Genomic DNA, 223,609 nt, shown 5'->3' on the forward strand with positions numbered 1-223,609 from the left:
GCGCTTGACGCTCCGGAGGCCCTTCTCGGCCGCCCGCCGCGAGGAGTAACCCTGCCCGGAGTCGGCGATGACGTTGCCGTTGTCGTGGACGAGTCGCCAGCGCCACTTGCCGTCCTTGCCCTCGTACACCTCGAACGAGGCCTGGGCGGGCGGTGCGAGCGCCTCCACGGTCGAACCGTCGAGTTGAGTCATCTCGACCCGGCCGTCCGACCGCTTGCTGGCGTTTCGTTTCGCGGCGTCGCGCCCGCGGCGGACGAGCGCGGGCGCGACCGACTCGACGGCGTCCACCGCGTCTACGGCGTCCGAGACCAGCGACGTGGAGAACTCGCGGGCCAGCACGCGCTCGTCGTCTCGGTACAGCGAGATCGACAGCCCTTGCCACTCGATTCCGGCGTCCTCGGGGTGTTCGGGCAGGGGTACTGCGGTCCCCTCCTCGGTCCACGTTTCGTCGCGCCGGTAGTCGAGACGGACGGTCGCCGCCGCGAGGTCGCCGTCGTCGCTCCGGTAGGAGAGTCGGGCGCGAAGGCGAGGGTGCGCGACGAGAGTGTACTCGTGGTCGAACATGCAACTGGATAGCGTCCGGATAGGGATGAGTCTGTTTGCCGTACGTCCTCGGATTCCGCTCCCGAGTCGTCGAGCTATCGGGCCGTCGTGCCGGAACGAAGACAAAAAGCTCATAGTCGTGCTTTGACCTCTATTGACTGTGTTTGCTACCGCCGGTCCAGCGTTCGTAGACACCGCCGCACTCGGGTCGTTCGAGTGGTTAGAACACCTCGTCGAAACGACGACCGGGTGGGTTGGACTCGGCATCATCTTCGTCTACTCGTTTCTCATCGCGTTCGCGCTCCCGGGCGTGAGCGAAGTCGTGCTGGCCGCGCCGCTCGACCTCGGTCTCACGCGGGCGGGCCGACTCGGCCTCATCATCCTCGTCAGCGGAGTCGGCAAGGCCGCCGGAAGCATCCTCGCGTTCCACATCGGACAGGAGGCCAAGGAGGCCGGACCCATCGTGGGCTTCCTCCGGCGGTCCCGGTTCGACGTCATCGAGTGGTCCGAGAACAAGACCGTGGAAGTCGCCCGGAAGTGGGGCTACCTCGGGATGGCGCTCGCGCTGTCGGTCCCCTTCTTCCCCGACACCATCTCGATTTACGCCTTCGCCGTCCTCGAAGAAGATTACGCCAAGTTCGCGCTGGCGACGTTCGCGGGGAGCGTCGGCCGACTCCTCGTGACGCTCTTTCTCGTCGGGTCGACGGTCGCCGTACTCTGAACCGGTCTCGTGGCGGGTTGGACGGTCCCAAGCGAAGGGTTAACGACGCGCGCGGCCCCACTCGGTGGTATGCAATTTATCGAGGTGAGCGACCGTGGTCGATAGCTCGCGGGTCGCACAGACGCTCGTCGTGCTGGTCGGCGTGGCCGTGACCGTCGCGGTCGGTTGGCTGTTGTTCGTGGAAGTGCCCGAAGGGAGTCTCGCGCGACTGCTCGGGGTCGTCCTGGTGGTCCTCACGGGCGTCGTCGGAGCGCGCGCAGCGGGCCGCATCGCGTCGGGATGGGTCGCCGCGTACGACGTGGCCGAGGTCGCCGTCGAAGGGCCGATCACCCGGGACGGCGGCGGTAGCTCGATTCCGCCCCGGCCCGGCGGGACGCCCGCCGACGACGTCGTGGAGCAAATCGAGAACGCCGACGAGGACGACGACGCGCAGGCGCTTCTGCTGCGCCTCAACACGCCCGGCGGCGAGGTGGTGCCCAGCGACGACATCCGACTCGCGGCCGAGCGGTTCGACGGTCCGACGGTCGCCTACGCCACGGACGTCTGCGCCAGCGGCGGTTACTGGATAGCCAGCGGCTGTGACGCCGTCTACGCCCGCGAGGGGAGCATCGTCGGGTCCATCGGCGTCATCGGCTCGCGCGTGAACGCCAAGGGGATGGCCGACAAACTCGGTCTGGAGTACGAGCGCCTCGCGGCGGGCAAGTACAAGGACGCGGGCACCTCGCTCAAGGAGATGACCGAGGACGAGCGCGAGTACCTTCAGGGTATCATCGACGGCTACTACGAGGAGTTCGTCGACCGCGTGACCGACGGCCGAGAGCTGAGCGACGAACAGGTCCGAGACACCGAGGCCCGCGTCTACCTCGGCGACGACGCCGAGTCCATCGGTCTCGTGGACGAACTCGCCACCAAGAAGCAGGTCGAGGACCGCCTCGCCGCGGACCTCGGCGTCGAGGAGGTGACGGTCGAGGAGTTCGAACCGGAGCGCGGCGTGATGGAACGACTCCGCGGCGGGTCCCAGGCCGTCGCCTACGCCTTCGGCGCTGGAATCGCCAGCGCCATCGCCGGCGACGACCGCGGCGACGTAGACGGGTTCGAGTTCGAACTGCGGTGAGGGTGCGCTCGGTTCGACAATCTTTACAATTTCTAAAAGTGGTTTAGTAGCCTCATGAGGCATATTTTTATTTCCCACGTCGGCGCGCGCTGGCGCGGCGCGACTGCGCGCCGCGCCAACCGCGCGAGGGACGAGTAGCGCAGGGAGAAGCGACCGTAGGGAGCGACGACCGAGCAACGCAGGCGGTTGGGGAGGTGTGAGGCCCGCGGTCGCGGTGCCGTGCTGTCCGGTGCCGTGCCGTGCGGATGCGGTCTGATTGGCGTCGGCAGTAGCTAGCTACGTCACGACTCTCCGCTTCGGTTTGTGAGAATGGCAGAACCGACCACCGAGATCACGAACCCGACTACAGCACCGACAAGTTCCGCCACCGATACCACAGGATGACGTCTCTAAAGGACGGAGAAGCGAAACCTGCGAACCGACCGAGTCGGTACCCCGGACTACTTGAACCGGAAGGTCTCCAGATTCTTGGGCGCGAAGGTTCGCATGTTGTACTCGTGGTAGAGCGACGACGAGAGGTCCTGCACGCTCGACTCGTCGCCGTGGACGCACAGAATCTTCTCGGGCCGGGGGTTCATCGTCTTCACGAAGTTCATCAGACCCTGCCGGTCGGCGTGACCGGAGAAGCCGTCCACCGTCTCCACGTCGAGTTTCAGTTTCAGCGTACCGTTCCGACCGCCGCCGCGGTTCATCGGAATCTCGTCCCAACCGTTCTGGATGCGTCGGCCGAGGGTTCCCTGGGCCTGATAGCCGACGAAGACCATCCGGGAGTCGGGGTCGCCGCCGACGTGTTCGAGCCACGACATTATCGGGCCGCCCGTGACCATGCCGGAGGTCGAGAGGATGATGCACTGGTCGCCGTCGGCGACCTCTTGGCGTTCCTCCTCGCCGCCGTCGATGTGGTTGAACTGGTCGGCGAGGAAGGGGTTCTCGTCCTCGTGGAAGATGCGGTCCCGGAGGTCGTCACGGAGGTACTCGGGGTAGGTCGTGTGAATGGCGGTCGCCTCCCAGATCATGCCGTCCAGGTGGACCGGCATCTCGGGGATGTCGCCGTTGCGCATCGCCTCCTCGATGACGAGCATCATCTCCTGGGAGCGACCCACTGCGAACGCCGGGATGACGATCTTCCCGCCCTTCTCGTAGGTCTCGTTGATGACCTCCTTCAGTTTCTCCTCGGAGTCCTCTTGGTCGGTCTGGTAGTCGTTGCGACCGCCGTAGGTCGATTCGAGGATGAGGGTCTCGACCCGCGGAAAGTCGTTGACTGCGCCGTTGAACAGTCGGGTGTCGTCGTAGTGGATGTCACCCGAGAACGCGACGTTGTAGAGACCGTCGCCGATGTGGAAGTGCGAGACGGCCGACCCGAGGATGTGACCCGCGTTGTGGAGCGTGAGTTTCACGTCGGGCGCGATGTCGGTCACGTCGCCGTACTCCAGCGGGATGGTGTGCTTGATGGCCTCGCGGACCATCTCGGACTCGTAGGGCGGCGCGCGGCCCTCCTTGGCGGCCACGTCGAGGTAGTCGAGCTGGAGCAGGCCCATCAGGTCACGGGTAGGTTCGGTGGTGTAGATGGGGCCGTCGTAGCCGTACTTGAACAGGAGCGGGATGAGCGCCGAGTGGTCGAGGTGGGCGTGGGTCAGCACCACCGCGTCGATGGTCTGAGCACCCGCACCGAGCGCCTCCTCGACCTGGAGGTAGGGCACTTCACCTTCCGCACCGGGCTTGTCGCCGCAGTCGATGAGGATGCGGGTCTCGGGCGTCGAGAGGATGAACGAGGCCCGACCGACCTCACGACAACAGCCGAGCGTCGTGACCCGGACGTACTCGTCGTCGGACATCTCCTCGCGGTGAATCTGGCGACCCACCTTTTCGAGGATGTCGCGGCGCTCGTCGCGCTCCTGTTTCAGGAAGTTCCGGACGTTCGAGACCGTGGAGGACTCGATGGGCGGGGTCCGCACGACTTCGGGCGTCCAGCCAACCTCCTTGGTTATCTCCCGGAGCGTCGAACCGTGCTTGCCGATGACCATCCCCGGCTTCTCGGCCTCGATGACGACCTCGCCCGTGTCGGCGTGGAAGTCGAGGTCGGTGACGCCAGCCTCGTCAGGGATGACGTCGAGCACGTCCTCGCGGGCGTCCTCGGGGCGCGACAGCACGTCGGGGTCGGGGCGGACTGTGATGCGTTTTCGGAGTTGGCTCGCCAACTGCCGGATGAGGTCGCCGTTTCTGGCGAACTTCTTGGGGTCGCGCGTGTACACGACCAGTTCCGGGCCTTCGTACTTCACGTCCGACACCGAGATGTCGCTCGGTAACTCGCTCGTAATCTCTGCGCGCAGGTCCTCGAGTTGCTGATCTACTTTACTCATAGTGAAAAAGTCGTTTCGTCTGTCGGTGTTGCCCCCTGCTCTGGGTAGTCACGGCCGACCCGTCCACGCCACCGCGGGCTACCTGCTCGCGGAGGCAGGTCGAACCGGTCGGAAAGCCATCAGGACTACGATGCAGAGTACAGCACAGCATAGATTTCGCTTCTCCGCGGGATGTTGAAACTCTCGCGTCGGCGAGTCGTCCTCGTCCCCGGGGATACCGGGGCGGACCGGACGCTCACTCGGGGACGCAGGAAAACCCGCTTATGCGGCATTAGTCCCCGATATTATAAAAGCCTTCTCAAAGTGGGCAAAGCCAAGTCCGCGCAGGCCGTTCTCCGCGGTATGCGACTGACTCCGAAACGAGTCGCCGACGAGTACGAGTGGGTCCGTGGCCGGGCCGACGTGGTGGTCCCCCTCGTGAACGACGTGCGCGACGACCTCGGCGACCTGTTCGACACCGAGGTAGACGAAGTGAGCGCCGACGCCTACCGCGAGGAGGTAGACGCCGTCTTCGCCGACGGCGACCGCGCGGTCAACGTCGCCGCGTTGGTCGCCATCCTCCGGGATTTGGACGTGGAGGGCGACTATCCGGGGTTCGTGGTGGACGAACTCCTCGGCCGCGAACTCGCCGGGACTATCGCGGGAAATCAGCCCCTCAGACTGCTCGGCGAAGCCACCTTCCACTTCGCGGACGTTGGCGTCCACGCCGACGAGGACCGCGAGGCGGGAAGCGCCTCGCGAGAGCGAGCGGGCGACGCCCGCGAGACCGCGGGCGCGGACGACCTCGACGCCGCCCTCGCGGCCGGGTTCCAGACGCGACTTCCCGGGTGGGACTGGAAGGAAAGCGGGAGTCCGTTCGCGGTGACGGACGACGGTTAGTCCGCTCCCGAAACCTCGTCGCCTTCCCAGCCTTCGACGTAGACGCGGTCGTCGTCCACGCCCCGGTCGTCGAGATAGTCCCGCGTCTCGACGACCATCTCCGGAACCCCGCAGACGTAGAAGTCTCGCTCCTCGAAGTCGTCCAGATACTCCGCGAGGTGGTCCTGTACGTGGCCCTCTGGTCCCCGCCACTCCTCGTCTGCCTCCGAGAGGACGTAGGTCACGTCGAAACTCGGATAGTCGGCCGCCAACTGGTCCAGGGTCTCGCGGTAGAAGACGTGTTCCTCGTCTTTCTCGCCGAAGAAGAAGTGGGCGTTCCCGGTGCCTTCCCGCACGTACTGCTTGGCCATCGCTATCATCGGCGTGATGCCGGTCCCGGTCGAGACGAAGGCTACGTCGGAATCGAGGTCCCGGAGGTAGAGGTTCCCGCCCAGCTCCTCGACGTGGATGGTGTCGCCCGGCGTCCGGTCGTGCATCCACGTCGAAGCAGTTCCGTCGGGATACCGCTTGATGGCGAGCGTGATTTTCTCGGACCCGGGCATTGCCGTCGAGGTGTACGGTCGGACGACCTCCTCGCTCTCGCCGTCGTCGCTCTCCTGCTCGAAGTGGACGTGGGTGTGTTGGCCGGGGTCGAACTCGAAGGTGTAGCCGTCGGACTCCAGCACGAACTGCTTGACGTTGGGCGTCATCTGATGGACGGACGTGACCGTGACCTCGTGGATGTCGGTCATAGGGGCTTGCCGGTGGTACGACCGACGGCCGGATAACTCGGATGGCCGACCGAACGTCGGATTTTATCCCCCAAGACTTCGATACGCCGACCATGCAACCCGCGACGCTCTGTTACCTCCTGCGGCCGGAGGACGCGGAAGTCCTCCTCATCCGCAAGAAGCGTGGCCTCGGCGAAGGGAAGTTCGTCGGTCCCGGCGGCAAGGTCGAGGAGGGCGAAACCCCCCGCGAGTGCGTCGTGCGCGAGGTCGAAGAGGAGATCGGCGTGACGCCTCGCGACCCCGAGAAGGTCGGGGAGTTCGAGTTCGTCTTCGGCGAGGAGTCGGAGATGTTCGTCCACGTCTTCCGCGCCGAGGAGTTCGTCGGCGTCCCGGAGGAGTCCTCGGAGGCCGACCCCGAGTGGTTCGACTACGAGTCGGTCCCCTACGACGAGATGTGGGAGGACGACCGCTACTGGATGCCTCACCTGTTCGCTGACGAGACGTTCGCCGGGGAGTTCGTCTTTGACTCGGAGGGCGATGAGTTGCGAGAGTGGGCGGTCGAGGCCGGCGTGAGCGCGGTGGATGCGGCGGACCTCTGAAGCGACGCACGACTCGTCTCCACAGCATCCCGACGAAACGGTCACTCCGCGAACCACGGTCTCGTCTGAACCCTTCACACAGGTTCATCGCCTTTAAGACCGCTTCGGAGAAACCAGTACCCAATGAGCGACGACGAGCAGGAACTCGGCATCACCGAGCGAAAGGAGTACAGTCCCGGCGAGTGGTACGCCGAAGTGGTACAGAAGGCCGAACTCGCCGACTACGCGCCCATGGGCGGGTTCATCGTCACCCGACCCCGGGGGTACGCCCTCTGGGAAGGCGTGCAGGACCACCTCGACGAGCGGTTCAAGGCGACCGGCGCTCAGAACGCCTACTTCCCCGCGCTCATCCCCGAGAGTTACCTCGAACGCGAGAGCGACATCGTGGAAGGCTTCGACCCCGAGGTGGCGTGGGTCACTCATGGCGGCCACGAGGAACTCGAAGAGCGACTCGCGTTCCGGCCCACCAGCGAGTCCATCATCACGCCGTTCATGAGCAACTGGGTCCGGAGCCACCGCGACCTGCCCCTGCGCCTGAACCAGTGGTGTAGCGTCATCCGGTGGGAAGCCACCGAGACCAAGCCGTTCTTCCGGACCAAGGAGTTCCTCTGGCAGGAGGGCCACACCGCCCACGAGTCCGAGGACGAGGCGTGGGACGAGACCATGACCCGCCTCGACCAGTACGAGAACCTCTACGAGGACGTGCTGGCCATCCCCGTCCTCCGGGGTCGCAAGCCCGAACACGACAAGTTCCCCGGCGCGCACACCACCACGACGGTCGAGGCCCTCATGCCCGACGGCAAGTCGGTGCAGGGCGGAACCTCCCACTACCTCGGCCAGGGCTTCGCCGAGGCCTACGACCTGACCTACACCGACGAGGACGAGGAAGAGCAGGTCGCCCACACCACCTCGTGGGGCCTCTCGTGGCGGGCCATCGGCGCGCTCGTCATGACCCACTCCGACGACCAAGGGCTCGTCGTGCCCCCGAAGATCGCGCCCGAGCAGGTCGTCATCGTCCCCATCTGGAACGAGGACAACCGCGAGGAAGTGCTGGACTACGCCGAGGGCGTCGCTGACGACCTCGAAGCCGAAGGCGTCCGCGTCGAACTCGACGACCGCGACGAGCGCAACCCCGGCTTCAAGTTCAACGAGTGGGAACTGAAGGGCGTCCCCCTCCGCATCGAAATCGGCCCCAACGAGGTCGAAGACGACGAACTCACCGTGGTCCACCGACCCGACGGCGAGGACGTCGTGGAGGACCGCGAGGACGTCGGCGAGACCGTCCGGACCCACTTCGACCAGGTGTACGCGAAGCTCTACGACGCCGCCAAGGAGAACCTCGAAGAGAACGTCCGCGAGGCCTACGAGACCTCCGAGATTCTGGGCACCATCGGCCAGTACGGTGGCTACGTCAAGACGCCGTGGTGCGGCGACGAGGCCTGCGAGCAGGTCATCAAGGAGGAGATAGCGGCCGAAATCGTGATGACTCCGATGGACCGCGACGAGGAACCTATCGGCGACGAGTGCGGCGTCTGCGGCGACGAGGCCGAGGAGACCGCCTACTTCGCCAAGTCGTACTGAACGCGAACCTCGCTACGTTCTCCGCGCGACTCTCCGCGCTATCTTCTCCGCGCGAGCGCGAGACATGCCAGCAGTGCGACCAGCGCCGTCCCCGCGCAGAAGCCCGGGAGTTCGATGCCCGGCGAGGCCGGCGACGACGACGTAGATTCGGTCGTCTCGCGGGTCGTCGCGGTCGTCTCCCGGATTTCCTCGACCGTCACCGACGCCGAGGCGGCGACCCGGTGGTCGTCCTCGCCGTCGGTGTACGGCTCGTCGGTCTCGGGGTCGAACGCGCCGTCGCCGTCGGTGTCGCGGTACGTCACCGCGACGAGGGTCGCGTTCGATTCGAGAGCGGAGTCGAACGCGACCGAGGCTCTCGCCGACTCGTCGGGGGCCAGATACCCCGAGGTGCCGATAATCTGGCCGTTCGTCGCGTTCCGGTGGACGACGACGAAGCCCCCGAACGGGAGGTCCGCGCTGGCGTTCGCGGCCGTCGCGTTCGCGGACTCCAGCCACACGGTGGGCGTGGGTTCGACCACGACGCCGGGGTCCGGGCCGCCGTACCCCATGATGGCCTCGCCGCGGTGGCGCACGGTCACGGTGAAGTTGGTGCCCGGCGGCACGTCGGAGAAGTCGAACTCCGGCGCGTAGACGAACCCCTCGCTGGCGTTCCTGACGCGCCCGGTCGCCTCGAATTGGAAGGTGTCGCCCTCGCCCTCGACGACGACCGTCAGCTCCGAGCCGGGTGGCACCGACGTCTCGACCGCGACGGTCTGGTTCGGCGCGGCCTCGACCCGAGCGCGTGAAGGGGTGACGTCCAGGTCGAACTCGCGCTCGCCGAGCCGGTCGGTCGTCACGAGGTCGGCCTCGGGCTCGTGGACCTCGAACTCGGTGGTCGCGGACTCGCGGGCGTCCGCGAGCACGGACGCCCGCGAGAGCGTGAGGTTCGCGCGGTAGTGCTGTCCGGCCGCGAGTCTGTCGTCCCAGCCGCGCGTGACGTTCACTTCGGCGAGGTCCACCACGAGGTAGTAGGTGTCGTTCCGGGCGTCGGCCACGAGGTCGGTCGAGTCGGGCGCGGGGTGCATCAGCGCCGCCTCGAACGACGTACCCGGATCGATTTGTTCGATGCGGAGGTTGGCCCCGTCGCCGTCGAGGAACCGAAAGAAGCGGTCGGTCGCGTTCGTTCCGTTCTGCGCGGCGATGGCACCGTCGAGCCCAGAGGCCCGGAGTTCGAGGACGAACGTGTCGTTCAGCGTGACGACGCGCGACCGTACGAGGTCGCCAGTTCCGGCTGCCTTCGGTACGTCGTTCGGCTCGGAGAGGTCGGTCTCGGCCGACGGAACGTAGCTCCGGAGGCCCCCCGTGGTCCGGTTCTCCAGCAGGAGCTTCGCCACGTCCCAGCGCTCTCCGGCGGTGTCGTTCTCGGCCCAGAGGTCGAGTTCGTAGGTGCCGGTCGCGAGCGGCGTCGTCGCGTTCGACTGCTCGCGAACGGCGAGTGCGTCGCCCTCGCCCGCGGCGAGCGACCCGTCGTAGGTGTCGAACTGGAGCGTCGCGTCGTCGTCGCCGTCGGCGTCGCGCACGACGACGGTGGCGACGTGGGTCGCGCTCGAGCCGACCCTGACGGTGGCGTTCTCGGCGTCCGAGAAGTGGATCCCGAGTTCCACCACGTCGCCGCGCTGGTCGGTCAGGATGGACGAGTGGAAGCTGACTGGCGGCGAGGGGGTTGCGGTGGTGTCGGAGTGCGAGGCGGAAGGGGGCGACGCGTCGGCGGTCGAGTCGGCAGGGGCCGTGACGGCGGCGGTCGTGACTCCACTACTGACGAGCAGGAGGGCGACTAGACAGGAGACCAGCAGTCGCTTGGGGAGGGCGGCGGACATAGGTCGGATTGCTGACCGGTCGGGGAAATACTTTCTGCTGGCTGTCGCGGGGTTGGTCGAGGAGTACGGACGGGAAATCGTGGAAAGACTGGAGAGAACGGTGAGAAGCTAGCTTCATGCGTGAGCCACCTACGACCGCACCGTGACAGCAGATTGCTTGGTTCGCTGGAGTTAGCTTCTACCGGTACCACGGAGACGACCGCACCGCAACCGCACAGCACGGCCCTCACACCCCCCAGTCCTCCCTCGCGCGAGGTGCGGTGCGCTTGCGCACCGCGCCCACGCGCGCCGGTTCAGAGAACCGGAACTCGTTCTTTAGGAAAGAAGAATCCAATCTAAAGAAATGTATAGTTATCTACCCGTTGTCGTGGGGCACTGACATGACCACCGCCTCGCCCGACAGCACCTGCTCGGGGTCGTCCTCCGAGTCGTCATCGACGGCCTCCGCCACCGTCTCGACTCGGAGTCTGTCGTCGCCCAACTCCTCCTCTACGGTCACCGTCGCCGTCACGGTCTGGCCCGGTCGAACCGGGTTCTCGAAGTCGAGGTCCTGCGAGAGGTAGATTACGTCGCCCGGCAGGTCGGCGAGGGCGGCGCTGACGACGCCCGCCGAGAGCATCCCGTGGGCGACTCGGCCGCCGAAGAACGTCTCGGCGGCGTACTCGTCGTCGCGGTGGATGGGGTTGTCGTCGCCCGTGAGGTCGGCGTAGGCGTCGATGGTATCTTCGGTGACCGTCAGGGAGGCCTCGGCGGTGTCGTCTACGGTTGCGACTGGCATGTACGAGCATCGCGGCGCGCGTAGAATCAATCCGGGGGTTAACATGTGAAACGGGGTTTTCAAGGCGGATTCCTTCGTGGGTTCACCTATGTCATACGCGGACAACGACGGGGTCTCGCTCTACTACGAGACCACCGCTCCGGCCGAGACGGCCACCAACGGGAGCGACCCCGAGACCGTCGCGCTCGTGGAGGGACTCGGTTACGGCCGGTGGATGTGGCGCTGGCAGCGAGAGCGACTGGCCGACGAAGGCTACCGCGTCGTCGTCTGGGACAACCGCGGCACCGGCGACTCCGACGAACCCGAGGGACCGTACACCGTCGAACAGATGGCCAGCGACCTGGAGGCGGTTCTGGCCGACGCGGGCGTCGAGCGCGCCCACGTCGTCGGCGCGAGCATGGGCGGAATGATAGCCCAGCAGTACGCGCTCGACTACGACCGCGCACAGTCGCTCGGCCTGCTCTGCACCAGCCACGGCGGCGAGGAGGCTATCGACGTGCCCGAGGAGACCCAGGCCCGGATGTTCTCCGTGCCCGACGACGCCGACGAGCGCGAGGCCATCCGGTACAAGATGAAGCCCGCGACGACCGACGAGTTCTGGGCCGAGAACGACGACCTGATTTCGGACATCGTGGACTGGCGACTGGAGGGCGACGCGAGCGACGCCGCCCGAGAGGCCCAGGCCGCCGGAGTCGCGCAGTTCGATTCGAGCGACCGCCTCGGCGACGTCGACGTACCGGTTCTGGTCGCTCACGGCACCGACGACCGGGTGCTTCCGGTCGAGAACGCCGACCTCCTGTACCAGAAGCTGTCGAAGGTCCAACTCGCCGTCTTCGATGGCGGTTCGCACCTCTTCTTCGTCGAGCAGGCCGACGCCGTCAACGACCGCCTCGTGGAGTTCCTGACCCATGTTTAGCCACGACGAAACCCCCTACGACTGGGTGGGAGCGTGGAGCGAGAAGCGCGCCAGCCTCTCGCCCGAGTCGGTCGGACTGGTGGACGCGACGACCGGCGAGCGGTTCACCTACGCCGAGTTGGACCGCCGAGCAAACCGGACCGCGCGACTCCTTCGGAACCGAGGCGTCACCGGGAGCGACCGAGTGGCGGTCCTCTCGCGGAACCGTCCGGAACTCGTAGACCTCTTTTTCGCCACCGCGAAGACCGGCGGTGTTCTCGCACCGCTCTCCCATCGGCTCGCGGCGGGCGAACTGGTCGAGATGCTGAACGACGTGGACCCCGCACTCCTCGTGGTCGAAGACCCCTTCGACGGACTCGCGGCCGACGTGCTAGCTCACGACGCCCGGGAGTTCGACTGCTCGGTCCTCTCGTTGCCCGCGGACGGCTCGAACGCCGACGCGTCGGCGTTCGAGCCGTGGGCCGACGCCCTCCCCGAGGACGACTCGCCGGTCGAGACCGCCGACGTGTCGATGGACGACCCGCACCTGTTCCTCCACACCGGGGGTTCGACCGGGGTTCCGAAGGAGACGGTCGTGACCCACGGCTCCATCCTCTGGAACTCGTTCAACACCATCACGGCGTGGGGGCTTCGACCCGAGGACGCGACGCCGATGGTGTTCCCGATGTTCCACACCGGCGGGTGGAACGTCCTGACCGTGCCGCTGTTCCACCTCGGGGCGACGGTCGTCCTCGCCCGCGAGTTCGAACCCGGAGAGGTCCTCCACCTCGTGGAGGACGAGGGCGCGACCGTCCTCGTGGCGGTTCCGGCCGTCCTCCGGATGATGGCGAACCACGACGACTGGGCCGACACCGACCTCTCGACGCTCCGGTTCGCCAAGTCGGGCGGCGGCCCCTGCCGGGAGTCGGTCATGGAGGCGTGGTGGTCCCGGGACGTCGACCTCTCGCAGGGCTACGGCCTGACCGAGTGCGGCCCGAACAACTTCACGATGCCCGACGGTTGGCCCCGCGAGAAGGCCGACAGCGTGGGCGTGCCCGCGATGCACGTGGACGCGCGAGTCGTGGACGACGCGGGCGAAGAGTTGCCCGCGGGCGAAATCGGCGAACTCGAACTGTCGAGTCCCCACGCCGCGGACCGATACTGGCGCAACGAGGAAGAGACCGAGGCGACGTTCGGTGGCGGATGGGTCTCGACCGGCGACCTCGCCCGACGCGACGACGAGGGCTACGTCTACATCGAGGGCCGGAAGAAGAACATGTACGTCTCGGGCGGCGAGAACGTCTACCCCGCCGCGGTCGAGGACCGCATCGCCGACCACCCCGAGGTCGAGGAGGTCGTCGTCGTCCCGGTTCCCGACGACCAGTGGGGACAGGTGGGCAAGGCGGTCGTGCAGGGCGACGAGTCGCTGACTCTCGAAGAGCTAACCGGGTTTTTGGACGGGAAACTCGCCCGGTTCAAGCGACCTCGCCATCTGGCCTTCGTCGAGGAGATGCCGACGTCGGGCCCCTCGAAAATCGACCGGCAGGCCGTGAACGACGAGTTCGGCGAGGAGTGACCGACTCGGAACGCCGGGTAGCCCCCGCGCTTATTACCGTTACCGTGCAACTCGTTCCCATGGCTTCGGTACTTCGGCGACTCGTACGACTCGTCAGAATCCTCGACGACGTTCGGAGCGTCGTTCGGGCGCTCGAACTGCTGCGAAAACTCGTGCGCGGACTCCGCGGTCGGCCCAGTTCGTTGGCCTGACGGGCGACCGGCGTTGCCGTCGCAGGGGCCGAACCGACCGGCCTCGGGAGCCCTCAGAGAAGACGTTCCTTGACGAACCGAGCGATCGTCGGGACGTCCTCGGCGTGGAGCAGTTTCATGACGCCGCGAGTACTCCCGGCGTTGGCCTTGCTCAGGGCGTCGGCGTCCACTCGATTGAGGTCTCGAATCAGCGTGTCGTAGCGCTCGTTCGGGACGAGATAGAGGAGTTGGGTCATCAGCAGTCGGGTCCGCATCTTCGGGGCGACGCGCTCGTGCCAGAGGTCGTCGTAGATGGAGAGTTTCTCGGCGGAGGTGTCGCGGTCGCTCGACATGAAACAGCGGTCCGCGGTGACGGCGGCCGCCCGGCCCGACTTCATGCAGGTGTGGATACCCTCGCCCCAGAGCGGGTCGATGGTCGGCACGGTGTCACCGATTGCCATGAAGTTGTCGGTGCTGAAGCCGTCGGGCATCTGGATGTGGGCCGACCCCCGGTGCTGTTTCCCGGCGATGCGCTCGGCCTCCTCGAATCGGGGGTCGGTGTCGAGCCAGTACTGGAGGTAGTCGTCGATGCCCATGCCGTCTTGGGCGTAGTCGCGGTGGGCCGCGTTCTGGATGTAACAGAGACCGACCTTCGCGGTGTCCTCGCCCGTGTGGAAGATCCACGAGTAGCCCCCCGGCGCGAGGTCGTGGTCGAGTCGGAGCATCATCGCGTCGGTGAGGTCGGCGTACCCGTCGGCGTCGATGTCGATGCCTTCGAGTTCGTACTCGACGCCGATGGCCTGATGCTCGCGCTGGAGGTCGGTCACGCCGAGTTTCTTGGCGAGCGGCGCGGCCGGGCCGGTGGCGTCGATGACGATGTCGCCGTACACTTCTTTGTCGCCGTCGTACCGCACGCCGACGATGTCGCCGTCCTCTATGATTGGTTTGGAAACCCGCGAGTCGAACCAGTACTCCGCGCCGTCCTCGCGGGCGTCGTCCACGAGGAAGTTCTTGAAGTCGGCGAATTCGAGGACCGCACCCGGTTGGTGCCGGACGAAGTGCTCGTTCGGCGACTCCAGAACCACGTCGTCGGTGTAGTTCATCACCACGTCGTCGGGGATGCCGAATCCGCCCATCATCGACGGGAAGGTTCCGGCCGTGGACTTGTTGCTCTGGGCGGGGAAGTCGTCCTCGGCCTCCGTTTCGAGGACGACCACGTCGTAGTCGCGTCTGGCGAGGTCGCGGGCGCACTGCGCGCCCGCCGGACCGGCACCGGCGATGACGACGTCGAACTTCTCAGTCATAGCGCGTCGCCCCGATGGAAACAGGAGACGGCGTCTCGCTCACGATTCCTGGAGTAGGGACCGAACTGCCGTCGAAATCTCGTCCGCAGTCGGGCCTCCGACGTGTTCGGTCGGCGGTAGAACTCTCGTTCGAGAGAGTCGCTGGCGCGGAGCGACTCCCCGTCGTCCCCCCAGCGACGATGTCACCGGACCGCGTCCGGGTGGTCGGCGAGGGTCCCTCGCCGGTGTCGTATTCGTCCGCAGTCATCTCTACTTCTGGTAGACACCTCTCCCATAAAAAACGGACGCAAACGCTCTGGCACGGGTATTCTGTTGGCGTGGCGCGGGCAAAAGACTATATATGTCACCGGGGAATCGAGTCGCCCCTCCGTGACCGTCGGGGAGCGTTCGAGGGGAGTGCGGGGAGGTCCGCCGACACGTCTTTCGGCGCGTTCGACCAGTGGCCGTCTCAGTATCCGTCGAATCGCTGGCCGTCGAGGTAGACGCTCACACCGTCGTCGCACCGCAAGTCGGTCAGGTCGCCGGAGAACAGGAAGCTATCTCCGCCTCCCGCGAGCGCACCGGTCACGATGTCGTCGCGGATGCGGTCGCTCCGGTCCACCGAGATGGCGTCGTGGCCGACGACGCTCGGTGCGCAACTCCGTCCCGACCGCCGGATACCGCCACCCGAGACCTCGAAGGCGTACTCGTTGGCCGACCTCCAATCGCCGCCACAGAGCGTGAGGTGGTGTTTCCCGCCGTGGTCACGGCCGCAGGGACACCGGTCTTTCTTCCCGCGTTTCTTCCTTTTCTTCTTCTCGTGCTTCTTCTCCTTCCCGTGCTTCTTCTTCCCGTGTTTCTCCTTCTTCCGGCCGTGCCCCCGGACGACGACGGTAATCGAGTTGCCGAAACAGAGGGCGTCGTGGGTTATCGGACACGCGACGAGGCGGAACTGGTACTTGCCCGGGCGGAGTCCGGCGAGCGTAACCGCTACTCGGAAACTCGTGCGGGCGGTCACGACGCGCTGGAGACCGCCGTACCACTCGTCGTGGCCGTGGTGAGCGACCTGTGCGCCGACCTTACATCGCTCGCAGTCCACCTTCTCCATCCCGTCGACTGCGCCCGTCGTCTTCGCTTTGCCGGTCGTCTCCGCGCCGTCCTCGCCGAGGATCTCCACGTCCGTCGTGCGCACGTCCAGCGGTCGGTGGCTCTCGTCGTGAGACGTTGCCCGCGCGCGACCCGAGAGCGGGGTCAGTAGCGACCCGCCCGCGACGGCCGTCGCCCCGCTTCGTAGGACGGTACGACGCGAAACTTCTTTCGAGGTGCTGTGCGTTTCGTCTGGCATGACTCGTTCGAGACGCCGACGCCCGTCGTGTTAACGGATGCCAAACGTTCAACTACTTCGGCGGGGTCAGTCCGACTTCAGCCAACTCAACCCGACTTCAGAAACGAAACGCGACGTGAGAGACCGGTAATAGAGGGATGTTATCTAACTGCACAGTAGGCCGTCTCCGGCGTTCCGGCGTCGTCTCGCCCGGAGAGGGTTCAAACTGAAATTGAATCGATAGCTCCGGTACTACGCTCCGGTCGTCCCCGACGGTGTCGTCTCGGACTCTGTCGCTTCTGCGTCGGTCGTCGTTCGGACCGAGGTCGTCCCTGCTTCGGTCGTACTCCCCTCGCCGCGCGAGACCGTCGCCACCGTCTCGGCCTCGTCGCCGCGCTGGTGGACCACCTCGACGGTCCCCGGAACTCGGTCGCGGAACCCGAGGTCGGCCCGATACGCGACGGTCCCGACGCACTGCGCGCAGACGTCTGCTTCCGATTCCGTGGTGGCGACAGTCACTCGGAGCGTGTCGGCGGACGGGAGCGCGACCCCGGCCAGTCGCGCGCCGTGACACGGCGTCGGTGCGCGTATCGATCCCGAAATTCGGACCGACGCTTCGCCGAACCCGACGCTGGCCTCGTCGGCCGACCCGCAGGACCCGCTGAAGGCGGTGAACGTCCGGTCGACCACCTCGGGCGGACAGCCGATTTCGGTCGAAATCGTCACTGACTGGACCGCCCCGTCGGGAGCGACTCGCACGTCGGTTCGCGAGTCGTTGCAGTCGAAGCGCGAGCGAGGGACCGCGACGGTCCCGCCGGTGGACGCACCGTCCGTCGCGGTGGTGGTCGCTCCACCGGGTCGGAGCGGCAGTGCGTACTCTCCGGGTTCGGACAGTCGGAGCGTCAGGTAGCCGTCGGCGGGGAACTCGACGCGCCGGTCGAGTATCGCAGTCCCGGCTTCGCCGCCCCGAAACAGGCGGAGACCGACGGTCCGCGCTTCGCCGCTGTCGTTCCAGATACGAATGGCGTGCGGTCGGTTGTTCTCGGGGTTCCGGACGCCCTCGCGACTGCCGACCGAAATCGTGGCGAACGGGCGGTCTGCCGACGAGTCGATACCGGTGAACTCCTGCCCGTCGCTCGCGGTCGTAGTCGTCTCCGTTTCCTGTCCCGACGCGCGCGCTCGCGCCCCGAGCAGGCCCGCCATCCCGGTCGCCCCCGCGCCGACGGTCCCCAGTAACTCCCGTCGATTCATGGAGTACGTCACGACGCATCCGGGGATACGCTTTGCGGGCCGGTTTCGGGTTTCGGTCGAGAGTGTACACCTCGGAGTGCACTCACGGATGCTCTCTACGAGAATTGAAGAGAACCGACGCAGAAAGCGCAGACGAGAACTGGAGAATCGCTAATGGGCCGTCAGTAGAACTCGCGCACGAGGTCCATCGCGTCCTCGGGCGCGCCGTCCGGAATGTCCGCCATGTTGCTGTCGAGGCCGTGAAGTTCCGAGTAGGGAACGCTCTCCTCGTTCTGGTAGAGGATGCCCTGATACTCCTTGTCGGCGTCCAGAATCTTGTCCTTGGCCGCGTCGCGGTCGGTCGGGTCGTGATCCTCGTCTGCGAGGTCCACGATGGAGTCCCGGAAGTAGTCGTAGGTGTCCACGTCGTTGAACGTCACGCACGGCGAGAAGACGTTCACGAAGCCGAAGCCGTCGTGTTCGATGGCTTTCTGGACGATTTCGGTGTGGCGCTGGGCGTCCGTGGAGAACGACTGGGCGATGAAGCTTCCGCCCGCCGAGAGGGCGAGCGCGAGGGGGTTGACCGGCGGCTGCTTGGGACCCTCGGGGGTGGTCGACGTCTCGAAGTCCTCTCGCGAGGTCGGGGAGGCCTGTCCCTTGGTCAGCCCGTAGATGCGGTTGTCCATGACCACGTAGGTCATGTCCACGTTCCGGCGGACCGCGTGGATGAAGTGGCCCGCGCCGATGGAGTAGCCGTCGCCGTCGCCGCCCGCGACCATCACTTCGAGGTCGGGGTTGGCGAGTTTGACGCCCGTGCCGACGGGCAGGGCGCGGCCGTGGACGCCGTGAAGCGCGTAGCTGTGCATGTAGGTGCCGATCTTGCCGGAACAGCCGATGCCCGCCACGACGAAGGTGTTGTCCGGGTCGTTGCCCGTGTTGGCCAGCGCCTTCATCATGCCGTTCATCGTGCCGAAGTCGCCGCATCCGGGGCACCACGTCGGCTGCTTGTCGGATTTGAAGTCGGTGAATCGTACGTCTGAACTCATGCTGTGACCTCCTCGCTCTGGAGACTCTCTCTGATTTCGTTTGCCAGTTCGTCGGCCTTGAACCTGACGCCGTTGTACTTGTTCACGCGTTTGACGCGGGTGAGAGCGTCGTGTTCGAGCAGGTCGGCGAACTGTCCGTTCGCGTTACACTCGACGACGACGACCTCGTCGGCGGCCTCGATGTCGTCGGTGAGGTCAGGTCGGGGGAAGATGTACGGCACCGAGAGGAACCGGACCGACACGTCGTCTTCTTCGAGGAAGTCGAGGGCTTCGCGCATCGCGCCCTCGTTCGACCCCCACGAGATGACGAGGTTGTCCGAGTCGGCGTCGCCGAACTCCCGCACGTCGAAGTCCTCTCGCTCCTTGGCCGTCTCGACCTTCCGGTTTCGCTTGTCCACCTGCTCGACGCGAACCTCGGTGTCCTCGGTCCGGCGACCGAGCGAGTTGTGTTCGAGACCCGTGGACATGTGGGCGGCGTTGGTCGTGCCCGGGAACGCACGCGGACTGATGCCGTCGGCGGTCGGGAAGTGAGGCTGGAACCGGTCTTTCTCGTCGGTCCAGGCTTCCACTTCGTCATCGTCGACGACCTTCCCGCGGTCGATTTCGACCGCGTCCATGTCGAACTCCTCGGGTTCGAAGGTCTGTTCGGTCACGGCCATCGAGAGGTCGGCGAGCAGGAAGACGGGCGTCTGGTACTTCTCGGCGAGGTTGAACGCCTCGACGGTCTTGTGGAAACATTCGGCGACGTTGGTCGGCGCGACGACGAATCGCGGAATCTCGCCGTGGCCACCGTAGAGCGTCATGTTGAGGTCGCCCTGCTCCTGCTTGGTCGGCATCCCGGTCGACGGACCCGAGCGCATCACGTCGGCGATGACCAGCGGCGTCTCGCTGGTCGCCACGAGGCCGAACGTTTCGGTCATCAGGTCGATGCCCGGCCCGGAAGTCGCGGTCATCGAGCGCGCTCCGGCGCGTGCCGCGCCCAGCGCCATGTTGATGGCCGAGAGTTCGTCTTCGGCCTGAACGACCTCGCCACCGTACTGCTCGATGCGCCCCGTGAGGTACTCCATCACGTCGGTCGCGGGCGTGATGGGATACCCGGCGTAGAAGCGACATCCGGCCGCGATTGCGCCCATGCCGATGGCCTCGTCGCCGTTCAGCAGGACGTAGTCGTTGTCGGTGGTGTCGAGGTCGTAGTCGAACTCGTGGTCGTACTCCTCGGCCACGAACTCCTGACCTTTGCGGGCGGCCTCCTTGTTGTTGTCCACGAGGGACTCGCCCTTGCTCCCGAACTTCTTCTCGAGCGCGGAGTCGAGGTTCTCGATGGGGAAGTTCGTCACCTCGCAGGCCGCGCCGAGCGCGACGATGTTCTGCATGATGGCCCCGCCGGCCTCTTCGGCGAGGCGCTGGAGCGGTACCGAGAGACCGATCATGCCCTCGGGAACGTCCACGTCCTGCATCTCGGTGCGCTCGCCGTCGTAGATGATGACGCTCCCTTCGTGGAGTTCGTCGAGATTCTCGTCGATGGTTCGCTCGGTCAACGCCACGAGGATGTCGAGGCGGTCGACCACGCTCTCGACCTGCTCGGTCGAACTTCTGATCTTGTACGCGGTGTACCCCCCGCGAATTCGGGACGCGAAGTCCTTGGAAGTGAATACGTGTCGTCCTGCGCGGGAAAGCGCTTGTGCGAAGATTTTCCCGGTAGAGTCGATGCCATCGCCAGCCTCACCGCCGATGGCCCAGTTGAGGTCGTCTGGCATTCCTAACTAGTCAGTTGCCCATGCCAAATCAAAAGCCTTCTGAAGCGACCCTGTGAGTAGTGGAACCGCGGTGATATTTGCCACTGTTCTCCCGGTCAGTCGTAGATTCTTTAGTCGCGCCCCGGCAAGGGACGGGCATGGACGGAACCGAAGTCGCAGTCCGGGCGGTCGAGACGGTCGGAACCGACACGATTGCGCTGACGCTGGAGACGCCCGACGGGTTCGACGCCCGCCCGGGCCAGTTCGTCCAGCTCGCCGCGACGGTCGACGGGGAGGAGATTACGCGCCACTACACCCTCTCGTCGCCCGAGGCCGACCCGACCTTCGAGGTCACGGTCGAAGTCGACCCGGAGGGCGCGCTCAGTCCGTATCTCGCCGACCTCGAACCCGGCGAGACGGTCGAAGTCGCGGGGCCCTTCGGCGACTCCTACTACGAGGGCGAGGAGCGCGTCGTCGTCCTCGCGGGCGGGCCGGGCGTCGGCCCCGCAGTCGGTATCGGCGAGCGCGCGACGTCGGAGGACGCCGCCGTGACCGTGGTCTACGAGGACGACGAACCGGCCCACGAGGACCGACTGGTCGCGCTAGCCGACGCGGGCGCGTCGGTCGTCGTCACCGACGACGTGAGCAGCGAGGACGTACTCGAAGTTCTCGCGGACGCGCACGGTCAGACGTTCATCTACGGGTTCGCCGACTTCCTCGACCGGGCGACTGCCGCACTCAACGCGGCGAACGTGGACGTCGAGGACGCCAAGACCGAGAACTTCGGTCCCGCTCCCGACTCGGACGCGTAACGAACTCCGACATCGAACCCCGGGAAGTTATCAATTTCCGAGACGATTCCGCGAAGCGATGCCGACCGAAATCAACGAGGAGGTCGTCGAGCGACGGACGGACCGCCTGTTGGAGGAGTACGGTGACGCGCCGGTCGAGGAGGAGACGTGGGAGGACTCGGCCGCGGAGTTCGCTCGCGCCATCGAACACGCCGAGAACGGCTATCTCGGCGGGGCGTACGCGTGGGTCGTCCGAGAATCCGAGGACGCCGCGCCGCTCACGGACTCGATGCCCGGGGAGGCGAGGCCGGACGCGCGCAAGGCGTTGATGATCCTGAATCGCGCGAACGAGAAGTGGGGGCTTCCCGGCGGCGGGCGGGAAGGTGACGAGACGTTCGAGGAAACGGTCCGCCGCGAGGTCCGCGAAGAGACCGGCATCGAGTGCGCCGTGACCGACCTGTTCCTGCTGCGCCACGTCACCGCCGTTCCGGAGTCCGAGAGTGTTGCCGCGGAGTTCGAGACCGACCGGGTCCACTTCCTCTACGTCTTCTTCGACGCGACGTACGAGGGCGGGTCGATTGCCATCCAACCCGGCGAACTCGACGGCGCGGCGTGGTTCGCCGACCCGCCGGCCCGGATGCTCCCGGCCAACGAGCGCCGGGCCGAGTCGTGGACGCCAGAGGCTGGCGACTAGTTCGGGGAAAATCGTGCGGGGCCGGTCAGTGCTCCACGAACTCTATCAGCACGCCGCCGGTCGATTTAGGGTGGAGGAAGGCCACGTCGTGGCCCCACGCGCCGGGTCGCGGTTCGTCGTCTATCAGTTCGACGCCGTGGTCGCGCGCGGTGTCGAGCGCCGCCTCGACGTCCTCGGTTTCGAGGGCGACGTGGTGGATACCCGGCCCGTTCCGGTCGAGATACCGCGAGATGGTGCCGTCTTCGAGGGGTTCGAGCAGTTCGAAGTAGCTGTCGCCGAATTCGAGGAAGACGACGCGGAGGCCGTCGAACTCCTCCTCGTGGACGACCGGCGCGTCGAACAGGTCGGCGTACAGGTCGGCGAGATCCGCGGCGTCGTCGGTTGCGATTCCGACGTGGTCGATGTGCATGCGGGGCGGTTCGGTCGTGTCTGATATAATTTCGGCGGTACTCCCGTGGGAAGTCTGCGTCCGTTTCCGTCCTCTCCGGTGGGAGAACAGCGGGAGAGCTAGCTACTGCTCGAGCCACTGACCTGTGCTACTCCGCACGAAACGAGGTTCGTGAAGGGAAGCTAGCTACTGCCGTCGCAAAGGCGGACCGCACAGCACCGCACCGCGACCGCGGGCCTCACACCTCCCCGACCTCCTCCGTTGCTCGGCTACCGGAGGACAAACAACCTCCTCCGAGCCTGCGGTCACGTCCGTTCCCGCAGACACCGGCTGACAAACGGCGTCTTCCGTGCCCTCGTTCGCTTCGCTCACGAGGACTCCGGCCTGCGCTACTCGTCCCTCGCGCGACGAAGGCGCGGCGCTCGCGTTACGAGCGCCGCGCCAGCACGCGGCGGGTATCCGGTGAGGAGAGCGCGGAGGTCTGGTATACGATTTCTAAAGAAACTATTTCGGTCGTTTAACAACGAAACAGTTGTCTGTGAGCAATCTGTAGCCCATCGACGCCGCCGACCACGACCCCGGACGGAATGGAAACCGCCGGTCCGAAACCACTGCGCCGACAGCACTTATCACGCGACCTCCCGTGTCCAGAGACGTGAACCCGACCGACCTCAGAGCCGAGATTCCGGCGCTCGACCGCACGGTCTACCTGAACACCGGGGCCGCGGGGCCGAGTCCGACCCGGGTAGTCGAGGCCGTTGAGGACTGCGTGGAGCGCCACGAGTACGAGTCGCCCGCCGACGAGGGGATGTACCCCTGCGCGTTCGACGTCTTCGACCGGACGCGCGACGTCGTCGCCGACCACCTCGGGGCGAGCCCTGCGGAAATCGCGCTGACTCAGAGTACCACCGACGGCATCAATCGCGTCGCGGCCGCCCTCGACTGGGAGCGCGGCGACACCGTGGTCCGGACCGACCTCGAACACTCGTCGGGCATCCTGCCGTGGAAGCGCCTGAAGCGACGGGGCATCGAAGTCGAGGTGGTCGAGAGCGAGGCCGGTCGCATCGACACGGACCGGATGGAGTCGGCCGTCGAGGGTGCGGAACTCGTCGTCCTGAGTTCGCTGACGTGGAGTCATGGCACGCTCCTGCCCGTGAAGGAAGTCACCGAGATGGCCCACGACGCGGGCGCGCTGGTCCTCGTGGACGCGGTGCAGTGCCCCGGCCAGATGCCGGTGGACGTGCACGACTGGAGTGCCGACTTCGTGGCCGGCGCGGGCCACAAGTGGCTTCTCGGTCCCTTCGGCGCGGGATTCCTCTACGTCGACTCCGGCGCGGAGACCCACCTCGACCCGGCCCACATCGGCTACCGGAGCGTCGAGGACCCCAACGCCGAGGAGTACGCCTACGAACCCGGCGCACACCGACTGGAGGTCGGCACCGTCTCGCCCGCGCCCTACGCGGGCCTGTGCGAGGCCATCGAGACCATCGAGGAGGTGGGGTACGAGACGATTCAGAATCGGATTCGGGACCTGACGGACCGGCTGAAAGAGGGTATCGAGGACGCAGAGACCGCCCGCCTGCTGAGTCCCCGCGAGTACGAGTCCGGACTCGTCACGTTCGCAATCGAGGACCCCGACGGCGAGGCGTTCGTTGAGGGACTGGCCGACGACGGGGTTCGGATTCGGTCGCTCCCGTTCCCAGAGAACGCGGTCCGGGCGTCGATCCATGTCTTCAACTCCCAGAGCGACGTGGACGAACTGGTAAAATACATCTGAGTTCGCTCCGGTTCGTGTCGCCACGATTACCCCTCGACGACGGCAGTCGAGGCGTTCTCGTAAGGTAGCCCGCCGCTCTTTCTAACACGACCTGCTCGATTCCACCGAACTCCGGCGAGAAGACTGATACGACGCCTCGCCGCACGTCCGATATGGACACCGACGAACAGTTGTACGAGTCCGACGCGACCGGATGGCGACGCGGCCTCTACGAAGACGTTCGGGCGACCTTCCGCGCGCCGGTCGTCAACTGGATTTTCCGGACGCTGATGGCCAACGAGCCGGATTTCACCCGGTATCTCTGGGGGCAGGTGAAGCCGACGTTCCAGACGCGGGCCTTCGGCCGGTACTCGGTCGCGTACCGCGACGCCGTCCTCTCTACGGTCGAGACCGGTAGCGACGACGGAGACGCTCCCGACCACGATTCCGGCCGTCCCGCGTACCGCCGGGCCGACCTCGACCTCCAGCCTGCCGAGTTCCGCGAACTCCGCGGACAGGTAGCGACCTTCGACGTGGTCGCCCCGCGTCTGGCCGCGCTGTTCGAGATAGCCGACCGGTCGTTGCGGGATGAATCGGTCGGCGACGACCCCGACGAGGACGCGGCGGCGACCGAGCCGATGCCCGCGTGGCTCGACCGCGACCGAGGTCTGTCACCGACGATGGTGGACGCGCCCCCGGACGAGTTGGACGACACCGTCGAGCGAATCCGGGCGTTCCACGGGCTGGACGACAACTTACCGAGCATCTACCGGTGTCTCGCCCAGTGGCCCGCCTACCTTCGGACGGCGTGGGACGACCTCGAACCGACGATGGAATCGGCGGAGTTCGACCGGGCCTGCGAGCGCGCGAGCGAGGAGACGGAGGCGTTCGTCGATTCAGTTCCGTACGAACCGCAACTCTCGCCCGACGACCTGCGAGCGAAGGGGATGGACGACGATGAGGTGAGCGAGTTGCAGGAACTGTTCGAGACGTTCAACCGAGGACCGATAGAGACGGTCCTCCCGGCGCTCCCCGTGTACGCGACGACGCTCGACGCCGCGGGTCGGCGAGAGATGGGGTGACGACGTACCGGAGTCGGGCCTAAACAGCCGCGCCGGGCCGATACTCCCCGAACACGTCGCGCATCACGCCGCAGATTTCGCCGACGGTCGCGTAGGCTTTCACCGCGTCCACGATGTAAGGCATCAGGTTGTCGTCGCCCTCGGCGGCCTCTCGCAGGGCGTCGAGTTTCGCCTCGACCTCCTCGTCGTCGCGGTCGGCCTTCACGTCGTTCAGGCGGTCTATCTGGCGCTGTTCGTCCTCCTCGGTGACTTCTTGAATGTCGACTTCCGGTTCCTCGTCCACTTCGAACTCGTTGACGCCGACGATGACGCGCTCTTTCTCCTCGATTTCGCGCTGGCGCTCGTAGGCCACGTCCTGAATCTGGCGCTGGACCCACTGGTCCTCGATGGCCTGCAACATGCCGCCCTTCCGGTCCACGGTGTCGAGGATGTCGAAGGCGTCCTCCTCTACGCCGTCGGTCAGACTCTCGACGTAGTAACTCCCCGCGAGGGGGTCGATGGTGTCGGCCGCGCCCGACTCGTGGGCCAGAATCTGCTGGGTACGGAGGGCGGTCCGGACGCTCTCCTCGGTCGGGAGCGCGAGCGCCTCGTCCTTCCCGTTGGTGTGGAGGCTCTGGGTTCCGCCGAGGACGGCCGCGAGCGCCTGATACGCCACTCGGACGATGTTGTTGTCCACCTGCTGGGCGGTCAGGGTCGACCCCGCGGTCTGGGTGTGGAACTTGAGTTGCTTCGATTTGGGGTTCTCCGCGCCGAATCGCTCCTCCATGATCTGGGCCCACATCCGGCGGGCGGCGCGGAACTTGGCGACCTCCTCCAGGATGTTGTTGTGGGCGTTGAAGAAGAACGATAGCTGAGGCGCGAACTCGTCCACGTCGAGTCCGGCGTCCATCGCGGCTTCGACGTACTCGATGCCGTTGCCGAGCGTGAACGCCAACTCTTGGGCCGCAGTCGCGCCCGCCTCGCGGACGTGGTAGCCCGAGATGGAGATGGTGTTGAACTTCGGGGTCTCGTCGGCACAGAACTCGAAGATGTCGGTGATGATGCGCATCGAGGGTTCCGGCGGGTAGATGTAGGTGTTGCGCGCGATGTATTCTTTCAGGAGGTCGTTCTGGATGGTTCCCCGGAGTTCCGCCCTATCGACGCCCTGCTTGTCGCCCACCGCGATGTACATCGCCAGCAGGACCGAGGCGGGCGCGTTGATGGTCATCGACGTGGACACCTCGTCGAGCGGGATGCCGTCGAAGACTGTCTCCATGTCGTGGAGCGAGTCGATGGCGACGCCGGACTTGCCCACCTCGCCCGCGGCCATATCGGCGTCGGAGTCGTATCCCATCTGGGTCGGCAGGTCGAACGCCATCGAGAGACCCGACGAACCGTTCTCGATGAGGTACTCGAATCGCTCGTTGGTCTCCTCGGGCGTCCCGAACCCGGCGTACTGGCGCATGGTCCAGAGTCGCCCCCGGTGCATCGTGGAGTACGGCCCTCTGGTGTACGGTTCCTCGCCGGGGAAACTCAGGTCCTCCTCGTAGTCGAGGTCCGCTACGTCGTCGGGGGTGTAGAGGCGTTTGACCTCTTGGCCGCCGGTGTCGGTGGTGAACTCCTCCTTGCGCTCGCCGAACCGCTCGACCGTGGGACCGACCGTCTCCTCCTCCCACTCATCGCGTGCCTCGCGTATCTCTTCGAGGTCGTCGGCGTCGAACATTGTGTAGATTGACGAGTGGCTCTGTCTTAACAATTGGCGGATTGGATTTGGGTGGAATCCCTCCGACCGCGACAAGTTCGAGGAGGCCCCCGAAATCCGGCACGTCACCGACGTCACCCGTCGGTCGGCCGAAACCGAGCTCGGAGTCGGTCTCGCCCGGACGGCGGTCGAATCGGAACCGCCGCAGTTGCGGGGCGAGTTACCCGCCGGTGTCGTACTTGTAGGTCGCGCTGTTCGGGTCGATACCGAAGTCCTCGGCGGACTCCTCGGGTTCCGGCTCCTCTTCGCGGGGCCGGGCCGACTTGAATCGCTCGCGGAGTCGGTCGGGCATGGCGAACTCCTCGACGGTCAGGACCATCCCGACCGCTTCCGGGTCGATGTTGTCGCGCTTGGCGTCGAGGCGCTCGCGGAGTCGGTCAGGCAGGTCGCTCGTGTTGACGCCGCGGAAGCCGAACTGCGAGAGGTAGTCTGCCGAGCTGGTTAACGCGTACACCTCCTCGAAGCCGTGGTCGCGGGCGTGTTCGACCAGTCGCTCGACGACGTGTGCGCCGACGCCCTGCCTGCGCCACGAGTTCAGCACCCCGATGCTGGTGAGTTCGCACAGCTCCCCGTCGTCGGTCTTGTGAATCCGGATACGGCCGAATCCCGCCTTCTCGCCCGAGGTCTCGTCGATTGCCACGACGTAGTCGCGGGAGCGGAACGCGGTTTCGTCCAGACCCATCGCCTCGATGTGGTCCAACAGCCAAACCTCCTCCCTGTTTTTCGCGTCCCGGACGTACATGGGTGTGGCTTGGCTGTCAGAGCGTAAAAAGGTGTGGCGCTACGCGGGGAGTCGCTACAGGCCGCCGGTAACTTCGTCCAGTCGGTTCACGACCTGCTGGAGGTCGGCCTCGTCCTCGATGGCGTCGCGGACGCGCTCGCGCTGGCGGACCTCCGCGGCGCTCGCACCGTAGGCCCGGACGTACTCCGCTCGGGAGTGTTCGTTGAACGCGTGTCGGATGGCGAAGTAGCCGTCGGGGACGACGGACCCGCAGACCTTGCACTCCCGGCGCTTGTGGTCTGTGGTCTGGTGGACGATGGCCTCTTCCACGTCGTCGAACGCCTCACTGCAACCGTCGATGCCGCACTCCCAGTCTGTCATTACCGGGTGGTCGAATCGCCGCGACAACAACCTTTCGACCGACTGCCTCGGGCGAGGAGATACACGGGGAGGACTGGTTACCCGAGCAGGTCGGGTACGTCGCGGACCGACGTGACCGCGAAGTCGGCGCTATCGGTCGCGGCCGGACGATTCTCGTCACCGGCCGCGCTTCTCGCGTCCTCGTCTTCGGCGACGTGGACTCCGGTGAACCCGGCCTCCTGCGCTGGACGCACGTCGCGTTCGAGGTCGTCGGCTACGAAGACGTGCTCGTCGGCCGGAATCGCCTCCGTCGCGGCCGCGAATATCTCCTGGTCGGGCTTGGCCGCTCCGACCTCGCCGGAGACGACCACCGCGTCGAATCGGTCCGCGAGGCCGTGGTGGGCCAGTTTGTGGTGCTGAGCGCGCGCCGCGCCGTTGGTCAGTACGCCGAGAGCGGTGTCCGTGGCGGCCGCCGACACGTCGCCGTCCGCCGAGTCCGACGACTCGTCGGCCGCGAGCGCGTCGAGTGTCTCGCGGACGCCCGGCCGGAGGTCGGTCGCGGCCGCCTCGCGCTCGGTGTAGGTCTCCGCGAGCGCCTCCGCGCTCGCGGCGAGGTCGTACTCTGCACGGAGGTCGGTCATCGCCGCCCGGTAGGGTTCGGCGTGGCAGTCGTCCAGATAGCCGAAGAAGGCCTCGGTGTAGAACTCGCACTGCTCCAGGTCGGCGCTGACGCCGTGGTCGGCCAGCGCGGCCTCGAAGAGACCGAAGAAGTCGTCGGGGAGTTCGACCAGCGTGCCGTCGAGGTCGAAGAAGACTGCTCGCATATCCGAGGGTTCTCGGTCATTCGTGAAAAAGGATAAGGGTCGTGTACGACCGGGTGGCAGGATAGGGCGCTCGGTGACGCAATCCGCCGGAAACGCGACGACGACACCGACCACCTCGAAAGCCGTTCACGATTGTGACTTCTTCGACGACGGCTATCGTAGAGCCAATCGGACCGGAGTCGCACCAGCAGGGCCTCGGAAACGATAACGCCGAGACGAACAAACAAAACCATCACTTAACGACGGAAGATACTCCCGAAAGAAATATTTACGATTGTCTATAGATGAGGTTTCGTTGTATCTCGTTCGCGCCCTCGTAGACGACCGGGATGCGCACGTCGCGGTACACCCGTGCGATGCGGCGGTCGGTCAGAATCGAGCGGCCGCCGTGGAACTGCATCCCCTGTTCGGCGCAGTCGGTGGCGGTCTCGGTGGCCTTGGTCTTGGCCATCGCGGCCCAGAGGCTGGGGTTCTCGCCGTCGCGGACCTTCTCGGCGGCCCGGTAGGTCAGCGCGCGGGCGGCCTCGAACTCCATGCGCATGTCGGCCAACCCGTGCTGGACCGCCTGGAAGTCCGCGATAGTGCGGCCGAACTCCTCGCGGTCGTGGACGAACGCCCACGCCTCCTCGATTGCGGCGGCGGCGAGACCGAGACCGTGGCCCGACACGACCACCCGACCGAAGTTGAAGAACTCCGCGAGCATCATGAACCCCGCTCCCTCGTGGCCCACGAGGTTCGACTCGGGAATCCGGCAGTCGTCGAAGACGATGTGGGCCTGCTTGCTCGCGCGCATCCCCATCTTCTCGGGGATGTGCTCGGCGTCGTACCCCGCGGCGTCGGTCGGCACGATGAACAGCGAGTGGTTGCCGTAGCGGTCGTCCTCGTCGTGGCCCGTCCGGGCGTACACCGTGAGCCAGTCGCCCTCGACGCCGTTGCCTATCCAGTACTTCTCGCCGTTCAGCACCCACTCGTCGCCGTCGTCGCTCTTCTCGGCGGTCGTGGTCATCCCCGACAGGTCGCTTCCGGTGTCGGGTTCCGACACGGCGAGGCCCGTAATCGCCTCGCCCTCCGCGACCGGCCGGAGGTACTCCTCGCGCTGGTCGTCGGTGCCGTACTTCTCCACGATTTCCGCGCCGAAACTGGCGAGTTGGAGCGAGAGCGCGATTCCGGCGTCGGCCCGGAACCACTCCTCGGCCACGGCGAGCATCTGGACCACGTCGAGGCCCCGGCCGCCCCACTCCTCGCCGATGTCCTGGGCGACGAGTCCGGCGTCCTGCCCCGCTTCGAGGACGTCCTCGGGATAGGTGGCGTCGCGGAAGTACTCCTCGGCGTTGGGCGCGACGTGTTCGTCGGCGAACTCGCGGGCCTCGTGCTTGACTTCGCGGGCGTACTCGGGAACGATGTCGTCTACGAGGAGTTCCATGGGGATTGGAAGGCCTGCGCGAGGATATACTTCGGGGCTATCTCAGAATACGTGACGGTGTGAACACTTGAGGGCGAAAATGGGAGAGCCAGCGGACGCTAGCTTCGGACTTGAGCCACGGAGTCACCCCAACCGCACAGCACCGCCCTGCAACCGCGGGCCTCCCACTGCCCCCCTCAAGCGGCTACATCCGCGGCCGCCCGCTTCCCTCGCGCGCAGAACTGCGCACGTCGGAAGAGGAACCGTGTCTTCCGGGCAGTCGGTCGCTACGCTTCCGACGACGTCAGCGCGCGTCGGACGATCGGTAAAATGTCGAGAGTAGTCGGTGAGCAGGACTTTCGAGTCCGACCTACTCGCCGTCTTCCCCGGGCGCGGCCTCCTCGGGCACCGACCCTTCCACGAGCGACTCGTCGCTGTACTCCTCGCGCAGGACCTTCTTGTCGAACTTCCCGGTCGCGGTCTTTGGCACCTCGTCGATGAACACCACTTCGTCGGGTGCCCACCAGCGCGGGTACTCCTCGCGGATGTCGGCCATGATGGTCTGGCTCAGGGCGTCCTCGTCGGCACCCTCGACCGGGACCACGAACGCGACGGGGCGCTCCTGCCAGCGTTCGTGGGGCACGCCGATGACCGTCGCTTCGGCCACGTCGTCGTAGCCCATCAGCGCGTTCTCCAGTTCGAGCGAGGAAATCCACTCCCCGCCGCTCTTGATGACGTCCTTGGCGCGGTCCACGATTTTGATGTAGCCGTCGCGGTCCACCGTCACCACGTCGCCGGTCTTGAGCCACCCGTCTTCGAACTCTTCCTCGTTGGCCTCGGGACGTTGGAAGTACTCCCGAGTGACCCACGGTCCCCGGATGTAGAGTTCGCCGAAGTCCTCGCCGTTCCACGGCACCTCCTCGCCGTCGTCGTCCACGACCTTGAACTCCAGTCCGGGCACGACCAGACCCTGTTTGCCGCGCTTCTCGTAGCGTCGGTCGGCGTCCCAGTCCTCCATGTCGGCCTTGAGGTGCGAGACCGTCCCGATGGGCGAGGTCTCGGTCATTCCCCACGCGTGCAGCACGTCCACGTCGTACTCCTCGTCGAATCGCCGGATGACCGCCTCGGGCGCGGCGCTCCCGCCGATGACGATGGTTTCGAGCGACGAGAGGTCGGCGTCGTTCTCCTCGAGATACTCGAGCAGACCCAGCCAGACCGTCGGGACGCCCGCCGTGAACGTGACGCCCTCCTCCTCGATGAGCGAAGCGAGGTCCGCGGGTTCCGGCGCGGGACCGGGGTAGACGTGCTTGGCCCCGGCCGCTGTCGCTGAGTACGGCATCCCCCACGCGTTGACGTGGAACATCGGCACGACCGGCATGATGACGTCGGACTCGTCGAATTCGAGGCCCTGCGGCGTCAGGGTCGCCAACGTGTGCGACCAGAGCATCTGCTGGGTGTACTCGACGCCCTTGGGCTTGCCGGTGGTTCCGGAGGTGTAGCACATCCCGGCCTTCGTGTCGCCCGAGAGGTCCGGCCAGTCGTAGTCGGCCGACTCCTCGCCCACGAACGACTCGTAGTCGGTCACGGGTTCCAGCGAGGTGTCGGGCACCGCGTCGCCCATCACGACGAACTGTTCGACGCTCTCGAACGCCTCAGAGTCGGCCGGCCCCTCCAACTTCTCGACCAGCGAGGGGTCCACGAAGAGGAGTCGGTCGGTCGCGTTCTCGACGATGTATTCGATGTGGTGGTCGGGCAGGAGGGGATTGATCGTGTGCAACTGCGCGCCCGAGTTCGGTACGCCGAAGTAGGTCTCGAAGTGACGATGGTGGTTCCAGCAGAACGTCGCTACGCGGTCGCCCCGCTCGATTCCCGCCGCGTTGAGCGCGTTGGCCAGTTTGGCCGTGCGGTCTTCGAACTCGGCGTAGTCGTATCGCTCGATTCCCTGTCCGGTCCGCGAGACGATTTCGGTGTCCGGGTACAGTTTTGTCGCGCGCCAGAGAAACGGTCGAAGCGTCGGGTCAGTTCCACCCATACACTTCGTCCTCGCTTCGCCACCTTATGATTTGCTACAGTTCGACAACTAATCCTCCGAAATCAGAATCGTTAACAGCGGGGTCTAGCAACGAATACACAGACGTGACAGAGGCCGAGTCGTTCCGCGTCGACTTCCACGCGAAGGTGCTGGACGAGCAGGTAGTAGCGCGAGCCAAGGCTCGGGGACTGGACGCTATCGTCTACGCGCCGCACTTCGAGCGCCTGCCGAAAATCCGCGAGGAGGCCGACCGGTTCTCCGACGACGACCTGCTCGTGGTCCCCGCCCGCGAGGTGTTCACCGGAGACTGGCGGAACCGCAGGCACCTCGTCGTACTCGGTCTCGACGCCCCGGTTCCGGACTTCATCTCGTTCGAAGACGCGATGGACGAGTTCGCCCGACAGGACGCTGCGGTTCTCGCACCGCACCCCGAATTTCTCAACGTCAGCGTCTCGGCCGACGACCTAGCCGCCTACCGCGACCTAATCGACGCCGTCGAGACGTACAACCCCAAGCACTGGCCGCACAACAACCGACGAGCGCGGGAACTGGCGACCGAGTTCGACCTGCCGGGATTCACCTCGTCGTACGCCCACCTCAAGGGGTCGGTCGGCGAGGCGTGGACCGAGTTCGACCGGTCGTTCGACTCCGCGGCCGAACTGGTCACGGCGCTGAAAGAAGAGGTGCCGCGACGAATCGTGCGCCGGTCGGGACTGAGCCACACGCTTCGGTGCGCCGCGGAGTTCGCCCACCTCGGATGGGAGAACTCCTACGAGAAGATAGACCGACTCTTTCTCTCGGGGATGACGCCGACCCACCCCGACCACATCGCCTACGACGACCGGTTCGACGGCGTGTACTAGATCAGCCCCGCGACCGTGGTCGAGAGGTCCTGAATCGGCAGTTCGAGGTGGACCACGGCAGCGACGAGTGCGACTTCGACACCCGAGACGGCCACCGTGACCACGGTGGCCCACTTGCTCGACACGGGAACGCCGACCGGGAGGTTGTATTCCTTGGAGTAAGGGTAGAACAGCGCGATGCCGCGCTTGCTCCCGAGCAGGTCGAGGACGTAGTGAGTCGCCACGCCGATCCAGACGAAGTGGAGATTGGCGAAGTAGACGGGGTAGGCGTAGAAAATCGCCAGCACCGGGAGGTTGTGGAGCGTCTTGCGGTGCTTGCCGAAGGCGGTGTCCACGTCCGGGAACAGTGCGCCGAGGACGACCGGCACCGAAATCTCGGCGATGGCCCGGAACGTCGGCACGTCGCCCGAGGGGTGGAAGACGTACCCCAGACCGATACTCAACAGCACTGCGTTCAGAACGTGGCCCTCCTTGTTCATTGCTTCTCCTCGGTCACGTCCGACTCCTTCTCAGCAGACGACTCAAGGCTTTCCCTCCGATGTCTGACGCGCGTCTTGCGGTTCCCGGCTCAATCCGAACGAATTCGGGGCGTTCGGTCGAGTCGCGCTCGGTGATGCATCCGCAGGTCCGGGTGGGCCGAAAGGGGCCGACCACGGACATTCGGAACCGACACGACTCCAGCGGAGTCGAAGTTTACTGCGACTCTATTTCGTCCAGTACGTCCCGAAGCGCCTGCCGAGCGATCTGCGCCTTTATCTCCTGCCGAGTACCGTCGAACTCGTAGCGCGAGACCGTCGAATAGGACTCCTGGGTCCCCCAGTCGCCCGCGTAGGCGACTCCCAGAAACACCGTCCCGACCGGTTTCTCGTCGGTTCCGCCGGTCGGGCCGGCGATGCCCGTCGTGGCGACACCCCACGTCGTCCCGGCGGCGTCTCGGACCCCGCGGGCCATCTGGCGCGCGACGGGTTCGCTGACCGCTCCGCGTTCGTCCAGCGCCTCGCGGGAGACGCCGAGGTCTCGGAGTTTGGCGTCGTAGGAGTAGGTGACGAACCCCCGGTCGAAGTAGTCGCTCGACCCCGGTACGTCGGTCAGCATCGACCCGATTAGTCCGCCGGTGCAGGATTCGGCGACCGCGATGGCCTGATCGTCCTCGCGGAGGGCGTCCCCGATTCGCTCCTCGACTGGCGAGTCGTCGTCCATGTCCGAGGCTGATGGTCCGCACCTGAATGAAGGTACGGGACGCTCGTTCCGCACACGAGTGGTTCGGTAGTGACTCGGTAGAAAGCCCCGCCCTTCGGGCGCGACCGGGCGGTCCCTTCCAGTTCCACCCGGCGATTTGTTCCGTCGCCGAGCGCCTGCCGGTGGATTGGTCGAGACCGAACCCATCAACGCAAAACCCAAGCCGTCGCCTCCGAATCCTGAACCATGCAGTACCACGTCGATGGCGAACTCGTGCCCGCCGAGGACGCCACCGTCAGCGTCCGCGACCGCGGGTTCATGTACGGGGACGCCGCCTTCGAAACCGTCCGGGCCTACGGCGGCCGCGTCTTCGAGTGGGAGGCCCACGCCGAGCGACTCCGGCGGACCTGCCGCGCTCTCTCGCTCGACCACGGTCTGTCGGACGCCGACCTCAGGGACCGGATTCGGGACACGCTGGCCGGAAACGACCTCGAAGACGCCTACGTCAAACTCTCCATCTCGCGCGGCGTCCAACCCGGGAAACTCGCGCCCGGCCCGGTCGAGGACCCGACGGTCGTCGTCGTCGTCTCGGAACTCCCGAGAGGCGGCCGCGCCGACCGCGGCGGCCGACCGGTCTGGGGTGGCCCGGCGACCGCCGCGGTAGTCGAGACCCGCCGGATTCCCGACGCCGCGCTCCCCGCGCACGCGAAGACTCACAACTATCTGAACGGGATTCTCGCACGTCTCGAACTCGGCGACGGAGACGCCGAGTCTGACGGGGCAGACTCCGACTCGGACGAAACGGGTGCCGACCCGGACGACGCGCCCGACGAGGCCATCATGCTCGACGCAGACGCGAACCTCGCGGAGGGCGCGACGAGCAACCTCTTTTTCGTCCGAGGCGGCGTTCTCCACACCCCGAGTCTCGACGGGCCGATTCTGCCGGGCGTCACCCGCCGGGTCGTCCTCGAACTCGCCGACGAGGCGGGGATTCCCGTCGAGGAGAGAACCTACGGTTCCGACGCCCTCCGAGGCGCAGACGAGGCGTTCCTGACCAACTCGACGTGGGAGATTCGGCCGCTCGCGGCGGTCGAGGGACGAGACGGTGAAACGACGGAACTCGGCCCCGGCCCAGTCACCGACCGACTCGCCGACGCCTTCGACGCTCGCGTCGAGCGCGACTACTACGAAGCCTCGGGAGTACGCGATGAGAAAACTGAAAAGCGCGGGTCGGAAAGTAGCGAGTAGATGGACGAGGACAGTCGTATCGCCGACGTAGCCGAGGTTCCCGACGACTCGACGCTCCTGTTCACCGTCCGAGACGGCTTCGACGAGCGCGAGGCGATTCTGACCGAGACCGCGGCGGGCGAGGTGACTGCGTACGAGAACTACTGCCAGCACTGGACCGACGTACGTCTCGACAAGGGTAGCGGCGCGACCAAGCGCGACGGCGAACTGGTCTGTGGCAAACACGGGGCGCTCTTCGAGGACGATTCGGGCCGTTGCACCTACGGTCCCTGCGAGGGCGCAGTCCTCAGCGAAATCGAGGTCGCCGTCGAGAACGGCGCAGTCTACCTCACCGACGACGACTACGAATTCGTGGAAATCGGCTCCTCCAAGGAGTACGATTTATCTTCGAATCGGTCGCTGGGCTTCGACTGAAACTTTTGCTGCGGTCGAGCGCGCCGTAGGCGCGCTCTCCCTGGCAAAACTTTCATGAAAACCCTGCGTCACCCCCTCCGTCGCTCGGAGGTGCGCTCTGCGCACCTCCGGCGCTCCGTCGAGGGTTCCTTGGTCCGCTCGCTCGGTCGCTTTGCTCCCTCGCTCGCGGTCCAACTCCTTGGAGTCACAGCACCGCCACTGCAACAGCAGACCGCAACAGCACCGCAAACCGCCACAGCAGACCGCAGACCGCAATAGCACCACCAACTGCCACGACAGACCGCAAACCGCCACAGCAGACCGCAACTGCAACGTTATTGGATTCTGAACGCCGGTTCGTCTACCGACTCGCTCTTGCACTCGGGGCACCGCGACGGGCGGTTGGCGGGGTCGTCGAAGTCGTCGAATCCGCACTCTCGGCACTCGGGCGGTGCGACCAGTAGTTGCTCGTCGTTGGCAGAGAGCGACTGGGCGACGTGCCGGATGTGGTCGATGGCGGTTCCCGCCGTCACGTCGAACTCCACGGCCAGCGCGCTCGGCGAGGCGGCCGTCTCGCGGAGGTGGGCGGCGATTCGCTCGCGGGTGGTTTCGTCGGCCTCGCGCATGTCTCCTCGTCGCCACTGGTCGGACATAACCCTTTCCCGCGGCCGTAGTTTTATGTATTGCGAGTGACTCTTTAATTTCGGATCGGTCGATGAGTGACTCCGACTCCGGCAACTCGCCTTCGGAACACACCCGACAGTTAGAGGCCATCGTCCAGAGTAGCCCCGACGCACTCCTCGTCAAGGACACCGACGGTCGGTACCAGTTCGCCAACGAAGCGGCCGCCGACTTCCTCGACCGCGACGTAGCGGACGTGCTGGGCCGGACGGACGCCGACCTCTTCGGCGAAGTGAGCGCCCGCGACCTCCGCGAACAGGAGTTGCAGGTTCTCGACGCCGAGACCACCGAGACGTTCGAGGAATCGCTTCCGATAGAGGGCGATGTCGGCGACGGCGGTGACGAACGCGTGTTCGAGACGACGTGTTCGCCGTACTACGACGCCGACGGCGACCTCGCCGGAACGATGTCCATCTGTCGAGACGTGACCGACCGAAAGGTCCGCGAGCGCACGCTGGAGGACCAACGCGACGAGTTGGCGACCCTCGACCGCATCAACGAGGTCGTCCAGGAGGTCATCCGGACCCTCATCGGGGAGCCGACCCGTGCGGAGATAGAGCAGGCCGTCTGCGACCGACTCGTGGACACGGAGCTGTATCGGACGGCGTGGACGGGCGAACCCGACCCCTCCGGTTCGAAGTTGACCGGGGTCGCAGGCTCGGGATTGAGCGAGAAGGCGCTGGCGGTCATCGACGCCATCGACCCGAGCGAGGGCAGCGGCGAACCGGCAGCCAGCGCCTACCACGACCAAAAGACCGAGGCCGTTCAGAGCATTCGAGACGACGCCACGCTCCCCGAGGACGTTCGGGAGGGGCTCCTCGACCTCGGCTATCACTCTGGCATCGTCGTCCCGATACGGTACGGCGACACGACTTACGGACTCCTGGGGGTCGGGACCGACAGGCCCTCCGCGTTCAGCGACCGAGAAGTCGACGCGTTCGACGCGCTCGGGGAGGTGATCGGCTTCACTATCAACGCGGTCAAGCACCGACGGCTCGCGCTGTCGGACACCGTCGTCGAGTTGACGTTTCGGCTGACCGGCTCGGAGTCGTTCTACGTCGTCGCCTCCGAGCAGTTGGGTTGCACGATTCGACTCGAAGGCATGGCCGCGGGGCCGGAGGGAAACCTCCTGTTCTACGACGCGATATCCGGTGTGGACCCGGAGGCGGTCCGCGACCTCGCCGACGACTGGGACGCGGTCGAAGACGCTCGCCTCGTCAATGACGACGGGGAAGCCGCGCTGTTCGAGTTCACCGTGTCGGGGTCGTCGCTCGTCCTCACCCTCTCGGAGTACGGCGCGAAGCCCAAAGAGGCGATAAGCGAGGGCGGCGAGGCCACCGTCGTCGCCGAACTCCCGGCCGACGCCGACGTGCGGAGCGTGGTCGAGCAGATTCGGGCGAGGTTCCCCGAGGTGGAACTGGCCGCCAAGCGCGAGACGGAGCGAAACGTCCAGACCGCCCGCGAGTTCCGACACGACCTCGACCAGCGACTCACCGACGCCCAGCGGACCGCGCTCCGGGCGTCGTACTTCGCGGGCTACTACGAGTGGCCCCGCGACAGCACCGCCGAGGACATCGCTGCCTCGCTCGGCATCTCGTCGCCGACGTTTCATCAACACATTCGCAAGGCCCAGCGAGAACTTCTCTGTACGTTCTTCGACCGAGACGCCGACCGACCCTAGCTGTTTAGGTCCACTGTTCTTTGTGGTCCGGTAGAAAGTATTCGTCGGCGCGCCGCAACATGAGTAACGAACACGCACCGACGGGAAGAGAGGGGGTAACGCCGGACGGTGGCCCGTCCGTTTCGGACGAGCAAATCACGACGCAGACCGACCTCGACGAACTCTTCGAGGTCCTCGCCGACGGACATCGACGCCACGTCCTCGGTTATCTTACCGGCATCGACGACGAGGTTGCGGCCTTCTCCGAACTCGTCGAACACGTCGCCGACAACTTGGCCGAGGAAACGACCGACGACCACGAGCGAGTCGCGATGAATCTCCACCACAATCACATACCGAAACTCGAAGACGCGAACGTCGTGGAGTACGACCTGCGGAGCGAGACGGTTCGATACCGCGGCGGGCCGGTCGTCGCGGACTGGGTAGAACTCGCACTGTCCCACGAATCGCGCCTGTAACGGACGTGAGCGTCTCGACGCACCGTCGAGTCGTGTCCGACTCTGTAAATGAAAAAGGACTTACCGCGTCGGGTAGTCCCTCGTCGTATGAAAGCCGTCGTTCTTGCGGGTGGGTACGCGACGCGACTCTGGCCGATTACGAAACACCGACCGAAGATGTTCCTGCCGGTCGGCGACTCGACCGTCATCGACCAGATATTCACCGAGCTAGAGGCCGACGACCGAATCGACGAGGTGTACGTCTCGACCAACGAGCGGTTCGCCGACGACTTCCGAGACCACCTCGCCGAAAGCGAGTTCGACAAACCGCGCCTCACGGTCGAAGACACGACCGAGGAGGACGAGAAGTTCGGCGTCGTCGGTGCCCTCGCGCAACTGTTCGACCGCGAGAACATCACCGAAGACACCCTCGTCATCGCCGGCGACAACCTCATCAGCTTCGGCGTCAGCGACTTCGTGGACTTCTTCCAGGCCAAAGAGTCGCCGACGCTGGCGGCCTACGACGTGGGAAGTCGCGAGCGCGCCAAGTCCTACGGACTGGTCGAACTCGACGGCGACGAGGTGGTGGACTTCCAGGAGAAACCCGACGACCCCAAGAGCACGCTGGTCTCCATCGCCTGCTACGCCTTCACCGCCGAGAACATCCCGCTGTTGGACGAGTACCTCGAAAGCGGGAACAACCCCGACGAACCAGGCTGGTTCGTCCAGTGGCTCCAACAGCGCGACTCGGTGTACGCCTACACCTTCGACGAGGCGTGGTTCGACATCGGCACGCCCGAGAGCTACCTCGAAGCGGTCGGGTGGAAACTCGACGGCGAGAACCAGATCGCCGACTCCGCCACCGTCGAGAACACCACGATCGGCGAGAACGTCCACGTCATGCCGGGCGCGGAGGTCGTCAACTCCAGCGTCAACAACTCCATCGTCTTCCCGAACGCGACGATTCGGGACTGCGACATCCGCGACTCCATCATCGACGAGAAGACCCGCGTCGAGAACATGGACCTCTCGGGTGCCCTAATCGGGGCGCACACTCAGCTTCTGAACGGCGATTAGAGCCGCCGAAAATCCCGCTCGTGGCGACTCCGTTCCGACGCTAGCTACTCCTTGACGCCCAGATACATTTCCTGTCCCTCGAACTCCCCGCCGCGGAGCAGGTGGAGAACGTAGGCCGTCGCGCGGTGGTTCCCGTCGGCGACGTAAGCCGGGTCGTCGCCCTCTTCGAGGACGACGAGTCGACCTTCCGGTCCCGACCGCTCGATTTCGTCGGCGAGTTCGACCACCTCGCGGAGGTCCTTGCCGGACTCCGCCTCCAGCGCGGCCACGTCGTCGGTCTCGTAGATTCGCTCGGCGATGGACTCGATTCGGTTGTCGTCGGCGAGCGACCGCCAGTCTTCGTCGTGAGGGCCGACGACTACCCGGAGGTCTCGAAGTGCCTCCTCCGAGAGGTCGGCGCGGTACCAGTCGACCTGCTCGGGGATGAACACGCGCTCGGCGATGGGCTTGCGCTCGAACAACTCCTCGCGGAGCGCGGGTTCGGTGCCGAGCGCGTCGGGGTTCGGGCCGGCGTCCTCGTCTTCGAGTTCCTCGTGCAGCCAGTAGCGCATCACTTCGGTTTCGGAAACCGGTTCCGGGTCGCCGCGGAGGCGGTCTTCGACGGTCATCGTAGATTCGAAGACGAGCCAGGGGGAGAAGGATTACGGGCGACCGTCGACCGTTTACTGCGGGCGCACCGGAACACCGTCCCAAAAGACGACTCCGGAACCTACTCTTCGAGCCACGCGTCCGTAATCTGCAAGGTCCCGCGCGTCCCGTCCCACTCGGTCTCGTACTCCAGTTCGATAGCTCGGTCCATGTGCGGGCCGTCCGTCACCAGCGTCTCGAACTCGCCGCCCTCGCCCAAGATGTGTACGCCGTGGCTCTCGTTCAGGTCCTCCAGTTCGGCAATCGCCGCTTCGTCGAGGGTCCGGCCGAGCCACGACTCGCCCAGTCCGTAGGCCGCGACCCTGATGATCGTAATCTCGAAGCCAGCGTCGAGCATCGCGTCGGCGAGTTCGCGGGGGTTCTCCTGCCAGAGCGGCGCAAAGACGTCGGCGTCGAGGCGGTCTGCCATCGCCTCGATGCGGGAGGTCTGGTACTCGCTCTCGACTGCGCCCGCGGTCACGCCCGCGACGCCGCCCGAGAGGTCGCTATCGAGTTCCCGCAGGGCCGCTTCGAGCGGTCGGAGTTCCGCGTCGCCCTGCGCGCCCGATTCGTCGGCGTCGTCGGCCTCGAAGTCGTCGGGTTCGACCTCCACGAGCGAGATGCCGACGCTCTCGGCCGCGAGCGAGGCGAGTCGAGTCGCCGGAACGTGGTACATGTAGGAGTCGCCCTCGGGGTGGACCGTGACGAGTCGCGTCACGTCGAGGCCCTCCTCCAGGGCGCGGTAGAGCGCCCACGACGAGTCCTTGCCGCCCGAGAAGAGGCTGACCCACGACCCGTCACTCGTGGGAGAGTCGTCGGCCGACGACGGTGCTTCGGTCATGGCGGTGAGTCGGTGGTGGGCGGATTTAGGTGCGGCGAATCGCGGACACGCGGCTGTTCGGAAATATAATTCGTTGTCTACCAATTAAGAATATTTCTAAAGGAAACGAGAACGATTCGCTACTCAGCCAGTTCCTCGTCCTCGAACTCCTCGCCGAGCGCGGTTCCGGTGAGGTACGACGAGAGTTGGACGCCGAGCAGGCTCACCACCACGCCCGCGACGACGAACAGCGCCATCCGCGTCCCCGGAAGGAGGACGATGCGCTCGACCGAGAGGCTGCCCAACTCCATGTGGGGCACCACCACCGGTTCGACGTACTCCTCGCGCTGGAGGAAGTACGCCGAGAATCCCCGAACGACCAGTCCGACCGCGAGGACGCCGAACGGGAGGTTGAGGTAGGAGTTGCGAACCCGGTCGTTGCGGATGATTTCGTCGAGGAGTCGGCCGGTCGAGGCCGCCAGCGCCGCCGCGGCCAGCCACGGCACGCTGGCGAACGCGAACGCCATCGCGGGCATCAGCACGCCACCGGTCGGAGCCGAGGGGTTCGAGAGGCGGAGCGCCCCGGCGAACACGCCGATGAGCGACAGGCCGGCCGCGACGACGTAGGTGACGATGGAGACCCGGCCGGAGTAGAGCGCGTCTTTGATCTCGCCGGGCAGGTCGGCCACGTACTCGTCCACGCCGAGTCCCTTGTAGAGGACGAACAGGCCGATGACCGCGGTAATGGAGGCGATGGCGGTCGCCGGCCCCGCCGCCATCAGGAGGATGGGGAACACCAGCAGTGCGACCCCGACCGGGACGAGGACGGTCTGGCGCAACTCCTCGTCGGCGAGAAACTGCTTGAGCAGGTAGTAGGTCGATTCGATGTCGCGGGCCTGCCGGACGACCACGCGGTCGACTGCGTCGACCTGCACCCGACTCTCGACGATGGGCACCAGTCGCTCGTCCTGCGCGCTGTCGATGACGACGACCGCCGAGTCGGGGTCGTAGTCGGCGATGAGGTCGTCCATCTGGTCGGCGACCGCGCGGTCGCGGCCGACCATCGTCTCCGCGGCCCCGGAGATGACCGCCACGATGACCTCCTCGTCGTCGTCCCGCAAGTTGCGAGCGACCCGCAGGGATTCGAGCAGGCAGTTGACGCTGGAGTCCTCCGGGTCCGCGAGACCGACCTCGGTGACGAGCGACCGGACCGCTTCCCACCCGGCGACCGGGGTTTCGAGACCGGTCTTGAGCCCGATGTCGTCGTCGCGGTCGACGCACACTACCAGCGTACTCATGTCGCGTATCTGAATCCAGACGGTCCCGCGTTAAAAACCCTCGTGCTCGCGGGAACGTGACCGGGTTCTGAGGTACGAACAGCGGACGTGGAGTTCGGGGTGAGGAGTCGGAGACGCGGAGTCGAGAGCGATACGGCGAACGTACCGGAAACCGAGACGACTCCCGGAAAGCCGCGTTCAGAATCGCGCGAAGCTCGGCATACTGGCGGCGACGCCGTGGCCGACCTTCCGTCCGGCACCCCACGCGTAGTGACGGACGCTCCGCCGGAAGGGTTGTCGTCGGCCGTGAATCTCTGCGTCGCCGTCGGCGAGCGCCGCCACGATCCGGTCGCGGTCGATTTCCGCCGTCGAGGACGCGCCCTCGATGGTGAGTTCGGTGTACGCCCGGCCGAGATACTTCGAGGAGTGGGCGTCGCTCGCGGCGACGCCGGGGTAGTCGTTGCGGACCGCGAACTGGCGCGCGCGCCGGTTCCGGTAGCCCGTGAATATCCACGCGTTGTACACTTCGATGGCGTCGCAGTCGGAGATTCGGCCCTTGCGAATTCCGTGGCGGGTCCGCTGGAACGGGTGGGGAACGATCGCGACCCCGCCCGCGTCCCGGATGGAGGCCACCGTCTCGGCGAGCGGTCGGTGGGGTTCGGGCCGCTCCTCGACGCCGATTGCCAGCAGGTGGCCCGCGGCGGTCGAGACTTCGACGCCCGGGATGCCGACGAGTCCGTACTCCGGGGCGAGTTCGGCCGCCCGGAGCGACTCGTCTATCGTGTCGTGGTCAGTCACCACGATACTGTCCAGACCGATGTCGCTGGCCTGCGCTAACAGGAGTTCGACGGGTTCGTGGCCGTCGTACGACCCCTCCGAGTGGACGTGGGGGTCGATACTTATGGTGACCTCCGGGGGCATTTGCATCCTCTAACGCCCGAAACGGCAAAAGTCCCGCCCTCGAAAACCTATCAGACCCGATGGCGGAACTGACCCTCGAAGCCGAGGAGTGGTACGCACTCACGAACTGGCTCCGCGAGCGCGAGAACCGACTCCAGTACGCGCTCCGGTCGAAGTCCGCCGAGTGGGAGTTCGTTCACGACCTCCGGCGGCGAATCGAGCGCCAGCAGGACGAGACGGCCGAAACCGCCGGGGCCACCCGGACCGTCACGCTCACCGACAGACAGGTGGCGTATCTGTTGTCGTTCCTCCGCAGGCGGGCGCGGAAACTCCTCTTTCTGCCGTGGCGCGACCGCGAGCGCCGTGACGTGCGCCACCTCCGGGACCATCTGCTGGCCGAGACCGAACGTGGGGAGGCCGGACGGGAAGGGGCCGAACCGGGAGTAACTGAATAGAAAGAGGCCGAACGAGAGGAAGCGGACGGGGAGGATAGTTCACTCGGCGTCCGCGGGGTCCACGACTGCGCCGGTTTCGACGTTCACGCCGACCCGGTCGCAGAGGTCGGATACGGGGCACTCGTCCAGGCCGTCCAAGCAGGCTGGTCTCCGCGCCGAGCAGTACTCCCGGCCGAACTGGATGCTCGCTGTGTGACCGAACCCGCACTTTTCGGCGGGCACCTCCCGTTCCAGCACGGCCCGGACCGCCTCGTGGTCGGCGTCGGCGGGCGCGATGCCCAAGCGCCGGTAGATGCGGTGGACGTGGGTATCGACCGGGAAGACGCCGGACCGCCCGCCGGAGAACAGCAGCACGCAGTCGGCGGTCTTGGGTCCCACGCCGCCCATGTCGAGCAGGGCGGGGCGGACCTCCTCGGGGTCGGCCTCCCTGACGAACGCGTCGAACTCGGCCGCGCTTCCGTACTCGTCCAGCACTCTCGCCGCGACCGAAGTCAGCACGTCGGCCTTCTGGTTGTAGAGGCCCGCGGGCCGAATCACGTCGGCGAGTTCGTCGCGGTCGGCGTCGGCGAGCGCCACGGCGAGGTCGATTTCCTCGCCGTCTGCCGACCCGTAGCGGTCCATCAGCGCGTCGTGGGCGGGTTGGCTCGCCACGTCGCTGGTGTTCTGGCTCAGAATCGTCCGGACCAGACACTCGAAGGCGTCGCGTCCGCCGTAGGTCTTCTGCCAGTAGAGGCCCCCGAGTCGGTCCACGACCGCCTCGGCGCGAGTGGCCGGTTCTCCGGCGGCGAACTCCGCGAGCGAACTCGCTTCGCCGTCGCCACCGCTGATGTTCTCCGCGGGTTCGGCGTTCTCGGTTGCGTCCGGCTCCTCGCTCATGGTCGAAACTGGGGACGCGAGGAGATTAAAACGGTCGGCTACTCGCCCGGGTCGCCCGCGAGCGCCCGCCACGCCTGCAACCCGTCGCTCGGATGGTCGCCGTACGGTCCCCACGAGTCGGGATAGCGAACGGGAACGACCGTCACGACCAGCGTGAACAGGCAGTTTCAGAACGCCGCGTGGAGCCCGAACCGTGCCCACGCGGCGTCTGCGACCGAAGTGGCGAGCACGAGGACCGAGAGGGCCGCCGTCGTCGCGGCGGGTCCGGCGAGGTGGACGGCGAGTTCCCGCCACCGCCCGTTCGGGAGCGTCTCGTACCGACAGAACCCGTACCACCACCGCCGCCAGCCGCCAAGGCCGAATCTGACCGCGATACGGCCTCTCGTCCACCGCCAGCGTTCGCCACCCACGACGAACGTGGCGCTCCCGTCGGTGAATGCGAGCGTTGCGGCCGCGTGACCGAACTCGTGGGCGAGCGTGAGTGCGGGAACGACGAACAGCCAGACCGCCACTCGTCCCCGAAAGTGGACCGCGAGCAGTGAACGTATCCGGCCGGTCGTCTTCCGGGCCCCCAGTCGGTGGAGGTGAGAATCTCTCTACCCGCTTCGAGGGACTTCTCACCGACCTCGCTTCGAGTCTCCCACTCGATGATTCCGCTTTCCGGTCGGAACGCACCGACGAACTCCCCGGAGACGTCGCTTCCAGAGACGAACAGCAACTCGTCGGTCAGCTCGACGCCCTGCCAGTTGACGTCGAGTTCGGCCTCGAACAGCGTCTCCCCGACTAGAGTCGAACTTCCCGGCGGGGTCGGAGACGGAGTTCTCGGTCGTGGTCGAACCCGAAGATGGAACTCCTAAACACACTTCAAAGAAATGAATATGAGCCTCAAAGGCTCGAATACATTGCTCGTCTCGGCCGATCAACCACCGATGGCGTAGAGGCGGAGCGCGCCGCCGACCGACAGGTGGACGCCCCCGAGCGCGGTGAGGTAGAACCCCGCGGCCGGGACGAACACGCCCAAGAAGCCGTTCGAGAGCAGGGAGAACACCGTGAGCGCCGCGACGAACCCGCCCGCAATCGTCGTCACGACCGCGGCCCGTGGGCCGCCGAGTCCGGGAATCGAGACGGGCGCGAGTTCGACGGGGAGGACGCCGAGGAGGGCAATCGCGGCCGCGAGGAGCGCGAACCAGTCGAGTCCCGCGAAACCCGCGTCCATCCCCGACAGGTGGACGGCCGGGACCCGACCGTCGTAGCCCGGTCGGACCACCAGCCACGGAAGCCACGCACCGACCGCGACGCCCGCGGCCCCGGCGAGCGCGACGACTCTCGCCACGACCGCCCACGTCTGTCGGTTCATTCGCCGCGTTCGACCGTCAGCGTCACGGTCAGGTCGGCCCCCTCGGCGAGCGCCGCGACCAACTCCCCGTCGAACCCCTCTGCGGCGAACTCGGCACCGACGAGAACCGTACGGTCGTCCACGTAGTCGCTGGTCCGGCCCACGGCGCTCCGGTCGTTCTCGAAGGTCAGGTCCGGGTCGCCTCGGCCCGTGACCGTCTCGCGGTGGCCGTCGGCCTCGAACGTGGCGGTGATGGTCGCGTCCGCGTGCTGGCAGGCCGCGACGAACTCGGTGTCGAAGTCGGCCGGGGCGCGGTCGGCCTCGATACCGAGGATGCAGTCGCCCGCGGGCGTCAGGTAGTCGTCGGTCGTCACCTCGAACGTGCTGGCGTGGGCGGCCGAGACGTTCTCGTGGCCCTGCGCGTGAATGACCTCTTTCATGGACGTTTGTTCCGACAGCAGGCACTTGAACCGCCGGAAATCCATCGAGACCGTTGCTCCGCTGGCCGACAGCTTCGACACGTCACCAGGATTTCCAATCCGTATCGTTTTGTTGGGAGGCGTCGTTCTCTCGTCGCGCATCAGGTGACGACCGTGCCACAACTCCAACCCGAGCGATTCGTCCGAGACGGTCGGGCTAACGCGGCGCTCGCGTGGGTCGTCGTCGGGAGTCTCGCGGTGACTGCACTCGATAGTCTCGCGTCGTTCCGACTCGTCGCCGCCGCGATGGCGCTCCTGTTCGCCGGCGTGGCGGCCGTTCCGACGTTCGTCGAAGGCGACTGGGCCCGCACGTATCCGTGGGGGCTTCTGGCTATCAGCGCCTCGCCAGCGTTCGTCAGGGCGTACGGGTCGGGCGTCGCCGTGACGTTCGCGGTGTTCGTCGGCGTGGCGACGCTGGCGCTGGTGGCGGTCCTCGACGTACATCTCCTGACCGACGTTCGACTCTCGACGGCGTTCACGACCTTCTTCGTCGTCGTGGCGACGATGGGACTGACCGGGTTCTGGGCCGTGTTCCAGTGGACGCTCGACTCGAGTTTCGACAGTGGCTTTCTCGACACCAACGAACAGTTGATGTGGGGGTTCGTGACCGCGACGGTCGCAGGAGTCCTCAGCGCGCTCGTCTTCGAGCGATACCTGCTCGGTGCGACGGTCGAATCCGAGGAGGCGGTCGAATGACGGTGCGCCAGCGATTCGCTCTCGGGAAGTCCCGCCAGCGCCAGTTGGTCCGCGCGATGGAACTCGCTCTCGTCGCCATCCTCGCCGTCGGACTCTGGCATCGGAACCTCGGCGTCGTCGTCAACGCGGTGGTCGGAGTCGCGGTCACGCAACTCCCGGCGATTCTGGAGCGCGACTACGGACTCACGCTCGGCGTCGGACTCACCCTCTGGATAACCGCCGCGGTGTTCCTCCACGCGCTCGGAACGGTCCCGCTTCCGGGCATCGACGCGAGTCTCTACCAGTCGCTCTGGTGGTGGGACCACGTCACCCACACGCTCTCGTCGTCGGTCGTCGCCGCCGCCGGGTACGCTGGCGCTCGCGCGGTGGACGAGCACTCGGTGGACGTGGACCTCACGCCGGAGTTCCTGTTCGTCTACCTCCTGTTGTTCGTGATGGCGTTCGGCGTCTTCTGGGAACTCGTGGAGTTCTTTACGGGGTTGGCGGCGGCCGCGCTCGGCGTTCCCGGCATCCTCACGCAGTACGGTCTCGACGACACGATGCTCGACCTCGTGTTCGACTCGGCGGGCGCGCTCGTCGTCGCAGTGCTTGGGACCGCAGTGCTGTCCGGGTTCGCCGAACAACTCGCGGGACTGCTGGAGGCGCGGTCGGAAGACTGACCGAAGGTGGGAGGACTGACCGCCGGGGACTGCCGAGGACGCCGTGGAGGGTTCGGGCGGCGTTCGGCGCTTATCGAACCACGGTCACCGTGACTGCGCCGCAGGCGCACTCGTAGGCGCAGCGCTCGCCCGCCTCCGTCGTCATCCGGAGCATCAACTCGTTCTCACCGAGCGTGCGCTGGCAGTTGCGCGCGTCGCAGACACACCGCAGGTCTTCGAGCATACCAGACGGTTGTCCCGCCATCCTACTTAAATTGAGCCAAGGCCGGAGTGAAAGTGAAAGTGAAAGTGGTGCGCCGCGGGACGTAAAACCTATCTGGTGTGGGTTTAGTTCCCCCTGTATGTCTCTGACCGACTGGACGGGTGCGGCAGTCGAACCGTCCGCGGGCGACGGTCCGCCGTCCCCCGAGGAGTGGCACCCCGTCGAGGTCCCGGGCCGCCCCGAGCGGTTCGCCGACGCCGACGCCGTGGCCTACCGAACCGAGTTCTCCGACCCCCGCGACGCCGACGAGCGCGCGACCCTCGAACTCCGGGGGCTGTTCGCCCACGCCCGCATCTGGCTGAACGGCGAGTCGCTCGGCGAACACGACGCCTACTTCGTCCCCGCACGGTACGAACTCGACCTCGACGCCGAGAACGAGTTGGTCGTAGAGTGCCGCGCACCCGAGACGTTCGGCGGAGTCTACGCGACCGACCGAGTGCCCGACGAGTGCGCGGTCCCCGGCATCTGGTGGGCCGCCGACCTCGAAACCCATCCCGATACGTTCATCGACGCGCTCTCGCTGACGCCGCGACGAACCGACGACGGGGCGGTCATCGACGCCGAGTTGACGGTCGAAGCGGGCGAGTCGCTCGACGACCGCGTCTCGCTATCGGTGCGCCCGCAGGGGTTCCGCGGCGGCGGCGTGATGGAGCGCGCCCGAATCGAGGCCGACGCCGGAGAGCGAGCGACCGTCGAGAAGCGCCTCGAACTCCGAGACCCGGCCTACTGGTGGCCCGCCGGGCACGGTCCCCAGCACCGATACGCGGTCCGGGCGAGACTCGGCGACTCCGAACGGGTCGTGAAGACCGGCCTCTCGGACGTTCGACGCGGCGAGGACGGACTACTCGTCAACGGCCAACAGGTCCGAGCGCGCGGGTTCTCGCTCCTCCCCACGGGCGACCCGACGTGGGACGTAGAGCGGGCCGCCAACGCGAACGCCAACTTCGTCCGGGCGTACGGCCACGTCCCGCCCGCGGAGTTCTACGAGGCCGCCGCCGAGGCGGGACTGTTGGTCTGGCAGGACCTCCCGCTCGTCGGTTCAGACGGGTCCGGCGAGTCGGCCGGAAGCGACGCCGACCGCGCGACCGAGTTGGCCGGAACCCTCTCGACGTCGGTCGAACGCCACCCCTGCGTGGCCGCGTTCGGCGTCCGGTCCGACCCGACCGACCACCTCGCGGGCGTCGGCCCGTCCCGACTCGCTCGCTACAAGGTTCGGTGGCGGGCGTGGCGCGCGGGCTACGACGCCGCCGCGGACCGCGATCTCGCCGAGGCGTTCCCCGACGACGCGGTGGTGTTCCCCGTCTCTGGCGCGCCGGGTATCGACCCCGACGCCGCCCACGTCTATCCCGGGTGGGACTACGGAGACGAGAGCGACGCCGAGTGGGTTCTCGACAGGTACGACTGCGACGGCGCGGTCGGCGGATTCGGTGCGGGGTCGCTCACCGCGGAGGACGGCCACGACGCCGCCGGATTCGACGCCGACGCCCACGACGCCTACGTCGAGTCCAGCGACGGCGATTCCGCGGTCGAAGCCTCGCAGGCGTATCAGACCCGCGTCCTCAAGAGCGTGACCGAGACGCTCCGCCGCCGGGGGACCGGTCTGCTGGCGGCCGACGCGCTCCGGGACGCCGACGCCGGGGCTGGCATGGGCGTACTGTCGGCCGACGGGAGCGAGAAGGCCGGCTACGAGGCGATGGCGGCCTCGCTGGAACCCGTGCAAGTCGTCCTCGACGCCTATCCGGCGGGCGGGGAGACGCGAGAGTTGACGGTCCTCAACGACACGCCCGAAACCGTGTCGGGTACGGTCTCGTGGTCCGCGGGCGACCGAACCGGCGGGACCGACGTGGAGGTCGAACCATACGGCCGCGAAGGCGCCGGAAACATGACCGTCCCGGCCGACGCCGAGTCGGTCGAAATGTCCTTCGGGCGGGCCGACGGGGCCGTCCGAAACGTCTACCGGCTGTAGCCCCAAGCCAGGTTTATAACCCACCGAAGAGTGTGGGAAGGCCTTACACGGGCGTTAGCGGGCGTGTGAACGGTTTTCACGCCTCGAACCGACGCAACATTTATATAGCCACAGCCAATATTTGCAGATACCAGAACGCCACGAGCGTTCGGCAAGCATCGCGCGACAAATGACATGGGACTATTGTCACCGGTCGATTGCCAGTTGTAGACAGCAGTTGCTGTCGTTTACTGGAACGCCGAACGCCGAGGCGGGCATGGAATCGAGGTTAAATTAGCATGGTAAGTGTAACAGAAGAGGAACTTCAGAACAAGTCGAAAGGCGAACTAATCAAACTTGCAGGACAGCTCCGAGACCGACGAAACGAGCTGAACCAGAAGGCCAGCAAGCGCGCGTCCAAGCGCGACGACCTGAACGCGAAGACCCGCGAGAAGGTCGACGAGGCCCAGGAGCACCGCGAGAAGCGCGACGAGCTCAACGAGCAGGTTCAGGAACACAAGGAGAGCCGCAACGAGCTCAACGCGAAGGCCAACGAACTGTTCGACGAGGTCGAGCAGAAGAAGTCCGACCTCGAACTCGACGAGGGCAAGGACATCGAGGAACTCGAATCCGAAATCGAGGACCTCGAATTCAAGCAACAGACCGAGGTCCTCTCCACCGAGGAGGAGCGCGAACTCATCGAGAAAATCGAGGACAAGCGCGAGAAGCTCCAGGCCCGGAAGGAGAAGCTCGAAGAGAGCGAAGACCTCGAAGCACTCGTCGAGGAAGCAGAAGAGGTCCGCGCCGAAGCGAGCCGTCACCACGAGAAGGTCACGGAACTCGCGGACAAGGCCCAAGAGCATCACAACCAGATGATCGAGGCCTACCGCGAAGCCGACGAGATCCGCGACGAGGCCGACGAGATGCACGAGAGTTTCGTCGAGGCCCAGGAAGCGGCCGACCAGCACCACGAGGACTTCGTGCGCGTCCAGAAGCGCCTGCGCGAACTCGACAAGCAGGAAGAGGAAGAGCGCAAGTCCGAGAAGGAGAAGGAGCGCGAAGAGGCCAAGGAAGAGGCCGAGGAGATCTACCAGCAGTTCAAGGACGGCGAGACCCTCGACACCGAGGACCTCATGAAGCTCCAGAAGACGGGTCTGCTGTAAGCGTTCTGTACTTCTGCGGCACTAGTTTCTCAGTTCTTCAGTCGCGGATAGCCGAGGCTTCGTCGTTCTCGAAGGAGACTGCGGAAAACCGAGCGCGAACGAGTCAGAGGTCGTCGACGACCTGCGCCAGTTCCTCCGTCGGGATTATCTCCATCGTCTGGGCGTTCAGCCCGTGGCGCTCGAGCGCGACTCCGGCCTGATACGCCGCGTCGCGGTCGGGAGCCTCCATGACGACGAGGAAGTCGTACTCGCCGAGGATGGCGTAGGTGTGTTTCAGGTCGGCGTTCTGGTCTTCGAGGTCCGACCGGATGTCCCCCCAGACCGACGTGAGTTCCTGCACGTTCTGAAAGTCCGTCCGCACGTCCACGAGGGAGGCGTATTCTGGCATATCTGTTCTCTTCGAGAGCGGTACAATAAGGGGTTGTGGCTAGTGGAACGACCCGTAATCAGAACAACTCGGAAGCGAGTGAATCTCGGTGCGTTCACCGGGGGTTTTTGGCCCGGTCGGACTTATCCGGACCCATGAGAAACGCGAAAATCGTCTGTACGTTGGGACCGGCCTCCGACTCCCGACGCACGATCCGGGAGTTGGCCGACGCTGGAATGGCGGTCGCCCGACTCAACGCCAGTCACGGGACGCGAGAGGACCGCGCCGAACTCATCGACCACATCCGAGAGGTGGACGAGACGACGGCCGACCCGCTCGCGGTGATGGTCGACCTCCAGGGGCCGGAAATCCGAACTGCGGAGGTCGAGGAACCGATTCACCTCGACACCGGTTCGACCGTCCGATTCGTGAAAGGCGACACCGCTACGCCCGAGGAGGTCGGACTGAGTTACTCCATCAACAACGTCGAACCCGGCGACAAGGTGCTGTTGGACGACGGTCGCATCGAGACGACCGTCGAGGAGGTAGAGGAGGGGCCAGACGGTGACGGCGGAGTGGTCGTCGCCCACGTCGAGAGCGGCGGCGACCTGAGCAGTCGGAAAGGCGTCAACGTCCCCGGCGTGGACCTCGACCTCGACGTGGTGACGGAGAAAGACCGTAAAGACCTCGAACTCGCCGCCAAGAAGGACGCCGACTTCGTAGCCGCGAGTTTCGTCCGGAGCGCCGAGGACGTGCTGGCGGTCAACGAAGTGCTGGAGGAGTTGGGCGCGGACATCCCCATCGTCGCCAAGATAGAGCGCAGGGGCGCGGTGGAGAACCTGGACGAAATCGTGGACGCCGCCTACGGCGTAATGGTCGCACGCGGCGACCTCGGTGTCGAGTGCCCGCTCGAAGACGTGCCGATGATCCAGAAGCGCATCATCCGGAAGTGCCAACAGACCGGCACGCCTGTCATCACCGCGACCGAGATGCTGGATTCGATGGTTCACGCCCGCAGGCCCACGCGCGCGGAGGCCTCCGACGTGGCGAACGCGGTGCTAGACGGCACCGACGCGGTGATGCTGTCGGGCGAGACGGCCATCGGCGACGACCCGGTGCGAGTCGTCGACACGATGGACCGCATCGTCCGCGAGGTCGAGATGAGCGGCGAGTACGACGAAATCCGCGAACAGCGCGTCCCGGCGGCCGAGGACGCCCGGACCGACGCACTGGCGCGGTCGGCCCGCTACCTCGCCCGCGACATCGGCGCGTCGGCCATCGTCGCAGCGAGCGAATCCGGATACACCGCGCTGAAGGTGGCGAAGTTCCGACCGCAGGTCCCGGTCGTCGCTACCACGCCCAACGACGAGGTGCGCCGCCAACTGGCGCTGTCGTGGGGCGTCAACGCCCAGTACACGCCGTTGTCCTCGGGCGTCGATAACGTCATCGAGGACGCCGTGCAGGCCGCACTCGACGCCGACGTGGCCAACAGCGGCGACACCGTGGTCGTCCTCTCCGGTATGATGTCGGAACTGGAGGGCACGTCCACGACGAACACGCTCAAGGTCCACGTCGCGGCCGAGACGATTGCGACCGGTCGAAGCGTCGTCCGGGGTCGCATCGCCGGACCCGTCGTCCGGACCGAAGACGGCGACCTCTCGGACGTGTCAGACGGGTCGGTGCTGGCCATCGACCCCGAGTTCGACGGCGAGTTCACCGGCGACCCCTCGAAACTCGTCGGCATCGTGGACGCCCGGCCGGGGATGACCGGCTACCCCGCGATGGTCGCGCGGGAACTCGACATCCCGATGGTGAGCGGCGCGCCGCTCGACCCCACCGTCCGGGACGGCGACGTGGTGACCCTCGACGCCGAACGCGGGGTCGTCTACGACGGTGACGTGACCCACGCCGAACGGTCGTAGACGAACGTCACGGCCGAGTCCAGAAACGTACACGACTGTTAGAACAATAAATATAGTAATCAAACAAAGAGTTTCGTTTCTCTCCGTGCGAAGACGTGACGGTGCGGTCGACCGAAACGGGCCGAGGAGCGCGACGCGAAGGCCTCACCCGGCGAGGAGGACGATGCGAGCGAAGACGAACAGCATCGTTCCGACGCCGAGGGCGACGAAGAAGGCGTTCTCGACCGACGGCGACCCCGGTTCTAGCGGGTCCGGTTCCTCGGGTTCGTAGCCGTCTTCGCCTACTTCGTCAGTCTCGTACTTCCAGTCCGACATGGCCGGACGTACGCGCCCCATCGGCAAAAGGGTTGGCTACGGCAGGGAGCGACGAACGAGCTCATCGGTGACAACGGACGGCAGCGGTTCAGCAAGGGTGTTTAGAAAGCCCCGGCCCATTCGTCCCACTCACGGTAGACTGGTCGGCGGAGCGAAACCCGTGGACTGGTCGACTTGCCATCGCGTATCGGGCCACTCCCCGTACGCGGACTGCAAAACGTTAACCCGTCTGAATTCTAAGACGTAGACATGGCACCGCTGTTGGACTCGCTCCCGCTGTTGCTCCTCGTCGCCGGCATCGGTCTCGCTATCGCCGAGGCGCTGATTCCGGGCGCGCACTTCATCGTCCTCGGCGTCGCGCTCGCGCTCGCGGGACTCGTCGGAGTGCTGTTGGGACCGGCCGCCTCGCCGCTCGTGCTGGCCGCGCTGGTCCTCGGTTTCGGTGCGGCCTCGCTGTACGCCTACCGGGAGTTGGACCTCTACGGCGGGAAGGGCGTCGCGCGGACCCGCGATTCCGACTCGCTGAAGGGCCAGACCGGCCGAGTCACCGAACGAGTCTCGCCACAGGACGGACAGATAAAGCTCCACGAAGGCGGCTTCAACCCCTACTACGCCGCGCGGAGCGTCCGCGACGAGATTCCGGAGGGCGCGGAGGTCATGGTCGTCGACCCTGGCGGGGGCAACGTCGTCACGGTCGAGGCCTTAGAGGCCATCGAAGACCCCATCGACCGCGAGTTGCGCGAGGGGCGACAGAGCGTCGAGACCGACCCCGAGGGTGAACGCGAGACGGACACAGAAGGCACCTGATAAAATTTCGGCGTTCGAGAGGCGACGGTGAGGGGAACGCTTAACATTCGTTCTTGCTAACAGTCCAAGTATGTTGGTTCCACTACAGGCCGCCCCCGTAGGTGGCTTCACAGTAGTCGCTCTGTTGGTTCTCGCACTGGCCGTCATCACCATCTGGCAGTCGGTCGAAATCGTAGACGCGACCGAGAAGCGCGCGCTGACGGTGTTCGGCGAGTACCGAAAGCTCCTCGAACCCGGTATCAACTTCGTGCCGCCGTTCGTGAGCGCGACCCACCGCTTCGACATGCGGACCCAGACGCTGGACGTGCCCCGGCAGGAGGCCATCACCCGCGACAACTCGCCGGTGACCGCCGACGCCGTGGTATACATCAAAGTGATGGACGCCAAGAAGGCCTTCCTCGAAGTCGAGGACTACAAGCGCGCCGTCTCCAACCTCGCCCAGACCACCCTGCGGGCCGTGCTGGGCGACATGGAACTCGACGACACGCTCAACAAGCGCCAGGAGATAAACGCCAAAATCCGGCGCGAACTCGACGAACCCACCGACGAGTGGGGGATTCGCGTCGAGAGCGTCGAAGTTCGGGAAGTCAACCCGAGCAAGGACGTCCAGCAGGCGATGGAGCAACAGACCTCCGCCGAGCGTAAACGCCGCGCCATGATTCTGGAAGCGCAGGGTGAGCGCCGGAGCGCCATCGAGACCGCCGAAGGTGACAAGCAGTCGAACATCATCCGAGCCCAGGGTGAGAAGCAGAGCCAGATTCTGGAAGCCCAGGGTGACGCGGTTTCGACCGTCCTGCGCGCCAAGTCCGCCGAGTCGATGGGCGAGCGCGCGGTCATCGACAAGGGCATGGAGACCCTCGAATCCATCGGTCAGGGCGAGTCCACGACCTTCGTCCTGCCCCAGGAACTATCGTCGCTGGTCGGCCGGTACGGCAAGCACCTGACCGGCAGCGACGTGGAGACCGATGGCGAGCAACTCGACAGCCTCGATTTCGACGCCGAGACCCGCGAACTCATCGGTCTCGACAACATCGAGGAGATTCTGGGCCAGATCGACGAGGAGGCCGAGATGGACGTGGAAGCGATGGAGAAGGAGGCCCAGGCCATCAAGGAGGGCGAAGACCCCGCGAACATCAAGAGCGCCGACGAGGTCATCCAGGAGATGGACGAGGAGGACCCCGACCTGGAAGACGTGCAGGCCGAGATGGACGCCGAGCTGGAGAAGTGAGTCGAACCGCCGTTCGGTTTCTTTCTGCGTCACGGTACCGCCGATTCGTGACACCGCGAGCCGTGACCAACTGTTATAAATTAGTTCACCTATATTGAAATAGGTCGCCTCGAGTCGCCGCGAGTACGCTCGTAGCGCGCGCTCCGGGTGAACGCCGACCACTCGGGCGTGTGACGCTCCCCCAAACGAAGGTATTTTAGGTGTCGATGATGACCTATATACGTAGATGGTTGAGCGCTCCGAAGTGGATGAAAATAAGCGGGCGACCCTCCGCCGGTTCGCGGTCTTGGGGGCCGCGACACCGCTCGCCAAGTTCGGCGGCGACGACGGCGGCGAGAGCGAGGCCCGCGACGCCATCGCGGGTTACGTCGCAACCACGCCGGGCGCGCACTTCTCGAAGATCCGCGACGACCTCAAACTGGGAACCGGTGAAGCACAGCACCACCTCAGACAGTTGCTCGAAGCCAAGGTGGTCGAGAGTCGCCGCGACGGCGACTACCGGCGGTTCTATCCGGCCGAGCAGTTCGCCCCGTTCGAGCAAGTCGCACTGGGGTATCTCCGCAGGGATACGCCGCGCGGGATGCTCATCGAGTTGCTGCGCGACCCCGACGCGACGGGTAGCGACCTCGCGGAGGCACTGGACGTGTCGAGACCGACCGTAAGCAAGTACGCCGCCAGCCTCGAAGAGGCGGGCCTGCTCGACCGCGAGGACGGCTACTCGGTCCGAAAGCCGGAGACGGTCATCACGCTTCTGGTCCGGTACGCCGACTCGTTCGGCGAGGAGGCAGCGACGTTCGCCGCACAGGCCGACGGCTTCATCTCGTTCGACCCGTAGCTTTTCGGTCGCCCGCACACCGTCTCTCTTCATGGACACCGTCGCAGTAACCGGTGGTAACGGCGAGTTAGGCTCCGCCTTGCTCTCGGCGCTCCGAGAGCGGGGCTACCGGACCGTCAATCTGAGTCGCGGGAAGCCCGACGACGGGATTGCAGACAGGTACCTCCGGACCGACCTGCTCGACCCGGGCGAGGTGTACGGGTCGCTGGCCCGGGCCGACCCCGACGCCGTAGCCCACTTCGGGACGATTCCCCGCCCCGACCGGACTCCCGGCCACGTCACCTTCCGGAGCAACGCCCAGACGCCGTACCACGTTCTGGAGGCCGCCGAGGCCCTCGACGTCGAGACGGTGGTTCTCGCGTCTAGCCTCTCGGCGATGGGCGGGGGTTTCGAGGACGAGGTGGGCGTGCGCTATCTGCCCGTAGACGAGGACCATCCCCTGACCCCGAGCAATCCCTACGGTCTCGGCAAGCAGGTCGCCGAGGTGGTCGCCGACGGGTTCGGGCGGCGCGAGCGAGCGCCGACGACGATTGCCTCGCTCCGATTTCCGCTCGTCACGACCGACGAACACCTCCGGACGGTCTTCGCCGAGGCGGACCGGACGCCCGAGGCCGTGCGAGACGCTGGCTTCTTCGAGAAAGCCCGTAAGACGCTGTTCGCGTACCTCCACCGAGGCGACGCGGTAGCACTCACGATTCGGGCGCTGGAGGCCGACTTCGCGGGTCACGAGGTGTTCTTCGGGGCGGCCAGCGATACGACCGTGGACGCGCCGAGTTCCGAGTTAGTGGACCACTACGACGCCGAGCTCCGAAACTCGTTCGAGGGGTACGAGAGCCTAATCGACGGAGGGAAGGCGGAGTCGATGCTCGACTGGTCGCCCGAGCAGTCGTGGCGAGAACTCTGACGGGGTAGCAGGCGGAACGGAGACGAAAAACGAGGACCGAAGGACGGCGAAAGCGAGAAACCCCTCCCCGAGCGCGTGCCAGCAACTGCGTCGCGTTCGGGAGCGTCGTCCCGGGTTCAGACCGTGACCTTCCACGTCGTGGAAGAGGAGTAGCCCCACTTCTCCACGTCCACGTCGAACTCGCCCTCGGCGATGGCGGTCATGTTCGCACCGACTTCCTTGGCGGTCATGCCCAGTTCCTCGCCGATGAGTCGGGACTTGAAGTAGGTCTTCATCTGGCCCTTCTCGCGGAGGAACTGGAGGATGCGCTGTTGTTTGTCGGTCAGGGTGGTCGTGCCAGCAGTTGCGGTCGTGCTCATGACGTACTTCTCACTTGGACGGAAACCGCCTTAGGGGATTTGGTACGTGGAGTTAACACGCTTCCCTCTTGCGTTTTCATAGCTGTTCTACTTGAACTAAAGGACCCCCAAGGGGCCTGTTGGTACAGCTGGTTAATCGAGAGTTTCGAGTGACGATACCTGGCCGTCGCCGCGGGTCGGTCGACGGAACGTCCGGTGTGACTACGGGCCGCGTCGGGGAGTAATCCGAGATTACCGAGCGTAACGACGCCACGTCTCGTCTCCACGAGGCGTTTTCGGCGTGAATTCGGGTAAACGACGCCGCAAGGCGGAGCCTAGACACCTAAGACTACCGGAACGGAGCAGAAGGTACTTAGGCGGCCGCGAAGACTCTCTTTGATAATGAGCGGTCGTACAGTCGAAGTGAGCGTCGTCCTTCCTGCCTACAACGAGGAGGCGACCATCGAGAACACGGTGGAGACGACGCTCGCCACGTTAGGCGAGTTTCTTCCCGAGGGGACGTTCGAAGTCATCGTCGCCGAGGACGGGTGCGAGGACCGTACGCCCGAAATCGCCGACAGGATGGCCGCAGAGGACGAGCGAGTACGCCACTACCACAGCGACGAGCGACTGGGCCGAGGGGGTGCATTGAATCGCGCGTTCGAGGCCGCCGACGGCGATACGCTGGTGTACTTCGACACGGACCTCGCTACCGACATGAAGCACCTCGAGGAACTAGTCGAGAGCGTCCGGTCGGGGGGGTACGACTTCGCCACCGGGTCGCGCTGGATGCCGGGCGAGACGGCCGACCGGCCCGCCAAGCGTGACGTGGCGAGTCGGGGGTTCAACGGCCTGACTCGGAGCTTTCTCGGGTCGGAGATGCGCGACCACCAGTGTGGATTCAAGGCGTTCGACCGGGCCGCCCTCTTCGACGTGCTGGACGACGTCGAGGACGAACACTGGTTCTGGGACACCGAGGTCCTCGTGCGCGCACAGCGCCGGGGCTACGACGTCAAAGAGTTCGCGGTGGACTGGGAACCGAAGGGCGACTCGAAGGTGGACATCGTCCGTGACGTGTTCGGCATGGGGAGCCAGATCATGCGGTGCTGGTGGGAGTTCAGCGTTCAACCGCACATCACCAAGCGCGTCTCCATCGTGGCCGGTATCTTCCTGACCATCGTCGCGGTTCTCCTGATGGGCAGGTACCTCCCGCTCGGCGAGGTCTTAGAGCAGATGAGCCGTGCCGACCCCGCGTTGGTCGGTCTCGCCGCGCTCGTCTACCTGATTTCGTGGCCCCTGCGCGGCACCCGGTACAGGGACATCCTCGAAGAACTGGGCTACACCGAGGACGCGGGCTTCCTGACGGGGGCCATCTTCGTGAGTCAGACGGGCAATCTCGTGTTCCCGGCCCGCGCGGGCGACGCCGTGCGCGCCTACGTCGTGAAGGCCCGGCGCTCGATTCCGTATCCGACGGGGTTCGCCTCGCTGGCGGTCGAGCGCGTCTTCGACCTGTTGACCATCACCACGCTCGCGGGCGTGGTCCTCGTCGGCCTCGCGGTGACGGGGACGACATCGGGTCTCGAATCGACGCTACTGGGGTCGGGTCCCGCAGGGAGCGAAGTCGGGAGTAGCGGACAGACCGCGGTGTACGTCGCGGGCGGGGTCGGTCTCGCGGCCATCCTGGCCGTCGTGGTCATCGTCGCCAGCGCCCGGTCGGACCGCAACTTCGTCCGCGGGGCCGTCTCCGGACTGAGCAACGACTCGTACGCCGACTACGTGGCGGGCGTCATCGAGCGATTCACCGGCGACGTCCAGACGGTCGCGGGCAATCGAAGCGCCTTCCTCACGGTCGGCGCGAGCAGTCTCGTCATCTGGACGCTCGACGTGGTGACGGCCCTCCTCGTGCTGACCGCGTTCCCGAACGTCTCGCTCTCGCTCGTGATGCTCGTCGCGGTGTGTTTCTTCGCGGTCAGCGTGGGCAACCTCGCCAAGGTCCTGCCGCTGTCGCCCGGCGGCGTCGGTCTCTACGAGGGCGCGTTCACCCTGCTCGTCGTCGGCCTGACGCCGCTCTCGCCCGCCGTCGCGCTCGGCGCGGCCATCCTCGACCACGCCGTCAAGAACGTCGTCACGCTGGTCGGCGGCGTGGTCTCGATGTTCGTGTTGAACGTCTCGCTGACGACCGCAGTCGAGGAGAGCAGGGACGCACGGACCGTCGCCGACTCGGCGGAACCGACCGACGACTGACGACCGACGCCGTTCTTATTCGTACAGGTCCGTCACGAAGGGACCGACCGCTCCGGCGACCGCCTGCCGGAGCGCGCCTTCGCGGTCGATGGCGTGGCCGGTCAACGCGCCCGCCGCGCCCTGCTTCTCGGCCACGTTCTCCACGTCGAGTACGTCGTCCATCACCGGACCCAACTCCTCGCCGTCCCGGACGCGGACAGCGATGGATTCGGGGAGTCGCAGGCGAGGTCCCGCGCCGCGTCCGGTCCGGTCGCCGTCCGTCGCGGCCGCCCACATGATCAAGAAGAGTCCGTCCGCGCCTTCGACTTCGGCGACACCGCCTTCCAGACCGATGCCGAGGTCGTACTCGCCCGCGTCGAGGACGTTACGGGCACGGTTCTGTGCGCCTTCGACGGTCTCGCGCTCGCCGAAGGGTTGTTCGCTCACGCCCGATTCGACCGCGACCGATTCGACGGACGCGCCCGCGACGGCCGCGAGGGCGGATTCGGTCGCGTCTCGCTTCATGGGGTTCGTACTCCCGACGCCGACTCGCATGGCCGTGAGGAGACGCTCGGCCGACTTGGCGGTTACGAAAGCGTGGGTTCGAGCAAGCGGCCAGCGGCAGAACAGTTAGGCGTCGAGCGCGTCGGGGTGGAAAATTCCGGCCAACGTCTCGACTCCTTCCACGAGGCGAGGGCTCGGCTGGTTCAGGAGCGAGTCGTCGAGGACGTGGACGTTCTCTCGGGCGAGCGCCGGGACGTCCCATTCGCGGTCGAAGATGGCGTCGGGGTCGGCGCAGGCCCCGTGGCCGCAGACGTGGACGACGACGTGGTCGGGGTCGGCGGCCTCGACCTCCGTGGTCGAAACCTCCCGCGAGCGGTCGCCGGGGTCGACGAAGGGATAGCGCCCGCCTGCGGTTTCGACCGCCTCGGGCACCCAGTTGCCCGCGGCCATCGGCGGGTCGGACCACTCCTCGCAGTAGACGACCGGCAAGGCACCGGAGTCGGGGGTGAGACGCCGAACGCGGTCGAGGCGGCTCTCTGCGCGCCGAGCGAGCGCCGCGCCCTCGTCGGGGAGACCGACCGCCGCTCCGAGGTCGGCGAACGACGCGACGACCTCGTCCAGCGTGGCCGGGGCGGCGTGGAACACCTCGTGGCCGCGCTCCCGAAGGTCGGCCGCGATGTCGGCCTGTAGGTCGTCGGCGGTGAGAACGAGGTCGGGGTCGCGGTCGGCGACCGCCTCGTAGTCCGGGTTGAGCCAGCCACCGACCGGTGGAACGTCCGCCTCGCAGTGATGAGTCACGCCGACGAGGTGGTCGGTCGCGCCGAGTTCCCGCAAGGTCTCGGTCGCGCTCGGGGCCAACGAGACGACTCGCTCGGTCTGAGTTACCATCGGCCGGGAGTTAGAACCCCCGTAGGTTAAATCGACCGACTGACACACTCGTCCCAAAATAAGGGTGTTTAAAATTTTGGTGGTGGAGAGCCAGACCGCCGTCTCGCGCCGGTGTGACACCCGTTCACGAGACGCGCGAAATTAAATTCCGAAAATACTAAATACCTTTCGGAACAACGCAAGGTCAAGGAACTGAGTCCGGGGTTTTCCAGGTTCTCCCTGCCCGGTAGCCCGCGCCATCTCCGTCAACGAGGAGTCAACATGTCAGACGTAAGCACGAGAGTCAAACGAACCGAAGAAGAAGAAGTCGAACAAGAATCAGAGGAGTCTACCGCCTGCCCCGAGTGCAACGGTAATCTCATCTCCGACACCGAACACGGCGAGACCGTCTGCGAGGAGTGCGGTCTGGTCGTGGACGAGGACCAGGTGGACCGCGGGCCGGAGTGGCGCGCGTTCGACTCGAAGGAGAAAAACGAGAAGTCCCGGGTCGGCGCGCCGACGACGAACACGATGCACGACAAGGGTCTCTCGACCAACATCGACTGGCGCAACAAGGACGCCTACGGCAACTCGCTGGGGTCGCGCCAGCGCGAGAAGATGCAGCGCCTCCGCAAGTGGAACGAGCGGTTCCGCACCCGCGACTCGAAGGAGCGCAACCTCAAGCAGGCGCTCGGTGAAATCGACCGGATGGCGAGCGCGCTCGGTCTGCCGAACAACGTCCGCGAAACTGCCTCGGTCATCTACCGCCGGGCGCTCGACGAGGACCTCCTCCCCGGCCGCTCCATCGAGGGCGTCTCGACGGCCTGCGTCTACGCCGCCGCGCGACAGGCGGGCGTCCCGCGGAGCCTCGACGAGATCGCCGACGTGAGCCGAGTCGAGAAGAGCGAGGTCGCCCGGACCTACCGCTACGTGGTCCGAGAGCTGAACCTGGAAGTCAAGCCCGCCGACCCCGAGAGCTACGTCCCGCGGTTCGCCTCGGGACTCGACCTCTCGGACGAGGCCGAACACCGCGCCCGCGAACTGCTCCAGACCGCCAAGGAGAAGGGCGTCCACAGCGGGAAGTCGCCGGTCGGTCTCGCGGCCGCGGCCGTCTACGCCGCCGCGCTCCTGACCAACGAGAAGACGACCCAGGCCGAAGTGAGCGAGGTCGCCGACATCAGCGAAGTCACCATCCGGAACCGCTACCACGAACTGCTGGAGGCCGAAGAGGCCCCCGCGATGGCCTGAGTTCGGCCCGACGACCCGCGTTCGCTCGTTCTGCAAAGTTACAGACGGTTCAAAACCGAAAGAGAGTTTTGTCCCCCCAGAGACGGGGCTACAGAGCGGATGGAGACCGAACATCGGATACACGTCGGCGACGCCCGCGACATGGCCGCGCTCAGTGACGACTCCGTCGAACTCGTCGTGACCTCGCCGCCGTACCCCATGATAGAGATGTGGGACGACCTGTTCGCGGAGTTGGACCATCGAATCGAGGACCTGCTGGCCGAGGGAGACGGCGAGGCCGCGTTCGAGGCGATGCACGCCGCGCTCGACCCAGTGTGGGACGAACTCTCCCGCGTCCTCGTGGAGGGCGGCGTGGCCGCCGTCAACGTCGGCGACGCGACCCGGAGCGTCGGCGACGGCTTCCAACTCTACCCGAACCACGCCGAACTCATCACCCGGTTCCGCGAACGGGGGTTCGACCTCCTGCCGGACGTGCTGTGGCGCAAGCCGGCCAACAGACTCACGAAGTTCATGGGGTCGGGGATGGTGCCGCCGAACGCCTACGCGACCCTCGAACACGAGTACGTCCTGCTGTTCCGAAACGGCGGCGAGTCGCGGTCGTTCGAGACCGGGGCCGAGCGCCGGTACGAGGCGGCGTACTTCTGGGAGGAGCGCAACGACTGGTTCTCGGACCTCTGGACCGACGTGCAGGGCGAGGGCCAGCAACTCGACCACGACGAACTTCGCACGCGGTCGGCGGCGTTCCCCTTCGAGGTGCCCTACCGTCTGGTCAACATGTACTCGGTGTACGGCGACACGGTGCTGGACCCCTTCTGGGGGACCGGCACCACGACGCTGGCGGCGATGGTCGCCGGGCGCAACTCGGTGGGCTACGAACTCAGTCGAGAGTTCCGCGAGGTGTTCGACGACCGCCTCACCGAAATCGGGGCGTTCGCCGACGAGAAGAACCGCGAGCGACTGGCCGTCCACCGGGAGTTCGCGGCGGACCAACAACTCGGCTACGAGTCCGAGAACTACGACTTCCAGGTCAAGACCAAGCAGGAGCGCCAGTTGCAACTGTACACCGTCGAGGAGTATCGTCAGGACGGCGACCGCTACGTGGTCAGCCACCGGCCGTTCTCGGACGAGTAGTCTTCGGGCGTCGAGCGAGACGTAGACGTATTTTCGTTCCTTAGGACACTATTTTCGTTCATTTAGGAAATGTGTTTGTGCCTCAAACCGGCACGTGCTGGTACGGTAGCGGTGCCGTGCTGTGCGGTCTGATCGGTTCGAGGAGTCGCTACCTCTCACCTCGTCACGCGTCTTCGTCGTGAGTGGTCGGAGTCGGAAGTGGGTCGAGGTCGGACGGGGTCAGAGTCGGAAATAGGTCGAGGCAAAGTCGAAGTAGTAACCGGTTAGAAAGCCTCCGCCCGCTCGCGGTCACGCGAGCGAAGCGAGTGTGACCGCGAGCGGGCGGCCCCTTTCAGTCCACCCAGACGGCGTGGTCTGGTCGGCCTATCGTTCGGTCTCCGGAACGAGTACACTTTTCCACGCACCCGACAGACACCAAGACATGAACTTCGAGGAGTTCGTCCTCGCGGCCAGCGTCACCGACCTCGGCGCCGAACCCCGAGCGCGCCAGCACGCCGACGCGGTGGAGTTCCGGATGGACCTCGCCGACGACCCGCTCGCCGCGCTCGACGACTACGACGGCGAGTTGCCCGTCCTCGCCACCAATCGCGCGGCGTGGGAAGGCGGCGAGGCCGACGACGACGAGACCCGTCTCGCCGAACTCGCGGAGGCCGCCGAACTCGCCTGCGTCGGCGCGGTGGACGTGGAACTCAAGAGTCTGACCGCGGGCGAGGGAGAGCGAGTGGCCGAGCGCGCACGCCGGACCGGCACGGCGGTCGTCGCGTCGGTTCACGACTTCGAGCGCACGCCGCCCGAACCCGACCTGCGCGGAGACCTCGAAGCCGCCACCGACCGCGCCGACGTGGGCAAGCTCGCGGTCACTGCCGAGAACCGCGGCGACGTGCTCGACCTGCTCACGGTGACTCACGAGTTCGCGTCGGCGGGCGAGCGCGTGGCGACGATGGCGATGGGTGCGGCGGGCCGCCACTCGCGGGCGGTCGCTCCGCTCTACGGGTCGGCAATCGGCTACGCGCCGGTGGACCCGGAAGACGCCACCGCACCGGGCCAGTACGACCTCGAAACGCTGGCCGAACTGGTCGAGACGTTGGCCTGACGGCGACCGAGTACTATTTAAAAGCCAACTGTCGCTCGAACTACTACTCGTCTAACACTGCCCCGGGACGTTTCGACGAGCGGGCGAGAAAACCCGCGATAGAACCCGTTAATCCGCTTCGGTTACGCGGATAGCCCGCCGAACGTGTTCAGCCAGCAAAGCGTCGCAGGGACAGCATTTATTAACGTCGGTCGGCTACCCGCCAGTAGTGACCCATACGAAATCCGAAAAGCGTCCGTGGCTGGGCGCCCTACTCGCGTTCTTCCTCCCCGGACTCGGCCACGTCTATCTCAGGGAGTGGCTTCGCTCGTTGATGTGGTTCGCTTTCGCGGTCAGCGCCGTACTGCTGTTCGTCCCGCTTCCGGACGCCGCGACCACCGGCGCGACCGGCGTCGGGGCCGCGTTCGACGCCGCGCTGGAAGCGACTCAGGACCTCCCGCTGGAGGCACTGCTCCCCATCTGGGTCGTCCGCCTGTTCAGCGCCATCGACGCCTACTGGCTGGCGCTCCAGCGCACGCCCGACGACGTCGACGAAGGCGACCAGTGCCCGTCCTGCGGCAAGGCCGTGGACGAGGACCTCGACTTCTGTCAGTGGTGTACGACCCCGCTCCCCGAGCGCGACGGCCCGAACGGCCCGGCCGAAAGCGAGGCAGTTTCGCGGTAACTACTTCTCGATGATACTCTCTTCGACGGTCTCTCCGAAGTGGCGAGCGCCGCCCTCGCGGTAGACCCGGAGTTCGTCGCCGACTTCGAGGTCCGTGACCGCTTTCCGGCCGTCGCGGGTGGGGACCTTGATGGTCTCGGCGTTCTGGAGGAGCGTCTCCACCCTGTCGCCGTCCTCGAACTCGACCTCCACCCGGAACATCGGCCGCTTCTCGATTTTGACCCGGCCGACCGTGGCCTCGCGGGTGTGGCCGTCCACGTCCACGACCTGCACGTCGTCGCCCGACTTGAGTTCCGCGAGGTACTTCGTGCCGCCGTCGGGCGTCCGGACGTAGGCGTGGACCGCGCCCGCGTTCACTCGGAACGGCCGGGAAGCGACGTACGGCGACTCGGCGGTCTCGGCGTGGACGAAGAAGAGGCCCCGCGACATCGACCCGACGAGCATCCCCTCGTCGTGGTCCATCAGACTTCCCGTATCGACGCACACCCGGTCGGCGCTCCCGGTGCGTTCGACCGCCGTGACCTCGGCCCAGGCCAGGTCCAGCGTCTCGCGCTCGGCCTCGTCGCGTACCTCGACGGTCTGGCGAATCTCGTCGGGGTCGTCGGTGTCCAACAGCACCGCGTCGCTCCCGATTTCGAGCGTCTCGAACGCGGTCTTGGCTTCCTCGGCCGACGTGACCCCGGCGACGAGGTCGGTCTCCTCGCCGATGCGCGCGATGAGATTTTCGAGGGGGATGATGGTCCAGTCCTCGCCGACGACGATGGTGTAGTCGGCCTCCGACGCCGCCTCCTCCGCGAACGCCTCGTAGTCCTCGCTCAGGATGCGGACGTACGCTCCTTCGGCCCGGTTGTCGTCGCGCCGGAGCGTCGAGAGGTCCGCCGACCCCGAGAAGTCCGTGGGCAGGTCCACGGTACCGTCGCCTTCGCCGTCCTTGCCCACGACGAAGACGTCGGGGTCGACCTGCGGTTCGGCCTCGTCTATCACCTTCGCGTCGCCGGCGGTGAACGCCGCGACGTTCACGTCGCCGAGTTCCCGCACGCGTTCTACGTCGGCGGCGTCTACCAGTACCCAATCGACGCCTGCTTCGAGTCCCGCCGTGATTCGTTTCCGGCGAGCGTCCCAGTCGCCGACCGCGTCGTCGGCCTTGAGCCACACGGAGCGTGTCATGTTCCCACGCTTGCAGCGAGACGGCTTGAACGTGGCGAATGTGACGAATCGTGCGACGAATCCGAATCTCGTCCGTTCGCCCTCTGTCGGAATCGATTCTTCGAAAAGCGGATTAGCTGGCAGTGGTCGTCGTGACCTCGCTTTCGGACGTAGTTTCGTCGCCTGTCGGAGTCGGAGTCGTCTCGTTTTCGGGAGTCTCGGTCGGCGGCGTCGCGGCACCGACCCATGTCGGGCGCTCGACCGTGACCGTCCCGACCTCGGTCAACTCGAACTCGTAGTGGATTCGACTCTCGTCGTTGCCCTCGGAGGCGGCCGTCAGTGAGAGCGAGTGAACTCGGCCCTCCGCGTCCACGACCACCGTCGCGTTCAGGTCCGTGAGGTTGGCGGAGTCGACGGCCTCGGTCGCTCGGAGGACCGCCACTCGCTGGCCGTCCCGGTCGTCGACGCGCGCGAGGTCGAACTTCCCGGCGGTCAGCGCGAGTTCGACGAGCCACGCTTGCGTCACTTGCGAGTCGAGGTCGGCCCGGGGCAGGTGGGCCCACGTCTCGTCGGCGACGTTTCCGCCGCTTCGGTTGTACCGCCGGAGTTCGGTCCGGTCCTCTCGGCGGTACTGGACGACGACCGACGTGTCGTTGGCCCAGAGGTCGGTGGCGACTCGCGTCGTCCCTTCGGTGAGATTCCGGACGCTATCCGAGTGGACCACGAGCGGCGACCGGCCCGTTTCGACGGTCCCTCGCTGTCTGGTCCACTGGCTCGTTTCCCCCACCGTGACGTTGGACCGGAACTCGAAGGCGAAACTGGAGTTGTTGAGGCCGCTCCGGTGGGCCTCGACCAGCACAGACGGGTCTTCGACGCCCGAGGCGTTCACGCCCGGCGGGAGCGATTCGTTCGCGGAGGCGTTCATCGTCGTCGTCGTCGTTTCGTTCGGCGACGTGACGCTCGTCGCGGTCGTCTCCGTAGTCGTCCGATCTTCGACAGTCGTCGGAGTCTCTGCAGTAGTAGTCGTCGGAGTCGTACCGTCACTCCCAGCACATCCGGCGAGGAGGATCATCGCGGCGACGACGAGCGCGGCTCGACGGGAAACCATTGTCTACTACTCCGGTAGCGTCACCCATAAACCGGCAGTATCGTGCCGTAGCGTTTTCTGAATTAGCTACGAATTATGCGAGTTAAACGGTGCTTACCGGGTTCCTAATCGCAAAAAGGGACCGCCGCGGGACCGGCGACGACGCTTCGAGTCTAGCGCACCGAGTCGAGCAGAAGCTTCTGTTCGACGCGCTTGACCTCGTGTTGGACGTCGCGGACCGCGTCGATGTTTGCCGAGATGGAACTGACGCCCTCGTCGACGAGATGCTGAACCATCTTGGGTTTCGACCCGGCCTGTCCGCAGATGGACGTGTCCACGTCGTGGTCGCGGCAGGTCTCGATGGTCTGGCTGATGAGTTGGAGGACCGACGGGTGGAGTTCGTCGAACCGGTCGGCGACGTTCTCGTTGTTACGATCCACCGCCAGCGTGTACTGGGTGAGGTCGTTGGTGCCGAACGAGGCGAAGTCGATGCCCTGCTCGGCCATCTTCTCGACGCCCAGCGCCGAAGCGGGCGTCTCTATCATCACGCCCCACGTTCGCTTCTCGGGGTCTATGCCCGACTCTTCCATGAGGTTGCGGGCCTGAATCACGTCCTCGGCGTCGTTGACCAGCGGGAGCATGATCTCGACGTTGTCGTAGCCCATCTCGTAGAGGCGGGCGAACGCTTCGAGTTCGTGGGCGAACACGTCGGGCCGGTCGAGGCTCCGGCGGATGCCCCGGTAGCCCAGCATCGGATTGTGTTCGTCGGGTTCGTCCTCGCCGCCCTGCAACTGGCGGAACTCGTCGGTCGGCGCGTCGAGCGTCCGGACCCGGACGGGACGGGGGTAGAACTCGTCGGCGACGCCGCGGACGCCCTCCACGATTTCGTTGACGTAGGCGTCGACGCCGTGGTCGTCGAGGTACTTCGCGGGCGTCTTGTTCGTGGACAGAATCATGTGTTCCATCCGGAGCAGCCCCACGCCGTCGGCGCCCGTGGCCGCGGCGCGTTCGGCGGCCTCGGGAATCGAGACGTTGACCTTCACCTCGGTCGCGGTCATCGGCTTGACCGGCGTCTTCGGACGGGCCTCCTCGATGGGTTCGCGCTGCTCTTCGCTCGTCTCGCGGCGACCCTCCGTGATGGTCCCCTTGTCGCCGTCGAGGGTGATGCGCTGGTCGTCGGTCAGCGACGAGGTGGCGTCGGTACAGCCGACGACCGCCGGGACGCCCAACTCCCGCGAGACGATGGCGGCGTGGCTGGTCATGCCGCCTTCGTCGGTGGCGATGCCCGCCGCGCGCTTCATCGCGGGCACCATGTCGGGCGTCGTCATCTCGGTGACGATGATGTCGCCCTCGCTCACCTTGTCGAGTTGGTCGAGTTGGTCGACGATGCGAACCGCGCCCGAGGCGATGCCCGGACTCGCGCCGAGACCCGAGACGAGTACGTCACCGTTTCCGCCGGTCTCGGTTCCGGAGTCGCTACCGCCGCCCGCGGCCTCGACCGCGCCGCTCCCGTCGGCGATGCCGTCGGTCTCCGCGGTGTTCGCTCCGTTGGCGCTCGCGTCGGCGTCGGTCTCGATTTCGCTCTCGGCGTCGTCGATAGTCGTGATGGGACGGGACTGGAGCATGAAGACCTCCCCGTCCACGATGGCCCACTCCACGTCCTGGGGAGTGTCGTAGTGGTCTTCGACGCGCTCGCCGAGTTCGACGAGGCGTTCGATGTCGCGCTCGTCGAGCACTTGGGCCTCGCGCAGGTCGTCGGCGACCTCGCGCTCGACGGTCTCGCCGGTCGCCTCGTCTTTCTCCATCATCGTCTTCTTGTCGGCGATGGTGAGTTCGTCCACTGCGCCGGTCTCGCGGTCCACGACGTAGTTGTCGGGCGAGACCGACCCGGAGACGACCGCCTCGCCGAGACCCCACGCGGCCTCGATGATGATTCGCGGTGCCCCGGTCGATGGGTGACTCGTGAACATCACGCCGGACTTCTCGGCGTCGACCATGCGCTGGACGACGACCGCGATGTCGACCTTGTGGTGAGCGAAGCCCTTCTCCTGTCGGTAGTAGATGGCGCGCTGGGTGAACAGCGACGCCCAGCACCGCTTGACGCGGTCCACGAGGTCCTCGCGGGTGACGTTGAGGAACGTCTCCTGCTGGCCCGCGAAACTCGCGTCTGGTAAGTCCTCGGCGGTCGCAGACGACCTGACCGCGACGAACGCTTCACCGTCTTTCAGGTCGTCGTAAGAGTCGAGGATCTCCTGTCGAATCTCCTCGGGCATCTCGGTTTCGAGCACGAGTTCCTTGGCCCGCGACTGGGCCTCGGCGAGCGCCGTGGAGTCCTCGGCGTCCACGTCCACGGTCTCGAACAGTTCCTCCGCGATGCCGGTTTCCTCGATGAACGAGCGATAGGTGCCAGCCGAAACCACGAACCCCGATGGGACCGGCAGGCCCGCGCCGGTGAGTTCCCCCAGTGACGCGCCCTTCCCGCCGACCAGTTCGAGGTCGTCCGCGGTGATTTCGTCCAGCCAGAGTACAGCCATTGGTGCATGTGGGAGAACAGGAAGGCGAATAAAGAATGTTCCGACCGCCTCGTGCCGAGAATATTAACTCGAAACCGGATTCTATCTTCGAATTCGGAAAAATTGCCGCGACCCGAACGAGTCCGTGGCGACGACCGATTATCACCGGAAGCACTCGCTGACGCCGACCTCCGGACGCACGGGTACTCCCCGACGTTTTCGTTCCCCGACACGAAACGGGTGAGTTTATACGCTCGCGTTCGTGCCAGTCACGCATGGACGCGAGTCGTTCGCTTCGGTGGGCAGTGTACTACGTGGTCCTCGCCGGGGTCGCCACCCTCCTCGGTGGCGCACTCGTCGGCGCGGGCGTCGTGTTGGGCATCGCAGACGGCTACAGTCAGTTGGAGAACGGCGCGGCGCTCTCGTCGGCGCTGACGACTGCCGCGCCCGGCCTGGTAGTCGCCGCCCTCGGCGTGTTGGTCTGGGTCGTCGGAAGCGTCACCGCCTTCGTGCGGGTCTTCACCGCCGCCGTCGAGGAGCAGATGCGCGAGCGCTTCGACAGCGAGAAGGTCAAAAGCGAGATTCTGTCGGTGCTGGACGACCGCCTCTCGGACGTGGAACACGACGTGTCGGAGACGCGCCGTCAACTGTCGGAACTCAAGCGCGAGGAGACCGCCGAGGAGTTCCAGTTCGGCGAACAGTAGCGAATCGGGTCGGCAGAGGGCGGTCGCTACCGGGCGAGTCCTGGTCTCTTCGGGTGTGTTCGTTTCTCCGAGAGCCGCGACGACCTCGCATACGTCGGTCGCGCGCACCGAGAGAGATAGGTCAGTAATGCCGAAGTGGAATATATATAGTGTTTATAGTCCATATTTATGGTTAAAAGAAAGGTATATCGTTCTTTGAATGCCAGCACCACGCACGGAAGGACAAGATTTCTATCATACGACTCCGAGTTGGCGAGCATGGACGACGCCGACGACGCCGAGGAGTTCGCCGACGCGACCCTCCGGCGGATGGTCCGCGAGATTCGCCCGAAGTGGTCGCTCCGCGACGCCGCGCCCGCCGACGAGGGAACCGACGTCGTCTACTTCGTCACCGTCGAGACGCCCGACGGACCCCGCGAGTGCGTCCTGAAGGCCTGCGAGTTCCTCGACCCCGAGGCGTTCCGGCCCGAACCGTACCTCGTGGCCCTCGTGGACCGCCGGACCTCGATTCCCGTACCGAGCGTCGTCGGCGCGGTTGACGACCACGACGACCTGCCCGCGCCGTTCTTCCTGATGGAATGCCGCGACGGCGAGGTCAGGGAGAACGGGGCCCGCGAACTGCCCGCCGACGCGATGGAGCGCCTCGCCCGCGACGCGGGCCGACACATCGGCGAGTTGCACGCGCTCGGCGAGTTCGAGGCGTTCGGTGGCGTCAGACTCGCGCGGGACGTGGACGGCGACCGAGGCGAACTGACGGTGGGCGAGGGCCACATCGCGGCGGACCGAGACCGGCCTACGGTGGACGGTCGCGCCCTGACCACGGACGAGACCGCCAGCGACTCGTGGCGCACCCGCGTCGAAGCGACGGCCGACGACTGCTTGGGCGACCTCCACGACCGATTCGCCGACCTCGAATCCGACCTCCGGGCGCTCGTGGACGACCGCCTCGACGCGCTCGACCGCGAGTTCGCGCCGGTGCTCGGCCACGACGACTACCGACTCGGCAACCTCCTCGTGGACCCGGCGACCGGCGAGACCCGGGCGGTTCTCGACTGGGGGAACGCCAACACGCTGGAACCCCAGTACAACCTCGTCCTCGCCGAGCAGTATCTCAGCGGGTGGGCACCTCACGACGACCCGCTCCGCGAGCGCGTCCGCGCGGCCCTGCGGGAGGGCTACCGAGAAGTGGGCGAACTGGCAGACGACTCCGACGCCGAACGCCGCCGGGAACTCTACCTCACCGTCACTCGTCTCTTCCCGCTGGTCTGGTTCTCGCTGTGGTACGGCCATCGACCCGAGTCGGAGCGCGAGGCGACCGTCGAGAAACACCGACGAGCGGTCCGCGACCTGCTCGCTCGATAGTCGGGGTTCTCACTCGCTCCCGAACCGACTCAGAGCGCCACCGACGAGTCCGCCGACGGCGACTTCGACGCCGAGCAGTCCAGCGACCACCCACCAGAGGAACAGGGCCATCCCGGCACCGGGATACGGCCGTTGGGTCGGCGACGACAGCACCCACCAACCGAGTCCGACGCCGAGCGCCGCGACCGCGAATCCGAGGAGCAGGCCGTGTCCGAGACCGCTTCGGAGTCCGCCCGCGACGTAGCCAGCGACGGCCCCGCCGAAGAAACCCGAGACGAACAGGAGCCACGGTCCCGTCAGAACCCCGACGGCCGCAGTCACGAGGACGACCGCGAATCCGACGCCGAGCGCCTGCCAGTTCATCGTCCGTCGAACTATCGGCCCCGATACGTAGGCTTTCGGGAGTCGACGTGGAAAGCCCGGCTCGCGGTCGCTCCAGCGAGTGAACCGCCCGCGAGCGGGCGGCCCCTGTCGGGTGGTCGGCCGAGCGTGACGGTGGACTGGTCGACCTGTCATCGCGTCGGAGTACCGTCGGTCCGAGAGCGACGGGGAACTAGACCTCGATGATGTCGTCGCCGTCCTCGACTGCCGGAGCCCGCAACTCGCCGTCGAGCGCCGTGGCCGCCTGCCCGCCCACGCGGACCTGCTCGTCCACCCGCACGCGGACGTAGCCGGGACGGTCCACGAAGTGTCCCTGCTCGAAGGTCATCTCGTTCGGAAAGTCGCCGTCGAAGGCTTCGACCTCGCGCAAGTAGGCACCGGTCGCGCCGCTCGCGGTGCCCGTTACGGGGTCCTCGGGCACTCCGGCCGCGGGCGCGAACATCCGGCCGTGGAGGGTCGAATCGGCTTCGAGCGTGTCGAAGGAGAAGGCGTAGATGCCGGTCGCGCCCACCTCGTCGCTGAGGTCCTCGATTTTCCGGTGGTCGGGGTCCATCGCGCTGACGTGTTCGAGGAAGTTGACCGGCACCACGAGGAACGGGAGACCGGTCGAAGCGACCGCCAGCGGGAAGTCCGCGCCCACGTCTTCGAGCGCGGCGTGGTCGATGCCGAGGGCGTCGGCGACTCGCTCGTAGTCGAGGTCCACCTCCCGAATCTCGGGGGCGTCCTGGGTCATCCAGACGGTGCCGTCCTCGTCCACCTCGATGTCGAGGACGCCGACGTTGGTTTCGAGGCTGTGAGTTCCGGGGTCGATTACGCCGTCTTCGAGCAGGTGAGCGTGGGAGGCGATGGTGGCGTGGCCACAGAGGTCCACCTCGGTCGTCGGCGTGAAGTAGCGAACCCGGCGGTCGGCCTCGTCGCTCGAACGGAAGAATGCGGTCTCGCTAACCGCCAACTCCGTGGCGATGGCCTGCATCTGGGCCTCGGTGAGGTCGTCGGCGTTGGGGACCACTCCGGCGGCGTTTCCGGCGAACGGTTCGTCGGCGAAGGCGTCTACCTGTAGAGCACGTCGCGTTTCCATGGTCGCATCGAAGAACGCGCCACTCTTAGTAATTGGTTCGTCGGCGCGAGCCCGACCTCCGACTTGGTCGGGGTCTCGCCCACGAGGTCACTTCGCGCCGGCGAAGTCGCCGGTCTCGCCTGAACGACCGAGACGGGATTTAAGTCATCGGACCGGTAACCGTAGTCGAACGATGGCATTCGCTCGAAGGCGCGTCGGTAAGGGTCTCGCGGTGAGCGTCGGGGCGTTCGTCCTGTTCGGCGTCGTCACGGGCCTGATTCCGAACGGGTTCTACGTTCGCATGGTTCCTCGGACGCCGCTCGATTACCTCTTTCTGACGCTCACTGCGGTCCTGCTCGGCCTCTACAGCGTCCAACGCGTCCCCGAGGAGGAGCGCAACGACGGCGCCGCCGCCCTCGGCACCGTCGGCGGGTTCCTCGCGTTCGGGTGCCCGATCTGCAACGTCGTCCTGCTCGCGCTGTTCGGTAGTTCCGCGCTCATGACGTACTTCGACCCGCTCCGGCCCGTCCTCGGAGTCGTCGCGGTCGGTCTGCTCGGGGGACTCGTCTACTACCGCCACTCGCGGTCGTGCGAGACCTGTTGATTCCCGGTCGCGAGACGTCGTGACGGTCGGACGCTCGTGACAGTCGAGTGACCGTCTGACGTGGCGGAAATCCACCTGTAAACCGTTAAGTGTGCAGAAGTCCGACTCCCGAGGTGGTATGAGCGACCTCCCCGACGAGTTCAAATGCACGATTACGAACTGGGAGTACATCTACGGTCTCTGCCGCGACGTCAGCGACCAAGTCAAACGAGACTCGTTCGACCCGGACGTGGTGGTCGCGCTGGCCCGGGGCGGGTGGTTCGCGGGGCGGTGTATCTGTGACTTCCTCGGGATGGACGACCTGACGAGCCTCAAGATGGAACACTACGTCGGGACCGCCGAGAAGGCGGGCGAACCCGAGGTGCGCTATCCGATGCCCGAGGGGAGCGTCGAGGGCAAGGACGTGCTCATCATCGACGACATCGCCGACACCGGGGGTTCCATCGAGCGCGCCTACGAGTACGTCACCGACCGGGACGCCGGAGAGGTTCGGACCGCGACGCTTCAACTCCTCCAGACCAGCGAGTTCGAACCGGACTACATCGGCGAGCAACTCGAGGAGTGGGCGTGGATAATCTACCCGTGGAACTTCATCGAGGACATGATAGATATCACGAGCGGCGTGATGGACAAGGCCGACGGCGACGTCTTCACGACCGAGGAGATTCGCCACCTCTTGAGCGACTACCACGACGTCGAGCGCATCGAGATGGAAATCGCCCAACCCGACCGGATGGACGAGGTGCTGAACGAGATGGTCCGCCGGGACGTGCTGGCCGACGAGGGCGAGGAGTGGCGTCTGGTCGAGAACGAGAGCGGCGTGCAGGGCTGACGGCGTAAATCCGAATTTCTCCGTTGCTCTCCTTTCTGCCCGAAATACTCTCGTACGTAACTTCGAAGGATAGCCGTTTAGTAGCCACCCCCACGAGTGTACTCCATGACCATCGGCTTCATCGGAGGAAGTGGCATCTACGAGGCCCTGCCCCTCGAAGACACCCGCGAAGAGGAGATTTCGACGCCGTTCGGCGACCCGAGCGCGCCCGTCACCATCGGCGAACTCGCGGGCGAAGAGGTCGCGTTCCTGCCGCGCCACGGCCCGGACCACCAGCACACCCCGACGAACGCGCCCTACAAGGCCAACATCCACGCACTCAAGCAGGTCGGCGTCGAGCGCGTGCTGTCGAGCAACGCGGTCGGGAGCTTGCGCGAGGACCTGCCACCCCAGTCGTTACTCGTCCCCGACCAGGTTTTCGACCGGACCAAGCACCGCGACTCGACGTTCTTCGGCGACGGCATCGTGGTTCACATGCCCTTCGCGGACCCCTACTGCCCCCACATGGTCGAGCATCTGGCCGACTCCTGCGAGACAGCGACCGACGCCGACTCGGAGCAGGGCGGCACCTACGTCTGCATCGAAGGACCTCAGTACTCGACCCGCGCCGAGAGCGAGTTCTACCGCGACCAGGGCTGGGACGTCATCGGCATGACGACGATTCCGGAGGCGAAACTCGCCCGCGAGGCCGAGATGTGTTACGCCACCGTGACCGGCGTCACCGACTACGACGTGTGGAAGGAGGACAGCGAGGTCACGCTCCAAGAGGTGCTGGACAACGCCGCCGAGAACGAGGAGGCCATCAAGGAGGTCGTCGAGCACGCGGTCCGGAACATGCCCGACGAACGCGAGTGCGACTGCGGGCACGCCTTGGAGGGGACCATCAACACGCCGACCGAGGCGATTCCCGACGAGACCCGCGAGCGGGTCGAACCGTTCGTCGGCGAGTATCTGGACTGACGGCCGCTGCGAGGTCTCGGCGCGTCTTCCGGAGACCGCCCGACAGCCACGACCAGCGATGGAGAAATAGGTTTGTTTTCCTAGTAAATAAATACATTTCTCAGAACCCCATATATTTGGTTCGACGACTCGTTTCGTCGTCGGGAAACGTCGGGGTGACGCGAACGCCAGTTCGTGGCCGAAGAAGCTACCACACTTTCACCGGTTACTACCCACATGGACGAGTTTCCGCGCCGGACGTTCTGCTCGATGCTGGCAGCGTCGGCGGGAACCGTTTCGGGGTGTGCCGCAATGAACCAACAGTCGAAAACGGGAACGAGTCAATCGAACGACGAAGGAAACGTTACCGTCGTGACGACTCGAAAGGAACTCGAAACGGCCTTCGACGACCTCTCGGCGGGGGACACCATCCGTATCACGGACGAGAACGCACCCTACCGCACGACGCAGTGGCTCGACGTCGACGTGGACGGCGTGACGGTCGTGGGACCGGGCGTGCAGAATCTGATCAAGCCAGCAGAGAACGCCGACGCGGGCGGGTTCCGCATCGGGTCCAACGACCAGTGTGAAGAGATCGACATTCGCGGGGTCGGTTATCACGGCAACCCGTCCGGCCAACCGAAGAAGGCCGAACGCCTCCACGGTATCGCGGTCCGGAACGCGAACAACGTAACCATCCAGCGCAACCACATCCGACGGACCTACCCCGTCAAGCACGGCAACGGCGGGAGCGGCATCAGCGTCACCCAGGAGAGTTCGGACATCCGAATCTTCAACAACCAGATTCACGCGTTCGGGGACCGCGGCGTCCAACTCGCTGGCAAGCGCCACATGGTCTTCGGGAACGTCATCACGTTCGGACTCGACCGGCCCATCGCGTGCGACCTCTGGTCGTCGAAGGCCAAGAACCCCTCGGCACAGAGCGTCTCTATCTTCGGTAACCTCCTCGGCAACAGCGTGCAGGGCAGTCTCGTCGGCATCGCGCGAAACACGTCCTCGTCGTCGAGGGAGGGGTACGTCGGCATCTTCGGGAACGTCGGCTTCGGCTCGCACAAGTCGTTCTGCCACGTCCGCGGCCCGAAACCCCTCCAGAACATCAACGTCCAGAACAACGTCAGTCTTCAGAAGACGGACGATCTCCAGACGAAGGAGACGGCGAAGTTCTCGGGCATCGCCGTGGACGTGGCGAAGGTACGCAACCTCGCCATCAAGAACAACGAACTGTACAACTACAGCGGTCACGGCATCCGCGTCGACAGCGACGCCGCGGACCTCGCCATCCAGCACAACAGCGTCGACAAGCCGGACCTTTCCGGTATCCGATTCGTGAGCGGAACGAACGGCCTGATAGACGGCAATCTCGTCACGGCCGCGGGGGAGGCGGGGATTCGACTCGAAAACGTGTCGAACACGGTCGTTCGCGGTAACTACGTTCGGGAGGCGGGGACGTCGGGAGTAATCGTCGGTGGTTCGGAGTCGCCCACCGGCAACGAACTCAAGGACAACTACGTCACCGGTAACGACCAGAACTCTTCGAAACCGTCCCCGGCGATTCTGGTCCGAGACGACGGCGTCCGAGTCCGCGGAAACAGCATCAGACAGAATCAGTCGTCGGCCATCGCCGAATCCGTTGACTCGACGGGCAACGTCTACGAGGGGAACTGGGCCGACGGCAAACAGCCGTGGCGGTTCGCGAGTCCGACGTCCCGCGTCCGGAACAACACTCCGCCGACCGACGTTCATCGAGACGTCTCCCCGGACTCGGGAACGACCGCACGGGTAGAGTTCGAGCGGGCGTACGCTCACCCTCCGCAACTCACGTTCGGTCGGACCGGAGGCGGAGTCGGAGACGTCTCGTACGTGACCGACGAGAGCGGGAACTACGTGGGCGCGAAGATAGCGACTCGGCGACAAGGTGGAACGCTCGACGTCTTCGTGAACGGAGCCTGAGAGTTCCGTCGAACCGGAATCGGCTTTTCGGAACGACCGGCCGACAGGACCGTGACTGTACTGCGACTAGTCGGCTATCGCTTCGGGCGTCTCCGCGTCGTCCGCCGCCTCGGCGTCTTCGACCCACAAATCACCGAACATGTCGTCTTGCTCCAGCGTGACGGTCCCGCGGTGGGAGAGGAACAGGAGCGCGAGGAACGTCTGGATGCGCGACCCGCCGACCGACTGGATTTCGGCGTACAGCACCTCGCTCCGACCCTTGTCGTAGTGGGTCCGCAACTCCTCGCGCACGTCGTCGATGACCGCCTCGATGTCCTCCTCGTGGGCCGTGCCGGTCACGTCGTCCGCGGAGGGTTCCTCGTCCACTCGCATGTCGTCGTCCATCCGGTAGTCGAGGGTCTGCGTCCCGCGCTGGAATCCGCTCGGCGAGTCGCTGGTGTCGTAGCTTCGTGACTCCTTCCACCACGACCCGCGCTCGCGTTCGCGCAACTCGTGGACGAGTTCGTCCAGCGTCTCGGGCGTCCCGCGGGCGGTCTTGCGGTCGAGTCGCCGCTCCATCTCGGCTTCGAGTTGGTCGACCGGGTCGTGGGCCGGGAACTCGCCGTCGCCGTCCATCGGCGCGTCCATCCCCGGTCCCCACTCGTCCCACGGGTCGTCCGGTTCGTCGTCCTCGTCGTCGTCGGCCAGCATCGCGTCGCTCTTCATCCGGAGGAGGACGCTCGCGTAGAACAGCGCCCGGCCGGAGGTCCGGAGGTCGGCCCCGTCGAGTCGGTCGAGGAACTTGTCGGTGACCGTCACGATGTCGATGTCCCACGGCTCGATTTCGCCGTCCTCGGCGAGTTGGACGAGGAGTTCGACGGGTTCGGCCTCGTCGTCCTCGGGCTCCGGGTTCACGTCGAGTTCCTCGCTGATGATGGAGTCCTCGCCGCCGGACGCCTCGCTCGCGTTCTCGGAGGCGTCGGACACCGCTTCCCCGGCGTTCTCGGCCGCGTCCTCGTCGGTCTCGCCGAAGAGACCCGACGATTCGCCCTCGCGCTTTCGCTTTTCTTCCTCGTGGCCCGCGATGTTGAGGGGCACGTCACTCTCGTCGTCAGTCATCGGCGGGGACCTCCTCGCCTTCGCCCAACTGGATGCCCGTCACGGTACTCACGTTGTTGCCCTGCATCGTGACGCCGATGGCGCGCTCGGAGCGCTCCATCATCGCCGACCGGTGGCTGACGACGACGAACTGTGCGTCGCCCGCGAGTTCGTCCACCATCTCGCCCACGCGCTCGGCGTTGGCGGCGTCGAGGAAGGCGTCCACCTCGTCCAGCGCGTAGAACGGCGCGGGGTTGTAGCGCTGGATGGCGAAGATGAAGGCGAGTGCGGTCAGACTCTTCTCGCCGCCCGACATCGCGTCGAGGCGCTGGATGGGCTTGTCGCCCGGTTGAGCCTTCATCGTCAGGCCGCCGTCGAAGGGGTCGTCTTCGTCTTCGAGGTGGAGCGTGCCGGTCCCGTTCGAGAGTCGCTCGAAGATGTCCTCGAACTGGTCGTCGATTGCCTCGAAGGCGTCCATGAACGTCGCTTTCTTCTGGTCTTCGTACGAGTCGATTCGCTCGCGGATGCCCTCGCGCTCCTCGACGAGGACCGACTTGCGCTCCTCGATGTCGTCCAAGTCCGACTTCACGTCGTCGTACTCCTCGATGGCGAGCATGTTGACCGGTTCGAGTTCCTCCATCTGGCGTTCGAGGCGCTCGATGTTCTCCTCGACCTCGTTCAGGTCGGGGATCTCGTCGGCGTCGTACTCGCCGACCTGCTCGCGGAGGTCCTCGATGTCGGATTCGAGTCGGTCGGCGCTCCGACGGAGGCTTTCGAGGCGGTTCTCGACCGTCTCGACCTCGGACTTCTTGTCGTCGCGGGCCTGCTGGGCCTCTCGGAGTTCGTCCTTCACGTCCTTGCGCTCGTCCTTGAGGTCGGCGAGTTCGTCTTCGAGCTCCGCGACCGCTTCGCGCTTCTCTTCGAGCAGCGCCTCTTGGTCCTCGATTTTGTCTTCCAACTCGTCGATTTCCTCCTCCCGTTCGGCCTTCCGGTTCTGGGCCTGCTCGATGTCGTCGTGGAGGTCCTCGATGGCGTCTTCGGCGTACTGCTTCTCCAACTGGATTTCGTTGAGTTCGCCGTCCAACTCGTCTATCCGGTCTTCGAGTTCCTCGATTTCGGCCTCGATATCCTCGGCCTCCGAGGTGAGTTCCGGAATCCGGGAGTCGGCGAGTTCGGTTTCGAGCTCCGTAATCGCGTCGTCTATTTCGGCGATGGCCTCCTCGCGCTCGTCGATTTCGTCTTCCAGCTCCTGCATCTGCTCGTTGACGGCCTCGCGCTCGGCCTCCATCGCCACGAGTTCGTCTTCGAGGTCGTCGATTCGCCGTTTCACCGAGTCGAGTTCGTCTTCGGTGCGTTCGATGTCGGACTCGATGGAGCGCACTTGGTCGGTGGCGTCGCTCTTGCGGTCGCGGGCGTCGTCGAGTCGACTCTCCACGTCGCGGATGTCCTCGCGGACGGACTTGCGCTCGTCCTCTAACTCGTTGATTCGCTGGGCCACCCGTTCCAGTTGGCCCTTCCCGGACTTCGAGAACGAGTAGCGCGACCCGGACTTCGACCCGCCGGTCATCGCGCCGCTCTTCTCGACCAGTTCGCCCGAGAGGGTCACGAGACGGTAGTCGCCCATCAGGTCGCGGGCGGTCTCCATGTCCTCCACGACCAGCGTGTCGCCGAGGACGTAGGCGAACACCCCCGAGTACTGCGAGTCGAAGTCCACGAGGTTGTACGCGAAGTCCACCACGCCCGGCGCGGACGGCGCGGACGGGAGGTTCCGGTCGTGCATCTCGGTCAGCGGCAGGAACGTCGCTCGCCCGGCGTTTCGGGACTTGAGGTACTCGATGCAGGACTGGCCGACGCCGTCGTCGTCCACGACGACGTGGGCCATCCGGCCGCCCGCCGCGGTCTCACAGGCGGTGGCGTACTTCTGGTTGACGCCGCCCAGCTGGCCGACCGTGCCGTGGACGCCCGGTTTCTCGGCGTTCAGAACGGTCGAGACCGCCCGGCCGTACGACGAGTCACCGCTCTGTCCGGCCTTGGCTTCGAGTTCGGCGTACTCCTGCTGTTTGGCCTGAATCTCGTCTTCCACCGAGTCGAGGTCGTCCTGTAACTCGCGTTTCTCCTGCTTGAGGTCCTCGACCACGTCGTCGATCTGGGCCCGGTTGCGCTCGGCTTTGGCCAACTCGTCCTCCAGGTCGTCGAGTTTGGTCTCCAACTCGGGAATCCTCTCGCGGGCCTCGTCCAACTCCGCCTCCTTCTCGCTCTCGGCGTTCGAACGTCGTCGGGCCTCGTCGATGAGGCGGTCTTTCTCGCGCTGGAGGTCGTTCTTCTCGCTCTTTTGCTCTTCGCGCTCCTCTTTCTTCTCGGCGAGTTCGGCCTTCACCTCGTCGTACTCGGTGTCGATGGCCTCGATTTCGGCCTCGACCTCCTCCAACTCGGCCTCTTTCTGCTGGACGTCGGCCTTGACCGAGGACTTCTCGATCTTGATGTCGCGGATGTCGGACTCGAACTCCTCGACGTTCTCTTGCTTGCGGTCTATCTCCACGAACGCCTGTCGGCGGGTGTTCTCGGCGTCCTGAATCTTCTCCTCGGCCGATTCGATGGCGTCTTCGAGCCGCGAGATTTCGCCTTTGACCTCCTCGATCTCGCTCTTGATGCGGAGTTGCTCGTCCTCGCCCTTTCGCTCGATTTCGGCGTTGAGTTCCTCCAACTCGTCTTCGAGGCGGATGACCCGGCCCTGCTTCTCGTCTAACTCCTGCTGGAGGTCGGCCAACTCGTCCTCGCGGTCTTCGATGTCCTCGCGGGTGTGTGCGAGGTCCTCGCGCTTCTCTTCGAGTTCCGCGGCCTTGAAGTGGCCCTCGTACTCCTGCTTCTCGTCGCGCAGGCCCTGATATTCGAGGGCGGTCTCGCGCTCGTCGGACAACTGGTCGAGTCGGTCCTGCTTCTCTTCGATGCGGAGTTCGGCCTCGCTGATGCGGTCTTTGACCGTCTGTAGCTCTTCGAGGGCGTCCTCCTTCTTGGCGTCGAACTCCGCCACGCCCGCGATTTCGTCGATTATCTGGCGGCGCTCGTACGGCGTCATGTTGATAATCTCGGTCACGTCGCCCTGCATGACGACGTTGTACCCTTCCGGCGTGACGCCCGCCTGCGCCAGTAGGTCCTGAATGTCCGAGAGGTTGACCGACCGACCGTTGAGGTAGTAGTAGGAGTAGTAGTTGTCGTCGGTCTCCTTGACCCGGCGCTTGATGGTGATCTCCTCGACGTCGCCGACGTTCTCCGACCCGGCGGCGTTGACGACCTGCGCGCGCTCTAACACGCCGTCGCCGTTGTCCAGGACGACTTCGACGCTGGCCTCTCGCGTGCCACTCGACTCCTCGCTCCCGTCGGCGTGGCCGGGATTGTAGATGAGGTCGGTCAGCTTTTCGGCGCGGATGCCTCGCGTCCGGGCCAACCCCAAGGCGAACAGAATGCTGTCGATGATGTTACTCTTCCCCGAGCCGTTCGGACCCGAAACGGTGGTGAAATCCTCGTAAAACGGGATTTCTGTCCGGCGTCCGAAGCTCTTGAAGTTATCCAAGACGAGCTTTTTGATGTGCATGGTTGCTCGTACGTGGGGACCCTGTCACGCGACGATTATGTCGTCGCCCAACCCGGAGTCTTCCCCCGTCTCGTCTTCTTCGTGGGACTCGTCGCTTTTAGCCTCGTCGTTTTTATCGTTTTGCGGGCGCGCGTCGTCCGCTTCCGTCGATTGCTCCGTCGCCGACTCCGTGCTCGCCGCCGACGCTTCGGCGGCCGCTTCGAGCGTTTCGAGTCGGTCGTGAACCTCCACTAACTCCTCGGTGAGACCTTGTATCGTGGCTTCGAGTCGCTCGACTTTGGATTCGAGTTCCTCGACGCGCTTGTCTTGGTCGCTCATGTCCGTGTTGGGCCACGGCAGGACTATAAACGTACGTCAGACACATATAAGAATATTTATAATATTTGGAGTACATTCGACTCACATACGGTGGACTCTTTCCGGTAAATATAAATGTTAACTACAGAGAAAATTTCTATTCCGAACAGATGATTGGGGGTAGTAAACCGGACCCCGGGTGCAGATTGACGAAATCGACGCAGATACTCGCGGTGCTCGCGGTCGTCCTCGTCGTCGGAGCGAGCGTCACCGCGACGGTCGGCGTCGCACTCGGCGACCCGACCGGTTCGGCCGGCGACCGACTCGTTCCGTCGGGCGAACAGTCCGGACCGGACATGCCGAACGGGACCGACAACGAGACCGACGATTCGAGCGACGAGGTGCTTCTGCCGACCGAGACCACGACGCAGTCGGACGACCTCGACGACGAGCAACCCGGCGTCTTCCCGTTCTCCAATCAGACGACGAACGGAACGACCAGCATCGACCCGAACCCGGGCAGGCCGTCCAACCCGGGTGGCCCCACCGACCCCGGTGAACCCTCCGACCCCGGTAACTCGCAGAACCGGACTGGGCCGCTCGGCGACCCGACCGAGAGCGAAGCGGGCCTCCCCGCAAATCGGACCGCGGATCCGGGGGATCGAGCCCCGAACGCGACCGACCGCGGAAACGGGACACCACCCGGCCGTAGCGACGCAAAGACGGTGAACGTCTCCGTGGAGAACGCCTACGCGAACGAATCGGTGTCGGTGAACGTCTCGACGCCCGACGAACGCGACCGTAACGTGTCGTTCTCGACTATCGGCGTGACGCCGACCCGCGACGCCAACTTCACGCTGAACGTCACCGCCAGCGAGGAGCCGATAGCCGACGAGACGCCGACCGAACCCCTCTCGAACGGCACGGAACCGCTATCGTTCCTGAGCGTCGACCACTCGATTTCCGACCGGAATATCAGCAACGTCACCTTCACGTTCCGCGTCCGGAGAGACCGGGTGAACGCCTCCGAGCGCGACCAAATCTCGCTGTACCGCTACCACGACGAGTCGTGGAACGAACTCCCCACGACGCTGACAGCGACCACCGAGAGCCACTACGTCTACCGGGTTCGGTCGCCCGGCCTCTCGGAGTTCGCGGCGGGAAAGAAGACTCCCCAATTCGAGATCACCAACGCCACGGTCGAACTCACCACGCTGTCGGTCGGTGACGCGCTCGAAGTCCGGGTCCGCGTCACGAACCGCGGGGACGCCGACGGGACGTTCAGCGCCGAACTCGTCCTCGACGGCGAGTCGGTCGCGGACCGCCAACTCACCATCGCGGCGGGCGGCATGCGCCAGACTACCTTCGAGCACACGATAGCCCGAGCGGGCACGTACGACGTGTACGTCAACCAGTTCCGAGTCGGCGAGGTGAACGTGAACGGAACCACACCGACCGGCGATGGCTCGACCAGCGCAGGGCCGACCGACGGCGGAGCGACTGGCGAACGGGCTACAGATTCGGACGCGTCGGCCCGCGATGGAACCGACGCCGACGTGCGGTCGGACACGACCGCGAGCGTTCCCGGCTTCTGTCTCGCCGCGGGGGTCGCCGGACTGCTCGCGGCGCTGTACGCGGTGGGCCGACGCCAGCGATAATCGAATCTCGTTCAGTCCTGGTCTACGGTTTCAGGTCCATCCGGACGACCGACCCGCTCGGGTCGTTCTCGGTGAAGGACAACCGGCCGTCCGAGCGCTCGACCACCCAGTGAACCAGCCAGAGGCCCAGACCGCTCCCGTGTTCGAGAGCGGTCTCCTCGCCCTCGGTCAGGACGGCTCGCTCGTGTTCTGGAATCCCGGGGCCGTCGTCGGCGACCGCGATGCGGATCCACTCCTCGCCGTCGTCGGTTACGGACTCCACCGTGACCGACATCGTGGGGTCGGTCGCGTCGTTGTGTTCGACCGCGTTCTCGCAGACGTACTCGACCGCGGCGTCCAACGCGGGAACTGCTCGCACGGCCTTCTGGCCGGACGATTCGACCGAGATGTCGGCGTCGGGGTAGTCGTCTTGGACCGCGGCCACGGCGTCGTCCACGACCGACGCCACGTCCGTCTCGACCGGTCCGGTAGTGTCGCCCTCGCCGGCCCCGACGCGGCGGGCCTTCTCGCTCATCTCCACGAGGTTCCAGCCGTGCGACGCGATTTTCGCGGCGGCGTCCCGAATCTCGGGGTCGTCGGACTCCTCGACAACGAACTCGGCGTAGTTGACCGCGACGGTCACGTCGTTTCGCAGGTTGTGGCGCAGTACACGGTTGAACACCTGCAACTGCTGTTCGCGCTCACGAAGTTCGGTTTCGCGCTCGGCCAGCGTGTCGGCGAGGTCGGCGAACCCGTCGTGAATCTGGTGCCACTCCTCGCCCGACGAGAGGTTCGGAACGTAGTCGTAATCACCGTCCCGGAGCGCGCCGAACCCCTCCAACAACTTCTCCGCTTGCCGGATGTTGGCGTTGTACTCCCAGATTGCCAAGCCGACGACGAGCGACAGCACTAGCGCCAGACCCCCCGCCTGGAGTATCGCCATCTCCCGCAGACGTGCGTCGAGCGTAGACCGGTCCCTGCTGACGCGCACGGACCACCCGGTCGAATCGACGGTCGCCGTGCTCGACACGGGGTCGGTGAACGCGGCCTGCGGCGCGTGGAGAACCTGGTCGTCGGCCCAGACGGAGACGGTCCGAACGTCGGTCTCTAAGGGTTTGATCATCGTGAAGACGGTGAACTCGTTGACCGGGAGCGCCGCCGCGAGGACGCCGACGACCTCCCCGTCCTCGAAGATGGGCGCGCTGATGACGACGACGTTCTGGTCGGTCCCGTTCGCGCGCTCGGGGTCGGTGACGTGTATCTCGCCGGTTCGGACCGGACGTTGGACGTAGGTCTGGTTCTCCACGTCGTCGCCGATGGTTTCGTGGCGCACCTCGTCGGTCACGTCGCCGCGGAAGCCGACGACGGTGCCGTTGGCCGCGACGACCTGTCCGGCGAAGACGTGCGGGTTGGTCAGGAACTGCTCGAGGAACCGGTCGGTCCGACTGAAGTTGCTCGCCACCGGCCGCGACGCGTAGAACCCGACGTAGTTCTTCTCCTGTCGTATCTGGGCGTCGATCTGTTCGGCGGTCTGACCGGCGGTCTGGTCCACGTTCTCCTGCATCTGCGAGACCGACCGGTCCTTGGCGAGTTCCAGTTGGCCGTAGACGACGCCGCTCAACACGAGCGTCACGACCACCATCAGTACCGCGAACTTCGTCCGGACCTTCACTTTTCCCCACCTGCACACTCGGGGGTAATGAACTCTGCTGAACCGTCGTTCGTTAGTCTTTAGCGGCCCGGCCCCAAACTGGCGGTCAATGACTGCACAGGCTGTCCAGCAATCGGACCTCGCGGTCGTCATCGGACTGGAGGTCCACGTGCAACTGGAGACGGACACGAAGATCTTCTGCGGCTGTTCGACCGACGTGGCCGACGCCGAACCGAACACCCACACCTGTCCGGTGTGTCTCGGTCTGCCCGGCGCGCTTCCGGTCCTGAACGAGGGCGCGGTCGAGTCGGCCGTCAAGGTCGGCAAAGCCATCGACGCCGACATCCCCGAAGAGACGACGTTCCACCGGAAGAACTACTTCTACCCCGACCTCCCGAAGGGGTTCCAGATCACCCAGTACGACGCGCCGGTCTGTCAGGACGGCGAGCTGGAGATCGAGGTCGAGGGCGAGCGCCGGAGCGTCGGCATCCAGCGCGCTCACCTCGAAGAGGACCCCGGGAGCCTCCAGCACGCGGGCGGGAACATCGACACCGCCGACTACACCCTCGTGAACTACAACCGCGCTGGCGTCCCGCTGATGGAAATCGTGACCGAACCGGATTTCCGCGGGGCCGAGGAAGTCCGGGCGTTTCTGGCGAAACTCGAAGAGGTCCTCGAATATCTCGGCGTCTTCGACAGCCAGCGCGACGGGAGCCTCCGCATCGACGCCAACCTCAGCGTGGTCGCTGCCAGCGAAATCGGCGACGACGGCGAGGTCAGCGACGAGACGCTCAAATCCGCGAACCGGACCGAGGTCAAGAACATCTCTAGCCACAAGGGCGCGGAGAAGGCACTGTCCTACGAGGCACAGCGCCAGAAGAACGCGGTCCAGCGCGGCCGCGAGGTCGAGCAAGAGACTCGCCACTGGGACGAATCGCGGGGAATCACGGTCTCCATGCGCTCGAAGGAAGAGGAGAAGGACTACCGCTACTTCCGGGAGGCCGACCTGCCGCCGCTACAGGTCAGCGACTGGAAGCAGAAGTTGGAGATTCCCGAACTGCCCGACGCCCGGCGCGAGCGGTTCCGCGACGAGTACGACCTGAGCGAGGAGGCGGCGAGCAAGTTGACCTCCACGAAGCAGGTCGCGGACTTCTACGAGGACGTGGCCAGCGAGTACGACCCGGACCTCGCGGCGACGTGGGTCGCCGACAACCTGCTCGGCGAACTCAACTACCGCGACATGGAGATTACCGACGTTGCCGACCGCCTCGGCGAGTTCAAGCGCCTCGTGGAACTCGTCGCCGCCGAAGAGATTACGACCAAGAACGCCGAGGAGGTCGTCCTCCGCGAGATGTTAGACGAGGGCGACGACCCCGAGACGGTCATCGACCGCGAGGGCCTCGGCAAGGCCGACGAGGGAGAAATCGAGGGCGCGGTGTCGGACGCCATCGAGGAGAACCCCGACGCGGTCGAGGACTACCACTCGGGCGAAGGCGGCGCGCTCAACTTCCTCGTCGGGCAGGTCATGCAGAAGACCGGCGGGAGCGCCGACCCCGGTTCGGTGAACCAACTGCTCCGGGAACGACTGGACGAATAGCACCCGAACTGGTAATGGAGTAGACGAACAGGCGGCGCGTAGCGAGTTCGGCCGCGAGGGGCGCGCCGCGCTCCCGCCTCGACCCCTCGCGGCGGTTCTCAGGTCACGCGCAGGGTTCGTCCCGGCTTCGGACTTAAACCCTCGCGTCGGACGCTTCTCAGCAGTTTCGCGAATCAGGACAAACCACGGTTTTCGTAAGTTGACGCAGACTATGGGACGCGCCGCGCTCGCGCAGTTCTGCGCGAGCGCGGCGGGGAGGCACGGGGCGCGGTTGCGGTGCGGTCGCAGTGCGATGCCGTACCGTGCAGTCGCGATACTCCGTTGCTCGAGGAGTAGGTAGCGTCACCGAATTTCTCTACCGACAGCTATCCTCAGCTATAGCAACTTTTATACGCTCTAGAGACATCTTTTTAATTCTTTAAGAAATACTTATATTTCTAATCACCGGGGGTTGCCTTCGGTTCCTTCTCCACGACGCCTTCCCGCCAGCGTCCGAGACTGAACCACGCCACGCCGACGACGAACGACGCGACGGCCGAGAACGACCACGCCCACCAGAGACCGTCCACGCCCCACGCGAGGCCCGCGAGCGGGACGCCGAACAGCGAGACCGACCACGAGTAGGCCAGTACGAGCGCGGCCGGAATCCGGAGTATCCACCGCGAGAGGAACGAGAGGACCATCGCAGTCCGCGTGTCGCCCGCGCCGCGGAACCCGCCCTGTACGACCATCAGGCCGCCGAAGAAGGCGAGGAACGGCGCGATGATGCGGAGGAAGTTCACGCCCGCCGCGACGACCTCGGGGTCGTCGATGAAGATCCGCATCGCCCCGGCGGGGAAGACGTACATCAGCGCGCCAGCGCCGAACAGCACCGCCATCGTGCCGCGGGTCGCCGTCCACGTCACCTCGGCCGCGCGGTCGGGCGTGTCCGCGCCGAGATTCTGGCCGACCCCGGTCGCGGTGGCCTGCCCGACCGCGCCCGAGACGGTCCACGACACCGACATCAGGCGGAGGCCGACGCCGTAGGCGGCGGTCGGAATCGGGCCGAATCGGGCGACCAGCGCCGCCATCGCCACCGCCGCGAAACTCCGGGCGAGGCCGTCGACGGTGCCGGGGTAGCCGACGTCCACGAGTTTCTTCATCACCGGCCAGTCCGGCCGGAGGTCTTCGAGTCGGAGTCGGACGCCCCAGTCGCCTTTCACGAGGATGGCGAGGCCGATAATCGCCGCGATGACCCGCGAGATCAGCGTGGCGATGGCAGCCCCGCGGACGCCCCACTCGGGGAAGGGACCGTAGCCGAGGATGAGGAAAGGGTCCACGACGACGTTGACACCTGCCGAGAGGAGCATCAGCCACATCGCGGTCCGCGTGTCGCCCGCGCCACGGAGGACCGCCCGGAAGACGAAGAAGAGGAAGGTGAACGGAATCGAGACGAACAGCACTTCGATGTACTGGAGCGAGTAGGCGTACACCTGCCCCTGCGCGCCGATTAACGACAGTAAGGGATGGCGGAAGACGAAGCCGAACGCCGAGAGAACCAGCGCGACTGCGACGGTCAGCATCGTGATCTGAGCGACCACGTTGTCGGCTTTCCGGTCGTCGCCCGCGCCGACGTGCTGGGAGACCAGCGCGACGGAGGCCGCGGTCAGTCCCATCGCTACCGAGACGAACATCCACGCGGTCGGGAACATCAGCGAGACGGCCGCGACCGCCTCCGGCCCGACTCGGCCGACCCAGAACATGTCGGCTAGATTGTAGAACGTCTGGAGCAGGTTGCCCGCGACCAGCGGCCACGCGAGACTGACGAGTTTGGGCGTGATGGCTCCCGTCGTCATATCCACGCGACTATCTTGCTCGTTCGACACGTTCTCGGTGGGAAATCGTGAGAGTGGTTATTAAACGCACTCTTTCCGTTCGGCTCTGCCGGGTTCCCGAGTCGGGGGTTTTGTTCGTCGCACGCTCGTCCGCGCCCGGACCCGCACACGGCGCACGCGCCTTGGACCGCCGCCGTCCGGCGATTTTCGCGGCGAAAGCTTTACCAATTCACTTGTCCTAGCGGGGACACGATGGACGACGAGCGACTCCCGAGCGGTGCGGGACGCCCCCGAGAGCGACCCCCGACCGCCGGGCACTCCCCCGGAGCCGGAGGTGAGGTATGGAGCTGATAATCACCGAGAAGGACAACGCCGCCCGCCGAATCGCCGACATCCTGAGCGGCGAGTCGGCCGACGCCGAACGAAAGAACGGCGTCAACGTCTACAAGTGGGGCGGACGGCGGTGCATCGGTTTCTCGGGCCACGTCGTCGGCGTGGACTTCCCCGACGAGTACAACGACTGGCGCGACGTGGAACCGGTCGAACTCATCGACGCGCCCATCGAGAAGAAGGCCACCAAAGAGAACATCGTCAGCACCCTCCGCATCCTCGCGCGGAAGGCGAATCAGGTGACGATAGCGACCGACTACGACCGCGAGGGCGAACTCATCGGCAAGGAGGCGTGGGAACTCGTCCGCGAGGTCAACGACGAGGTGCCGATTCGCCGGGTCCGGTTCTCCTCGATTACCGAAAACGAGGTCACGGAAGCCTTCGAGAACCCCGACGACCTCGACTTCGACCTGGCGGCCGCGGGCGAGGCCCGCCAGGAAATCGACCTCATCTGGGGCGCGGCGCTGACCCGGTTCCTCTCGCTGTCGGCCCGCCAACTGGGCGACGACTTCATCTCGGTCGGGCGCGTCCAGTCGCCGACCCTGAAGCTCATCGTGGACCGCGAGCGCGAAATCGAGGCGTTCGACCCCGAGGACTACTGGGAACTGTTCGCCGACCTGCTGAAGGACACCGACGACGAGACCGCGGAGTTCGAGGCCCAGTACTTCTACCGCGACGAGGACGACAACGAAGCCGAGCGCGTCTGGGACGAAGAGGTCGCAGAGGCGGTCTTCGAGGCGCTCAAATCCGCCGCCACGGCGACCGTCGATAGGGTCTCGCGCCGGACCCGGACAGACGACCCGCCCGCGCCGTTCAACACCACGCAGTTCATCCGGGCCGCGGGGAGTCTGGGTTACTCGGCCCAGCAGGCCATGAGCATCGCCGAGGACCTCTACACCGCGGGGTACATGACCTACCCCCGGACCGACAACACGGTCTACCCCGACGACCTCGACCCCGAGGAACTGCTGGACACCTTCTCGGGCGACTACCACTTCGGCGACGACGCCGACGACCTGCTGGAGTTGGACGACCTCTCGCCCACCGAAGGCGACGAGGAGACCACCGACCACCCGCCGATTCACCCGACCGAAGACATTCCGACGAAGGGCGAGTTGAGCGACGACGAGTGGGAGATATACGAACTCGTCGTCCGGCGATTCTTCGCCACCGTCGCCGAATCCGCGACGTGGGAACACCTCAAGGTGGTCACGGCGATCGGCGACCACAAACTCAAGTCCAACGGCAAGCGCCTCGTGAAGGAGGGTTACCACGCGGTCTACCCCTACTACAACACCAGCGAGAACTACGTCCCGGACGTGGCCGAGGGCGACGAACTCGCGGTCACGGACGCCCGCATCGAGGACAAGCAGACCCAACCGCCGCGGAGATACGGCCAGTCGCGGCTCATCGAGACCATGGAGAAGATGGGAATCGGGACCAAATCCACCCGCCACAACACCATCGAGAAACTCTACGACCGCGGCTACGTCGAGAGCGACCCGCCGCGACCCACGCAACTGGCGAAGGCCGTGGTCACTGCCGCCGAGAAGTTCGCGGACCTCGTGGTCAGCGAGGAGATGACCCGCGAACTCGAGGAGGACATGACCGCCATCGCCGAGGGCGAGGCCGACCTGAGCGAGGTGGCCGACGAGTCCCGCGAGTACCTCCAGCAGGTGTTCGACGAGTTGCGCGACTCCCGCGAGGAGGTCGGCGACCTGTTGCAGAAGTCGCTGAAGGCCGACAAGAAACTCGGCCCCTGTCCCGAGTCGGACCACGAACTGCTGGTTCGTCAGAGCAGAAACGGGTCGTACTTCGTCGGCTGTGACGGCTACCCCGACTGCGAGTACACCCTGCCACTCCCGAACACGGGCAAGCCCCTCATCTTGGACGAGGAGTGCGAGGAACACGGGCTTCGCCACGTCAAGATGCTCGCCGGACGCCAGACGTTCGTCCACGGTTGTCCGCTCTGCAAGGCCGAGGAAGCCGACGAGCAGGAGGACGAAGTGATTGGGGGCTGTCCGGAATGCGGAGAGGAAGAGGGCGGCGAACTCGCCATCAAGCACCTCCAGAACGGCTCGCGGTTGGTCGGCTGTACCCGGTACCCCGACTGCGACTACTCGCTCCCGCTCCCCCGGCGCGGCGACATCGAAGTCACCGACGAGCGATGCGACGAACACGACCTGCCGGAACTCGTCGTCCACTCGGGCGACGAACCGTGGGAACTCGGCTGTCCCATCTGCAACTACCGGGAATTCAAGGCCCGCGAGAGCGAGTCGGGAAGCGACCTCGAATCGCTCGAAGGCATCGGCTCGAAGACCGCCGAGAAGCTCTCGGACGCCGGTATCGAGAGCATCGAGGACTTGAAATCTGCCGAAGTCGAGACGGTGGCCTCGGAGGTCAGCGGTGTGAGCGAGGACAGGCTGAGAGGGTGGCAGGCGAAAGCAGATTAGTCGTCAACCGCGTTTCGCGAACTGTCACTTTCCACGTCACCTCCCAACTCCACTTCGGCTCCCAGCAGTTGTACCGCGAGCGAACGAACGTGAGCGAGCGGACCAAGGAATCCCTCGAAGGAGGCCGGCGTTGGCGGCCTCCTGAGGGGGTGAGGCCGTGTTTTTGGTCCAGCTTTTGCCAGGGAGAGCGCGCGGTAGGCGCGCTCGACCGCAGCAAAAGGTGGTTTCGAAGCGGTTTTAGCGCCCACTCTGGTTTACACGAGTAATGACTGCACCGTGGGCTGACTGGGACCACATCGTCAAGTTGGACCCCGACAAGACCCTCGTGGAGGGCGAGACCTTCGAGGACGTCTGCCAGACCGGCACCGACGCCCTCGAAATCGGCGGGACGCTCGACATGACCCAGGCGAAGATGCAACGAGTCATCGACGCCTGCGCGAAGTACGACGTGCCGCTGTATCAGGAACCGAGCAACCCGGCGGTCGTGGTGGACCACGACGCGCTCGACGGTTACCTCGTCCCGACCGTCCTCAACGCCGGAGACATCGCGTGGGCGACCGGGTTCCACAAGGAGTGGGTGAAGACGAGCGACGTGGACTGGGAGCAGACGACCACCGAGGCCTACATTATCATGAACCCCGACGCCAGCGTGGCCGACCTCACCAGCGCCGACTGCGACCAGACGCCCGAGGACGTGGCCGCTTACGCCGAGGTCGCCGAGCAGATGTACGGCCAAGAGATAATCTACGTCGAGTACTCGGGCACCTTCGGCGACCCCGAGGCCGTCGAGGCCGCCGCGGACGCGCTGAACGAGGCGACCCTGTTCTACGGCGGCGGCATCCACGACTACGAGTCGGCGAACACGATGGCCGAACACGCCGACGTCGTGGTCGTCGGCGATCTGGTTCACGACGACGGCGTGGACGCTGTCCGCGAGACGGTCGAAGGCGCGAAGGACGCGAAAGTTCCCCAGACGAAGACGAGCTAAGTCGAGCGTCCCCGAATCGACAACGATCAAACTATAGCGTTCTTTGGAACGTATTTAGAATTTTTAAAGACGTCAGTAGTTGGTCAAGAGACCAAAATACGTGTTTTCCAGTCGGCGTTGAGTCACTATCGACGACGATTCGCCCCAACTGAACGTCCCGGTTGGGACCCCCGATTGGGGAGCTACGCCGCGCCGCGAAACGCGGCGCGGCGGTTGTTTCGGACGCCTAGAAGGCGACTCGTTCTACCAGGCGACCCAGGGCTCCCGGCCGACGCGAACTGTGCGGGTGGACCTGAATCGAAGCGGCCTCGACCTCGTCGGCGAGGCGGTCGCGCTTGCGACCGAACAGCGACCGTCGGACCCGACCGCCGTCGTCGCTGACCACGACGAGGTCCACCGTCCGAGTCGCGTCGGTGAGTTCGTCCACCGTCTCGCCGTCGGTTTCGACGAGGGTCGACTCGACCGGGGCCGAGCACACCGACGCGATTTCGTCGTGGTAGTCCCGGAGCGTCTCGCGGCGCTCGGGGCTGGCGTCCGGCGAGACGGGGTACACGAGTTCTATCGTCGCGCCCGCCTCGCTGGCGAGCGCGTCGGCGATCTCTATCTTCAGCGAGTCGTACGGGCCTCTGTTGGTGACGATGCCCAGCGTCTCCACCGATTCGAGGTCGGCCCCGCTGACCGCGACCACGTCGCAGGGAGCGTGGTCGAGAATCCACCGGAAGTCGTCGCTGAACAGCCCCGACCGTAGCTCGGTCGAGTCGCGTTCGAGGACGACGAGGTCCGAATCGTGGTGTTTCGCGAAGTTGACGACGGCGTGTTTGGTGTCGTGGCTCACGACTTCGCCGTACTCGACCGGCGCGTCCACGTCGGCCGCGAGTCGGTCGGTTCGCTCCTCGAACTCGATGTCGGCCGGGGACTGCTCGGCGGACGCGCGTTCGAGCGGCGTCTGGTCGGGGACTTCGTCGAACTGGACGACCCGGACCGTGCCGCTTCCCCCCCGGACGATGTCGGCCGCGATTCCCAACAGCGAGGCCTCGCGGTCTTCGGTCGTCTCCTCGGTGACGGGCACCAACACCTCGTACCCGCCGCCGTCCGTGACGGTCGAGCGAGTCTGTTCGACGGCGCGGCGACCGACGGACCGACGCACCACGTCTCTGGCGACGCCCTCGCGGTCGATGCGGTCGCGGACGTACGCGAAGTACCACGCGACCGCCCCGGCGGTGATGATCGCCGCACCTATCAGCGGGACGGTCCCCATCTGCGTGAGGAGCGCGAGTCCGCCGACCGCGCCGAAGCCCTGCATCCACGGGTAGAGCGGCGACTCGAACTCGGGGTCGTACTCCTCTACGTCGCTCTCGCGGAACGCGACGAGCGCCACGTTGATCAGCACGAAGACGAGGATCTGGAACGCGCTGGCGAGTTTCGCGATTTCGAGGATGGGGACGAACGCGATGAGCGCGAGCATGACGGCCCCGGTCAGCGAGATGGCGAGTGTGGGCGTGTTGAAGCGGTCGCTGATGGTGCTGAGGGAGGGCGGCATCAGTTTGTCCCGGCTCATCGCGAGCGGGTAGCGCGACGAGGAGAGTATCCCCGCGTTGGCGGTGCTGACGAGCGCGAGTATCGCCGCGGCCACCACGGCGACGACGCCGGGTTCCGCGAGCGCGACCTGCGCGGCGTCGGCCATCGGCGTCAGCGACCCGGACAGTTCCTCGCCGGGCACGATACCGACGACGACGGCGACGATGAGGACGTACAGCACCGTGGTGAATCCGAGCGACCCGAGGATGCCCAGCGGGATGTTCCGACCGGGGTTTTCGACCTCCTCGGCGACGCTCGCTATCTTGGTCACGCCCGCGTAGGAGACGAACACCAGTCCGGTCGCGGCGAACAGACCGCCCGGCCCTTCGGCGAAGAAACCGTCGTACTGGACGGCCTCTATCGACCCGGCTCCGCCCCCGACGAACCAGACGAGCGCGGCGAGCATGGCGGCGACGATGCCGATCTGCAGGCGACCGGTCTGCTTGGCACCGAACATGTTCACTGCGATGAGGACGACGGCGAGGCCGAGCGCCACGGGTTTCACCGGCAGGTCGAACAGCACGACGAGATAGGGGACGCCGCCGACCAGCGCGAGTGCGCCCTTGAACGACAGCGAGAACCACGTACCGAGTCCGGCGATGGTTCCCAGGAGCGGACCCATTCCGCGCTCGATGTAGATGTATGTTCCTCCCGCTTCCGGCATCGCGGTCGCCATCTCGGCCTTGCTCAGGGCCGCGGGGAGGACGAGCAACCCGGCGACCAGATAGGCCAGGATAACCGCCGGCCCGGCCATCTTGAGCGCGAGCGCGGGGAGAATGAAGATACCGCTGCCCACCATCGCACCGATGCTAATCGCGATTACTGCGAACAGTCCCAAGTCTCGTTCGAGTTTTTTGGCCATTGATATCAGATTTCAGCGACGTCGTCTGCGACCGATTCGAGTCGAGTGGACATCTCCGCGACGAGCAACTCGGGGACGCACACCGTCTCGACGTCGAGGTCGTCGAACGAGTCGAGATTTTCGCGGTCGTCGACCCGGATGACGACGTTCTCGACGCCGAACGTCGTGCGTAGCAACTGCGATGCGAGGAAGTTGATGCCGTCGTCCGCCGAGGCGGCGACGGCGAGCGAGGCCTCGACCGCGTTCGCCTCGGCTAACGCGTTGGCGTCGATTTCTTCGACGTGGTGAGTGGTGACGCCGCCGCGAGTGGTGCGTTCGACCACCTGACGGTTCCGACTGACGAACGTCACGTCGTAGTCGTCGCTCAGGTGCGACGCTACCGTCCTACCGACGTGCCCACCACCGACGACGAGCGCGTGCTGACTCCCTGAAATCCCGATACCGCTGACCGATTCGACGACCGACGTTATCCCGGCGGTCGGTCCTTCTCGGGGCACGCGGAATCACCTCCTTTGTGCTGGACAGCGGTAGTTTGCCGCCGTGAGACCGGCGTTGCGGGTCCGCGAACGACTACCGATTGCTGAACGTGTCGTAAGCTCATGTTCTCTCCAGTCGCCGGTTATCCCCGGAAGGCAATAAACTAACCGGATTAATCACCGGTTCGTTCAAAATTAGGCAAATAATTACCGGACCGGAGATGACCGTTCGGCGCACGCCGTGAGGCGAGAATCGGCGTCGCGTTGCCACTACCGGAACTGCCACGGGAGCGGAGAAACAGTCAGGACTCGTCGGCTTCGAAGGTCCGGAACCCCTCGTAGGGATTCTCGTATTCGTTCCGAATCAGGTCCTCGTCCTCGATTTCGAGGCCGAGTCCGTCGAGTTCCTGGCCGATTCGGCTCAGGTCGTCGCCGTCGGTCCCGAGGACTTCGACGTGGATGTTCTCGTGGCCGGTCATCACCTCGCGGACGGCCACGACGCCCTCGACCTCCCTCGCTTTGCGGGCTAACTCCTCGCGGTCCGGTATCGGTGCGGTACAGATAATGAGCGTGTGGAGTTGAAACCCGGCCTCCTCGTAGTCGATGGAGGGGTGGTAGCCGCGGATGATACCGGCGTCCTCCAGTTGGCGGATTCGGTGTCGAATGGTGCTGGCCGACACGTCGGCGTGTTCGGCGATACTGCTCGTCGATGTCTTGCGGGCGTTTTGCTGGAGCGAGTGGATGATGTACTTGTCGAGGTCGTCGAGTCGTTCGTCGCCCATATTCCCGTCGTCGTATCGGGTACTCAAAGAACTGTTGTCGTCTCGCCCGTCGAGTGCGGTCGTCGCGTCCCGAGTCGACTGTCGGTTCCCCGAATCGACTGACGGTTCCTCGCCCGCCAGGAGACATTTTCTCGTTCGTCTGGGAATTAGAGCGCGGCCTTTAGTAATCGTTTTTATTTCCCTGAAGTGACTGTAGCGGGCCGACGGTCCGACGCGCTCCGCAGCCACAACGTTCCGGCACCCCTCCCACTTCGACCGCCCGGCAGATTTCCCGCACGCTGGCGGTTCTCCCTCACGTCTCCGGAGGCCGTGAACGAACAACCGAACCGTTCATCTATTCATCGCTCGAACTATCGGCGGTGAGCGCAATCGAAACGAGCGGTTTGACCAAATACTACGGCGACACCCGCGGCGTCGAAGACCTCTCGTTCTCGGTCGCGGAGGGCGAGGTGTTCGGCTTCCTCGGGCCGAACGGCGCGGGCAAGACCACGACCATCCGGACCCTGCTCGGGTTCGTCGCGCCGACCGGCGGGTCGGCGACGGTCCTCGGCCGGGACGTGACCGACGAGTCCGCGCTCATCGAGGCCAAGCGCCGAATCGGCTATCTGCCGAGCCACCCCGGGTTCGACGAGGGCGTGACCGGCCGACGGCTGATTCGCTACCACGCCGAACTCAAGGGCGACGAGCGGAGCGACGAACTCCTCGAACGCTTCGACGCGCCCGTGGACCGCGAAATCGGCGAGTACTCCACCGGCAACGAGCAGAAACTCGCCATCGTGCTAACGTTCATGCACGACCCCGACCTCGTCGTGATGGACGAACCGACCTCCGGACTCGACCCTCTGATGCAGGAGCGCCTCTACGAGTTCATCGAGGACGAGCAGGCCCGCGGGACCACGTTCTTCTTCTCCAGTCACGTCCTGAGCGAGGTTCGGAAGGTCTGCGACCGCGTGGGTATAATCCGCGACGGCCACCTCGTGGCCCAAGAGGGCGTCGAGGAACTGCTCGACCGGAGCGGCAAGCGCGTCCACATCAGCGTCGAGGGGACGCTCGACCCCGACGACTTCGCCTTGCCGGGCGTCCACGACTTCGAGAGCGACCCCGACCGAAGCGACGCCTCGTTCATGTTCACCGGCGAGTACGACGCCCTGCTCGACCACCTCCGGAACTACCGGATCCGCGACCTCGAAATCGAGGAAGCGCCGCTCGAAGACGTGTTCATGAAGTTCTACGACGGCGAGACGGCGAGTTCCTCGGAGTCGGAGACGCCACCTCAGTCGCACAACCCGCCGGGAGGTGAGACCGATGCTTGAAATCGCCGAGTACGAGTCCGAACGACGTATCAGGGGCGCGCTGGTGCTGTCGGTCCTGCTGGCGCTGATGTCGCTGCTGTTCGTCGCCCTCTTCCCGTCGATCGCCAACTCCGGCGCGGACCTGGACGCCTACATGGAGAGCCTTCCACCAGCGATGCAGGCCGCGTTCGGCGCGTCGGGAGCGTTCTCCATCGCCACCATCGAGGGGTTTCTCGCGGTGGAACTCTACCAGTTCTTCTGGTTGCTGATGCTGGGCATCTACGCCGCGTATCTGGCGGGCGGACTCGTCGCGGGCGACGTGGAGCGCGACCGGATGGACGTGTTGCTCGCGGCACCCATCTCCCGGCGGCGCGTCGTGGTCGAGAAGTTCTGCTCGCTGGTGCCGGTCGTGGTCGCGCTCAACCTCGTGGTGGGCGTGGCCGTCTACGCCACCGTACTGGCCATCGGCGAGTCCATCCCGGTCGCCGACCTCGTCGCGGTCCACCTGCTGTCGGTTCCCTACCTGCTCGCCTGCGGCGGCATCGGCCTGCTCCTGTCGGTCGCGTTCGACGAGTCCGACGTGGCCAAGCGCGGCGGTCTCGGAGCCATCTTCGGGCTCTTCCTGCTGGAGACCGTCAGCCAGTCGGCCGACCTCGGGTGGTTAGGCGCGATTAGCCCGACCCGGTACTACGACCCGACCGCGATTCTGGTCGGCGGCGAGTACGACTGGGCGGGCGCGCTGATTCTGCTCGCCGGGACCGTCGCGCTCGTGGCGGTCAGCGCCGAGTGGTTCCGGAGGAAGGACATCTGATGGCCGGGTTCGACGCCGACGAGCGCGAGCGAATCCGCCGCCGACTCCGGGAGACCGGCCGCGACCTGTTCGCGCGCTACGGACTCGACAAGACTACCGTCGCGGACCTCACCGAACCGGCGGGCATCGCCAACGGGACGTTCTACCGGTTCTACGACTCGAAGGACGAACTCTACGTCGAGATTCTGCGCGAGGAGGGCGAGCGTCTCGCCGAGGAAATTATCGCCGAGTCGTTCGATCGAGTCGGGGACGACGACGAGGCCCTCGACCCCGAGGACGCCATCGTGGCGTTTCTCACGCTCCGCTGCGAGGAGATCGAGACCAACCCCCTCGTCCGGCGACTCGTCGTGGACGACGACCTCTCGCGGTTGATGGCCCAGTTCGGCGACGAGGAGTTGCGAGCGGAGCAGGCCGAGTCGCTGAGTTACGTCGTCCCCTACGTCGAGGAGTGGCAGGCCCGAGGGGAGTTCCGAGAAGGCGACCCCGAAGTCCTCGCCGCCGCGATGGGCGTCGTGAAGTTCGTCGCCTACCACGAGGACGACTTCCACGACGAGGCGTTCTATCGCGCGGTCCGGGACGCGCTCGTCGAGACGGTCGCCGCGGGGTTGACGCGGAAGGGTTGACACGGCAGGACCGATTCGGCAGGGTTGACGCCGGACCTCGACCGCGATGTGGGCCTCCCGCCTCTATACGATGGTTGGTAACAAACATCAAATAACCCTTTCGTAGCTCGGACGGCAGTTTCGTCCGACTCAAATGACCGCGTTTAAGAACGCCCCACGAGAACCGAGAGGTATGGAAGACCGAACGTACACGGCGGACGCCGAACCCGGCCAGACCGCGACGGTCGCCGGATGGGCGCACGAAATCCGCGACCTCGGTGGCATCGCATTTCTCATCGTCCGGGACACGACCGGCAAGATTCAGGTCAAGTTCGAGAAGGACGAGATGGACGACGACCTCGTGGAGACCGGCATGGGCGTCAACCGCGAGAGCGTCGTGAAGGTCACGGGCGACGTGGAGGAAGAGGAGCGCGCCCCGACCGGCGTCGAAATCGTCCCCGAGTCGGTCGAGGTCGTCGCCGACGCCGACCCCGAACTCCCGCTGGACCCCTCGGGCAAGGTCGACGCCGACCTCTCGACTCGCCTGGACAACCGAACGCTCGACCTCCGAAAGGAGGAGACCAAGGCCATCTTCGAGATTCGGGCCGAAGTCCTGCGGTCGGTCCGCGAGGCCTTCCGCGACCTGGGCTCGACCGAGATCAACACGCCGAAAATCGTCGCCACGGGCACCGAGGGCGGCACCGAACTCTTCCCCATCACCTACTTCGGACAGGAAGCGTTCATGAACCAGTCGCCGCAGTTGTTCAAGCAACTGATGGTCGGTTCCGGACTGGAGCGCGTCTTCGAAATCGGCCCGATCTTCCGGGCCGAGGAGCACAACACGCCGCGACACCTCAACGAGGCGACCTCCATCGACTTCGAGAGCGCCTTCTTCGACCACGAGGACGCGATGGACGCCTGCGAAACCGTCGTGAAGGCCGCCTACGAGGGCGTCGCCGAGAACTGTCGGGACGAACTCGAAGCGCTCGGCTACGAGGACTTCGAGGCTCCGGAGGGCGACTTCCCGCGACTCACCTACGAGGAAGCCATCGAGCGCATCAACGCCACGGGCGAACTCGACGAGCAGTTGGTCTGGGGCGACGACCTGCCCACCGAGGGCGAGAAGGCGCTCGGCGACGATGTCGGAAGCCACTACTTCATCACCGACTGGCCCAGCGAGATCAAGCCCTTCTACATCAAGGACCACGACGACGACGAGCAACTCTCGACCGGGTTCGACCTGATGCACCCGAACATGGAACTCGTCTCGGGCGGCCAGCGTGAACACCGCTACGACCACCTGGTCGAAGGCTTCGAGCAGCAGGGACTCGACCCCGACGCCTTCGAGTACTACACCAAGATGTTCAAGTACGGCATGCCCCCGCACGCCGGATGGGGTCTCGGCGGCGAGCGCCTCGTCATGACGATGCTCGGACTGGAGAACATCCGCGAGGCCGTCCTCTTCCCGCGGGACCGTCAGCGTCTGAGTCCCTGAGGTTCGGCGCTTTCTGCGGTTTTCGCGTCTTTTTCGATGTCGTCGGTCGAGAGGTGAGAAGTCGTTTCTCCGAATGCGGAGTTTCGACTGGCCAAAGTGCGCTCTGCGAGCCAACCACCGGGACGCACCCGAACCGATACTACAACCGTTAAAACCCCGTAACCCCCATCTTCGGGTAATGACCGACGACTCGTCGCGGGCGTTCGTGCCGGGCCACGTCACCGGCTTCTTCAGCGTCCACGAGGCCGACGACCCCGAGCAGGCAGGGTCCAGAGGTGCGGGCCTGACCCTCTCGGACGGCGTGACCGTCGAGGTCGAACCCGCCGTAGAGACCGCGATGCAGTTGAACGACGAACCGGCCGCCATCGAGGCCGTGACGCGAGTGCTCGGCGACCTCGGCGTCGAAGCGCGCGTGACCGCGACGACCGACCTGCCAGTCGGCGCTGGCTTCGGCGTCTCGGGCGGGACCGCGCTCGGAACCGCACTCGCGGCGAATCGGGCCTTCGACTGCGGTCGCTCGGAGAACGAACTCGTCGCCATCGCCCACGCCGCCGAGGTTGAGGCCGGAACCGGTCTCGGCGACGTGGTGGCTCAGGCCCGCGGCGGCGTACCGATTCGCCTCGACCCGGGTGCGCCGGAGTACAACCGCCTCGACGGCGTCCCCGCTCGGACGCGCGTGGAGTACCTGACGCTCGGCGAACGCTCGACGTCGGCGGTGCTATCGCGCAACACCGACCGCCTCTCGGAGGTCGGCGTGGACAAACTCGTCCGCCTCGTGGAGGAACCGACGCTGGCGACGCTGATGGAGACCTCCCGCGAGTTCGCCCGCGAGGCCGACCTGCTCACGTCCGAAGTCGAGGAGGTCCTCGAAGACGTGCGCGATGAGGACGGTGAGGCCGCGATGGCGATGCTCGGCGAGACCGTCTTCGCGCTCGGCAACGGCCTGACGCGGGCGGGATACGACGCGGCGAAGTGTCACGTTCACCCGTCAGGTGCGGTCCTTCGACCAGAGCTTTGAGTAGATACGACGGTGAGTTCGAGGAGTGCTGGGAACGGTAATCGACCGACGAACCGATTTTTCGACCCGACAGCGAACCGTCGGGAGTTTTGACAGTGGGACACTCAGCCGATAGTATGACCGACGTTCCCGACGACCACCCGCGCGCCCAGTCGCTTCGCACCCGACACCGAATCGAAGCGGGCGTCGAGAAGGGCATCACCAGCAAACAGGGACTCATCGCCGAAGGACGCGGCGAGGCCTACGACTACCTGCTCGGCGAGGAGACCATCCCGAGCGCAGACGCGGCCGAGCGTGCGGCCGCGGCGCAACTCCTGCTGGCCGACCACCCCGTCCTCTCGGTCAACGGCAACGTCGCCGCCTTGGTGCCCGAGGAGATAGTAGAGTTGGCCGAGGTAGTCGGTGCGGATATCGAAGTCAACCTGTTCAACCGGACCGAGGAGCGCATGGAGGCCATCGCCGACCACCTGCGCGACCACGGCGCGACCGAGGTGAAGGGGCTGGCGGCCGACGCCCGGATTCCGGGGCTCGACCACGAGCGCGCGAAGGTGGACGAAGACGGTATCTACGACGCCGACGTGGTCCTCGTTCCGCTGGAGGACGGCGACCGGGCGGAGGCGCTCGCGGAGATGGGCAAGACCGAAATCGTCGTGGACCTGAATCCCCTGTCCCGGTCGCCACGGACCGCCGCGATTCCGGTAATCGACAACATCGTCCGGGCGATTCCGAACGTCACGGACCACGCTCGGGAGTTGCGGGACGCCTCCCGCGAGGAGTTGGAGGAAATCGTCGCGACGTTCGACCGCGAAGAGGCGCTGAAGGAAGCCGAGAGAGCGATTCGGCAGGGCGACCTCGACTGACCGGTTACTTCTGATTCCGGGCGACCGCGATAAGTCAGGCTTTTGCGACGGAGCGACGGAGGAGACGACATGGAACGACGGCGAGTCGGAACGAGCCTGTACGCCGGATTTCTGTTCGCAGTTCTCGGACTCATCGCGTGGGCGAGCGGCCAACCGTTCATCTTCCCGAGTCTCGGTCCCTCGGCGTTCATCCTCGCGTTCGAGCGTCGGGTCGAACGGACCGAGCGGACCGTCATCGGGAGTCACCTCATCGGCGGAGTTGCCGGATTCCTCGCGTACCTGCTGTTTGCGAACGGCGTAGCACTCACGGCCACGCCTCCGGGACTCTCCGTAGACGGACTTCGACTCGCCGCGAGCGGGTTCACCTCGGTCGTCCTGACGAGTTGGGGGATGATAGCGACCGACATGAACCACGCACCGGCGTGCGCGACGACACTCATCGTCTCGCTGGGACTGCTCTCGACGCCAGTGCAGGTCGTGATAATCGTCGTGAGCGTCGTCGTCCTCGTAGAGGTACACGCGGTCGTCCTGTACCTGTTCAAGGCGGTGGTCGGTGACTCGCACCCGGTCTATCGCAATCGGTAACCTCCGAGAAGTAGCGTTCGGCCTCGACCGACGATGAACGAGAGTCTCGACTGTAGGGATTCGATGTGTCCGAAAAATCGCAGTTTTAATGTCGCTCGGTGCGACGTGTTTTCCGACTTAAGCGCGGACGACGTTCGTCGCGCGCGGGCCCTTGGGGGCCTGTTCGATGTCGAATTCGATGTCAGTTCCCTCTTCGAGATCCGGACCGCCGACATCCTCCATGTGGAAGAACACGTCGTCGTCCTCGTCGTCAGTAGAGATGAAACCGTAGCCGCCTGTGTCGTTGAAGAAATCAACAGTTCCGTTTGCCATTGCAACTATAGAGAGGCCGGACGGACGGATAACGCTTCCGAGAGTCGAGGTATCACGGGTCTTGGATTTGAGTAGGGTTATCGGTCGGCGGTGAATCACACTTCGAGAGGATTCTAATTCTTGCTTAGACAATTTATTTTCGTTCCCAGTGTGAAACAGAGTCGAGGGTGACACGAAAGCTAGCTACTACCGTCACAAAGGAGTCCCCGCACAGCACCGTCCCGTACCGCCCGGCACAGCACTGCCCCGCACCTCAACCGCGGGCCTCGAACCCCTTGCGCTTCTCGGTCGCTTCGCTCCCGACGACGCCGCGCCAGCACGCGCCGAGGTGTAGAGATCAGTCAGCGCACTCGGATCGGTCGAAAAACCACCATCTCCCCGAAAACGCGTTCCGCAACCTCTTTCAACCACGCCGTGATACCACTGAGTTGTATGAGCGAGTTCGAGAAATTCAGCGACGTCGGCGAAGCGGACGTGACCCGCGCGATCGGACAGGAGTGGACCGAGGAGTTCATGGACTTCAGCGACTCCGACGTAATCATCGTCGGTGGCGGCCCGTCCGGACTGATGGCCGCGAAGGAACTCTCCGAGCGCGGCGTCAAGACGATGGTCGTCGAGAAGAACAACTACCTCGGCGGGGGGTTCTGGCTCGGCGGTTTCCTGATGAACAAGGTCACGGTGCGGGACCCGGCCCAGCACGTGCTGGACGACCTCGACGTCGACTTCAAGCAGTCCCAGGACAGCGACGGCCTCTACGTCGCCAACGGTCCCCACGCCTGCTCGGCGCTCATCAAGGCCGCCTGCGACGCGGGCGCGAAGATGCAGAACATGACCGAGTTCACCGACATCGTAATCCGGGAGGACCACCGGGTCGGCGGCATCGTGATGAACTGGACTCCGGTCCACGCCCTGCCGCGCGAGATCACCTGCGTGGACCCCATCGCGGTCGAGGCCGACCTGGTCATCGACGCGACGGGCCACGACGCGATGGCCGTCTCGAAACTCGACGAGCGCGGCGTCCTCGACGCTCCCGGCATCGGCGACGCGAAGGAGAGCGCGACGGGCATGGACAAGACCGGCGACGACTCCTACGGCGCGCCCGGCCACGACTCGCCCGGCCACGACTCGATGTGGGTCGGCAAGAGCGAGGACGCCGTGGTCGAACACACCGGTCTCGTCCACGACGGTCTCGTCGCCACCGGCATGGCGACCGCGACGACCTACGGCCTGCCCCGGATGGGTCCGACCTTCGGCGCGATGCTCCTCTCGGGCAAGCGCGCCGCCCAGTGCGCCATCGACGAACTCGGCGTGGACGCCGACCCCGTGGAGATTACCACCCGTGCGGCCTCGGCGGACGACTGACCCGGAAAGCATGGAGACCGTTTCGCTGTACCGCGCGCCGACCACGGAAGCGGACGCCGACGAAATCGCCGATTGGCTCCGCGAGCGCCTCGACCGAGCCGGCGGACGCGAAGTCGAGGTCCGCGACCGGTTTTTGGACGCCCATCGCACCGAGGAACTACCGGAGCAGTTCGCCGACTCGCGCGTCCTCTCACCCTACGAGCGCGAGACCGGCAACACCATGCTCGGCATCGTTCGGTACGAAGAGCGCGTACTGGAGAACCCCGAGCGCGCGGGCGGGGTCCTCTACGACGGCGTGGCGGTCCAGCGCGCGCTGAACGAGGCGATTCCGGAGCCCGAGCGAAGCCTCGACCGCCTCCACGTCGTCCTGCTTGACCGCGCGGTCGGGACGTGGGGCGACCACGACGGTCGGTGGCACAAGCGCGTCAACGTCCTCGGTCAACCCGCAGTCGTCTCGGTGCCGGGTCTCTACGAAGCGCCGGCCAAACCGGAGGCGTACTACGAGGAAAAGCAGAAGCAAGCCATGCTGTCGGGCGACGCACCACCCCGCGAGGTCCTCGAAAACGAGGTCGAAGGCGACTTTCTGGTCGAAGACGACCCCCGGACGACCGAGGCGCTGAAGGGGTACGTGATGCAAGCGGTCCACTGCTGGCGAACCGGCGAGGGGTTTTGCGAGACGGAGGGGTGTCGGCTCTCGAACCCCCACCGGCAACCGGGCGTGATGGAGGCGCAACTGCGAGAACCGGAGTTCTGCGAGGAGCACGCCGAACTGTACGGGCGAGATTCCGCGGGGGCTCACGACGAGAAGACGGGTTAGTACCACCGTAATCGGGGTAGCTAGCCGATACTCCGCTGAACGGACGCCACGATTTTTTCGGCCGATGACGGAAGTAGGACCGAGATGCACACGAACGGAAGAACCGTTTGGGGAGTCGCGTTACTGGTCGTTGTATCTCTCGGAGTCGTCGCCGGTCCGAGCGTCGCCGCGCCCACGGAACCGAGGCAGGCGTCCGACGCCCGACTTCTCGACAGCCAAGCGAACGAGACGAACGAATCCACGCAGTACCCGCCGGGGGTGACCGCAGAGGGCGTCACGAACGTAAGCGCGCTCGTCGCTGCCCATCAGGGAACACTATCCCAGACCGGGTTCGAGTACACGTTCTCCGAGAACATCTCGTACTTTGCATTACCGAACGGCACGTCCTTCGGAAACGAAACGACGGTCGGAACGGAAACCGCCGTCGGGACCGAGACCACCGCAGAAGCCGAGACGGCCGTCGGAACTGAGCCCGTCCCGGAAATCCAGACCACCGTCGGGAACGGAAGTATCGCAGGAAACGGGTCGTTCTGGGACGGCTACTTCTTCAACAACACCACTACGGTGATTACCGAAAACGGCACCGTGGCCCGCGGACTGGCACCGAGTCTGGTCGTCGCTGAGGGGTACGTCGAATACGACGACTACCGAGAGGCGTACCGCGACGAGACGTGGGCGAACGAGACGGTCGTGCTGAGTCGCACCGAGTTCCCGAATCAGTTCCTCCTCTCCCGGACTGACCTCGTAGAGAACGGCGGGGAGAACCCCTTCAACCTCACTCGGAGCGACCTCAACGCCACTCTGACGAAGGCCGACATCGTGAACTACACGCTCCATACTGGTCAGTTCGAGGTCGCAGAGACCGAGCAGACCGAGAACGGATCTCTGTTCACGCTCGAAGCGGACGAGTACGACGGTAGCGACGTTCTCTACGTCGAGCCCGAGAACGTCTCGACGTACGACGCGACTCTCGTGGTGGACGAGAAAGGACGTGTCCATCACCTCTCGTTCGACTTCGAGGGGTCGGACTACGAGCGCGTCTCCCTGCACTACGAGTTCGAGTTAACTCACGTCGGTCCGGTGAACGTGACGCGGCCACCGTGGACCGATCGCCTCCGGCGGTAATCGAGTAGAAGTAAATCGGTTTATTCGGTAGTAGAGACCGCCACGTCCCCGTTCGACCTCTGCTGGCGACTCCTCATCGGGATGGACGTACATCCTTCCGGAACTCGTGGTCACCCGCCGGGTTCGTCGGGAGCGATCGAGACGTTACTCATCCCGAGGAACCGGAGGAGCGGGGACTTGCCGGGTCGGTAGCCCTTTCACTCGGTGAGGTTCCGGATCTCGCCCGGTTGGGGTCGCACGTCGGTACCTATCAGACGCTGAACGCGAGCGAACGACGCCGATTGGTCCACCGAGAGGTCGCCGCACGTTACTCGGAGTAAAACGTCGTCGGTCCTCCGGAAGCGAGCGGTCGGCAGTCGTCGTCGAGAGTCGAGACGTTCCGGTAGCGGCCACGAGAGGGCAGTTCTACGAGCGCGTGCTCTGACAGACCAGTCTGTTCGATAACCCTCCTTTACGCCGGTCGAACACCAAGACGTAACCGGCGACACTGGTCGTCAGTATCTGTCGTTCGGGGCTGGTATCCCCTATCACTACCACCCAACTGGACTCTCCTCGGTAGTAGATTCACGTCGCGTTACTCGGTGCCCCGTTACTCGATTCTCCCGCCAGTCACCCGAACCACGCCGAGCGCGTGTTCGCTGTGGGTCGTCTCGTCGGCGCGCTCCCGGAGCGCACGTCGGGCAGTCTCGACGCGCTCGTCCAGCACCGACCACGGCGCGCGCTCGTAGCCGTCGGTCCCCGTCGGCGACGAGGCGACGACCAGCCCCCGGAACGCCCGATTCACCGGCCAACCGAACCACCGGGTCGTCTGTGCCGCGTCGAGCAGGGCGAGGTGGCCGCCCGGCGCGAGCGCGTCCGCCCACCGATTCACGGCCGCCGCGGGGTCGGCGAGCATCCCCACGACGAAGGTGGCGAGGATGGCGTCGGGGGGTTCGCGGAACTCGACGTCGGTGGCGTCGGCCCGCAGGAGGTGGACGTTCCGCCAGCCCTCGCGTTCGACGCGGTTCCGAGCGCGGGCCAACATCCCGTGGGTGAAGTCCACGCCGATGACCCGGCCCGTCGGTCCCACGCGCTCGCGGAGGTGCTGGAAGTTCGCGCCCGTGCCACACCCCATCTCGACCACGGTGTCGCCGGGGTCGAGCGCCAGCGCGTCGGCCGCCCGCGCGCGGAGGTGCCCGAGGCCGGGCGTCCTGCGCGCGAGAACGTCGTAGAGGTCGGCCCACCGCCCGTAGAACCGCTGTGCCGCCGCCGTCGCGTCGCCTGACATGCCACGTCGTACGACGGCCGGGAACTAAACGGGTGAGGCCGGACCCCCTTCGCGGCAAGCGACAGCGAAACGGTTCTTCGAGCGGGGAGAGGGAAATAAAATCGATCGTTTACACAGTGTTTATGAATTTTAGAGGAACGAGTACCGTTCTTTCCGTAGGACGGCCTCCGCGGTCTCCACCGACGGTTCCACGGCGGCCGCCGACCTGAAGGACCGCGACGTCGTAAGTCACCACCATGACGGTCGCAATCACGGAGGAGGACGTGGACAAGACGGTGGTAGACCGCGACGGAACGGAGATGGGAACCGTGGTCGACGTCCACCACGGCGCGGCCCACGTCAGCGCCGACGACGAAACCGTCGAGGAGATGCAGACCCGCCTCCCGCAGGGCGGTATCGACGAAGACACCTACGCGGTCCACGACGAGAGCATCGCCGAAATCACCGACGACGAAATCGTGCTGGACCTCGGGGAGTAGGCGGTTTTTCGAGGACGTCGTGGTTCGAGTCGGTGGGAAAGCCGACGAGTCACCGTCCCGAAGCGGAGTTCACGAGTTCCACACTCCGGGACGAAATATCACGGTTTTGAAGGCCACAGCGGTCTTCTCCGAGGACCTCGAAGAAGCGGCATGGAGTTCACCCAAGACGACGAGGGTGCGTCAGTGTTCGACGCCGACCGCGAGAAAATCGGCGTGGTCGTCGAAGTCCGGGACGGCGACGCCTACGTCGAACCCGAACCCAGTCTAACCGAGGAACTCAAGGCGAAACTCGACTGGGGGAGCCACGAGGCAGACAGGGACGCCTACGCCCTCGAGTCCGAGTGGATAGACGACATCGAGGACGGCGAAATTCTGCTGAGAAATCGACCGCAGGGGTAGCGAGACTGCCGAAGAACGCTCAAAGCAGACTGCGGGCCATCTCGGCGACTTCCTCGGCGTCGTCGCCGAGCAGGTAGACGATGGGTTCGACGCCGTAGCCGCCGGTGTGATAGAGGACCGTCGCGTCGGGAGTCTCGCGGAGCGCCGCACCGACGACGGCGTCCAGGTCGTCGTACTCGGCGTCGAACTCCGCGGACTCGTAGCCGGCGTCTTCGAGCGCGGCCACGAGGTCCGGGTCGTAGCGGATGTTGAGCGCGGCGCGGGCGTCGCTTCCGTTCCGGCGCGCCGCGAGCAGCAGCGACGCGACGTGTTCGCTCACGCCGAACTCGGGGTCGGAGGGGATGGTCGCCTGCCCCTTCACGTCGAAGATGCGGCCGGGCACGCCGGCCACGTCGTCGATGCCGTCGGCGTCGGGCGTACACTCACAGAGGTTCGAACCAACCGCGGGGATGAGCGAGGCGAACCCGCTGGCGCTCTCGACGATGGTCAGGCCCCGGCGGAGCGACGACCGGACTCGCTCGGTCGTCCGGAGGTCGCCCTCGGGGTCGTGGACGTTGAAGTCGCCGCCGTGGCCCGCGAGTTCGGGCATCTCCAACTCGTGAATCTCGGCGACGAGGTCGCGGTCTTCGAGTCGCCGAATCAGGATCTCGATTTCCACGAGAGCTTCGACCCTGCTCATCGTCCCCTCGGCCAACCCCTCGCCGAGTCGGGCGACGAGGTTCAGGACGCGCTCGTCGTCGAGGAAGCGGTCGTTGCGGTCTACCTCGCCGTTGGCGTACTTCGACACCGCGCTCTGGCTGATGCCCAGCAGGTCGGCGACCTCGCTCTGGGTCAGTCCCCGGTCGCGCAGGTCCTCGGCCAGCATCGACCGAACCGTCGGGAGGAACTCCTCCACGACGATCTCCTCGGCGAACCTCATCTGTCGTCGCCCTCTGCAGACCGCGTTCGGTCGCTCGTCTCGGTCGCGGTCTTCTGGTCGCCGCCGAACTCCTCGTCGCCGCCGATTTTCGAGGCCTGCGGGCCGGACTGATCCTGATACTTCGACCCGCGTTCGGCCCCGTACGGTCGGTCGGACGGACTCTTGAGTTCGGTGAAGATGAGCTGAGAGATGCGCGTGCCCGGTTTGAGCGCCACCGGAGCGGTGCCCAGATTCGAGAGTTCGAGGGTGATTTGGCCGCAATAGCCGGGGTCCACGACGCCCGCTGTCGCGTGGATGACGACCGCGAGTCGCCCGAACGACGACCGACCCTCGACGTGGGCCAGCAGGTCCGGCGGAATCTCGACGCGCTCTCTGGTCGTCCCGAGTACGAAGTCGCCGGGGTGGAGGATGAACTCGTCGCCCTCGTCCACGTAGGTCTCGGTGACGTACTCCGAGACCTCCTGCTCGCTGTCCGGATGGATGCAGGGGATGTTGGTGCGCTGGAACTCCAGAAACTCCCGACCGAGACGGAGGTCCACGCTCGCGGGCTGAATCTGGAGGTCGGGGTCGTCCAGCGGTTCGACCACGAGGTCGCCGGCCTCCATCCGGTCGAGGATGTCGGCGTCGGAGAGTATCATGTGCGTAGAACTGACGGGAGGGAGGTAAAACGTGGCGGTCCGATTCTGGCGGGACCCGACTCGGCCGACCGACGAGGAGACTCCGAGCGCGCGACGTCGAGCATCATCAAGTCTATACCCGACGCGCCCGGATTTCGAGCCATGAAGCAGACCATCGTCGCCCGGGCCGACCTCGGCATGGGCGAAGGAAAACTCGCCGCGCAGGTCGCCCACGCCTCGCTGTCGGCCTACGAGGACACCGGTACGAAGGCCCGGAAACGCTGGAAGGGCGGAGGCCAGAAGAAAGTCGTCGTGCAGGCAAACGGCGAGAGCGAACTCTTCGAACTCGCCGAGAAGGCCCGCGCCGAGGGGATTCCCCACGCCATCGTCCGCGACGCGGGCCACACCCAACTCGACCCGGGCACGGTGACGGCGCTGGCGGTCGGCCCGGCCGACGACGACCTCGTCGACAAGGTGACGGGCCATCTGTCGCTGTACTGATTTCTGTCCGAGGGCGCTCGAGGACCCTAACCACTAGTAGGGCGCTGGTCGAACAATCCACCGTGGGTAGGATAAAGGGGCCGCCCGCTCGCGTTCAGTTTAGTCGCCTCAGCGCGGCCAGTATTTCGTGCGCGCAGTTCTGCGCGCACGAAATATCCCGCTGAGCGACCGCGAGCGGGCGGGGCTTTCTAAGCGTTCGTCTCGGTGGTTGCGGTCGTGGCTTCGCTGACTGGAGCATCATTTACAGTTCCAACTCCCGTCCATCGCAGGAAGTCAGATACAAGCGCCCCGGCCACCAAGCACGGTCGAATGCGCGAGGCGTACCCAGTCGAGCAGGCGGTCGGCATCGCACACTTCGTCAGCGACAGCGACGGTACCGGCGGCCAACTCCGGGCGTCGCCCGAGGACTTCCGGGTTCGAGAGGTCGAGCGATTCGAGGCCGAACCCGCGGACGCCGACCCCGGAGCGTACCCCCACCTCGTGGTCCGAGCGACCCTCCGGGAGTGGGACACCAACGACTTCGCCAAGCGACTCTCGGACGCGCTGGGAATCAGCCGCGAGCGCGTCTCGTGGGCCGGAACCAAGGACAAGTACGCCGTCACGACCCAACTGTTCACCCTCCGGAAGGTGGACCAGTCGGACCTCGCGGACGTGTCGATCTACGACGCCGACGTCGAGGTGCTGGGCCGGGCCGGGCGCGGACTGACGTTCGGCGACCTCGCGGGCAACGAGTTCGAAATCGTGGTCAGCGAGGCCGAGCACCCCGAGAACGCCGAGCGGGTGCGCGACGAACTCCTCGACTGGGCGGGGACTCCCCTCGGCGTCCCGAACTTCTTCGGCCAGCAGCGATTCGGCAGTCGGCGGCCGGTCACCCACGAGGTCGGACTCCACGTCGTCCGCGGCGAGTGGGAGGAGGCCGTCCGGGCCTACGTCGCCAACCCCTACGACACCGAACCCGAGGGGAGCCAGCAGGCCCGCCGCGAAGTCGCCGACGCCTTCGAGGAACGCGACTGGCAGGCCGCACTCGACGCCACGCCCAAGCGACTCGGGTTCGAGCGTGCGATGTGCAACGCGCTGGTCGAGTCGGGCGGCGACGGCCCGGAGGACTTCCGGGCCGCCCTCGAAGCCGTCCCGTCGAACCTCCAGCGCCTGTTCGTCAACGCCGCCCAGTCGTACGCCTTCAACCGCATGTTGAGCGAGCGACTGGAGCGAGGCCTCCCCTTCGACCGCCCCGTCGCGGGCGACGTGGCCTGCTTCGCCGACTCGGTGGACTCCGTGACCCTGCCGGACCCCGACCGCGAACAGCGAGTCACGGAGCGCCGGGTCGAGACGGTCGCGCGCCACTGCGAGCGCGGCCGGGCGTTCGTGACCGCGCCGCTGGTCGGGACCGAGACGGAACTCGCCGAGGGCGAGCAGGGAGACGTCGAGAGCGAGGTACTGGACGATTTGGACCTCGAACCGGCCGACTTCGACCTGCCGGGCGAGTTCCACTCGACCGGCACGCGCCGGGCGATTTTAGTTCGGACAGACCTCGAAATCGAGCGCGAGGGCGACGAGTCGGTGGCCTTCGACTTCTCGCTCCCGAAAGGCTCGTACGCGACGGTGGTCCTGCGGGAGTTCCTGAAGACCGACCCCGCGAACGAGTGAGTTTGTAGCGGTCGAGGTAACTCCGAGAGAAGACGGTCATCGGCGAGAAGTCGGTTACTCGGCGGTTCGGCCGGTGGCAGAGGCCGTCGGTTCGAGCAGTAGCAAAATGGTCTACCCCCAACCGAGACATGAATACAGTTCCCTAGGAAACGGAATTCGTTGTCAGGGAATCGTATTTAGTCCTGAGCTGGTCACGGCGGGAGCCTCAAATCATATCCGCCGCGACGGCGTACCCCGTTCCGACCACGATGAGTTACGCCAACAGAACCGAACGCCTCCAGCGCCAGATAGACGACGCCATCGCCGACGGGTGGCGAATCGAGTCCGAGACGCCCGAGCGAGTCGTCCTCGTCAAGCGCAACTTCGGGAGCCTCGGCGTCCACCTGATAATCGCGCTCCTGACGGGATGGTGGTCGTTCGGCGTCATCAACCTCGTCTACGGCGCGTACAAGTACCTGAACGACTCCCAGCGTCGGGTCCTGCGCGAAGGGGAGGCCTGCCCCGAGTGCGGCGCGTCGGTCTCGCCGAGTGCGACCTACTGCCAGAACTGCGGCACCGAACTTCCCGGAACGACGGTCGAAACCGAAACCACGAGCGCGAGTTGACCACCGCCGAATCGACCACAGCCGGACCGGCGCGGCGGGCGAATTGCCGCCGGACCAAAGCGCGGGACCTAAATCCGCCCCCGAGTTAGAACCGGCCATGGACTGTCGGCAGTGTGCGTCCCCGCTCGAACGACCGGGCGACTACTGTCTGGTCTGTCGGACGCCCAACGCCGACGCCGTGGTGTTGGAACTCGACCGCGACCGAGCGACCCTGACGATGCTCGACGACGAGGAAGTTCTCGGCGAGACCCACGTGACGACCACGCCCGAGGACGGCGGCGAGGAGGGCGTGGTCGAACTCCGGAACTTCGCGGGCCGGGTCGCCGACGAGGTGCGTCGCAAGCGCCCCGAGGAGGTGTACGCCGCGGGCGACCGCGACGTGCTTCGAGCGACCCGCGACCAGCTCCACTACTCGTTCTATCGAATCGGTGACGGCGCGGACGGCGACGGTCCCGTCGAGGCCGTCCTCGCGCGCCGAGACGACCGCGCCCTGGAGGTCGTCGAGGCCGCGCCCGCCGAGAAGTTGGGTGGGAGTCACTCGACGCTCATCGGCAACCGGGCGGGCCGGACGGCCATCCAGACCGTCGCGGGCCACCCGCACGTCAAGAAGATCATTCCCGGCCCTATCGACGCGGGCGGGTCCGGAAGCAGGACCGGCGTCCGGGCGAAGGCGACCCGCGCCGACGAGAACGGCAACGTCCGACTGCTCCTCCGTGACGGGTCCAGCGTTCAGGAGAACCGAGTCGTCACGACCGCGATGGACCGCGAACGCGGCGAGCAGGTCCGGGCCGACCTCAACGACGCGCTGGCCGAGACCGACCTCCAGTAGCGTTACGCGGGCGTGCCGCCAGTCGCGTTACGCCGGAACGTCATCAGTCGCGTTACGCCGGGGTTACTCGCCGAAATCGGTCGGTAGTCTTCGTTACGTACCGCGTAGTTTTGGGTCTCGGACCGAACTTTCGAGAGGGACGAATTGGACGGCCGACGGGAGCCCCAAGCTTCTTTGGGCATCTAATTATATCTAATTACGCAATGGTCAGCCACTACGACGCGGTACTCGCGCTGATACCGCTACTCTCCGGGGGAGGGTATCTGGTCGGCCAACTGACGGGGTTGCCGGGGGCAGTCGCGGGTCTCGTGGCCTCGCTCGCGGTCATCGGTCACGAACTCTTCAATCCGCCGTTCCGTGACGGCGAGGAGTGAGGAGAGGTTCGAGCAGAAGTTCGGCCGCGGTTTTCCGTATCGACTGGCTTCCATCGGGACTTCGAGACCATCGTGAGACGGTGGGACTCTCGGACCCGATACGACGACCGGTCGTCACGGACTCCGAGACAGAGGGGGACCGCGACGAAACTGGCTGGTAGTCGTCGTTACGACCGTAGCGAGACCGCTCCGGCCAGTGACTGGTCAGCGAAAGGGCGAAATTCCCGGCGAAAACGGTTCCGAATCGTCTCGCTCACTTTTGACACCGTGTATCGTGTCAGGTATCCACATTCATGGACTCGGAGAGAAGACCGTCAAGGCGGACGAGGACTCGGACTGCGCTCGCACTCGTGGCGTGTCTGGTGGTCGGGACCGCCGCGCCCGCATTCGCGTTCCCCGGTGGGGACGTCCCCGATACCGGAGACTCAGCAGGAACTGTCGAAGACGCCGCAGTAGTCGAGCGCGCGCAAGCAACTGCGAGCGAGTCGATGATAACTCTCGACGCCGGGTCGTTGTCGAGCATCCGGACGCTTCCCGCGATGATAGACGCCGGAGAGAGGGACGCCGGAGAGAAAGGGCCCGGAGCGAGAGACGCCGGAGCGAAACACGCAGAGACGAAGGAGGCGGTAATCGCCACGGACGTGCCAACCGTCACCTTCGGCCCGGCGGCCCAGGAACTGCCCGACGAGAAGCGAGAAGCGATTCGGCGCGGACTCCGGGAGGCGGCCGCACTCGCCCAACAGCAGGGGGCCGACGTGAGCCAAGCGCAGGTCGCGGCCGCCAGGGAAGGCGCGGTTTCGGGCGTCACGCAGAACCAGGAGGCCTCCGTCGAGCAGATACAGGCGGCCGTCAAGGGGTCGGCGCTGGGCGCGCTGATACAGAGTCAGGCGGCGGACGTAGACCAGCGACAGATTTCGGCCGGCGTCGCAGGTTCCTGTAAGGGAGCCCTGAATCAGCGACAGGAGGCCACCGTCGAGCAGTTGCAGTCGGCGGGATACGGCGCGAGTCACGGCGCAGTCGCCCAGAAACAGAAGGCCGACGTGACCCAGATACAGAAGGCTGCAGAGGGCGCTGCGGCCGGTGCAGTCGAGGGCGCCAAGAAGAAGCGAATCGACCACCCCGCGAAGATACGAGAGGCCGCACAGGGAGGGTCGTACGGGTCGCTCGACGAGGGGAAGTCCGGCAACCAACAGAAGAAGAAGTACGCCGCGCTCGGGGCCGCCAAGGGCGCGATAGAGCAGAGTCAGGTGGCCAACGTCAAGCAGGTACAGGTCGCGGCGCTGGGCGGGAGTGCTGGCGCGATAGAGCAGAGCCAGAAAGCCACCGTCAAGCAGGTGCAGGCCGCCGGATACGGGGCCGCGAAGGGCGCGGTGTCCCAGAGTCAGACGGCCAACGTCGACCAACAGCAAATCGCCGCGCAAGCCGCCGCGAAAGGTGCGATTTCCCAGTCGCAAGTGGCGAACGTCGAGCAGATCCAGTACGCCGCGCAGGGTGCCTGCAAGGGCGCACTCACGTACTGTCCCGTCTGCGTCGGGACGACGATACAGATCAGCACCGTCAACATCGTCCAGATCCAGATAGCCGTCCAGCAGACGGCGGCCGTCACCGCGAAGGAGGCCGCGCGCAAGGGAACGACGAATCCCCACCGGATTCTCGAACAGGGTTACTACGGCGCGCAGAAGCGCGTCGCCGTCCTCGACCCCGAGAACGAGGCGTACAGAGACGACGACGCCGACGGCGACGGACTGCTCGGCGCTCAGGAAGAGCAACTCGGCACCGACCCGGACGACGCCGACTCCGACGACGACGGACTGAGCGACAGCGACGAGGTGTTCGTCTACGACACCGACCCGACGAGCGCGGACACCGACGACGACGGTCTGCGGGACGGCCCGGAAGTCGACTCTTGGGACACCGACCCGACGAACTCCGACACCGACGGCGACGCCGTTCCCGACGGTGAGGAGGTCGACCAGGGGTCGGACCCGCTCGACGCCAACGACCCCGAGGATACCGACGCCGACGACGACGGACTGACCGACGACGAGGAGCAGGACCTCGGCACCGACCCGAACGACCCCGATTCGGACGACGACGGGCTACAGGACGGTGCGGAAGCCGACGAACTCGGCACCGACCCGACCGAACCCGACACCGACGACGACGGCCTGAACGACTCCGAGGAGGTGGACCGGTACAACACCGACCCGACGAGTCCCGACACCGACGACGACGGCGTTCCCGACGGAGAGGAGGTCGCACAGGGGTCGGATCCGCTCGACGCCAGCGACCCCGAGTCGGCCGACTCCGATGGCGACGGACTCGCCGACACGGAGGAAGAGGAACTCGGTACCGACCCGACCAACCCCGACACCGACGGCGACGGACTGGACGACTTCACCGAATTCGACACCTACGGGACCGACCCGACGAGTCCCGACACCGACGGCGATGGCATCCCCGACGGGGAGGAGGTCGCGCAAGGGTCGGACCCGCTCGACGCCAACGACCCCGAGGAGACCGACACCGACGACGACGGACTCGCCGACGACGAGGAGCAGGACCTCGGCACCGACCCGAACGACCCCGATTCGGACGACGACGGATTCTTCGACGGCGAGGAAATCGCGCAGGGGTCGGACCCGCTCGACCCCGACGACCCCGGTCTCGCGGCCGTCCAACAGGTGACGACGACCACGACTGCCACTCCAACCGAGACCACAGAGACGACTACGACGCCTACCGAAACGACCACTACTACCACTCCTACTGAAACGACCACCGCCACTACCGAAACGACTACCACGACTACCGAAACGACTACGACGCCGACCACCACCGAAACGACCACGACCACCACAGTTGCCGACGGTGAAGCCGATTCCGACGGCGACGGACTCTCGGACGTCCGCGAACAGCAACTCGGCACCGACCCGAACGAACCGGACACCGACGGTGACGGTCTCTCCGACGGATTCGAGGTCGACGAGATTACCGAGTTCGGACTGGACCCGACCGACCCGACCGACGCCGACACCGACGGAGACGGACTCTCCGACGGGCAGGAACTCCTCGAAGAACCCCTGAGCGACCCGACCAATCCAGATAGTGACGACGACGGCGCCGCGGACGGCGAGGAGGTCGAAGCCGGAACCGACCCGCTCGACCCCCAGAGTACGCCGGAAGACGGGCGAGTAGAGACGACACCGGAGGACGGCGAGACCACGACGGCCGACGGCGACCGACGGGTCGACTCCGACGGCGAGGCCGATTCCGACGGCGACGGTCTCTCGGACGCCCGCGAACAGCAACTCGGCACCGACCCGAACAATCCGGACACCGACGGCGATGGCCTCTCGGACTTCACCGAAGTCGGGGAGTTGCCCGAGTTGGGTCTCGACCCGACCGACCCGCTGAATCCCGACACGGACGACGACGGTCGCTCCGACGGGCAGGAACTCCTCGAAGAACCTCTGAGCGACCCGGCTAACCCGGACTCGGACGGCGACGGGTTCACCGACGGTGACGAGGTCGAGGCCGGAACCGACCCGCTCGACCCCCAGAGTACCCCAGTCGGCGACCGAGTGGGGGCGACGACTGTCGATACGACGACGGCCACCGACACGACCACCGCAACTGCCGATACGACGACCACGACTGCCGATACGACGACCACCGGCACGACAACCACACCTGCCGAAACTACCACGACGACGACCACGGGCACGACCACGATCACGACTGCGGACGCGACGACGGACTCGGACGGCGACGGTCTCTCGGACGCCCGCGAGCGGGAACTCGGTACCGACCCGACCGAACCCGACACCGACGGCGACGGTCTCTCCGATGGCGAGGAAGTGGATGCGGTCGGGACCGACCCGCTGAATCCCGACACCGACGACGACGGCGTGACCGACGGACAGGAGGCAGTCGAGTTCGGGACCGACCCGACCGACGCCGACACGGACGACGACGGTCTCACCGACGGGGGCGAAATCCTGAACGCGGGCACCGACCCGCTGAATCCCGACACCGACGGAGACGGTCTCTCCGACGGTGAGGAGGTCGTCGAGTTCGAAACGAACCCGTTCGAAATCGACACCGACGGCGACGGTCTCGGTGACGGCGAGGAGGTCGAGGACGTGGAGACCGACCCGCTGAATTCCGACACCGACGGCGACGGGGTCCCCGACGGCCAAGAGCTTCAGCTGTCGATAGACCCGCTGAACCCCGATAGCGACGGCGACGGACTCACCGACGGGCAGGAACTCCAGCAGGGGACCGACCCGGCCAACCCCGACACCGACGGCGACGGATTCGGAGACGGCGAGGACCCCGCGCCGCTGGACCCGAGCGTCCCCGGCGGAAACGAGGGAGGTGAGACGACGACGGTGACGAACGGCTGACCGCGAGTGACCCGAACTCAAAGGCTTTATCAGCGACCCCGAGTAAATTCGCAGTACTATGGCCGAGAACACCAAGAGTCGAACCGGCAGTGCCGGTCGATTCGGAGCGCGATACGGGCGCGTGGCCCGCAAGCGCGTCGCCGACATCGAGCGAGACATGAACTCCGACCACGCGTGTCCCGAGTGCGGGACCGACGACGTGAGCCGGCAGGGTACCGGCATCTGGCAGTGCAGTAACTGTGGCTACAAGTACGCTGGCGGCACCTACCGCCCCGAGACGCCCGCGGGTCGCACGGTCAAACGCTCCATCCGCGCCGCCCTCGGCGAAGACGAAGAATGAGCTACAAGTGTTCGCGGTGTAAGCGCGACGTGGAACTCGACGAGTACGGCGGCGTTCGGTGCCCGTACTGCGGTCATCGCGTCCTCCTGAAGGAGCGAAGCCGCGACGTGAAGGAAGTCGGTGTGCGGTAACTCGACTCCTCGTTTTTCTCATGGGCGACTCCCGCGACGCGACCGGCCCGTCGAACGATGCGGTCCGACGACCGCACGACGCGACGCTTCGTTTCGATTACGAGTCACCTGCGCGTGCCCGCGCAATCGCCCGCGCAGTCGCGCAGGAGGTCGGCGAAATCGACGGCGACCGCTCGGCGGCGACCGTCGAGCGCGACGGCGATTCGGTCCTCGTCCGAGTCGTGGCCGACGACCTCGTGGCGCTCCGCGCCGGGTGCAACACGTGGGGGTCGCTGGTGGAAGTCGCCGAGCGAACGTCCGGACTCGCGTGAGTCGATCGTCGGTCGCTCTCCGACGACTCCGAACAGTAGCTGTTTCCTCGTCGTCCGCCCCGTTCGGGTACTCACGAACGCCGCGCTCCCACCCGTTTCGACGCCGATGGACTGCGGAATCGAAGCGCTCCGACGCGGGCAAAAAACCGAAAGCGGGGGTTTTTCTGTCCGGGCCGCTTCCCCGTAGGTATGCAGGGTAATCTGCCACCGGAAGCACAAGAGAAACTCGAAGAGCTACAGGACCTTCAGGAGACCGCACAGCAGGTCGCCATGCAGAAGAACCAGGCCGAGACCCAGCTCAACGAGGCCCAGACGGCTCTCGACGAACTCGACGACATCGACGAGGACACCACGATGTACCGCGAGGTCGGCGAACTCCTCGTCAAGACCGACTTCGAACAGGCTCAGGACGACCTCGACGAGAAGGTCGACAGCCTCGAAATCCGCGTCGAGACGCTCGAAAAGCAGGAAGAGCGCGTACAGGAGCAGTTCGAGAGCCTCCAGTCCGAGCTTCAGGAGATGCTCGGCGGCGGTGGCGGTCCCGGCGGTCCGCAGGGTCCCGGCATGGGCCCCGGCGGCGCATAGATGCCGAGCGACGACGAAGTCGTCCAGACGGCCGCCGAAGCCGCCGAAGGCCTGATATTATCTCGCCTGAGGAACTCGGAGGTCAAGGACCTCGACGTGACCGTCTCGTTCGAGGACGGTATCCTCGACGTGGACGTGTACCTCAACGCGCCCGAGGCGCCCGACGAGGAGGAAATCGCCGAGGACGCCGCGCTGACGGCCCGTTCGGCCGTGGACGAACTGTTCGCCGAAGACGAGGACTGACTTCGTTCTCGCCGTTCGGTCGTTCGTTTCTCGACGCCCGAGATCGCCGAGTCGACCAAGGTATCCGTACGTCAGACACGTCTATATAATTGCTTGGCAATTGCGGCTAATTCTCCAGCGGCTATCGGAGCGGGGACGGCGAACGGGGCCTTCGGCGACGGAATCCGTGGCGGTCGCGTCAGTCCGTGAATCCGTAGTCGGTCTCGGCGGACGAGGAGTCACCGACTCGTCAAACACCACAAGACCTATCATTGACCCCCGAATTGCGATGAAACACCGCGGGTAGGGGTACCTTGCGGTGTTCTTTCGACCCGATTCGGTAGTCGAATCGCTCGGCAGACCGACTGTCGTGTGTGTTCTGTGCCGAGTGCGCCGGCCGTCGGAGGTACCCGCCGTCGAACGCGTCCCGTTCGACGAAAACGAGTACTTAATCCGTACTGCGACGGAGAACGTACCAATGAGCGTTTTGACCGGGTTCACCGTACCGGGTGACGATTTCCTTCTGGGGTGGACGCTCGAAGCCGTCCCCGAGATGCGGATCGAAATCGAGCGGGTCGCCGTCGAAGACGAGAACGTGACGCCGTACTTCTGGGCCGCGGGCGGCGACTTCGAGACGTTCGACACCGCGCTGGCCGACGACCCGACTGTCGAGAAGAGCGTCGTCCTCGAAGAACACGACGACGAGCGACTCTATCAGGTGCGGTGGAAGCGGAACACGAAGGGCATCGTCTACGCCGTCTCCGAGGCAGACGCGACGATACTACAGGCGACCAGCGAAGGCACCGACTGGTCGGTCGAGTTGCTGTTTCCCGACGACGAGGTCGTCTCGGAGTTTCAGGACTACGCCGCGGCCCACGACCTCTCTTTCGACCTCCAGTGGTTCCATCAGTCGGCCCACCCCGAGGCGTTCGGCAAGTTCGATATCACCGACGAGCAGCGCGAAGCGCTCGTGACCGCCTATCGAGAGGGGTACTTCGAGGTGCCCGGCGAGGTGTCGCTCGGGGAACTGGCCGACGAACTCGACATCTCGAAGAACGCCGCCTCGGCCCGCCTCCACCGGGGGTACGCCAATCTCGTGGAGAACACGCTGATTCACGACGAGTGACGATTCGGGCACGGAGACCGCAGTCGCTCACTCGTCGGAAACGACGTCCTGGTGGCCCCGAAAGACGTTCTCGGGGTCGTACTCGGCGTTTACGGCGCCGAGGCGGTCGTAGCTGTCCCCGTAGGCGACCTCGGCGGCGTCTTCGCCCATGCCGGGGAAGTTTACGTACTGGCCCCGAACCGCGTCGAGTTCCCGTACGTCCTCGACGCTCTCGCGCGCCCATCGGACGTTGACCTCGGTCTCGCGCGGGTCGTCCCAGTTGGCCTCGTAGTTGAGGAGGTAGGCGGCGTCCCGGTTCGAGAACGCGGTCGCGCCCTCGCCGACTTCGGCCAACGCGCCGCCCAACTGCCAGAGGTCGATAGTCGTCAGCGCCGAGGGGCAGTCGTCCGCGTGTGCGAGCACCTTGTCGACGACTTCGTCGGTCAGTTCGTCCAAGTACACCGACTTCCAGTAGTAGTACCGACCGTGCGGGTAGTCCTCGTCGAGCATCGACTGGAGTTCGACGTAGGGCATCCGCCCGCTAAGGTCGACAATCGGGTCGGCCAACTCCCGAACCGGTCGCAGGGCGTCCGTACCCTCCTCGGAGTCGCCCGCGTAACAGCCGAGGACCGCGACTGCGGGGCCGCCCCACGACTCCGCCGGGAACTCCGGAATCTCGGGCACCCACGCGTAGAACGGGAGGGCACTGACCTCCCGCGGAGCGTCCACGGCGTACTCCCGGAACGACGCCAACACGTCGCGGGCCGCCTCGCCTGGATACCAGACGAATGCCGTTTCGACCTCGGGACCGACCGGGTAGCAGTCGAACTCGAAGGAGGTGACGACGCCGAAGTTGCCGCCGCCTCCGCGCAGCGCCCAGAAGAGGTCGGGGTTGCGGTCCTCGCTGGCGACCACGAACTCCCCGTCCGCAGTCACCACGTCGGCCGACCGGAGGCTATCGCAGGACGCGCCGTACTTCCGGCGGAGGTGGCCGAGTCCCCCGCCGAGCGTGAGTCCGGCGACCCCGGTGTCCGAGACAACGCCGCCGGGGACCGCCAGTCCGAACTGCTGGGTCTCGCGGTCCACGTCCGCCCACTGTGCGCCGCCGCCGACCCTGACGGTTCGCTCCTCGGGGTCGACTCGAACCTCGTCCATCGCCGAGAGGTCCACGACGAGACCGCCGTCCTCGACCGCGTTTCCGGCGACGCCGTGGCCACCGCCCCGAACCGTGACGGGCAGGTCGCGCTCGCGGGCGAACCCGACGGCCGTCCGTACGTCCGCGACTCCCGTGCAGTAGGCGACCAGCGCCGGTCGCTCGTTTATCATCCCGTTCCAGACACGCCGGGCCTGTTCGTACTCGTCGTCGTCTGGCGTCACCAGTTCGCCCGCGAAATCGGCCGCGAGCGTCGAGACCGCGTCTGCTTCGATAGCGTGTGCTGTCATTTCCCCCTCCGAGCGACGGTACGACGCAGGGGACGATAAAGCCGTATCGGGCGTCTGCTGACACCGCGAAACGCCGAGGCGTCTGCACCGTCGGTCGCCGACGAGTCGGGAACCCGACCAGTCGTCGGACGCGAATCTCCGGCCTCGGAGCATTTACGCGACTGGCCCGTAGAAGGGGGTATGGACCGCCAATCGGAGACCCGCGAGACGGTCTCGCGGCGACTCATTCTGAACCCGACGAGCGGCGGCGGCGCGCACGTCGAGCGAGTCCGGCGACTCGCCGACGACCACGGGTTTCCGGTCGTGAAGACCGAGCGTGCGGGCCACGGCACCGACCTCGCCGAGCAGGCCGCCGAGGACGGCGTGGACCTGCTCGCGGTCTGTGGCGGCGACGGAACCCTCCACGAGGTGGTGCAGGGACTGGTCGCGGCCGACGCTCTCGACGCGGTGACGCTGTGCGTCGTCCCGGCCGGGACCGAGAACTTCTTCGCCGGGGACCTGGGCATCCAGTCGGTCGAAGACGGCTTCGAGGTGGCCGACCGCGGCGAGACCCGGCGACTCGACCTCGGTGTGGCGGGCGACGAACCGTTCGTGCTGTCGGCCATCGCGGGCCTGCCCGCGGACGCCAGCGCCGCGGCGACCCACGAGCGCAAGAACAGCCTCGGCCCCGTCGCGTTCGTCGTCGCGGGCATCGAGGAGGCACTGGAGTTCGACGGTCTCCGAGTCGAAATCGATGCAGTCACGCCGGAGGACGAGCGACGCGAGTGGTCGGGCGAGGCCGCGGCGGTGCTGGTCGGCAACGCCCGGAAGTTCGCCGAGGAGGGCGGGCAGGCCGACGCCGAGGACGGCCTGCTGGAAGTCACCATCGTCGAGCGACTTCCGGCCCGGGACGCGCTCGTCGAGTACGTCGAACAGCGCGCCTTCCAGTGGGAGACGCCTCACGTCACGGAACTCCACGCGAGGCGACTCGACTTCGAGAGCCTCGACGGGGAGCCAGTTACCTTCAGCCTCGACGGCGAGATTCGGGAGTTCGAGCGCGTGACGCTCTCGACCCGACCGGGTGCGCTCCGGGTCAAAGTCGGCGAAGATTACGACCCGGACCCCTGAATCGGGGCCGGACCTCCCGATTGCTGGTTGTCTCCGACTGTCGGTTCTCTCCCCGAATTGCCGGTCCTCCCCGACCGTCGGTTCACCGCGTCTCGCGCTGGAGTCGTCGCAACTGTCGCTCGACGCGGCGGGCCTGTTTTTCGGCGTTCGGGTCGAGGTCCGCGAGTTCCATCCCGTCGTCTTCGGCCTCCTCGACGTCGGACTCTACCGTCTCGTCCCCCTCGGCGTCTCCGTCCATGCTTCCGCATGGGAGCGGAACTCATGTAAAGCCGAGCCAAGTGGAGTGAAAGTGAAAATGTAGCGTCGGTGTCGCGGAATCCACCCGACGGTAAGGCCGAGTCGAAAGCTCGTTCTACTCCACCGTCGGCACCGGAACGTTGTCCAGCACCCGGTCGACGATAGAGGACTTCGCCACGTTGTTGACCTGCGCGTCGGGCGTGAGGACGACGCGGTGGGCGAGGACGGGCTGGGCCACGCGCTTCACGTCGTCGGGGGTGACGAACTCCCGGCCCTGCATGGCGGCGTAGGCCCGGGAGGCCTCGAAGAGACGCTGGGTCCCGCGCGGGGAGACTCCGACCTCGACGCGGCGGTCCTCGCGGGTCTCGCGGGCCACGTTCGCCATGTACTCCAGCAGGTCGTCGTCCACCCGGACCGTCTCGGGTACCTCGCGGAGTTCGGTCACGAGTTGTTCGTCCAGCACGGTGTCGACCGATGGACTCTGGGTCGAGCGACCCGCGCGGCGGCGGAGCAGTTCGTACTCCCCTTCGAGTTCGGGGTAGCCGATGGAGGACTTGACCGCGAAGCGGTCCACCTGCGCCTCGGGAAGGGGGAAGGTTCCCTCCTGCTCGACGGGGTTCTGCGTGGCGATGACGAAGAACGGCTTGGGAAGGTGGTGGGTGTCACCGTCCACCGTGACCTGCCCTTCCTCCATGGCTTCGAGCAGGGCGGCCTGGGTCTTGGGCGGCGCGCGGTTGATCTCGTCGGCCAGCACCACGTTGGCGAAGATGGGACCCTCGTTGAAGTCGAACTCGCGGCTCTGCTCGTTGAACACGTGGGTTCCGGTCACGTCCGCGGGGAGCAGGTCGGGGGTGAACTGGACGCGGGAGAACGACAGACCGAGCGCCGACGCGAAACTCCGCGCGGTCAGGGTCTTGCCCGTTCCGGGAACGTCTTCGAGGAGGGCGTGTCCGCTCGCCATCACCCCCAAGAGTACGGTTTCGAGGAACTCCCGGTCGGCGATGACCGAGTTTCCGATGGCATCGAGGACGGCGTTGCTCTGCTCGTTCGCCTCGGTTACGTCCATACCCTACTCGGTGGCGGGGCACTCGCTTCAAGGTGACGGTCCACTGAACTGTGCGCCGGGAATCGAAATCCCTAAGACGGAGAGGGGAGAAGGTTGGAGTGAGCCGAGGTAGCCTAGCCTGGCCAAGGCGGTTGCTTCGAGAGCAACTGTCCTCTACGGACACAGGAGTTCAAATCTCCTCCTCGGCGCTCCAAAAATTCTTCAGTTTTACGACGAAAGAGTCGTTTCTATTCAGACCAACGCGTTTACCCGAGTACTCCGACGTTCCCGAACCGCAGTACCGGCTCAGAACAGGAACATGAAGTTGTGGACGCCCAGAAAGCCGTACCAGAGGCCCGCCGAGCAGTAGGTGACGACCCGGAACGCGGCGGGATAGTCGTCGGGAGCCCATCCGTCGGGTGCGAGCCGGGCGACGACTTCGCCGCTCTCGGCCAGTAGGACCACGCCCGCGACGGCGAGGACGACCGTGATGAGGACGCCCGTGACCATCCCGAACTCCCGCATCAGCGTGCGAGTCAGCCACATCGACTCGTAGACGTTCTCGCGGAGCGAGAGGACGGTCACGGTGCTTATGGCGTCGAGGGCTTTGCCGACGAACAACACTACGAACAGCGTGTAGCGGTTCGCCCCGACCCCGAATCGACCGCCGTCGATGGCGTAGGAACTGGGAACCGAACTGTTCGACACGTTCCGTTCGACGCTACTGCCGCCCTTTGTTATAGAGTCCACAAGCGCGGGGTAACCGTCGGCCAACCCACCGTCAGGCGCTCGTTGTCCGTGGCACTCGCCCAGTAACGACGGAATACTTTCCCGCGTGCGGCCGCCCGTCGAGTTCTCTCCGCCCACCGGTTTCTCCTCGACCTCCCGTCGGTTCCTCGGCTGCCGCCACTCAGTTGAGTCGCCAGATCTCGAAGTTCAGCGCGGTGGCGAACCCGACCCAGAGCAAGTAGGGCACGAGCAGGACGGCCGCCCGCCGGTCGACGCGAGCGAACGCCGCGATAGTTGCGAGGATGACCGCCAGCAGGGCGAGGATGACGGCGAGGCCGCCGAGGACGGCCTGCGACCCGAAGAAGACCAGCGACCACGCGGCGTTCAGGACCAGTTGGACGCCGAAGACGGCGAGCGCGACCTGCCGGAGTCGGCCGCGGTCGCTCCGCCAGACGAGGTACAGCGCCACGCCCATCAGGAGGTAGAGGGTGGTCCAGACCGGGCCGAACACCCAACTCGGCGGGGTGAACGCCGGTTTGGCCAGCGTCGGGTACCACGTCGCCACGTCCTCGGCGGTCAGAATCGACGGGACGATTCCCGCGAGTTCGCAGACCGCGATGCTCCCGAACAGGACGACCCAGTCGATGCCCGTTTCGCCGCGAGAGCCACGGATGTTGTCGAGGACGCTCATGCAAGTCCGTAGGTCGCCGACGCGGAAAGAGGTGGAGGTCCGGGCGTGAGTTTCGACGCTCGACCGGAACGTACAGAACGAATCCCTTCGTCCTCGCACGTATGACACGGACCGTCGACGAACTCCGGAACGAAATCCGAAAGGCCGTGGGCAGATACGAACGCGTCGAATCGACCGCGTTCACCAAAGAGGCCCTCGCGGCAATCTGTACCGCCGTCAACTACGACGTCGATACGAACCGTCTTCCCTCCAAACCGCAGATGCGGGCGGGTATTCTGTGGAAGATCGGCGTCGCGGACGACGACGACCCGGAGAGTGCCCAGCGTCCCTTCCGGAAGGCGGAACTCGAATCTATCGCGGCCGCGCTTCGAGACGAGGAGTAACTTCGAATTGCCGTGAGAACCGCCGCCGAGACGACGAGGCTCTCGAAAGCCCCGCCCGCGGTTGCACCGCTCGCATCGCGGCGCGATGCGTCGCGCACTGCTCGCGTGACCGGCCCTTTCGGTCCCCCTGGAGGTCCGTCCAGTCGAGCGTTTGCTGGAAGTCTGTTGGACCGGGCACTACCCCGAACCCGGAGAGCAATATACAGAACCCTCTAAGAACCCTATACATTTTTTAAAGAAATAGAAACATTTCTTATCGCGACCTCTCGTAGCCTCCGGCGTCAGTCGTCGGCGACAGCGGTCTCGGCCTCCTCGTCCACGACGAGGAGGCGGTCGAGCGCGTCCACCATCGCGGTGACGCTCGCGCGGGTGATGTCGCCGTCGCTGGACGCGACCGTGACCGACCGGTCGCCGCGGCGCATCTCGACTTCGACCGTGACCACCGCGTCGGTGCCGCCGGTGATGGCGTCCACGTGGTAGGATTCGAGTTGGGCGTCGGCGGCCGACCCGACGGCCTCTCTCACGGCGGTAACGGCGGCGTCCACCGGCCCGTCGCCGGTGCCGCTGGCGACGCGTTCGTCGCCGTCCACGTCGAGTTCGACGCTCGCGGTCGGAATGCCGCCGCCGCTGGTCGCGGTGAGTTCCCGGAGTTCGATGCGCCGGTCGCGCTCGCGGCCCTGCACGTCCTCGGCGATGGCGAGCAGGTCGGCGTCGGTCACGCGCTTGTTCCGCTCGGCGAGGTCCTGCACGCGGGCGACCACCTCGCGGAGTTCGTCGTCGGTGACTTCGACGCCGTGTTCGGCGAGTGCGGCCTTCGCACCCGCCCGGCCGGTGTGCTTGCCGAGGACGAGGCGACGCTCCCGACCCACTTTCTCGGGCGGGTAGGGTTCGTACATCTGCTCGTCCTTGAGCGTGCCGTCGGTGTGGATGCCCGACTCGTGAGCGAAGGCGTTCTCGCCGACGACCGCCTTGTTCGGCGCGAGCGCAACGTCGGTCGCGTCGGCGACCGTTCGGGCGAGGTCGTAGAGTCGAGTCGTCTCGGCCGTCTCGACCCCGTAGCAGTGGTCGAGCGCGATGGCGACCTCTTCGAGGGCGACGTTGCCCGCGCGCTCGCCGACGCCGTTGACCGTGGCGTGGACGAGGTCCGCGCCCGCCGCGACGCTGGCGAGGGCGTTGGTCACGGCGAGTCCGAGGTCGTCGTGGGTGTGGGTGCTGGTCGGCCCGAGGTCGGCGAGTCGGGAGACCGCCTCGGAGACGTGCCCGGGGCCCGCGTGACCCACGGTGTCGGCGAAGCAGAAGCGGTCCGCGCCCGCGTCGTGGGCGGCGCGCGCGAGGCGTTCGAGGAAGTCGAGGTCGGCCCGAGAGCCGTCCTCGCCGATGACCTCGACCCAGAGGCCGTGGTCGCGGGCGTAGGCCACGAGGTCGGCGGTCGTCTCGACCACCTCGTCGTGGGTCGTCCCGACCTTCCCCTCGACGTGGCGGTCGCTGGCGGGGACGACGAGGTTCACGCCGTCCACGCCGCAGTCGAGCGCGAGGTCCACGTCGGCCCGGACGCCGCGGGCGAAACTGGTGACGCGGGCGTCCAACCCGAGGTCGGCCACGCGCTCGATGGTCTCGCGCTCGCCGTCGCCGGTGCAGGCGCTTCCGGCCTCGACGACCGAGACGCCCGCCCGGTCGAGCGCGGTCGCTATCTCGGCTTTCTCGTCGGGAGTGAGCGAGACGCCGGGTGCCTGCTCGCCGTCGCGGAGCGTGGTGTCGAGAAGTCGCACGTCGCGTTCTGAGTGCTGTACGTCGCGGTTCGAGGGAGATGTGTTATCGGGGAAGCCCCCGAATAAATCGTTCACTGGCCATGCTTGACCACGCCTCTCGTTTTTCCCGGGTGTAGTTAAGGGGGCCTTTGTGACAGGCCGGTCTGTCGGACCGACTCACTCGCCCAGCTCGGTGGACGGCCGCTCGGCGGCCACCGGGACTTCCCATACGAGAACGGCCAGCGAGCCAGCTATCAGGACCAGCCCCGCTATCGCCAGTGCCAGTAGTGGCGACGAGAAGTCCGAGACCGCGCCGCTCGCTAACTGGAATGGAATCACAGTCAGACCGCTGACCATCGCCATCGCGCTCAGGACCGTCGCCCGGCCGAGCGACTCGGTGCGGTCGTTGACGTACTGGCTGGCGAGCGCGCGGGTCGTGTCCGCGACTCCTCGGGCGAGGAGAAGGACGGGGAGCGCCAGCAGGGGAACGACGTACATCCCGACCAGCGCCGCGCCGACGGCGAACGGCAGAACGAAAAACCACGTCCGAAGCCCAACCCGCTCCTTGATGGTGCCAGCGTAGTAGCTGACGCCCGCGCCGACCAGGCTTATCGCCGCGTAGTACCACCCCAACAGCGATTCGACGCGACTCGGCGCGACCCCGGTGTCCACGACGACCGACTCGAAGATGGGCTGGACGAACATGAACACCAGGTAGAGGACCGCGGCGAACAAGACGTAGTAGTAGACCACGAATGCCCGGATCCGACGATTCGTCACTGTCTCATGTACGATGCCGAGACTCCGCCGGAGCGAGAGGTCGTCCCGGACGGTCTGCTCGTAGGTGTCGGACTCCGAGAGCGACAGTAAGACCGGGAACCCAAGCGCGGTGACTCCGGCAGCGACGAAGAAGGGGTACGCGAGGTCCACGCTTCCGAGGTACCCCCCGATGACGGCCGCGACGACTCCAGTCAGGAGCGAGACCGATTCGCCGCGCCCGCGGACACGCGAGAACTGGTCCGCCGAGAGGTCGTCGGTCAGGGTGTCGTAGAGCCACGCGTCCTCGCTCCCCGACCGGAAGTTGTAGCCCATCGACCAGCAGACGTAGAGACCGACGAGCGCGAGAAACGACCCCGAGAAGCCGATTCCGACGAGCGTTACCGCGATGAGTCCGGTCCCGACCAGCAGACTGTTGCGGCGACCGATACGGTCACCGACGTAGCCGGTCGGCACTTCACCCAGGACCGTCGTGACGTTGTAAGCCGCTTCGAGGAGTGCGATTTGGGTGAACGATAACCCTTGCGCGAGGAAGAAGAGATACATCACGGGTCGGTAGAACTCGACCGCCTTCGTCGCCTTGTAGAGGTAGTACTTGAGTACGGTCGAACCGGGGAGACGACCGGGCGGTTCGTGGCCTGCCATTTGGTGGGACGACCGCGGGACCGCTAAAACGTCTTGTTATGACCGAATCGGCAGAATCGTAATAAAAGGGTCGTCCCGTACAGCGCGGGCAGTAGTCGTCCCGCCCCCGGCGGTGCGGACGCAGTCGCCGTGGCGGTTGGCTACTCCAGTAGCCGTACCTCGTCGCCGACCGACACCTCGTCCGCGCTTCCCGCCGGGAGTTCGACGAGCTCGTCGGCCTCGGCCTTCGCCAGTCCCGTCCACGGCGAGAGGCGTTCTTTCCGGGCGACTTCGCCGTCCCGAAGCCACAATACGTCCAGCGGGAAGGGGACGAACACCATGTGCACGTCCCGGGTCGCCACGCCGTCGAAGCGAAACACGAGGGCGAAGTCGTCGGGAATCGACCGCCGGAACATCAGGCCGCGGGCCTTCGAGAGGAACGAGTCGGCGGTCTCGACCTCGGTGGCGAGGGTCTCTCGCTCGCCGTCTGACTCTCGTATCAGTCGCACGACGGGAGGTGTTCGCGGCGGCACGAAAAGCGTTTCCGTCCGTGCAAGGGGTAACTCGGTCGTTTCCTCACCATCGTTCCGACGAACTCCATCGCCGTACCCTTTTAACCGAAGACGAACAACGGTCGTGCGATGAAGGAGACGCCCTCCGGAACCCCGGTCGGCGTGGACGACCCCTACGACCACGCGGGGGTCTGCGACCACCTCACCGACGAGGGCAAGTGCCGATACGCCTTCGAGCATCCCGAGCAGGACCCCGAGTTCGCCCGCGAGCGCAGGCGCGACGACCTGCGGTGCCCTGCCGCGGACCCCGATGGCGACTGGGACTGGGAGTCCTGCCCCCACTACCGATGTCGAAAGAGAGACCGCGAGTGCATCCGGTGTGGCCTCGAAGAGCGCCGGATGGCCCACTCAGACGAGCGACCGCTCCTCGAAGAGCATCACCTCTCGTACGCTGGCGGCGGCGAGACTCTGAGCCACGAAATCACGGTCTACCTCTGTCGGTGGTGCCACGCCAAGGTCCACAAGTCGTGGGCGCGCATCGACGACGACGTGAACCCCGACCCCGAGGCCATCGCCGAGAAAGAGGGCAGACGGTCGCGCGAGCAGTCCGAGGCCAGTTTCGAGTCGGCCGCCGAGCGATTCGACCTGGAGGACGAGAGAACTGACGAATCGGAGTACTAACGAGAACGAACACCGGAGTCGGGGGAACTTCGTTTTGGAAAGCCCCGCCCGGTCGCGTTCAGTCCACCCAGACGCGGAAACGTATCACCGAGCGCGTCCACGACCCCGACCGACGAACGACTCCCTCGGGTATTTCGTCCTCGCGCCCCAATCACACTGACATGGACCAAGCGACCGAACTCGGCCACGTCCACCTCAAGGTCCGGGACGTGGACCGAGCAGTGGCGTTCTACCGCGACGTGCTGGGACTCGACGTGACCGAACGGGCCGGTGATTACGCTTTCCTCTCGTGGGGCGACAAGCACCACGACGTCGCCTTACAGGGCGTCGGCCCCGACGCGCCCGGTCCCGGCCCCGGCGTCGGTATGTACCACGCCGCCTTCGAAGTCGAGGACGCTGACGCCCTCCGCGAGACGCACCTGCGACTCCGCGAGCGCGGGGTCGAGGTCGCACCCGTGGACCACGCCATTAGCAAAGCGCTGTACTTCGACGACCCCGACGGGAACGGACTGGAGGTGTATCTCGACACGCGCGCCGAGAACGACCGCGAGGAGTGGGGAGGTCGGAACGACCGGTTCGACCCCGAATCGCTCGGGGAGTGATTTCGGTCCGAATCGAACTCGCCAACGCGACGAGGTTCGGTTGTCGGCCGGGCTACCTCTCGTCTTCGAACTCCTTTAGTAGGCCAACTGACTACGATTCGCCAATGACTCGTATCGTCGTGGTTGACAACCACGGGCAGTTCACGCACCTCGAACATCGGGCGCTCCGCGACATGGGCGTCGACACAGAAATCGTCGACAACGCGACGCCACCGGAAGATATCGACGCCGACGGACTCGTCCTCTCGGGCGGTCCGAGCATGGACGACATCGGCAACTGCGCCGACTACCTCGAACTCGACGTGCCCGTGCTGGGCATCTGTCTCGGCATGCAGGCCATCGCTCACATCCTCGACGGCGAGGTCGGCGAGGGCGAGTACGGCGGCTACGCCGACGTCACCGTCGACATTCTCGACGCCGACGACCCACTCGTCGGGTCGCTCGCACCCGAGACCCGCGTCTGGGCCAGCCACGCCGACGAGGTGAAGGCGGTCCCCGAGGGGTTCGAGCGCACCGCGACCAGCGACGTGTGCGGCGTCGAGGCGATGGCCGACCCCGAGCGCGACCTCTACGGCGTCCAGTGGCACCCCGAGGTGGCCCACACCGAGGAGGGCGAGGAAGTGTTCGAGAACTTCCGAGCCGTCTGCGAACAGGCGTGATAGTCGTTCACGCGAGCGTCCCCGTTCGACCGGAACGCCGCGAGGAGGCCCTCGAGCGCGTCGCAACGCTCGCCGACGAGACGCGAGCGGAGGACGGGGTACTCGACTACGCGGCCACGACCGACGTACAGGAACCGAACGTGGTCCGGTTCTTCGAGCAGTACGAGGACGAAGCGGCGCTCGAAGCCCACCAGCGGACCGACCACTACCGAACGTGGACGGACGCCCTCCCGGACGTCCTCGACGGCGGCGTCGAAGACGTCGAGGTCACGCAGTTCGTCGTCGAGGAGGCCTTCGACCCGAACGCCGACGCGAACCCCGAGTAGTCTTCTGTCAGAATTTTCGTGCAGTAAGTGAGGAGTAGTACCTTTTATCCTTCGGCGACGAAACTCCCGAGTATGACAGCGACGCAGGGCGACCTCGCCAGTCTGTCGCGCTACATCTTTCGCGCGCCGCGATGGTACGCCAGCGTGACGTTCGCGCTCCTCATCGCCGCCATCGCCGGCGTCGGCGCGTTCGACTCACAGTTCGTGCTAGAGGACGCGTGGCAGGGGGTGTTCTTCATCGGCGTCCCGACTGTCGCGGCCAGTCTCCTGACGACGCCGGTCGACAGACGACTCGGCGGTCAGTTGACCTACAACCGGTCGTCGTTGCTGGCGCTGACCTGCGAGGCGATTATCGTCGTCATCATGGCGGCCGCAGGGGCGATCGCGACCCTCACTCGACACCTCGGCCAGCAGTTCGTCTTCGACTCGCTCATCGTCGGCCTCGCGTCTGTGTTCGCGCTCCGCCTGCTGGTCGTGATGGCGGTTTCGGGCAAGTCGGTGCTGGTCGCGGCCATCCCCGCCAGCCTCCAGACCGGCACGGCCGCCCTGCTCTTTTTCATCTACAGCGGGACGATGAAGTATCTCTACGTCGGCGGTGGCCCGCTCGTCGACGTCGTGTTCATGCGGGCCGACGAGGCACCGCCCGAACTCGGCGTCATCGTCCCCGTGGACTTCGCCCTGCTCGGAGTGATATGTCTCGTCTACGGCTTCGCGGTCTGGGCGTTCGTCCAGTTCATCGACCGGCCGTGGAAGCGAAGTCTCGGCGTGAGCGTCCTCGACTTCATCCGGGGATTCATCGGCCACATCGCCGAGGGGACGAACGAACTCGAGAGTTTCTTCGAGGACATCGGCGAGCAGGCCGTCGTGCCCGTGACGGTCCTCGCGTTCCGCCGCCCGGACGACGGCAGCGAGAAAGCCCGGTTCGTCCTGCCGATGATTCATCCCGGACCGATGGGCGAAATCGGCGGCGGAAACCTCCCCAAGCGCGTGGCCCAGTCGGCCGAGGGCGTCGCCTTCCCGCCGCACGCCACCGCGGGCCACGACTTCAACCTCGTCACCGAGCGCGAGGTCGATACGCTGATCGAGACCGCCGACGAAGCCTTCGAGGAGATCGAGTATCACGACACCGCAACCCGTGCCGTCCGGGTCCGAGAGGGCGAGGCCAAGGTGGTCGGGCAGGCGTTCGGCGACGACGCCCTGCTGGTGGCCACCTACTCACCGAACTTCGCCGACGACGTGGAGTACGCGGTCGGTCTCTCGGCCGCCGCTGAGGCCCGGTCGGCGGGCGTCGAGGACGTGATGCTCGTGGACGCCCACAACTGCAACAACGGACTCGAAGGCCCGGACCTCGGCCACGTCTACCCCGGGAGCGAGCGCTCGTTCGAGATGATGCAGGCCGCGGGCGAGGCGGGCGACCGCCTCGCCACGGCCGAGCAGGCCCCGGTCAGGATGGGCGTCGCGTGGGACGAGACAGAGTGGGAACCCCTCGACGGAATCGGCCCGCTCGGAGTCCGGGTGTCGGTCCTGGAAGTCGGTGACCACCGCACGGTCTACGTCCTCGTGGACGGCAACAACATGGAACCCGGCCTGCGGGACCGCCTCGTGAGACGACTCACGGGCGAGGAGTCGGGCGGCGCAACTGGCTCCGGAAATTCGACCGCAGACGCCGGGGTTCCGGCCGCCGACGAGGCCGAGGTGATGACCACCGACACCCACGTCGTCAATCAGGTCGAAGCCTCGAATCAGGTCGGCGAAGCTATCGACGGCGACGAACTCGTCGCGGTCGTGGAACGTCTCGTCGGCGAGGCGACCGCCGACCTCGAACCGGTCGAGGCGGGCATGGCCACCGAGCGCGCCGAGGTGACGGTGTTCGGCAACGACCGGACCGAGACGCTGGCGAGTCACGCCAACGCGGTCATCTCGATGGGCGCGGCGCTGGCCGCGACCGTTGTCATGGCCGCGATGGCGGTCAGCATGCTCATCTTCTTCCTCGCGTCGTCGTAACATCGAACGCTTCCGAACTGTCGTTTTTTAGGTCCGTACGACGAACGGAGGGTGATTTCGGGGTAGCTAGCTACTCCTCGAGCCACGGAGTCTACCGCGACCGCACGGCACCGCACCGCGACGGCCTCACGCCTCCCCAGCCGCCTGCGCTTCTCGGCCACGGGCCTGCGATGCTCGTCCCTCGCGCGGTTGACGCGGCGCGCGCAGTTCTGCGCGCGCCGCGTCAGCACGCGCCAAGTGGGTGGAGGTCGCCAGCGCGCGCCGGGTTGGAATTTTCACCGAGCGCGACCGGTCGGCGAATCAGCACCGAACGAGAGAAGCCGAGGTCAGTTCCGGAGCGCCGACGTGAGGACGACCGCGGCAAGCAGGAGGAACACCAGCGCGGTCACTGGCTGGCCGCCCGACGACGCCAGAAAGATGCCGTAGCCGAGACCGCCAGCGCCCACCGCGACCACCGTACTCCCGGCGGCGTGGGTCGCCTCCAGTTGGGTCGTGTCGGCCCCGCGGCCCAACTGCTCGCCGACGTTGATGGCCTGCTCGCCGAAGTCCCACGCCAGCACCGTGGCGATGACGCCCGGCAGGAGCAGGTACGGGGCACCCGAGAGCAGACCACCGACCAGCGCGCCGACCAGCAGGGCCACTGCGCCGAGCGTGACCGCGCGCCGAGAGCCACGGACGACCCCGAACGTGACCACGAGGAAACCCGCCGCACCGACCGTGAGGGTGAGGGTCGCCGTGAGCGCGCTCGTTCCCGCCGCGAGTGCGGCCGCAGTCACCGCGAGCGCCGACGACAGGCGGGCGGGCGACCGGTCGATTTCGCGGGTCACGCGAACCCACCTCCGACGCGGGCCATCCGAGCGAGCGCGACCCCGAGCGTCTGGTCGGTGTCCCAGTCCACGACGTGGATCCCGCTCTGACGGAGTTCCGAGATGCGGTGCTTGCGCTGGGTCCGAGCGAACCGCTGGCCCGCGGTGTCGGTCGCCGTGGGGTCGGGGCTGACGACGGTCACGAGGTGGTCCTCGGCGTCCAACCGGCGGGCGACTTCCGGGCCGAAGTCGTCGCAGACCGGCGTGACGAACACGACCTGCGAGGAGGCCGGGAGTCGCTTGCGAAGCTGTTTCAGCCGGGTCGTCGGGTAGAACATGCCTCCGGACGGGACCGGCGCGAACGCGGGATGGGTCGCCAGCAGGTCCCGTGCCCGCGCCTGGTGGTCGTGGCCCGCACCCGGCGCGAGCCAGCAGGTCTCGGGACCGAGCGAGGCCAGTCCAACGCGGTCGCCGCTGTCGAGGAGTTTCGTGAGTATCTTGCCCGCGGCGTCCACGCCGTACTGGACCGCGTTGCGCTCCTCGTCGCCGCGTGACAGGTACGCCTTCTCGCGGGTGTCCACGAGGACGACCACGCTCGCGGCCCGTTCCTCGCGGAACTCGACGGTAGTGAGTTCCCCCGTGCGCGCGAGGCGGTTCCAGTCCACCCGCGAGAGCGGGTCGCCCGGTCGATACTCCCGGGTCGCGTGGAACTCGACGCCCGACCCGCCCACGTCGGTCGTGACCCGGCCGGTGTACTGGGTGGTCTGGGCGCGGAGGGGCACGTCCACGGTCGTTCCGAGTTTCGGCACGCACTGGAGGGTCGTCTCGCACTCGACCTCCGTCTCGACCTCGATCGCGCCGCTGAAGTCCCGGACGATGGCGATTACGGGGTCGAACTCGTGGTCGCCGCGCTCGGCCTCGACGGTGTACGAGAGGTGGGCCGTCTTGCCCGGTCGGAGCGCGGTCCCGAGGCGTGCCGACCCGTCGGTCACGGGGAGGGCGTCGGGCACGCCGTCCACGAGTCGGACGTCGGCCAGCGTCGAGTCGCCGACGTTCTCGACGGTGAGTCGCACCTGCACCTCGTCGCCGGGCAGGGGTTCGTCGTCGCTGACGGTCCGGGACACGACGAGGTCGGGGTCGGGGGTGCCCGCAGTCCGGGCGTAGGCCGCGAACGCGACTCCGACGACGCCCGACAGCAGGACCAGCGGCCGACTGAACAGGACGCCGAGCGACCCCGCCAGCAGGGCGACCGCGCTGACGCCGCGCCATCGGTTGGTCTGGCGAATCGACTTCACGCTTCGGCCTCCTTGCGGGTATCGCCGGGGGTTCCGGCGTCGTCAGGATTTCCGGCGGTCTCGCCGTCGAAACTTCCGGCGGTCTCGTCGTCGGCGGTTCCGGCGGTCGTATCCACGTTGGATTTCTCGGCGTCGTCCGGTTCGACTCCCGCCGTCCGAGCGACGGCGTCGGCGGCCCGGCGAATCCGGTACTGGTAGGGCGACTCGCTGCTGGCCGCGAGTTTCAACCGGTCGAAGATGGGCGGCGTCGGCGCGTCGGGACCGCCGAGGAACGACGCCGCGTGAGCGTCGTCGGTCCACGTTCCGGCCGCGACGAGTTCGCGGGCCTGCTCGCGCGAGCAGTTCTCCCGGTCGGCGACCGCGGTGAACGCCGCCTCTTCGAGCGTCTCCCGGAGGTCGGCCCGCTCGCGGACGAGGACCCGGCGCGGCCCCGACCGGAGTTCGGCGACGGTCCGGTCGAACGCCTCGCCGGGAGTCGGCACCGTCTCGACCGTCTCCACGTCGGGCGTCGTGGCGGCCCGCAACTCGGACGTCTGCCGCGAGCGGGCGACCCTGATTCCCTGCACCAGCGCGAGCAGGCCGACGACCGTCACCGCGGCGTAGCCGGTGCCGACTGCGGCCGCCAGGCCGGGTCGGAACGCCATCAGCAGGCCGAGCGCGACCGCGGCCAGACCGACGACGGTCAAAATTGGGTGGTCGTTGCCGTCGGTCATTCGGCGTCACCTCCGGCGTCGGCGTTCGGTCGCCGACCGGCGTACTCGCGCTCGATGCGCCGGAGGGCCTCGACGGCCCGCCGTTCGCGGTCTTCGGTCGGCGACTCGCCGCCGTATCGGACCTCCTCGAACAGCGAGGTGAGTTCGGCCACGTCGTCGCGGTCGATGCCCGCCTCGACTGCGGCCCCGGCGAACTCCGCGGGCGTGCTGGAGGCGGGGTTGGCGACGTCGAGGTGGTCGGTCATCTCGCGCCACGCACGGAACACCTCGTTGTCCACGTCGGTGGTGGTCTCGATGCGGTCGGCGGCCTCGCCCGCGGCCCGGCCGACCGCCCGCACGTCCTCGGTGCCGTCGGGTTCCGCGAACGACTCGGTTTCGTCGGGGTCGTCGCCGCTGGAGGAGACGAACAGGAGGGCGACCGCGGCCAGAAGCGCGACCGCGAGACCGGCCATCAGGAGGAACGAGGGGTCGGTGAAACTCGTCCCGGTGGCACCGCCGGGCGCGCCGCTCCCGCCCTCGGGCACGACCGAGATGTTGCCCGCCTCGAACAGCGAGGACTTGGCGTTCGGCATGGGTTGGCTACAGACCGTCAGGAGGGCGTGGGCGAACAGCAACGGGATTCCCACCGGGCCGACGTACGCGACGACGCCGAGACCGCCGAGGCGACGGTAGGCGAGGTAGCCGCCGAGCGAGAACGCGCCGAGGACGAGCGCGATAGCCCACCACTCGTCGAGGACGGGGTAGCACGGCAGGTTCACCGCACCGGAGACGGGGCCGGACGACTGGTTACCGAATCCGAAATCGGGCTGACTGCCGTTCTGTGCGCCCGCCTCCGAACTCGGCGGCCCGACGCCGAACCCGCCGGAGGACTCGGTCAGGACGGCCGAGTTCAGCGTCGCGGCGGCGAATCCGATGGCGACGACTGCCAACAGCGCGAGCGCGACGGGGCGTACGGTATCACGGTCCACGGAAGTAGGTAGCGGGATTGATAACTTAGAGGTTCTGCCTCGTCTGCGGGACGTGGCGTTTCTTTCCGTCGATTTGGAGCCGGAAAACGGTTCGGAGCTCCGGTCGCTCGCTTCGCATCGTCGGGAAAAAGCGGTGTCCATTTTGCACGGAAGCCAGCGATTCGGGTCGCTATCGCGGAACGCGGTCGGGGAAGAACCGGGAAGCTAGCGACTCCGTGAGCCAATCAGACCGCACCGCGACCGCGAACAGCAGGGAGTCCGGAGAGAAGCTATCAAATTCTTGAGTGAAGGAGTACCGTAACCGCAAAGCACGGCCCTGCACTGCACAGCACGGCCCCGCACTGCACAGCGACCGCGGGCCTCGTACCTCCCCAGCATCCTCCTTCGCTTCGCTCGGTCGTCCACCGGTAGAGCCACACGCTGACGAACCCTCAGTCACTCCGCTCCTGAAGACCTCGCACGCCTTGGCGCGGCGCTGGTGAGCGCCGCGCCAGCTCGCGCCGGACGTGGAAAATAAAAATAATTCTCTAACACTTCAATCCCTATACTTGATATCGATATTTCGATTTTTAGAGAATAAGTACCTTTGTCTCGGCTCACTCCTCGTCGGTCGTTTTCCCGTCCTTCAGGTCACGATCGCGGGCAGCGGCGTCCCGTTCGTGCGGGTCGCCGTGGCCGCCACCGCCGGGCGTCAGCACCGTCACGGTCGTTCCGGCCGGAACCTCCACGGTGGTCTTCGCGCCGACGCGCTCGCCGTCGATGCGGTTCTCGCCGAGCGCGCCCGATCGCCCGCCGTCGAGACCTTTCGGCGCGTGGCGTCGGCGCTCGGTGAGCAGCGAGACCGTCGCGTCGGCCTCGACCGTGACCGTGCGCTCCAGTCCGAGACCGCCGCGGTGGCGGCCTTCGCCGCCGCTGTTCGGTCGGAGCGCGTAGCGTTCGACCCGGAGCGGATACTCGGCTTCGAGGGCTTCGACCGGCGTGTTCAGCGTGTTGGTCATCCCGACCTGCACGCCGTCCATGCCGTCCCTGGTCGGCCGCGCGCCGGACCCGCCGCCGATGGTCTCGTAGTACGTGAACTCGCCCGAGCGACTGCCGATGATGAGGTTGTTCATGGTACCCTGTCCCTCCGCAGGCACGCGGTCGGGCACCGCCTCGGCCAGCGCCCGGAACACCACGTCGGTCACGCGCTGGCTAGTCTCGACGTTGCCACCGACGACCGCGGCGGGCGGCGTCGGATTCAGCAGACTCCCCTCGGGCGCGCGGACCGACACCGGCGCGTAGCACCCGTGGTTCGGGGGGATTTCGGGGTCGGTCACGCACCGGACCACGAAGTAGACCGCGCTCTTGGCGACCGCGAGAGGCGCGTTGAGGTTGCCCGGTACCTGCTCGGCCGTGCCCGCGAAATCGACCGCGAGCGACGAACCGTCGATTTCGACCGTTGCCTCGATTGGTACGTCGTCGTCCTCTACCCCGTCGCCTTCGACGAAGTCGGTCGCCGAGTACCGACCGTCCGGCAGGTCGGCGAGTTCGGTCTCGACTCGTTCGCGCGAGTAGTCGATGACGGCGTCGAACGCCGCCAGCAGTCGGTCGCCGTGGTCGGCCAGCAGTTCGCCGAGTCGCTCCTCCGCCCGGTCGTTGGCCGCCAGTTGGGCACGGAGGTCGGCGCGGCGCTCGTCGGGCGTCCGGACGTTCGCCAACAGGAGGTCGCGCACGTCCTCGACGACCTCGCCGCCCGAGACGAGGCGAACCGGCGGGAGGCGCAAGCCCTCCTGGTAAATCTCTCGCGCACCCGCGGGCATGCTCCCCGGCGTCATTCCGCCCACGTCGGCGTGGTGGGCGCGCGAGACGGCGTAGCCGACGATTTTTCCCTCACTCTCCTCCGGCGCGAGTGCCGACACGAGCGTCACGTCCGGCAGGTGAGTGCCGCCCGCGAAGGGGTCGTTGACGACGAAGGTGTCGCCCGGCCGCGGGTCCGAATCCAGCACGGCCGCCACCGCCTCCGGCATCGCACCGAGGTGGACCGGGATGTGTTCGGCCTGCGCGACCATCCGACCCGACGAATCGAACAGCGCGGTCGAGCAGTCCTGACGTTCCTTGATGTTGGGCGAGTACGCGCCGCGAATCAGGACCTGACCCATCTCCTCGGCCACGCTCTCCAGTTGGTTCCGGAGGATTTCGAGTTCCACGGGGTCCAGCGCCGTCACGAGTCTCCCTCCCGTTCCAGCACCAGCGTCCCGTCCTCGCGCACCCCCGCCCGCCACTCCGGCGGGACGACCACGGTGCTGTCGGCCTGCTCGCAGATGGCCGGGCCGGAAACCTCCCGGCCTGCGGCGAGCGCCTCCCGGCGGTTGACCGCGACTTCGCGGAACTCCCCGCCGAAGTTGGCCTCGCGTTCGCCGACCCGGGCCTCGCCCGCGCTCTCGTACGCGACTGCGGGCGTCTCGCGCGCCACGGTCGCACGCGCTCGGAGGCCGACGAGTTCGACCGCCTCGTCCATCCGATAGCCGGAGGCGGTCTCGTGGGCGTCGTGGAACCGTTCGGCGACCGTCTCGGGGTCGAACGACTCGCCCACCTCGACGGGCAACTCGAAGCTCTGTCCCGAGTACCGGAGGTCGGCCTGCCGCGCGATTGCGGCGGCCTCGGGGTCGCGCAGGTCGGCCCGCACCTCGTCGGCCAACTCCGCGAGGACACCCTCGATTTCCGCCGAATCGGCCGCGTCGAGCGACGTGCGGTAGGTCCGAACCGCGTCCCGACTCTCGTCGGCCGCGAGCAGGCCGAACGCCGAGAGGACCCCGCAGGCCCGCGGGACGACGACCCGACCCACGTCGAGGCGCTCGGCCAGCGCGGCGGCGTGCATCGGTCCCGCGCCGCCGAACGCTGCCAACGCGAAGTTGCGAGGGTCGTGACCGCGCTCGACCGTGACCGCTCGGACAGCCCGCGTCGTGTTGGCGTTCGCCACCCGGTAGACCCCGCGGGCGGCCTCGACGGGACCCGCCAAGTCCGCCTCGTCGGCGAGGTCGGCGAGCGCGTCGTGCGCGGCGTCAGTGTCCAGCGAGAGTTCACCGCCGAGGGCGGTGTCGCCGTCAAGATAGCCGAGAGCGAGAGTGGCGTCGGTGACGGTCGGTCGCTCCCCGCCGCGGCCGTAGCACGCCGGGCCGGGGTTCGCGCCCGCCGACTCCGGCCCCACGCGAAGCGCGCCGCCCGAGTCCACCCACGCGATGCTTCCGCCGCCAGCGCCGACGGTCGTCACGTCCACCATCGGGACGCCCACGGGCCGCCCACCGATTTCGGCCTCGGTCGTGCGCTCGACGTCGCCCTCCCTGACGAGACTCACGTCGCTGGAGGTTCCGCCCATGTCGAAGGTGACGACTCCCGCGGTATCGGTAGCCCCCTCCGCCGTAGCGTGTGCCCCGACGACCCCCGCAGCTGGACCGGAGAGACAGGTCGTGACGGCGTGGTCCCGGACCGTCTCGGCGTCGGCGATGCCCCCGTTCGACTGCATGACCAGCGGAGGTGGAATTTCGGCCTCTACGGCGCGTTCGACCAGTCGACCGAGGTAGGCGTCTATCTTCGGCGTCACGTAGGCGTCCACGACGGTCGTTGCGGTTCGCTCGTACTCCCGGAAGGCGGCGAGAACCTCGTGGGACGCCGAGACCGACGCGTCGAGTTCCTCGCGGAGGATTTCGGCGACCGCCTGCTCGTTGGCGGGGTCGGCGTACGCGTGGAGCAGGGCAATCGCGACGCTCTCGGTGTCGGTTTCGCGGATTTCGTCCGCGAGGTCACGGACCGCCGCCTCGTCGGGGGCGCGCTCGACGCCCTCGGGCGTGGCGCGCTCCGCGACCTCGAATCGCCGCCTGCGGGGGACGAGGGGGTCGGGCTTCTCGGCGTTCAGGTCGTAGAGCGCGGGCCTGTCCTGTCGGCCGATCTCCAGCACGTCGCGGAACCCCTCGGTCGTGACGAGCGCAGTTCTGGCCCCCGACTCTTCGAGGAGGGCGTTCGTCGTAACCGTCATCGCGTGCGAGAAGGCGTCGACGTCGCGGGGTCGGAGGTCGGCCTTCTCGCAGGCCTTCCGGACGCCTTCGAGGACGGCCTCGCTCTGGTCGTCGGTGGTCGGGACCTTCGCGGTGACGAGTTCGTCCTCCTCGGTCAGGAGTACGACGTCGGTGAAGGTGCCGCCCACGTCCGCGCCGACTCGGATTTCGTCGGTCACGGCCGAGTGCCTCCTTCGTGGTGGTCCGTGTGACGGTGGTTCATGGGTATGGGATTTCGCTACAGGGCGTAATAGTTGGTGCTTGCGGAAGGACGCGGCGCTCGGGGAGGAACCGCGAGAGGCAGAGAGACTCAGGTGATGTCGGCCCGCCGGAACCACCAGTATCCGAGCGCCACCGGCACGGCTAGCCAAATCGCCAGAATCACGAGTCCGAACCAGTTCTGGACGTAGAACGGGACCGACGACCCGGCCAGCGCCTCGGCCGAGACTATGGGACCGGCCCCGGAGAACGCGATGTCCGAGGCCTGCGTGTAGGCGTTCTTCGGGTTGAGAACCTGTAGGAAGTAGTACCACGCCGGAAGTCGGGTCGTCGGATTGGGAAGCGCGCCCTCCACGAGGTAGTAGACACCGAGGGGAACGAAGTCCCAGAGGACCTGAAAGAGGAAGAACGTGCCGATGGCCAGCGCCATCGCCCGCGAGCGCGTGGCCGCCAGCGACGACGCTCCGATAGCGATACCGACGAACGTGAGACCGAAGAGGACGGTTATCAGCGTCAGGACGAGGAAGTCCGCGACCGCGAGTTCGCCGAACAGCACGAGCAGGGTCACTGCCGCGCCCGCGAACGCGACGAGGATGCCCGCCGTCACGACCGCGGTTCGGCCGACCAACTTGCCGAACACCACGTCGCCGCGGGTGTGGGGCAGGCCGAGCAGAATCTTGATGCTGCCGGACTCGCGTTCGCCCGCGATGGCGAGGTAGGCCACGACGAGCGCGGTCAGGGGGATGATGAGACCCGACGGGGCCGTCAGGAACTGCGTGGCGTCGGGCAGACCGGGCGCGTCGGCGAGGACGGCCTTCCGGACGTAGACCGCCCCGACGGTGAACAGCAGGAAGACCGCGGTGATGGCCCAGAGCATCCGCGAGCGAACCGCGTCCGCGAAGTCCTTGCGCGCGACGACGAGCCAACTCACGCCGTCACCCCCTCGGTGGTGTAGGCCGCGAAGAGGTCCTCCAGGGAGGCCTGCGTGGTGGAGATGTCGGTGACGGTCGCACCCTGCGCTTCCACCCGGTTTATCACCTCGGACTTGACGCTCGGGTCGCTGACCGCGACACGGAGGACGCTGCCGTCCACCGTCACCTCCGAGACGGCCGGAACGTCGTCGAACCGGAGGTCGTCGGGCACGCGGTCCACCGTGAGTTCGAGCGTCGAACTGGTGCCGACCGACTCCCGGAGGCCGGAGATGGTGTCCTCGGCGACGAGTCGGCCGTCGCTCATGATACCCACGCGGTCACAGACGGCTTCGACCTGCCCCAAGATATGGCTGGAGAAGAAGACGGTCGTGCCGCGGTCGGCCTCCTCGCGGACGAGTTCGCGCATCTGACGCGCGCCGTTGGGGTCCAGTCCCGACGACGGTTCGTCCAGAATCAGGAGGTCGGGGTCGCCCACCAGCGCCATCCCCAACGCGAGGCGTTGGGCCATCCCGGTCGAGTAGCCACCGGCCTTCCGGTCGGCCGCCTCCGGACCCAACCCCACCCGGTCCAGAACCCGGTCCGGGTCGTCGTCGGACTCCTTCGAGTCCACCGCGAACTCGACGTGTTTGCGCCCGGTGAGTCGGTCGTAGAGGTCGAAGCCCTCCGGCAGGATGCCGATTCGGCGGTGAATCTGCTGGGTCTCGTCCTGGGCGTCGTAGCCGAGGACCGTCGCGGACCCCTCGGTCGGTCGGAGGTAGTCGAGCAGGACGTTGATGGTCGTGGACTTGCCCGCGCCGTTCGGCCCGAGGTAGCCGAACACCTCGCCCTCCTCGACCACGAGGTCCAGGTCCTCGACTGCGACCACGCTGCCGAAACGCTTCGTCAGGCCTTTCGTCTGAATAGCGGCCATGGCCTCACTTCAACGCGTCTTGCCTCAAAGTTCCCCTCAGTTTTCCGAGATTCTCCCGCGAGATTTTTCCGTGGCCGGCTGGTGCTTCTTCCACCGGCCGAAACGGCGCGCTTTCTCACGGACGCCGATTCGACCACGAGGTCGAGGTCTTCGACGTCACTCGCGTCGCTGCCGATGTAGTATTTCCGAGCGAATAGTTTTCCACGGGCGACCAAGACTTCGCCGGACGGTCGTGGTCAGAACATTGCCGTCGAGGGATTCCGGTTCCGTCGTCAGAGAAACACGGAGTTTCGGGTACCTCGCCCCCCATTCTTTCTCAATCTACCGCCTGATTTATAGTGCCCGGTCTCCATCGTGGAGACGACCTACCGAGGAGTACAGACTGGCGGGCCGTCCTCCTCGGTGCGGCCGTGACGTTGGGCCTCGACGTCGGGTACTTCCTGGTGACCCAAGAGCCGACCGGTGCGGGAATCTTCGTCGGGTCGGCCACGGCAGGGTATCTCTGTGACCGCTCGGTTCGCGGTAGCGCGTGGCACGGCGGGTTGAGCGGTATCTTGGGGCTGACCTGTCTCGTCGCACTCGGTGCCGTTGTCGGAGGGTTCCCTACGACCGTCGTCGCCGACCTGCTCGGCGTCGGTGTCGTCGGCGTCCTGCTGGCGGCTCTGGTCGTCGTATCCGGCAGTTTTCCCAACGCGGTCGCTGGAGCACTCGGTGGCGTGGCGAGGTCGGCGGTCGAGGAGTGAGTCCCGCCGATCGAGTTCCCTACCGGTCGTCGTCGGGGAGGAACTCGGGGAATGTTCCGACGCACCCACTCGTGCCTCTCGGCGTCGTCTCTACAGACCAGCGCGAACCAGACGATAGGGATGAGAAGAACCGCGACCATGCCCGGCAGGACGATGTCGACCGCGACACCCCGGAACGCGAAGCGGCTGACCGGACTCACGGCGGTGAAGTAGCCCTCGGGCACGCGTCCGACGAGGCGATGGAGTATCCTCGGAAGGATCAGGACCGTCGTGCCGGCGTAGAGAAGATTCAGGACTGGCCCGCCGACGCCCTTCACGACGAGGACGCCAAAGTAACACCCGCAAACGAGGGTCGCTATCGTTGCGGCTGTTGCGCGCGAGTGGACCACAGTGGCGGTCATCGACGACCAGACCGTGTCGCTCGTACTCCCGACTGTCGCGAGGTAGCCCGCGTAGCAGGAACACCAGAGTGCGATACCGACGACGCCGACGAGATGCTGCCCCGCCGTCTGATCCGAAAACGTGAGCGTGAGTGTTCGCGACGACTCGCTCTCTCCGGTCGCCCGCGTCACGTCAGATTTCGGCATCAACCGCGTCTTCGAGCGTGTCGATGGTCTACGTTGCGTTCGTCGTCAGCAGCGTCGCAGACTTCTCGTCGGCCGACTTGCCGCGTCTGGCCTGAACCGAATTGATGAATGCCCCCAGTTGCCGCTGTGCTGCTCTGAGGTTCCCGTTCGCTGGTTCGGGTCGGTCGCTTTCGAGGTGTTCCCGGGCATCGTCCAACTTCTCGACGGCTGCGTCGAGTTTCGCCGATAGGCCGCCAGCGTCGCGCCCGTCGCTGCCCTTCTGACCGCGACCTCCGCTGCCAGTCTCGTCGAGTTCTTCGGCGACAAACGACCGTAGTCTGTCGATGGACTGCCGGGCGCGAGCGATGTACTCCGCCTTCGAGACGACGGAGATGGCGACCGTCTCCTCGACCGACCGGTCGTTGGTCGCGGCGGACACGACGACGGCACCGTCCCGTTCGGGCGTTCCAGCGACCGTCAGTCGTTCCCGTTCCCCGTCTGCAAGCGATTCGATTCGGCTCGGGGTCACCGAGAGCGACTGCTGTCCCTGCGCCGAACATCGAATCGACGTTGCCGGCTCCGTTCCGACGTTCTGGAGTCCGAGGTGCGTCTCTAGGTCGTTACCTTTCGGAATCGCGAGCGTACTGTCGCCGGTGAGCGACAGCACGGCCCCGAAGTTCGCCTCGACTGCGGCCGACCGCACCGACGAGTGCTTCTCGGCGACGGTTCGCTGGGCCGACCGCACTTCCTCGACCGCGTTCGCGGCCGCCGCACCGGGTGTCTCGTCAATTCAGTAGTGAACGTCTGCGGAAATGATCCAGAGTGTCCCTTCCTTATTTAGCACGTGATCGAGGTGTTCTCGATTGCGAATGCCATCACCGAACTCGTCGTAAAGGTAGATTGACGGTCCAGAATACGCACCAAGACAGTGGCAGGCGTGCCGGGCGAGATTTTTGTCGTGCATGAACTCCTCGATACTGAATTCCTCGGCAGCCTCCTGTACTTGCTCCAGGTTCTCCTTGAATTCCTCCTTCGTCGCGTTCCACCCTCGCTTCAGGAGTTCTGCACCCTCTTGGGATTCGAGTAATGCCACGACAGGTAACTCACCCCAGCGAGCTTTCCCTGCGACCATCGAAGTGTCATCGTCGAAGGTCACGTAGTAATCGAAAACACCACCTGCCTCTGGTCCAACGCCGACGAGACGACTGAACGACGTTTTCGCTTTTGCCAATGCTTCTTCCTGAGTCGATGCTTCAACAAGAGCGTAGATTATCTGGTGCATGAGACTCACCACGCCGACGCAGCTCTTCGCCACCTTCGACTTACTCTCGAGAATTCGACTCGCGCCAGCATTCCTTGCTGGCGCATGAAAACCTACCACTCGATTATGATTTTAATCGGCGGTCAGGCCAGAGACATCAGGTCCAAAGACCGGTGGTAGTCGTCAACAACGGTGTTACAACTGGCCCTAGGATAAGGCAGATGAGTCCTGAATCGAAGTAGAAGAGTTATGAGGTGGATTAGTGCTGATGAGTGAAGAGAAGTACCTCATCGTCCACGGTCGTCACACAGAGGTCGAGGACCTTGCTCAACTCAAGGCTATCATAAGATCCCTCACAGACGACTAAATCGTCAAACGGTTCCCCGCAGGCGGGACACGAAATACTGACCGTATTGCGGTAGGTGGTAACCGTATCTGCGGATTCATACGGTGTCAATGACGAAACAAGCTCATCAAATTCGTTCTCGTCCATCGCTTGCCAATGCGGACGCCCACAATCGTGATAGTCTTATTGCTTAGACAGTCATGAAGGTTTGACGATTGGTTGGCTGGTTTTCTTCCTCCTGACGGACGCTCACAAGTTCTGAACACGATTCTCGGGAGTCTTCCCTGTCCTCGTCCAGAAGGTCGTGGCTGCGCGCGCAGCGACGTTCTCGTGAGCATTGCGAACGAGAGCGAGTGAGACAAACGTATGAGTCTCACCGAGCGAGCACGGAGCGGTGGGTGGGGCGGCGGGCGTTGGGTGGACGGTATCAAAAAGAAAGTTTCCGCGTCGTGCGCTATTCCCACCACCGACCGCGCTCGGGGAAGAAGATAGATGACCAGCCGGTCACAGCTAATGAGACACGCCCATTGTACCAGTTCCGGGCCGCTCCGCGAATCTGCACACGTTCGCCTTCCTTCATCCACGGTTGATTTGACGTCTGCCAGACTGTCACTTTCGTCCGACCACTCTCATCTGCAATTAGCCCGACTTGCTGAATCGCTGGCGATCTTGATTCCCAAAGGGTCTCAATATAACCCTCAATGCTCACTTCTTTCCGGTTCACCTCATCCACCTCTGCAATCGGAATCACGTGCCCAGAAGCCGTCCGCAATTCCTCGTACACACCGACGACCGCACTCATGATGTCCGCTCCTTCGACCATCCGCTCGGCCAATCGCCGACTAATCGCCGCCTTCGACCAGCCCTCTAACTTCTCGTCTAATCTCTTCGTCTGCTTGTTCACGTTCGCCAGTTCAGCTTGAGTCAACTCTTCACGGGGATCCGGCCGATCGGGGTCCGCCAGTGGGTCCACGCTCGCCGCTCGCTTCTGGAACTCCTTCCGACGTTTCGTGCTCCCTGCTGCCGCACTGATTCGCGTCCGTTTCGCCCGGCCATCTTGTGTTCCGAGCTTGGCTTTTGCACTGATGTACTCCAGTTCGGCTTCCCGCGCCCTGATGCGCTCTTCCTGTTCGAGGGTCACGCCCTCGATTCGTTCATCACTCGTCTCAACGACCCCGTCTGGGTGGTTCATATCCACCTTCGCCTGAATCTCCATCTGCACCGTCGCCCGGAACTCCGGCGTTTCATCGACGACCTCGAACTCCGCCTCAACCTCCTGCTCGTCCACTTGTTCGTATGCCCGTTCATCGACCGAAACAACCTTGCTACGAGCGTTCTTACTTGACATTGGTATCTTACCTTGGTACCATCGAAGGCGCTCACTCGGCGTCTTCTTCCGACACCATGACTCTCCAGCCGTGGCCTTCTCTCAGACCTACTCTTCCGACGTTTACGCTCTCGCTCGCGCCTTCGCCCAGCTTGCTGGGCGCGAGCGAGAGCCACATCGGAGGCGATTCATCCAGCACCGCGCGCCGACCCGCCCGGAGCGAGCGCCCAGCACACAAGCCGGTTTCGCGTCCGTCAAGCGAAGCGAGACGCAACCGAGAGCGAGCTTGGTGCTGGCGTCGAAGGCACATTCATTTTAGCCCGGAACGGCGCTTTGCGTCGCATGCCCGGAATGGTCAGTCGCGAGCGACGCGAAGGGCGGCACGTGGTGAGCGGGGCGAGCCGATTAAATTAGGGGTGAATATCAAGAGTTAGGCGATTGTATGTCAATCTTGTCGGGTATGGTCGGAATGGTACAGAGAAATCCACAACGTGATAAGATGCTAATTATTGAGGGATGGAAATACGCTTCAGCGCGGAAATCGGGATACTTCAGCAAGCATCTGCCGAGATTTTTGTTAATGATAACCAGGTAACTGGCCGATCGATGGGTGCACAAACAGATACCGTAACGCTACCATACAGGTTCCAAGAGCACGACTCACTGAAAGCTATTGCAGAAGACCACTTTGGAGGATAACCAGCTCTGGTATACAAATAACAGGTCCGAACCGGTACGAGAGTTCATAATAGCCGTCTACAAAATTAAGGTTCTATTTATTGAGCTCTTTTCATCGGGTACCATCTTTTTCGTAGTTGGCGTAGTTCTGGGGAGACACAGATGCCAATTGATATTGGAGGCGTTGTGAGTGATGGATACGAACGGACTGTAGCACGAAACGGATTACTCTTCATCGGTATTTTCTATCTGATTTCTCTTCTCGATGGATTGTTCTCGCCCGCTCCGGCTCAACCGACTACGCTTCCGGACCCAGTAGGTAGGCCGGGTATGGGGCCTGTTCCTGCGGACGGGATGCAGCCCTACGCACCATCGTTGGGTCTCTCACCGGTGGTCACTAGCCTCCTATCGTTCCTTCTTGGAATCATCTCTATAGTCGTTACAATTGGTGCACTACGTACATTTGTAAGTGAAGAAACAGAGCAGCTACCCGAAGAGCACTTCAGACACAACCTCTTGTGGGCGGGGCTAAACCTCATCATCGGAGGCATAATCTTCGGAATCACCATCACTATCGGATTCATCTTTCTCGTTGTTCCAGGCTTATTCCTCCTCGTGAGCCTATTCTTCTGGGAGATCTATGTTGCCGTAGAGGATCAGAACTTCATTGAGGGGTTCCAGAACAGTTGGCGGTTGACTCGCGGCCATCGTCTACGATTATTCGGACTGGGCATCGTCATCGTAATTATCGCGTTGTTAGTCAGCATCGGTTTCGGAATCCCAGTGGTCTTTCTCCCCGATATTCTCGGATTTTTGATTGCACAACTTGGATCTGCGTTTCTCGGCGTCTTCTTCCTCGCCACCGTCGCACAAACCTATAACCAACTTATCGCGATGGAGAATGAGTCGCGTGTTGAAAGATCTGAAGAAAGAATGTGATTAGAGATGTTCTGTATACATCCATCTCCGAGATTCTCAACCGTCTCTATTATCCAGATAGAATCTGTTTAAGTCGGTGGATGATTCCTGTAGGCGAAGACTCCTGTGAGGTATTGTCTTCGAGTGCTTTCCGTTTTGCACGTTTGTCTCGAAGTCGTTCATTCTCAGCTTCGAGTTCACGGAGGCGACATTCGAGTGACCCTATCGTTTCGATGCGTGCCTGCTCACGCTCATAAACTGTGTTCCCATCTGTAGCAGAGTCAACGTCGACACTCGGCGATACAGTGAATGGCGAATCCACGGTCGAATCGCCTTCAGCTCCAGATGGTTTCTGGCCCCGCCCATCGCTCGGTGTGTAGTATTCGGTCGTCACGGAACACGCACGTTTAATCGTCTTCTCGCCGTACGTACTCCCGTCAGCGTAGTGGACGGCGTCCCACTTCTCACGCAAGAGACCCGACCGTCTGAATAACCGATCCATCTGCCTGTCCTATCGCCACCGGTCCAGAATGCGAGCAGGCACACAAACGCCATATCGGCCTCAGATTGGCTGTCATACCCGTGGGTATCACCACGTCAGAGTTGCTCGAACTTCGCGCTGTTCGACGCTGCTCGTGCCCGAGAGAGCAACTCCTCGTCCGACAGCGATTCATCCGCTAATGAGGAGTCCTCAGAGTCATTCTGTTCATTAGTATCAGGGTCACGGGCCTCTGGGTCTGGTTTCGTACGTTCCTCCTCGGTAAGAGTCTCTTCCTCGGCGACGTGATCCGCGTACACCCCAGCCAGAGCCTCTGTACGTTCGACTATCTCAGCACGAGTCGTTTCGACGTGGTTTGCGGTGACAGTAAAGAATCGAGCAGTCTCATAGAGTTCGACGTCACCCCGTCGATTTCGACCGGGAGGCAGTTCGCCTTCGATGAGAACGTGATACCCAGTCCCAGATGGACTGATTTCGGTGTAGGAGTCGAGATTGTTGATGATATCTGCGGCCCAGTCAGCCGGGGTTCCAGTATCGGCGTCACGCGCATCATCAAGGTCGACACCAACGAATGGGTCTTCATCACAGAAGACAAACCCTAATCCTTCAGCTGACCCGTCGACTGCATACTCGCGTGCTGTCTCAAAACTTCCTCACGTCTCGTCGTCGGTTGCAGATGCAAACCGGCCGGTACAAGGATTGACCGGGTTCTTCGTCGGTTTATCTCCACGAGTCTGTTCGCGCCAGCACACCCACTGGTCGTATTCAAGAAACGATGCAGGAATATCGGAGGCACTCGGGCACGTTGTAATTTCAAAGTTGATGGGATGGTTATTCAGAGTGTTCGGCGGGAGAGTACCATCACAGATGTAACCGCGGCACTTGATGGTACTAGATGTCGATTTCAACGCGTATACAGACACGTTATTGCTCAAATAGCTCTTCGCGAGAACCAATTTACAACGTCTCTTCATTGGTCTCGACAGTTTAGCGACCACGATAGACGTGCTAGCGAGCGCTCGCTTCACCTACACCCACTAAACAATCCGAAAGAACGGTTCTCGTGGACAGGTGTAGGATTTCTCGTCTATGTTGGCTCTCGCTTGTCCACAGGGGCAAACCCCACTATTCAGAAAACAACGAGGAGAGAGCGTCAAACAACAAAATAGGAACTCCAAGTAGTTGAATCTCCACAGCGTAAAACCCCGATTTGACGGGTAAAAACAGGTGTACTCGTATATTCGCTCGTTTCCACAAACTACAAGTCAGATACTGTGTTGTCGAGCTACAACGCCAGTTTCGTTGTACACCTGAGATAGAGGTCTTCTCGACCCGATTCTAGAGTTCAAATCAGATCCTCACACCTCATGTCCTCTAACGAGTGAAACGACCGAATTCGACCGTAAAACCCGAGATGTACCGTCAAATCCGCTTTCTCGAGGCAACACCAACGCAAGTAGGGAGCCCTACGGATGAAAACAGCACCTCAACCGAAGACCAAACCAGGACATAGAACCGTCCTCTATCGTCAAACCAAGCAATGAGATAGTTAGCCAGAACCGTCAGGAGTCCACCGGAAATAGAATACGAAAACAGCACTCTACACCCTACAGCACAGCACATCTCCCGGGAATCAACTGCTTTGTTAACTGCCGTCCTGTCGTCTGTAGCTGTAACGGGACGTAGAATACGTAGTTAGATAGGGGTGTAGAATTGGCTAACCCCTCCCCCCGTAATTCTGTAGGACTGTGTGGAAGAACACTGAGTTAGGATGGACGCGGTAGTCTCGTGTCCCTGGACGTCATGTCCCTCTCAGGGCTGGGTATTTATTGAGCACATCTCGACATGCTACAACAACCAGGATAAGAACAGTTGACGGCGAAGCCGTGATTTCACCTGCTTCTCCGACACGGTTTGTTTTATATACGGGGACATGGGTGCCCCGAATGAAATCAAAGAACGAAGCAGTTCAGGACGGAGAAGAACCAAATCGTGAAATTAGGCCATTATCGGAGCGAAGTAGAGTCAAGCTGTCGAACGGGGGATTTACACCCGGCACAAAGGTCATGACTACCGAAGGCCCAGTCGGCGTCACGAATCTTTCTGTCGGAAATCAGGTCTACGCCCTCAACCCGACTTCTCGAGTCATTAAACAGAAGCCTGTTACAGCGATCAAGGCAATCCCGAACGATGGTAAAGTCGTCACAATCGAGACGCGGCGTGCAGACATTCATGTGGCTACAGACCATCGGATACCGTTTCGGACGGAGGCCAATCACAAAATACGGTTCCAGCGTGCGAGTGACTTAGCTGAGCGTAGATACTACAAGTTCATCAATAGCTGGCAGACGCTTCCCGGGAGACGTCTCAAATTAGTCGATATTACTGATTATATAGATGGTTATGAAGTCTGTGCGTCGGCCGACGTACATGGCCATACGTTTCGTGCAGCACTTCCGGCCGGATGCGAGCCAGTCCGGAACAATGGGCATACGGGCCATCATTTCGACGCTCACACATTCAAGCAGTTCCAGGCGGCCATCGAAGCTGAAGCAGACAAGGTTACGATTCGGACTGGGCCTAATCACCATCGTCGTCCATACCAATTTAGCGGAGACGACTTCATTGAATTCCTTGGGTGGTACATCACTGAAGGAAGCATCTATTGGTCGACTAGTAGTGATACCGCGCAGGTGAAATTGGCACAGGAGACGGAACCTCATCGTCAATCGATTGCGTCACTGTTCGACCGAATGGGATTAGAGGTTCACAGTAATGACCGACGATTCGCGTTTGGGTCAAAAGTGTTCGGTCGGTTACTCGAAGACCTCTGTGGAGCGGGAAGTAAAAACAAACACCTACCGAATTTCGTTTGGAACCTTCCACAGGAGCAACAACAACTACTCTTGGACGTATTGATAGCTGGAGATGGAAATGAACGCCAGACGTACTACACGGCGAGTAGTCGATTGGCGGATGATCTATTGCGGCTCTGTCTTGAGCTCGGAATCAAACCACGGTATACGCGTCGGAGAGGCATCTGGCAAATCTACAACCGAAAGGTCAACGACGGATTCCAATCAGCTGAGCATGTGAGACAAACAAAATCTGAGAGCGACCTTTATCAGCTTACTGTCGCGGATTATAGCGTAATCATGGCTGGACGGAACGGGAAGTTCCAATGGGTTGGTGTAAGCAGTCTCTCATAGAGACAACCGGCGACTTCGCGTGGGACGAGCGGACTGCGGCCGTGTCCGCAGTTCGCGCCGACATGCGGCCTAGATTAGAGGCGCTCCGGTCCTCGCGAGTCGAGTCCGGCACCGTCTATCAGGTGGGTTACAACCAGACCGCGGCGAGCGCGTGGCGGCAGGCCAACTGTCCAGGCGGCCCCGACACCGACCGACAGTTCGGCGACTGCGAGGCCCGACAGGGCGTCGTCGTCCAGGAGCGCGCGGGCGAGACGCACGTCCTCGCGGTCGCGTTCGACGTGGGCGTGACGACCGAGGATTCGGAGATGGATCTGACGCTGGTCGTGCGAGCCGTCGGAGACCGGACGAACTGAACGGAGAACGGACGCCGCCTCACTCGATGTCCGTCACGACGACGCGAGTCGCTTCGATGTCTTCGACGAGGGCGTCGAAGCCACCGACGGAGTGGGTCTCTTCGCCGGTGTCGAGCGTGAGACGGGCGTCGGTGAACATCTGGAGCGGCGTCGCCGACTCGTCCGACTCGAATCCCGAGTAGTCGATATCTACAATCGTCCCCGAGACTGCACACCGTCGGCCGTCCTTGGCCCACGTTCCCTCCACGTCGGCCGTGAGCGTCCGTCCGTCGCGGACGAGCGGTTCGACGGCGTGCAGGCAGTCCCGGAGCGCACCGAACCTGAGCGGCGGTTCGTAAGGGGTGGCGACGTAGTGTTCTTCGGCCGCGTCCCGGAGGTCCATCATGTAGTTCCAGACCATGTTCTCGTGGGCGCTGTCGTCGACGTAGATGCCGTACTCGTTGTCGGTCGCTGGGTGCCACGAGTAACAGGCGCGCTCGCGGTCGATGAGCGCGCCGAAGGGCTCCGACCGGAGCGGACGGCGCAGGACTCGCGCGTGAGTACACAGTTCGGAGAAGTCGTACTCGGAGAGCGATTCGTCCTCCTCGACGTCGTACAGCGAGACGTCCACGAACACGTCGCGTCCGTGTGCGGCCGTGAGTGTCGGCCGTAACGCCTCGAGGTGGTCGGTCGTGCAGACGAGTTGGGCGTGGTCGACCGCGTGGTCGAGTTCGTCGCGGGCCTTCTCGAACACGGTCTGGCCCCGTTGGACCAGACTGATGGTGTGCTCTTTGACCGCGGGTTGTTGCCACCGGTCGGTTATTTCCTCTACGGCCGCTTCGAGTTCCGCCGCCCGCGCCCGAACGTCTTTCAGGGCGTTCTCGGGGTCGAGCGCCTGAACGTAGAGTTTGTCCTGCTCGTACGTGGTGACGAACCCCTGTTCTTCGAGGTCTCGGAGGATGTCGTACACGCGAGGCCGAGGGACGGAACTGCGGTCGGCGACCTCCTGAGCGGCGAGCGTTCCGCGCTCCAGTACGGTGACGTACGCGGTCGCCTGATACGGGGAGAGACCGTATCGCTCCAGCGTAGCGACGAGTTCGGCGGACTCCATACGGTTCGTTCACCCGCCACACCCAATAACTTCCCCGGACGAGAGTCCGCGTCACCCCGGTCGACGGACGGCGACTCTCCGACCGCATCGGGACGGACCGACGTATCCGACCGCATCGATGCACTGACGTACCGTACTGCATCCGGCGGAACCGACGCTGGTCGACCTAGAGTTAGGAACGAATTTGAAGTCGTAAAGACACGAAAACATTGCATAGAGGTACATATATAGTTCCCTAATAGTAGTTTATGATACAGTTTCTTTATTCAGTTGATATCTCGTAACTGATTCGGTGATTTTGCTCAATGCGTGTTGGAAATTGGTCACACGCGCGGCCAACGCGCCCCTCACAGACCAGTAATACCCGACGGTGACGGGAGGTGACGCCTTTATTAGGTTTTTCAAAATTTGGTGCGAAGACTCCGAAGTGAAAGAAGCCGCGTTGTGTGCGTAGACTCACGACTCCAGTCCGTGGTAGTGTAGAATTAGTAACTGCCGGTCAGTTGGTATCCTGCCTCAAATCGATCGTCCATCAGATAGACGGTACCGTCCCGAACATCGACCTCGATTTCATCGAGAACCTTCCCCTGACACGGCCCGGACGTACAGACCCCGTCACCGCGCTTAAACCGAGCACCGTGTTCGTGACACACGACGTGTTCATCAGTTACGATAGCTCCCCCACCGGGATCAAGTGGGACTTCCGGTTTATGCGGACAGGAATTGCGCCACGCAAACACCGTAGTTTCCTCACGCCAGAGAATGAATTCCGTTCCCCGACGTCCGTCAATCGCTTCACACCGGAGTGTCCCATCTGTGGGTACTTCGTCGACCGCAGCAATACGGCGCGGATCGTCATCCTTCAATGAGTCACCATCGTCACTCTCAGTTTCGGCTTGGTATCTATCCTCATATTCGGTCTTGTCGCTCCCCGACGATGTAACGCTGAAGCGGAACGTCGCGTCTCCTACTTCGACCTCTCCTTCGTCGTCGTGGATACGGACTTTCTGTTCATCGTCGCCTGCTTCAACGGCAATCCGGACAGCATCCCGCATACTCATGGTTTTTAGGAACACCTAAAAATGTATTGCGGAATCCTGTGTTACGATGCGTTTCCTTTTGAATATAATATCTTACCGGATATTGGATGCTAAGATTTGGTTACGTATTGCATTCGCTTCGCACTTCGACAAGTCTATTGCAGGGGCTACGAGAGTGATACGCGTGTCTGACGACAACGTTCACGTCGACGTAGAGGTGGAGGTTGAGATCGAACCCGACGAACTCGAGATAGAGGTCGGTGATGCGACGGAGGCAGAGGCCGAACTCGAAGCGGACGGCGTGACCGCAGAGATTGACCTCGAGGTCGAGGTCGAAGACAGTTCGTACGAATAGGAGGACTAGCGTCGTTTTGACCCAGAAGTAGAGATCTACCGACTTACTCCGGGACGTCAACCGTCAAGTCGCTCGCAATCCAACCGTCGGTGTTGCCTTCCTCGGTCAGTACGTTCCGTCCGGGCCGCGTCTCGTGCAAGGTGAGCGTGGGGATGTCCGCCTCTACGTCGGTTTCTGCAACAGTTTCGTCGTGGTTCGTCTCCGAAGATGCGACCATGCGCGAGGTTTAGGCAGACCTAAATCTTAAAGGTTCTGGTTGCGACACCTTGACACACGGAACGCCCTCCGGTCTCTAGTCGGCCCGGTACCGACCTCCTCGTTTCGTCGTCCTGTTGAAGCGGGGTTGCTATGAAAAGGTAAGAGAATCTTCGTGAAGGAATTGACTGAACAGGTGGGCGTACTCCTCGAGGATAACGAGGTGATAGCGGAGTATTTCCCCCGTCGCATGATCGCCGTAGCTCTTGGCAAGTTCGATGTGACTGCTCACCTGTTCGATGAGATCGCCATACGCTTGGAGGTCGTTTGCCAATGCCCTCTGGCTGACATAGATGTCTGCACCTTCGAATGGAACGTGGCTCTGTTGTTCGAGAGCGGCGGGCCCGCTACTGGGGACACCGCCGAGAGTGTGAATCCGGTCGGCGAGAGCGTCAGCAAAGCCTCTCATATCGTCGGCTGCATCGCGGAAGAAGCTGGTGAGTCCGTGATGGTGTGCTCCAGTGATCGTCCAGTAATGTTTCCGGAGTTGGTGGTAGAGGACAACCGTCGCGGCAAGGTCGATGTTGAGGGCTTCGACAACGTGTTTAGCTTTTCCCACGTCCATACGCACAGAATTCCCGCCGACTGTCCCGGCTTGCTGGCGAACGTGTTGGTGTGACGCCATTCCGGCTCGTAAGTCGGTACGTGCTTGGTTAAAGTCACCTATTTCCGGCATTCGTTATGGGTTCGGAGACGTCTCCTCGTTCTATTCCTTCTTATTCAGTGGTAGTTGCCTTTCAAGTTGGCACGTGCCCTTGGATGAACTCCATCGATCCCATTGAGTCGCGGTACCGCAACCACTTCTCCCTCCACAGTAACAATCGATAACGTGTAGCACAAACTGTAATATATAGAAAGATATTTTCCCCTCATGTCAAAATTATCTGTCAACTGTGAAACTATAAGAGGCGTGACGGTGTAGCGTCGCCCATGGGAGCACAACAGAAAGTCCGTCAAGAGGCTAATACCACCGGAGGGAATCCACTACGTCTCGATGAGGACAAGGCCGAACAGATTATCGACGCACTCAACACCGACCTCGCCGATGCGTACGTCCTATACCACCAGCTCCACAAGCACCATTGGAACGTTGAGGGGGCTGAACACCTCGGTATCCACGAATTCCTCGAAGAAGCCTACGAAGATGTCGAGCGTGCTGCTGACGAGATCGCCGAGCGTGTTCAAGCTCTCGGAGGTGTCCCGCACGCCAGTATGACGGCGCTCTCGGATGCAGCAACGGTCGAACCCGAAGACGAAGACGTCTACGACATCCGGACTTCGTTTGAAAACGACATCGAGATGTATGGGAGCATCATGGAGAGTTACCGGGAGCACATTGAACTCGCCGATAATTTGGGGGATCACGCGACTGGCGAGATGCTCCGCCAGCAACTCGTCGAGCTCGAAGAGCACGTCCACGTCATCGATCACTACCTCGAGGACGACACCCTAGTCAGCCAATCATAAGCCGACCACTTCCGCTTGCTATTCTTCGTCATCGGACTCGCCTTAGCTATGGTATCGCTGTGTTCCAACCATCTGTGTTATTTTGAATTACCATTTTGAGGGAAAGAAGCATCCACTGTGAGTGAGAACCAAAACGATTTTGTCGGCGATTAGGTAGAATGGGTATCTGATGAGATGGACAGATGTATCTTGACATACCAATTCTCTGAAACGCTCAATACACGCTCTGTACTGAGGGGCGGTTACACGGGCGATTCTGAATAGAGAAACCGTGCTACCAACTACCGCTAAAGACACGGGATTCCGAGCGACCACGGCCACGCGCGGTCGACGACGGCGACACGGACTACCGCTACGACGACCACGGCGACGACGTCGACTCCGAGTCGTACCGAGGGTGTCTCGGTCGCGCCCTACCCCGCGAATTCCGTTTCGCGTTGGTCGGTCTCCCCGAGTTGTGCGACGAGCCACAGCACCGCGACGAACGGCAGAATCGGCAGGAGGACCACCGCGACGCCCGCCGCGATGACGTATCCGATGACGCCCATCTCGCTGTTCGGCGTCCGGCCTTTCATGCGAGACACTTGCCCGGTCATGGCACCAGAAGCTACGGATTCGACGGAGAAATGGGTTACTCCAACTCTCCGTCCAATCCCCACTGCTCGGCCCGCTCTTTCGCCTCCTCTCGGGCGCGGTCCCGAATCGCGGCGATCTTCTCCCCGTCGTCCAGGAACGCCTCCACCGCGTCCATCGACCCCGCTTCGCGCCCGTCTTCCCCGTCGTCGCTCCACTCCGGGGGTGCCGCCTCGCGCGTGCGCTCCGCGAGGGTCGAGTCGCCCGCGAGTCGGTCGGCGACCAGTCCCGGCGGCACGCGACGGTCCGACCGCGCGAACTCCGAGAGCGCGCCGTCGGCGTCCCGGAGTTCCACGTCGTAGGGTCCCGGCGCGGCGAGGTCGGCCAGCGCCTCCGGACCGCCGCGGTCGGTGCCGGTGTGATACGCGAATCTGGGCACGCCGTCCTCGAAACCGACGACGCCCACCCCGTCGGCGTCGAGCAGGAGCGACCCCTGCGGTTCGAACACGGCGTAGCCCGTCAACTCGCGGTCGAGCGCGGTTACGAGCGGGTCGGCCGGGTCGGACTCGACCCGCGAGCGAAGCAGAGTCCCGTCGGGTAGGTCGGGTAGGCCGGACGGGCCTGAGTCGAGCGATTCCGCCGAAGTCATGGTGAGTCGGGGACGACGGCGCTCCGGAAGCGGTCGGCTACCTCGTCCGATTCGCCCGCCCGAACGTCGAGGTTCGTCGCGGCCTCGCGGTAGGCGCGGGCCGCCTCGCTCTCGGGGGCGTGCGCGAGCAGGGGAACGCCGTCCCGTCGGGCCGCCCGCGCGGCGTCGGCGTCGGGTACCGTCGCCAGCGTCGGCCCGTCGAAGTAGCGTTCGGCCTTCTCGGCGACGCCGCTCGCGCCCTCGGCCTCGTGGACTTTGTTGAAGACGACGCCAGCGGTGTCGGTGCCGTAGGAGTGGGCGTACTCCTGTACTTTGAGACCGTCGCTGAGCGCCGGAATCGTCGGCTGGAGGACGACCACGACGCGGTCGGCGAGGACTATCGGGAGGACCGCGCTCTTCGACCCGAGCGCGGCGGGCGAGTCCAACAGGAGGACGTCGGTATCGTCCGCGAGTTGCGCGACCACCTCGCGGAGTCTGTCGGGGTCGGCCTCCTCGAACGCGGCGAGACTGGTTCCGCAGGGGACCACCGACATGCCGAATCGCTCGTAGACGGCGTCGGCGACGTCGGCGTCGGTGTCCGCGACGAGCAGGTCGTGAAGCGTCGCGTCGGCGTCGGTCAGGCCGGTGTGGAAGAGCAGGTTGGCCATCCCCGTGTCGGCGTCGACTATCGTCACGTCGTACTCGTCGGCCAGCGCCATGCCGAGCGCTACCGTCGTGGTAGTCTTGCCGGTGCCGCCCTTCCCGCTGGCTACCGCGAACGCCTCGACCATCACGCCGACGTTGCGCCCGATGTGTTAAAAACCTACGCTTGTGGAAGAAAGGCGGCGGTGCCACCACTCCGCCGAAGACGCCGGAAACGACCGTCGAGTAGAACTCGAACGCCCTCGTAGGGCATTGGTGTCACCCCACACATTTATGTGGATTGTTATGGAAAATCCACACGAACGATGGTTAACGATGGTAGGATAGACCCTGAGAAACGAGGGAATGGAAAGATAGCTTCGGGGACGGGAAACAATGATAAAAAGACGCCGGGGGGTTCCGACGTCGGTCGGCGTCGATTCCTGCACGTTGCCGGGACCGGCGTCGCGGCGACGTCGCTCGCGGGGTGTACGGGTGGGAGCCGGTCGAACGACGCGAAGACCCAGCAGGTACAGGGACCCATCAAAATCGGCGTACTCGCGCCCGAACCGGCGAACAATCCCATCGGCGCGTCGATGGCGAACTCGGCGGAACTCGCGGCGAACCAACTCAACGAGAACGGCGGCGTCCTCGGCGCGAACGTCGAAATCGTCGTGAAGGACACGAAGGAAGACCCCGCGACCGGCCAACGGAAGTACCAGGAGTTGACGGTCGGTGAGCAGGTCGACCTGACGACGGGCGTGTTCACGAGCGAGGTCCTGATGAACCTGATGTCCTCTATCGCCCAACAGCGGACGCTCCACATGAGTACCGGGGCGGCGACGCCCGAAGCGAGCCAGCGGGTCGCCGAAGACTACGACCGGTTCAAGTACTACTTCCGGACCGGGCCGGTCAACTCGACCTTTCTCGGACAGAACATGGTGGACTTCGCCGAGGCCAACTTCGAGTCGATGGGGTGGAACTCGGTCGCCATCCTCGCCGAGGACTTCAAGTGGACCGAGCCGATATCCGAGGCGCTCGACGGTTCGCTGAGCGACGTGGGAATCGACGTGCCGGTCAACGAACGCTACGCGAGCGGGACGGAGAACTTCTCGCCCATCTACGACGAGGTGGCGAGCGCGGGCGTCGACGCGGCGTACGTCGTGATGGCGCACACCGGTACCGCCGCGGTGGTCCAGTGGGCGAAACAGCAGCGACCGTTCGGGTTCGGCGGCATCCACGTGCCGATGCAACTGCCCTCGTACTACGAGTCGGTCAACGGGGCGAGCCGGTACGCGGTGACTCAGAACTCCGCGACGCCGACGAGCGAGATAACCGAGAAGACGGTGCCGTACGCGAACGCGTACAGGGAGGCGAACGGTAAGTTCCCCGTCTACACCGGCTACATCACCTTCGACGCGGTCAAGCAGTACGCCGAGGCGGTGAGGCAGGCCGGGAGCAAGGACGCCGAAGAAGTCATCCCGGTGCTGGAAGACATGTCGTACACTGGGACCACGACCGGAGCGCTCGAATACTACGGACGGGACGAACAGTTCCCGCACGACGTGAAGTACGGACAGAACCACGCGTGGCCGGTCTGGCTTCAGTGGAAGGAGACCGACGGGACGGGCAGTCAAGAGGTCATCTGGCCCGACGACCTCGCGACGACCGAGTACGAGTCCCCGCCGTGGGTCTGACCGACGCCCACTCGCTCTTCAATCATGGTTGACGCTCTCACTACGGCTATCAACGCCGTCACGATTAGCGCGCTGTACGCACTCGTCGCCATCGGATTCACGCTGATATTCGGCGTCGGCGGCGTGTTGAACCTGGCGCACGGTGCGATTCTCACCATCGGCGCGTTCACGGCGTACTACGCCACGAGCGCGCTGGGCCTCGGCATCTGGACCGGAACGGTCGCCGCACTCGTCGTCGCCGGACTGTTCAGCGCGGTGCTGTACGTCGGGATGATTCGGTGGGTCCAGGACGAACCGATAATGGTGATGATACTGACGCTCGTCTCCGCCATCGCCATCGAGCAGTTCTTCCTCGTCGTCGTCGGCACCCAACCCAAGGCGGTTCCCTCCCTGCTTCGGGGCCAACTCACGGTCGCCGGGAGTACGGTCCAGACGAATCAGGCCCTGACGTTCGTGCTCTCGTGGCTCCTCATCGGCGCGTTGATAGTGGCGGTCAACTACACGCAGACCGGCAAGGCCATCCTCGCAACCAGCATGAGTACGAAAGGGGCCGCGCTCGTCGGCATCGAGACCGACCGTATGTACCTCTACACCTGGTTTCTCGCGGGCGCACTCGCGGGAGTCGCCGGCGTCTTCCTCGCCTCGGTCAGAACCGCTGGCTGGGCGATGGGTCGCGGGCCGCTGATACTCTCGTTCTCCATCGTGGTCATCGGCGGTATCGGGTCCATCCGGGGGAGCGTGATCGGAGCGTACCTCATCGGGTTCCTCGAAGTGTTCGTAGTCACGTACGTGGACTCGAGTCTGAGTGGTCTCGCGGCGCTGGTCGTACTCGTGGTCGTCCTGCTGGTAAAGCCCGAAGGACTGTTCGGCCGCGAACTCGCGGAGGCCTGACCATGTCCGAGACCACCGAACGCGAGTCCTACCGCGACCTGCTCGACCCGACCTCGCTGGCGCTGCGCCACCAACTCGGCGTCCTCGGACTGGTGGCACTCGGCCTGCTCCCGTTGGGACTCGGCCCCCTGATGGTCCTGAAGCTCACGGGCGCGCTGTACTTCGCCATGTTCGCCATGAGTTGGGACGTCGTTTCGGGATACACCGGCCAGATAAGCTTCGGCCACGGTCTCTTCTTCGCGGTCGGGGGTTACTCGTCGGCCCTGCTCAACCTGAACTGGGGCGTCGAACCCACGATAGCGGTCGTGGTCGGGATGGTGCTCGCGGCGCTGGCAGGTATCGTCGTCGGCGTGCCCGCGCTCCGGTTGGAGGGACCGTACCTCTCGCTCGTCACGCTGGTCGCGCCGCTCATCCTGCTTCAGGTGTTCATCGTGTTCAGCGACACCTTCGGCGGCGAACTGGGGCTGTCGAGTCCCGAAGCGTTGCTCTCGTTCGAGAGCTTCGAGACCGCCATCACGGCCAACTACTACCTCGCGCTCGGCCTGTTCGCGTTCGTGTTACTCGTCCTGCTGGCGGTCACGCGCTCGGACGCCGGAGCGGTGTTCACCGCCATCCGGGAGGACGAGGACGCGGTCGCCGCGGCGGGCCTCAACCCGGCGAAGTTCAAGGTGTTCGCGTTCGTGCTGAGCGCCGCGGTCGGCGGTCTCGCCGGAGCGGCGTTCGTCCACACCCCGGTCGGCAATCCCCAACCCAGCCAACTCCTCGTCCTCACCGTCAGCATCGAGGTGATAATCGCCAGCGTCCTCGGCGGTATGGGGACCATCGTCGGCCCGGCGGTCGGCGGCCTGTTCTACTTCATGCTCCGGGACTACCTCGGCGGTCTCGCGTGGACCGTGCCGGTGTTCGACGTACCGGTGTCGGAACTCGACCTGCTCCTGTTCTCGATGGTCACGCTCGCGCTCCTGTTCTTCCTCCCCGGCGGCATCGTTCGGTGGACGATACGGAACGGGCGGCGAGCGTGGCGACGCGGCGACCGAGGCGACGGACGGGTCGTCCCGGACGGCGGGACCACGCCACTCGAACGAACCGCGACCTCGTATCGAGAGGCGCTGAGCGACGGGTCTCCACGGGAGGACGACGATGAGTGCTGACAGTTCCACGGACGAGAGCGCGGAGGCGACGACGGAGTCGTACGGGCCGGACGACGGCATCCTCGTGCTGGACGGTCTGACGAAGCGGTTCGGCGGACTGACGGCGGTCGACGACCTCTCGTTCGCAGTGGAGGACGGCGAGATACTGGGCTTCATCGGGCCGAACGGCGCGGGCAAGTCGACGACGTTCAACTGCGTGATGGGGACGTACCCGCCCACCGAGGGGACGGTGTGGTACCGCGGCGACGACGTGACCGGCGAGTCGTCCCACGGAATGGTCAAGCGCGGGATGGCCCGGACGTTCCAGTCGTTCCGACCGCTCCACGACCGAACTATCGTCCAGAACGTCGCGCTCGCACTCGTTCCGGATAGAATTGCGTCCCTCTCGGGTCTCCGAGGGGAGACCCGACGACGCGCGGCCGACATCTGCGAGCGAGTCGGACTGAGCGACCGACTCGACCAACGCCCGGACGAGCTACCGCACGCGGGCCTGTTGCGACTGGAACTCGGCCGCGCGCTCGCCACCGACCCCGACCTGTTGCTGGTCGACGAACCGTTCGCGGGCCTCTCCAACCGGGAGGTCGCGGGGATATCCGAGTTGTTGGAGTCGCTCCGAGACGACGGCATCACGATGGTCGTCGTGGACCACAACATGCGGGGACTCCTCTCGCTCATCGACCGCGCGGTCGTCATCCAGTTCGGTTCCAAAATCGCCGAGGGACGACCCGAGGCTATCAAACGCGACCCGCGCGTTCAGGAGGCGTACTTCGGAGGTGAGACGCCGTGAGCACCGACGCGGAGGGCCGCTCGTCGGCGACCGACCCGGAGCGTGCGGTCTTGCGGGCCGAGGACTTGCGCGTCTCGTACGGCGAGGTGGCCGCGCTTCGGGGCCTCGACTTCCACGTCGAGGAGCGAGAAATCGTCGCCATCATCGGGCCGAACGGCGCGGGCAAGTCGACGCTCGCCGACGCCGTCTCCGGCCACCTGCCCTACGAGGGGAGCGTCAGTTACCGCGGTCGTGAGGTGGCGGACTCGCGGGCGAGCGACCTCGTCTCTCGGGGGTTGATTCACTGCACCGAGACGCGAGACCTGTTCGGCTACATGAGCGTGGACGACAACCTCGACCTCGGCGCGTACCGACACCGCGACGACCTCGACGGGCGGCGCGAGTTCGTCTACGACCTGTTCCCGACGCTCGAAGAGCGCGCCGACCAGAACGCCCGGACGATGAGCGGCGGCGAACAGCAGATGCTGGCTATCGGCCGGGCGCTGATGAGCGACCCCGACCTCCTGCTCCTCGACGAACCGACGCTCGGACTCGCACCGGTCGTTCTCGACGACATCAGCGACGGCATCGAAGAGATTCGGGACGCGGGCGTCACTGTGGTGTTGTGCGAGCAGAACGTGACGTTCGCTATGGACCACGCCGACCGAATATTCCTGCTAGAGAACGGCCGGTTCGAGCGCAAAGGGACGCCCGAGACGCTTCGCGGCGACGAGTACATCCGCGAAGCCTACCTCGGCGGGTAGTTCGGCGTTTCGGTTTCCACCGTAAGAATTCCGTTTGTCTTTTCTACAGCTGTTAGAGAATTCCGGAGCTCGGCTCAAAATCGGTTCTTCACGGGCAAATCTTTAGGTGTTGAAGTACGATATCTGTGATATATGCCAAACCTTACCACGAACGTGGAATCGGTCGCGGAACGACACCCGGACGAAGTCGCGGTCTCCTACCGCGGTCACGACACGACCTACGCCGAGTTCTGGGCGCGAACCGGTCAGTTCGCGGCCGGACTGAACGACCGCGGTCTCGGAGAGGGCGACCGAGTCGCCGTCTACCTGCCGAACGTTCCCCAGTTCGTGACCGCGTTCCACGGGACGCTCCGGGCGGGAGGGGTCGTCGTGCCGATGAATCCCCAGTACAAGTCGCGGGAGATCGGCCACCTCCTTTCCGACAGCGGCGCGAAGGCGGTCGTGACGCTGTCCGACCTCGTCCCGTTCGTCGAGGAGGTCCGAGACGACACCAACCTCGAACACGTCGTCACCGTCGGCGAGGAGTCCGGCGCCGGAACCGACTTCGAGGCGTTCCTCGGCGACGCCGATTCCGCGGTCGTCGACCGCGCCGACGACGACGTGGCGGTCCAACCGTACACCAGCGGGACGACCGGCCAACCCAAGGGCGTCCAGTTGACGCACCGAAACCTCGCGTCGAACGCCAACACCGCGGCGGACCTCGTGCCGGAGGGTATCCGGCCAGAGGACAAGCAACTTGGGGTGCTCCCCCTCTTCCACATCTACGGCATGACGGTGGTGATGAACGCGACGCTGTTCAACGGCGGGACCTACTACCCGCTCCCGGAGTGGGACGCCCAGGAGGCCGTCTCGCTCGTCGAGGAGGAGGGACTCACGCTGATGCACGGCGTTCCGGCGATGTACAACGACGTCATCAACCAGCCGAACGCCGAGGAGTTCGACCTCTCGTCGCTCCGCCTCGCGGGCGTGGGTGGGTCCGGCATCCCGGTCGAGGTGCTGCGACGGTTCGAGGACATGTACGACGTGAAGCTCTACGAGGGGTACGGACTGACGGAGACCAGTCCCGTGACCCACTTCAACTCGCCCGAACAGGGCCGACGCGTCGGGAGCATCGGCAAGTCGCTCCCCGGCGTCGAGGCGAAAATCGTGGACTCGGACTTCGAGGAGCGCCCGCGGGTCGAGCGCGGGCCGGTAGACGAGGAGGAGACGGACCTGGACGAGATAACCGGCGAACTCGTCGTCGCCGGGCCGAACGTGATGAAGGGGTACGCCGGCCTGCCGGAGGCCAACGAGGAGGCGTTCACCGAGCGCGACGGAACGAAGTGGTTCCACACGGGCGACATCGGCTACTGGGACGAGGACGACTTCTTCTACGTCGTGGACCGGAAGAAGCACATGATAAACACCGCCGGCTACAACGTCTACCCGCGCGAAGTCGAGGAACTGCTCTTCGAACACGAGGCGGTGGCGGACGCCGCGGTAGTCGGCATCCCCGACGACCGCCGCGGCGAGACGGTCAAGGCGTTCGTGGTCCCGGTTCCCGACGCCGACGTGACGCCCGACGAGATTCGGCAGTTCTGCCTGGACAACCTCGCGGAGTACAAACACCCCCGCGAGGTCGAGTTCGTCGAGGAGCTCCCCCGGACGACCACCGGCAAGGTCCAGAAGTTCGAACTCCGGGAGCGAGAGACGGAGGCGGCCGCCGAATGACCCCGCTACGCACTCGACGACCCGCATGAGCGACGACGGCCCACTTTCGGACGTCCCCGAGGGACTCGAATACGAAGCGCAGTGGGAGGCCTGGGCCTTCGAACCCCAGACGGTCGTGGACGACCTCGCCGTCGCCGCGACGCCCGAGATGGTCGGCTTCATGGAAGGAACCCTCCGCGACGGAGTGACGCCGCACCTCCCCGACGGCCACCGCATCGTGGGCGTGCGAGTCGACTGCGAACACCGCGCCTCCACTCCGGCGGGGGAGGAGGTCACCGTCTCGATAACCGTCGAGGAGGTCGATGCGGAGAGCGGGCGACTCGTCTCGACCGCCAGGGTCGAGGACGACCGGGGCTTGGCGGCCACGGGCCAACTGCGCCACGCGGTCGTGAACCGGGCGGCGTTCGCCGACCGCATCCGGGGCCGCGGCAGTGTGGAACGCGGGAACGCGGACGCAGAGTAACCGTCTCGACCCGGTTTCGGCAATGTATTCGTTTCTCAGACATAGGAAGATGCACGATAAGAAGTTGTAGATGTTTCTTTCCTCCGGCACCGCGTCCCGCGGCCGACCTGACGACGGCGTGCCCCGGTCGACCGGACGACCGCGTTCCCCGGCCGATCGGGCGGTCGGCGAACAGTACAGGAAAACGCCTTACTGCGTTCGGTCCCTCTCGACGGACGTGACTACCGACTGTACGTACTGCGGAAGCGACGTGTACGAACACGACGCGCTGTTCGTGGCCGAGCAGCGAGGCGACGAGCGCGAACGGGCCGGGCAGTTCTGTAACTACGCCTGCCTGTCGGCGCACATCGACGAGGAGAATCTCGTCGAGGGAACGTGTTGCACCCTCGACCGCTGAGCGACGGGTCTGCCGGAGCGCGGACGGTGAAATCGGCGACGGAGCGGCCCGAGTTGGCTCCGTCGCTCAGAACTCGTCGACGACCGGGATGCCCGCTGTCTCGTAGTCGCTCATCGCCGCGAGTCGGTCGGACACGTCGTCCAGCGTCACCGTCTCGGAGACGACGGCGCTCGGGTCGAGCGTCCCCGTCTCGACCATCCGGAATATCTCGTCGTAGCGCGGCGGTTGCATCCCGAACGAGCCGAGGAACTCGACCTCCTTCATCACCATCGCGTCGGTCGGGAGACCGACCGTCCCCTGCTCGTCCTGCGACGTGAGACCGATCTGGACGTGCTGGCCCCGGCGGCGGAGACACCTCACCGAGTTCCGGCACGTCTCGGCGATGCCCAAGGCGTCCACCGAGACGTGCGCGCCGCCGTCCGTGAGCGCCATCACGGCCCGCGGGACGTTCTCGGCCTCGGCCGCGTTCACGGTCTCGTCCGCGCCCAACTCCTCGGCTTTTCCCAACTTCTCGTCGGTGAGGTCCACGGCGACGACGTTCGCGCCGACGGCGTCGGCGACGTGGACCGCCGAGAGGCCGACCCCGCCGCAACCGTGGACCGCCACCCAGTCGCCCGCCTCCACGTCGGCCCGGTGGACGAGTCCGTGGAACGCGGTGACGAACCGGCAGCCGAGTCCGGCCATCGTGACCGGCGAGACGCCGTCCGGAAGCGTGACGACGTTCTGGTCGGCCGCCGGGACGTGGACCTCCTCGGCGAACGCGCCGGGCGCAGCCTCGGCGAACCCCAGCGGGAGCAGGTTCTCGCAGACGTTCGAGTGGCCGGCCCGACACTCGGGACAGGTCCCGTCGCTGAGGTTGAACGGGACCGCGACGCGGTCGCCCTCCCGGACCCGGGTCACGTCCTCGCCGACCTTGGCGACGCGTCCGGCGGGTTCGTGACCGAGAATCTGGCCTCTCGGTGGTTTCGCGCCGATCCAGTCCCAGTCGCCCTGCCACGCGTGCCAGTCGCTCCGGCAGATGCCGCAGGCCTCGGTCTCTATCACGACGCCGTCCGAATCGGGGTCGGGACGCTCTACGTCTTCGATTTCGAGGGGTTCGCCGTACTCGCGTAGTACTGCGGCGCGCATACCGAGTCGCTGGACGCTCTCGCACATAAATCTACGCCCGGTTGTACGCAGAAATCCGATATTTCGTTAACAGTAGTTCCGACTCTGCCCAAAATACTTTTTATTGGAAGGTGACGTTCGGATATGGCATTCCGACTGTCAGACGAACAGCGGGCGATACGCGAGGCGGTCCGGACGTTCGGCGAGGAGGAGATACGACCGGTCGCGCGCGAGCACGACGAGCAGAAGAAGTACCCCGCGGACCTCGTCAAGAAAGCCGCGGAACTCGACTTCGTGGCTCCGTCCATCCCAGTCGAGTACGGCGGCGCGGGGATGGACGTGCTGTCCGCGACGATAGTGACCGAAGAACTCTGGCGGGCCGACCCCGGCATCGGGAGCGCCATCGGGAGCCGCGGGTTCGGCTCGAACATGATCCGGAAGTACGGCGACGAGTGGATGAAGGAGGAGTGGCTGACCCGCATCGCGTCGGGCGAGTCGGCCTGCTGCAGTTGCATCTCCGAGCCGGCCCACGGCTCGAACGTCGCGGGCATCGAAACCCGCGCCGAACGCGACGGCGACGAGTACGTCATCGACGGCAACAAGATGTGGATAACGAACGGTACCGTCGCCGACGTGGCGGTCGTGATGACCAAGACCTCGCCCGACGAGGGCCACCGCGGCATCACCGCGTTCCTCGTCCCGACCGACGCCGACGGCTTCGAGACGGAGAAGATCGACAACAAGCTCGGCATCCGGGCCTCCGACCTCGCGGAGGTCATCCTCGACGGCGTGCGCGTCCCAGAGGAGAACGTCGTCGGCGAGGTCGACGAGGGCTTCTACCAGCTCATGGACTTCTTCGCGTCCGGGCGCACGAGCGTGGCGGCACAGGCCGTCGGCACCGCACAGGCCGCGCTCGACGCCGCGCTCGACTACGCCGACGAGCGCGAGCAGTTCGGCCAGAAGATCGGCGAGTTCCAGGCCATCCAGCACAAACTCGCGGAGATGGCGACGAACGTCGAGGCCGCGCGCTCGCTGGCCTATCGGGCGGCGTCGTACGTCGAGTCGGGCGACGACCAGATGGCCACCCAGTTCGCCAGCATGGCGAAGCTGTTCGCCAGCGAGCACGCGGTGGACGTGGCCGACGAGGCGATTCAGGTCCACGGCGGGGCCGGGTTCGTCACCGACCACCCGGTCGAGCGCTACTACCGCGACGCCCGCATCACGAAGATCTACGAGGGGACCAGCGAGATCCAGAAGAACATCATCGCGGACAATCTGCAATGACCATGCCCGGACACGACGAGTGGAGCGACCGACAGGAGACGGCGACCGTGACCGTGGACGGTCACGAACTGGACGTGGCGTACTACGAGGAGAACGAGGCGCGGAGCACTTCGCCGGACGACGACCCGCCGGTCGTGTTCCTCCACGGCATCCCGACGTGGTCGTTCCTCTGGCGCGAGATTGCCCCGACGGTCGCCGAGGAGCGCCGGGTCGTCGCGCCCGACCTGCTCGGCTACGGTAACTCCGCGATGCACGACGGGTTCGACCGGTCGATACGCGCCCAGGAGGCGATGCTCGACGCACTGCTCGACCGACTCGGAATCGAGACCGTCTCGCTGGTCGCCCACGACATCGGCGGCGGGGTCGCCACGCGGTACGCTGCACACGACCCCGAGGCGGTAGAGAAGCTAGTGCTGTCGAACGCGGTCTGCTACGACTCCTGGCCGGTCGAGTTCGTCAACGGACTCGGGATACCGGGGACCGTCGAGGAACTGAGCGACGAGGAGTTCGACGCGAAACTCGACTTCGCGTTCGCCGACGGCCTGTACGACGACGAGGGCCACGACGAGTTCGTCGCGGGGATGAAGGCCCCGTGGCAGACCGAGGAGGGCCGAGTGTCGCTCTCGCGAAACGCGGTGGCGACCAACACCAACCACACGACCGAGATCGACTACGAGGCCATCACCGCCGAGACGCTGCTGCTCTGGGGCGGCGACGACGTGCTCCAACCGGTCTCGTACGCCGAGCGACTCGCCGACGACCTGCGGGACGCGGAACTCGCCGTGCTGGATCGGGCCTACCACTGGGTCGTCGAGGACCGCCCGGAGGCGTACCGCGACCGACTCGAATCGTTCCTCGCCGAAGGAGAACCCTGATAACTGGGTCCTCAGAAAGCAATAGTATGACCGACGGAACGGACTCACCGAAGTGGGACTTCAAGGACCGCGACATCGCGATCCTCCGGGAGTTGACCCGGGACCCCCAGCTATCGTCGCGCGACCTCACCGCCATCCTCGCCGAGGAGTACGACATCGAGGTGTCTCACGTCACCGTCAGCGAGTCCATCCGGGAGATGCGCAACGAGGGCGTGTTCCGCGAGGCCGTCATTCCCAACGAGGAGTACTACATCTTCGGCCTGTTCGAGTTCAAGTTCAACGCCGAGAACTTCGAGGAGGGGTGGCGCGACGCCATGGAGTACATCCGCGACGACCCTCACACCCTCTTTTACTTCCTCTCCGACGGCGAGTACCAGTGGAAGACCGTGATGATGTTCCCCACCCGAGAGGCCGAGTCGCGGTGGATACACGAGTGCTACAAGGAACACGGCGACGTCATCGCCAACATCCGAAACTCGGTCATCCACAACGTGCTGAAGTTCGGCACCGACCCCGAGATATTCGAGGGGTTGAACGACGAGCAGGGGGAGTAGCGGGAGCCACAGACGAGTTCACGAACCCTTCGACGCGGTTACCTGACAAACGAGGAGTACGGAGCGTCCACTACGAGAGAGAGGATTCAATCGAACAGTTCGCCGTTGAGACCGTCGTTACCCTTCAGATACGAGCGAAGGAACGTATACAGGTAAACGAACAGGACGCCAGCGATCAGCACTGTTGCTATTGCTTTCACATCCCTACTTCTACTCTATTTTATATAAAACACTTTCCCAATTCGCGGCGTCTACTTCCCGGACGGTTCGGCGTATTCCGCCCGCGGTGAGTCGCCGCGGAAATCGTTCTGTCCCGCCTACGGCGTAGCCTACTTCACCAGCGAGAGCAGTTCGCACGACAGCACGACCTCGTCCCGCTGGTTCAGCACCTCGGCCTCGTACCGGACCACCCCGTTCGCGGTCGGATGCTCGCGTTCCTCCTTTTCGACTAGTTCCAACCCGGCGCGAATCGTGTCGCCGAGTCGAACCGGGGCCCTGAAGCGAAGTCGGTCCACGCCGTAGAACGCCACCACGTCGGCCCGCCGGTCGCCAGCGCGCCGCGCGAGACCGGTCGTCATCGAGAACACGAGCGCGCCGTGGGCGACTCGCTCCCCGAAGTCGGACTCCGCGGCCTCGGTTTCGCTCGTGTGAATCGGGTTGAAGTCACCGCTCACGCCCGCGAAGTTCGTGACGTCCGCCTCGGTCACGGTCCGCGAGGGGGTCGTGACTCGATGGCCCACGTCGAGTTCCTCGAACGAGGCAGTCGCGGCGTCGCGCTCCGCGGACGAGTCCTCGCCCATCTCACTCGCCTCGGAACTCGGGGTCGCGGTCGTCCCGGAACGCCGCGGTCCCCTCGCGCACGTCGTCGGTGCTCATCAGCAGGCCGAAGCCCTGGCTCTCCATGGCGAGCGCGGCGTCGAGGCTCGCGTCGGCCCCCTCGTTCATCAGCTTCTTCGCCACCTTCAGGGCGATTGGCGGCCCCTCCACGACGTCCTCGACGAACTCCGAGACGACTTCGTCGAACTCCTCGGCGGGAACCGCGCGGTTGACCAGTCCCCACTCCTCGGCGCGCTCGGCGTCGATGCGGTTCCCGCGGAACACCAGTTCCTTCGCGCGGGTCTCGCCGAGCAGTCGGAGGAGTCGCTGGGTGCCGCCGCCGCCGGGGACGAGACCCAGTCCGATTTCCGGGGAGCCGAACTCGGCGTTCACCGTCGCAATTCGGAGGTCACAGGCCAGCGCCAACTCCAGTCCTGCGCCGAGGCAGTAGCCGTCCACTTTGGCGATGACGGGGCGCTCGAAGTCGTTGACCGTCTCGAAGGCGGGCGTCACGTCCATCGCGTCGGTCGGGTCGAGGTCCCCGAACTCGCCGACGTCGGCCCCGGCGCTGAACGCCCGGTCGCCCGCGCCCTCGAACGTGACGCACCGAACGTCGTCGGCGTCCACCGACGAGAGCAGGTCGTCTATCTCGCCGAGGAGGTCCGTCGAGAGGGCGTTCATCCGCTCCGGACGGTCCAACTCGACTTCGAGCAGGCCCTCGTCCGAGAGGTCGTAGTTCAGCAGGCGGTAGTCGCCCGGTCCTGCACTCGCGCCGCCCGACTCGTCGTACTCGTGAAACCCTTCGCCCGCCTCCTCGCCGGTCCGCCCGTCTTCGACGAGTTCGACGAGGTAGTCGTCCGGTTCGAACCGGTCGTCGCCGGTCTCCTCGTGCAGAGTCCGGAGTTCGTCGAGGACCGTATCGAGGCCGAGTTTGTCGGCCCGCCGGCAGATACCCTCCGGGAAGCCGAGACCGAGGCGGACACCGGTGTCTATCTCCTCGGGCGTCGCCACGTCGTCGCCGACGAGACTGGCGGCCTCGTTGACCATCCGCGCCTCGACGCGCAGGGTGTCGAACGCCTCGCCGTCGCCGGGTTCGTAGTCCGCGCCGTCGCCGTCCTCGTAGTCGTAAAATCCCTTCCCGGTCTTCCGGCCGAGTTCGTCGTTCTCGACCTTCTCCTCGGTGATAGGCGGAATCGGTCGGCCCGCCTCCTTCCGGACGTGGTAGCCCACGTCGATGCCGGTGAGGTCCGCGAGTTCGAACGGCCCCATCGGGTAGCCTCGTCGGTGGACCATGGCGGCGTCGGCCTCGCGGACGGTGGCCTCGCCGTTCGAGACCATCCACGCGGGTTCGTCGGTGAACGGCCCGAGGACCGTGTTGACCACGAAGCCGTTCACGTCCTTCCGGACGTAGATGGGCGTCTTGCCGAGCGACTCCACGAACTCGTAGGCGGTCTCGGCGGTCTCGTCGCTGGTTCGCTGGCCGTAGACGACCTCCACGAGGTCCATCTTCACCGGCGGGTTGAAGAAGTGCATCCCCACAACCTGCTCGGGCCGCGACGTCGCCTCGGCCATCTCGGTGATGCTGAGGCTGGACGTGTTCGACGCCAGAATCGCGTCGTCGGGCGCGAGCTCGTCGAGGTCGCCGAAGATGTCCTTCTTGAGGTCCATCCGCTCGGGCGCGGCCTCGATTACGAGGTCAGCGTCTTCGACCGCCGATTCGAGGTCGGTCGTCGTGTCGATGCGCCCGAGTATCTCCTCGACCGACTCGTTCAGTCGGTCCTTCTCGGCCAACTTCTCCAGACTCCACTCGATGTCGTCGTAGCCGTCTTCCACGATGCCCTCCTCGACGTCGCGCATCGTCACGTCGTAGCCGGCCATCGCGGCGACTTCCGCGATTCCGTGACCCATGTTCCCCGCGCCGAGCACGGCCACTCGCCGTACGTCAGGAACTGTCATACGATACTCCGGTTCGTGACATGCCGTCTTAACTCCACCGGGGACGAGTTACTCCTGTAAAACAGCGTGGCCCAGCAACCAACATCGGTGCCTTCTACGGCAGATATGGGAATCGTTGTTAACGTCTGGTCGGTCACCTTCGCCGGGGCCGGAGGTCGCCGGTTCCGGCCGGGAAGGTGCTTGCTCCGACGGAGGGTGAGAAGTGCCTGAAGGCTCTTTCTGACCATTTATATGCTGTTAAGAGCTATATTTATATTTTCTATAACATTTTATGAGATTTTGAAGACCACCTACAGATGTCTATCAGCCGTGCCGAACTGCCTACTGGCAGTGGGTAGTACCGTCCCTACGACCGGAATCTACTCGGAATTATTATGGGCGTCGGACGTTCGTTTCGACTCGGTGACCTCATGCTCGGAACGGTTATCTACGGCTTCCTCGGCGTCGCTTCCCTCGTCGGCGGGTGGTACGCTCTGTGGCTCAGCGTTCGGGGAAGCTACGAATCGGTCGAACCGGGCAGCGGATTTCGGACGTTGTTCCGGCTGGCGGGCATCTACGATAGCACGCTCGCACGTCGGCTATTTTGGGCTGTCGGCGGAGTCACGATGCTCGTTGGGGGGACGTTCTTCTCGGTACTCGCAACGTGGTCGTAAATCGCCTCGGGGTCAAGCCCCGAGGCTTTCGCGTGGACTCCCGTTCTATGCCTCACCAGCGGCAGGGGGTACGTACTCCCCGCTCACGTTCAGCGTCCCGCGATTCAAGCGCACATCTACGGGTGCGCCTCTGTCGCCTGCGTTTTGCCTGCGACGGAGATACTGCAAACCGATGTTCTTCGAGGCGTTGTAGTCGGCGTGGTTCTCGTACCCGCACTGCTTGCACTTGAACGCTTCTCCTGACCGATTGTTGTCGTGGGTCTACCTGCACGGCTTCGACACCGTGTTCTTTGGCTTTGTATTCGACGTACTCGTAGAGGCGTCGGAACGCCCAGACGTGTTGCCACGTCGCCTCGGGAATGTTCTCCCGAATGTGAGTCAAGTCCTCAAATACGATGTGCGAACAGTCGTTCTTGACGGCCTCCTCGATAAGTTCGTTCGCCACTGTGTGCAAGTGTATCTCGAACCGACCGTACTCTTTCTGCCCGACGTTCTCGATGTTTTCGTGGGCGTGTCGAGAGCCACATTGCTGGAGCGATGCACGACGCTTCTCGTACTCCCGACGCCAGTGGTTGAACTCGTCTGCCGACCAGAATCGCCCTGTCGAAGCGACTGCGAGGTTGTTGACGCCTAAATCCACACCAAGGACTGTTCTGTGCTTGGACTGTGATTTAGGGGTCTCCTCGTCTGCTTCGACCTTCCGCATTGAAGCGTGGAGATACCAGTCACCGTCACGGTACTGCAAGTGAGCCATCCGAAACTCAAAATCCTCGTCCGAAACGTACTTCGTCGGCGGTGTCTCCGAGTCGTCGGGGAGGATGTAGTCACACTCTATGCGCCCGTCTATGGTGGACAGCCATACGTGGTCACGGTGGAAGGTTGCACTCCGCTCGTCATAGACCGCGCTGTCTGCCGAGAAGTGCGGTTTCGACGTGTTTTCATTACGTTTGAGGCGTTCGACTCCGCTTTTGACGGCTTCGACTACCCGCCGAATTCCCTTCTGGACGGGATTCGCGGTTAGGTCGGTTTCGTTGCGGAGTCGGTCGTAGAGGGCGCGTTCGGCTTTGGCTTTTGAGGTGACGTGGTAGCCGTCGTCGCCGTGCCAGCACCACTCGCTTGCGGTGTTGGCGCAGTGTTTGAATTGCTCGACAGTCTCTCGGAGAAGCGAGTCGGCACCTTCGGGAGCATCGAGTTTGATGACGGCGGTACGACGGTATTCCACTATTTTTCACATATAGTATTGGTGTTGCTTATACAGTGGGAGTCGGCCAACCATCGTGACGTGGGTTGTATCATCGAGTGACGGCTTCCTCCCCGACCTCAAGGGTCGGGCATCCGCCTCGTACCGCCTGTGAAACGTAGACCGGGGTCGCCGGACTCGACCCGGAAGAACGCGCGGACGGCCATCTCGGTGGGCAGGTCGGGTCACTCCCGTTCACCGCCTCCGCGAACGTCGCCGGTCACGGTCTCGCCGAACCCGAGACCGCTCCGAATCCAGTTCCACAGCCTCCGGATGCCGCCCGTGACGCCGTTCTCGAAGAATATCACGACCGCCAGCAGGATGACACCGAAGACGAGTTGCCAGCGGGCCGCCAGCGCCGGGTACTGATCGATGGTGAACCGGAGGTACTCGTAGACGAACGCGCCCACCGTCGGGCCGAGGAACGAGTACGGTCCGCCGATGACGGTCACCAACACGGGCGTGGCCGAGAACGTCCAGTGGCCGATGCCGGGGACGACGCTGCTCTGTAGGGGTGCCCACATCGTCCCGACGAGTCCGGTGAACGCCGCGCTGACGACGAACGTCGCCCACGAGTGGCGGGTCACGTCGATGCCGATGGACCGGGCGCGCTCGGGGTTCTCGCGGATCGCCAGACAGACCCGCCCGAACGGGGAGCGGACGACCCGCCAGAGGGCGTACATCGACGTGACGAAGAAAAACAGCACGACGAAGTAGAACGCGAGGTAGTCGTTGATGTTCATGAACGTGAACGCGAGACCGAACAGGTCCACCTCGCCCATGGCCTGGAAGGAGATGATGAGTCCGTCGTCGCCGTTCGTGGCGAGCAGTTCCGTCGCCGTCTCGCCGAGGCGCAGGATTTCGGCCAACTGTCCCGTGATGTCCTGCAAGAGGACGACGAATATCGCCATGCTGAACGACAGTGTGATCATCGCGAAGTAGATCTCCTCCAGTTGGACGCTGAGGTAGCCTATCGGAATCGCCAGCAGCGTCGCGAGCACCACCCCGAGCAGGACGGCGAGCCCGAACGTCGCCAGTACGCTCGCACCGCCGAACAGTTCCTCGAAGCCGAGCAGGGGGCCGACAACGTTGAACACCTTCGCCGTCGCGTACGCGGCCACCGCGAGGAACATCGCGTGGCCGAACGAGAGCAGTCCCGTGTAGCCGTACAGGAGGTTGAACGCCGTCCCGAAGATGGCGATGAGTAGCATCGTGATCAGCAGCGAAGTCTCGACCGGCCCCAACAACAGGGGTGCGCTGGCGAGCGCAGCGACGACGACGATGCCCGCGGCGACGACCGACAGGTCGCCGTTCCGGACCCGGTCGCGTACCGCGTCTGTGTAGCTCATGTGAGGGTGGTCTGGAACTGTGAGGAGGGTCCCGACTCAGACGCCCGGCGGGAGGTCGGTGTCGGCCTGACTCAGGAGGTCAGTGAGCGTCTGGCGGTCGGCGCTGATGGACTGCGACGGCTGGAGGCCCACCCCGTCGTACGGAACGTCGTCCTCGCTGCTGGTGGTCCCGATGACGGTCGGGGCCTGCGCCTGATGGGAGTCGGCGTCTATCGTGATGGAGCCTCGCGGGTCGTCGGCGAACTCCATGCCCTCCAACTCGGGGATGTAGTCGCCGGGGTCGGTGCTTTCGGCGTTCTCCATCGCCCGCTTGTACATCCAGAGCGCCGACCACGCGCTCGGCCCCGTGAACGACGGGATTCCGATGGTGTCGGTGTTCGCGTACTCGTCGTTCCACGCCTGCAGGAAGTTCCGGTTGTTCTCGTTGTCGTACGTGGAGTGCCAGTACCACGACGAGTAGTTGACGCCCTCGGGCATGGCGTCGCCGAGCGCCTGAAACACCGTCGGGTCCGCCCCGAGTGTGTCGAAGACGTCGGTAGCCTGCTCGAAGAGGCCCTGCTGGGTGGCCTGTTGGACGAAGGTGACCGCGTCGCCGCCCCAGAACGAGGTGAACACCAGTTCGGGGTCCGCGTTGGTCACGGTGTTGATCTGTGGCGTCATGTCGCTGGCACCCAGCTCCGGGAACTGGCTGGCGACGTACTCGTAGTCGGCCCCGAGCGCGTTCGAGAACGCCTTGAAGTACTCCCAGCACTGCTGGCCGTAGGCGTAGTCGGGTCCGAGATTGGCGACGCGCGTGACGTCGAGGTTCTCGTTGGCGTACCGGGCCATCGCGTACGTGTTGATCGCCGTGTTGGCGTTCGTCCGGAAGTGCACGTTCGTCCCCTGGGCGTTGTCGCCGTACGTCTCCTCGTCGTGCTCGGTGATGAACGGCGTCCCGATGTCGGTCAGCGTGAGCGGCACGCCCAGTTGGGCGACCGTCGGTGCGGTCGAGAGCGTCACGCCCGAGGACGTCAGGCCGATCATCGCGGCGACGTTCTGGCGCTGAACGAGGTCCCGGAAGTGTTGGTTCGCGGTGGATGCGCTGCCTTCGTGGTCGCGGACCACCAACTCGACGTCGCGGCCCAAGATGCCGCCCGCCTCGTTGATTCGCTTGACGGTGAGTTCCGCGGCGGCGACCGAAGCGGCCCCGAGCGACTGACCGAGGCCGGACAGGAGGTACACCGCTCCGATCCGAATCGGCCCGTCCTGTCCGGCGACGCTCCCCACGGGCCCCGTCAGTCCGGCCACCCCGGTCGCACCGGCCGCGCCGAGGAACGCGCGGCGATTCCACCCCGTCGTTTCGGTCTTCTCGTCCCCTTCCAGATGGGGAATGTTGTCGGATGTCATGAAACCCACGAATCCTTGATGATAGAATCTAACATATACCTTCGTCTGAGTACGAGGGGCCTCTTCCCTCCATTCTATCACGAATCCGAGCAACTTTTACTTTCTAAAGTTATCTCACCTAATAGCCTTCATAAGAAACGTCAAATTGGCTAAACCGGCTCAGAAACGGTGCATAAATCGGCGAAACGTTTAATCACGTTCTTGTCGAGATTCGTGTATGGTTAACATCGACCTGATCGCGGATCAGGTTATCACGGGCCTCAGCATCGGAGCCCAGTTGTTTCTCGTCGCCGTCGGGTTGAGCCTCATCTTCGGCGTCCTCGACGTGCTCAACTTCGCCCACGGCGCGCTCTACATGATCGGTGCCTACGTGGCCGTGACGCTGGTCAACGGCCTCGACGTGTTCGGCGTGGCCGTTCCGCAACTCGGCTTCTGGCCGGGGGTGGTAGCCGCGCTACTCGTCGTCGGCGTCGTCGGTGCGCTCATCGAGGTCGGGTTCATTCGCAGGCTCTACGGTCGCCAAGAGGAGGTACTCGACCAACTGCTCCTGACGTTCGCGTTCGTGCTGATACTCACCGACCTCACGCGAGTGACCTTCGGAACCGGGCAGTTCGTCATCTCGCCCCCGGCGGGGCTCCAGGGCACCATTAGGTTCACGGATTCGCTCGCGGCCCCGACCTACCGCGTGTTCCTGATTCTCACCTCCGTGGCCGTACTCGGCGGGCTGTTCGCGGTCCTGCGGTTCACCAACGTCGGCCGCCTCGTCCGGGCGACCGCGAGCGACCGCGACATGGCCCGTCTGCTGGGCATCGACGTTTCGCGGCTCTACACCGGCGTGTTCTTCGTCGGGGCCGTGCTGGCGGGTCTCGGCGGTGCGCTCGCCTCCCCCGTCGGTGCGGTCAGTCCAGCGATGGGCAATCAGGTCATCATCAACGCGTTCGTCGTCGTGGTCATCGGCGGACTCGGCTCGTTCACGGGGGCGTTCGTCGGCGCGTACGTCATCGGGATACTCATCGCCGTCGGGAGCATCGTCATCGCGGGCGCAGGCCAACTCCTCCCGTTCCTCGCGATGATCGCCGTCCTCGTGCTCAAACCGCAGGGCCTGTTCGGGGCCGAGGAGGGAGCCTGACGTGGCGACCGTCCTCGAAACCGAGAACCTGACCCGGGAGTTCGGCGCGCTCGTCGCCGTCGACGACGTGAGCGTCGCGATAGACGACGCCGACATCACCAGCATCATCGGCCCGAACGGCGCGGGCAAGACCACGTTCTACAACCTGCTCGCCGGCCAGTTAGAGCCTACCGAGGGGCGGGTCTTCATCCGCCCTCGTCGGACCGACACTATCGCCGACGGCGGAACGGCGACCGACACCGACGACGGAACCGACGCCGACGGCGGGGCCGGCGGGAGCGCGGGTACTGCGGCCGACGCGGGACGCGGCGGCGACGGGCTGGTCGACGTGACGGGGATGGAGCCGTTCGAGATCAATCGACTCGGGCTCGCGCGGGCGTTCCAGATCAACAACGTCTTCGAGCGCCTGACGGTTCTGGAGAACGTCCGCATCGCCCGGATCAGCCGAGACGGTCGGACCCTCGACGTCACGTCGGTCGCCGCCGACGACGACGAACTCAACGAGGAGGCGCGCCGCGTACTCGAACTGACGAACCTCGTGGAGGTGGCCGACACGCGGTGCGCGAACCTGTCGCACGGCGACGTTCGGAAGGTGGAGATCGCGCTCGCGCTGGGCACCGACCCGTCGGTGGTCCTGCTGGACGAGCCGACCGCGGGGATGAACGCGACCGAGACTCGCCGGATGGTCGACCTCATCGGCGACCTGAACGACGACACCGACACGACGTTCCTCGTCACCGAACACGACATGGAGGTCGTCCTCGGCATCTCGGACCGAATCCTCGTGTTCGACAACGGTCGGCTCATCGCCGACGGCACTCCCGACGAGGTGATGGCCGACGAGCGCGTCCGCGAGGCCTACCTCGGAGGTGAGCGGTGATGGCACTGCTGGAGATGGCGGACGTGAACGTCTACTACGGGAACAGCCACGTTCTGTTCGACCTCTCGCTCGCCGTCGAGGAGAACGAGGTCGTCGTCCTACTCGGGCGGAACGGCGCTGGCAAGACCACGACGCTCCGGAGTATCGTCGGCACCGTGCCCCGCCGCGAGGGACACATTTCCTACCGCGACACCGACATCGTGGACGCGCAGGTCGACCGGATTAGCAGGATGGGGGTGAAACTCGTCCCGGAGGACCGCCGGATATTCCCGACGCTGACCGTCGAGGAGAACCTGCAGGTCGCGGCCGAGACCGCCGTGGACCCCCGGCCGGTCGAGGAGATGTACGAGATATTCCCGACGCTCGACGACCTGCGGGACAGCCGAGGCCGGGACCTCTCCGGCGGCGAGCAGCAGATGCTCTCGGTCGGCCGAGCGCTCGTCCAGAACCCCGACCTCCTCCTGTTGGACGAACCGACAGAGGGGCTCGCGCCGGTCATCGTCGAAGACCTGCGGCGGGTGTTCGAGGAAATCGTCGAGGAGGACGTGACCGTCCTGCTGACCGAGCAGAACGTCCAGTTCGCGCTGGACCTCGCCGAGCGCGCCTACGTCATCGAGAAGGGGTCGAACGTCTGGGACGGCAGCGTGCCCGAACTCCGCGAGCGCGACGACCTGCTGGAGGAGTACCTCTCGGTCTCCGTCGCCGAGTCGGACTGACTCGTGACTCAGCGCGCGGTCCACCCGCCGTCCACGGTGAGGCACTCGCCGGTGACGAACGAGGCGGCGTCGCTGGCGAGGAAAATGGCGGGACCCGCGATCTCCTCGGGGTCGGCGAACCGGGCCATCGGCGTCCGGTCGACGATGGACTGGCGGAGACGTTCGTTCTCCCGGAGTTCCTCGGTGAGGTCGGTTCGCACGTACCCCGGCGCGAGCGCGTTGACCCGCACGTCCGGGGCCCAGTCGAGCGCCATGCTCTTGGTCAGGCCGACGAGGCCGTGCTTCGAAGCGACGTAGGGGTGCTGGCGGGGCAGGCCCACGACCCCGCCGACGCTGGCGACGTTTATCAGCGTCCCGTCGCGCTCCGCAAGCGACTCGGCCGCCGCCCGCGCACAGCGGAACGCTCCGCGGAGATTCACGTCCGTCGTGAACTCGAACGCCTCGTCGTCGATATCCTCTGGCGGTCCCAGCGCGGCGTCGGGGTTGACGCCCGCGTTGTTCACCACTGCGTCCACTCCTCCGAGTTCGTCTTCGACCCGCTCGAACAGATTCCGAATCGACCCCTCGTCGGTCACGTCGGTCGGATGGACGACCGACGTCGCCCCGCGGTCGCGCACGTCCGTGACGGCGTCCTCGACCGCCGCTTCGGTGCGGGAGGTCGGCACCACGTCGGCCCCGGCGTCTGCGAACCCTCTGGTGATGGCGCGGCCGATGCCGCGGGTACCCCCGGTGACGACGGCGACGGTTCCCGAGAGGTCGAAGGCGTCGAGGTCTGGCATGGTATCCGGAGAGGACGCGCGACGGCAAAACGATTGGGTCGCACTGCGGAACCGTATTCGGTACCGCGGCAGGCCGACCGGACCGCTGTGGACGACCGGCCGACCAGTCCACCGGAGACGACCGACCGAACAGACCGCCGTGGGTGGATAGAGGGGCCGCTGGCGTTCACTTCGGCCACCTCCGCCGGCTCTGTTCAGCGCGCGCAGGTCTGCACGCTCATGGGGATTATCGTCGCACGTCATGGGTTCTCGCGACAGGTTCCGACGTGATCTAGCGACAGTACCCTCATTCCGGTCGATGAATCTCCGAATCCCTACGATACTCCCTATCAGTTACGCTGTGTCCGGGTGACTGTCTACGCGAGAGGCTCGACACGAAACACGTAGTCAGCATAGGCCTTATCGAGGTTCGTAGGACTCTCTTCGGCAGTATGCTCTGTGCATAAGAAGGCTTCCGCCTCGACGGCGCCGTGGCCGGTTTCTTCCTGATATCGTTCGAGGACGACGAACGTCGCGGGTTCGTCGCAGCCACGACGATGACACTTCCGAGGCGAGTCTGAGGGTTCGCCCTCTTCACGTCGAGTTTCGTCCTGCCCGTCGCGTGGTGGTTCGGTTTCGTCGGCACGCTCGCGCGACTCTTCGATCTCCCGCTCTCGCTGGCGATTCTCTGTGTCACGGGCTTGCTTGTCTCGGCTCTTCTTCGTGTCTGCCATTCTGTAACAGAGGAGAATGAGAGTGATAACGTTGTGGTCGCTATGCGGTATGACATCGAAAACGCGTTGATACCCGGGCCAGAGCGGCTATCTCGATCGGAAAGAGAACGGTGAATACGCGCCCTGTATTCAGCACGCAATTTCTACCAGCCACGAGGGAGGTTACTGCCGGATGTGATACATTCGTGTTCTGTATTGCTCACAGCCGATTCGCTCCTCTTGGAAGGTGAGGGTTCCAACAAAGACTCTACCCTCGCTCGGTGGTGGTTCTCGCCGCGTCCCGATTTCGTAGCGAACGGGTGAAAACTCGAAAATCCCGTAAACTCGACGCTACCGTTCGCACATCAATCGGGGAGACAACTACACCGTTCCAAGAACAACCATAACATTCCTAAAAGAAACGATTTACCATCCCTAAACAGCTCACAGCGGTTCCTCGCCGTCGATGATTCGCTTCGCGCGCCGAGCGAGGGCGGGGACCCGCTGTTCCATGAGCGGATACAATGGGTCGTCGCTGTTGCCCTCGAGGTGCCGCCGGTAGAACATCTCGCCCAGCGCGGCGAGTTTGTACACCGCGAGCGCCCGGTAGAACCGGTCGTGGTCGTACTCGATGCCGGTCGCCCGCTCGTATCGCTCGACGAGTTCCCGCCGAGTCGGATACCCCTCGGCCTCCATGAACGTGGCCGTCAGTTCGGGCGTGGCGGGGTCCGGGTCGCCGGGGTCGCGCCAGTACGAGAGCATCCAGCCGAGGTCGGCCAGCGGGTCGCCGAGCGTCGCCATCTCCCAGTCGAACACCGCGGCCAGTTCGGGCGGCGTGCCCGGCGCGAACATCACGTTGTCGAGTTTGTAGTCGCCGTGGACCAGCGCGTGGTCGTGGTCGCTCGGGCAGTTGTCCGCGAGCCAGTCGCCGACCTCCCGTAGCTCCGGCACCGTTCGCTCGTCGGCGGTCCGCTCGGAGGCCCAGTGGAGTTGCTCGGTCCAGCGCTCGACCTGTCGCTCGGTGTACCCCGGCGGATGGCCGAACTCGCCGAGACCCGCGTCGTCGTAGTCGAGCGCGTGAATCGCCGCGAGCGTGTCCACCAACTCCTCGCCGATTCGGCGGTGGGCGTCGGGCGTCCCGAAGCGGTCCGGTTCGCCGTCCCGGAGAACGTCGCCCTCGACTCGACCCATCACGTAGAAGTCGCTCCCGACGACCGAGTGGTCCTCGCAGGCCAGTACGGTCCGCGGAACCGGAACGTCGGTGTCCTGTAGCGCGTCCATCACCCGGTACTCCCGCAACACGTCGTGGGCGGTGTCGGCCGTCTCACCGGGCGGTGGCCGCCGAACGACGAGTTCTCGGTCGCCCCACGTCACGAACAGCGTCTCGTTGGAGTGGCCCTCCGGGTGGTGTCGGACGGCGTACTCTTCGACCGTTCCCAACCGCTCGGCGAGGTAGTCCCGGAGCGCGTTCCGGTCGACGAGTCGTTCGAAGTAGTCGGACTCGTCCTCGGTCGTGGAATCGTCGCGTTCGTCCTCGGTCGTGGCGTCGCGTTCGTCCTCGGTCATGGGTTCGTCCTTCCGGGTTCGGTCGGTCGGCGGTTTCGCCGGACCGCCGCGCAACGTCGCGTCGGCCCGCGGCTTCTCACGTCAGTTGTACGGATAACTCCGGTATAGAACTTACGAGGGAAATAGAATCGGGGAAATTCTTTTACATCGTTGCGGAGAGTGTGGTGATATGGAGTACGACGACCCCCGACGAGGGCGAGAAGTCGCCGAACGCGTCCGGACCTTCGTCCGGGAGGAGGTCCTCCCGGTCGAACGGAACCGCCTCGGCGAGGGGCCGGTCTCCGACGAGACGGTCCGCGAACTCCGCGAGGCGGCGAGGGAGTACGACGTGTACGCGCCACAGATTCCCGAGGAGTACGGCGGCATGGGGATGGGATTCCGCGAGATGCTCCCCGTCTTCGAGGCGGCCGGGCGGAGTCTGCTCGGCCCCACCGCCGTCCGGGTCGACGCGCCGGACGAGGGCAACATGCACACGCTCGAACTCGTCGGAACCGACGAGCAGAAAGACCGATGGCTCGGGCCGCTGGTCGAGGGCGAGGCCAGGTCGGGATTCTCGATGACCGAACCCGCACCGGGCGCGGGGTCGGACCCCAAGATGATTCGGACCACGGCCGAGAAGGAGGGCGACGAGTGGGTCATCGACGGCCACAAGTGGTGGACGACGCAGGGGAGCGAGGCCGACGTGCTACTGGTGATGGCGCGGACCGACGAGGACGCTCACCCCTACGAAGGCTGTTCCATCTTCCTCGTTCCCGCCGACACTCCGGGCGTGGAGGTAGTCCGAGACATCCCGCACGTCGGCGGCGCAGTCACCGGGATGAGTCACGCGGAAATCCGGTACGACGACGTTCGCGTTCCGGAAGAGAACCTGCTCGGCGAGGAGAACGCGGGGTTCGCCATCGCCCAACAGCGCCTCGGCCCGGCCCGACTCACCCACTGCATGCGCTACTCGGGCATGGCCGAGCGCGCGCTCGACATCGCGAAGGCGTACGCCGACGAGCGCCGAGCGTTCGACGGCCCGCTCTCGGAGAAGCAGGCGATACGGTTCGAGGTCGCCGAGACCGAGATGCGCCTCCACGCCGTCCGGACGATGGTCAGGCACGCCGCCCGCCAAATCGCGGCCGGGGAGCAGGCCCGCGTCGCGGTGGCGACGAGCAAGGTGTTCGCCGCGAACGTCGTTCAGGACGCCATCGACACGGCCGTCCAGATATGCGGCGGGAACGGCATCGGCAAGGACCTCCCGCTCGCGGACTTCTACGAGAACGTCCGCCAGTTCCGCATCGTGGACGGGGCGGACGAAGTTCACAAGCGAGTCATCGCCAGACGGGCGTTCGAGGACCTGAACCCGAGCGAAGTCGAACACCTGACCCAGTTCGACGGCGAGTAGCGTCGGCGCTCGGGGGCGTCTCCGTCGGCGAAAGCCGAGAAATTATATATAAATCTTTTCCACAGTTGCGGCGGTCACAACTCCGGGTTCCCTTATACGGACGTACGGTTCGACGGTCAAGATAGAACGCCATGAGAACCGAGTATCGCTCTCTCGACTCGACACGCGGCGGTACAGTACGGAGACAGCACCGGCACCCGATCGGCGTATATCAGGAGCGCGTCGAAAGATGAAAGAGCTGTTCTCGACGTTGGCCCGGTTCGTCACGGCACACAACCGCCTCGTCGTCGTCGTCATGCTCCTGTTGACGGCCGGAGTTGGCGCTGGGGTCACGCAACTCCAGTTAGCGAGCGACGCGACGGGGAGCGAGGCCATCGGCGACACGGAGGTCGCACAGAAGCAGGAGTACGTCCAGACCCACTACGGCGGCCGGAACGAGCGGAACGGAACGCCGGCGGCCGTCTACGTCAGGGACGACGGCGGCAACGTCCTCTCGAAGGAGTCACTGCTGGAATCGCTCCGATACCAGCAGTCGGTCGTCGAGAACGAGACGGTGGCGGCGGCGCTCCCCGACCGAGGCGGCGTCGTCGGCGTCTCGAACCTCGTCGCCAAGCGAGCGGCCGGGAGTCCGGACGCGACCCTCGACGAGCAGATAACGGCGCTCGAATCGGCGAGCGAGTCCGAGGTCGAACGGTACGTCGAACGGACCCTCACGAGCGAGTCGGCGCGCCAGTTGCTGCCCAGCGACTACGAACCCGGCACCGCGAGCGCGACGAGTCGCCGGATGGTCTTCCGGTTCGAGACCGAAACCGAAGGCGGTCCCCAGACGCAGGGCAGACCCGAGACCCGCGCGCTCTACGAACGCGCCCAGGAGACGCCCGGATACTTCACCATCGGCGCACACGCGCAGACCGTCTCGCTCGAACAGACCCAACAGGACACGTTCGAGTTGATACTCCCGGTCGCGCTCGCCGCCATCCTCGCGGTTCTGGTGTTCTCCTACCGCGACCTCGTGGACGTCTTCGTCGGGTTCACCGGCGTCGTCCTCTCGGTCGTCTGGATGTTCGGCATCCTCGGCTGGCTACAGGTCCCGGCCGGAATGACCCTCGTCATCGGTCCGGTCCTGATAATCGGACTGAGCGTCGACTACGGACTCCACGTGTTCATGCGGTACCGCGAGGAGCGCGGCGACGGCGAGGGCGTCCGTGAACCGATGGGTCGGTCGCTGTCGTCGGTCGCTGTCGCGATCGGACTCGTCACGATAACCACCGGCGTCGGCTTCATGTCGAACGCCACGAACGACTTCACCGTCATTCGGGACCTGTCGGTCGGTATCACCCTCGGCGTCGTGTCGGCGTTCGTCATCTTCGTGACCGTCGTTCCGGCGCTGAAGGTGAGCATCGACGGGTTGCTCGAAGGGTACGGGTTCGACCGACGAAAACGGCCGCTCGGGAAGACCCGACTCCTCGAACCGCTCCTGGGTAGCGGCGCCGACCTCGCGCGGAAGGCCGCGCCGCTCGTCGTCGTCGTCGCGCTCGTCGTCGGTGCGGCGGGCGGACTCGCGTGGAGCGACCTCGACCGCAAGTCGTTCCAGCAGGGCGACGGCGAGGTCGCTCAGTGGAAGCAGGACCTCCCCGAACCGTTCGCGTGGGGAGTCACCGAGTACGACGAGAACAGCGAGTTCGTGGACGACCGCTACCGGTCGGCCGACGAGAGCGACCGCCGGATGTCACAGGTGCTCGTGGAAGGCGACGTGACCGACCCGGAGACGCTCGAACGACTCGCCGAGGGTCGCCAGCGCGCGACCGACAGCGACGTCGTCTTCGAGCAGTCCGGGTCGGTTCCGTTCGTCGGCCCCGTCACGGTCATGCGGTCCGTGGCCGCCCGGGACGAGGAGTTCGCACGTACGCTCCGCGAGGCCGACACCGACGACGACGGCGTGCCCGACCGGAACCTCGAAGCGGTGTACGCCGCGCTCTACGACGCGGCCCCCGAACAGGCCAGTCGGGTCGTCGAGCGAACCGACGGCGAGTACCGGTCGGTCCGGATGGTCGTTCCCATCGAACCGGACGCGAGTTACGAGGAGCAGGCCGACGAGATGCGTGACGTCGCGGCCGCCGTCGACGACGGCGAGACGCTCACCGCGACGGCCGTCGGGGCGGCGACGGTGAACGCGGCCGAGTCGGCCCAGACGGCCGAGAGCATCCTGACCACCCTCGTCGTCGCACTCGCGGCGGTCTTCGTCATGCTGATGGTCGTCTACCGGATTGCGGAGGGAAGCGCGTCGCTCGGCGCGATAACGGTGATTCCGATCGCACTGGTCACCGCGCTCGTCGTCGGCGGTATGTACATCCTCGACGTCCCCCTGACGCTGTTCACGTCGCTCCTGATGAGCCTCGTCGTCGGACTCGGCATCGACTACAACATCCACGTCAGCGACCGGTTCGCTCAAGAACTCGACCGAGGCCGGGACGCCTACCTGGCGCTCCGCGAGGCCGTCACCGGGACCGGCGGCGCACTGCTCGGTAGCACGCTCACCTCGACCGGCGCGTTCAGCGCGCTCCTGCTGTCGCCCTCGCCGCAACTCCGGAGTTTCGGCACGCTCGTCGTGCTGGCGCTGACGCTCTCGTTCGTCGTGAGCATCTTCGTCCTGCCGAGTCTGCTGTTCGTGTGGACGCGGTACGTCCACGCGAGCGCCGACGCCGAGTCGAGTTCGGGTGCCACGCCCGCCGGACACCAGGACTGACGTCGCTCTCGCGCTCTCTTCTCCTCTTCTGGCTCTCCCTTCGCTCCGTCGTTCTTCCACGCGGCCGACCCGGAACCCCGTGCCGAGCGCCGCGGTGGTCTTGCCCTCGCCGTCGCTCGACCGGACCTGCACGAGACCGGACTCGTCGGGGGTCGATGGGTCGACGGGTCGATGCTGCCGTGGAGTGAACAGTTCCGTATCGTGACTCGCGTGAGTGGACTCCCGTCGTGGCTCAGGGTTCGAACACTACTGCGCGCCGGTCGGTCACGACTCCGTGGTCGGCGTCCGCGACCGACTCGGGAATCGTCGCGTCGGTCCCGTCGGCGTAGCGCGATTCGAGGCTCGCTCGCACCGCGTCCCGGACGCAGGCCCGCGCACAGGCCCCGACTTCGGTGGCGGTCCCGGTGAAGGGAACCTCCTCGCCCGCCGGGTCGCAGGCCGCAATCGCGGCGTCGCTGGTCGTGCCCGGAAAGCCGGTCTCGGCCAGCAGGGTCGCGGTCTTGGCTTCGACCGCCACCGCGAGCAGGTTCGCCAGCGCGCCCGCCGCGAGCGAGTGGTCGGTTCCGACGACGACGTTGACGGTGCCGACCGCGGAATCGGCGTCGTGCGACGCCGATTCCGCGGACTCGGCCGCGGGGTCCATCGGGAGCGCGGCCGGGTTCGAGATTCCAGCGGTCGCGACCGCCGAGACCGGGCCGCACCGCGCGCCGCGAGCGTGTCGCAACTCGACGCCCGTGAGCAGGGCGGGTCCGGGTTCGCCGAACCCGGCCGACTCGCGGCGCTCGGCGAGGTAAGCGTCGAGGTCGGTCCGGTCGAACTCCTCGGGAACCGAGACGTTGTAAGCCGCGTCGGCCGCCCAGCGCCCGCCCTCCCATCCGGTCGAGAGCCAGCGTGCACCCTCGCGGCGAACCCGGAGGACGCCCTCGCGGACGGCCGTCTCAAACACCGCCGAGGACCTCCAGCAGGCGGTCGTTCTCGTCGGGAGTCCGGACCGCGACCCTGACGTGCGAGTCGAGGCCTCGGAAGGTGGTCGCGTCCCGAATCGCGACCTCCCGCTCGCGGGCGCGCCGGACGATTTCTTCGGGACTGCACTCGCCGGCGTCCGGGACGCACTCGCTCACGTCGAGCAGGAGGAAGGGGGCTTCGGAGGGGTGGACGTCGAACCGCTCGCCGAGCGCGTCGGCCATCCGGGCGCGCTCCCGGCGGACGCGCTCGCGGGTCTCGGCGACGAACTCCTCCCGTCGGAGGCAGTGCGCGCCGACCCGGGCCGCGGGCGTCCCGAGACTCCACGCTCGCCGGGCGGTAGCGAGGTCCGCACCGAGTTGGCCGGTCGCCACTGCGAATCCGGCCCGGAGACCCGGCAACCCGAAGAGTTTGGTCAGCGAGCGCGCGACCGCGACGCCCTCGGTACCGACGAGCGACGGTCGGTCGGTGAACCCGAGGAACGCCTCGTCGGCGACCAGAAGGGTGTCGCTCTCTCGGCACTGGGCCGCGAACTCCCGGAGTGCGCCGGGGGCGTAGGCGTCGCCGGTCGGGTTGTTGGGGTTGCAGACCACGGCCGCGGCGTGGGGCCGGGGGTCGGCGTCGAGCAGTTCGTCGTACGGGACGAACTCGGGTTCCCCGCCCTGCAAGCGAATCTCGCGGGCGTACTCGCCGAAACTGGGGTAGGGGACCAGCACCGAGTCGCCCGGCGAGACTCGGGCGGCGAACGCGAGTCGGAGTGCCGCGAGGCCGCCCGGCGTGGGAACGACCGCGTCGGGATCGCAGTCCACGAAGTCGGCCGCCGCGTCTCGAAAGTCTGGGTACTCGTCGTTCGGGTACGACCGGGCCGAATCGAGCGCGTCGGCGTAGACCGACTCGACGCCCTCGGGCGTCCGGGGGTTGGTGTTCGCGCTGAACTCCAGCAGGTCGGGGTCGTCGCTCCCGCCGTGGGGCACGCGCCCGACCTTCCGGACGCTATCGCGGTCCATCGACGTCCTCCGCATCCATCTTCTCGCCGTCTACCAGTTCGTCGTACACCGACCGAACTCGGTCGCGGACGCGCGCCATCGGAATCCCCTCGCGCTCCGCGAGCGCCAAGGCACCGCCCATGCCGACGCCCTCCTTGGCCTCTCCGGCGACGTAGCGGGCCATCGCGGGGTGGTCGGTCTCCTCGAATCCGGGGTCGGTGACGGTGGAGTCGATGTCGAAGTCGACGGTCGCACCGCGGAGGTCGACCGCGGGGTCGTCGGCGACGAACTGGGTCGTGGCGAGCGAGAGCGGCCCGTCGAGTCCGGCGTGGCGCGCGAGGGCCGCGACCGCGAGCATCTGGGTCCCGCCGGCGAGCGTAATCGCGGTGCCCGACCGGGCGGCCCCGACGACGAACCCCGCGGCGCTCGCCAGCACCGGGTCGCCCGCCCGTCGGAGCGCCAGACGGGGGTCTCCGGCGGCGTCGCCGGGCTCGAGTCCGCTGGCTTCGAGCGCGTCGGCGACCACCTCGCGCTTTCGCTCGATGGGGTTGTCGGGGAGCGACGACGAGACGCCACACTCCTCGCCGAGCGCGGTCAGGACGCCGAGCGCGGTGGTGGTTCCGCCCGGAATCGTCTCGGCGACGAGGAGTTCTCGGTCGGGAATCTGTCGTCCGAACTCCCGGGCGGCGGCGAAGGCTCCGGGCGCGGTCGGCACGGGGTCGGACTCCCGAACGTCCTCGCCGGGTCGCGCGCCCACGGTGACGGTCGGCGCGGCGGTGGGTTCGGCGAGTCCGGCGTCCACCACGGTCGTCTCGAAGTCGGCGAGTTCGCGGACCGCGCGGGTCACGACCGCCGGAGTCGGGCATCCTGACGGACTGACCGGCACGACGGGCGCGCGGACCGGTTGGCCGTATTCGAGGATCTCGGCGTCGGCGCTCGGCGTGTGGACCATCGCTTCCGGGTCGGCCCCGGCGGCGCTCAGCCCCTCTATTTCGGCGGTTCGGGTCGTCCCGGCGAAGACGACGAGTCTCACAGCAGACCCTCCGCGAGGTCGGCGTCCGAGAGTCGATTCACGTTCACGGCCAGTCGTGCGTCGTAGGTTTCGTACATGGTTTCGGTGTCGGTTTCGGCGACGACGTTGACCCCGGTCGGGGCGAGTTCCCGGCCGTCGCGCTCGAAGGCGGTGTCGATACTCGCGCCGAGCGCGCGCTTGAGTGCGGCCGGGACGCAGACGGTCAGCGACGGCGGTTCGCGGCCGGGTGCGTCGTCAGGGTCGTCGTAGGCGTCGAGGACCGCGTTCAGCGCGTCGGCGTCGAGGAGGGGCAGGTCGGCCGCGACCGTCAGAACCGGGGATTCGACCTCGGCGAGTGCGGCCTGCAAGTCCTCGACGTAGCCCTCGCCGGGCGTCTCGACGGTGGTGAGGGAGCCGCGCTCCTCGGCGAATTCGCGGGTCTCGGGCGCGTGCGGCGAGACGACCGCGTGGGCGGTCTCGACTCGACTCTCGGCGAGCGCGTCGGCGACTCGGGCGACCATCGGGCGCTCGCCCACCTCGAAGAGGGGTTTCTCGGTCTCGCAGTCGAGACGCGTGCCCCGGCCGCCGCACATCACGAGAGCGTCCACGCGACCACCCCCACGTGCAGGCCCGCGAGTCGGGCGAGTTCGTTCGTCGCGCCGAAGACGTCGCCGTTGACGCCGCCGAGGTTCCGCTCGGCCCACGACAGGAGCGCGAGCGCGACGGCGACTGCTCCGGCGAGGACGGCGACCGCCGGGACGCCGAGCAGGACGATCGGGGCCGCGACGAGCGCCGGAGCGGCGAGTTCGGTCGGCGCGTTGTCGGTGAACGCAGAGCCGAGTCCCTCGAAGGCGGGGTCGCCGAGGCAGGCCAGCGCGGCCATCCCGACCTTCGCGCCGACCTCCGCGGCGACGACGACCGCGACCGCCGCCACCGGAGGCAGTCGGGCCAGCGCCAGCGCGGCCAGCGCGAGTCCCGCGAGGACGAGACCGAGCGCCAGCACCGCGCCGACGCCGACCTCGGTGTCCTTCAGCACCGCCCGGCGGTCGTCGGGGTCGCCGTGGACCACCGCGGCGTCGCCGAGGTCCGCCACCCCGTCGGCGTGGTTGATTCCGGTGACTGCGTAGAGCGCGAGCAGGTAGCCGAACGCGGCGGTCGGGTCCGGAATCGGCCGGAGTTCCGCGGCGACCAGCGGAAGCGCGGCCAGTACGCCCACGACCCATCCCGCCAGCGGAAACGCCGCCGGGGTCTCGCGGAAGGCGGTCCACGCCGCCTCGCTCCGGCCGGTCGGAATCCGGGTGAGGAAGCCGAGCGCACCCTTCGTCGCGGTCAGAGCCACGCGACCACCTCCGAGGCGACCGCCGGCGCAACTCCCGCACCGAGGCCCGCGACGGCCAACGACAGTACGCCCGCAACCGCGAACGACAGCACGCCCGCGACGGAGACGACTCGGATCCCGGCCCGCGAGGTCTCGACCGAGGGGAGCGCGGCGTCGGGGTTCAGCACGTAGACGCCCGGTTTCTCGAAGCGCGCGTCGAGGGCGGCCGCCAGCGTCGCCATCGGCCACCCGGAGTTGGGCGAGGGCGGAGCGTCGGCCCACCGGCGTCCCGCCGACAGCGACCCGAGGCGGCGGCGCGAGCTCGCGCCCGGGACGAGCGCGGCGAGCGCGAGCAGAACCGCACTCGCGCGTGCCGGAACCCACATTACGATGTCGTCGAGGCGGGCGCTCGCGGTGCCGTGAGGGTTGTCGGGGTAGCCGAGCATCGAGTCGAGGGTGTTGACCGCCTTCACCCACGCGGCGGCCCCGGCGGCCAGCGAGAGCGAGACGGGCGAGAGGAACGCGAACGCGAGCAGCGCCGCCACCACGCCGTCGGCGAGGTTCTCGGCCGCGCTCTCGACCGCGGCGCTCCGGACCTCGCCCGCCGAGAGGTCGGCGGCGTCCCGGCCGGCCAGCCACCGAAGTCGCTCGCGGGCGGTCGGCAGGTCGGTCTCGGTCGCGGCGACCACCTCGGCGGCCGTCTCCGAGAGCATCCGGAGACTGGTCGTGGCGAAAACCACGAGTCCGGCCGCGACGACGCCAGCGACGAGGTCGAGTCTGGTCGCGAGTTCGACCGGGAGCGCGACCGCCGCGGCCGCGAGCAGGGGGAGCGCGACGGCGACGGCTACGCCCGCGAGTCGGGGCCGGGACCACTCCCGGTCGAAGGCGGCGACCAGCGACCCGAACCACGCGACGGGGTGGAGGTTTCGAGGTGGCTCTGCGACCGCGGCGTCGAGCAGGAGCGCGAGCGCGATAGCGACCGCCGGAGGCGCACCACCGGCGGTCGCTCCGACCGCGCTGGCCGGGGTCATCGCCGACCCTCCAGCCAGTCGGGGAACTCGGTCAGGGGAACGTCCGACAGCAGGACCGCAGTTCCGCCGCAGTCCGCGACGGCCCCGTCGGTTCGCGGGTCGTCGCCGACGTGGACGAGTTCCGAGACGGGGACGCCGAGTCGGTCGGCGCAGGTCTCGAACGCCCGGGCGTCGGGCTTGCGCCACCCGCAGGCGACGCTGGTGACGATGGCGTCGAAGCGCTCGCGGTCGAGGTCCGAGCGGACGAGGGCTTTCCGGGCGAGTTGCGGCACCGCGCAGTTCGAGAGGACGGCGACGGGACCGCGCTCGCTCGCGGCTTCGACGGCTTCGAGTGCGCCCTCCCGGGTTTCGACCTCGGGGTCGAACGCCGAGACGACCGCCCGACGGGCGGCGTTGCCGGGCGCATCGACGCCGCTGCTGGCGAGCGCGGCGCTGACGTGGGCCATCAGCGGGACCTCCGCGCCCTCGGGCGCGTCGATGTGCGGTTCGCGGTAGGCCTCGGCCCAGTCGTCGGGCACCGCCACGTCGCGCTCCCGGAGTTCCGCGGCGACGGCGCTGGCGGGGTCGTCGGGTCGGTCGGCCGCGACGAGGGTTCCGAACAGGTCGAACGATACTGCCACTACGTCGTGGTTAGTGCAAACGGACTTGAATCGGTCGGACCTACGGTTATGGAGTTGCTTTTTCAATTCTTTAGGCAATGTCTTCATTTGCTAAGGTTTTGTACATGTTTCCAATAGCGTGGTCGTTTCCGATAGCGTGGACGGGATTTCTGGCCCAGAAGTGGAGAAGGTCGAGATACTCGAACCGAGCGACGGAGTAAGACGGGCTGAGAAGCTAGCTTCAGGCTTGAGCAACGGAGTCTCCGCGACTGCACAGCACGGCGACCGCCCCGCACCGCGAGAGCCTCGAACCTCCCCGACCTCGTCGGCCGCACGAGGCGGCCTCCTCCCTCGCGCGGTCGAGCGCGGCGCGCAGTTCTGCGCGCCGCGCCAGCACGCGCCGGGATGAAAGACAGCCAGAGCGCTCCGGGGAGAAAAGTCGATGAGTCCAAAACGACGAATCGCTACTCGACGCTGATGATGTTCGACTCCAGGTCCCGCGGGAAGTAGGTCAGCCAGTCCACGCCCTCCTCCGTGACCGCGATGGTATCGGAGTGGCGATAGCCGTACTCGTCGGTGTAGATGCCCGGTTCGATGGTGTAGATGTGGCCGGGTTCCATCTCGGCGTCTCGCTCCTCGCGGCCGTCTTGCTCCTCGCAGTGGTCGGTCCACCCGCGGTCGATGTACGGCGGTTCGTGCGCGCCGAGACCGATGTTGTGGCCGACGTGGTGCTGGGCGAGGTCCGAGACGCCCTGCTCCTCGAAGTAGTCCCAGACCTGTTCGTCCACGTAGGACAACTCGACGTCCGGGCCGAGCGCGTCGATGGCGATGGTCTGGGCCTCCAGCATGAGTTCGAAGTAGTGGGCCTGCTCGTCGGTGGGTTCGCCGAGGAACATGGTGCGCTCCAGTTCGGAGTGATAGCCGTCCACGTTGGCGCTCGCGCCCGTGACCAGCACGTCGCCCTCCTGCAAGCGCCGGTTGGCGGTGTGGCCGTGGGGCAGGGCGGTCTGCTCGCCCGTGATGAACCCCGCCATCGCGGGACCGTCGGCGCGGGTGCGCGGGACGTACTCGTCGCCCAGCGTGTCGAGCATCGCCCGCGAGGCCTCCATCGACGCGCGCTGGCTCACCGTCGCGGGGTGTTCGCCGACCTCGGTGAAGTCCGCGAGGTAGCGATGCGCGAGGTTGCCCCACCGCGCCGACTCGCGGACCAACTCGACCTCCACGTCGGACTTGGCCCACCGCATCCGGTCTATCCAACTCTGGGTCTCGACCTCCACGAACTCCGAGAGTTGCGGCCCCTCGTAGCCCATCACGCCGGGCGCGCCGTCGGTGTCGGTGGCGACCGACTCGACGCCGAGGTCCGAGAGCATCGACGCCGCGGTCTCGATTGGCTTCCCGCCGGGGTAGTCGAAGTAGTGACGCACCCCGTCGATGTGGGGGTTGCGCTCGACGCGCTCGACTTCGAGACGAGGCACCGTAATCTCGACTCTGTCGTCGGTCACGGCGAGGACGACCGGGCGCTCGGTCTGGATGTGGTCGAAGCCGGTCAGATACTCGATGCTGGTCGCGCCGAACCAGACTCCCGCGTCCGCGCCGGCGTCCGCGATTCGACCACGGACGGCGGCGAGTCGGTCCCGAAACTCGGTGTCAGGTACTCGCGTCGGCATATGCGCCGAACCACGCAACCCGCCGGGTTAAATATTGACGTGTGGGCAAGACGGATACTGACGTGTGGGGGAGACGGATATCGACGTGTGGGTGAAGACGATGACGACGGAGTCGCGACCCGACTGCTGGGCGGTCCGAAACGGTTGGACACGACGTGGTTCGTGACCGACGATATCTGTCCCGGGGGAGAACAGTTCAGAAGGTCAGTAACAGCTGGTTTCGGTGGTTTCGGCCCTCCGAAAGAACTTTCCGCCACCGACGGAAGGCGTGGACATGAACCGAGAACGGGGTAACGCCGGGGCGTCTCGTCACGGACCCGACCCTGTAAGAACGAGCGCGGGCCGTGATGGACCGGATATCGACACCTCCGCGTCCGACGCGGACCGCTCGGCGGTAACCCGCCGGACCGTCCTCGGGGCGCTCGCCGGGACCGGAGTTACCTCGCTAGCGGGCTGTTCGCTCCTCGAAGCCGAGTCAGACGGCGACACGACGGCCGTCGACGATGGGATGGCACGCGAGTTGGCGGTGCAGTTCGCACCGACGCTGTACTTCGACGAGGACGAGCGGTGGTTCCCGACGGACCCGCGACCGTACGAGTCCGAGCGAGACGGCGAAACCGTCGTCGACGGCTTCGACGCGCTCGACGGATACACGGACCGCCACGAAATCGGCGAGACGCCGCCGGACCCGACGGTGTTCTATCACGTCGTCCAGTACGAGAACTCCTCGTTGGCCGTCGTCCAGTACTGGTCCTACTCGGTGTTCGACCAGTTCACGACGAACTTCCACTGGCACGACTGGGAGGTGCTACACGTGTTCGTCGACACCGAGAACTGGAGTTCCTCGGGCAACGAGACGGAGTCCGACGATATCGACGCCGTAGAGCCACAACTCTACGTGGCTAGCTCCCACTCCCGGAAGGTACCGAACAACGAGTTCCTCGACCCCGACCGGGAGCAGGTACCGCGCATCCTCACGGAACTGGGGTCGCATTCGAGCGCGCTGTCGGTCAACGACAAGCGCGACCAGTTCCAGCGACTCCCCTCCGACGGCACGCTGGCCGACATCACCAACAGCGCCATCGAGAGTATCGAGGACCTCGCCGAGATTCCCGTAGCCTACGGCCTCCCGCGCGACGAGGGTTCGCGGCTACCCTACGTCGTGCCGGAACTCGACGGCGTGCCGATTTACGAACACGAGCGACTCCCTTCCGTGGAACGGTCGGACCTGATCGACGAGGACCTGACCGTCAGGTCGTTCGACGACCTCGTTTCGCCGCCGACCGACCTGCCGGAGCGCGAGACGGGAGTGGTCTTCCAGTACACCGCCCGAGGCGAGGCCGAGTCGGACGTGGAGTACGAACTGATACCCTCCGGCAAACTCGAACACATCGACGGGTTCACCGGCCCGCAACTGAGTTTCGAGTTCACCGTTCCCGACTTCGCCGAGGACGCGGTCGCAGGCCACATCACGACGACGGGACAGCCGTGGGAGCAGCCACGCTACGACAACCCCGCAGCGGACATCTCGGAACCGAACCACCGCGCGTCGCTGGCCGACCGATACGACGTCGTCGGCGAGGGAGCCCCAGTCAACAACGTCGTCGCTACCGTCACCGAGGCAATAACGTCGGACGACGCTCCCGAAGACGAGGGACTGACGACCGAAGACTCGACGGTCGAGGCGGTCGCACTACTGGAGAGCGAGCCGGAAGCAGTTCCGACCTTCGGCGGTATCGCGGTCGTTCAGGACGTTCCCGAAGGTGACCACCGATTGACGGTCAACGGGGCTGGCGTCGCTCCGCACAGCGAAACGGTGTCCGTCTCGACAGACGACGGCCCGACAGTAGCTGGCACCGAAGGTGAAATCCCGCTCGTCGCCCGCGAGAACGCGACGAAGCTCGAAGTCGATCCAGCGGGTGCCGACAGCAACCTCGCCAATCTCGCCGTCGAAGACGACTTCGCCGGTCGGCTGTACGACGCGCCGCTATCGGGCCCCGACGCCGTCTACGTCCACCGCGGCGGTGCCTACACGACGGAGGTCCGGGACGACGACGACGAGGTCGGCGCGTTCCGAGTCAATCCGGACGACGAGACAGGGGTCCGAATCGACGAGCCACGGACGGGGAAGGCATCGCTGGCGACGTTCCTCGCGGATATCGCCGAAGAGACGCGGGCCGAGGTTTCTGCGGTAGCAGACGACGATGGCGACGATGACGGTGATGGCGGCGATGACGACGATACCGGAAACGGCGCGCGAGGCGGCGGCTCCGAGAACGCAGTTCGCGGTCTCGCGCAGGCGCTGGCCGCCGTCGCGGACGCCGCTCGACGCGCCGCCGAGCGTGCCGAGTCCGGCGACCGGGGAGAGACGGACAGGAGTCTCGAAACCGTCGAAACCCGTCTCGGACGGGTCGCCGACAGGCTGTCGGAAGCCAGCGGGGACCTCCCGGACGAGTTGTCCCGAGCGACCCAGCGACGACTGGGTCAGGCACGGCGTCGTTCGGAGCAGGCGCGCGAATCCGAGAAGCTCTGATCGTCGGACCGACTCGGCCGAGAGGACAACGACCGGTCGCGTTCTTCGTCCCGTATCGACGCCGTCGGCTTCGACGGAACTACCCCAGCGGCCTCAATTACGCGGTAGATTTAGGCCGATACGGAGCAGGACCGCGTAGACCGCGATTCCGAACCGGAAGAACAGACCGAACATCACCGCGAACAGGAGGCCCAGTCCGAGCGCGGAGAGACTGGCGGCGAGCAGGCCGGTGTCGGCCCGCCACGTTTCGACCGCGACCGTCGCCAGCGACAGCAGTGCGCCGACCCCGGCCGCGACGTAGACTCCGAGCGAGAGACCGAGACCGACCCGCCGGTCCAGGACCTCGGTGGTCGCGCCGAGGTCGCGCGCGAGCCCGGCGTAGAAGCCGACCAGCGCCACGATGACCAGCGTGTCCGTGAAGAACGGCGTCGCCATGGAAATCGCGTTCTCGTCCCCCCATCATAAAGCAGTCGGAACGTGGAATCCGGCGAAAATTTAAACGGGTGCCGGTGGAAAGGCGGGACGATGGAAGACTCGGGTGGTCCGGCAGTCGGTTCGCGAGCCCCGGCGTTCACAGCGCCACTGGCGGCACCCGACGGGTCGGTGTCGGACGTGTCGCTGTCGTCGCTGCTCGCGGACGGTGCGGTCCTGCTGGTGTTCCAACCGACGAACTTCGAGTTGGAAACGTTCGCCGAGCGCCACGCGCTCGGCACCTACGACTGGTTCACGGCCGACGACAGGGTTCGAGTCGTCGGTATCAATCGCGCCCGACCCCGGACCAACCGGGAGTTCGCGGACTACCTCGACGTGACCTACCCATTCTGCTCGGACCGCGACCTCTCGATAGCCGAGTCCTACGGCGTGACCTACCGGGCGTTCGGAATCGCACCGCGGGCGCGCCGGGCCTGCTTCTTCGTGGACGAAGACGGCGTCGTGCGGTATCGGTGGGTCGCCGACCGCGACCGGAGCGGTAGTGCCCACCCCCAGATTCGGGACCTCTACGAAGTCGTGATGGACGTCCTCGGAAGGCCCGAACCGGAGAGTTTCGGGTTCGCGTGAACTCGCCGAGACGACGCCATCGCAACGCTAACGTGACTGTTCTCCGATGGTTCGGACGATGATTCAGGGTGGGCCGCCGCTGACAGCCGACGTACTCGTCGTCTTCGCCATCGTCGCGGTCGCGGTGGTGCTGTTCGTGACCGAGGCGATTCCGACCGACACGACCGCGCTCGCGGTCCTCGTCTCGCTGGTCGTCCTCCGCGAGTTCACGCACGTCTCGGCCGAGGAGGCCATCTCGGGGTTCGCCAGTCCCGCGACCGTCACCATCGTGGCGATGTACATCCTGAGTGCCGGCGTCGAGGAGACGGGGGTGGTCGAGCGACTGGAGGTCGTAGTCGCCCGGTTCACCGGCGGGGACAGAGGGCGACTCCTGACCGCGACGGTCGGCATCACCGGACCGCTCGCGGGCGTCGTCAACAACACACCGGTCGTCGCGCTGTTCATCCCGATGATTACCGACCTCGCCGACCGGACCCACACCTCGCCGTCGAAACTGCTGATTCCGCTGTCCTACGCCGCGATGCTCGGCGGGACGCTGACGCTGGTCGGCACCGCGACGAATCTGGTGGCGAGTTCCATCGCCGCCGACCTCGGGGTGGCGGGCACGCCGTTCTCGATGTTCGAGTTCACGCCTCTCGGCGTGGTGGTGTTGGTCGTCGGGTCGCTCTACCTACTGACCGTGGGCCAGTGGCTTCTGCCCGCCCGCATCGCCCCTCACGACCTGACCGAGGAGTTCGGTCTGCAAGGCCGACTCGCGCGGGTGTACGTCCGGCCGTCGTCGTCGCTCGTGGGCCAGACCGTCGCCGAAGCCCGGCGCGACGACCTCAAGATCCTCCAGATAATCCGCGGCGACCAGACGCTCGTGGCCTCCCGGACCGACCGGGAGATAGAGGCGGGCGACGTGCTGACCGTCAGGGCCGACGACGAGTCGGTTCGAGCGTTCGTCGAGGCGGCCGACCTCCGCCGCCTCCCGCGGGCGGAGGTGACCGAGGAGGAACTCGCGCTGGGCGAAGGTCGAGGGACGCTGGCGGAGGTCATCGTCCCCGAAGGCTCGGGACTGCTCGGGCAGGCGGTCGACGAGACCAAGATGGGCGACCGCTTCGACGCCACGGTGTTGGCGGTCCGACGGGGCAGCGAACTCGTCGTGGAGGACGTGGCCGACGAGGTACTGGGCGAGGGTGACGGACTGCTCGTCCACGCGACCCGGGCCGGTCTCGACCACCTCGAAGAGTCGGGCGACCTCCTCGTCACCGAGCGCGTCGGCGGCGGTCTCGACATCGAACCCGAACCGATCGACCGGCGTGAGGCCGCGCTCGCCATCGGCATCGTCGTCGGCGTTATCGCCGTCGCGGCGGCGAACCTGCTCCACATCGCCATCGCGGCGCTCGGCGGCGTGGTGGCGATGGTCGTCGGGAACGTCGTTCGGCCCGCCGACGCCTACGACGCGGTGAACTGGGAGGTCGTCTTCCTGCTGGCGGGCGTCATCCCGCTCGGACTGGCGATGGACCAGACCGGGGCCGCCGAACTCCTCGCGTCCTACGTGACCGACGCGTCGGCGACGCTGCCCGCGATAGCCACGCTGGGACTGTTCTACCTCCTGACGGGGGTGCTGGCCAACCTCATCACGCCGGTCGCCAGCGTGGCGCTCGTCCTCCCAATCGCGGTCAGCACCGCGAGCGAGGTGGGCGCGAACGCCTTCGCGTTCACGCTGGCGGTCACGTTCGCGGCCTCGACGGCCTTCATGACGCCGATGGGCTACCAGACGAACCTGATGGTCTACAGCCCCGGCGGGTATCGGTTCACCGACTACGTTCGGGTGGGTGCGCCGCTACAACTGCTGTTGGCGGTGGTCACGACGCTCGGCATCGCTGTCATCTGGGGCGTGTGAGACGGCGCAGTGCGGTGTAAGTCGCCGCGGTGCGGTGTAAGACGCCACGGTGCGGTCAGAAGGAGACGTGACCCCGACCGCGACGCCGAGGACTACTCCGGCAACGCCGAGAGTATCGAGGTACAGAGCCCGAATCCAGACGGACGGTTGGTTCTACGCCGTTCGGTCGGTTCGCCCTCACTCCGTCGACTCGCCCGAAGTCGTGTCGATGCCGAGCAGCGCGTTCCCGCCGCAGTGCTGGCTCTGGGCGTTCCGGAGTAACCCGGCCCCTGCGATGGCCGCAGTCGCCGCGGTCACGCGCTGGTCGTCGAGGTACGCGCTGATGGCGACGGCGACCAGCCAGATACCCAGCACGCCTCTGACGATGCGGTCGATACCGCCGACGTTCTGCTGGTACTCCATACGGGATTGTACGGGCAGATGAAATTTATAGTTCAGGGAGCAAGCGAGTTCGTGGAGACGGACAGTCGGAAAGTGGTCTGCGCTCTCCGAAGTGTTACGCCGCGAGAAGTAGTCCGCCCTCCCCGATTTGAACGGGGGACAAGTCGATCTACAGTCGACTGCTCTACCAGTCTGAGCTAAGGGCGGGCACGTGGTTTCACGTAGGTGCCCTACCGGACTTAAGGGTTATTATTCATTGGTACCGTGCTCCCTTCCAGCGAACCACAAAAGGGACGACGCGTGCGCTCCCGCGACAGGCACGTAGGCAGTCACGCCCGCGTGCGTGCTCGTTCGGCGCGCTCACGGCCGAAGGCCGTACTCGGAGACACGTCGATCGGCCTATCTAGTCAATGTAGACATTTCGCAAACGAATGTTTATATGTTTATCAGCAATATATGGGTGTCTCTACGAGTGCCACGTTTGGGCGGCGCGTCTCGCTCGAACGCGGGCGAACCCGTCGGACGCTTCGCAGGGAGTCGCGTTCCAGGTCCGAAAGCCGAGTCCGTCCGACTACCGGAACTCATCACCCATCTATCATACTGAAGCGAGTCCGAAAGCGGACGTTCCGGTCCCGGAAACCGCAATCGAGCGCCGTGTCTTCCAACGTCTCCCGCGAGTCAGACATGTTTGGGAAGATTGAAATAGGATGGTCGTAATAGTGTGAGTCGAACTGCCACATGAGCAAGATAACCTTCCGCGCCGACGAGGAACTCGTCGAGCGCATCGAAGCGCGCGACGCCTCGAAGAGCGAGATCATGCGCGAGGCCCTTCGCGCGTACCTCGACGGTCCCGAGCGCGGACGCGACGCGGGCGCAGAGCGCGCCGCGAGTGCGGGGGGCGTTGGCGACCACGCGGACGCTCAGGACTCGGGGCACGGCGAGCGTCGGAGCGCCGACAGCCTCGACGCGATGCTCGCCGAGCGCGTGGACGAACTCGTCGCGGAGCGACTCGCCGCGCGGGAGGCGCGGGAGCGCCAGCGCGCAACCGAGCGCGCGCAGGACGTAAACGTCAACGTCACGCTCGAAACCGACGCCGCTCGGACCGACGACCCGGCGGTAACGCGACAAACTCGCGCGTCGGACGTACCGTCCGACGACCGCGGGTCCGGCGACCGGCCGGACGCCGAGGAGAGCGGCCGACCGGCCGAGACCGAAAAGGACTGCGGGCAGTGCGGCGAGTCGCTGTCCGACGACCACGTCTACTGTCCGAACTGCGGGGAGAAAGCCGCCCGGCGCGTCTTCTGCGAGTGCGGCGACGAGGTGCGGTCCGACTGGGGGTTCTGCCCGAGCTGCGGTCGCAGAACGCCCGCCGCCGACGTTCTCGACCGGTCGTAAGACAGCGTTTTACACCGGGCGTTAATTATTTAAGTTTTGACTATGTGGATATGGTCGCGTAAGACGGTCGTCTTACACAGTGTCGGGGAACGGGCGAACTGCCCGATTCCCGCGGTTTCACGGTGTAAGACAGGACGCGCGGGAAGTTGCGTGCCGTCTTACTAACACAGGGGAAATTACAGAACATGGAGCGTGTGACACTCCGCATTCCGAAACAGCAGATAGAAGAGGTCGAACAGATGGTCGAAACGGGAGAGTTCCCGAACCGGAGCGAAGCGATCCGGGCCGCTGTTCGAGATATGTTGAACGAACAAGAGGAGGGCACGACCGAACAGACGACGAACAAGCGGTCGTGGGCGAAGGTGTAGATTATGCAGGACATCGTTCAAGACGCCTTGGCGAACGCCGAAGAAGAGAGCCGCGAGATGGACGCCTCGATGGACGGCGACGAGTTCGGGGACCCCCGAATCGTCATCGTCGGCTGTGGAGGCGCAGGCAACAACACCGTCAACCGACTCTACAACATCGGCGTCGAAGGCGCAGATACGGTCGCTATCAACACCGACAAACAGCACCTCAAGATGATCGAGGCCGACACGAAGATTCTGGTCGGCAAGAGCCTGACCAACGGTCTCGGCGCTGGCGGCGACCCCTCGATGGGCGAGCGCGCCACCGAGATGGCCCAGGGTACCATCAAGGAGGTACTCGGCGACGCGGACCTCGTGTTCGTCACCGCCGGGATGGGCGGCGGCACCGGTACCGGAGCCGCGCCGGTCGTCTCGAAGATCGCCAAAGAGCAGGGCGCAATCGTCGTCGGGATGGTCTCGACGCCGTTCAACGTCGAGCGCGCCCGCACGGTGAAGGCCGAAGAGGGGCTCGAGAAGCTCCGCAACGAAGCCGACTCCATCATCGTGCTGGACAACAACCGACTGCTCGACTACGTCCCGAACCTGCCCATCGGCAAGGCGTTCTCGGTGATGGACCAGATCATCGCCGAGACGGTCAAGGGTATTTCGGAGACGATTACTCAGCCCTCGCTCATCAACCTCGACTACGCCGACATGACCTCGATCATGAATCAGGGCGGAGTTGCGGTGATGTTGGTCGGCGAGACCCAGGACAAGAACAAGACCGAGGAGGTCGTCCGGGACGCGATGAACCACCCGCTTCTCGACGTGGACTACAGGGGCGCGTCGGGCGGACTGGTCCACATCACGGGCGGACCGGACCTCACGCTGAAGGAGGCCGAATCCATCGCCAGCAACATCACCGAGCGCCTCGAAGCCAGTGCGAACGTCATCTGGGGCGCGCGCATTCAGGACAACTACAAGGGCAAGGTCCGGGTCATGGCCATCATGACCGGCGTCCAGAGCGCACAGGTCCTCGGCCCGAGCACCCAGAAGCAGGCCGACAAGTCCCGCCAGCAGATGGGCGACGTCGACGCCAAGTCGTTCGACGCCAGCCAGAACGTCGACGACGTCGGTGGTCTCGGCGAAACCCACGGCGCGGACGAATCGGGTGACTCGTGGGGTGCCAAGAGTGACGGCGGACAGGATAAGGTAGAGCGGAACAACGGTCTCGACGTAATTCGCTGACCGCGGTCGATTTTCGGTCGGTGCCGTCGGAGAACGTGTTCGCGTCCTTTTTCGGGAGGAAATTCGAACGCGGAGCCACCGTTTCGAGAGCGCTGCTCGTGACCGAGAGTGCGACTACCAGAATCGAGGAGTGCGTGACGTTCGGAAATGGAGTCGTGACGGGGTAGAAAGTCTCCCCGTGCTTGCGGTCGTGGCTGTGGAACCGAGCGCGTCCCGCCCGGCGGTGGCCTGGAGAATCAGACGGCGTGAATCGATTCGAGGAGGGAGCACTTCCGACAGACGTCGCGCGTGGTAGAGGCTCCGCACTGCTCGCACTCGCCGAGGTCGGTGTCGCCTTCCTCGCGCGCGCCGAACTCGCTGGCGGCCAGCGACGCGAGTTCCTCGTAGCCGGCCATGATAGAGTGACGAGTTCCCGGGTGATTCTCTTCGAGTTGGTAGAGAAGTTCCTGAATTTCGCCGCGGTAGGCCTCGCTGGCGTGGGGGCACTCCGTGATGTGGGCCGGGAGGTCTTCGAGGTGGGCGTAGAGCGCGACCTCCTTCTCGGGCACGTCCCGGAGGGGTTTGGCGCGGGGCACGAAGTCGTCCTGTTCGCCTCGCTCCTCGAAGTTGCCGAGGCTCGCGTCGAAGTGCTTGGCGATCTGGGACACGTCGCCTTCGAGGAAGTTCATCAATGCAGTCTCGGCCTCGTCGTCGAGGTTGTGGCCCGTGAGGAGTTTGTCGGCGTCGAACTTCTCGGCGTACTTCGAGAGCAGGTCGCGCCGGAACACCCCGCAGTAGGCGCAGGCCGCCATCCCCTCGGGGTCTTTCTCCACTACGTCGTCCATCTGCACGTCGAACTCCTCCTCGTAGGTGACGAGTTCGTGGCGAATGCCCAACTCCTCGGTCAGTTCCTCGCAGGCGTCCACGCTCTGGTCGCGGTAGCCCTCGATGCCCTCGTGAATCGTGAGCGCGACGAGTTCGATTCGAGGGTCCTTCTCGAAGGTTCGATAGAGGATGTCGGTCAGCACGACGCTGTCCTTGCCGCCCGACAGGCCGACGACCCAGGTCTGTGGGTTCTCGGGCGTGGCGTCGCTGGGAACGAGGTCGTCTTCCCGAATTCGACGCCGAACTCGCTTGTCCACGGAGGCGACGAAGTGTTCCTCGCAGAGATGTAGCCCCGAGTAGGCGGCGTTCATCACCGCCTCCCGGCCGCATTTGTCGCAGTCCATCGGGTGGAGGTTTCGGTTCCGGGCGTTTGTCGGTTTCGCCTCGAACCTATAAATGAAATAGCGCGATATCAAATCTGCGGCAGGTCAGAAATGCGGTGGCCGTTCTCTCGGCCGAGAGACGGCAGGGACCCTATACGGCAGAAACCCCTCGAATCCCGATAACTGACTCTAGAGGCATTTACGACCCTCTCCAAGGCTGATTCGAGATTTCGAGGTGATCGTGATTCGGACCGACTCCGACGAGTCCACACCGAGGAATAAGGCCACCACGAGGAATAAGGCCACAGAGCGCGTACGACGGTGCATGCCTGTGGGTGGGTACGACCCCGAGGATTTGGACGAGAAGCTCTCGGACCTGATGGACGCGAAGGGCCGCGACCCCTCGAACTGGTTGACCGACGAGGAACTCGTGGCGTGGGAGAACGGCGAGAGCCTACTGGAACTGCTCGACGAGGACGACATCCACGAGTTGCTCCGGAAGGAGGGCGACGTTCCCGGCGAGGAGCGCGACGAAGCGGGTGACTCCGACGCCAGAGCCGAGTGAGTTCCGGCCCTCATGCGCCGCGTATCTCAGATCGGAGTCCTCCACGAGTGGCTTCGGGTGGAGCGTAGCCACCCCGAAGAGGACTGGTTCCCCGTCGAATCGCTGTCCGAGCGGGAGGCACTCGACGAACTGCTGGACCGGAAGCCCGGTGCGGCCGGGTTCATCTGGCGCGACGCCCCGGTGAAGTGGTACGAGACGACGCTCCACCGCGAGGACTTCGAGCGACTCCAGTTAGTCGAGGGACCGCCCGATCTCCGCTGGCGCGCCCTCTCGCCGGACGGGACGGTCCGCGGTGCGGCCGACCGAATCGCCCGCGGCGACCCCGACGAGTTGACGGCCGAGACGGGCGTGGACGTGGAAACGGTGGTGGAGTTCCGCGAGGAGATGCCCGAGGGACCGCTGGTCCTCTCGACGCGGGAGGGATGTGTCCCGCGATTCGTGGCCGACGGCAACCACCGCGCGGTGGCGCTTGCGCTCCGGATGCGCTCGGGCGATTTTTCGCCACAGCGGGCGTATCTGGGCGTCGGAAGCAATCGCGTAGCGAAACCACTGTCGGAGCGACTCTGCGGGGCAGTCGAGAGTCTCCTCGACTGGCGGTTCGATCGGTAGCTGGCTATCTTCGGTCTCCGGAGTCCGCTGGCGGGGTTTCGTGGCCAAAGAACGATAAGTCGGCCCGTCGTATCCCGGTCGGACGGCCGAACGCCGTCGGAACGGGAACGAGGAGCATGTCAGCACGGTCACTCTACTTTACGGGAGATCGCGAGGTCGAAGTGCGCGAGCGCGAGATAGCCGACCCCGGCGAAGGGGAGGTCCGGGTCCGGGCCGAGCGGTCGGCGATCAGTCCCGGGACCGAGCTCCTGGTCTACCGTAGCGAAGTGCCTTCGGGGATGGCCACCGACGCGGAACTCGACGCCCTGACGGGGACCTTCGAGTTCCCGTTTCGGTACGGCTACGCGGTCGTCGGCCGGGTGACGGCGACCGGGCCGGGCGTCGATGGCTCGTGGGAGGACCGGCGCGTGTTCGGGTTCAACCCCCACGAGAGTCACTTCTGCGCGCCGGTCTCGGAGGTGCTGGCGGTGCCCGAGGACTGCTCGGCCGTGGCCGCTACCTTCCTGCCGAACGTCGAGACGGCGGTCAACTTCCTCCAGGACGGCGCGCCGCGCCTCGGCGAGCGCGTGGCCGTCTTCGGGCAGGGCGTGGTCGGCCTGCTGACCACCGCGCTACTGGCCGACTGCCCGCTGGAGTCGCTGGTGACGGTGGACCGCCACGCCGCCCGCCGCGAGCGGTCGCTGGAACTCGGAGCCGATTCGGCGCTCGACCCCGACGAGCGTGGCCCCGACGCGGTAGACGCTGGCGAGCGCATCCGAGAGCGATTGGGAGGTACCGACGGCGACGGAGCAGACGGCGCGGACCTGACCTACGAACTCTCGGGGTGTCCAGACGCGCTCGACTCTGCCATCTCGGCGACGGGCTACGACGGCCGGGTCGTGGTCGGGTCGTGGTACGGCACTAAACCGACGGAACTGGACCTCGGCGGGCGATTCCACCGGAGTCGAGTCAGCCTCGAAAGCAGTCAGGTCAGCACCATCGACCCGGAACTCCGGGGCCGGTGGTCGAAAGACCGCAGGTTGAGCGTGGCGTGGGACCGACTCCGGGACGTGGACCCCGAGCAGTTCGTGACCCACGAGTTCGAAATCGGGGAGGCGGGCGAGGCGTATCGGCTGTTGGACGAGCGCCCGGAGGAGACGCTTGGCGTCGTGTTTCGGTACTGAGATCGGTTTCGATACGGGAGTTCCGGTCGTCTCGTGGACGCGTTTGGGGCTAGCTACTCGATAGAACGGAGGGAAGCTAGCTACTCCGTGAGCCACGGAAGACCGCACGGCACAGCACCGCAACCCCACAACTGCACCGCGACCGCAGGCCACACCCCTCCCCGACCGATTCGCTCACTCGCTCCGCTCGTTCGCTCGTCCACCGTCGGTGCGTGCCTCCGACGAGCGTGCTGTCACGTCCGTTCCCGCAGACACCGGAGGACAAACGGCGTCCTCCGAACCTGCGGTCACCTCCGTTCCCGCAGGTACCAGCAGACGAACCGCGTCTGCCGAGCCTGCACTCGCTTCGCTCGACAAGACTCCGCTCCCGACGACCGCGCGCGTTGGCGAGTCTCCGAGAGGTCGCGCCAGCGCGCACCGGGCGTCGTCCTGTTAGAACGGTTCTCCGTTCCTAAACGAACAAATATCGTTTCTAAAAACGTATCTACGATTCTCGTCGCAGACGCTCCGGCGTTCAGTCGCGCGATAGCACAGACCACTCCACGTCGGGGGATAATGGGGTGGGCTTTCGAGAGGTCCGTCGCCGTGATTCTCGTCGTGGCGGTGGCGATACGTAGCGAGTCTAGCCCCCGACTTTCAAGCCGATGGCCGTCGTGCCCTACGTGGAATGTACACCGTCACGGTCCAGCGCAACTTCGTGGCACAGCACTTCCTGACGGTCCCAGACCCCGGTCCGGAGGGTGACCTGCACTCTCACCACTACACCGCGAAGGTCCAACTCGCGGGCGAGGAGTTGAACGAGTACGGCTACCTCACCGACATCGACGCCGTGGAGCGGCGACTCGACGCCACGGTGGACTACTACCGGGACGCCACGCTCAACGACCTGCTCGAGTTCGAGGGACTGAACCCGAGCGTCGAACACTTCGCGCGCCTGTTCGGCCAGCGATTCTGGGAGGGCCTCGACGCACCCGAGGTCGGTTACCTGACGGTCAAACTCCGGGAGGACGACGTGGCGTGGGCCTCCCACGAGCGAGAGGTCTGAGGAGCGATGCACGTCGGACTGGTGGTCTACGGCGACCCCGGGACCACGAGCGGCGGGTTCCTCTACGACCGGAAACTCGCCGCCGCCCTCCGCGACGGAGGCGACCGCGTGTCCGTGGTCTCGCTGGCGTGGCACGACTACCCCCGTGCGCTCGCCGATAGCTTCGACCTCCGGACTCGACGCCGACTCCGAGGTTTCGACTTGCTGGTCGAAGACGAACTCTGTCACCCCTCGCTGGTCGGCCACAACCACGCTATCGGCGCGCCGGTCGTCACCGTCGTCCATCACCTCCGGGCCAGCGAGCAGTGGCCCGCGTGGCAAAAGCGCGTCTATCGGGCAGTCGAGCGGCGTTACCTCCGGAGTACCGACGCGGCAGTCTACGTCAGCGACGCGACCCGACGCGACGCCGAGCGACTCGCCGGCCCCCGCCGGTCGGTGGTCGCCCGGCCCGCTGGCGACCGGTTCGACCCCGATATCGACCGAGACGCCATCGCCGCTCGGGCCGAGCGCGACCCGCTCGAAATCGTCTTCGTCGGGAACCTCGTCCCGCGGAAAGGTCTCCACGTCCTGCTCGACGGACTCGCCCGCGTCTCGGGCGACTGGCGTCTCTCGGTCGTCGGAAGCGAGTCCGACCCGGAGTACGCCCGACGGACCCGCGAGCGCGCCCGCGACCTCGGAGTCGCCGAGTGGGTCCGCTTCGAGGGCCGACTCTCGGACGCCGCGCTCGCCGACCGCCTCGCCGAGAGCCACCTGCTCGCGGTCCCCTCGCTACTCGAGGGCTACGGCATCGTCTACCTGGAGGGGATGGGGTTCGGCCTGCCAGCGCTCGCCACCACCGCCGGAGGAGCGACCGAGTTCGTCACCCACGGCGAAGACGGCTTCCTCGTCCCGCCGGGCGACAGCGAGGCGGTTGCGACCGCAGTCGGGACCGTGGCGTCCGACCGCGACCGACTCCGTGAGATGGGTCTCGCCGCCCGACGCCGGTTCGAACGCCACCCGGGGTGGGACGAGTCGACGAAGAAAGTCCGGGCGTTCCTCCGGAGCGTCGCCGGCGAATCGGAACCGAGAGCCGAGCAATCGACCGGGGAGGCGCGGCCGTGAACTTCCAGCGGTACCTCTCGGCCAAGCGAACCGTAGACGACCGGGCGCTGAACCGCCGCGTCGAGGACCGTCTCGCCGACGAACTCCGAGAGAGAGACCGTCTGCGCGTGCTGGAGGTCGGCGCGGGCGTCGGCACGACGGTCACCCGACTCCTCGCCCGACCGTGGCTCCCCGACCGCGTGACCTACACTGCGCTCGACATCGAAGAACGGAACGTCGCGTCCGCGCGCATTCGCCTGCCCGTGCGAACCGCCGCGCTCGGCTACGCGGTCCGGCGCGCGGGCGACCGGTTCGTCTGTTCCCGGGGCCAGCGCCGGGTCGAAGTCGCGTTTCGGACCGCCGACGCCTTCGAGTTCCTCGCCGCGACCGACGAAGCGGTGGACCTGCTGGTCGCCCACGCCTTCGTGGACCTCGTGGACCCCGCCGACGCCCTCGCGGCGTTCCGAGATACGCTCGCCCCCGACGGTCTGGCGTACTGCCCCATCACCTTCGACAGCGAGACTATCTTCGAACCGGTAGCCGACGCCGAGTTCGAGGAGCGACTCCTCGACTCCTTCCACTCTCATCTCGACCGGTCGGGCGACAGCAGGGCGGGCCGTCATCTGCTCTCGCTGGCCCGCGACGGAGGCGGCGACGACGGCGTAGGCGGTGACGACGGCATCCTCGCAGCGGGCGGGTCGGACTGGCTGGTCCGGTCCCGCGACGGTGGCTATCCCGCCGACGAAGCCTACTTCCTCCACTGCATCACGGAGATGGTCGAGGGCGCGGTCCGCTCGGAGTCGGCAATCGACGACGGTCGCATCTCGGAGTGGGCGTCCCGCCGCCACGACCAGATAGACGTCGGGGAACTGGTGTACGTCGCGCATCAACTCGACTTGCTGATTCGGTGAAATCGACCGCGACCCGATACTGTGGGCCTTTCAGGACCGCTTCCGGTGGGTTTCGGGAGTACGCGACGGACGGATGAGAGGAGATTTTCTATATCGTCATACGATGTATCGTACTGTGAAGGTGGAAACCCCCGAGAGCCGAGCGACCCCGAGAAAAACGGCGTGGGGCCTCTCTTTTCGGTACTCAGGCCGAACAGCGGTTCGGCCCCATCTCCAGTTCGGTCGCTTCCTGCATCTCCACCGCCTCCGCGCCGCGGTTGATGGCGATGACCCGCTCGTAGTTGGGCGGTTTCTCGTGGTCGCCCGAGGTCAGTCGGTCCACGAACTCGTCTTCGCCCAGTCGAAGTAAGTCGTAGGTCGTCCGAGCCTCGCCGACCGTCGAGCAGACGGGATCGCCCGGTTCGCCGCGTTCGAACTCGCCGTCGCTGGTGACGTTGACGTGGCCCGGCAGGACCGTGACGTCGTCGGGTTCGGCCAGAATCGTACGGTGGAGCGACTCGTACTGCATTCTGGCACCCTCTCGGGCCTCCTCGCCGCTGAACTCCAGTTCGGTTCGACCTACCGACTCGACGTGGAGCGTGTCGGCGGTCAGGACGGCTTCGTCGTTCACCAGAACGTTGATCGTCTCGGTGGTGTGGCCCGGCACGCGAATCGCTTTGAGTTGCACGTCGCCGACCTCGACCACTTCGTTGCGTTCGAGCGGTTCGAAATCGTAGGATACGTCGCGCTCTCGGGCGGCCTCGCTCAGATGGTAGGGCACGCCGAGTTCTTCGGCGAGGCCGCGGCCTCCCGACACGTGGTCGGCGTGTACGTGGGTGTCGAAGACGTGGGTTATCTCCCAGTCGCGGTCGTCGGCCACGGCCCGGAACTCCGAGACGTGCCGAGTCGCGTCCACGATCGCGGCCTCGCCCGACTCCGGGTCGGCCACGACGTATCCCAGACACCCCTTCGCTCGGCGCTGGACTTGGACGATTTCGGCAGTTCCGCCGGTATCGACGGGGACCGAATCGTACACCTGGCTCCACGCTTCCATCCCGCCGGTCACGACCGCCACGTCCTCGTAGCCTGCCTCGCTCATCTCGTCGGCGAAGTGGTCCGACGTGATGCCTTTCGCGCAGATGGTCAGAACGCGGTCCGGACCGTCCACGAGCGAATCGAGTTCGGCCTTCCGGTCGTCGGTCAGCGACTCGTCGGCGTCGAACGGGAAGTGTTTCGCGCCGCGGACGTGCCACGACTCGTAGCTCTCGTCGCCGCGAGTGTCCAACAGCACGAAGTCCTCGTCAGAGTCGAGCATGTCTGCCAACCGTCGAGGAGTTACTTTCGCGGGCATAGTTCGTTGGGAGCGAGGTCGTCTGCGCCCTTAATGCTGATTGCCACTGTGAAAACAGTGCAAGACCACGTCGCGGCGGTCGATGGAACGGCGAATCCGGCCGGAAAATCAGACCAGCAGTTGAATGTCGGCGTCGGCCATGTGTTCGAGCGCGGTGGCCGCACCGACGCCGGTCGTCACGTCGTCGTACATCTCGTCTTCGTCGTAGTCCATCAGTTCCATCGTCATCTGGCAGGCCTGCAGGTCCACGCCGGTATCGAGCGACATCTCGATGAGTTCGTCGATGGTCGCGGTGCCCTGCTCGTCGATCTTCTTCTCCATCATCTTGGTCGCCATCGAGTCCATGAACGGGAGCGTGGCGACGGCGTTGGGCATCGGCATGCTCGGGTTGCCGACCGCGCTCATCTTGAGGTTCTTGGACTTCTCCTCGTGGAGGATGTCGAGTCCCCAGAACGTGTGGAAGACCACCACGTCCCAGCCGAACGCCGCGGCGGTGCTGGCGAGGATGAGCGGCGGGTACGCCATGTCGAACGTGCCCTTCGTGGCGATTATGGTCATCTTCTTCTGGTCGTCACCGACGTCGGATCTGACAGCCGACAACTCTTCTTCCAGTTCCTCGATTCGAGCCTGTAGGTCCGCCACGTCTTCGGCGTTCGCGGCGGGGTCGGGACTCTGCGGAGTGTCCGTACTCATTTTTTACTCGGTCTTGCGGACGTAGTGCTTGAAGACCGCTTCGCCGCCCTCTTCGGTCTCCTGCTGGTCGAGGAGTTCGACGCCGTCGGTCGTGTTCGCCCACCCTTCAATGTCGCTCATACTACCGGAGTCGGTAGCGACGACCTCCAGCACTTCGTCTTCGGAGAGGCCGTCAGTCGCTTGCTTGGACTTGACGACGGGCATTGGGCAGGACTGTCCTTTCACGTCGAGGGTTTCGGTAATGTCGTATTCTGTATTCATTGTCAACACCGATCTTCTATCTTGTGCGTACTGAGCAATACCGGGTGCCGGGATAAAAGGTTGTTGGTTCTTGGGCCAATCGAGCAAGACAAGTTCGTGATCGAAGTCCCTCGAACGTACGCGCGATGGATTATAATAGTTCTCTGAGGCCGTTTGTCTCCGAAAACCTGTTTCGACTCGGAGGAGGGCGAACTACGGGGAACGCTATGTTGTTGGTATTGCGCAATACTATGCAAACCCTTATGAGGGAGCGTCCGAATAGGTCTATTCGTAATGAGTGATTCAGAGTTCCCGACTCCCGACGTGGACGTCGAAGGAATCGAACCCGAAACGCTGAAAGAGAGCATCGACGCGGGCGAGGAGATTTTCCTCCTCGACAACCGCGTGCCCGACGACGTAGAGGAGTGGGCCATCGAAGGAGAGAACGTCGAAGTTCTCAACGTGCCCTACTTCGAGTTCCTCGCGGGCGAACCCGACGAAGAAGTCTTCGAGCAGTTGCCCGACGACCAGCAAATCGTGACGCTGTGCGCGAAAGGCGAATCCAGCGAGTACGTCGCTGGCCAGCTGATCGAGCGCGGTTACGACGCCGCACACCTCGAAAACGGCATGCAGGGCTGGGCGCGCGTCTTCGAGTACAAGGAGATAGACGCCGACTCGGACGCCACCATCGCCCAGTACCAGCGCCCGTCCAGCGGCTGCATGAGCTACCTCGTCGTCTCCGGCGACGAAGCCGCGGTCGTCGACCCCTTGCGGGCGTTCACCGACACGTACCAGCAGGACGCCCGGGCGCTCGGTGCGGACCTGAAGTACGCGATCGACACGCACGTCCACGCCGACCACGTCTCCGGCGTCCGCGCTCTCGCGGACGAAGGCGTCGAGGGTATCCTCCCGGCGGCCGCAGTCGAGCGCGGCGTCACCTACGACGACGCGGTCACGCAGGCCGAGGACGGCGACGTGTTCGAGGTCGGCGACGTCGACATCGAGACGGTCTTCACGCCCGGCCACACCTCCGGAATGACCTCGTACCTCGTGGACGACGCCGTCCTCCTGACGGGCGACGGCCTGTTCGCCGAGAGCGTGGCCCGGCCCGACCTCGAGGGCGGCGACGAAGGCGCGCCCGACGCGGCCCGCCAACTCTACGAGTCGCTACAGGAGCGCGTTCTGGCACACGACGACAGCGTTATCGTCGGCGGTGCGCACTTCAGCGACGCGGCCGAGACGGCCGACGACGGCACCTACACCGCGACCATCGGCGAGTTGAAGGAGACGATGGACGCACTGACGATGGACGAAGACGAGTTCGTGGAACTCGTCCTCTCGGACATGCCGCCCCGGCCCGCCAACTACGAGGAGGTCATCGGGACCAACCTCGGACAGGAAGACCAGACCGACGAAGAGGCGTTCGAGTTGGAACTCGGCCCGAACAACTGTGCGGCGAGTTCCGACGCGATGACCAGCGACTAAACTACCAAGGACTGAGATAGCATCATGGAACCACTCGTAACGTTCGCGGACTTGTTCCCGAACGGAGTCTGGCGGTACGCCGCGGGCGGGGCGCTCATCGGCTTGGGCACCGCCGCCATCTACCTCGGCACCGCGATTCCGGCCGGAGCGAGTACGTTCTTCGAATCGACGCTGTCGTACGTCTCCGACGTACCGCGGTTCAACCGCGCGAAGTACGTCGCCTCGCGCGACTGGCGAGTCGCGTTCACGCTGAGCATCGTCGCGGGCGCGGCCATCTACGCTCTCGCGTTCGGCGAGTTCGGGTGGACGACCGAGGTTTCGTGGCCGCGACTCCTCGTCGGAGGCGTGCTCGTCGGCGTCGGCACTCGAATCGGAAAGGGATGTACATCCGGCCACGGCATCTGCGGCGTCGGGTCGGTGGCTCCCACGTCGCTGGTCAACGTGGCGACGTTCCTCGGAGTCGCTATCGTGACCGCTCAACTGATGCAGGCCGCGGGGGTGTCGCCGTGAGCCGACGCGACGAAGCAGGGGACGGGCAGGAGCGCCATCCCCTGTTCATGCCACTCGTCGTGGTCGGCGGCCTGGTGTTCGGCTTCGGTCTCGGCCTGAGCCACATGGCTCGGCCCGAGGTCGTACTGGACTTCCTCCAGTTCGAGGACTTCGGCCTGGTGTTCGTGTTGGGCGTCGGCTCCATCGTCGCGGGCATCGCGTTCGCGATCGGGGTCAACTTCCTCGACCGAGCGCCGCTGACGGGGCGACCCTACGCCCGGCGGCTGAAGTCGTTCGATCGGAGCGTCCTCACGGGCGGAGTCATCTTCGGCGTCGGCTGGGGTATCTCGGGCATCTGTCCGGGTGCGGCCTACGCCAGCGTTGGTATCGGGAACTATCCCATCCTGATAGCCATCGGCGGGATGTTCATCGGCGCGTACGCACAGGGACTTTGGCGCGCCCGAACCAGCGACGAACCCGCCGCGACTTCGACCAGCGACTGAATCGACTTTCGACCGACTTCGACTCGTTCTCTCGAATCCGTAGTTTCGGAGAGCCACTGCGCCTTCGGTGAGGCGTGGCTGTTCGACCCGCCGAGTGCCAACTGCCACCGATATTGAACTGTTCTACAAGACTCATCGCCCAGTGAGCGGTGGTTCGAGCTATCGACGCACCGGCGAGCAGTGCGTGAGTCCCCCGTCGTCGTGCGCGGTGTGTAATCGGCTACAGCCGCCGACCGATTTCGACTCGCGCTCGAGCTGTAGTCACGCATAACGTATGTCTAACCACGCGTAGGATAGCGGAATATGGTATTGTGCACTAATCCCAAAACCGTTAAGTAGAGTAGTCGGTTAGCTACAGTTGCGCAGAAATACATGAAATCCACAATACTGTATCGAGGGTCGAATCATGTTCGGGATTGAAACCGTGTCGGGGCCTGCCGGGGCCGCACTGCTGATCGGCGTCGTACTGCTGGAGGCGATTCTGCTGTACGTCGGCTACGGAATCTTAGAGCGCCTGTTCGGGCCGACCATCACGGAACTCCTCCGGGGTGAGTGACGATGGAGATATTCGGTGTCGCGGCGTCCCTGCTGGGAATGTTCGCCGGGTTCGGACTGCTCATCGGCCTCCTGTTCGGATTCTTCGGGATGGGTGGGTCGTTCCTCGTCACACCCGCGCTCCTCGTGATGGGGTACAAGACGGACGTGGCCGTCGCGTCCGGACTCGCGTTCGTGTTCGGAACGTCGGTCATCGCCACGCTCAAACACCGTGACCTCGGGCAAGTCGATTACAAACTCGGGGTCCTGATGATCGCCGGAACGACCGCCGGTATCGAAGTCGGGAAGATAGGACTCCACTGGCTACAGGACATCGGATTCGCCGACACGGTAGTCAGCGTGGCTTACGTGGCACTCCTCGGCGGTATCGGCGTCTTCATCACCTACAATGCGATCAAGGGTGACAGTGGCGGCGGTGTCGGCCACGACGCCGAGGGCGACGGTGAAATCGACGCAGACGACATCCCCGAAATCGCCGAGACGATTCAGTCGTACCGGGTCCCGCCGATGATGAAGCTCAGGGGTGGCGTGCGAGTCTCGCTCTGGATGATTCTCGGCGTCGCGTTCGCCACGGGCCTATTGTCTGGCTTCCTCGGCGTCGGTGGCGGCTTCATCCGGATGCCCGCCCTGTTCTACCTCATCGGCGTTCCGGTCCCGGTCGCCGTCGGGACCGACCTGTTCGAGATCGTATTCTCGGGCGGTCTCGGGAGCTTCCTGTACGCGATGGACGGCGCGGTCAACCTGACAATCGTGGCTCCGCTCCTCGCCGGAAGTGCGCTCGGGGCACGACTCGGTGCCGCGGCCACGAGCCTCGTCGAGGAGGGCGACATCAAGGTGTACTTCGGCGTGATGCTGTTGCTGGGCGCTATCGCCGTCGCCGTGCGCAAGGTCGGTGGCGTCATCGAGATGCCCGTCCTCGACGTAGTTAGCCTCGCCATCATCGTCGGTGCCGCGTTGCTCGTGAGCGGTGCAGTGGTCGTGAGTTCCATCCGGGAACTCCGTGCCGAGACCAGCGAACCCGTCGCGTCGGCCAGTGACTAACCCGACGCGGCCGTGTGAGGCAGTGTTGTGCGGGCTATGCAAAACCTTTTACGTGCTTGGTTCTTACCGACAGGTATAATGGCAGACTCGATGGCTGAATACCTTCAGAAGGACATGGAGTGTGAGGGACTGTTGGAGTGCATCCACGGCCTGAAGGAACTCGACCGGGAGTGCTTCCAGGCACTCGTAGAGACCGAAGAGCCGTTGACTATCGACGAGGTGGCCGACCGGGTGGACCGCGAACGCTCCACCGCGTATCGCTCCATCCAGCGACTCCTGCAGTCCGGGTTCGTACAGAAAGAGCAGGTCAACTACGAGCAGGGCGGTTACTACCACGTCTACCGGCCGACCGACCCGGACGAAGTGGCCGACGACATGCAGCGGATGCTCAACGACTGGTACGCCAAGATGGGCCAGTTGCTTCAGGAGTTCCGCGACAAGTACGACCAGCAACCCGTCGCGGTCGAGAACTGACCGGCGACAGCTTTCCTCGTTGGCGATAGCGAGAACCGTTATTTTTTCGGCCCGACAGCTTCCGGTTCGTAACCATCGCTCGACGTGAACTGACCGCGACTTCCAACCCGACGTCGGCAGTCGGTGGCGTCCCAACGCTCCGCGTTTCACGGCGCACCCAGACACACCACCGTTAACCCGTCCGAACGCCAACCGACGAGTAATGAATCGAGACGAGGCTATCGAACGCGTCGAGGAGATTCTCGCCGCCGTCGAGAACGACACCATGCCGGTCCCGGTCCGGGAGCTATGGGTGTACGGCGACGTGGCGCTCGGACTCGACCCGGTGGAGCGACTGGACGTGTACGTCACCAAGGACATCCTCCTGCGAGGCGACGACGGCGATGCCGCCGAACGGTTCCGCAAGTCCCACGGCGTCGAAGGCGTCGGCAAGACCGTTCGCGCGGAGTGGGCCGAAGAGCACCCGGAGTTCATCCGCGCCAACGACAGCGGCCACGCCGCGCCGGAGAAGTGTCTGGCCGCCCACCTCCTGCCCGAGGACGAACCGGTCCACCTCGAAGTCTGCAACTCCAGCTTCGAGGACAACGTGACCCAGCGACTCAAGGGAGCGATAGACCGTGAGGCCTACGAGCAGATTCTGGACCCGCGCGGCGTCTGCCTCTGGGCAGAGGGCCAGCGGAGCGACGAGGCTCTCCGCAAACTCCGCGAGAGCGAACTCGCCTTCCCGACGCTCCCCTCCGCGCTGGAGATGCTCGGCATGGACGAGGAGGAGACCCAGGAGGCCGCCGAAGCGGTCGAATCCTACCGGAAGCGCCAAGAAGGCGCTACCGTGCGCGGCGACGTGGTGTAACCACTCGCAGTAATCGGCGCGGAGTGGGGTTGGCGAACAGACTGTGTCCGAGTTTGCGCGAGGGTCCACAGCGCACCCGCCTCGGCCGCCCGCGCGACGGGTTTCAGGTCACGGGCGAGGTTCGTTCCGTTCTGGTACCTATACCCTTGCACGGCACGCCGATAGTCGCGCCGCGATTCGCGGCGGAAACTCGGGTTTAAGCAATATTTTCGTTTCTTAAAGAATGATAAAGGTCTCTTTGGTGGAGTTCGTTCTCGTCGACGCGGCGAACGCCGCTCGCTCACTGCGTTCGCGGTCGAACTGCGTCCCTACCCCTCGAACCCGTCCTCGAACCGGAAGGTGCCGTCGCGCTGGACGATTTCGCCGTCCACTTCGATGAACGAGTCGTCGCTCATGTCCACTATCATGTCGGTGTGGACCGCGCTCTCGTTGAGCGGTTGGCCCTCGGGCACCGTCTCCTCGATGGCCTTGCCGACGGCCAGGTGGACCGTGTCGCCCATCTTCTCGTCGAACAGCACGTTGTAGGTGAACCGGTCGATGTCGCGGTTCATCCCGATGCCGAGTTCGCCGAGGCGGCGGGCACCCTCGTCGGTGTCGAGGATGCTGGCCAGCAGGTCGGCGTTCTTCGAGGCGTCGTGGGCCACGACTTCGCCGCCCTCGAACCGGAGGTACGCGTCCTGTATCTCGCGGCCGTGACGGAGCAGGGGTTTGTCGAACAGCACTTCGCCCTCCACCGAGTCGGGGACCGGCGCGGTGAACACCTCGCCGCCGGGGAGGTTCTTCTCGCCGTAGTCGTTGACCGCCTTCATGCCCGCGACGCTCATCCGGAGGTCGGTGGTGTCGCCCGAGACGACGCGGACCTCCTCGGCGGGGTCGAGAATCTCGACCATCTGCTGTTGATGGTCCTTCTGGGCGTCCCAGTCCTTGTCTATCGCGTCGTAGACGAACGCCTCGTACTCCTCGGTGCTCATCTCGGCCTTCTGGGCGTTACCGGACGCCGGGAACTGCGTCCCGACCCAGCGCTTGCCCATGCGGGCCTCGCTGACCGGTCGCCGGGCGCGTCGGAAGGCCGCGAGCGTCTCCGTCGGAACGTCGCTCAGTTCCGCGGTGTTCCGGTCTCCCTTGATCAGGACGAACGCGTCGGCCGCCTCCGTCATCGCCAGCAGGTGCTCGGGCGTCTCGAAGTCCTCGGCGTCGCTCGCCCGGAGGTACGCCCGAGTCGCGCGCTCGCTCTGGAGCGAAATCGAGGGGTTGGCGCCCACCTCGCCGATTCGCTCGGCGACGGCCACCGCGAGGTCCTCGGCGGCCGGTGGTGCCCGAACCAGCACGTCGTCGCTCGGGTCGAGGTCGGTACAGTGGTCGACGAGAATATCCGCGTGGGTTCGGATTCGCGGGTCCATACGAACACGGACGTCGACCGGTCTGATACGTCTTTTCGAGTCGCGCGACCGACGCCTGCGCTCTCGCTACCGGCGCACCGTCAGGACGGGCACCGGCGACGTGCGGACGATGCGCTCGGTGACGCTCCCGAGGAGGATTCGGTCCGTGCCGCCTCGGCCGCGGGTACCCATGACGATCAGGTCCGCGTCGTTGTCCTCGACGTAGTCGAGAATCGCCTGGTGGACGCGCCCGCGGAGGACGTGCTTCTCGACGCGTTCGACGCCGGCGTCGTCGGCGCTGGCGGCCACGTCGGCTATCGCTTCCTCGGCGACGGCCTCGAACTCGTCGTTCACGGACACCGAGCGGACGTCGAACCCGAGCGACGCGTCGTCGACCACCGAGACGGCGTGGAGGGTGGCGTCCACGGCCGCCGCGAGGTCCACCGCGCGGTCGGCGGCCGCGTTCGCGGTCTCGCTCCCGTCGGTCGGCACGAGGACGTTCTCGTAGGGAAACGACGTGCGGGCCTCCTCGTGGGTCCGCACCGTGAGGACCGGCACGTCCGCGAGGCGGACGACCTTCTCGGTCACGCTCCCCAGCAAGTACCGCGAGAGACCCGTCCGGCCGTGCGTCGCCATCACCACGAGGTCCATCCCGCGCGAGTCGGCGTAGTCCGCGATGGTCGTCGCGGGGTCGCCCTGCACGACCTCCGACGCGCAGTCGACGCCTCGCGTCCGA

Annotated in this window: 220 protein-coding genes, 2 tRNA genes and 2 pseudogenes (2 of these 224 only partly in view); 119 read left to right on the forward strand and 105 right to left on the reverse strand. The window is 65.5% G+C overall.

Annotated features, from left to right (window positions below; all coding sequences use genetic code 11):
- Positions 1-564 carry the 5' portion of an HVO_2922 family protein gene (locus tag E2484_RS24670; protein WP_321111599.1) on the reverse strand. It extends 156 nt beyond the left edge of the window, so only the first 564 of its 720 coding nucleotides appear in the window; the start codon lies at positions 562-564; the stop codon falls past the left edge of the window.
- Positions 565-697: 133 nt separating this feature from the next.
- On the opposite strand from E2484_RS24670, the gene E2484_RS02335 reads away from it, so the two are divergent.
- Both E2484_RS02335 and sppA read left to right on the forward strand, forming a co-directional pair.
- A complete protein-coding gene (locus E2484_RS02335; RefSeq protein WP_137283609.1) occupies positions 698-1,264 on the forward strand; it encodes a YqaA family protein in 567 nt (188 codons plus the stop codon).
- 94 nt (positions 1,265-1,358) lie between these two features.
- Positions 1,359-2,378, forward strand: coding sequence for a signal peptide peptidase SppA (gene sppA, locus E2484_RS02340; protein WP_137283610.1), 1,020 nt, complete (start codon positions 1,359-1,361; stop codon positions 2,376-2,378).
- A gap of 440 nt (positions 2,379-2,818) precedes the next feature.
- On the opposite strand, the gene E2484_RS02345 is transcribed toward sppA, so the two are convergent.
- Positions 2,819-4,738 carry a beta-CASP ribonuclease aCPSF1 gene (locus tag E2484_RS02345; RefSeq protein WP_137283611.1) on the reverse strand — a complete coding sequence of 640 codons (1,920 nt, stop codon included), beginning with the start codon at positions 4,736-4,738 and terminating at the stop codon, positions 2,819-2,821.
- 342 nt (positions 4,739-5,080) lie between these two features.
- Between E2484_RS02345 and E2484_RS02350 the strand changes: the two genes are divergently transcribed.
- Positions 5,081-5,617, forward strand: coding sequence for a hypothetical protein (locus E2484_RS02350; RefSeq protein WP_137283612.1), 537 nt, complete (start codon positions 5,081-5,083; stop codon positions 5,615-5,617).
- Here the strand turns inward: E2484_RS02350 and E2484_RS02355 are convergent.
- Positions 5,614-6,348, reverse strand: coding sequence for a ferredoxin--NADP reductase (locus E2484_RS02355; RefSeq protein ID WP_170977210.1), 735 nt, complete (start codon positions 6,346-6,348; stop codon positions 5,614-5,616). The genes E2484_RS02350 and E2484_RS02355 overlap by 4 nt on opposite strands.
- Before the next feature lie 92 nt (positions 6,349-6,440).
- Here E2484_RS02355 and E2484_RS02360 point away from each other — a divergent pair, with 92 nt between their 5' ends.
- Together E2484_RS02360 and proS are read left to right on the forward strand one after the other, a co-directional pair.
- Positions 6,441-6,926: an 8-oxo-dGTP diphosphatase gene (locus E2484_RS02360; RefSeq protein WP_137283613.1), complete on the forward strand. Its 486-nt coding sequence runs from the start codon at positions 6,441-6,443 to the stop codon at positions 6,924-6,926.
- 123 nt (positions 6,927-7,049) lie between these two features.
- The gene (gene proS / locus E2484_RS02365; RefSeq protein WP_137283614.1) at positions 7,050-8,507 is read left to right on the forward strand and encodes a proline--tRNA ligase; all 1,458 of its coding nucleotides are present in this window, start codon (positions 7,050-7,052) and stop codon (positions 8,505-8,507) included.
- A gap of 38 nt (positions 8,508-8,545) precedes the next feature.
- Here the strand turns inward: proS and E2484_RS02370 are convergent, their stop codons facing one another.
- Positions 8,546-10,363, reverse strand: coding sequence for a DUF7282 domain-containing protein (locus E2484_RS02370; RefSeq protein WP_170977211.1), 1,818 nt, complete (start codon positions 10,361-10,363; stop codon positions 8,546-8,548).
- A gap of 355 nt (positions 10,364-10,718) precedes the next feature.
- A complete protein-coding gene (locus E2484_RS02380; RefSeq protein WP_137283616.1) occupies positions 10,719-11,141 on the reverse strand; it encodes a MaoC family dehydratase in 423 nt (140 codons plus the stop codon).
- A gap of 88 nt (positions 11,142-11,229) precedes the next feature.
- On the opposite strand from E2484_RS02380, the gene E2484_RS02385 reads away from it, so the two are divergent.
- The 3 genes from E2484_RS02385 to E2484_RS25360 are packed head-to-tail and all read left to right on the forward strand — an operon-like array spanning position 11,230 to position 13,803.
- Positions 11,230-12,057 carry an alpha/beta fold hydrolase gene (locus E2484_RS02385; RefSeq protein ID WP_137283617.1) on the forward strand — a complete coding sequence of 276 codons (828 nt, stop codon included), beginning with the start codon at positions 11,230-11,232 and terminating at the stop codon, positions 12,055-12,057.
- Entirely contained in the window at positions 12,050-13,612 is a 1,563-nt protein-coding gene (locus E2484_RS02390) for an AMP-binding protein (protein ID WP_137283618.1), read from the forward strand. The genes E2484_RS02385 and E2484_RS02390 overlap by 8 nt, the downstream gene beginning before the upstream one ends.
- A 59-nt stretch (positions 13,613-13,671) precedes the next feature.
- Positions 13,672-13,803 carry a hypothetical protein gene (locus E2484_RS25360; protein ID WP_321111607.1) on the forward strand — a complete coding sequence of 44 codons (132 nt, stop codon included), beginning with the start codon at positions 13,672-13,674 and terminating at the stop codon, positions 13,801-13,803.
- Positions 13,804-13,856: 53 nt separating this feature from the next.
- On the opposite strand, the gene E2484_RS02395 is transcribed toward E2484_RS25360, so the two are convergent.
- The 5 genes from E2484_RS02395 to E2484_RS02415 all read right to left on the reverse strand — a co-directional run bounded on the left by E2484_RS02395 (position 13,857) and on the right by E2484_RS02415 (position 20,422).
- Entirely contained in the window at positions 13,857-15,086 is a 1,230-nt protein-coding gene (locus tag E2484_RS02395) for a digeranylgeranylglycerophospholipid reductase (protein WP_137283619.1), read from the reverse strand.
- 448 nt (positions 15,087-15,534) lie between these two features.
- Positions 15,535-16,410 (reverse strand): hypothetical protein, encoded by an 876-nt coding sequence (locus tag E2484_RS02400; RefSeq protein WP_137283620.1) that lies wholly within the window; start codon positions 16,408-16,410, stop codon positions 15,535-15,537.
- Positions 16,411-16,641: 231 nt separating this feature from the next.
- Positions 16,642-17,640 carry a hypothetical protein gene (locus E2484_RS02405; protein ID WP_137283621.1) on the reverse strand — a complete coding sequence of 333 codons (999 nt, stop codon included), beginning with the start codon at positions 17,638-17,640 and terminating at the stop codon, positions 16,642-16,644.
- Between the two features lie 161 nt (positions 17,641-17,801).
- A complete protein-coding gene (locus E2484_RS02410; protein ID WP_137283622.1) occupies positions 17,802-18,665 on the reverse strand; it encodes a 2-oxoacid:ferredoxin oxidoreductase subunit beta in 864 nt (287 codons plus the stop codon).
- Positions 18,662-20,422, reverse strand: coding sequence for a 2-oxoacid:acceptor oxidoreductase subunit alpha (locus E2484_RS02415; RefSeq protein WP_137283623.1), 1,761 nt, complete (start codon positions 20,420-20,422; stop codon positions 18,662-18,664). Before E2484_RS02415 ends, E2484_RS02410 begins: the two co-directional genes overlap by 4 nt.
- 137 nt (positions 20,423-20,559) lie before the next feature.
- Here E2484_RS02415 and E2484_RS02420 point away from each other — a divergent pair, with 137 nt between their 5' ends.
- A complete protein-coding gene (locus E2484_RS02420) occupies positions 20,560-21,213 on the forward strand; it encodes a ferredoxin--NADP reductase (protein ID WP_137283624.1) in 654 nt (217 codons plus the stop codon).
- Between the two features lie 58 nt (positions 21,214-21,271).
- Complete coding sequence (locus E2484_RS02425; RefSeq protein ID WP_137283625.1) at positions 21,272-21,886, forward strand: NUDIX hydrolase; 615 nt, start codon at positions 21,272-21,274, stop codon at positions 21,884-21,886.
- A gap of 25 nt (positions 21,887-21,911) precedes the next feature.
- On the opposite strand, the gene mce is transcribed toward E2484_RS02425, so the two are convergent.
- Entirely contained in the window at positions 21,912-22,295 is a 384-nt protein-coding gene (gene mce / locus E2484_RS02430) for a methylmalonyl-CoA epimerase (RefSeq protein WP_137283626.1), read from the reverse strand.
- 634 nt (positions 22,296-22,929) lie between these two features.
- Between mce and E2484_RS02435 the strand changes: the two genes are divergently transcribed.
- Positions 22,930-24,051: an aminotransferase class V-fold PLP-dependent enzyme gene (locus E2484_RS02435; protein WP_137283627.1), complete on the forward strand. Its 1,122-nt coding sequence runs from the start codon at positions 22,930-22,932 to the stop codon at positions 24,049-24,051.
- 152 nt (positions 24,052-24,203) lie between these two features.
- Positions 24,204-25,112, forward strand: a complete 909-nt coding sequence (locus E2484_RS02440) for a halocarboxylic acid dehydrogenase DehI family protein (RefSeq protein WP_137283628.1) — start codon at positions 24,204-24,206, stop codon at positions 25,110-25,112.
- 19 nt (positions 25,113-25,131) lie between these two features.
- On the opposite strand, the gene E2484_RS02445 is transcribed toward E2484_RS02440, so the two are convergent.
- The 6 genes from E2484_RS02445 to E2484_RS02470 form a co-directional block, all read right to left on the reverse strand.
- Positions 25,132-26,814, reverse strand: a complete 1,683-nt coding sequence (locus tag E2484_RS02445) for an acyl-CoA mutase large subunit family protein (protein WP_137283629.1) — start codon at positions 26,812-26,814, stop codon at positions 25,132-25,134.
- A gap of 199 nt (positions 26,815-27,013) precedes the next feature.
- Positions 27,014-27,595, reverse strand: coding sequence for a GNAT family N-acetyltransferase (locus E2484_RS02450; RefSeq protein ID WP_137283630.1), 582 nt, complete (start codon positions 27,593-27,595; stop codon positions 27,014-27,016).
- A gap of 54 nt (positions 27,596-27,649) precedes the next feature.
- A complete protein-coding gene (locus tag E2484_RS02455; RefSeq protein WP_137283631.1) occupies positions 27,650-27,955 on the reverse strand; it encodes a DUF7565 family protein in 306 nt (101 codons plus the stop codon).
- Between the two features lie 77 nt (positions 27,956-28,032).
- Positions 28,033-28,758, reverse strand: a complete 726-nt coding sequence (locus E2484_RS02460) for an HAD family hydrolase (RefSeq protein ID WP_137283632.1) — start codon at positions 28,756-28,758, stop codon at positions 28,033-28,035.
- A gap of 268 nt (positions 28,759-29,026) precedes the next feature.
- A complete protein-coding gene (locus tag E2484_RS02465; RefSeq protein WP_137283633.1) occupies positions 29,027-30,181 on the reverse strand; it encodes an acyl-CoA dehydrogenase family protein in 1,155 nt (384 codons plus the stop codon).
- Between the two features lie 349 nt (positions 30,182-30,530).
- A complete protein-coding gene (locus tag E2484_RS02470) occupies positions 30,531-32,192 on the reverse strand; it encodes a long-chain fatty acid--CoA ligase (protein ID WP_137283634.1) in 1,662 nt (553 codons plus the stop codon).
- A gap of 104 nt (positions 32,193-32,296) precedes the next feature.
- On the opposite strand from E2484_RS02470, the gene E2484_RS02475 reads away from it, so the two are divergent.
- On the forward strand, positions 32,297-33,055 hold the full coding sequence (locus E2484_RS02475) for a PHP domain-containing protein (RefSeq protein ID WP_170977212.1): 759 nt from the start codon (positions 32,297-32,299) through the stop codon (positions 33,053-33,055).
- Here E2484_RS02475 and E2484_RS02480 read toward each other — a convergent pair.
- Together E2484_RS02480 and E2484_RS02485 are read right to left on the reverse strand one after the other, a co-directional pair.
- On the reverse strand, positions 33,052-33,534 hold the full coding sequence (locus E2484_RS02480) for a metal-dependent hydrolase (protein ID WP_137283636.1): 483 nt from the start codon (positions 33,532-33,534) through the stop codon (positions 33,052-33,054). The two genes, E2484_RS02475 and E2484_RS02480, sit on opposite strands and share 4 nt — an antisense overlap.
- 214 nt (positions 33,535-33,748) lie before the next feature.
- Entirely contained in the window at positions 33,749-34,255 is a 507-nt protein-coding gene (locus E2484_RS02485) for a CinA family protein (RefSeq protein ID WP_137283637.1), read from the reverse strand.
- A gap of 225 nt (positions 34,256-34,480) precedes the next feature.
- Between E2484_RS02485 and E2484_RS02490 the strand changes: the two genes are divergently transcribed.
- Positions 34,481-35,482: an aminotransferase class IV gene (locus E2484_RS02490; RefSeq protein ID WP_137283638.1), complete on the forward strand. Its 1,002-nt coding sequence runs from the start codon at positions 34,481-34,483 to the stop codon at positions 35,480-35,482.
- Positions 35,483-35,896: a Rieske (2Fe-2S) protein gene (locus tag E2484_RS02495; protein ID WP_137283639.1), complete on the forward strand. Its 414-nt coding sequence runs from the start codon at positions 35,483-35,485 to the stop codon at positions 35,894-35,896.
- A 314-nt stretch (positions 35,897-36,210) separates the two neighbouring features.
- Here E2484_RS02495 and E2484_RS02500 read toward each other — a convergent pair whose 3' ends face one another.
- Positions 36,211-36,501, reverse strand: a complete 291-nt coding sequence (locus E2484_RS02500) for a transcriptional regulator (RefSeq protein WP_137283640.1) — start codon at positions 36,499-36,501, stop codon at positions 36,211-36,213.
- A gap of 89 nt (positions 36,502-36,590) precedes the next feature.
- Between E2484_RS02500 and E2484_RS02505 the strand changes: the two genes are divergently transcribed.
- From E2484_RS02505 to E2484_RS02515, 3 genes are all read left to right on the forward strand, one after another.
- Entirely contained in the window at positions 36,591-38,237 is a 1,647-nt protein-coding gene (locus E2484_RS02505; protein ID WP_137283641.1) for a bacterio-opsin activator domain-containing protein, read from the forward strand.
- Positions 38,238-38,296: 59 nt separating this feature from the next.
- Positions 38,297-38,695, forward strand: a complete 399-nt coding sequence (locus E2484_RS02510) for a DUF7344 domain-containing protein (protein WP_137283642.1) — start codon at positions 38,297-38,299, stop codon at positions 38,693-38,695.
- An 87-nt stretch (positions 38,696-38,782) separates the two neighbouring features.
- On the forward strand, positions 38,783-39,751 hold the full coding sequence (locus E2484_RS02515; protein WP_137283643.1) for a sugar phosphate nucleotidyltransferase: 969 nt from the start codon (positions 38,783-38,785) through the stop codon (positions 39,749-39,751).
- Between the two features lie 44 nt (positions 39,752-39,795).
- Here the strand turns inward: E2484_RS02515 and E2484_RS02520 are convergent, their stop codons facing one another.
- The 4 genes from E2484_RS02520 to E2484_RS02535 all read right to left on the reverse strand — a co-directional run bounded on the left by E2484_RS02520 (position 39,796) and on the right by E2484_RS02535 (position 43,396).
- Positions 39,796-40,359 (reverse strand): hypothetical protein, encoded by a 564-nt coding sequence (locus E2484_RS02520; RefSeq protein WP_137283644.1) that lies wholly within the window; start codon positions 40,357-40,359, stop codon positions 39,796-39,798.
- Between the two features lie 101 nt (positions 40,360-40,460).
- Positions 40,461-41,219 carry a diphthine--ammonia ligase gene (locus tag E2484_RS02525; protein WP_137283645.1) on the reverse strand — a complete coding sequence of 253 codons (759 nt, stop codon included), beginning with the start codon at positions 41,217-41,219 and terminating at the stop codon, positions 40,461-40,463.
- 119 nt (positions 41,220-41,338) lie between these two features.
- Complete coding sequence (locus E2484_RS02530; RefSeq protein ID WP_137283646.1) at positions 41,339-42,496, reverse strand: DUF373 family protein; 1,158 nt, start codon at positions 42,494-42,496, stop codon at positions 41,339-41,341.
- A gap of 177 nt (positions 42,497-42,673) precedes the next feature.
- Positions 42,674-43,396 carry a CehA/McbA family metallohydrolase gene (locus E2484_RS02535; protein WP_137283647.1) on the reverse strand — a complete coding sequence of 241 codons (723 nt, stop codon included), beginning with the start codon at positions 43,394-43,396 and terminating at the stop codon, positions 42,674-42,676.
- Positions 43,397-43,455: 59 nt separating this feature from the next.
- Here E2484_RS02535 and E2484_RS02540 point away from each other — a divergent pair, with 59 nt between their 5' ends.
- A complete protein-coding gene (locus E2484_RS02540) occupies positions 43,456-43,830 on the forward strand; it encodes a hypothetical protein (RefSeq protein WP_137283648.1) in 375 nt (124 codons plus the stop codon).
- Positions 43,831-43,869: 39 nt separating this feature from the next.
- Here the strand turns inward: E2484_RS02540 and E2484_RS02545 are convergent, their stop codons facing one another.
- A complete protein-coding gene (locus E2484_RS02545) occupies positions 43,870-44,706 on the reverse strand; it encodes an endonuclease III domain-containing protein (protein ID WP_137283649.1) in 837 nt (278 codons plus the stop codon).
- Between the two features lie 167 nt (positions 44,707-44,873).
- The gene (locus tag E2484_RS02550; RefSeq protein WP_137283650.1) at positions 44,874-45,218 is read right to left on the reverse strand and encodes a hypothetical protein; all 345 of its coding nucleotides are present in this window, start codon (positions 45,216-45,218) and stop codon (positions 44,874-44,876) included.
- Positions 45,219-45,244: 26 nt separating this feature from the next.
- Here E2484_RS02550 and E2484_RS02555 point away from each other — a divergent pair, with 26 nt between their 5' ends.
- Positions 45,245-45,493: a hypothetical protein gene (locus E2484_RS02555; protein WP_137283651.1), complete on the forward strand. Its 249-nt coding sequence runs from the start codon at positions 45,245-45,247 to the stop codon at positions 45,491-45,493.
- Between the two features lie 132 nt (positions 45,494-45,625).
- On the opposite strand, the gene E2484_RS02560 is transcribed toward E2484_RS02555, so the two are convergent.
- Both E2484_RS02560 and E2484_RS02565 read right to left on the reverse strand, forming a co-directional pair.
- Positions 45,626-46,063, reverse strand: a complete 438-nt coding sequence (locus tag E2484_RS02560) for a hypothetical protein (protein ID WP_137283652.1) — start codon at positions 46,061-46,063, stop codon at positions 45,626-45,628.
- A complete protein-coding gene (locus E2484_RS02565) occupies positions 46,060-46,482 on the reverse strand; it encodes a DUF371 domain-containing protein (protein WP_137283653.1) in 423 nt (140 codons plus the stop codon). Before E2484_RS02565 ends, E2484_RS02560 begins: the two co-directional genes overlap by 4 nt.
- A gap of 153 nt (positions 46,483-46,635) precedes the next feature.
- Between E2484_RS02565 and E2484_RS02570 the strand changes: the two genes are divergently transcribed.
- Together E2484_RS02570 and E2484_RS02575 are read left to right on the forward strand one after the other, a co-directional pair.
- Positions 46,636-47,217 carry a hypothetical protein gene (locus E2484_RS02570; protein WP_137283654.1) on the forward strand — a complete coding sequence of 194 codons (582 nt, stop codon included), beginning with the start codon at positions 46,636-46,638 and terminating at the stop codon, positions 47,215-47,217.
- Positions 47,214-47,876: a hypothetical protein gene (locus E2484_RS02575; protein ID WP_137283655.1), complete on the forward strand. Its 663-nt coding sequence runs from the start codon at positions 47,214-47,216 to the stop codon at positions 47,874-47,876. The genes E2484_RS02570 and E2484_RS02575 overlap by 4 nt, the downstream gene beginning before the upstream one ends.
- A gap of 70 nt (positions 47,877-47,946) precedes the next feature.
- Here E2484_RS02575 and E2484_RS24675 read toward each other — a convergent pair whose 3' ends face one another.
- Positions 47,947-48,099: a hypothetical protein gene (locus E2484_RS24675; protein WP_170977213.1), complete on the reverse strand. Its 153-nt coding sequence runs from the start codon at positions 48,097-48,099 to the stop codon at positions 47,947-47,949.
- A gap of 118 nt (positions 48,100-48,217) precedes the next feature.
- On the opposite strand from E2484_RS24675, the gene E2484_RS02580 reads away from it, so the two are divergent.
- Both E2484_RS02580 and E2484_RS02585 read left to right on the forward strand, forming a co-directional pair.
- Positions 48,218-50,104 carry a glycoside hydrolase family 2 protein gene (locus tag E2484_RS02580; RefSeq protein WP_137283656.1) on the forward strand — a complete coding sequence of 629 codons (1,887 nt, stop codon included), beginning with the start codon at positions 48,218-48,220 and terminating at the stop codon, positions 50,102-50,104.
- Between the two features lie 278 nt (positions 50,105-50,382).
- Positions 50,383-51,246 carry a coiled-coil protein gene (locus tag E2484_RS02585; RefSeq protein ID WP_137283657.1) on the forward strand — a complete coding sequence of 288 codons (864 nt, stop codon included), beginning with the start codon at positions 50,383-50,385 and terminating at the stop codon, positions 51,244-51,246.
- Positions 51,247-51,349: 103 nt separating this feature from the next.
- Here E2484_RS02585 and E2484_RS02590 read toward each other — a convergent pair whose 3' ends face one another.
- Positions 51,350-51,634: a GYD domain-containing protein gene (locus tag E2484_RS02590; protein WP_137283658.1), complete on the reverse strand. Its 285-nt coding sequence runs from the start codon at positions 51,632-51,634 to the stop codon at positions 51,350-51,352.
- A 134-nt stretch (positions 51,635-51,768) separates the two neighbouring features.
- Here E2484_RS02590 and pyk point away from each other — a divergent pair, with 134 nt between their 5' ends.
- Complete coding sequence (pyk, locus tag E2484_RS02595; RefSeq protein ID WP_137283659.1) at positions 51,769-53,535, forward strand: pyruvate kinase; 1,767 nt, start codon at positions 51,769-51,771, stop codon at positions 53,533-53,535.
- Between the two features lie 144 nt (positions 53,536-53,679).
- Here the strand turns inward: pyk and E2484_RS24680 are convergent, their stop codons facing one another.
- A complete protein-coding gene (locus E2484_RS24680; protein WP_170977214.1) occupies positions 53,680-53,850 on the reverse strand; it encodes a DUF7312 domain-containing protein in 171 nt (56 codons plus the stop codon).
- Between the two features lie 249 nt (positions 53,851-54,099).
- Between E2484_RS24680 and E2484_RS02600 the strand changes: the two genes are divergently transcribed.
- The 4 genes from E2484_RS02600 to E2484_RS02615 all read left to right on the forward strand — a co-directional run bounded on the left by E2484_RS02600 (position 54,100) and on the right by E2484_RS02615 (position 57,624).
- Positions 54,100-54,657, forward strand: a complete 558-nt coding sequence (locus E2484_RS02600) for an NfeD family protein (RefSeq protein WP_137283660.1) — start codon at positions 54,100-54,102, stop codon at positions 54,655-54,657.
- Between the two features lie 70 nt (positions 54,658-54,727).
- Positions 54,728-55,885: an SPFH domain-containing protein gene (locus E2484_RS02605; RefSeq protein ID WP_137283661.1), complete on the forward strand. Its 1,158-nt coding sequence runs from the start codon at positions 54,728-54,730 to the stop codon at positions 55,883-55,885.
- A gap of 226 nt (positions 55,886-56,111) precedes the next feature.
- Complete coding sequence (locus E2484_RS02610) at positions 56,112-56,720, forward strand: winged helix-turn-helix transcriptional regulator (protein ID WP_137283662.1); 609 nt, start codon at positions 56,112-56,114, stop codon at positions 56,718-56,720.
- A 31-nt stretch (positions 56,721-56,751) separates the two neighbouring features.
- Entirely contained in the window at positions 56,752-57,624 is an 873-nt protein-coding gene (locus E2484_RS02615; RefSeq protein ID WP_137283663.1) for an NAD-dependent epimerase/dehydratase family protein, read from the forward strand.
- A 116-nt stretch (positions 57,625-57,740) separates the two neighbouring features.
- Here E2484_RS02615 and E2484_RS02620 read toward each other — a convergent pair whose 3' ends face one another.
- Positions 57,741-57,983 carry a DUF7123 family protein gene (locus tag E2484_RS02620; RefSeq protein ID WP_137283664.1) on the reverse strand — a complete coding sequence of 81 codons (243 nt, stop codon included), beginning with the start codon at positions 57,981-57,983 and terminating at the stop codon, positions 57,741-57,743.
- A 381-nt stretch (positions 57,984-58,364) separates the two neighbouring features.
- Between E2484_RS02620 and E2484_RS02625 the strand changes: the two genes are divergently transcribed.
- Positions 58,365-60,206: a flippase-like domain-containing protein gene (locus E2484_RS02625; protein WP_137283665.1), complete on the forward strand. Its 1,842-nt coding sequence runs from the start codon at positions 58,365-58,367 to the stop codon at positions 60,204-60,206.
- 15 nt (positions 60,207-60,221) lie between these two features.
- Here E2484_RS02625 and yjjX read toward each other — a convergent pair whose 3' ends face one another.
- Together yjjX and E2484_RS02635 are read right to left on the reverse strand one after the other, a co-directional pair.
- A complete protein-coding gene (gene yjjX / locus E2484_RS02630; RefSeq protein ID WP_137283666.1) occupies positions 60,222-60,740 on the reverse strand; it encodes an inosine/xanthosine triphosphatase in 519 nt (172 codons plus the stop codon).
- A gap of 75 nt (positions 60,741-60,815) precedes the next feature.
- Positions 60,816-61,577 carry a cobalamin-binding protein gene (locus E2484_RS02635; protein WP_137283667.1) on the reverse strand — a complete coding sequence of 254 codons (762 nt, stop codon included), beginning with the start codon at positions 61,575-61,577 and terminating at the stop codon, positions 60,816-60,818.
- A 261-nt stretch (positions 61,578-61,838) separates the two neighbouring features.
- Here E2484_RS02635 and E2484_RS02640 point away from each other — a divergent pair, with 261 nt between their 5' ends.
- The 4 genes from E2484_RS02640 (at position 61,839) to E2484_RS02655 (ending at position 65,692) form a co-directional block, all read left to right on the forward strand.
- On the forward strand, positions 61,839-62,804 hold the full coding sequence (locus tag E2484_RS02640) for a transcription initiation factor IIB (protein ID WP_137283668.1): 966 nt from the start codon (positions 61,839-61,841) through the stop codon (positions 62,802-62,804).
- Positions 62,805-62,903: 99 nt separating this feature from the next.
- Positions 62,904-63,935 (forward strand): DNA-methyltransferase, encoded by a 1,032-nt coding sequence (locus E2484_RS02645; protein ID WP_137283669.1) that lies wholly within the window; start codon positions 62,904-62,906, stop codon positions 63,933-63,935.
- 421 nt (positions 63,936-64,356) lie between these two features.
- A complete protein-coding gene (locus E2484_RS02650; RefSeq protein ID WP_137283670.1) occupies positions 64,357-65,028 on the forward strand; it encodes a type I 3-dehydroquinate dehydratase in 672 nt (223 codons plus the stop codon).
- A gap of 208 nt (positions 65,029-65,236) precedes the next feature.
- Positions 65,237-65,692 carry a DUF7575 domain-containing protein gene (locus tag E2484_RS02655; RefSeq protein ID WP_137283671.1) on the forward strand — a complete coding sequence of 152 codons (456 nt, stop codon included), beginning with the start codon at positions 65,237-65,239 and terminating at the stop codon, positions 65,690-65,692.
- Here E2484_RS02655 and E2484_RS02660 read toward each other — a convergent pair whose 3' ends face one another.
- The 3 genes from E2484_RS02660 to ppsA form a co-directional block, all read right to left on the reverse strand.
- Positions 65,693-66,859 (reverse strand): 3-dehydroquinate synthase II, encoded by a 1,167-nt coding sequence (locus E2484_RS02660; protein WP_137283672.1) that lies wholly within the window; start codon positions 66,857-66,859, stop codon positions 65,693-65,695.
- 112 nt (positions 66,860-66,971) lie between these two features.
- Positions 66,972-67,946 carry a DUF7537 family lipoprotein gene (locus E2484_RS02665; protein WP_137283673.1) on the reverse strand — a complete coding sequence of 325 codons (975 nt, stop codon included), beginning with the start codon at positions 67,944-67,946 and terminating at the stop codon, positions 66,972-66,974.
- Positions 67,947-68,098: 152 nt separating this feature from the next.
- Entirely contained in the window at positions 68,099-70,459 is a 2,361-nt protein-coding gene (ppsA, locus tag E2484_RS02670) for a phosphoenolpyruvate synthase (RefSeq protein WP_137283674.1), read from the reverse strand.
- 254 nt (positions 70,460-70,713) lie between these two features.
- On the opposite strand from ppsA, the gene E2484_RS02675 reads away from it, so the two are divergent.
- Positions 70,714-71,142, forward strand: coding sequence for a hypothetical protein (locus E2484_RS02675; protein ID WP_137283675.1), 429 nt, complete (start codon positions 70,714-70,716; stop codon positions 71,140-71,142).
- Positions 71,143-71,400: 258 nt separating this feature from the next.
- Positions 71,401-72,504, forward strand: coding sequence for a phosphotransferase family protein (locus E2484_RS02680; RefSeq protein WP_170977215.1), 1,104 nt, complete (start codon positions 71,401-71,403; stop codon positions 72,502-72,504).
- A gap of 9 nt (positions 72,505-72,513) precedes the next feature.
- Here the strand turns inward: E2484_RS02680 and E2484_RS02685 are convergent, their stop codons facing one another.
- A complete protein-coding gene (locus tag E2484_RS02685; RefSeq protein ID WP_137283677.1) occupies positions 72,514-73,020 on the reverse strand; it encodes a hypothetical protein in 507 nt (168 codons plus the stop codon).
- 37 nt (positions 73,021-73,057) lie between these two features.
- A complete protein-coding gene (locus E2484_RS02690; protein WP_137283678.1) occupies positions 73,058-73,963 on the reverse strand; it encodes a PhzF family phenazine biosynthesis protein in 906 nt (301 codons plus the stop codon).
- A 172-nt stretch (positions 73,964-74,135) separates the two neighbouring features.
- Between E2484_RS02690 and E2484_RS02695 the strand changes: the two genes are divergently transcribed.
- The 4 genes from E2484_RS02695 to E2484_RS02710 all read left to right on the forward strand — a co-directional run bounded on the left by E2484_RS02695 (position 74,136) and on the right by E2484_RS02710 (position 78,288).
- Positions 74,136-74,546: a hypothetical protein gene (locus tag E2484_RS02695; protein WP_137283679.1), complete on the forward strand. Its 411-nt coding sequence runs from the start codon at positions 74,136-74,138 to the stop codon at positions 74,544-74,546.
- A gap of 118 nt (positions 74,547-74,664) precedes the next feature.
- Positions 74,665-75,378 carry a phosphoribosyltransferase gene (locus tag E2484_RS02700; protein ID WP_137283680.1) on the forward strand — a complete coding sequence of 238 codons (714 nt, stop codon included), beginning with the start codon at positions 74,665-74,667 and terminating at the stop codon, positions 75,376-75,378.
- A gap of 105 nt (positions 75,379-75,483) precedes the next feature.
- Entirely contained in the window at positions 75,484-76,338 is an 855-nt protein-coding gene (gene mtnP, locus E2484_RS02705) for an S-methyl-5'-thioadenosine phosphorylase (protein WP_137283681.1), read from the forward strand.
- Between the two features lie 216 nt (positions 76,339-76,554).
- Positions 76,555-78,288, forward strand: coding sequence for a right-handed parallel beta-helix repeat-containing protein (locus E2484_RS02710; RefSeq protein ID WP_137283682.1), 1,734 nt, complete (start codon positions 76,555-76,557; stop codon positions 78,286-78,288).
- A gap of 66 nt (positions 78,289-78,354) precedes the next feature.
- On the opposite strand, the gene E2484_RS02715 is transcribed toward E2484_RS02710, so the two are convergent.
- From E2484_RS02715 to E2484_RS02725, 3 genes are read right to left on the reverse strand one after another with little or no spacing between them, the layout of a single operon-like run.
- The gene (locus tag E2484_RS02715; RefSeq protein ID WP_137283683.1) at positions 78,355-79,386 is read right to left on the reverse strand and encodes a segregation/condensation protein A; all 1,032 of its coding nucleotides are present in this window, start codon (positions 79,384-79,386) and stop codon (positions 78,355-78,357) included.
- Complete coding sequence (gene smc / locus E2484_RS02720) at positions 79,379-82,957, reverse strand: chromosome segregation protein SMC (RefSeq protein ID WP_137283684.1); 3,579 nt, start codon at positions 82,955-82,957, stop codon at positions 79,379-79,381. Before smc ends, E2484_RS02715 begins: the two co-directional genes overlap by 8 nt.
- Positions 82,958-82,981: 24 nt before the next feature.
- Positions 82,982-83,275 carry a DUF7518 family protein gene (locus tag E2484_RS02725; protein ID WP_137283685.1) on the reverse strand — a complete coding sequence of 98 codons (294 nt, stop codon included), beginning with the start codon at positions 83,273-83,275 and terminating at the stop codon, positions 82,982-82,984.
- Between the two features lie 149 nt (positions 83,276-83,424).
- Between E2484_RS02725 and E2484_RS02730 the strand changes: the two genes are divergently transcribed.
- Positions 83,425-84,912, forward strand: a complete 1,488-nt coding sequence (locus tag E2484_RS02730; RefSeq protein WP_137283686.1) for a PGF-pre-PGF domain-containing protein — start codon at positions 83,425-83,427, stop codon at positions 84,910-84,912.
- Positions 84,913-84,934: 22 nt separating this feature from the next.
- Here E2484_RS02730 and E2484_RS02735 read toward each other — a convergent pair whose 3' ends face one another.
- Positions 84,935-86,563 carry a sensor histidine kinase gene (locus tag E2484_RS02735; RefSeq protein ID WP_170977216.1) on the reverse strand — a complete coding sequence of 543 codons (1,629 nt, stop codon included), beginning with the start codon at positions 86,561-86,563 and terminating at the stop codon, positions 84,935-84,937.
- An 88-nt stretch (positions 86,564-86,651) separates the two neighbouring features.
- On the opposite strand from E2484_RS02735, the gene gatB reads away from it, so the two are divergent.
- Positions 86,652-88,139, forward strand: a complete 1,488-nt coding sequence (gatB, locus tag E2484_RS02740; RefSeq protein WP_137283688.1) for an Asp-tRNA(Asn)/Glu-tRNA(Gln) amidotransferase subunit GatB — start codon at positions 86,652-86,654, stop codon at positions 88,137-88,139.
- Positions 88,140-88,576: 437 nt separating this feature from the next.
- Here the strand turns inward: gatB and E2484_RS02745 are convergent, their stop codons facing one another.
- Positions 88,577-89,974 (reverse strand): MATE family efflux transporter, encoded by a 1,398-nt coding sequence (locus E2484_RS02745; RefSeq protein WP_137283689.1) that lies wholly within the window; start codon positions 89,972-89,974, stop codon positions 88,577-88,579.
- Between the two features lie 320 nt (positions 89,975-90,294).
- Between E2484_RS02745 and E2484_RS02750 the strand changes: the two genes are divergently transcribed.
- Together E2484_RS02750 and E2484_RS02755 are read left to right on the forward strand one after the other, a co-directional pair.
- Positions 90,295-92,796, forward strand: coding sequence for a DNA topoisomerase I (locus E2484_RS02750; RefSeq protein ID WP_137283690.1), 2,502 nt, complete (start codon positions 90,295-90,297; stop codon positions 92,794-92,796).
- Between the two features lie 265 nt (positions 92,797-93,061).
- Positions 93,062-93,784 carry a phosphoglycerol geranylgeranyltransferase gene (locus E2484_RS02755; protein WP_137283691.1) on the forward strand — a complete coding sequence of 241 codons (723 nt, stop codon included), beginning with the start codon at positions 93,062-93,064 and terminating at the stop codon, positions 93,782-93,784.
- Positions 93,785-94,010: 226 nt separating this feature from the next.
- Here E2484_RS02755 and E2484_RS02760 read toward each other — a convergent pair whose 3' ends face one another.
- From E2484_RS02760 to E2484_RS02770, 3 genes are all read right to left on the reverse strand, one after another.
- Positions 94,011-96,224: an amino acid permease gene (locus tag E2484_RS02760; protein WP_137283692.1), complete on the reverse strand. Its 2,214-nt coding sequence runs from the start codon at positions 96,222-96,224 to the stop codon at positions 94,011-94,013.
- Between the two features lie 5 nt (positions 96,225-96,229).
- Positions 96,230-96,721: an NAD-binding protein gene (locus E2484_RS02765; protein ID WP_137283693.1), complete on the reverse strand. Its 492-nt coding sequence runs from the start codon at positions 96,719-96,721 to the stop codon at positions 96,230-96,232.
- A 281-nt stretch (positions 96,722-97,002) separates the two neighbouring features.
- Positions 97,003-97,482 carry an Lrp/AsnC family transcriptional regulator gene (locus E2484_RS02770; RefSeq protein ID WP_137283694.1) on the reverse strand — a complete coding sequence of 160 codons (480 nt, stop codon included), beginning with the start codon at positions 97,480-97,482 and terminating at the stop codon, positions 97,003-97,005.
- Between the two features lie 359 nt (positions 97,483-97,841).
- Between E2484_RS02770 and E2484_RS02775 the strand changes: the two genes are divergently transcribed.
- The 7 genes from E2484_RS02775 (at position 97,842) to E2484_RS02805 (ending at position 104,145) form a co-directional block, all read left to right on the forward strand.
- Positions 97,842-98,795: an ABC transporter ATP-binding protein gene (locus E2484_RS02775; protein WP_137283695.1), complete on the forward strand. Its 954-nt coding sequence runs from the start codon at positions 97,842-97,844 to the stop codon at positions 98,793-98,795.
- Complete coding sequence (locus E2484_RS02780) at positions 98,788-99,585, forward strand: ABC transporter permease subunit (protein ID WP_137283696.1); 798 nt, start codon at positions 98,788-98,790, stop codon at positions 99,583-99,585. The genes E2484_RS02775 and E2484_RS02780 overlap by 8 nt, the downstream gene beginning before the upstream one ends.
- The gene (locus E2484_RS02785) at positions 99,585-100,208 is read left to right on the forward strand and encodes a TetR/AcrR family transcriptional regulator (RefSeq protein WP_137283697.1); all 624 of its coding nucleotides are present in this window, start codon (positions 99,585-99,587) and stop codon (positions 100,206-100,208) included. The genes E2484_RS02780 and E2484_RS02785 overlap by 1 nt, the downstream gene beginning before the upstream one ends.
- Positions 100,209-100,380: 172 nt before the next feature.
- Positions 100,381-101,682, forward strand: a complete 1,302-nt coding sequence (gene aspS, locus E2484_RS02790; protein ID WP_137283698.1) for an aspartate--tRNA(Asn) ligase — start codon at positions 100,381-100,383, stop codon at positions 101,680-101,682.
- 178 nt (positions 101,683-101,860) lie between these two features.
- Entirely contained in the window at positions 101,861-102,700 is an 840-nt protein-coding gene (locus E2484_RS02795) for a pantoate kinase (protein ID WP_137283699.1), read from the forward strand.
- Positions 102,701-102,816: 116 nt separating this feature from the next.
- A complete protein-coding gene (locus E2484_RS02800; RefSeq protein ID WP_137283700.1) occupies positions 102,817-103,560 on the forward strand; it encodes a 4-phosphopantoate--beta-alanine ligase in 744 nt (247 codons plus the stop codon).
- Between the two features lie 69 nt (positions 103,561-103,629).
- The gene (locus E2484_RS02805) at positions 103,630-104,145 is read left to right on the forward strand and encodes an HPP family protein (RefSeq protein ID WP_137283701.1); all 516 of its coding nucleotides are present in this window, start codon (positions 103,630-103,632) and stop codon (positions 104,143-104,145) included.
- Positions 104,146-104,262: 117 nt separating this feature from the next.
- Here the strand turns inward: E2484_RS02805 and E2484_RS02810 are convergent, their stop codons facing one another.
- Positions 104,263-104,457, reverse strand: a complete 195-nt coding sequence (locus E2484_RS02810; RefSeq protein ID WP_137283702.1) for a cold-shock protein — start codon at positions 104,455-104,457, stop codon at positions 104,263-104,265.
- Positions 104,458-104,889: 432 nt separating this feature from the next.
- Here E2484_RS02810 and E2484_RS02815 point away from each other — a divergent pair, with 432 nt between their 5' ends.
- From E2484_RS02815 to E2484_RS02825, 3 genes are all read left to right on the forward strand, one after another.
- A complete protein-coding gene (locus E2484_RS02815; protein WP_137283703.1) occupies positions 104,890-105,819 on the forward strand; it encodes a sulfide-dependent adenosine diphosphate thiazole synthase in 930 nt (309 codons plus the stop codon).
- 10 nt (positions 105,820-105,829) lie between these two features.
- Positions 105,830-106,636 (forward strand): DUF7001 family protein, encoded by an 807-nt coding sequence (locus tag E2484_RS02820; RefSeq protein ID WP_137283704.1) that lies wholly within the window; start codon positions 105,830-105,832, stop codon positions 106,634-106,636.
- A gap of 84 nt (positions 106,637-106,720) precedes the next feature.
- Positions 106,721-107,761, forward strand: coding sequence for a hypothetical protein (locus E2484_RS02825; protein ID WP_137283705.1), 1,041 nt, complete (start codon positions 106,721-106,723; stop codon positions 107,759-107,761).
- A gap of 589 nt (positions 107,762-108,350) precedes the next feature.
- On the opposite strand, the gene E2484_RS02830 is transcribed toward E2484_RS02825, so the two are convergent.
- Positions 108,351-109,028: a class I SAM-dependent methyltransferase gene (locus tag E2484_RS02830; RefSeq protein ID WP_137283706.1), complete on the reverse strand. Its 678-nt coding sequence runs from the start codon at positions 109,026-109,028 to the stop codon at positions 108,351-108,353.
- 236 nt (positions 109,029-109,264) lie between these two features.
- Between E2484_RS02830 and E2484_RS02835 the strand changes: the two genes are divergently transcribed.
- Complete coding sequence (locus E2484_RS02835; RefSeq protein ID WP_137283707.1) at positions 109,265-109,507, forward strand: PRC-barrel domain containing protein; 243 nt, start codon at positions 109,265-109,267, stop codon at positions 109,505-109,507.
- 150 nt (positions 109,508-109,657) lie between these two features.
- The gene (locus tag E2484_RS02840; protein ID WP_137283708.1) at positions 109,658-109,906 is read left to right on the forward strand and encodes a PRC-barrel domain containing protein; all 249 of its coding nucleotides are present in this window, start codon (positions 109,658-109,660) and stop codon (positions 109,904-109,906) included.
- Between the two features lie 19 nt (positions 109,907-109,925).
- Here E2484_RS02840 and E2484_RS02845 read toward each other — a convergent pair whose 3' ends face one another.
- Positions 109,926-110,825, reverse strand: coding sequence for a thiamine-phosphate synthase family protein (locus tag E2484_RS02845; protein WP_137283709.1), 900 nt, complete (start codon positions 110,823-110,825; stop codon positions 109,926-109,928).
- On the reverse strand, positions 110,822-111,463 hold the full coding sequence (gene dcd, locus E2484_RS02850; protein WP_137283710.1) for a dCTP deaminase: 642 nt from the start codon (positions 111,461-111,463) through the stop codon (positions 110,822-110,824). Before dcd ends, E2484_RS02845 begins: the two co-directional genes overlap by 4 nt.
- Positions 111,464-111,604: 141 nt before the next feature.
- Here dcd and pth2 point away from each other — a divergent pair, with 141 nt between their 5' ends.
- The 12 genes from pth2 to E2484_RS02905 all read left to right on the forward strand — a co-directional run bounded on the left by pth2 (position 111,605) and on the right by E2484_RS02905 (position 122,522).
- Complete coding sequence (gene pth2 / locus E2484_RS02855; RefSeq protein ID WP_137283711.1) at positions 111,605-111,943, forward strand: peptidyl-tRNA hydrolase Pth2; 339 nt, start codon at positions 111,605-111,607, stop codon at positions 111,941-111,943.
- Positions 111,944-112,252: 309 nt separating this feature from the next.
- Entirely contained in the window at positions 112,253-113,590 is a 1,338-nt protein-coding gene (truD, locus tag E2484_RS02860; protein ID WP_137283712.1) for a tRNA pseudouridine(13) synthase TruD, read from the forward strand.
- Positions 113,591-113,838: 248 nt separating this feature from the next.
- Positions 113,839-114,195 carry a zinc ribbon domain-containing protein gene (locus E2484_RS02865; RefSeq protein ID WP_137283713.1) on the forward strand — a complete coding sequence of 119 codons (357 nt, stop codon included), beginning with the start codon at positions 113,839-113,841 and terminating at the stop codon, positions 114,193-114,195.
- A gap of 97 nt (positions 114,196-114,292) precedes the next feature.
- On the forward strand, positions 114,293-115,024 hold the full coding sequence (locus tag E2484_RS02870) for a DUF2103 domain-containing protein (RefSeq protein ID WP_137283714.1): 732 nt from the start codon (positions 114,293-114,295) through the stop codon (positions 115,022-115,024).
- A gap of 203 nt (positions 115,025-115,227) precedes the next feature.
- A complete protein-coding gene (locus tag E2484_RS24685; RefSeq protein ID WP_170977217.1) occupies positions 115,228-115,398 on the forward strand; it encodes a hypothetical protein in 171 nt (56 codons plus the stop codon).
- Between the two features lie 293 nt (positions 115,399-115,691).
- The gene (locus E2484_RS24690; RefSeq protein WP_170977218.1) at positions 115,692-119,807 is read left to right on the forward strand and encodes a hypothetical protein; all 4,116 of its coding nucleotides are present in this window, start codon (positions 115,692-115,694) and stop codon (positions 119,805-119,807) included.
- 58 nt (positions 119,808-119,865) lie between these two features.
- The gene (locus E2484_RS02880) at positions 119,866-120,147 is read left to right on the forward strand and encodes a 50S ribosomal protein L37ae (protein WP_137283715.1); all 282 of its coding nucleotides are present in this window, start codon (positions 119,866-119,868) and stop codon (positions 120,145-120,147) included.
- Positions 120,144-120,278, forward strand: coding sequence for a DNA-directed RNA polymerase subunit P (locus E2484_RS02885; protein WP_135827932.1), 135 nt, complete (start codon positions 120,144-120,146; stop codon positions 120,276-120,278). The genes E2484_RS02880 and E2484_RS02885 overlap by 4 nt, the downstream gene beginning before the upstream one ends.
- A gap of 20 nt (positions 120,279-120,298) precedes the next feature.
- On the forward strand, positions 120,299-120,589 hold the full coding sequence (locus E2484_RS02890) for a KEOPS complex subunit Pcc1 (RefSeq protein WP_137283716.1): 291 nt from the start codon (positions 120,299-120,301) through the stop codon (positions 120,587-120,589).
- Between the two features lie 189 nt (positions 120,590-120,778).
- Positions 120,779-121,174 (forward strand): prefoldin subunit beta, encoded by a 396-nt coding sequence (locus E2484_RS02895; RefSeq protein ID WP_137283717.1) that lies wholly within the window; start codon positions 120,779-120,781, stop codon positions 121,172-121,174.
- Positions 121,175-121,417, forward strand: a complete 243-nt coding sequence (locus tag E2484_RS02900) for a DUF3194 domain-containing protein (RefSeq protein WP_137283718.1) — start codon at positions 121,175-121,177, stop codon at positions 121,415-121,417. It abuts the gene before it with no gap.
- Positions 121,418-121,874: 457 nt separating this feature from the next.
- Positions 121,875-122,522 carry a bacterio-opsin activator domain-containing protein gene (locus E2484_RS02905; protein ID WP_137283719.1) on the forward strand — a complete coding sequence of 216 codons (648 nt, stop codon included), beginning with the start codon at positions 121,875-121,877 and terminating at the stop codon, positions 122,520-122,522.
- 27 nt (positions 122,523-122,549) lie between these two features.
- On the opposite strand, the gene E2484_RS02910 is transcribed toward E2484_RS02905, so the two are convergent.
- A complete protein-coding gene (locus E2484_RS02910; RefSeq protein ID WP_137283720.1) occupies positions 122,550-123,944 on the reverse strand; it encodes an FAD-binding oxidoreductase in 1,395 nt (464 codons plus the stop codon).
- A 180-nt stretch (positions 123,945-124,124) separates the two neighbouring features.
- Here E2484_RS02910 and E2484_RS02915 point away from each other — a divergent pair, with 180 nt between their 5' ends.
- A complete protein-coding gene (locus E2484_RS02915) occupies positions 124,125-125,051 on the forward strand; it encodes a diacylglycerol/lipid kinase family protein (protein ID WP_137283721.1) in 927 nt (308 codons plus the stop codon).
- A gap of 82 nt (positions 125,052-125,133) precedes the next feature.
- Here E2484_RS02915 and E2484_RS24695 read toward each other — a convergent pair whose 3' ends face one another.
- Both E2484_RS24695 and E2484_RS02920 read right to left on the reverse strand, forming a co-directional pair.
- Positions 125,134-125,289, reverse strand: coding sequence for a hypothetical protein (locus tag E2484_RS24695; RefSeq protein WP_170977219.1), 156 nt, complete (start codon positions 125,287-125,289; stop codon positions 125,134-125,136).
- Positions 125,290-125,403: 114 nt separating this feature from the next.
- A complete protein-coding gene (locus tag E2484_RS02920) occupies positions 125,404-126,354 on the reverse strand; it encodes an AAA family ATPase (protein ID WP_137283722.1) in 951 nt (316 codons plus the stop codon).
- Positions 126,355-126,456: 102 nt separating this feature from the next.
- On the opposite strand from E2484_RS02920, the gene E2484_RS02925 reads away from it, so the two are divergent.
- Positions 126,457-126,542 (forward strand) — tRNA-Ser (locus tag E2484_RS02925).
- A gap of 97 nt (positions 126,543-126,639) precedes the next feature.
- On the opposite strand, the gene E2484_RS02930 is transcribed toward E2484_RS02925, so the two are convergent.
- Both E2484_RS02930 and E2484_RS02935 read right to left on the reverse strand, forming a co-directional pair.
- Complete coding sequence (locus tag E2484_RS02930; RefSeq protein WP_170977220.1) at positions 126,640-127,083, reverse strand: hypothetical protein; 444 nt, start codon at positions 127,081-127,083, stop codon at positions 126,640-126,642.
- Between the two features lie 160 nt (positions 127,084-127,243).
- Positions 127,244-127,753: a TspO/MBR family protein gene (locus E2484_RS02935; protein ID WP_137283724.1), complete on the reverse strand. Its 510-nt coding sequence runs from the start codon at positions 127,751-127,753 to the stop codon at positions 127,244-127,246.
- Between the two features lie 101 nt (positions 127,754-127,854).
- Here E2484_RS02935 and E2484_RS02940 point away from each other — a divergent pair, with 101 nt between their 5' ends.
- A complete protein-coding gene (locus E2484_RS02940) occupies positions 127,855-128,136 on the forward strand; it encodes a hypothetical protein (RefSeq protein ID WP_137283725.1) in 282 nt (93 codons plus the stop codon).
- A 281-nt stretch (positions 128,137-128,417) separates the two neighbouring features.
- Here E2484_RS02940 and E2484_RS02945 read toward each other — a convergent pair whose 3' ends face one another.
- The 3 genes from E2484_RS02945 to E2484_RS02955 form a co-directional block, all read right to left on the reverse strand.
- Complete coding sequence (locus tag E2484_RS02945; RefSeq protein ID WP_137283726.1) at positions 128,418-129,980, reverse strand: (R)-citramalate synthase; 1,563 nt, start codon at positions 129,978-129,980, stop codon at positions 128,418-128,420.
- Positions 129,981-130,061: 81 nt separating this feature from the next.
- Positions 130,062-131,306 carry an MFS transporter gene (locus E2484_RS02950; RefSeq protein WP_321111660.1) on the reverse strand — a complete coding sequence of 415 codons (1,245 nt, stop codon included), beginning with the start codon at positions 131,304-131,306 and terminating at the stop codon, positions 130,062-130,064.
- 140 nt (positions 131,307-131,446) lie between these two features.
- Positions 131,447-131,794 carry a DUF192 domain-containing protein gene (locus tag E2484_RS02955; protein WP_137283727.1) on the reverse strand — a complete coding sequence of 116 codons (348 nt, stop codon included), beginning with the start codon at positions 131,792-131,794 and terminating at the stop codon, positions 131,447-131,449.
- Between the two features lie 132 nt (positions 131,795-131,926).
- Between E2484_RS02955 and E2484_RS02960 the strand changes: the two genes are divergently transcribed.
- From E2484_RS02960 to E2484_RS02980, 5 genes are all read left to right on the forward strand, one after another.
- Entirely contained in the window at positions 131,927-132,478 is a 552-nt protein-coding gene (locus E2484_RS02960; RefSeq protein WP_137283728.1) for a DUF7097 family protein, read from the forward strand.
- A gap of 161 nt (positions 132,479-132,639) precedes the next feature.
- The gene (locus tag E2484_RS02965) at positions 132,640-133,080 is read left to right on the forward strand and encodes a VOC family protein (protein ID WP_137283729.1); all 441 of its coding nucleotides are present in this window, start codon (positions 132,640-132,642) and stop codon (positions 133,078-133,080) included.
- A 104-nt stretch (positions 133,081-133,184) separates the two neighbouring features.
- Positions 133,185-133,739 carry a GMP synthase subunit A gene (locus tag E2484_RS02970; protein WP_137283730.1) on the forward strand — a complete coding sequence of 185 codons (555 nt, stop codon included), beginning with the start codon at positions 133,185-133,187 and terminating at the stop codon, positions 133,737-133,739.
- Positions 133,736-134,065 carry a putative quinol monooxygenase gene (locus E2484_RS02975; protein WP_137283731.1) on the forward strand — a complete coding sequence of 110 codons (330 nt, stop codon included), beginning with the start codon at positions 133,736-133,738 and terminating at the stop codon, positions 134,063-134,065. Before E2484_RS02970 ends, E2484_RS02975 begins: the two co-directional genes overlap by 4 nt.
- Positions 134,066-134,137: 72 nt before the next feature.
- On the forward strand, positions 134,138-136,069 hold the full coding sequence (locus E2484_RS02980; RefSeq protein WP_137283732.1) for a DUF2070 family protein: 1,932 nt from the start codon (positions 134,138-134,140) through the stop codon (positions 136,067-136,069).
- Positions 136,070-136,395: 326 nt separating this feature from the next.
- Here the strand turns inward: E2484_RS02980 and E2484_RS02985 are convergent, their stop codons facing one another.
- From E2484_RS02985 to E2484_RS03020, 8 genes are all read right to left on the reverse strand, one after another.
- On the reverse strand, positions 136,396-136,896 hold the full coding sequence (locus E2484_RS02985) for a DUF7519 family protein (RefSeq protein ID WP_137283733.1): 501 nt from the start codon (positions 136,894-136,896) through the stop codon (positions 136,396-136,398).
- Positions 136,893-138,170 carry a DUF58 domain-containing protein gene (locus tag E2484_RS02990; RefSeq protein WP_137283734.1) on the reverse strand — a complete coding sequence of 426 codons (1,278 nt, stop codon included), beginning with the start codon at positions 138,168-138,170 and terminating at the stop codon, positions 136,893-136,895. The genes E2484_RS02985 and E2484_RS02990 overlap by 4 nt, the downstream gene beginning before the upstream one ends.
- Complete coding sequence (locus E2484_RS02995; RefSeq protein WP_137283735.1) at positions 138,167-138,883, reverse strand: DUF7269 family protein; 717 nt, start codon at positions 138,881-138,883, stop codon at positions 138,167-138,169. Before E2484_RS02995 ends, E2484_RS02990 begins: the two co-directional genes overlap by 4 nt.
- Complete coding sequence (locus tag E2484_RS03000; protein ID WP_137283736.1) at positions 138,880-139,851, reverse strand: DUF4129 domain-containing protein; 972 nt, start codon at positions 139,849-139,851, stop codon at positions 138,880-138,882. The genes E2484_RS02995 and E2484_RS03000 overlap by 4 nt, the downstream gene beginning before the upstream one ends.
- 596 nt (positions 139,852-140,447) lie before the next feature.
- Positions 140,448-142,055, reverse strand: coding sequence for a hydantoinase B/oxoprolinase family protein (locus E2484_RS03005; protein WP_137283737.1), 1,608 nt, complete (start codon positions 142,053-142,055; stop codon positions 140,448-140,450).
- The gene (locus E2484_RS03010) at positions 142,052-144,061 is read right to left on the reverse strand and encodes a hydantoinase/oxoprolinase family protein (RefSeq protein ID WP_137283738.1); all 2,010 of its coding nucleotides are present in this window, start codon (positions 144,059-144,061) and stop codon (positions 142,052-142,054) included. The genes E2484_RS03005 and E2484_RS03010 overlap by 4 nt, the downstream gene beginning before the upstream one ends.
- 131 nt (positions 144,062-144,192) lie before the next feature.
- Positions 144,193-145,032, reverse strand: a complete 840-nt coding sequence (locus E2484_RS03015; RefSeq protein WP_137283739.1) for an ABC transporter permease — start codon at positions 145,030-145,032, stop codon at positions 144,193-144,195.
- Positions 145,029-145,943 (reverse strand): ABC transporter ATP-binding protein, encoded by a 915-nt coding sequence (locus tag E2484_RS03020; protein WP_137283740.1) that lies wholly within the window; start codon positions 145,941-145,943, stop codon positions 145,029-145,031. Before E2484_RS03020 ends, E2484_RS03015 begins: the two co-directional genes overlap by 4 nt.
- Positions 145,944-146,281: 338 nt before the next feature.
- Between E2484_RS03020 and E2484_RS03025 the strand changes: the two genes are divergently transcribed.
- Complete coding sequence (locus tag E2484_RS03025; RefSeq protein ID WP_137283741.1) at positions 146,282-146,686, forward strand: DUF5518 domain-containing protein; 405 nt, start codon at positions 146,282-146,284, stop codon at positions 146,684-146,686.
- A 615-nt stretch (positions 146,687-147,301) separates the two neighbouring features.
- On the opposite strand, the gene E2484_RS03030 is transcribed toward E2484_RS03025, so the two are convergent.
- The 4 genes from E2484_RS03030 to E2484_RS03045 all read right to left on the reverse strand — a co-directional run bounded on the left by E2484_RS03030 (position 147,302) and on the right by E2484_RS03045 (position 150,207).
- Complete coding sequence (locus tag E2484_RS03030; protein WP_137283742.1) at positions 147,302-147,997, reverse strand: hypothetical protein; 696 nt, start codon at positions 147,995-147,997, stop codon at positions 147,302-147,304.
- A gap of 45 nt (positions 147,998-148,042) precedes the next feature.
- Entirely contained in the window at positions 148,043-148,534 is a 492-nt protein-coding gene (locus E2484_RS03035; protein WP_137283743.1) for a hypothetical protein, read from the reverse strand.
- Positions 148,535-148,772: 238 nt separating this feature from the next.
- A complete protein-coding gene (locus tag E2484_RS25915; RefSeq protein WP_137283744.1) occupies positions 148,773-149,006 on the reverse strand; it encodes a DUF7385 family protein in 234 nt (77 codons plus the stop codon).
- A 307-nt stretch (positions 149,007-149,313) separates the two neighbouring features.
- Complete coding sequence (locus E2484_RS03045) at positions 149,314-150,207, reverse strand: DNA-binding protein (protein WP_137283745.1); 894 nt, start codon at positions 150,205-150,207, stop codon at positions 149,314-149,316.
- An 819-nt stretch (positions 150,208-151,026) separates the two neighbouring features.
- Here E2484_RS03045 and E2484_RS03050 point away from each other — a divergent pair.
- The gene (locus tag E2484_RS03050) at positions 151,027-151,803 is read left to right on the forward strand and encodes a hypothetical protein (protein WP_137283746.1); all 777 of its coding nucleotides are present in this window, start codon (positions 151,027-151,029) and stop codon (positions 151,801-151,803) included.
- 49 nt (positions 151,804-151,852) lie between these two features.
- Here the strand turns inward: E2484_RS03050 and E2484_RS26250 are convergent.
- A pseudogene (locus tag E2484_RS26250) lies at positions 151,853-153,093 on the reverse strand (phage NrS-1 polymerase family protein).
- 1,134 nt (positions 153,094-154,227) lie between these two features.
- Here E2484_RS26250 and E2484_RS03060 point away from each other — a divergent pair.
- Positions 154,228-155,490, forward strand: a complete 1,263-nt coding sequence (locus E2484_RS03060; RefSeq protein ID WP_137283747.1) for a hypothetical protein — start codon at positions 154,228-154,230, stop codon at positions 155,488-155,490.
- On the forward strand, positions 155,463-155,843 hold the full coding sequence (locus E2484_RS03065) for a DUF7261 family protein (protein WP_449272297.1): 381 nt from the start codon (positions 155,463-155,465) through the stop codon (positions 155,841-155,843). The genes E2484_RS03060 and E2484_RS03065 overlap by 28 nt, the downstream gene beginning before the upstream one ends.
- A gap of 19 nt (positions 155,844-155,862) precedes the next feature.
- Here E2484_RS03065 and E2484_RS03070 read toward each other — a convergent pair whose 3' ends face one another.
- A complete protein-coding gene (locus E2484_RS03070) occupies positions 155,863-156,933 on the reverse strand; it encodes a TrmB family transcriptional regulator sugar-binding domain-containing protein (protein ID WP_137283749.1) in 1,071 nt (356 codons plus the stop codon).
- Between the two features lie 485 nt (positions 156,934-157,418).
- A complete protein-coding gene (locus E2484_RS03075; RefSeq protein WP_137283750.1) occupies positions 157,419-157,988 on the reverse strand; it encodes a Rieske (2Fe-2S) protein in 570 nt (189 codons plus the stop codon).
- Positions 157,989-158,157: 169 nt separating this feature from the next.
- Here E2484_RS03075 and E2484_RS24705 point away from each other — a divergent pair, with 169 nt between their 5' ends.
- Entirely contained in the window at positions 158,158-158,328 is a 171-nt protein-coding gene (locus E2484_RS24705; protein ID WP_170977222.1) for a hypothetical protein, read from the forward strand.
- 43 nt (positions 158,329-158,371) lie between these two features.
- On the opposite strand, the gene E2484_RS24710 is transcribed toward E2484_RS24705, so the two are convergent.
- Both E2484_RS24710 and dpsA (E2484_RS03080) read right to left on the reverse strand, forming a co-directional pair.
- Positions 158,372-158,545, reverse strand: a complete 174-nt coding sequence (locus E2484_RS24710) for a hypothetical protein (protein WP_170977223.1) — start codon at positions 158,543-158,545, stop codon at positions 158,372-158,374.
- Positions 158,546-158,674: 129 nt separating this feature from the next.
- Positions 158,675-159,259, reverse strand: a complete 585-nt coding sequence (dpsA, locus tag E2484_RS03080; protein WP_321111669.1) for a DNA starvation/stationary phase protection protein DpsA — start codon at positions 159,257-159,259, stop codon at positions 158,675-158,677.
- 254 nt (positions 159,260-159,513) lie between these two features.
- Between dpsA (E2484_RS03080) and dpsA (E2484_RS03085) the strand changes: the two genes are divergently transcribed.
- The gene (gene dpsA / locus E2484_RS03085; RefSeq protein ID WP_137283752.1) at positions 159,514-160,050 is read left to right on the forward strand and encodes a DNA starvation/stationary phase protection protein DpsA; all 537 of its coding nucleotides are present in this window, start codon (positions 159,514-159,516) and stop codon (positions 160,048-160,050) included.
- A gap of 413 nt (positions 160,051-160,463) precedes the next feature.
- Here the strand turns inward: dpsA (E2484_RS03085) and E2484_RS03090 are convergent, their stop codons facing one another.
- From E2484_RS03090 to E2484_RS03100, 3 genes are read right to left on the reverse strand one after another with little or no spacing between them, the layout of a single operon-like run.
- Complete coding sequence (locus E2484_RS03090; RefSeq protein WP_137283753.1) at positions 160,464-160,646, reverse strand: DUF7535 family protein; 183 nt, start codon at positions 160,644-160,646, stop codon at positions 160,464-160,466.
- A 35-nt stretch (positions 160,647-160,681) separates the two neighbouring features.
- Positions 160,682-161,272, reverse strand: a complete 591-nt coding sequence (locus tag E2484_RS03095; RefSeq protein ID WP_137283754.1) for a hypothetical protein — start codon at positions 161,270-161,272, stop codon at positions 160,682-160,684.
- Entirely contained in the window at positions 161,269-162,042 is a 774-nt protein-coding gene (locus tag E2484_RS03100; protein WP_137283755.1) for a nucleotide-binding protein, read from the reverse strand. Before E2484_RS03100 ends, E2484_RS03095 begins: the two co-directional genes overlap by 4 nt.
- Before the next feature lie 177 nt (positions 162,043-162,219).
- Between E2484_RS03100 and E2484_RS03105 the strand changes: the two genes are divergently transcribed.
- The 8 genes from E2484_RS03105 to E2484_RS03140 all read left to right on the forward strand — a co-directional run bounded on the left by E2484_RS03105 (position 162,220) and on the right by E2484_RS03140 (position 169,732).
- Positions 162,220-163,590 (forward strand): ABC transporter substrate-binding protein, encoded by a 1,371-nt coding sequence (locus E2484_RS03105; protein WP_137283756.1) that lies wholly within the window; start codon positions 162,220-162,222, stop codon positions 163,588-163,590.
- Positions 163,591-163,614: 24 nt separating this feature from the next.
- Complete coding sequence (locus E2484_RS03110) at positions 163,615-164,481, forward strand: branched-chain amino acid ABC transporter permease (protein ID WP_137283757.1); 867 nt, start codon at positions 163,615-163,617, stop codon at positions 164,479-164,481.
- A 2-nt stretch (positions 164,482-164,483) separates the two neighbouring features.
- A complete protein-coding gene (locus tag E2484_RS03115) occupies positions 164,484-165,632 on the forward strand; it encodes a branched-chain amino acid ABC transporter permease (protein ID WP_137283758.1) in 1,149 nt (382 codons plus the stop codon).
- On the forward strand, positions 165,622-166,419 hold the full coding sequence (locus E2484_RS03120; RefSeq protein ID WP_137283759.1) for an ABC transporter ATP-binding protein: 798 nt from the start codon (positions 165,622-165,624) through the stop codon (positions 166,417-166,419). The genes E2484_RS03115 and E2484_RS03120 overlap by 11 nt, the downstream gene beginning before the upstream one ends.
- Positions 166,416-167,162 carry an ABC transporter ATP-binding protein gene (locus tag E2484_RS03125; RefSeq protein WP_137283760.1) on the forward strand — a complete coding sequence of 249 codons (747 nt, stop codon included), beginning with the start codon at positions 166,416-166,418 and terminating at the stop codon, positions 167,160-167,162. Before E2484_RS03120 ends, E2484_RS03125 begins: the two co-directional genes overlap by 4 nt.
- 132 nt (positions 167,163-167,294) lie before the next feature.
- Positions 167,295-168,872 carry a long-chain-fatty-acid--CoA ligase gene (locus tag E2484_RS03130; protein WP_137283761.1) on the forward strand — a complete coding sequence of 526 codons (1,578 nt, stop codon included), beginning with the start codon at positions 167,295-167,297 and terminating at the stop codon, positions 168,870-168,872.
- A 25-nt stretch (positions 168,873-168,897) separates the two neighbouring features.
- A complete protein-coding gene (locus tag E2484_RS03135) occupies positions 168,898-169,335 on the forward strand; it encodes a thioesterase family protein (RefSeq protein WP_137283762.1) in 438 nt (145 codons plus the stop codon).
- Between the two features lie 217 nt (positions 169,336-169,552).
- Positions 169,553-169,732 (forward strand): hypothetical protein, encoded by a 180-nt coding sequence (locus E2484_RS03140; protein WP_137283763.1) that lies wholly within the window; start codon positions 169,553-169,555, stop codon positions 169,730-169,732.
- 66 nt (positions 169,733-169,798) lie between these two features.
- On the opposite strand, the gene E2484_RS03145 is transcribed toward E2484_RS03140, so the two are convergent.
- The gene (locus E2484_RS03145) at positions 169,799-170,860 is read right to left on the reverse strand and encodes a zinc-dependent alcohol dehydrogenase family protein (protein ID WP_137283764.1); all 1,062 of its coding nucleotides are present in this window, start codon (positions 170,858-170,860) and stop codon (positions 169,799-169,801) included.
- A 123-nt stretch (positions 170,861-170,983) separates the two neighbouring features.
- Between E2484_RS03145 and E2484_RS03150 the strand changes: the two genes are divergently transcribed.
- From E2484_RS03150 to E2484_RS03160, 3 genes are read left to right on the forward strand one after another with little or no spacing between them, the layout of a single operon-like run.
- Positions 170,984-172,123 carry an acyl-CoA dehydrogenase family protein gene (locus tag E2484_RS03150; RefSeq protein ID WP_137283765.1) on the forward strand — a complete coding sequence of 380 codons (1,140 nt, stop codon included), beginning with the start codon at positions 170,984-170,986 and terminating at the stop codon, positions 172,121-172,123.
- A gap of 2 nt (positions 172,124-172,125) precedes the next feature.
- Positions 172,126-172,998: an alpha/beta fold hydrolase gene (locus E2484_RS03155; protein WP_137284046.1), complete on the forward strand. Its 873-nt coding sequence runs from the start codon at positions 172,126-172,128 to the stop codon at positions 172,996-172,998.
- 26 nt (positions 172,999-173,024) lie between these two features.
- Complete coding sequence (locus E2484_RS03160) at positions 173,025-173,552, forward strand: Lrp/AsnC family transcriptional regulator (RefSeq protein WP_137283766.1); 528 nt, start codon at positions 173,025-173,027, stop codon at positions 173,550-173,552.
- Between the two features lie 329 nt (positions 173,553-173,881).
- On the opposite strand, the gene E2484_RS03165 is transcribed toward E2484_RS03160, so the two are convergent.
- Complete coding sequence (locus E2484_RS03165) at positions 173,882-174,352, reverse strand: MaoC/PaaZ C-terminal domain-containing protein (protein ID WP_137283767.1); 471 nt, start codon at positions 174,350-174,352, stop codon at positions 173,882-173,884.
- Between the two features lies 1 nt (position 174,353).
- Entirely contained in the window at positions 174,354-176,324 is a 1,971-nt protein-coding gene (locus E2484_RS03170) for a 3-hydroxyacyl-CoA dehydrogenase/enoyl-CoA hydratase family protein (protein ID WP_137283768.1), read from the reverse strand.
- A 374-nt stretch (positions 176,325-176,698) separates the two neighbouring features.
- Here E2484_RS03170 and E2484_RS03175 point away from each other — a divergent pair, with 374 nt between their 5' ends.
- Entirely contained in the window at positions 176,699-176,977 is a 279-nt protein-coding gene (locus E2484_RS03175) for a hypothetical protein (protein ID WP_137283769.1), read from the forward strand.
- A 45-nt stretch (positions 176,978-177,022) separates the two neighbouring features.
- On the opposite strand, the pseudogene E2484_RS03180 reads toward E2484_RS03175, so the two are convergent.
- From E2484_RS03180 to E2484_RS03190, 3 genes and pseudogenes are all read right to left on the reverse strand, one after another.
- Positions 177,023-178,199, reverse strand: a pseudogene (locus E2484_RS03180) (RNA-guided endonuclease InsQ/TnpB family protein).
- Between the two features lie 203 nt (positions 178,200-178,402).
- Complete coding sequence (locus E2484_RS03185) at positions 178,403-179,566, reverse strand: branched-chain amino acid ABC transporter permease (protein ID WP_137283770.1); 1,164 nt, start codon at positions 179,564-179,566, stop codon at positions 178,403-178,405.
- Between the two features lie 36 nt (positions 179,567-179,602).
- On the reverse strand, positions 179,603-180,952 hold the full coding sequence (locus E2484_RS03190) for an ABC transporter substrate-binding protein (protein WP_137283771.1): 1,350 nt from the start codon (positions 180,950-180,952) through the stop codon (positions 179,603-179,605).
- A 217-nt stretch (positions 180,953-181,169) separates the two neighbouring features.
- Here E2484_RS03190 and E2484_RS03195 point away from each other — a divergent pair, with 217 nt between their 5' ends.
- From E2484_RS03195 to E2484_RS03205, 3 genes are read left to right on the forward strand one after another with little or no spacing between them, the layout of a single operon-like run.
- Positions 181,170-182,081 carry a branched-chain amino acid ABC transporter permease gene (locus E2484_RS03195; protein ID WP_137283772.1) on the forward strand — a complete coding sequence of 304 codons (912 nt, stop codon included), beginning with the start codon at positions 181,170-181,172 and terminating at the stop codon, positions 182,079-182,081.
- Position 182,082: 1 nt separating this feature from the next.
- Positions 182,083-182,961, forward strand: coding sequence for an ABC transporter ATP-binding protein (locus tag E2484_RS03200; RefSeq protein ID WP_137283773.1), 879 nt, complete (start codon positions 182,083-182,085; stop codon positions 182,959-182,961).
- Entirely contained in the window at positions 182,961-183,677 is a 717-nt protein-coding gene (locus E2484_RS03205) for an ABC transporter ATP-binding protein (protein ID WP_137283774.1), read from the forward strand. Before E2484_RS03200 ends, E2484_RS03205 begins: the two co-directional genes overlap by 1 nt.
- An 8-nt stretch (positions 183,678-183,685) precedes the next feature.
- On the opposite strand, the gene E2484_RS03210 is transcribed toward E2484_RS03205, so the two are convergent.
- The 3 genes from E2484_RS03210 to E2484_RS03220 all read right to left on the reverse strand — a co-directional run bounded on the left by E2484_RS03210 (position 183,686) and on the right by E2484_RS03220 (position 186,714).
- On the reverse strand, positions 183,686-184,456 hold the full coding sequence (locus tag E2484_RS03210; RefSeq protein WP_137283775.1) for an SDR family NAD(P)-dependent oxidoreductase: 771 nt from the start codon (positions 184,454-184,456) through the stop codon (positions 183,686-183,688).
- 356 nt (positions 184,457-184,812) lie between these two features.
- A complete protein-coding gene (locus E2484_RS03215) occupies positions 184,813-185,169 on the reverse strand; it encodes a hypothetical protein (protein WP_137283776.1) in 357 nt (118 codons plus the stop codon).
- A 423-nt stretch (positions 185,170-185,592) separates the two neighbouring features.
- On the reverse strand, positions 185,593-186,714 hold the full coding sequence (locus E2484_RS03220; protein ID WP_137283777.1) for a phosphotransferase family protein: 1,122 nt from the start codon (positions 186,712-186,714) through the stop codon (positions 185,593-185,595).
- Positions 186,715-186,883: 169 nt separating this feature from the next.
- Here E2484_RS03220 and E2484_RS03225 point away from each other — a divergent pair, with 169 nt between their 5' ends.
- Both E2484_RS03225 and E2484_RS03230 read left to right on the forward strand, forming a co-directional pair.
- A complete protein-coding gene (locus E2484_RS03225; protein ID WP_137283778.1) occupies positions 186,884-188,101 on the forward strand; it encodes an acyl-CoA dehydrogenase family protein in 1,218 nt (405 codons plus the stop codon).
- Positions 188,102-188,330: 229 nt separating this feature from the next.
- The gene (locus E2484_RS03230) at positions 188,331-190,847 is read left to right on the forward strand and encodes an efflux RND transporter permease subunit (RefSeq protein WP_137283779.1); all 2,517 of its coding nucleotides are present in this window, start codon (positions 188,331-188,333) and stop codon (positions 190,845-190,847) included.
- A gap of 232 nt (positions 190,848-191,079) precedes the next feature.
- Here E2484_RS03230 and E2484_RS03235 read toward each other — a convergent pair whose 3' ends face one another.
- The 7 genes from E2484_RS03235 to E2484_RS03265 are packed head-to-tail and all read right to left on the reverse strand — an operon-like array spanning position 191,080 to position 196,777.
- Entirely contained in the window at positions 191,080-191,793 is a 714-nt protein-coding gene (locus tag E2484_RS03235) for an adenosylcobinamide amidohydrolase (RefSeq protein WP_137283780.1), read from the reverse strand.
- Positions 191,786-192,817 carry an aminotransferase class I/II-fold pyridoxal phosphate-dependent enzyme gene (locus E2484_RS03240; RefSeq protein ID WP_137283781.1) on the reverse strand — a complete coding sequence of 344 codons (1,032 nt, stop codon included), beginning with the start codon at positions 192,815-192,817 and terminating at the stop codon, positions 191,786-191,788. Before E2484_RS03240 ends, E2484_RS03235 begins: the two co-directional genes overlap by 8 nt.
- On the reverse strand, positions 192,804-193,829 hold the full coding sequence (locus E2484_RS03245; protein WP_137283782.1) for a nicotinate-nucleotide--dimethylbenzimidazole phosphoribosyltransferase: 1,026 nt from the start codon (positions 193,827-193,829) through the stop codon (positions 192,804-192,806). Before E2484_RS03245 ends, E2484_RS03240 begins: the two co-directional genes overlap by 14 nt.
- Entirely contained in the window at positions 193,826-194,401 is a 576-nt protein-coding gene (locus tag E2484_RS03250; RefSeq protein ID WP_137284047.1) for an NTP transferase domain-containing protein, read from the reverse strand. The genes E2484_RS03245 and E2484_RS03250 overlap by 4 nt, the downstream gene beginning before the upstream one ends.
- A complete protein-coding gene (cobS, locus tag E2484_RS03255) occupies positions 194,401-195,147 on the reverse strand; it encodes an adenosylcobinamide-GDP ribazoletransferase (RefSeq protein ID WP_137283783.1) in 747 nt (248 codons plus the stop codon). The genes E2484_RS03250 and cobS overlap by 1 nt, the downstream gene beginning before the upstream one ends.
- Positions 195,138-196,157 carry an adenosylcobinamide-phosphate synthase CbiB gene (gene cbiB / locus E2484_RS03260; RefSeq protein WP_137283784.1) on the reverse strand — a complete coding sequence of 340 codons (1,020 nt, stop codon included), beginning with the start codon at positions 196,155-196,157 and terminating at the stop codon, positions 195,138-195,140. Before cbiB ends, cobS begins: the two co-directional genes overlap by 10 nt.
- Positions 196,154-196,777, reverse strand: a complete 624-nt coding sequence (locus E2484_RS03265) for an HAD family hydrolase (RefSeq protein WP_137283785.1) — start codon at positions 196,775-196,777, stop codon at positions 196,154-196,156. Before E2484_RS03265 ends, cbiB begins: the two co-directional genes overlap by 4 nt.
- Before the next feature lie 226 nt (positions 196,778-197,003).
- On the opposite strand from E2484_RS03265, the gene E2484_RS24715 reads away from it, so the two are divergent.
- Positions 197,004-197,165 carry a hypothetical protein gene (locus tag E2484_RS24715; RefSeq protein ID WP_170977224.1) on the forward strand — a complete coding sequence of 54 codons (162 nt, stop codon included), beginning with the start codon at positions 197,004-197,006 and terminating at the stop codon, positions 197,163-197,165.
- 55 nt (positions 197,166-197,220) lie between these two features.
- Here E2484_RS24715 and E2484_RS03270 read toward each other — a convergent pair whose 3' ends face one another.
- Positions 197,221-198,423, reverse strand: a complete 1,203-nt coding sequence (locus E2484_RS03270) for a M24 family metallopeptidase (RefSeq protein WP_137283786.1) — start codon at positions 198,421-198,423, stop codon at positions 197,221-197,223.
- A gap of 274 nt (positions 198,424-198,697) precedes the next feature.
- Between E2484_RS03270 and E2484_RS03275 the strand changes: the two genes are divergently transcribed.
- Entirely contained in the window at positions 198,698-200,956 is a 2,259-nt protein-coding gene (locus E2484_RS03275) for a hypothetical protein (RefSeq protein ID WP_321111685.1), read from the forward strand.
- Positions 200,957-201,049: 93 nt separating this feature from the next.
- On the opposite strand, the gene E2484_RS03280 is transcribed toward E2484_RS03275, so the two are convergent.
- Positions 201,050-201,391 carry a hypothetical protein gene (locus E2484_RS03280; protein ID WP_137283787.1) on the reverse strand — a complete coding sequence of 114 codons (342 nt, stop codon included), beginning with the start codon at positions 201,389-201,391 and terminating at the stop codon, positions 201,050-201,052.
- Between the two features lie 90 nt (positions 201,392-201,481).
- Between E2484_RS03280 and E2484_RS03285 the strand changes: the two genes are divergently transcribed.
- Positions 201,482-202,015: a redoxin domain-containing protein gene (locus tag E2484_RS03285; protein WP_137283788.1), complete on the forward strand. Its 534-nt coding sequence runs from the start codon at positions 201,482-201,484 to the stop codon at positions 202,013-202,015.
- 58 nt (positions 202,016-202,073) lie between these two features.
- Complete coding sequence (locus tag E2484_RS03290) at positions 202,074-203,903, forward strand: SLC13 family permease (protein WP_321111686.1); 1,830 nt, start codon at positions 202,074-202,076, stop codon at positions 203,901-203,903.
- A 177-nt stretch (positions 203,904-204,080) separates the two neighbouring features.
- On the opposite strand, the gene E2484_RS03295 is transcribed toward E2484_RS03290, so the two are convergent.
- Together E2484_RS03295 and E2484_RS03300 are read right to left on the reverse strand one after the other, a co-directional pair.
- Positions 204,081-204,305, reverse strand: coding sequence for a YgaP family membrane protein (locus E2484_RS03295; RefSeq protein ID WP_137283790.1), 225 nt, complete (start codon positions 204,303-204,305; stop codon positions 204,081-204,083).
- A gap of 112 nt (positions 204,306-204,417) precedes the next feature.
- Positions 204,418-204,491 (reverse strand) — tRNA-Tyr (locus E2484_RS03300).
- 531 nt (positions 204,492-205,022) lie between these two features.
- Here E2484_RS03300 and E2484_RS03305 point away from each other — a divergent pair.
- The 3 genes from E2484_RS03305 (at position 205,023) to ftsZ (ending at position 207,274) form a co-directional block, all read left to right on the forward strand.
- Complete coding sequence (locus E2484_RS03305) at positions 205,023-205,679, forward strand: double zinc ribbon domain-containing protein (protein ID WP_137283791.1); 657 nt, start codon at positions 205,023-205,025, stop codon at positions 205,677-205,679.
- A 185-nt stretch (positions 205,680-205,864) separates the two neighbouring features.
- Complete coding sequence (locus E2484_RS03310) at positions 205,865-206,047, forward strand: ribbon-helix-helix domain-containing protein (RefSeq protein ID WP_137283792.1); 183 nt, start codon at positions 205,865-205,867, stop codon at positions 206,045-206,047.
- 3 nt (positions 206,048-206,050) lie between these two features.
- Positions 206,051-207,274: a cell division protein FtsZ gene (gene ftsZ / locus E2484_RS03315; protein ID WP_137283793.1), complete on the forward strand. Its 1,224-nt coding sequence runs from the start codon at positions 206,051-206,053 to the stop codon at positions 207,272-207,274.
- Between the two features lie 236 nt (positions 207,275-207,510).
- On the opposite strand, the gene ncsA is transcribed toward ftsZ, so the two are convergent.
- Positions 207,511-208,482, reverse strand: coding sequence for a tRNA 2-thiolation protein NcsA (ncsA, locus tag E2484_RS03320; RefSeq protein WP_137283794.1), 972 nt, complete (start codon positions 208,480-208,482; stop codon positions 207,511-207,513).
- A gap of 304 nt (positions 208,483-208,786) precedes the next feature.
- Between ncsA and E2484_RS03325 the strand changes: the two genes are divergently transcribed.
- The 6 genes from E2484_RS03325 (at position 208,787) to E2484_RS03350 (ending at position 213,834) form a co-directional block, all read left to right on the forward strand.
- On the forward strand, positions 208,787-209,026 hold the full coding sequence (locus tag E2484_RS03325) for a hypothetical protein (protein WP_137283795.1): 240 nt from the start codon (positions 208,787-208,789) through the stop codon (positions 209,024-209,026).
- 12 nt (positions 209,027-209,038) lie between these two features.
- Entirely contained in the window at positions 209,039-209,635 is a 597-nt protein-coding gene (locus E2484_RS03330) for a hypothetical protein (RefSeq protein WP_137283796.1), read from the forward strand.
- Positions 209,636-209,751: 116 nt separating this feature from the next.
- Positions 209,752-210,798 (forward strand): zinc-dependent alcohol dehydrogenase, encoded by a 1,047-nt coding sequence (locus E2484_RS03335; protein WP_137283797.1) that lies wholly within the window; start codon positions 209,752-209,754, stop codon positions 210,796-210,798.
- Positions 210,799-211,465: 667 nt separating this feature from the next.
- Positions 211,466-211,843: a 6-pyruvoyl trahydropterin synthase family protein gene (locus E2484_RS03340; RefSeq protein WP_137283798.1), complete on the forward strand. Its 378-nt coding sequence runs from the start codon at positions 211,466-211,468 to the stop codon at positions 211,841-211,843.
- A gap of 6 nt (positions 211,844-211,849) precedes the next feature.
- Positions 211,850-212,944 (forward strand): glycosyltransferase family 4 protein, encoded by a 1,095-nt coding sequence (locus E2484_RS03345; protein ID WP_137283799.1) that lies wholly within the window; start codon positions 211,850-211,852, stop codon positions 212,942-212,944.
- Positions 212,941-213,834: a class I SAM-dependent methyltransferase gene (locus E2484_RS03350; protein WP_170977225.1), complete on the forward strand. Its 894-nt coding sequence runs from the start codon at positions 212,941-212,943 to the stop codon at positions 213,832-213,834. The genes E2484_RS03345 and E2484_RS03350 overlap by 4 nt, the downstream gene beginning before the upstream one ends.
- Before the next feature lie 184 nt (positions 213,835-214,018).
- Here the strand turns inward: E2484_RS03350 and E2484_RS03355 are convergent, their stop codons facing one another.
- The 3 genes from E2484_RS03355 to E2484_RS03365 all read right to left on the reverse strand — a co-directional run bounded on the left by E2484_RS03355 (position 214,019) and on the right by E2484_RS03365 (position 216,118).
- Entirely contained in the window at positions 214,019-215,164 is a 1,146-nt protein-coding gene (locus E2484_RS03355) for an MBL fold metallo-hydrolase (protein WP_137283801.1), read from the reverse strand.
- A gap of 108 nt (positions 215,165-215,272) precedes the next feature.
- Positions 215,273-215,857: a DsrE/DsrF/DrsH-like family protein gene (locus E2484_RS03360; RefSeq protein ID WP_137283802.1), complete on the reverse strand. Its 585-nt coding sequence runs from the start codon at positions 215,855-215,857 to the stop codon at positions 215,273-215,275.
- 3 nt (positions 215,858-215,860) lie between these two features.
- A complete protein-coding gene (locus E2484_RS03365; RefSeq protein ID WP_137283803.1) occupies positions 215,861-216,118 on the reverse strand; it encodes a sulfurtransferase TusA family protein in 258 nt (85 codons plus the stop codon).
- 273 nt (positions 216,119-216,391) lie between these two features.
- On the opposite strand from E2484_RS03365, the gene E2484_RS03370 reads away from it, so the two are divergent.
- The 7 genes from E2484_RS03370 to E2484_RS03395 all read left to right on the forward strand — a co-directional run bounded on the left by E2484_RS03370 (position 216,392) and on the right by E2484_RS03395 (position 221,494).
- On the forward strand, positions 216,392-217,582 hold the full coding sequence (locus E2484_RS03370) for an MBL fold metallo-hydrolase (RefSeq protein WP_137283804.1): 1,191 nt from the start codon (positions 216,392-216,394) through the stop codon (positions 217,580-217,582).
- 24 nt (positions 217,583-217,606) lie between these two features.
- A complete protein-coding gene (locus E2484_RS03375; RefSeq protein ID WP_137283805.1) occupies positions 217,607-218,092 on the forward strand; it encodes a YeeE/YedE family protein in 486 nt (161 codons plus the stop codon).
- A 47-nt stretch (positions 218,093-218,139) separates the two neighbouring features.
- Entirely contained in the window at positions 218,140-218,574 is a 435-nt protein-coding gene (locus E2484_RS03380) for a YeeE/YedE family protein (RefSeq protein WP_137284049.1), read from the forward strand.
- A gap of 406 nt (positions 218,575-218,980) precedes the next feature.
- Positions 218,981-219,130, forward strand: a complete 150-nt coding sequence (locus tag E2484_RS24720; protein ID WP_170977226.1) for a DUF7512 family protein — start codon at positions 218,981-218,983, stop codon at positions 219,128-219,130.
- A 2-nt stretch (positions 219,131-219,132) separates the two neighbouring features.
- Complete coding sequence (locus tag E2484_RS03385) at positions 219,133-220,170, forward strand: sulfite exporter TauE/SafE family protein (protein ID WP_137283806.1); 1,038 nt, start codon at positions 219,133-219,135, stop codon at positions 220,168-220,170.
- A 78-nt stretch (positions 220,171-220,248) separates the two neighbouring features.
- On the forward strand, positions 220,249-220,644 hold the full coding sequence (locus tag E2484_RS03390; RefSeq protein ID WP_137283807.1) for a helix-turn-helix domain-containing protein: 396 nt from the start codon (positions 220,249-220,251) through the stop codon (positions 220,642-220,644).
- A gap of 202 nt (positions 220,645-220,846) precedes the next feature.
- Positions 220,847-221,494, forward strand: a complete 648-nt coding sequence (locus E2484_RS03395) for a DUF7095 family protein (protein WP_137283808.1) — start codon at positions 220,847-220,849, stop codon at positions 221,492-221,494.
- 308 nt (positions 221,495-221,802) lie between these two features.
- Here E2484_RS03395 and E2484_RS03400 read toward each other — a convergent pair whose 3' ends face one another.
- Both E2484_RS03400 and E2484_RS03405 read right to left on the reverse strand, forming a co-directional pair.
- On the reverse strand, positions 221,803-222,894 hold the full coding sequence (locus E2484_RS03400; RefSeq protein WP_137283809.1) for an aminopeptidase: 1,092 nt from the start codon (positions 222,892-222,894) through the stop codon (positions 221,803-221,805).
- A 66-nt stretch (positions 222,895-222,960) separates the two neighbouring features.
- Positions 222,961-223,609: the 3' portion of a universal stress protein gene (locus E2484_RS03405; protein ID WP_137283810.1), read on the reverse strand. The gene runs 215 nt beyond the window's last position; 649 of the gene's 864 nt are visible here — the last part of the coding sequence; the start codon falls outside the window, past its right edge — the gene reads right to left on this strand; it ends in the stop codon at positions 222,961-222,963.

Origin of the sequence: Halorussus salinisoli, assembly GCA_005239435.1 — an archaeon.
GTDB lineage: Archaea > Halobacteriota > Halobacteria > Halobacteriales > Haladaptataceae > Halorussus > Halorussus salinisoli.

Bases quoted from the DNA above. Each gene is read 5' to 3' on its own strand.
- E2484_RS02345 (WP_137283611.1), bottom strand. From the start codon at position 4,738: ATGAGTAAAGTAGATCAGCAACTCGAGGACCTGCGCGCAGAGATTACG.
- E2484_RS02350 (WP_137283612.1), top strand. From the start codon at position 5,081: ATGCGACTGACTCCGAAACGAGTCGCCGACGAGTACGAGTGGGTCCGT.
- E2484_RS02355 (WP_170977210.1), bottom strand. From the start codon at position 6,348: ATGACCGACATCCACGAGGTCACGGTCACGTCCGTCCATCAGATGACG.
- E2484_RS02360 (WP_137283613.1), top strand. From the start codon at position 6,441: ATGCAACCCGCGACGCTCTGTTACCTCCTGCGGCCGGAGGACGCGGAA.
- proS (WP_137283614.1), top strand. From the start codon at position 7,050: ATGAGCGACGACGAGCAGGAACTCGGCATCACCGAGCGAAAGGAGTAC.
- E2484_RS02370 (WP_170977211.1), bottom strand. From the start codon at position 10,363: ATGTCCGCCGCCCTCCCCAAGCGACTGCTGGTCTCCTGTCTAGTCGCC.
- E2484_RS02380 (WP_137283616.1), bottom strand. From the start codon at position 11,141: ATGCCAGTCGCAACCGTAGACGACACCGCCGAGGCCTCCCTGACGGTC.
- E2484_RS02385 (WP_137283617.1), top strand. From the start codon at position 11,230: ATGTCATACGCGGACAACGACGGGGTCTCGCTCTACTACGAGACCACC.
- E2484_RS02390 (WP_137283618.1), top strand. From the start codon at position 12,050: ATGTTTAGCCACGACGAAACCCCCTACGACTGGGTGGGAGCGTGGAGC.
- E2484_RS25360 (WP_321111607.1), top strand. From the start codon at position 13,672: ATGGCTTCGGTACTTCGGCGACTCGTACGACTCGTCAGAATCCTCGAC.
- E2484_RS02395 (WP_137283619.1), bottom strand. From the start codon at position 15,086: ATGACTGAGAAGTTCGACGTCGTCATCGCCGGTGCCGGTCCGGCGGGC.
- E2484_RS02400 (WP_137283620.1), bottom strand. From the start codon at position 16,410: ATGCCAGACGAAACGCACAGCACCTCGAAAGAAGTTTCGCGTCGTACC.
- E2484_RS02405 (WP_137283621.1), bottom strand. From the start codon at position 17,640: ATGAATCGACGGGAGTTACTGGGGACCGTCGGCGCGGGGGCGACCGGG.
- E2484_RS02410 (WP_137283622.1), bottom strand. From the start codon at position 18,665: ATGAGTTCAGACGTACGATTCACCGACTTCAAATCCGACAAGCAGCCG.
- E2484_RS02415 (WP_137283623.1), bottom strand. From the start codon at position 20,422: ATGCCAGACGACCTCAACTGGGCCATCGGCGGTGAGGCTGGCGATGGC.
- E2484_RS02420 (WP_137283624.1), top strand. From the start codon at position 20,560: ATGGACGGAACCGAAGTCGCAGTCCGGGCGGTCGAGACGGTCGGAACC.
- E2484_RS02425 (WP_137283625.1), top strand. From the start codon at position 21,272: ATGCCGACCGAAATCAACGAGGAGGTCGTCGAGCGACGGACGGACCGC.
- mce (WP_137283626.1), bottom strand. From the start codon at position 22,295: ATGCACATCGACCACGTCGGAATCGCAACCGACGACGCCGCGGATCTC.
- E2484_RS02440 (WP_137283628.1), top strand. From the start codon at position 24,204: ATGGACACCGACGAACAGTTGTACGAGTCCGACGCGACCGGATGGCGA.
- E2484_RS02445 (WP_137283629.1), bottom strand. From the start codon at position 26,814: ATGTTCGACGCCGACGACCTCGAAGAGATACGCGAGGCACGCGATGAG.
- E2484_RS02450 (WP_137283630.1), bottom strand. From the start codon at position 27,595: ATGTACGTCCGGGACGCGAAAAACAGGGAGGAGGTTTGGCTGTTGGAC.
- E2484_RS02455 (WP_137283631.1), bottom strand. From the start codon at position 27,955: ATGACAGACTGGGAGTGCGGCATCGACGGTTGCAGTGAGGCGTTCGAC.
- E2484_RS02460 (WP_137283632.1), bottom strand. From the start codon at position 28,758: ATGCGAGCAGTCTTCTTCGACCTCGACGGCACGCTGGTCGAACTCCCC.
- E2484_RS02465 (WP_137283633.1), bottom strand. From the start codon at position 30,181: ATGGAACTCCTCGTAGACGACATCGTTCCCGAGTACGCCCGCGAAGTC.
- E2484_RS02470 (WP_137283634.1), bottom strand. From the start codon at position 32,192: ATGGGTGGAACTGACCCGACGCTTCGACCGTTTCTCTGGCGCGCGACA.
- E2484_RS02480 (WP_137283636.1), bottom strand. From the start codon at position 33,534: ATGAACAAGGAGGGCCACGTTCTGAACGCAGTGCTGTTGAGTATCGGT.
- E2484_RS02485 (WP_137283637.1), bottom strand. From the start codon at position 34,255: ATGGACGACGACTCGCCAGTCGAGGAGCGAATCGGGGACGCCCTCCGC.
- E2484_RS02490 (WP_137283638.1), top strand. From the start codon at position 34,481: ATGCAGTACCACGTCGATGGCGAACTCGTGCCCGCCGAGGACGCCACC.
- E2484_RS02495 (WP_137283639.1), top strand. From the start codon at position 35,483: ATGGACGAGGACAGTCGTATCGCCGACGTAGCCGAGGTTCCCGACGAC.
- E2484_RS02500 (WP_137283640.1), bottom strand. From the start codon at position 36,501: ATGCGCGAGGCCGACGAAACCACCCGCGAGCGAATCGCCGCCCACCTC.
- E2484_RS02505 (WP_137283641.1), top strand. From the start codon at position 36,591: ATGAGTGACTCCGACTCCGGCAACTCGCCTTCGGAACACACCCGACAG.
- E2484_RS02510 (WP_137283642.1), top strand. From the start codon at position 38,297: ATGAGTAACGAACACGCACCGACGGGAAGAGAGGGGGTAACGCCGGAC.
- E2484_RS02515 (WP_137283643.1), top strand. From the start codon at position 38,783: ATGAAAGCCGTCGTTCTTGCGGGTGGGTACGCGACGCGACTCTGGCCG.
- E2484_RS02520 (WP_137283644.1), bottom strand. From the start codon at position 40,359: ATGACCGTCGAAGACCGCCTCCGCGGCGACCCGGAACCGGTTTCCGAA.
- E2484_RS02525 (WP_137283645.1), bottom strand. From the start codon at position 41,219: ATGACCGAAGCACCGTCGTCGGCCGACGACTCTCCCACGAGTGACGGG.
- E2484_RS02530 (WP_137283646.1), bottom strand. From the start codon at position 42,496: ATGAGTACGCTGGTAGTGTGCGTCGACCGCGACGACGACATCGGGCTC.
- E2484_RS02535 (WP_137283647.1), bottom strand. From the start codon at position 43,396: ATGCCCCCGGAGGTCACCATAAGTATCGACCCCCACGTCCACTCGGAG.
- E2484_RS02540 (WP_137283648.1), top strand. From the start codon at position 43,456: ATGGCGGAACTGACCCTCGAAGCCGAGGAGTGGTACGCACTCACGAAC.
- E2484_RS02545 (WP_137283649.1), bottom strand. From the start codon at position 44,706: ATGAGCGAGGAGCCGGACGCAACCGAGAACGCCGAACCCGCGGAGAAC.
- E2484_RS02560 (WP_137283652.1), bottom strand. From the start codon at position 46,063: ATGAACCGACAGACGTGGGCGGTCGTGGCGAGAGTCGTCGCGCTCGCC.
- E2484_RS02565 (WP_137283653.1), bottom strand. From the start codon at position 46,482: ATGAAAGAGGTCATTCACGCGCAGGGCCACGAGAACGTCTCGGCCGCC.
- E2484_RS02575 (WP_137283655.1), top strand. From the start codon at position 47,214: ATGACGGTGCGCCAGCGATTCGCTCTCGGGAAGTCCCGCCAGCGCCAG.
- E2484_RS24675 (WP_170977213.1), bottom strand. From the start codon at position 48,099: ATGCTCGAAGACCTGCGGTGTGTCTGCGACGCGCGCAACTGCCAGCGC.
- E2484_RS02580 (WP_137283656.1), top strand. From the start codon at position 48,218: ATGTCTCTGACCGACTGGACGGGTGCGGCAGTCGAACCGTCCGCGGGC.
- E2484_RS02585 (WP_137283657.1), top strand. From the start codon at position 50,383: ATGGTAAGTGTAACAGAAGAGGAACTTCAGAACAAGTCGAAAGGCGAA.
- E2484_RS02590 (WP_137283658.1), bottom strand. From the start codon at position 51,634: ATGCCAGAATACGCCTCCCTCGTGGACGTGCGGACGGACTTTCAGAAC.
- pyk (WP_137283659.1), top strand. From the start codon at position 51,769: ATGAGAAACGCGAAAATCGTCTGTACGTTGGGACCGGCCTCCGACTCC.
- E2484_RS24680 (WP_170977214.1), bottom strand. From the start codon at position 53,850: ATGTCGGACTGGAAGTACGAGACTGACGAAGTAGGCGAAGACGGCTAC.
- E2484_RS02600 (WP_137283660.1), top strand. From the start codon at position 54,100: ATGGCACCGCTGTTGGACTCGCTCCCGCTGTTGCTCCTCGTCGCCGGC.
- E2484_RS02605 (WP_137283661.1), top strand. From the start codon at position 54,728: ATGTTGGTTCCACTACAGGCCGCCCCCGTAGGTGGCTTCACAGTAGTC.
- E2484_RS02610 (WP_137283662.1), top strand. From the start codon at position 56,112: ATGGTTGAGCGCTCCGAAGTGGATGAAAATAAGCGGGCGACCCTCCGC.
- E2484_RS02615 (WP_137283663.1), top strand. From the start codon at position 56,752: ATGGACACCGTCGCAGTAACCGGTGGTAACGGCGAGTTAGGCTCCGCC.
- E2484_RS02620 (WP_137283664.1), bottom strand. From the start codon at position 57,983: ATGAGCACGACCGCAACTGCTGGCACGACCACCCTGACCGACAAACAA.
- E2484_RS02625 (WP_137283665.1), top strand. From the start codon at position 58,365: ATGAGCGGTCGTACAGTCGAAGTGAGCGTCGTCCTTCCTGCCTACAAC.
- yjjX (WP_137283666.1), bottom strand. From the start codon at position 60,740: ATGCGAGTCGGCGTCGGGAGTACGAACCCCATGAAGCGAGACGCGACC.
- E2484_RS02635 (WP_137283667.1), bottom strand. From the start codon at position 61,577: ATGGTAACTCAGACCGAGCGAGTCGTCTCGTTGGCCCCGAGCGCGACC.
- E2484_RS02640 (WP_137283668.1), top strand. From the start codon at position 61,839: ATGTCAGACGTAAGCACGAGAGTCAAACGAACCGAAGAAGAAGAAGTC.
- E2484_RS02645 (WP_137283669.1), top strand. From the start codon at position 62,904: ATGGAGACCGAACATCGGATACACGTCGGCGACGCCCGCGACATGGCC.
- E2484_RS02650 (WP_137283670.1), top strand. From the start codon at position 64,357: ATGAACTTCGAGGAGTTCGTCCTCGCGGCCAGCGTCACCGACCTCGGC.
- E2484_RS02660 (WP_137283672.1), bottom strand. From the start codon at position 66,859: ATGACACGCTCCGTGTGGCTCAAGGCCGACGACGCGGTCGGCGACTGG.
- E2484_RS02665 (WP_137283673.1), bottom strand. From the start codon at position 67,946: ATGGTTTCCCGTCGAGCCGCGCTCGTCGTCGCCGCGATGATCCTCCTC.
- ppsA (WP_137283674.1), bottom strand. From the start codon at position 70,459: ATGGCTGTACTCTGGCTGGACGAAATCACCGCGGACGACCTCGAACTG.
- E2484_RS02675 (WP_137283675.1), top strand. From the start codon at position 70,714: ATGGACGCGAGTCGTTCGCTTCGGTGGGCAGTGTACTACGTGGTCCTC.
- E2484_RS02680 (WP_170977215.1), top strand. From the start codon at position 71,401: ATGGACGACGCCGACGACGCCGAGGAGTTCGCCGACGCGACCCTCCGG.
- E2484_RS02685 (WP_137283677.1), bottom strand. From the start codon at position 73,020: ATGACAGGTCGACCAGTCCACCGTCACGCTCGGCCGACCACCCGACAG.
- E2484_RS02690 (WP_137283678.1), bottom strand. From the start codon at position 73,963: ATGGAAACGCGACGTGCTCTACAGGTAGACGCCTTCGCCGACGAACCG.
- E2484_RS02695 (WP_137283679.1), top strand. From the start codon at position 74,136: ATGGCATTCGCTCGAAGGCGCGTCGGTAAGGGTCTCGCGGTGAGCGTC.
- E2484_RS02700 (WP_137283680.1), top strand. From the start codon at position 74,665: ATGAGCGACCTCCCCGACGAGTTCAAATGCACGATTACGAACTGGGAG.
- mtnP (WP_137283681.1), top strand. From the start codon at position 75,484: ATGACCATCGGCTTCATCGGAGGAAGTGGCATCTACGAGGCCCTGCCC.
- E2484_RS02710 (WP_137283682.1), top strand. From the start codon at position 76,555: ATGGACGAGTTTCCGCGCCGGACGTTCTGCTCGATGCTGGCAGCGTCG.
- E2484_RS02715 (WP_137283683.1), bottom strand. From the start codon at position 79,386: ATGACTGACGACGAGAGTGACGTGCCCCTCAACATCGCGGGCCACGAG.
- smc (WP_137283684.1), bottom strand. From the start codon at position 82,957: ATGCACATCAAAAAGCTCGTCTTGGATAACTTCAAGAGCTTCGGACGC.
- E2484_RS02725 (WP_137283685.1), bottom strand. From the start codon at position 83,275: ATGAGCGACCAAGACAAGCGCGTCGAGGAACTCGAATCCAAAGTCGAG.
- E2484_RS02730 (WP_137283686.1), top strand. From the start codon at position 83,425: ATGATTGGGGGTAGTAAACCGGACCCCGGGTGCAGATTGACGAAATCG.
- gatB (WP_137283688.1), top strand. From the start codon at position 86,652: ATGACTGCACAGGCTGTCCAGCAATCGGACCTCGCGGTCGTCATCGGA.
- E2484_RS02745 (WP_137283689.1), bottom strand. From the start codon at position 89,974: ATGACGACGGGAGCCATCACGCCCAAACTCGTCAGTCTCGCGTGGCCG.
- E2484_RS02750 (WP_137283690.1), top strand. From the start codon at position 90,295: ATGGAGCTGATAATCACCGAGAAGGACAACGCCGCCCGCCGAATCGCC.
- E2484_RS02755 (WP_137283691.1), top strand. From the start codon at position 93,062: ATGACTGCACCGTGGGCTGACTGGGACCACATCGTCAAGTTGGACCCC.
- E2484_RS02760 (WP_137283692.1), bottom strand. From the start codon at position 96,224: ATGGCCAAAAAACTCGAACGAGACTTGGGACTGTTCGCAGTAATCGCG.
- E2484_RS02770 (WP_137283694.1), bottom strand. From the start codon at position 97,482: ATGGGCGACGAACGACTCGACGACCTCGACAAGTACATCATCCACTCG.
- E2484_RS02780 (WP_137283696.1), top strand. From the start codon at position 98,788: ATGCTTGAAATCGCCGAGTACGAGTCCGAACGACGTATCAGGGGCGCG.
- E2484_RS02785 (WP_137283697.1), top strand. From the start codon at position 99,585: ATGGCCGGGTTCGACGCCGACGAGCGCGAGCGAATCCGCCGCCGACTC.
- aspS (WP_137283698.1), top strand. From the start codon at position 100,381: ATGGAAGACCGAACGTACACGGCGGACGCCGAACCCGGCCAGACCGCG.
- E2484_RS02795 (WP_137283699.1), top strand. From the start codon at position 101,861: ATGACCGACGACTCGTCGCGGGCGTTCGTGCCGGGCCACGTCACCGGC.
- E2484_RS02800 (WP_137283700.1), top strand. From the start codon at position 102,817: ATGACCGACGTTCCCGACGACCACCCGCGCGCCCAGTCGCTTCGCACC.
- E2484_RS02805 (WP_137283701.1), top strand. From the start codon at position 103,630: ATGGAACGACGGCGAGTCGGAACGAGCCTGTACGCCGGATTTCTGTTC.
- E2484_RS02810 (WP_137283702.1), bottom strand. From the start codon at position 104,457: ATGGCAAACGGAACTGTTGATTTCTTCAACGACACAGGCGGCTACGGT.
- E2484_RS02815 (WP_137283703.1), top strand. From the start codon at position 104,890: ATGAGCGAGTTCGAGAAATTCAGCGACGTCGGCGAAGCGGACGTGACC.
- E2484_RS02820 (WP_137283704.1), top strand. From the start codon at position 105,830: ATGGAGACCGTTTCGCTGTACCGCGCGCCGACCACGGAAGCGGACGCC.
- E2484_RS02825 (WP_137283705.1), top strand. From the start codon at position 106,721: ATGCACACGAACGGAAGAACCGTTTGGGGAGTCGCGTTACTGGTCGTT.
- E2484_RS02830 (WP_137283706.1), bottom strand. From the start codon at position 109,028: ATGTCAGGCGACGCGACGGCGGCGGCACAGCGGTTCTACGGGCGGTGG.
- E2484_RS02835 (WP_137283707.1), top strand. From the start codon at position 109,265: ATGACGGTCGCAATCACGGAGGAGGACGTGGACAAGACGGTGGTAGAC.
- E2484_RS02840 (WP_137283708.1), top strand. From the start codon at position 109,658: ATGGAGTTCACCCAAGACGACGAGGGTGCGTCAGTGTTCGACGCCGAC.
- E2484_RS02845 (WP_137283709.1), bottom strand. From the start codon at position 110,825: ATGAGGTTCGCCGAGGAGATCGTCGTGGAGGAGTTCCTCCCGACGGTT.
- dcd (WP_137283710.1), bottom strand. From the start codon at position 111,463: ATGATACTCTCCGACGCCGACATCCTCGACCGGATGGAGGCCGGCGAC.
- pth2 (WP_137283711.1), top strand. From the start codon at position 111,605: ATGAAGCAGACCATCGTCGCCCGGGCCGACCTCGGCATGGGCGAAGGA.
- truD (WP_137283712.1), top strand. From the start codon at position 112,253: ATGCGCGAGGCGTACCCAGTCGAGCAGGCGGTCGGCATCGCACACTTC.
- E2484_RS02865 (WP_137283713.1), top strand. From the start codon at position 113,839: ATGAGTTACGCCAACAGAACCGAACGCCTCCAGCGCCAGATAGACGAC.
- E2484_RS02870 (WP_137283714.1), top strand. From the start codon at position 114,293: ATGGACTGTCGGCAGTGTGCGTCCCCGCTCGAACGACCGGGCGACTAC.
- E2484_RS24685 (WP_170977217.1), top strand. From the start codon at position 115,228: ATGGTCAGCCACTACGACGCGGTACTCGCGCTGATACCGCTACTCTCC.
- E2484_RS24690 (WP_170977218.1), top strand. From the start codon at position 115,692: ATGGACTCGGAGAGAAGACCGTCAAGGCGGACGAGGACTCGGACTGCG.
- E2484_RS02880 (WP_137283715.1), top strand. From the start codon at position 119,866: ATGGCCGAGAACACCAAGAGTCGAACCGGCAGTGCCGGTCGATTCGGA.
- E2484_RS02885 (WP_135827932.1), top strand. From the start codon at position 120,144: ATGAGCTACAAGTGTTCGCGGTGTAAGCGCGACGTGGAACTCGACGAG.
- E2484_RS02890 (WP_137283716.1), top strand. From the start codon at position 120,299: ATGGGCGACTCCCGCGACGCGACCGGCCCGTCGAACGATGCGGTCCGA.
- E2484_RS02895 (WP_137283717.1), top strand. From the start codon at position 120,779: ATGCAGGGTAATCTGCCACCGGAAGCACAAGAGAAACTCGAAGAGCTA.
- E2484_RS02900 (WP_137283718.1), top strand. From the start codon at position 121,175: ATGCCGAGCGACGACGAAGTCGTCCAGACGGCCGCCGAAGCCGCCGAA.
- E2484_RS02905 (WP_137283719.1), top strand. From the start codon at position 121,875: ATGAGCGTTTTGACCGGGTTCACCGTACCGGGTGACGATTTCCTTCTG.
- E2484_RS02910 (WP_137283720.1), bottom strand. From the start codon at position 123,944: ATGACAGCACACGCTATCGAAGCAGACGCGGTCTCGACGCTCGCGGCC.
- E2484_RS02915 (WP_137283721.1), top strand. From the start codon at position 124,125: ATGGACCGCCAATCGGAGACCCGCGAGACGGTCTCGCGGCGACTCATT.
- E2484_RS24695 (WP_170977219.1), bottom strand. From the start codon at position 125,289: ATGGACGGAGACGCCGAGGGGGACGAGACGGTAGAGTCCGACGTCGAG.
- E2484_RS02920 (WP_137283722.1), bottom strand. From the start codon at position 126,354: ATGGACGTAACCGAGGCGAACGAGCAGAGCAACGCCGTCCTCGATGCC.
- E2484_RS02935 (WP_137283724.1), bottom strand. From the start codon at position 127,753: ATGAGCGTCCTCGACAACATCCGTGGCTCTCGCGGCGAAACGGGCATC.
- E2484_RS02940 (WP_137283725.1), top strand. From the start codon at position 127,855: ATGACACGGACCGTCGACGAACTCCGGAACGAAATCCGAAAGGCCGTG.
- E2484_RS02950 (WP_321111660.1), bottom strand. From the start codon at position 131,306: ATGGCAGGCCACGAACCGCCCGGTCGTCTCCCCGGTTCGACCGTACTC.
- E2484_RS02960 (WP_137283728.1), top strand. From the start codon at position 131,927: ATGAAGGAGACGCCCTCCGGAACCCCGGTCGGCGTGGACGACCCCTAC.
- E2484_RS02965 (WP_137283729.1), top strand. From the start codon at position 132,640: ATGGACCAAGCGACCGAACTCGGCCACGTCCACCTCAAGGTCCGGGAC.
- E2484_RS02970 (WP_137283730.1), top strand. From the start codon at position 133,185: ATGACTCGTATCGTCGTGGTTGACAACCACGGGCAGTTCACGCACCTC.
- E2484_RS02980 (WP_137283732.1), top strand. From the start codon at position 134,138: ATGACAGCGACGCAGGGCGACCTCGCCAGTCTGTCGCGCTACATCTTT.
- E2484_RS02995 (WP_137283735.1), bottom strand. From the start codon at position 138,883: ATGACCGACGGCAACGACCACCCAATTTTGACCGTCGTCGGTCTGGCC.
- E2484_RS03020 (WP_137283740.1), bottom strand. From the start codon at position 145,943: ATGGCCGCTATTCAGACGAAAGGCCTGACGAAGCGTTTCGGCAGCGTG.
- E2484_RS03035 (WP_137283743.1), bottom strand. From the start codon at position 148,534: ATGCACCAGATAATCTACGCTCTTGTTGAAGCATCGACTCAGGAAGAA.
- E2484_RS25915 (WP_137283744.1), bottom strand. From the start codon at position 149,006: ATGGACGAGAACGAATTTGATGAGCTTGTTTCGTCATTGACACCGTAT.
- E2484_RS03045 (WP_137283745.1), bottom strand. From the start codon at position 150,207: ATGTCAAGTAAGAACGCTCGTAGCAAGGTTGTTTCGGTCGATGAACGG.
- E2484_RS03050 (WP_137283746.1), top strand. From the start codon at position 151,027: ATGCCAATTGATATTGGAGGCGTTGTGAGTGATGGATACGAACGGACT.
- E2484_RS03060 (WP_137283747.1), top strand. From the start codon at position 154,228: ATGAAATCAAAGAACGAAGCAGTTCAGGACGGAGAAGAACCAAATCGT.
- E2484_RS03065 (WP_449272297.1), top strand. From the start codon at position 155,463: ATGGGTTGGTGTAAGCAGTCTCTCATAGAGACAACCGGCGACTTCGCG.
- E2484_RS03070 (WP_137283749.1), bottom strand. From the start codon at position 156,933: ATGGAGTCCGCCGAACTCGTCGCTACGCTGGAGCGATACGGTCTCTCC.
- E2484_RS03075 (WP_137283750.1), bottom strand. From the start codon at position 157,988: ATGCGGGATGCTGTCCGGATTGCCGTTGAAGCAGGCGACGATGAACAG.
- E2484_RS24710 (WP_170977223.1), bottom strand. From the start codon at position 158,545: ATGGTCGCATCTTCGGAGACGAACCACGACGAAACTGTTGCAGAAACC.
- dpsA (WP_321111669.1), bottom strand. From the start codon at position 159,259: ATGCCGGAAATAGGTGACTTTAACCAAGCACGTACCGACTTACGAGCC.
- dpsA (WP_137283752.1), top strand. From the start codon at position 159,514: ATGGGAGCACAACAGAAAGTCCGTCAAGAGGCTAATACCACCGGAGGG.
- E2484_RS03090 (WP_137283753.1), bottom strand. From the start codon at position 160,646: ATGACCGGGCAAGTGTCTCGCATGAAAGGCCGGACGCCGAACAGCGAG.
- E2484_RS03095 (WP_137283754.1), bottom strand. From the start codon at position 161,272: ATGACTTCGGCGGAATCGCTCGACTCAGGCCCGTCCGGCCTACCCGAC.
- E2484_RS03100 (WP_137283755.1), bottom strand. From the start codon at position 162,042: ATGGTCGAGGCGTTCGCGGTAGCCAGCGGGAAGGGCGGCACCGGCAAG.
- E2484_RS03105 (WP_137283756.1), top strand. From the start codon at position 162,220: ATGGTTAACGATGGTAGGATAGACCCTGAGAAACGAGGGAATGGAAAG.
- E2484_RS03110 (WP_137283757.1), top strand. From the start codon at position 163,615: ATGGTTGACGCTCTCACTACGGCTATCAACGCCGTCACGATTAGCGCG.
- E2484_RS03115 (WP_137283758.1), top strand. From the start codon at position 164,484: ATGTCCGAGACCACCGAACGCGAGTCCTACCGCGACCTGCTCGACCCG.
- E2484_RS03120 (WP_137283759.1), top strand. From the start codon at position 165,622: ATGAGTGCTGACAGTTCCACGGACGAGAGCGCGGAGGCGACGACGGAG.
- E2484_RS03130 (WP_137283761.1), top strand. From the start codon at position 167,295: ATGCCAAACCTTACCACGAACGTGGAATCGGTCGCGGAACGACACCCG.
- E2484_RS03135 (WP_137283762.1), top strand. From the start codon at position 168,898: ATGAGCGACGACGGCCCACTTTCGGACGTCCCCGAGGGACTCGAATAC.
- E2484_RS03145 (WP_137283764.1), bottom strand. From the start codon at position 170,860: ATGCGCGCCGCAGTACTACGCGAGTACGGCGAACCCCTCGAAATCGAA.
- E2484_RS03150 (WP_137283765.1), top strand. From the start codon at position 170,984: ATGGCATTCCGACTGTCAGACGAACAGCGGGCGATACGCGAGGCGGTC.
- E2484_RS03155 (WP_137284046.1), top strand. From the start codon at position 172,126: ATGCCCGGACACGACGAGTGGAGCGACCGACAGGAGACGGCGACCGTG.
- E2484_RS03160 (WP_137283766.1), top strand. From the start codon at position 173,025: ATGACCGACGGAACGGACTCACCGAAGTGGGACTTCAAGGACCGCGAC.
- E2484_RS03165 (WP_137283767.1), bottom strand. From the start codon at position 174,352: ATGGGCGAGGACTCGTCCGCGGAGCGCGACGCCGCGACTGCCTCGTTC.
- E2484_RS03170 (WP_137283768.1), bottom strand. From the start codon at position 176,324: ATGACAGTTCCTGACGTACGGCGAGTGGCCGTGCTCGGCGCGGGGAAC.
- E2484_RS03175 (WP_137283769.1), top strand. From the start codon at position 176,699: ATGGGCGTCGGACGTTCGTTTCGACTCGGTGACCTCATGCTCGGAACG.
- E2484_RS03185 (WP_137283770.1), bottom strand. From the start codon at position 179,566: ATGAGCTACACAGACGCGGTACGCGACCGGGTCCGGAACGGCGACCTG.
- E2484_RS03190 (WP_137283771.1), bottom strand. From the start codon at position 180,952: ATGACATCCGACAACATTCCCCATCTGGAAGGGGACGAGAAGACCGAA.
- E2484_RS03195 (WP_137283772.1), top strand. From the start codon at position 181,170: ATGGTTAACATCGACCTGATCGCGGATCAGGTTATCACGGGCCTCAGC.
- E2484_RS03205 (WP_137283774.1), top strand. From the start codon at position 182,961: ATGGCACTGCTGGAGATGGCGGACGTGAACGTCTACTACGGGAACAGC.
- E2484_RS03210 (WP_137283775.1), bottom strand. From the start codon at position 184,456: ATGCCAGACCTCGACGCCTTCGACCTCTCGGGAACCGTCGCCGTCGTC.
- E2484_RS03215 (WP_137283776.1), bottom strand. From the start codon at position 185,169: ATGGCAGACACGAAGAAGAGCCGAGACAAGCAAGCCCGTGACACAGAG.
- E2484_RS03220 (WP_137283777.1), bottom strand. From the start codon at position 186,714: ATGACCGAGGACGAACGCGACGCCACGACCGAGGACGAACGCGACGAT.
- E2484_RS03225 (WP_137283778.1), top strand. From the start codon at position 186,884: ATGGAGTACGACGACCCCCGACGAGGGCGAGAAGTCGCCGAACGCGTC.
- E2484_RS03230 (WP_137283779.1), top strand. From the start codon at position 188,331: ATGAAAGAGCTGTTCTCGACGTTGGCCCGGTTCGTCACGGCACACAAC.
- E2484_RS03240 (WP_137283781.1), bottom strand. From the start codon at position 192,817: ATGGACCGCGATAGCGTCCGGAAGGTCGGGCGCGTGCCCCACGGCGGG.
- E2484_RS03250 (WP_137284047.1), bottom strand. From the start codon at position 194,401: ATGTGCGGCGGCCGGGGCACGCGTCTCGACTGCGAGACCGAGAAACCC.
- cbiB (WP_137283784.1), bottom strand. From the start codon at position 196,157: ATGACCCCGGCCAGCGCGGTCGGAGCGACCGCCGGTGGTGCGCCTCCG.
- E2484_RS03270 (WP_137283786.1), bottom strand. From the start codon at position 198,423: ATGCCGACGCGAGTACCTGACACCGAGTTTCGGGACCGACTCGCCGCC.
- E2484_RS03275 (WP_321111685.1), top strand. From the start codon at position 198,698: ATGAACCGAGAACGGGGTAACGCCGGGGCGTCTCGTCACGGACCCGAC.
- E2484_RS03280 (WP_137283787.1), bottom strand. From the start codon at position 201,391: ATGGCGACGCCGTTCTTCACGGACACGCTGGTCATCGTGGCGCTGGTC.
- E2484_RS03285 (WP_137283788.1), top strand. From the start codon at position 201,482: ATGGAAGACTCGGGTGGTCCGGCAGTCGGTTCGCGAGCCCCGGCGTTC.
- E2484_RS03290 (WP_321111686.1), top strand. From the start codon at position 202,074: ATGATTCAGGGTGGGCCGCCGCTGACAGCCGACGTACTCGTCGTCTTC.
- E2484_RS03295 (WP_137283790.1), bottom strand. From the start codon at position 204,305: ATGGAGTACCAGCAGAACGTCGGCGGTATCGACCGCATCGTCAGAGGC.
- E2484_RS03305 (WP_137283791.1), top strand. From the start codon at position 205,023: ATGAGCAAGATAACCTTCCGCGCCGACGAGGAACTCGTCGAGCGCATC.
- E2484_RS03310 (WP_137283792.1), top strand. From the start codon at position 205,865: ATGGAGCGTGTGACACTCCGCATTCCGAAACAGCAGATAGAAGAGGTC.
- ftsZ (WP_137283793.1), top strand. From the start codon at position 206,051: ATGCAGGACATCGTTCAAGACGCCTTGGCGAACGCCGAAGAAGAGAGC.
- ncsA (WP_137283794.1), bottom strand. From the start codon at position 208,482: ATGGACTGCGACAAATGCGGCCGGGAGGCGGTGATGAACGCCGCCTAC.
- E2484_RS03325 (WP_137283795.1), top strand. From the start codon at position 208,787: ATGCCTGTGGGTGGGTACGACCCCGAGGATTTGGACGAGAAGCTCTCG.
- E2484_RS03330 (WP_137283796.1), top strand. From the start codon at position 209,039: ATGCGCCGCGTATCTCAGATCGGAGTCCTCCACGAGTGGCTTCGGGTG.
- E2484_RS03335 (WP_137283797.1), top strand. From the start codon at position 209,752: ATGTCAGCACGGTCACTCTACTTTACGGGAGATCGCGAGGTCGAAGTG.
- E2484_RS03340 (WP_137283798.1), top strand. From the start codon at position 211,466: ATGTACACCGTCACGGTCCAGCGCAACTTCGTGGCACAGCACTTCCTG.
- E2484_RS03345 (WP_137283799.1), top strand. From the start codon at position 211,850: ATGCACGTCGGACTGGTGGTCTACGGCGACCCCGGGACCACGAGCGGC.
- E2484_RS03355 (WP_137283801.1), bottom strand. From the start codon at position 215,164: ATGCCCGCGAAAGTAACTCCTCGACGGTTGGCAGACATGCTCGACTCT.
- E2484_RS03360 (WP_137283802.1), bottom strand. From the start codon at position 215,857: ATGAGTACGGACACTCCGCAGAGTCCCGACCCCGCCGCGAACGCCGAA.
- E2484_RS03365 (WP_137283803.1), bottom strand. From the start codon at position 216,118: ATGAATACAGAATACGACATTACCGAAACCCTCGACGTGAAAGGACAG.
- E2484_RS03370 (WP_137283804.1), top strand. From the start codon at position 216,392: ATGAGTGATTCAGAGTTCCCGACTCCCGACGTGGACGTCGAAGGAATC.
- E2484_RS03375 (WP_137283805.1), top strand. From the start codon at position 217,607: ATGGAACCACTCGTAACGTTCGCGGACTTGTTCCCGAACGGAGTCTGG.
- E2484_RS03380 (WP_137284049.1), top strand. From the start codon at position 218,140: ATGCCACTCGTCGTGGTCGGCGGCCTGGTGTTCGGCTTCGGTCTCGGC.
- E2484_RS24720 (WP_170977226.1), top strand. From the start codon at position 218,981: ATGTTCGGGATTGAAACCGTGTCGGGGCCTGCCGGGGCCGCACTGCTG.
- E2484_RS03385 (WP_137283806.1), top strand. From the start codon at position 219,133: ATGGAGATATTCGGTGTCGCGGCGTCCCTGCTGGGAATGTTCGCCGGG.
- E2484_RS03390 (WP_137283807.1), top strand. From the start codon at position 220,249: ATGGCAGACTCGATGGCTGAATACCTTCAGAAGGACATGGAGTGTGAG.
- E2484_RS03395 (WP_137283808.1), top strand. From the start codon at position 220,847: ATGAATCGAGACGAGGCTATCGAACGCGTCGAGGAGATTCTCGCCGCC.
- E2484_RS03400 (WP_137283809.1), bottom strand. From the start codon at position 222,894: ATGGACCCGCGAATCCGAACCCACGCGGATATTCTCGTCGACCACTGT.